The 228,042-nt window shown below is 55.0% G+C and carries 228 protein-coding genes, 3 tRNA genes, 2 pseudogenes and 2 riboswitches (1 of these 235 only partly in view); of the genes and pseudogenes, 90 read left to right on the top strand and 143 right to left on the bottom strand.

The genetic code is table 11. The annotated features are described in order from the left end of the window. The 3 genes in view from ACIGCM_RS18515 to ACIGCM_RS18505 are tightly spaced (at most 4 nt apart) and all read left to right on the top strand, a layout consistent with a single transcriptional unit that may run on beyond the window. Positions 1-1,395, top strand: the 3' portion of a protein-coding gene (locus ACIGCM_RS18515) for a pilus assembly protein (RefSeq protein ID WP_397503522.1). Its footprint begins 2,148 nt before the window's first position; 1,395 of the gene's 3,543 nt are visible here — the last part of the coding sequence; its start codon lies off the left edge, out of view; it ends in the stop codon at positions 1,393-1,395. A 4-nt stretch (positions 1,396-1,399) separates the two neighbouring features. Beyond that, complete coding sequence (locus ACIGCM_RS18510; RefSeq protein ID WP_397503521.1) at positions 1,400-1,726, top strand: PilY2 family type 4a fimbrial biogenesis protein; 327 nt, start codon at positions 1,400-1,402, stop codon at positions 1,724-1,726. Next, positions 1,723-2,127: a type IV pilin protein gene (locus ACIGCM_RS18505; RefSeq protein ID WP_397503520.1), complete on the top strand. Its 405-nt coding sequence runs from the start codon at positions 1,723-1,725 to the stop codon at positions 2,125-2,127. Before ACIGCM_RS18510 ends, ACIGCM_RS18505 begins: the two co-directional genes overlap by 4 nt. A gap of 27 nt (positions 2,128-2,154) precedes the next feature. Here ACIGCM_RS18505 and ispH read toward each other — a convergent pair whose 3' ends face one another. The 6 genes from ispH to murJ all read right to left on the bottom strand — a co-directional run bounded on the left by ispH (position 2,155) and on the right by murJ (position 9,816). Next, positions 2,155-3,099 carry a 4-hydroxy-3-methylbut-2-enyl diphosphate reductase gene (gene ispH, locus ACIGCM_RS18500; RefSeq protein WP_397503519.1) on the bottom strand — a complete coding sequence of 315 codons (945 nt, stop codon included), beginning with the start codon at positions 3,097-3,099 and terminating at the stop codon, positions 2,155-2,157. A gap of 116 nt (positions 3,100-3,215) precedes the next feature. Next, positions 3,216-3,653, bottom strand: a complete 438-nt coding sequence (locus tag ACIGCM_RS18495) for a peptidylprolyl isomerase (protein ID WP_397503518.1) — start codon at positions 3,651-3,653, stop codon at positions 3,216-3,218. Beyond that, positions 3,646-4,158: a signal peptidase II gene (gene lspA, locus ACIGCM_RS18490; protein ID WP_397503517.1), complete on the bottom strand. Its 513-nt coding sequence runs from the start codon at positions 4,156-4,158 to the stop codon at positions 3,646-3,648. Before lspA ends, ACIGCM_RS18495 begins: the two co-directional genes overlap by 8 nt. Further along, positions 4,151-6,982: an isoleucine--tRNA ligase gene (gene ileS / locus ACIGCM_RS18485; RefSeq protein WP_397503516.1), complete on the bottom strand. Its 2,832-nt coding sequence runs from the start codon at positions 6,980-6,982 to the stop codon at positions 4,151-4,153. Before ileS ends, lspA begins: the two co-directional genes overlap by 8 nt. A gap of 35 nt (positions 6,983-7,017) precedes the next feature. Further along, positions 7,018-7,944, bottom strand: a complete 927-nt coding sequence (gene ribF, locus ACIGCM_RS18480) for a bifunctional riboflavin kinase/FAD synthetase (protein WP_397503515.1) — start codon at positions 7,942-7,944, stop codon at positions 7,018-7,020. 333 nt (positions 7,945-8,277) lie between these two features. Next, on the bottom strand, positions 8,278-9,816 hold the full coding sequence (murJ, locus tag ACIGCM_RS18475) for a murein biosynthesis integral membrane protein MurJ (protein WP_397503514.1): 1,539 nt from the start codon (positions 9,814-9,816) through the stop codon (positions 8,278-8,280). A 191-nt stretch (positions 9,817-10,007) separates the two neighbouring features. Here murJ and rpsT point away from each other — a divergent pair, with 191 nt between their 5' ends. Beyond that, the gene (rpsT, locus tag ACIGCM_RS18470) at positions 10,008-10,280 is read left to right on the top strand and encodes a 30S ribosomal protein S20 (protein WP_010489670.1); all 273 of its coding nucleotides are present in this window, start codon (positions 10,008-10,010) and stop codon (positions 10,278-10,280) included. Between the two features lie 204 nt (positions 10,281-10,484). Here the strand turns inward: rpsT and ACIGCM_RS18465 are convergent, their stop codons facing one another. The 5 genes from ACIGCM_RS18465 to rplU all read right to left on the bottom strand — a co-directional run bounded on the left by ACIGCM_RS18465 (position 10,485) and on the right by rplU (position 14,227). Next, complete coding sequence (locus tag ACIGCM_RS18465) at positions 10,485-10,949, bottom strand: CreA family protein (protein ID WP_397503513.1); 465 nt, start codon at positions 10,947-10,949, stop codon at positions 10,485-10,487. 12 nt (positions 10,950-10,961) lie between these two features. Next, positions 10,962-12,080, bottom strand: a complete 1,119-nt coding sequence (gene proB / locus ACIGCM_RS18460) for a glutamate 5-kinase (RefSeq protein ID WP_397503512.1) — start codon at positions 12,078-12,080, stop codon at positions 10,962-10,964. A gap of 94 nt (positions 12,081-12,174) precedes the next feature. Further along, positions 12,175-13,392, bottom strand: coding sequence for an Obg family GTPase CgtA (cgtA, locus tag ACIGCM_RS18455; protein WP_397503511.1), 1,218 nt, complete (start codon positions 13,390-13,392; stop codon positions 12,175-12,177). A gap of 227 nt (positions 13,393-13,619) precedes the next feature. Further along, on the bottom strand, positions 13,620-13,877 hold the full coding sequence (gene rpmA, locus ACIGCM_RS18450; protein ID WP_003281574.1) for a 50S ribosomal protein L27: 258 nt from the start codon (positions 13,875-13,877) through the stop codon (positions 13,620-13,622). 38 nt (positions 13,878-13,915) lie between these two features. Then, complete coding sequence (gene rplU, locus ACIGCM_RS18445; RefSeq protein ID WP_397503510.1) at positions 13,916-14,227, bottom strand: 50S ribosomal protein L21; 312 nt, start codon at positions 14,225-14,227, stop codon at positions 13,916-13,918. A 376-nt stretch (positions 14,228-14,603) separates the two neighbouring features. Here rplU and ACIGCM_RS18440 point away from each other — a divergent pair, with 376 nt between their 5' ends. After that, on the top strand, positions 14,604-15,572 hold the full coding sequence (locus tag ACIGCM_RS18440) for a polyprenyl synthetase family protein (protein ID WP_397503509.1): 969 nt from the start codon (positions 14,604-14,606) through the stop codon (positions 15,570-15,572). Positions 15,573-16,339: 767 nt separating this feature from the next. Here ACIGCM_RS18440 and ACIGCM_RS18435 read toward each other — a convergent pair. Then, on the bottom strand, positions 16,340-16,879 hold the full coding sequence (locus ACIGCM_RS18435; RefSeq protein ID WP_397503508.1) for an REP-associated tyrosine transposase: 540 nt from the start codon (positions 16,877-16,879) through the stop codon (positions 16,340-16,342). A 467-nt stretch (positions 16,880-17,346) separates the two neighbouring features. On the opposite strand from ACIGCM_RS18435, the pseudogene ACIGCM_RS18430 reads away from it, so the two are divergent. Continuing rightward, positions 17,347-17,568, top strand: a pseudogene (locus ACIGCM_RS18430) (hypothetical protein); the annotation flags it as partial. Between the two features lie 136 nt (positions 17,569-17,704). Here ACIGCM_RS18430 and ACIGCM_RS18425 read toward each other — a convergent pair. The 5 genes from ACIGCM_RS18425 to ACIGCM_RS18405 all read right to left on the bottom strand — a co-directional run bounded on the left by ACIGCM_RS18425 (position 17,705) and on the right by ACIGCM_RS18405 (position 22,671). Continuing rightward, on the bottom strand, positions 17,705-18,322 hold the full coding sequence (locus ACIGCM_RS18425) for an FKBP-type peptidyl-prolyl cis-trans isomerase (protein WP_397503507.1): 618 nt from the start codon (positions 18,320-18,322) through the stop codon (positions 17,705-17,707). A 167-nt stretch (positions 18,323-18,489) separates the two neighbouring features. Next, on the bottom strand, positions 18,490-18,984 hold the full coding sequence (locus tag ACIGCM_RS18420) for a TIGR00645 family protein (protein WP_397503506.1): 495 nt from the start codon (positions 18,982-18,984) through the stop codon (positions 18,490-18,492). 182 nt (positions 18,985-19,166) lie between these two features. Next, on the bottom strand, positions 19,167-19,508 hold the full coding sequence (locus ACIGCM_RS18415) for a hypothetical protein (RefSeq protein WP_397503505.1): 342 nt from the start codon (positions 19,506-19,508) through the stop codon (positions 19,167-19,169). A gap of 189 nt (positions 19,509-19,697) precedes the next feature. Further along, the gene (locus ACIGCM_RS18410) at positions 19,698-22,205 is read right to left on the bottom strand and encodes a Lon protease family protein (RefSeq protein ID WP_397503504.1); all 2,508 of its coding nucleotides are present in this window, start codon (positions 22,203-22,205) and stop codon (positions 19,698-19,700) included. 133 nt (positions 22,206-22,338) lie between these two features. After that, complete coding sequence (locus ACIGCM_RS18405; RefSeq protein ID WP_397503503.1) at positions 22,339-22,671, bottom strand: TraR/DksA family transcriptional regulator; 333 nt, start codon at positions 22,669-22,671, stop codon at positions 22,339-22,341. Positions 22,672-22,857: 186 nt separating this feature from the next. Between ACIGCM_RS18405 and ACIGCM_RS18400 the strand changes: the two genes are divergently transcribed. After that, the gene (locus tag ACIGCM_RS18400) at positions 22,858-24,711 is read left to right on the top strand and encodes a DUF4105 domain-containing protein (RefSeq protein ID WP_397503502.1); all 1,854 of its coding nucleotides are present in this window, start codon (positions 22,858-22,860) and stop codon (positions 24,709-24,711) included. A gap of 119 nt (positions 24,712-24,830) precedes the next feature. Here the strand turns inward: ACIGCM_RS18400 and ACIGCM_RS18395 are convergent, their stop codons facing one another. The 5 genes from ACIGCM_RS18395 to ACIGCM_RS18375 are packed head-to-tail and all read right to left on the bottom strand — an operon-like array spanning position 24,831 to position 28,928. Then, entirely contained in the window at positions 24,831-25,283 is a 453-nt protein-coding gene (locus ACIGCM_RS18395; RefSeq protein WP_397503501.1) for a GNAT family N-acetyltransferase, read from the bottom strand. A gap of 2 nt (positions 25,284-25,285) precedes the next feature. Continuing rightward, positions 25,286-25,888, bottom strand: a complete 603-nt coding sequence (locus ACIGCM_RS18390) for an HAD family hydrolase (protein ID WP_397503500.1) — start codon at positions 25,886-25,888, stop codon at positions 25,286-25,288. Then, positions 25,885-26,754, bottom strand: a complete 870-nt coding sequence (gene tesB, locus ACIGCM_RS18385; protein ID WP_397503499.1) for an acyl-CoA thioesterase II — start codon at positions 26,752-26,754, stop codon at positions 25,885-25,887. Before tesB ends, ACIGCM_RS18390 begins: the two co-directional genes overlap by 4 nt. Further along, on the bottom strand, positions 26,747-28,369 hold the full coding sequence (locus ACIGCM_RS18380; protein ID WP_397503498.1) for a nitroreductase family protein: 1,623 nt from the start codon (positions 28,367-28,369) through the stop codon (positions 26,747-26,749). Before ACIGCM_RS18380 ends, tesB begins: the two co-directional genes overlap by 8 nt. Further along, positions 28,362-28,928, bottom strand: coding sequence for a GNAT family N-acetyltransferase (locus ACIGCM_RS18375; RefSeq protein WP_397503497.1), 567 nt, complete (start codon positions 28,926-28,928; stop codon positions 28,362-28,364). The genes ACIGCM_RS18380 and ACIGCM_RS18375 overlap by 8 nt, the downstream gene beginning before the upstream one ends. Before the next feature lie 76 nt (positions 28,929-29,004). Here ACIGCM_RS18375 and ACIGCM_RS18370 point away from each other — a divergent pair, with 76 nt between their 5' ends. From ACIGCM_RS18370 to ACIGCM_RS18345, 6 genes are all read left to right on the top strand, one after another. Then, complete coding sequence (locus ACIGCM_RS18370; protein ID WP_397503496.1) at positions 29,005-29,919, top strand: histone deacetylase; 915 nt, start codon at positions 29,005-29,007, stop codon at positions 29,917-29,919. A gap of 53 nt (positions 29,920-29,972) precedes the next feature. Then, a complete protein-coding gene (locus tag ACIGCM_RS18365) occupies positions 29,973-31,211 on the top strand; it encodes a TIGR03862 family flavoprotein (RefSeq protein WP_397503495.1) in 1,239 nt (412 codons plus the stop codon). Between the two features lie 192 nt (positions 31,212-31,403). Then, positions 31,404-32,849, top strand: coding sequence for a PAAR domain-containing protein (locus ACIGCM_RS18360; protein ID WP_397503494.1), 1,446 nt, complete (start codon positions 31,404-31,406; stop codon positions 32,847-32,849). Next, complete coding sequence (locus ACIGCM_RS18355; RefSeq protein WP_397503493.1) at positions 32,846-33,232, top strand: hypothetical protein; 387 nt, start codon at positions 32,846-32,848, stop codon at positions 33,230-33,232. Before ACIGCM_RS18360 ends, ACIGCM_RS18355 begins: the two co-directional genes overlap by 4 nt. 148 nt (positions 33,233-33,380) lie before the next feature. Then, the gene (locus ACIGCM_RS18350; RefSeq protein ID WP_397503492.1) at positions 33,381-33,761 is read left to right on the top strand and encodes a hypothetical protein; all 381 of its coding nucleotides are present in this window, start codon (positions 33,381-33,383) and stop codon (positions 33,759-33,761) included. Between the two features lie 100 nt (positions 33,762-33,861). After that, positions 33,862-34,248 (top strand): hypothetical protein, encoded by a 387-nt coding sequence (locus ACIGCM_RS18345; protein ID WP_397503491.1) that lies wholly within the window; start codon positions 33,862-33,864, stop codon positions 34,246-34,248. Between the two features lie 115 nt (positions 34,249-34,363). Here the strand turns inward: ACIGCM_RS18345 and ACIGCM_RS18340 are convergent, their stop codons facing one another. The 5 genes from ACIGCM_RS18340 to ACIGCM_RS18320 all read right to left on the bottom strand — a co-directional run bounded on the left by ACIGCM_RS18340 (position 34,364) and on the right by ACIGCM_RS18320 (position 39,882). Beyond that, positions 34,364-35,791 carry a Na+/H+ antiporter NhaC family protein gene (locus ACIGCM_RS18340; protein WP_397503490.1) on the bottom strand — a complete coding sequence of 476 codons (1,428 nt, stop codon included), beginning with the start codon at positions 35,789-35,791 and terminating at the stop codon, positions 34,364-34,366. Next, complete coding sequence (locus tag ACIGCM_RS18335) at positions 35,792-36,973, bottom strand: trans-sulfuration enzyme family protein (protein WP_397503489.1); 1,182 nt, start codon at positions 36,971-36,973, stop codon at positions 35,792-35,794. It lies immediately after the preceding gene. Positions 36,974-37,289: 316 nt separating this feature from the next. Further along, the gene (locus tag ACIGCM_RS18330; RefSeq protein ID WP_397503488.1) at positions 37,290-38,621 is read right to left on the bottom strand and encodes a DEAD/DEAH box helicase; all 1,332 of its coding nucleotides are present in this window, start codon (positions 38,619-38,621) and stop codon (positions 37,290-37,292) included. A gap of 91 nt (positions 38,622-38,712) precedes the next feature. Then, positions 38,713-39,324: a PolC-type DNA polymerase III gene (locus ACIGCM_RS18325; RefSeq protein ID WP_397503487.1), complete on the bottom strand. Its 612-nt coding sequence runs from the start codon at positions 39,322-39,324 to the stop codon at positions 38,713-38,715. Between the two features lie 81 nt (positions 39,325-39,405). Further along, a complete protein-coding gene (locus tag ACIGCM_RS18320; protein ID WP_397503486.1) occupies positions 39,406-39,882 on the bottom strand; it encodes an NYN domain-containing protein in 477 nt (158 codons plus the stop codon). 176 nt (positions 39,883-40,058) lie between these two features. On the opposite strand from ACIGCM_RS18320, the gene ACIGCM_RS18315 reads away from it, so the two are divergent. Continuing rightward, entirely contained in the window at positions 40,059-40,637 is a 579-nt protein-coding gene (locus ACIGCM_RS18315) for a cysteine hydrolase family protein (protein WP_397503485.1), read from the top strand. Between the two features lie 120 nt (positions 40,638-40,757). Next, positions 40,758-41,420 (top strand): YciC family protein, encoded by a 663-nt coding sequence (locus ACIGCM_RS18310; protein WP_397503484.1) that lies wholly within the window; start codon positions 40,758-40,760, stop codon positions 41,418-41,420. A 15-nt stretch (positions 41,421-41,435) separates the two neighbouring features. Here the strand turns inward: ACIGCM_RS18310 and ACIGCM_RS18305 are convergent, their stop codons facing one another. The 3 genes from ACIGCM_RS18305 to ACIGCM_RS18295 all read right to left on the bottom strand — a co-directional run bounded on the left by ACIGCM_RS18305 (position 41,436) and on the right by ACIGCM_RS18295 (position 44,040). Next, on the bottom strand, positions 41,436-42,191 hold the full coding sequence (locus ACIGCM_RS18305) for a substrate-binding periplasmic protein (RefSeq protein WP_397503483.1): 756 nt from the start codon (positions 42,189-42,191) through the stop codon (positions 41,436-41,438). Next, entirely contained in the window at positions 42,188-43,036 is an 849-nt protein-coding gene (locus ACIGCM_RS18300) for an SDR family oxidoreductase (protein WP_397503482.1), read from the bottom strand. Before ACIGCM_RS18300 ends, ACIGCM_RS18305 begins: the two co-directional genes overlap by 4 nt. A 128-nt stretch (positions 43,037-43,164) precedes the next feature. Then, positions 43,165-44,040 (bottom strand): LysR family transcriptional regulator, encoded by an 876-nt coding sequence (locus ACIGCM_RS18295; RefSeq protein WP_397503481.1) that lies wholly within the window; start codon positions 44,038-44,040, stop codon positions 43,165-43,167. Between the two features lie 149 nt (positions 44,041-44,189). On the opposite strand from ACIGCM_RS18295, the gene ACIGCM_RS18290 reads away from it, so the two are divergent. Both ACIGCM_RS18290 and ACIGCM_RS18285 read left to right on the top strand, forming a co-directional pair. Next, on the top strand, positions 44,190-45,425 hold the full coding sequence (locus tag ACIGCM_RS18290) for a YbfB/YjiJ family MFS transporter (RefSeq protein ID WP_397503480.1): 1,236 nt from the start codon (positions 44,190-44,192) through the stop codon (positions 45,423-45,425). Beyond that, entirely contained in the window at positions 45,422-46,420 is a 999-nt protein-coding gene (locus tag ACIGCM_RS18285) for an NAD(P)H-quinone oxidoreductase (RefSeq protein WP_397503479.1), read from the top strand. The genes ACIGCM_RS18290 and ACIGCM_RS18285 overlap by 4 nt, the downstream gene beginning before the upstream one ends. Positions 46,421-46,432: 12 nt before the next feature. On the opposite strand, the gene hrpB is transcribed toward ACIGCM_RS18285, so the two are convergent. After that, a complete protein-coding gene (gene hrpB, locus ACIGCM_RS18280) occupies positions 46,433-48,967 on the bottom strand; it encodes an ATP-dependent helicase HrpB (RefSeq protein ID WP_397503478.1) in 2,535 nt (844 codons plus the stop codon). A gap of 140 nt (positions 48,968-49,107) precedes the next feature. On the opposite strand from hrpB, the gene ACIGCM_RS18275 reads away from it, so the two are divergent. Further along, positions 49,108-49,527, top strand: coding sequence for a polyribonucleotide nucleotidyltransferase (locus ACIGCM_RS18275; RefSeq protein WP_397503477.1), 420 nt, complete (start codon positions 49,108-49,110; stop codon positions 49,525-49,527). Positions 49,528-49,573: 46 nt separating this feature from the next. Then, a complete protein-coding gene (locus ACIGCM_RS18270) occupies positions 49,574-50,467 on the top strand; it encodes a cation diffusion facilitator family transporter (RefSeq protein ID WP_397503476.1) in 894 nt (297 codons plus the stop codon). On the opposite strand, the gene ACIGCM_RS18265 is transcribed toward ACIGCM_RS18270, so the two are convergent. Beyond that, on the bottom strand, positions 50,468-50,878 hold the full coding sequence (locus tag ACIGCM_RS18265) for a DUF6515 family protein (RefSeq protein WP_397503475.1): 411 nt from the start codon (positions 50,876-50,878) through the stop codon (positions 50,468-50,470). It abuts the gene before it with no gap. A gap of 180 nt (positions 50,879-51,058) precedes the next feature. Here ACIGCM_RS18265 and ACIGCM_RS18260 point away from each other — a divergent pair, with 180 nt between their 5' ends. After that, entirely contained in the window at positions 51,059-51,478 is a 420-nt protein-coding gene (locus tag ACIGCM_RS18260) for an MAPEG family protein (RefSeq protein ID WP_397503474.1), read from the top strand. Between the two features lie 121 nt (positions 51,479-51,599). Here the strand turns inward: ACIGCM_RS18260 and ACIGCM_RS18255 are convergent. The 3 genes from ACIGCM_RS18255 to ACIGCM_RS18245 form a co-directional block, all read right to left on the bottom strand. After that, a tRNA-Lys gene (locus ACIGCM_RS18255) sits at positions 51,600-51,675 on the bottom strand. A 5-nt stretch (positions 51,676-51,680) separates the two neighbouring features. Next, positions 51,681-51,757: transfer RNA gene (locus tag ACIGCM_RS18250), tRNA-Pro, on the bottom strand. A gap of 12 nt (positions 51,758-51,769) precedes the next feature. Continuing rightward, positions 51,770-51,845 (bottom strand) — tRNA-Asn (locus ACIGCM_RS18245). 210 nt (positions 51,846-52,055) lie between these two features. Between ACIGCM_RS18245 and ACIGCM_RS18240 the strand changes: the two genes are divergently transcribed. After that, positions 52,056-54,404 carry a DUF1631 domain-containing protein gene (locus ACIGCM_RS18240; RefSeq protein WP_397503473.1) on the top strand — a complete coding sequence of 783 codons (2,349 nt, stop codon included), beginning with the start codon at positions 52,056-52,058 and terminating at the stop codon, positions 54,402-54,404. A 9-nt stretch (positions 54,405-54,413) separates the two neighbouring features. Continuing rightward, positions 54,414-54,746 carry a PilZ domain-containing protein gene (locus ACIGCM_RS18235; protein ID WP_397503472.1) on the top strand — a complete coding sequence of 111 codons (333 nt, stop codon included), beginning with the start codon at positions 54,414-54,416 and terminating at the stop codon, positions 54,744-54,746. 83 nt (positions 54,747-54,829) lie between these two features. Here the strand turns inward: ACIGCM_RS18235 and clpB are convergent, their stop codons facing one another. From clpB to rluD, 3 genes are all read right to left on the bottom strand, one after another. Beyond that, a complete protein-coding gene (gene clpB / locus ACIGCM_RS18230; protein ID WP_397503471.1) occupies positions 54,830-57,394 on the bottom strand; it encodes an ATP-dependent chaperone ClpB in 2,565 nt (854 codons plus the stop codon). Positions 57,395-57,603: 209 nt separating this feature from the next. After that, a complete protein-coding gene (gene pgeF, locus ACIGCM_RS18225) occupies positions 57,604-58,341 on the bottom strand; it encodes a peptidoglycan editing factor PgeF (protein WP_397503470.1) in 738 nt (245 codons plus the stop codon). Next, a complete protein-coding gene (gene rluD, locus ACIGCM_RS18220; protein ID WP_397503469.1) occupies positions 58,338-59,312 on the bottom strand; it encodes a 23S rRNA pseudouridine(1911/1915/1917) synthase RluD in 975 nt (324 codons plus the stop codon). Before rluD ends, pgeF begins: the two co-directional genes overlap by 4 nt. A gap of 148 nt (positions 59,313-59,460) precedes the next feature. On the opposite strand from rluD, the gene ACIGCM_RS18215 reads away from it, so the two are divergent. The 5 genes from ACIGCM_RS18215 (at position 59,461) to ACIGCM_RS18195 (ending at position 65,721) form a co-directional block, all read left to right on the top strand. Further along, positions 59,461-60,456, top strand: coding sequence for an outer membrane protein assembly factor BamD (locus tag ACIGCM_RS18215; RefSeq protein ID WP_397503468.1), 996 nt, complete (start codon positions 59,461-59,463; stop codon positions 60,454-60,456). A 260-nt stretch (positions 60,457-60,716) separates the two neighbouring features. Beyond that, positions 60,717-60,956, top strand: coding sequence for a PP0621 family protein (locus ACIGCM_RS18210; RefSeq protein WP_397503467.1), 240 nt, complete (start codon positions 60,717-60,719; stop codon positions 60,954-60,956). Beyond that, complete coding sequence (locus tag ACIGCM_RS18205; protein WP_397503466.1) at positions 60,946-62,544, top strand: nitrogen regulation protein NR(II); 1,599 nt, start codon at positions 60,946-60,948, stop codon at positions 62,542-62,544. Before ACIGCM_RS18210 ends, ACIGCM_RS18205 begins: the two co-directional genes overlap by 11 nt. Then, positions 62,541-63,878, top strand: coding sequence for a sigma-54-dependent transcriptional regulator (locus ACIGCM_RS18200; RefSeq protein ID WP_397503465.1), 1,338 nt, complete (start codon positions 62,541-62,543; stop codon positions 63,876-63,878). The genes ACIGCM_RS18205 and ACIGCM_RS18200 overlap by 4 nt, the downstream gene beginning before the upstream one ends. A 259-nt stretch (positions 63,879-64,137) precedes the next feature. After that, positions 64,138-65,721 carry a peptide chain release factor 3 gene (locus ACIGCM_RS18195; protein ID WP_397503464.1) on the top strand — a complete coding sequence of 528 codons (1,584 nt, stop codon included), beginning with the start codon at positions 64,138-64,140 and terminating at the stop codon, positions 65,719-65,721. A 122-nt stretch (positions 65,722-65,843) separates the two neighbouring features. On the opposite strand, the gene ACIGCM_RS18190 is transcribed toward ACIGCM_RS18195, so the two are convergent. Then, positions 65,844-67,058, bottom strand: a complete 1,215-nt coding sequence (locus ACIGCM_RS18190) for a hypothetical protein (protein ID WP_397503463.1) — start codon at positions 67,056-67,058, stop codon at positions 65,844-65,846. A 213-nt stretch (positions 67,059-67,271) separates the two neighbouring features. Here ACIGCM_RS18190 and ACIGCM_RS18185 point away from each other — a divergent pair, with 213 nt between their 5' ends. Together ACIGCM_RS18185 and ACIGCM_RS18180 are read left to right on the top strand one after the other, a co-directional pair. Next, entirely contained in the window at positions 67,272-68,711 is a 1,440-nt protein-coding gene (locus tag ACIGCM_RS18185; RefSeq protein WP_397503462.1) for a chloride channel protein, read from the top strand. Positions 68,712-68,856: 145 nt separating this feature from the next. Further along, positions 68,857-69,639, top strand: coding sequence for a TatD family hydrolase (locus ACIGCM_RS18180; protein ID WP_397503461.1), 783 nt, complete (start codon positions 68,857-68,859; stop codon positions 69,637-69,639). 5 nt (positions 69,640-69,644) lie between these two features. Here ACIGCM_RS18180 and ptsP read toward each other — a convergent pair whose 3' ends face one another. From ptsP to ACIGCM_RS18150, 6 genes and pseudogenes are all read right to left on the bottom strand, one after another. Beyond that, positions 69,645-72,518, bottom strand: a complete 2,874-nt coding sequence (gene ptsP, locus ACIGCM_RS18175) for a phosphoenolpyruvate--protein phosphotransferase (RefSeq protein ID WP_397503460.1) — start codon at positions 72,516-72,518, stop codon at positions 69,645-69,647. A gap of 322 nt (positions 72,519-72,840) precedes the next feature. Further along, positions 72,841-73,545: a methyl-accepting chemotaxis protein gene (locus ACIGCM_RS18170; RefSeq protein ID WP_397503581.1), complete on the bottom strand. Its 705-nt coding sequence runs from the start codon at positions 73,543-73,545 to the stop codon at positions 72,841-72,843. A gap of 153 nt (positions 73,546-73,698) precedes the next feature. Continuing rightward, positions 73,699-73,902 (bottom strand): annotated as a pseudogene (locus tag ACIGCM_RS18165) (HAMP domain-containing protein); the annotation flags it as partial. 1,292 nt (positions 73,903-75,194) lie between these two features. After that, positions 75,195-76,031 (bottom strand): regulatory signaling modulator protein AmpE, encoded by an 837-nt coding sequence (gene ampE / locus ACIGCM_RS18160; protein WP_397503459.1) that lies wholly within the window; start codon positions 76,029-76,031, stop codon positions 75,195-75,197. 8 nt (positions 76,032-76,039) lie between these two features. Next, a complete protein-coding gene (gene ampD / locus ACIGCM_RS18155; protein ID WP_397503458.1) occupies positions 76,040-76,591 on the bottom strand; it encodes a 1,6-anhydro-N-acetylmuramyl-L-alanine amidase AmpD in 552 nt (183 codons plus the stop codon). A gap of 227 nt (positions 76,592-76,818) precedes the next feature. Beyond that, complete coding sequence (locus ACIGCM_RS18150; RefSeq protein ID WP_397503457.1) at positions 76,819-79,116, bottom strand: DUF1631 domain-containing protein; 2,298 nt, start codon at positions 79,114-79,116, stop codon at positions 76,819-76,821. A 375-nt stretch (positions 79,117-79,491) separates the two neighbouring features. On the opposite strand from ACIGCM_RS18150, the gene nadC reads away from it, so the two are divergent. Continuing rightward, positions 79,492-80,340 carry a carboxylating nicotinate-nucleotide diphosphorylase gene (gene nadC / locus ACIGCM_RS18145; RefSeq protein ID WP_397503456.1) on the top strand — a complete coding sequence of 283 codons (849 nt, stop codon included), beginning with the start codon at positions 79,492-79,494 and terminating at the stop codon, positions 80,338-80,340. Between the two features lie 150 nt (positions 80,341-80,490). Here the strand turns inward: nadC and ACIGCM_RS18140 are convergent, their stop codons facing one another. After that, positions 80,491-80,898 carry a pilin gene (locus ACIGCM_RS18140; RefSeq protein ID WP_397503455.1) on the bottom strand — a complete coding sequence of 136 codons (408 nt, stop codon included), beginning with the start codon at positions 80,896-80,898 and terminating at the stop codon, positions 80,491-80,493. Positions 80,899-81,118: 220 nt separating this feature from the next. Here ACIGCM_RS18140 and pilB point away from each other — a divergent pair, with 220 nt between their 5' ends. The 5 genes from pilB (at position 81,119) to yacG (ending at position 85,824) form a co-directional block, all read left to right on the top strand. After that, positions 81,119-82,822: a type IV-A pilus assembly ATPase PilB gene (gene pilB / locus ACIGCM_RS18135; protein WP_397503454.1), complete on the top strand. Its 1,704-nt coding sequence runs from the start codon at positions 81,119-81,121 to the stop codon at positions 82,820-82,822. A gap of 2 nt (positions 82,823-82,824) precedes the next feature. Then, positions 82,825-84,042, top strand: a complete 1,218-nt coding sequence (locus ACIGCM_RS18130; protein ID WP_397503453.1) for a type II secretion system F family protein — start codon at positions 82,825-82,827, stop codon at positions 84,040-84,042. A gap of 3 nt (positions 84,043-84,045) precedes the next feature. After that, the gene (locus tag ACIGCM_RS18125; RefSeq protein WP_397503452.1) at positions 84,046-84,918 is read left to right on the top strand and encodes a prepilin peptidase; all 873 of its coding nucleotides are present in this window, start codon (positions 84,046-84,048) and stop codon (positions 84,916-84,918) included. 100 nt (positions 84,919-85,018) lie between these two features. Continuing rightward, positions 85,019-85,627, top strand: a complete 609-nt coding sequence (gene coaE / locus ACIGCM_RS18120; RefSeq protein WP_397503451.1) for a dephospho-CoA kinase — start codon at positions 85,019-85,021, stop codon at positions 85,625-85,627. Then, positions 85,624-85,824 (top strand): DNA gyrase inhibitor YacG, encoded by a 201-nt coding sequence (yacG, locus tag ACIGCM_RS18115; RefSeq protein WP_397503450.1) that lies wholly within the window; start codon positions 85,624-85,626, stop codon positions 85,822-85,824. The genes coaE and yacG overlap by 4 nt, the downstream gene beginning before the upstream one ends. Positions 85,825-85,939: 115 nt before the next feature. Here yacG and ACIGCM_RS18110 read toward each other — a convergent pair whose 3' ends face one another. Further along, positions 85,940-86,635 (bottom strand): energy-coupling factor ABC transporter permease, encoded by a 696-nt coding sequence (locus ACIGCM_RS18110; protein WP_397503449.1) that lies wholly within the window; start codon positions 86,633-86,635, stop codon positions 85,940-85,942. Between the two features lie 123 nt (positions 86,636-86,758). On the opposite strand from ACIGCM_RS18110, the gene ACIGCM_RS18105 reads away from it, so the two are divergent. The 6 genes from ACIGCM_RS18105 to ACIGCM_RS18080 all read left to right on the top strand — a co-directional run bounded on the left by ACIGCM_RS18105 (position 86,759) and on the right by ACIGCM_RS18080 (position 90,943). Continuing rightward, on the top strand, positions 86,759-87,388 hold the full coding sequence (locus tag ACIGCM_RS18105) for a DUF1780 domain-containing protein (RefSeq protein WP_397503448.1): 630 nt from the start codon (positions 86,759-86,761) through the stop codon (positions 87,386-87,388). 170 nt (positions 87,389-87,558) lie between these two features. Continuing rightward, positions 87,559-88,068, top strand: coding sequence for an MOSC domain-containing protein (locus tag ACIGCM_RS18100; protein ID WP_397503447.1), 510 nt, complete (start codon positions 87,559-87,561; stop codon positions 88,066-88,068). A gap of 79 nt (positions 88,069-88,147) precedes the next feature. After that, positions 88,148-88,321: a DUF3094 family protein gene (locus ACIGCM_RS18095; protein WP_397503446.1), complete on the top strand. Its 174-nt coding sequence runs from the start codon at positions 88,148-88,150 to the stop codon at positions 88,319-88,321. A gap of 63 nt (positions 88,322-88,384) precedes the next feature. After that, positions 88,385-89,692, top strand: coding sequence for an NAD(P)/FAD-dependent oxidoreductase (locus ACIGCM_RS18090; protein ID WP_397503445.1), 1,308 nt, complete (start codon positions 88,385-88,387; stop codon positions 89,690-89,692). A gap of 413 nt (positions 89,693-90,105) precedes the next feature. Continuing rightward, positions 90,106-90,585 (top strand): Lrp/AsnC family transcriptional regulator, encoded by a 480-nt coding sequence (locus ACIGCM_RS18085; RefSeq protein WP_397503444.1) that lies wholly within the window; start codon positions 90,106-90,108, stop codon positions 90,583-90,585. A 148-nt stretch (positions 90,586-90,733) separates the two neighbouring features. Then, positions 90,734-90,943 carry a DUF2788 domain-containing protein gene (locus ACIGCM_RS18080; protein WP_397503443.1) on the top strand — a complete coding sequence of 70 codons (210 nt, stop codon included), beginning with the start codon at positions 90,734-90,736 and terminating at the stop codon, positions 90,941-90,943. A 40-nt stretch (positions 90,944-90,983) separates the two neighbouring features. On the opposite strand, the gene ACIGCM_RS18075 is transcribed toward ACIGCM_RS18080, so the two are convergent. Further along, positions 90,984-91,622 (bottom strand): pseudouridine synthase, encoded by a 639-nt coding sequence (locus ACIGCM_RS18075; RefSeq protein ID WP_397503442.1) that lies wholly within the window; start codon positions 91,620-91,622, stop codon positions 90,984-90,986. 131 nt (positions 91,623-91,753) lie between these two features. On the opposite strand from ACIGCM_RS18075, the gene ACIGCM_RS18070 reads away from it, so the two are divergent. Further along, a complete protein-coding gene (locus tag ACIGCM_RS18070) occupies positions 91,754-92,776 on the top strand; it encodes an NAD(P)-dependent alcohol dehydrogenase (RefSeq protein WP_397503441.1) in 1,023 nt (340 codons plus the stop codon). Between the two features lie 58 nt (positions 92,777-92,834). Here ACIGCM_RS18070 and amn read toward each other — a convergent pair whose 3' ends face one another. From amn to ACIGCM_RS18050, 4 genes are all read right to left on the bottom strand, one after another. Further along, a complete protein-coding gene (amn, locus tag ACIGCM_RS18065) occupies positions 92,835-94,310 on the bottom strand; it encodes an AMP nucleosidase (RefSeq protein WP_397503440.1) in 1,476 nt (491 codons plus the stop codon). A 168-nt stretch (positions 94,311-94,478) separates the two neighbouring features. Beyond that, positions 94,479-96,128 carry an acyl-CoA dehydrogenase family protein gene (locus tag ACIGCM_RS18060; protein ID WP_397503439.1) on the bottom strand — a complete coding sequence of 550 codons (1,650 nt, stop codon included), beginning with the start codon at positions 96,126-96,128 and terminating at the stop codon, positions 94,479-94,481. Further along, positions 96,125-96,766 carry a TetR/AcrR family transcriptional regulator gene (locus ACIGCM_RS18055; RefSeq protein ID WP_397503438.1) on the bottom strand — a complete coding sequence of 214 codons (642 nt, stop codon included), beginning with the start codon at positions 96,764-96,766 and terminating at the stop codon, positions 96,125-96,127. Before ACIGCM_RS18055 ends, ACIGCM_RS18060 begins: the two co-directional genes overlap by 4 nt. Positions 96,767-96,971: 205 nt before the next feature. Continuing rightward, on the bottom strand, positions 96,972-98,936 hold the full coding sequence (locus tag ACIGCM_RS18050) for a sensor histidine kinase (protein ID WP_397503437.1): 1,965 nt from the start codon (positions 98,934-98,936) through the stop codon (positions 96,972-96,974). 313 nt (positions 98,937-99,249) lie between these two features. On the opposite strand from ACIGCM_RS18050, the gene ACIGCM_RS18045 reads away from it, so the two are divergent. The 5 genes from ACIGCM_RS18045 (at position 99,250) to ACIGCM_RS18025 (ending at position 103,483) form a co-directional block, all read left to right on the top strand. Then, complete coding sequence (locus ACIGCM_RS18045; protein WP_397503436.1) at positions 99,250-100,044, top strand: bifunctional hydroxymethylpyrimidine kinase/phosphomethylpyrimidine kinase; 795 nt, start codon at positions 99,250-99,252, stop codon at positions 100,042-100,044. A gap of 13 nt (positions 100,045-100,057) precedes the next feature. Then, positions 100,058-100,681: a thiamine phosphate synthase gene (gene thiE, locus ACIGCM_RS18040; protein ID WP_397503435.1), complete on the top strand. Its 624-nt coding sequence runs from the start codon at positions 100,058-100,060 to the stop codon at positions 100,679-100,681. A gap of 70 nt (positions 100,682-100,751) precedes the next feature. Further along, the gene (gene hemL, locus ACIGCM_RS18035; protein ID WP_397503434.1) at positions 100,752-102,041 is read left to right on the top strand and encodes a glutamate-1-semialdehyde 2,1-aminomutase; all 1,290 of its coding nucleotides are present in this window, start codon (positions 100,752-100,754) and stop codon (positions 102,039-102,041) included. Further along, positions 102,041-102,703: a DUF6962 family protein gene (locus ACIGCM_RS18030; RefSeq protein ID WP_397503433.1), complete on the top strand. Its 663-nt coding sequence runs from the start codon at positions 102,041-102,043 to the stop codon at positions 102,701-102,703. Before hemL ends, ACIGCM_RS18030 begins: the two co-directional genes overlap by 1 nt. A 234-nt stretch (positions 102,704-102,937) precedes the next feature. Further along, positions 102,938-103,483: a tetratricopeptide repeat protein gene (locus tag ACIGCM_RS18025; RefSeq protein ID WP_397503432.1), complete on the top strand. Its 546-nt coding sequence runs from the start codon at positions 102,938-102,940 to the stop codon at positions 103,481-103,483. Positions 103,484-103,530: 47 nt separating this feature from the next. On the opposite strand, the gene ACIGCM_RS18020 is transcribed toward ACIGCM_RS18025, so the two are convergent. Continuing rightward, the gene (locus tag ACIGCM_RS18020) at positions 103,531-103,854 is read right to left on the bottom strand and encodes a DUF1820 family protein (protein ID WP_397503431.1); all 324 of its coding nucleotides are present in this window, start codon (positions 103,852-103,854) and stop codon (positions 103,531-103,533) included. Positions 103,855-103,973: 119 nt separating this feature from the next. Here ACIGCM_RS18020 and miaB point away from each other — a divergent pair, with 119 nt between their 5' ends. From miaB to lnt, 5 genes are all read left to right on the top strand, one after another. Further along, the gene (gene miaB, locus ACIGCM_RS18015; protein ID WP_397503430.1) at positions 103,974-105,317 is read left to right on the top strand and encodes a tRNA (N6-isopentenyl adenosine(37)-C2)-methylthiotransferase MiaB; all 1,344 of its coding nucleotides are present in this window, start codon (positions 103,974-103,976) and stop codon (positions 105,315-105,317) included. Between the two features lie 134 nt (positions 105,318-105,451). Then, positions 105,452-106,456 carry a PhoH family protein gene (locus ACIGCM_RS18010; protein ID WP_397503429.1) on the top strand — a complete coding sequence of 335 codons (1,005 nt, stop codon included), beginning with the start codon at positions 105,452-105,454 and terminating at the stop codon, positions 106,454-106,456. Beyond that, positions 106,449-106,934, top strand: a complete 486-nt coding sequence (gene ybeY, locus ACIGCM_RS18005) for an rRNA maturation RNase YbeY (protein ID WP_397503428.1) — start codon at positions 106,449-106,451, stop codon at positions 106,932-106,934. The genes ACIGCM_RS18010 and ybeY overlap by 8 nt, the downstream gene beginning before the upstream one ends. A 6-nt stretch (positions 106,935-106,940) precedes the next feature. Next, complete coding sequence (locus ACIGCM_RS18000; RefSeq protein WP_397503427.1) at positions 106,941-107,780, top strand: HlyC/CorC family transporter; 840 nt, start codon at positions 106,941-106,943, stop codon at positions 107,778-107,780. A gap of 119 nt (positions 107,781-107,899) precedes the next feature. After that, the gene (gene lnt / locus ACIGCM_RS17995) at positions 107,900-109,420 is read left to right on the top strand and encodes an apolipoprotein N-acyltransferase (protein ID WP_397503426.1); all 1,521 of its coding nucleotides are present in this window, start codon (positions 107,900-107,902) and stop codon (positions 109,418-109,420) included. A 44-nt stretch (positions 109,421-109,464) separates the two neighbouring features. Here the strand turns inward: lnt and ACIGCM_RS17990 are convergent, their stop codons facing one another. Beyond that, on the bottom strand, positions 109,465-110,223 hold the full coding sequence (locus ACIGCM_RS17990; RefSeq protein ID WP_397503425.1) for a YdcF family protein: 759 nt from the start codon (positions 110,221-110,223) through the stop codon (positions 109,465-109,467). A gap of 83 nt (positions 110,224-110,306) precedes the next feature. Then, complete coding sequence (locus ACIGCM_RS17985) at positions 110,307-110,738, bottom strand: hypothetical protein (protein WP_397503424.1); 432 nt, start codon at positions 110,736-110,738, stop codon at positions 110,307-110,309. Between the two features lie 207 nt (positions 110,739-110,945). Between ACIGCM_RS17985 and leuS the strand changes: the two genes are divergently transcribed. From leuS to ACIGCM_RS17960, 5 genes are all read left to right on the top strand, one after another. Beyond that, positions 110,946-113,552 carry a leucine--tRNA ligase gene (gene leuS / locus ACIGCM_RS17980; RefSeq protein ID WP_397503423.1) on the top strand — a complete coding sequence of 869 codons (2,607 nt, stop codon included), beginning with the start codon at positions 110,946-110,948 and terminating at the stop codon, positions 113,550-113,552. Between the two features lie 57 nt (positions 113,553-113,609). Further along, complete coding sequence (gene lptE, locus ACIGCM_RS17975; protein WP_397503422.1) at positions 113,610-114,230, top strand: LPS assembly lipoprotein LptE; 621 nt, start codon at positions 113,610-113,612, stop codon at positions 114,228-114,230. Between the two features lie 170 nt (positions 114,231-114,400). Next, a complete protein-coding gene (gene holA, locus ACIGCM_RS17970; protein WP_397503421.1) occupies positions 114,401-115,438 on the top strand; it encodes a DNA polymerase III subunit delta in 1,038 nt (345 codons plus the stop codon). 136 nt (positions 115,439-115,574) lie between these two features. Continuing rightward, the gene (gene arfA, locus ACIGCM_RS17965; RefSeq protein WP_397503420.1) at positions 115,575-115,733 is read left to right on the top strand and encodes an alternative ribosome rescue factor ArfA; all 159 of its coding nucleotides are present in this window, start codon (positions 115,575-115,577) and stop codon (positions 115,731-115,733) included. Positions 115,734-115,808: 75 nt separating this feature from the next. Continuing rightward, positions 115,809-117,116, top strand: a complete 1,308-nt coding sequence (locus ACIGCM_RS17960) for a lytic murein transglycosylase (protein WP_397503419.1) — start codon at positions 115,809-115,811, stop codon at positions 117,114-117,116. 247 nt (positions 117,117-117,363) lie between these two features. On the opposite strand, the gene lipA is transcribed toward ACIGCM_RS17960, so the two are convergent. From lipA to ACIGCM_RS17900, 12 genes are all read right to left on the bottom strand, one after another. Next, the gene (gene lipA / locus ACIGCM_RS17955; RefSeq protein WP_397503418.1) at positions 117,364-118,335 is read right to left on the bottom strand and encodes a lipoyl synthase; all 972 of its coding nucleotides are present in this window, start codon (positions 118,333-118,335) and stop codon (positions 117,364-117,366) included. After that, positions 118,335-118,982 carry a lipoyl(octanoyl) transferase LipB gene (gene lipB / locus ACIGCM_RS17950; protein WP_397503417.1) on the bottom strand — a complete coding sequence of 216 codons (648 nt, stop codon included), beginning with the start codon at positions 118,980-118,982 and terminating at the stop codon, positions 118,335-118,337. Before lipB ends, lipA begins: the two co-directional genes overlap by 1 nt. Continuing rightward, the gene (locus ACIGCM_RS17945; protein WP_397503416.1) at positions 118,982-119,263 is read right to left on the bottom strand and encodes a DUF493 domain-containing protein; all 282 of its coding nucleotides are present in this window, start codon (positions 119,261-119,263) and stop codon (positions 118,982-118,984) included. Before ACIGCM_RS17945 ends, lipB begins: the two co-directional genes overlap by 1 nt. Before the next feature lie 121 nt (positions 119,264-119,384). Further along, complete coding sequence (locus ACIGCM_RS17940) at positions 119,385-120,545, bottom strand: D-alanyl-D-alanine carboxypeptidase family protein (protein WP_397503415.1); 1,161 nt, start codon at positions 120,543-120,545, stop codon at positions 119,385-119,387. 132 nt (positions 120,546-120,677) lie between these two features. After that, the gene (locus ACIGCM_RS17935; protein WP_397503414.1) at positions 120,678-121,682 is read right to left on the bottom strand and encodes a septal ring lytic transglycosylase RlpA family protein; all 1,005 of its coding nucleotides are present in this window, start codon (positions 121,680-121,682) and stop codon (positions 120,678-120,680) included. Continuing rightward, positions 121,682-122,692 (bottom strand): lytic murein transglycosylase B, encoded by a 1,011-nt coding sequence (gene mltB, locus ACIGCM_RS17930; protein ID WP_397503580.1) that lies wholly within the window; start codon positions 122,690-122,692, stop codon positions 121,682-121,684. Before mltB ends, ACIGCM_RS17935 begins: the two co-directional genes overlap by 1 nt. 17 nt (positions 122,693-122,709) lie before the next feature. Beyond that, positions 122,710-123,813 carry a rod shape-determining protein RodA gene (gene rodA / locus ACIGCM_RS17925; protein WP_397503579.1) on the bottom strand — a complete coding sequence of 368 codons (1,104 nt, stop codon included), beginning with the start codon at positions 123,811-123,813 and terminating at the stop codon, positions 122,710-122,712. Between the two features lie 38 nt (positions 123,814-123,851). Continuing rightward, the gene (gene mrdA, locus ACIGCM_RS17920; RefSeq protein WP_397503413.1) at positions 123,852-125,741 is read right to left on the bottom strand and encodes a penicillin-binding protein 2; all 1,890 of its coding nucleotides are present in this window, start codon (positions 125,739-125,741) and stop codon (positions 123,852-123,854) included. Positions 125,742-125,753: 12 nt separating this feature from the next. Then, positions 125,754-126,221 carry a 23S rRNA (pseudouridine(1915)-N(3))-methyltransferase RlmH gene (rlmH, locus tag ACIGCM_RS17915; RefSeq protein WP_010487239.1) on the bottom strand — a complete coding sequence of 156 codons (468 nt, stop codon included), beginning with the start codon at positions 126,219-126,221 and terminating at the stop codon, positions 125,754-125,756. Positions 126,222-126,233: 12 nt separating this feature from the next. Beyond that, positions 126,234-126,605, bottom strand: a complete 372-nt coding sequence (rsfS, locus tag ACIGCM_RS17910) for a ribosome silencing factor (protein WP_397503578.1) — start codon at positions 126,603-126,605, stop codon at positions 126,234-126,236. A 182-nt stretch (positions 126,606-126,787) separates the two neighbouring features. Beyond that, positions 126,788-127,432 carry a nicotinate-nucleotide adenylyltransferase gene (gene nadD, locus ACIGCM_RS17905; protein ID WP_397503412.1) on the bottom strand — a complete coding sequence of 215 codons (645 nt, stop codon included), beginning with the start codon at positions 127,430-127,432 and terminating at the stop codon, positions 126,788-126,790. Further along, positions 127,425-128,693, bottom strand: coding sequence for a glutamate-5-semialdehyde dehydrogenase (locus tag ACIGCM_RS17900; RefSeq protein ID WP_397503411.1), 1,269 nt, complete (start codon positions 128,691-128,693; stop codon positions 127,425-127,427). The genes nadD and ACIGCM_RS17900 overlap by 8 nt, the downstream gene beginning before the upstream one ends. A gap of 368 nt (positions 128,694-129,061) precedes the next feature. On the opposite strand from ACIGCM_RS17900, the gene ACIGCM_RS17895 reads away from it, so the two are divergent. Next, positions 129,062-130,402, top strand: a complete 1,341-nt coding sequence (locus tag ACIGCM_RS17895; RefSeq protein WP_397503410.1) for an alpha/beta fold hydrolase — start codon at positions 129,062-129,064, stop codon at positions 130,400-130,402. Here the strand turns inward: ACIGCM_RS17895 and ACIGCM_RS17890 are convergent. Next, positions 130,284-131,132 carry a class I SAM-dependent methyltransferase gene (locus ACIGCM_RS17890; protein ID WP_397503409.1) on the bottom strand — a complete coding sequence of 283 codons (849 nt, stop codon included), beginning with the start codon at positions 131,130-131,132 and terminating at the stop codon, positions 130,284-130,286. The genes ACIGCM_RS17895 and ACIGCM_RS17890 overlap by 119 nt on opposite strands. A 64-nt stretch (positions 131,133-131,196) precedes the next feature. On the opposite strand from ACIGCM_RS17890, the gene ACIGCM_RS17885 reads away from it, so the two are divergent. Both ACIGCM_RS17885 and ACIGCM_RS17880 read left to right on the top strand, forming a co-directional pair. Then, positions 131,197-131,913: a DNA-3-methyladenine glycosylase gene (locus ACIGCM_RS17885; protein WP_397503408.1), complete on the top strand. Its 717-nt coding sequence runs from the start codon at positions 131,197-131,199 to the stop codon at positions 131,911-131,913. Continuing rightward, positions 131,910-133,226 (top strand): bifunctional DedA family/phosphatase PAP2 family protein, encoded by a 1,317-nt coding sequence (locus ACIGCM_RS17880; protein WP_397503407.1) that lies wholly within the window; start codon positions 131,910-131,912, stop codon positions 133,224-133,226. Before ACIGCM_RS17885 ends, ACIGCM_RS17880 begins: the two co-directional genes overlap by 4 nt. A 51-nt stretch (positions 133,227-133,277) precedes the next feature. On the opposite strand, the gene ACIGCM_RS17875 is transcribed toward ACIGCM_RS17880, so the two are convergent. The 3 genes from ACIGCM_RS17875 to ACIGCM_RS17865 are packed head-to-tail and all read right to left on the bottom strand — an operon-like array spanning position 133,278 to position 134,958. Beyond that, positions 133,278-133,868, bottom strand: a complete 591-nt coding sequence (locus tag ACIGCM_RS17875) for an LON peptidase substrate-binding domain-containing protein (protein WP_397503406.1) — start codon at positions 133,866-133,868, stop codon at positions 133,278-133,280. Positions 133,869-133,882: 14 nt separating this feature from the next. Beyond that, positions 133,883-134,593: an LrgB family protein gene (locus tag ACIGCM_RS17870; RefSeq protein WP_397503577.1), complete on the bottom strand. Its 711-nt coding sequence runs from the start codon at positions 134,591-134,593 to the stop codon at positions 133,883-133,885. A 2-nt stretch (positions 134,594-134,595) separates the two neighbouring features. Next, positions 134,596-134,958 (bottom strand): CidA/LrgA family protein, encoded by a 363-nt coding sequence (locus ACIGCM_RS17865; RefSeq protein ID WP_397503405.1) that lies wholly within the window; start codon positions 134,956-134,958, stop codon positions 134,596-134,598. Positions 134,959-135,186: 228 nt separating this feature from the next. Here ACIGCM_RS17865 and ACIGCM_RS17860 point away from each other — a divergent pair, with 228 nt between their 5' ends. The 6 genes from ACIGCM_RS17860 to ACIGCM_RS17835 all read left to right on the top strand — a co-directional run bounded on the left by ACIGCM_RS17860 (position 135,187) and on the right by ACIGCM_RS17835 (position 139,550). Then, positions 135,187-135,642: a MaoC family dehydratase gene (locus ACIGCM_RS17860; RefSeq protein ID WP_397503404.1), complete on the top strand. Its 456-nt coding sequence runs from the start codon at positions 135,187-135,189 to the stop codon at positions 135,640-135,642. 145 nt (positions 135,643-135,787) lie between these two features. Then, on the top strand, positions 135,788-137,509 hold the full coding sequence (locus tag ACIGCM_RS17855; RefSeq protein ID WP_397503403.1) for a C13 family peptidase: 1,722 nt from the start codon (positions 135,788-135,790) through the stop codon (positions 137,507-137,509). A gap of 101 nt (positions 137,510-137,610) precedes the next feature. Beyond that, the gene (locus ACIGCM_RS17850) at positions 137,611-138,252 is read left to right on the top strand and encodes an oxidoreductase (protein ID WP_397503402.1); all 642 of its coding nucleotides are present in this window, start codon (positions 137,611-137,613) and stop codon (positions 138,250-138,252) included. Continuing rightward, positions 138,203-138,619, top strand: a complete 417-nt coding sequence (locus ACIGCM_RS17845; RefSeq protein WP_397503401.1) for a DUF5629 family protein — start codon at positions 138,203-138,205, stop codon at positions 138,617-138,619. Before ACIGCM_RS17850 ends, ACIGCM_RS17845 begins: the two co-directional genes overlap by 50 nt. A gap of 19 nt (positions 138,620-138,638) precedes the next feature. Further along, positions 138,639-139,250 carry a class I SAM-dependent methyltransferase gene (locus ACIGCM_RS17840; RefSeq protein ID WP_397503400.1) on the top strand — a complete coding sequence of 204 codons (612 nt, stop codon included), beginning with the start codon at positions 138,639-138,641 and terminating at the stop codon, positions 139,248-139,250. A gap of 30 nt (positions 139,251-139,280) precedes the next feature. After that, positions 139,281-139,550, top strand: coding sequence for a peptide methionine sulfoxide reductase (locus tag ACIGCM_RS17835; RefSeq protein ID WP_397503399.1), 270 nt, complete (start codon positions 139,281-139,283; stop codon positions 139,548-139,550). Between the two features lie 24 nt (positions 139,551-139,574). Here ACIGCM_RS17835 and ACIGCM_RS17830 read toward each other — a convergent pair whose 3' ends face one another. From ACIGCM_RS17830 to mpl, 3 genes are read right to left on the bottom strand one after another with little or no spacing between them, the layout of a single operon-like run. After that, positions 139,575-139,874: a YceK/YidQ family lipoprotein gene (locus ACIGCM_RS17830; RefSeq protein ID WP_397503398.1), complete on the bottom strand. Its 300-nt coding sequence runs from the start codon at positions 139,872-139,874 to the stop codon at positions 139,575-139,577. Continuing rightward, positions 139,867-140,499, bottom strand: coding sequence for a flavin prenyltransferase UbiX (gene ubiX / locus ACIGCM_RS17825; RefSeq protein WP_397503576.1), 633 nt, complete (start codon positions 140,497-140,499; stop codon positions 139,867-139,869). Before ubiX ends, ACIGCM_RS17830 begins: the two co-directional genes overlap by 8 nt. After that, a complete protein-coding gene (mpl, locus tag ACIGCM_RS17820; protein WP_397503397.1) occupies positions 140,499-141,854 on the bottom strand; it encodes a UDP-N-acetylmuramate:L-alanyl-gamma-D-glutamyl-meso-diaminopimelate ligase in 1,356 nt (451 codons plus the stop codon). The genes ubiX and mpl overlap by 1 nt, the downstream gene beginning before the upstream one ends. 465 nt (positions 141,855-142,319) lie before the next feature. On the opposite strand from mpl, the gene ACIGCM_RS17815 reads away from it, so the two are divergent. Continuing rightward, positions 142,320-143,840 carry an aldehyde dehydrogenase family protein gene (locus ACIGCM_RS17815; protein WP_397503396.1) on the top strand — a complete coding sequence of 507 codons (1,521 nt, stop codon included), beginning with the start codon at positions 142,320-142,322 and terminating at the stop codon, positions 143,838-143,840. 227 nt (positions 143,841-144,067) lie between these two features. Then, complete coding sequence (locus ACIGCM_RS17810) at positions 144,068-144,523, top strand: GNAT family N-acetyltransferase (RefSeq protein ID WP_397503395.1); 456 nt, start codon at positions 144,068-144,070, stop codon at positions 144,521-144,523. Between the two features lie 59 nt (positions 144,524-144,582). Here the strand turns inward: ACIGCM_RS17810 and ACIGCM_RS17805 are convergent, their stop codons facing one another. Further along, positions 144,583-146,178 carry a protein kinase gene (locus ACIGCM_RS17805; RefSeq protein ID WP_397503394.1) on the bottom strand — a complete coding sequence of 532 codons (1,596 nt, stop codon included), beginning with the start codon at positions 146,176-146,178 and terminating at the stop codon, positions 144,583-144,585. A gap of 315 nt (positions 146,179-146,493) precedes the next feature. Here ACIGCM_RS17805 and ppa point away from each other — a divergent pair, with 315 nt between their 5' ends. Continuing rightward, positions 146,494-147,021, top strand: coding sequence for an inorganic diphosphatase (gene ppa / locus ACIGCM_RS17800; RefSeq protein ID WP_397503393.1), 528 nt, complete (start codon positions 146,494-146,496; stop codon positions 147,019-147,021). 75 nt (positions 147,022-147,096) lie between these two features. On the opposite strand, the gene ACIGCM_RS17795 is transcribed toward ppa, so the two are convergent. The 3 genes from ACIGCM_RS17795 to ACIGCM_RS17785 form a co-directional block, all read right to left on the bottom strand. Beyond that, positions 147,097-149,400: a CHASE2 domain-containing protein gene (locus ACIGCM_RS17795; RefSeq protein WP_397503392.1), complete on the bottom strand. Its 2,304-nt coding sequence runs from the start codon at positions 149,398-149,400 to the stop codon at positions 147,097-147,099. A 71-nt stretch (positions 149,401-149,471) separates the two neighbouring features. After that, on the bottom strand, positions 149,472-150,398 hold the full coding sequence (locus ACIGCM_RS17790; protein WP_397503391.1) for a FecR domain-containing protein: 927 nt from the start codon (positions 150,396-150,398) through the stop codon (positions 149,472-149,474). 873 nt (positions 150,399-151,271) lie between these two features. Next, positions 151,272-151,559: a hypothetical protein gene (locus ACIGCM_RS17785; RefSeq protein WP_397503390.1), complete on the bottom strand. Its 288-nt coding sequence runs from the start codon at positions 151,557-151,559 to the stop codon at positions 151,272-151,274. Between the two features lie 204 nt (positions 151,560-151,763). On the opposite strand from ACIGCM_RS17785, the gene ACIGCM_RS17780 reads away from it, so the two are divergent. Then, positions 151,764-152,477, top strand: a complete 714-nt coding sequence (locus ACIGCM_RS17780) for a response regulator transcription factor (RefSeq protein ID WP_397503389.1) — start codon at positions 151,764-151,766, stop codon at positions 152,475-152,477. Between the two features lie 236 nt (positions 152,478-152,713). On the opposite strand, the gene ACIGCM_RS17775 is transcribed toward ACIGCM_RS17780, so the two are convergent. The 4 genes from ACIGCM_RS17775 to ACIGCM_RS17760 all read right to left on the bottom strand — a co-directional run bounded on the left by ACIGCM_RS17775 (position 152,714) and on the right by ACIGCM_RS17760 (position 158,130). Next, a complete protein-coding gene (locus ACIGCM_RS17775; protein ID WP_397503388.1) occupies positions 152,714-155,059 on the bottom strand; it encodes an arylsulfatase in 2,346 nt (781 codons plus the stop codon). 118 nt (positions 155,060-155,177) lie between these two features. Then, on the bottom strand, positions 155,178-156,200 hold the full coding sequence (locus ACIGCM_RS17770; protein ID WP_397503387.1) for an NAD-dependent epimerase/dehydratase family protein: 1,023 nt from the start codon (positions 156,198-156,200) through the stop codon (positions 155,178-155,180). 443 nt (positions 156,201-156,643) lie between these two features. After that, positions 156,644-157,408 carry an aldolase gene (locus tag ACIGCM_RS17765; RefSeq protein ID WP_397503386.1) on the bottom strand — a complete coding sequence of 255 codons (765 nt, stop codon included), beginning with the start codon at positions 157,406-157,408 and terminating at the stop codon, positions 156,644-156,646. Continuing rightward, entirely contained in the window at positions 157,405-158,130 is a 726-nt protein-coding gene (locus ACIGCM_RS17760; RefSeq protein ID WP_397503385.1) for a haloacid dehalogenase type II, read from the bottom strand. The genes ACIGCM_RS17765 and ACIGCM_RS17760 overlap by 4 nt, the downstream gene beginning before the upstream one ends. Before the next feature lie 122 nt (positions 158,131-158,252). On the opposite strand from ACIGCM_RS17760, the gene ACIGCM_RS17755 reads away from it, so the two are divergent. Then, positions 158,253-159,107 (top strand): LysR substrate-binding domain-containing protein, encoded by an 855-nt coding sequence (locus ACIGCM_RS17755; RefSeq protein WP_397503384.1) that lies wholly within the window; start codon positions 158,253-158,255, stop codon positions 159,105-159,107. Here the strand turns inward: ACIGCM_RS17755 and ACIGCM_RS17750 are convergent. Beyond that, positions 159,104-160,984, bottom strand: a complete 1,881-nt coding sequence (locus tag ACIGCM_RS17750) for a sigma-54 interaction domain-containing protein (protein ID WP_397503383.1) — start codon at positions 160,982-160,984, stop codon at positions 159,104-159,106. The genes ACIGCM_RS17755 and ACIGCM_RS17750 overlap by 4 nt on opposite strands. Before the next feature lie 256 nt (positions 160,985-161,240). On the opposite strand from ACIGCM_RS17750, the gene cynS reads away from it, so the two are divergent. The 7 genes from cynS to ACIGCM_RS17715 all read left to right on the top strand — a co-directional run bounded on the left by cynS (position 161,241) and on the right by ACIGCM_RS17715 (position 171,594). Further along, positions 161,241-161,681 (top strand): cyanase, encoded by a 441-nt coding sequence (gene cynS, locus ACIGCM_RS17745; protein WP_397503382.1) that lies wholly within the window; start codon positions 161,241-161,243, stop codon positions 161,679-161,681. A 103-nt stretch (positions 161,682-161,784) separates the two neighbouring features. Then, positions 161,785-162,597, top strand: coding sequence for a formate/nitrite transporter family protein (locus ACIGCM_RS17740; RefSeq protein ID WP_397503381.1), 813 nt, complete (start codon positions 161,785-161,787; stop codon positions 162,595-162,597). A 125-nt stretch (positions 162,598-162,722) separates the two neighbouring features. Next, positions 162,723-162,965: an exodeoxyribonuclease VII small subunit gene (locus tag ACIGCM_RS17735; protein ID WP_397503380.1), complete on the top strand. Its 243-nt coding sequence runs from the start codon at positions 162,723-162,725 to the stop codon at positions 162,963-162,965. Next, positions 162,962-163,849, top strand: a complete 888-nt coding sequence (gene ispA / locus ACIGCM_RS17730) for a (2E,6E)-farnesyl diphosphate synthase (RefSeq protein WP_397503379.1) — start codon at positions 162,962-162,964, stop codon at positions 163,847-163,849. Before ACIGCM_RS17735 ends, ispA begins: the two co-directional genes overlap by 4 nt. A 154-nt stretch (positions 163,850-164,003) precedes the next feature. Continuing rightward, entirely contained in the window at positions 164,004-167,285 is a 3,282-nt protein-coding gene (locus ACIGCM_RS17725; protein WP_397503378.1) for a carboxyl transferase domain-containing protein, read from the top strand. A gap of 137 nt (positions 167,286-167,422) precedes the next feature. Further along, the gene (gene dxs / locus ACIGCM_RS17720; RefSeq protein ID WP_397503377.1) at positions 167,423-169,324 is read left to right on the top strand and encodes a 1-deoxy-D-xylulose-5-phosphate synthase; all 1,902 of its coding nucleotides are present in this window, start codon (positions 167,423-167,425) and stop codon (positions 169,322-169,324) included. A 34-nt stretch (positions 169,325-169,358) separates the two neighbouring features. Continuing rightward, positions 169,359-169,577: riboswitch (cobalamin riboswitch) on the top strand. A gap of 94 nt (positions 169,578-169,671) precedes the next feature. Next, positions 169,672-171,594 carry a TonB-dependent receptor domain-containing protein gene (locus ACIGCM_RS17715; protein ID WP_397503376.1) on the top strand — a complete coding sequence of 641 codons (1,923 nt, stop codon included), beginning with the start codon at positions 169,672-169,674 and terminating at the stop codon, positions 171,592-171,594. A 145-nt stretch (positions 171,595-171,739) separates the two neighbouring features. Here the strand turns inward: ACIGCM_RS17715 and ACIGCM_RS17710 are convergent, their stop codons facing one another. From ACIGCM_RS17710 to nrdR, 14 genes are all read right to left on the bottom strand, one after another. Continuing rightward, entirely contained in the window at positions 171,740-173,113 is a 1,374-nt protein-coding gene (locus ACIGCM_RS17710) for an APC family permease (protein WP_397503375.1), read from the bottom strand. Positions 173,114-173,295: 182 nt separating this feature from the next. Then, positions 173,296-174,099 carry a cobalamin-binding protein gene (locus tag ACIGCM_RS17705; RefSeq protein ID WP_397503374.1) on the bottom strand — a complete coding sequence of 268 codons (804 nt, stop codon included), beginning with the start codon at positions 174,097-174,099 and terminating at the stop codon, positions 173,296-173,298. Next, positions 174,099-174,515, bottom strand: coding sequence for an MFS transporter (locus ACIGCM_RS17700; RefSeq protein WP_397503373.1), 417 nt, complete (start codon positions 174,513-174,515; stop codon positions 174,099-174,101). The genes ACIGCM_RS17705 and ACIGCM_RS17700 overlap by 1 nt, the downstream gene beginning before the upstream one ends. Then, positions 174,512-175,132 carry a GTP cyclohydrolase II gene (ribA, locus tag ACIGCM_RS17695; protein WP_339490071.1) on the bottom strand — a complete coding sequence of 207 codons (621 nt, stop codon included), beginning with the start codon at positions 175,130-175,132 and terminating at the stop codon, positions 174,512-174,514. The genes ACIGCM_RS17700 and ribA overlap by 4 nt, the downstream gene beginning before the upstream one ends. Before the next feature lie 237 nt (positions 175,133-175,369). Continuing rightward, the gene (locus tag ACIGCM_RS17690) at positions 175,370-176,017 is read right to left on the bottom strand and encodes a TIGR02281 family clan AA aspartic protease (RefSeq protein ID WP_397503372.1); all 648 of its coding nucleotides are present in this window, start codon (positions 176,015-176,017) and stop codon (positions 175,370-175,372) included. Between the two features lie 16 nt (positions 176,018-176,033). After that, a complete protein-coding gene (locus ACIGCM_RS17685; RefSeq protein WP_397503371.1) occupies positions 176,034-176,777 on the bottom strand; it encodes a substrate-binding periplasmic protein in 744 nt (247 codons plus the stop codon). Positions 176,778-176,860: 83 nt separating this feature from the next. Continuing rightward, positions 176,861-177,373: a phosphatidylglycerophosphatase A gene (locus tag ACIGCM_RS17680; RefSeq protein WP_397503370.1), complete on the bottom strand. Its 513-nt coding sequence runs from the start codon at positions 177,371-177,373 to the stop codon at positions 176,861-176,863. Then, positions 177,366-178,334, bottom strand: coding sequence for a thiamine-phosphate kinase (thiL, locus tag ACIGCM_RS17675; protein ID WP_397503369.1), 969 nt, complete (start codon positions 178,332-178,334; stop codon positions 177,366-177,368). Before thiL ends, ACIGCM_RS17680 begins: the two co-directional genes overlap by 8 nt. Positions 178,335-178,409: 75 nt before the next feature. Beyond that, positions 178,410-178,910: a transcription antitermination factor NusB gene (gene nusB, locus ACIGCM_RS17670; RefSeq protein ID WP_397503368.1), complete on the bottom strand. Its 501-nt coding sequence runs from the start codon at positions 178,908-178,910 to the stop codon at positions 178,410-178,412. Next, entirely contained in the window at positions 178,907-179,383 is a 477-nt protein-coding gene (ribE, locus tag ACIGCM_RS17665) for a 6,7-dimethyl-8-ribityllumazine synthase (protein ID WP_087515564.1), read from the bottom strand. Before ribE ends, nusB begins: the two co-directional genes overlap by 4 nt. 52 nt (positions 179,384-179,435) lie before the next feature. Then, entirely contained in the window at positions 179,436-180,530 is a 1,095-nt protein-coding gene (gene ribBA, locus ACIGCM_RS17660) for a bifunctional 3,4-dihydroxy-2-butanone-4-phosphate synthase/GTP cyclohydrolase II (protein ID WP_397503367.1), read from the bottom strand. A gap of 10 nt (positions 180,531-180,540) precedes the next feature. Beyond that, positions 180,541-181,203, bottom strand: a complete 663-nt coding sequence (locus ACIGCM_RS17655; protein ID WP_397503366.1) for a riboflavin synthase — start codon at positions 181,201-181,203, stop codon at positions 180,541-180,543. 324 nt (positions 181,204-181,527) lie between these two features. Next, positions 181,528-181,692: riboswitch (FMN riboswitch) on the bottom strand. A 114-nt stretch (positions 181,693-181,806) separates the two neighbouring features. Continuing rightward, entirely contained in the window at positions 181,807-182,943 is a 1,137-nt protein-coding gene (gene ribD / locus ACIGCM_RS17650; RefSeq protein ID WP_397503365.1) for a bifunctional diaminohydroxyphosphoribosylaminopyrimidine deaminase/5-amino-6-(5-phosphoribosylamino)uracil reductase RibD, read from the bottom strand. Between the two features lie 2 nt (positions 182,944-182,945). Continuing rightward, a complete protein-coding gene (gene nrdR, locus ACIGCM_RS17645) occupies positions 182,946-183,410 on the bottom strand; it encodes a transcriptional regulator NrdR (RefSeq protein WP_397503364.1) in 465 nt (154 codons plus the stop codon). A gap of 126 nt (positions 183,411-183,536) precedes the next feature. Between nrdR and ACIGCM_RS17640 the strand changes: the two genes are divergently transcribed. The 4 genes from ACIGCM_RS17640 (at position 183,537) to ACIGCM_RS17625 (ending at position 186,237) form a co-directional block, all read left to right on the top strand. After that, on the top strand, positions 183,537-183,971 hold the full coding sequence (locus ACIGCM_RS17640) for a hypothetical protein (RefSeq protein WP_397503363.1): 435 nt from the start codon (positions 183,537-183,539) through the stop codon (positions 183,969-183,971). Then, on the top strand, positions 183,968-184,633 hold the full coding sequence (locus ACIGCM_RS17635) for a class I SAM-dependent methyltransferase (RefSeq protein ID WP_397503362.1): 666 nt from the start codon (positions 183,968-183,970) through the stop codon (positions 184,631-184,633). Before ACIGCM_RS17640 ends, ACIGCM_RS17635 begins: the two co-directional genes overlap by 4 nt. 77 nt (positions 184,634-184,710) lie before the next feature. Beyond that, positions 184,711-185,583 (top strand): thioredoxin, encoded by an 873-nt coding sequence (trxA, locus tag ACIGCM_RS17630; protein WP_397503361.1) that lies wholly within the window; start codon positions 184,711-184,713, stop codon positions 185,581-185,583. A gap of 213 nt (positions 185,584-185,796) precedes the next feature. Then, positions 185,797-186,237 carry a DUF417 family protein gene (locus tag ACIGCM_RS17625; RefSeq protein ID WP_397503360.1) on the top strand — a complete coding sequence of 147 codons (441 nt, stop codon included), beginning with the start codon at positions 185,797-185,799 and terminating at the stop codon, positions 186,235-186,237. A gap of 42 nt (positions 186,238-186,279) precedes the next feature. On the opposite strand, the gene ACIGCM_RS17620 is transcribed toward ACIGCM_RS17625, so the two are convergent. After that, positions 186,280-186,624 (bottom strand): hypothetical protein, encoded by a 345-nt coding sequence (locus ACIGCM_RS17620; RefSeq protein ID WP_397503359.1) that lies wholly within the window; start codon positions 186,622-186,624, stop codon positions 186,280-186,282. A gap of 125 nt (positions 186,625-186,749) precedes the next feature. Between ACIGCM_RS17620 and ACIGCM_RS17615 the strand changes: the two genes are divergently transcribed. From ACIGCM_RS17615 to ACIGCM_RS17600, 4 genes are all read left to right on the top strand, one after another. Beyond that, positions 186,750-187,310: a DUF2796 domain-containing protein gene (locus ACIGCM_RS17615; RefSeq protein ID WP_397503358.1), complete on the top strand. Its 561-nt coding sequence runs from the start codon at positions 186,750-186,752 to the stop codon at positions 187,308-187,310. Positions 187,311-187,404: 94 nt separating this feature from the next. After that, entirely contained in the window at positions 187,405-188,115 is a 711-nt protein-coding gene (locus ACIGCM_RS17610; RefSeq protein WP_397503357.1) for an ABC transporter ATP-binding protein, read from the top strand. 1 nt (position 188,116) lies between these two features. Beyond that, positions 188,117-189,382 carry an ABC transporter permease gene (locus ACIGCM_RS17605; protein WP_397503356.1) on the top strand — a complete coding sequence of 422 codons (1,266 nt, stop codon included), beginning with the start codon at positions 188,117-188,119 and terminating at the stop codon, positions 189,380-189,382. Between the two features lie 8 nt (positions 189,383-189,390). Further along, positions 189,391-189,915 carry a DUF3299 domain-containing protein gene (locus ACIGCM_RS17600; protein ID WP_397503355.1) on the top strand — a complete coding sequence of 175 codons (525 nt, stop codon included), beginning with the start codon at positions 189,391-189,393 and terminating at the stop codon, positions 189,913-189,915. Positions 189,916-190,118: 203 nt separating this feature from the next. On the opposite strand, the gene ACIGCM_RS17595 is transcribed toward ACIGCM_RS17600, so the two are convergent. The 6 genes from ACIGCM_RS17595 to ACIGCM_RS17570 are packed head-to-tail and all read right to left on the bottom strand — an operon-like array spanning position 190,119 to position 195,012. Beyond that, complete coding sequence (locus ACIGCM_RS17595) at positions 190,119-191,228, bottom strand: tetratricopeptide repeat protein (RefSeq protein WP_397503354.1); 1,110 nt, start codon at positions 191,226-191,228, stop codon at positions 190,119-190,121. After that, a complete protein-coding gene (locus ACIGCM_RS17590) occupies positions 191,229-191,921 on the bottom strand; it encodes an energy transducer TonB (RefSeq protein WP_397503353.1) in 693 nt (230 codons plus the stop codon). Continuing rightward, positions 191,921-192,331, bottom strand: coding sequence for a biopolymer transporter ExbD (locus ACIGCM_RS17585; RefSeq protein WP_029529509.1), 411 nt, complete (start codon positions 192,329-192,331; stop codon positions 191,921-191,923). Before ACIGCM_RS17585 ends, ACIGCM_RS17590 begins: the two co-directional genes overlap by 1 nt. Before the next feature lie 11 nt (positions 192,332-192,342). Beyond that, a complete protein-coding gene (locus ACIGCM_RS17580; protein WP_397503352.1) occupies positions 192,343-192,891 on the bottom strand; it encodes a MotA/TolQ/ExbB proton channel family protein in 549 nt (182 codons plus the stop codon). Then, on the bottom strand, positions 192,884-194,245 hold the full coding sequence (locus ACIGCM_RS17575; RefSeq protein WP_397503351.1) for a MotA/TolQ/ExbB proton channel family protein: 1,362 nt from the start codon (positions 194,243-194,245) through the stop codon (positions 192,884-192,886). Before ACIGCM_RS17575 ends, ACIGCM_RS17580 begins: the two co-directional genes overlap by 8 nt. Further along, a complete protein-coding gene (locus ACIGCM_RS17570; protein WP_397503350.1) occupies positions 194,245-195,012 on the bottom strand; it encodes a DUF3450 domain-containing protein in 768 nt (255 codons plus the stop codon). Before ACIGCM_RS17570 ends, ACIGCM_RS17575 begins: the two co-directional genes overlap by 1 nt. Before the next feature lie 188 nt (positions 195,013-195,200). Here ACIGCM_RS17570 and ACIGCM_RS17565 point away from each other — a divergent pair, with 188 nt between their 5' ends. Then, the gene (locus ACIGCM_RS17565; RefSeq protein ID WP_397503349.1) at positions 195,201-195,881 is read left to right on the top strand and encodes an OmpW family protein; all 681 of its coding nucleotides are present in this window, start codon (positions 195,201-195,203) and stop codon (positions 195,879-195,881) included. Between the two features lie 73 nt (positions 195,882-195,954). Here the strand turns inward: ACIGCM_RS17565 and ACIGCM_RS17560 are convergent, their stop codons facing one another. The 3 genes from ACIGCM_RS17560 to ACIGCM_RS17550 all read right to left on the bottom strand — a co-directional run bounded on the left by ACIGCM_RS17560 (position 195,955) and on the right by ACIGCM_RS17550 (position 199,125). Continuing rightward, entirely contained in the window at positions 195,955-196,887 is a 933-nt protein-coding gene (locus ACIGCM_RS17560; protein WP_397503348.1) for an SDR family NAD(P)-dependent oxidoreductase, read from the bottom strand. Further along, on the bottom strand, positions 196,880-197,764 hold the full coding sequence (locus ACIGCM_RS17555; protein WP_397503347.1) for a sugar nucleotide-binding protein: 885 nt from the start codon (positions 197,762-197,764) through the stop codon (positions 196,880-196,882). The genes ACIGCM_RS17560 and ACIGCM_RS17555 overlap by 8 nt, the downstream gene beginning before the upstream one ends. Positions 197,765-197,904: 140 nt before the next feature. Further along, positions 197,905-199,125, bottom strand: a complete 1,221-nt coding sequence (locus tag ACIGCM_RS17550; protein WP_397503346.1) for an MFS transporter — start codon at positions 199,123-199,125, stop codon at positions 197,905-197,907. Positions 199,126-199,987: 862 nt separating this feature from the next. Here ACIGCM_RS17550 and ACIGCM_RS17545 point away from each other — a divergent pair. Then, positions 199,988-201,319, top strand: a complete 1,332-nt coding sequence (locus ACIGCM_RS17545; RefSeq protein WP_397503345.1) for an MFS transporter — start codon at positions 199,988-199,990, stop codon at positions 201,317-201,319. A 273-nt stretch (positions 201,320-201,592) separates the two neighbouring features. Further along, the gene (locus tag ACIGCM_RS17540; RefSeq protein WP_397503344.1) at positions 201,593-202,306 is read left to right on the top strand and encodes a GntR family transcriptional regulator; all 714 of its coding nucleotides are present in this window, start codon (positions 201,593-201,595) and stop codon (positions 202,304-202,306) included. 6 nt (positions 202,307-202,312) lie between these two features. Here the strand turns inward: ACIGCM_RS17540 and ACIGCM_RS17535 are convergent, their stop codons facing one another. The 4 genes from ACIGCM_RS17535 to ACIGCM_RS17520 form a co-directional block, all read right to left on the bottom strand. Then, a complete protein-coding gene (locus ACIGCM_RS17535) occupies positions 202,313-203,263 on the bottom strand; it encodes a PDR/VanB family oxidoreductase (protein ID WP_397503343.1) in 951 nt (316 codons plus the stop codon). Between the two features lie 107 nt (positions 203,264-203,370). Beyond that, on the bottom strand, positions 203,371-204,435 hold the full coding sequence (locus ACIGCM_RS17530) for a Rieske 2Fe-2S domain-containing protein (protein WP_397503342.1): 1,065 nt from the start codon (positions 204,433-204,435) through the stop codon (positions 203,371-203,373). Between the two features lie 392 nt (positions 204,436-204,827). Further along, on the bottom strand, positions 204,828-205,325 hold the full coding sequence (locus tag ACIGCM_RS17525; RefSeq protein WP_339490026.1) for a single-stranded DNA-binding protein: 498 nt from the start codon (positions 205,323-205,325) through the stop codon (positions 204,828-204,830). Between the two features lie 29 nt (positions 205,326-205,354). Further along, positions 205,355-206,731, bottom strand: a complete 1,377-nt coding sequence (locus tag ACIGCM_RS17520; RefSeq protein WP_397503341.1) for an MFS transporter — start codon at positions 206,729-206,731, stop codon at positions 205,355-205,357. Between the two features lie 134 nt (positions 206,732-206,865). Between ACIGCM_RS17520 and uvrA the strand changes: the two genes are divergently transcribed. Further along, positions 206,866-209,721, top strand: coding sequence for an excinuclease ABC subunit UvrA (gene uvrA / locus ACIGCM_RS17515; RefSeq protein WP_397503340.1), 2,856 nt, complete (start codon positions 206,866-206,868; stop codon positions 209,719-209,721). A gap of 67 nt (positions 209,722-209,788) precedes the next feature. Here uvrA and bfr read toward each other — a convergent pair whose 3' ends face one another. From bfr to ACIGCM_RS17355, 32 genes are all read right to left on the bottom strand, one after another. Then, a complete protein-coding gene (gene bfr / locus ACIGCM_RS17510) occupies positions 209,789-210,253 on the bottom strand; it encodes a bacterioferritin (protein ID WP_397503339.1) in 465 nt (154 codons plus the stop codon). A gap of 120 nt (positions 210,254-210,373) precedes the next feature. Then, complete coding sequence (locus ACIGCM_RS17505; RefSeq protein WP_397503338.1) at positions 210,374-211,816, bottom strand: catalase; 1,443 nt, start codon at positions 211,814-211,816, stop codon at positions 210,374-210,376. Between the two features lie 142 nt (positions 211,817-211,958). Then, the gene (locus ACIGCM_RS17500; protein WP_397503337.1) at positions 211,959-213,338 is read right to left on the bottom strand and encodes a Na+/H+ antiporter NhaC family protein; all 1,380 of its coding nucleotides are present in this window, start codon (positions 213,336-213,338) and stop codon (positions 211,959-211,961) included. Positions 213,339-213,482: 144 nt separating this feature from the next. Continuing rightward, positions 213,483-213,869, bottom strand: coding sequence for a 50S ribosomal protein L17 (rplQ, locus tag ACIGCM_RS17495; RefSeq protein WP_010487018.1), 387 nt, complete (start codon positions 213,867-213,869; stop codon positions 213,483-213,485). A 42-nt stretch (positions 213,870-213,911) separates the two neighbouring features. Next, entirely contained in the window at positions 213,912-214,913 is a 1,002-nt protein-coding gene (locus ACIGCM_RS17490) for a DNA-directed RNA polymerase subunit alpha (protein ID WP_087515492.1), read from the bottom strand. A 23-nt stretch (positions 214,914-214,936) separates the two neighbouring features. Beyond that, positions 214,937-215,557, bottom strand: a complete 621-nt coding sequence (rpsD, locus tag ACIGCM_RS17485; protein ID WP_339490016.1) for a 30S ribosomal protein S4 — start codon at positions 215,555-215,557, stop codon at positions 214,937-214,939. Between the two features lie 17 nt (positions 215,558-215,574). After that, positions 215,575-215,964 (bottom strand): 30S ribosomal protein S11, encoded by a 390-nt coding sequence (rpsK, locus tag ACIGCM_RS17480; protein WP_013789773.1) that lies wholly within the window; start codon positions 215,962-215,964, stop codon positions 215,575-215,577. A 30-nt stretch (positions 215,965-215,994) separates the two neighbouring features. Further along, positions 215,995-216,351: a 30S ribosomal protein S13 gene (rpsM, locus tag ACIGCM_RS17475; protein ID WP_010487012.1), complete on the bottom strand. Its 357-nt coding sequence runs from the start codon at positions 216,349-216,351 to the stop codon at positions 215,995-215,997. A gap of 133 nt (positions 216,352-216,484) precedes the next feature. Further along, positions 216,485-216,601 carry a 50S ribosomal protein L36 gene (gene rpmJ, locus ACIGCM_RS17470; RefSeq protein WP_002555468.1) on the bottom strand — a complete coding sequence of 39 codons (117 nt, stop codon included), beginning with the start codon at positions 216,599-216,601 and terminating at the stop codon, positions 216,485-216,487. A 28-nt stretch (positions 216,602-216,629) separates the two neighbouring features. After that, the gene (secY, locus tag ACIGCM_RS17465; RefSeq protein ID WP_397503336.1) at positions 216,630-217,958 is read right to left on the bottom strand and encodes a preprotein translocase subunit SecY; all 1,329 of its coding nucleotides are present in this window, start codon (positions 217,956-217,958) and stop codon (positions 216,630-216,632) included. Further along, on the bottom strand, positions 217,959-218,393 hold the full coding sequence (rplO, locus tag ACIGCM_RS17460) for a 50S ribosomal protein L15 (RefSeq protein ID WP_010487008.1): 435 nt from the start codon (positions 218,391-218,393) through the stop codon (positions 217,959-217,961). It lies immediately after the preceding gene. 3 nt (positions 218,394-218,396) lie between these two features. Continuing rightward, positions 218,397-218,576 (bottom strand): 50S ribosomal protein L30, encoded by a 180-nt coding sequence (gene rpmD, locus ACIGCM_RS17455; RefSeq protein WP_010487007.1) that lies wholly within the window; start codon positions 218,574-218,576, stop codon positions 218,397-218,399. Positions 218,577-218,578: 2 nt separating this feature from the next. Then, the gene (rpsE, locus tag ACIGCM_RS17450) at positions 218,579-219,079 is read right to left on the bottom strand and encodes a 30S ribosomal protein S5 (RefSeq protein ID WP_010487004.1); all 501 of its coding nucleotides are present in this window, start codon (positions 219,077-219,079) and stop codon (positions 218,579-218,581) included. 3 nt (positions 219,080-219,082) lie between these two features. Continuing rightward, positions 219,083-219,433: a 50S ribosomal protein L18 gene (gene rplR, locus ACIGCM_RS17445; protein ID WP_087515489.1), complete on the bottom strand. Its 351-nt coding sequence runs from the start codon at positions 219,431-219,433 to the stop codon at positions 219,083-219,085. A 9-nt stretch (positions 219,434-219,442) separates the two neighbouring features. Continuing rightward, the gene (gene rplF, locus ACIGCM_RS17440) at positions 219,443-219,976 is read right to left on the bottom strand and encodes a 50S ribosomal protein L6 (RefSeq protein ID WP_010487001.1); all 534 of its coding nucleotides are present in this window, start codon (positions 219,974-219,976) and stop codon (positions 219,443-219,445) included. A gap of 12 nt (positions 219,977-219,988) precedes the next feature. Beyond that, a complete protein-coding gene (gene rpsH / locus ACIGCM_RS17435) occupies positions 219,989-220,381 on the bottom strand; it encodes a 30S ribosomal protein S8 (RefSeq protein WP_010486999.1) in 393 nt (130 codons plus the stop codon). A gap of 209 nt (positions 220,382-220,590) precedes the next feature. After that, positions 220,591-220,896 (bottom strand): 30S ribosomal protein S14, encoded by a 306-nt coding sequence (gene rpsN, locus ACIGCM_RS17430; protein ID WP_010486998.1) that lies wholly within the window; start codon positions 220,894-220,896, stop codon positions 220,591-220,593. A gap of 13 nt (positions 220,897-220,909) precedes the next feature. Continuing rightward, positions 220,910-221,449 carry a 50S ribosomal protein L5 gene (gene rplE / locus ACIGCM_RS17425; protein WP_087515487.1) on the bottom strand — a complete coding sequence of 180 codons (540 nt, stop codon included), beginning with the start codon at positions 221,447-221,449 and terminating at the stop codon, positions 220,910-220,912. Between the two features lie 19 nt (positions 221,450-221,468). Beyond that, the gene (gene rplX / locus ACIGCM_RS17420; RefSeq protein WP_119952550.1) at positions 221,469-221,783 is read right to left on the bottom strand and encodes a 50S ribosomal protein L24; all 315 of its coding nucleotides are present in this window, start codon (positions 221,781-221,783) and stop codon (positions 221,469-221,471) included. An 11-nt stretch (positions 221,784-221,794) separates the two neighbouring features. Continuing rightward, positions 221,795-222,163, bottom strand: a complete 369-nt coding sequence (gene rplN / locus ACIGCM_RS17415; RefSeq protein ID WP_003281831.1) for a 50S ribosomal protein L14 — start codon at positions 222,161-222,163, stop codon at positions 221,795-221,797. A gap of 23 nt (positions 222,164-222,186) precedes the next feature. Continuing rightward, positions 222,187-222,453, bottom strand: coding sequence for a 30S ribosomal protein S17 (rpsQ, locus tag ACIGCM_RS17410; protein WP_087518958.1), 267 nt, complete (start codon positions 222,451-222,453; stop codon positions 222,187-222,189). Positions 222,454-222,455: 2 nt separating this feature from the next. Beyond that, a complete protein-coding gene (gene rpmC / locus ACIGCM_RS17405) occupies positions 222,456-222,647 on the bottom strand; it encodes a 50S ribosomal protein L29 (RefSeq protein ID WP_002555481.1) in 192 nt (63 codons plus the stop codon). Further along, a complete protein-coding gene (gene rplP / locus ACIGCM_RS17400; protein WP_003243901.1) occupies positions 222,647-223,060 on the bottom strand; it encodes a 50S ribosomal protein L16 in 414 nt (137 codons plus the stop codon). The genes rpmC and rplP overlap by 1 nt, the downstream gene beginning before the upstream one ends. A gap of 12 nt (positions 223,061-223,072) precedes the next feature. Next, on the bottom strand, positions 223,073-223,759 hold the full coding sequence (rpsC, locus tag ACIGCM_RS17395) for a 30S ribosomal protein S3 (protein WP_010486985.1): 687 nt from the start codon (positions 223,757-223,759) through the stop codon (positions 223,073-223,075). A 13-nt stretch (positions 223,760-223,772) separates the two neighbouring features. Beyond that, a complete protein-coding gene (rplV, locus tag ACIGCM_RS17390) occupies positions 223,773-224,105 on the bottom strand; it encodes a 50S ribosomal protein L22 (protein WP_003103908.1) in 333 nt (110 codons plus the stop codon). An 11-nt stretch (positions 224,106-224,116) separates the two neighbouring features. Then, positions 224,117-224,392, bottom strand: coding sequence for a 30S ribosomal protein S19 (rpsS, locus tag ACIGCM_RS17385; protein WP_010486981.1), 276 nt, complete (start codon positions 224,390-224,392; stop codon positions 224,117-224,119). A 16-nt stretch (positions 224,393-224,408) separates the two neighbouring features. Further along, positions 224,409-225,233: a 50S ribosomal protein L2 gene (gene rplB / locus ACIGCM_RS17380; protein WP_339489990.1), complete on the bottom strand. Its 825-nt coding sequence runs from the start codon at positions 225,231-225,233 to the stop codon at positions 224,409-224,411. Between the two features lie 14 nt (positions 225,234-225,247). Continuing rightward, positions 225,248-225,547 carry a 50S ribosomal protein L23 gene (gene rplW, locus ACIGCM_RS17375; protein ID WP_172149919.1) on the bottom strand — a complete coding sequence of 100 codons (300 nt, stop codon included), beginning with the start codon at positions 225,545-225,547 and terminating at the stop codon, positions 225,248-225,250. Beyond that, on the bottom strand, positions 225,544-226,146 hold the full coding sequence (rplD, locus tag ACIGCM_RS17370; protein WP_397503335.1) for a 50S ribosomal protein L4: 603 nt from the start codon (positions 226,144-226,146) through the stop codon (positions 225,544-225,546). The genes rplW and rplD overlap by 4 nt, the downstream gene beginning before the upstream one ends. A gap of 12 nt (positions 226,147-226,158) precedes the next feature. Next, positions 226,159-226,794: a 50S ribosomal protein L3 gene (gene rplC / locus ACIGCM_RS17365; RefSeq protein ID WP_087515484.1), complete on the bottom strand. Its 636-nt coding sequence runs from the start codon at positions 226,792-226,794 to the stop codon at positions 226,159-226,161. Positions 226,795-226,875: 81 nt separating this feature from the next. Beyond that, entirely contained in the window at positions 226,876-227,187 is a 312-nt protein-coding gene (gene rpsJ / locus ACIGCM_RS17360) for a 30S ribosomal protein S10 (protein ID WP_010486970.1), read from the bottom strand. 141 nt (positions 227,188-227,328) lie between these two features. Next, positions 227,329-228,042: EF-Tu/IF-2/RF-3 family GTPase (locus tag ACIGCM_RS17355; protein ID WP_397503334.1), on the bottom strand; the 714-nt coding region annotated here is incomplete at its 5' end.

Here is a 228,042-nt window from a genome sequence, read left to right as displayed (position 1 = left end):
GTTCCTTCTGCCGTAGTGCCGAAACTCAACTTATTAACTGATAAAGCCTATTCAGGCGCCAACCACCAATACTACGTAGATGGAACACCCGTAGTTGGCGATGTAGTGATCAACGGCCAATGGCGCACAATCCTAATCGGTACTCTTGGTGGCGGCGGCCGCTCTATATTCGCACTAGACATAACCGATCCATCCAGCATTTCCCTGCTTTGGGAGTTCAGCTCAACAGATGATGGTGATCTCGGATTTAGCTTCGGTAAACCAATCATCACACGCCTTCACAGCGGTGGCTGGGGTGTGATTATGTCTAATGGCTATAGCAGTACAAATGAGCGCGCCGCACTATTTGTACTAAATGCGGCAAACGGCGCAGTCCTTAAAAAACTGACAGTTGACACAGGCACAGCAGGCAATGCTGTTGCGAATGGGCTGTCTACTCCAAAAGCGGTGGACATCAATGGAGACCTTATTACTGACTATGTGTATGCTGGCGACCTGCAGGGAAACATGTGGCGATTTGATCTTTTCACAGCCAATACGACGCCTGCATTTTCAAACGCAACTAACACCTCCGCCTCTACATTTCGCATCGCATTTGGCGGAAAGCCGCTGTACAAAGCGCAGACAGCCACTAATCAAACACAGCCAATCACAGCAGCCCCAACTATTGTTCGGCATCCAACAGGCACTGGATATATCGTTAACTTCGGTACTGGCAAGTACGTAGAAAGCTCTGACTCTGGCGCAGATACCTCTAAGGCAATGAGCCTCTATGGTATTTGGGATACCCAGTTAGATGGCAAATCAGCGAGCTCACTGCAGGGCGGTTCAGCTCTGGTACGTAGTAAACTGGTACAGCAAGCCTACAGCACAGCCTCCAATGCAACATTCACTGATACGGACACGAACACCGGCAGAAACAGGGATTACCGCGTGTTAAGCCGCAATCCCATTCAGTGGTACACAGACAGCAATCCAAGTAGCGGTATCAATAAATATGGCTGGTATTTGGACTTGACCAACGGTGGAACACTTGAAGGTGAACTTGTTGCTACCGACCTAAGTGAGCGAGCGGGCGTGCTTTTAGGTACCAGCACAATCCCCAACCAAGACCCTTGCACTTCGGGAATAGATCGCTGGTTCTTTGCGATAGATGCCACCACAGGCGGAGCAACTACTTTCAACGTACTGGACACTACAGGCAATAACTACGTTGATGCAAACGACTCTGCAAACGGACAAGTTGTATCAGGCATTAAAATTCCAGGCTTTGGCGCACCAGGCATTGTTGGAAACGACGTCTTCTTCAACACTGACGGCGGTGTGCAGCGTGAGCGGGTTGACTATGGCGACCAAGCTACAGGGCGCCAGAACTGGCGAATCATCGAGGAGTAATGGCATGAAAAAGTTAACGAGTTTATTGTTCGCCGCCCTTACTATTTACTCTGTATCTGCACTCGCAGAAAGCTTTGAGATGAATGGCGTCATTCAATCAGTCGACCTAGCCAGATCGGTGATTACAATTGATGATGCTGACTATCTTCTGCCCAATCGAGTGACAGACTCAAATAGCAACGCCAAATCCCCAGCCATTTATCAACTGGAAGAAGGTGCTATTGTCCGTATAGTCGGCACCGTCAGCTCACCAATGAACCAAGTAGATGCGCTTGCAATCCTTCCTCACGATCCAGTGGAGACTGGTGCGGCGCAAGGGACGCCTCAATGAACAGAAGTAAAGGTTTCACGTTAATAGAGCTGATGGTTGTAGTGGCCGTTATAGGAATTCTTGCCGCAGTGGCATTCCCTTCTTATCAGCAGTACGTGTTGCGCAGCAATCGTGCCGAAGGCCAAGCGCTCTTGAGTAACGTTGCCGCGAGGCAAGAGCGCTATTTCAGCCAGAACAATACGTATGCTTCAACTGCCGCACAGTTAAACCTGGCATCTTCAGACTCTGATAATAATGTGTACCGACTGAGCATCAACCGCACCTCGGCAACTGAATACATAATGACTGCTCAGCCAATCAACGCCCAGACTAAAGATACCGGTTGCGGTAGTTTGACCTTGAACCAAGCGGGTGCCCGTGGCGTCTCTGGTAGCAAAGCAGTTAATGACTGCTGGCGTTAATCATCAAACTGAAGCGGGTAAAAACCTTTATAAGGTTTTTACCCGCAGCTCTTTGGGCATCGAAAACGTAACATTCTCAGGGCGGCCCAAGAGTTCGCTTTCGCCGGTCGCGCCCCAGGCGTGTAGCTGGGAGATAACGCCGCGCACCAGTACTTCGGGTGCCGAGGCCCCAGCCGTGATGCCGATGCCATCCACACCGGTGAACCACTCTGGCTTGAGGTCTTCAGCGCCGTCGATTAGGTAAGCGGGAGTGCCCATGCGCTCGGCCAACTCACGCAGACGGTTGGAGTTGGAGCTGTTGGGGCTGCCGACCACCAGCAGTACGTCGCACTCGGCGGCGAGCTGTTTAACGGCATCCTGACGGTTTTGCGTGGCGTAGCAGATGTCGTCTTTACGCGGCCCGCCGATGGCTGGGAATTTGCTGCGCAGGGCGTCGATAACCTTGCTGGTGTCATCCATCGACAGTGTGGTTTGGGTCACGAACGCCAATGCATCCGGGTTGCGCACTTCCAGCTTGGCGACGTCTTTTTCGTCTTCAACCAGATAAATAGCGCCGCCGTTGCTGTCGTCGTATTGGCCCATGGTGCCTTCGACTTCAGGATGCCCGGCATGGCCGATAAGGATGCACTCACGCCCTTCCCGGCTGTAGCGCACCACTTCCATATGCACTTTGGTGACCAGCGGGCATGTGGCGTCAAACACCTTCAGGCCGCGACGGTCCGCTTCAGCACGTACGGCTTGGGATACACCGTGAGCGCTGAAGATTACGATGACATCATCGGGCACCTGATCCAGTTCTTCGACGAAAACTGCGCCACGGGCACGCAGGTCTTCGACCACAAACTTGTTATGCACCACTTCGTGACGCACATAGATGGGCGGCGAAAACACTTCCAGCGCGCGGTTAACAATCTCAATCGCACGGTCAACACCGGCACAGAAGCCACGTGGGTTTGCGAGTTTTATCTGCATAGGGGCCTCAAAGCTGTGTAGCAATTGAAAAGCGATTGAACACTCAGCTTACGCTAGCGAGCGGCGAGCGCTAAACCATCGGTCGAGCCGCGCCGGTCTCTGAATGAAGCGCTCAATCAGAGCGCTATAACCTCGATAATTTCAACATCAAAGCTCAGGACTTTACCGGCCAGGGGATGGTTAAAGTCGATCGTCACTTGAGTATCGTCAAATTCTTTGACCACACCCGGCAGCTCTGCGTTGGCGGCATCATTGAAAATAATCAGCAGCCCGGGCGACAAATCCATGCCTTCAAACTGGCTACGCGGCATTACCTGAAGGTTTTGCGGGTTTGGCTGACCAAAGCCCTGCTCAGGCAAGATTTCGATGCTGCGCTTATCGCCAGCCTTGAAACCAAACAGCGCGCTTTCAAAGCCTGGCAACAGGTTGCCATCGCCAACCTTAAAGGTGGCAGGTTGCTTGTCGAACGTACTGTCGACCACATCGCCGTTGTCGAGCTTGATCGCAAAATGCAGAGTGACCTGCTTGTCCGGGCCAATACGAATATCAGACATGAGCCGGCTCCTCAGGCTTTTTACTCTTGAACATATCCAGGCCCAACAAGATGGCGCCTAGGGTAATTGCGCTATCGGCCAGATTAAACGCCGGGAAACGCCACTGGTTTTGCCAATGGACCAAAATAAAGTCAACCACATGGCCGAGCACGATACGGTCAACCAGATTGCCGATTGCCCCGCCCAATACCAGTGAAAGCGCTACTGCCAGCAAGGTCTCGTCAGCCTTCAGGCGCTTGAGCCAGACAACCAGCACCACACTCACGGCAATGGCGATGGCAGCGAAGAACCAGCGCTGCCAACCCGATTCAGCGGCGAGAAAACTAAAGGCAGCGCCCTTGTTGTAGGCCAGCGTCCAACTGAAGTAATCCGGGATCACCACAATCTGCTGGTACATGCTCAAGGTGTTATCGAAATAGAACTTGCTGGCCTGATCAAGGACGAACACCAGAAGGGTTAGCCACAGCCAAGCAAGCCGCCCAAAGCGGCTTGGTACATTAGGCATAATGACGAACCTCGCCTGCACCTTCGATGTTGTCTACACAGCGACCACAGATTTCCGGATGCGCTGGGTTCACGCCAACATCTTCGCGGTGATGCCAGCAACGGCCGCACTTGGCATGGGTCGACTTAACCACTTTCAGCTTCAGGCCAGCGACTTCAGTTTCCACCGCGTCAGCAGGAGCAGCACTGAGTGGTGCCAGGCTAGCCGTTGAGGTGATCAACACAAAACGCAGCTCGTTGCCGAGTTTGTTCAGATCAGCGATCAGGCTGTCTTCGCCGTATACAGTCACTTCAGCTTGCAGGTTGCCACCGATGGCTTTTTCTTTGCGCTGGTTTTCCAATTCTTTGTTGACTGCAACCTTGACCGCCATGACCCGCTCCCAGAATTCGCGGTTCATTTCGACGTCTTGTGATTGCTCAACCAGACCTTGGTACCAACCATTGAGCATCACCGACTCGTTACGCTCGCCCGGCAGGTACTGCCAGATTTCATCGGCAGTGAATGCCAGAATCGGCGCGATCCAACGCACCAGCGCTTCAGCGATGTGGAACAACGCGGTCTGGCAAGAACGACGAGCAACACTGTCGGCCGCCGTGGTGTATTGACGGTCCTTGATGATATCGAGGTAGAAACCGCCCAACTCCTGCACGCAGAAGTTGTGCACCTTCTGGTAAACGTTCCAGAAGCGATAGCTGTCGTAAGCCTCTTCGATCTCGCGTTGCAACAGCAAGGCGCGATCCAATGCCCAGCGATCCAGTGCCAACAGCTCTTCAACGGGCAAGGCATGCTCAGCAGGTTCAAAACCGCTGAGGTTGGAAAGCAAGAAACGCGCGGTGTTACGGATGCGGCGGTAAGAGTCAGCGCTGCGCTGGAGGATGACGTTAGATACAGCCATCTCGCCCGAGTAATCGGTCGAAGACACCCACAGACGCATGATATCAGCGCCCAAGCTGTCGTTGACCTGCTGCGGGGCAACTACGTTACCCAAGGACTTGGACATCTTGCGGCCGTTTTCATCGACCACAAACCCGTGGGTCAGCAGCTCTTTGTAAGGCGCGTGACCGTCGATTGCGCAACCCGTCAGCAAGGACGAATGGAACCAGCCGCGGTGCTGGTCGGAACCTTCCAGGTACAAATCGGCACGTGGGCCAGTGGCATGACCCAAGTTATGGGAACCACGCAGCACGTGCCAATGGGTTGTGCCCGAGTCGAACCAAACGTCCAGCGTATCGCTGATCTTGTCGTACTGCGCAGCTTCATCGCCGAGCAATTCGCTGGCGTCGAGCTTGAACCACGCCTCGATGCCTTCAACTTCAATGCGCTTGGCAACCTCTTCCATCAGCTCAACGGTGCGCGGATGCAGATCACCGCTTTCCTTATGCAGGAAGAATGGGATAGGCACGCCCCAATTGCGCTGACGCGAGATGCACCAGTCAGGGCGACCGGCGATCATGCTGTGCAGGCGCGCTTGGCCCCATGCAGGCACGAATTCCGTTTGTTCGATAGCGCCCAACGCACGCTCACGCAGCGTGCTGCCTTCATTCGGCTGCTTGTCCATACCGACGAACCATTGCGCGGTGGCGCGATAGATCAGCGGGGTTTTGTGACGCCAACAATGCATGTAGCTGTGTTGGATCGGCTGATGCTTGAGCAACGCACCAACTTCATTGAGCTTGGCGACGATATTCGGGTTGGCTTTCCAGATGAACTGGCCACCAAAGAACGGCAGCGACTCAACATAAACGCCATTGCTCTGCACCGGGCTGAGGATGTCGTCGTTGCTCATGCCGTAGCCTTTGCACGAACGGAAGTCGTCCTCACCATAGGCCGGGGCCGAGTGAACGATGCCAGTGCCTGAACCCATTTCAACGTATTCAGCCAGGTACACAGGCGACAAACGATCATAGAACGGGTGACGGAAACGGATCAGCTCCAGCGCCTCGCCCTTGGCGGTCGCAATGACGCTGCCTTGCAGGCCGTAACGCTCAAGGCTGCTTTCGACCAGCTCTTCACCAATCAACAACAGCTTGTCGCCAACATCAACCAGCGCATAGTTAAATTCAGGGTGAACGTTAAGCGCCTGGTTCGCCGGGATGGTCCACGGGGTGGTGGTCCAGATAACGATGCTGGCTGGCTTTGGCAGGCTCGCCAGACCAAATGCAGCGGCCAGCTTGTCGTTGTCTTCACAGGCAAAGGCAACGTCGATGGCATCAGATTTTTTATCTTGGTATTCAACCTCAGCCTCAGCCAATGCCGAGCCGCAATCAAAACACCAGTTAACCGGCTTCAGGCCTTTAAAGACAAAGCCTTGCTTGACCATTTCAGCCAAGGCGCGAACTTCGCCCGCTTCATTGGCGAAATCCATGGTGCGATAAGGCTTTTCCCAGTCGCCGAGCACACCCAAACGGATGAAGTCAGCTTTCTGGCCTTCAATCTGCTCACCGGCGTAGGTGCGGCAGCGCTCACGCGTGAGATCAGCTGGCTGATTTTTGCCAAAAGTGGTTTCGACCTTGTGCTCAATCGGCAGGCCGTGACAATCCCAACCCGGCACATAAGGTGCGTCGTAGCCCGACAGGGTTTTCGAGCGGGTGATGATGTCTTTAAGAATCTTGTTAACCGCATGACCGATGTGAATGCTGCCGTTGGCGTATGGAGGACCATCATGCAGCACAAACTTTGGACGGCCTTCGCCCAGCTCGCGCAGTTTCTGATACAAACCAATGTCGTCCCAGCGCTTCAGGGTTTCCGGCTCGCGCGTCGGCAGGCCAGCCTTCATCGGGAACTTGGTATCAGGCAGGTTTAGCGTGGCTTTATAGTCGGTCATTTCGGCTCTTCATTTAAACGGTCGGCACTATTAATTTAAGTGCGCCAATGGGCACGGGCGGCGGCAATATCGGCAGCAATTGCCGTCTTTAACGCCTCAAGGGAGGCAAATCGCTGCTCATCACGCAGCTTGTGGTGGAACGCCACCGTCAAACGCCGGCCATAAACATCACCGGCAAAATCTAAAAGGTGCACCTCAAGGTGGGCACTACCGTCACTCTTAACACTGGGCCGCACACCGATATTGGCGACACCGGGCCAGGTTTTACCGTCGATCTCGGTGCTGACCAGATAAACCCCGGTCAAAGGCACACGTCGACGTTTAAGCTGAATATTGGCTGTAGGCGCATTCAGCTGACGACCCAGTTTCTGGCCGTGTAACACGCGTCCTGCGATTTGAAATGGGCGTCCGAGCAGCAATTCAGCAAGGGCGAAATCAGCGTTTTGCAGCGCCTCGCGAACCCGCGTGCTGCTCACTCGAATACCATCAAGCTCAACAGTCGTGGCGGCCTCGACGGTAAAGCCTTCACGCTCAGCAGCCGCGGACAAAAAGGCAAAGTCGCCGGCGCGATCACAACCAAAGCGGAAGTCATCACCCACCTCAAGATGGCGAACACCCAAGCCCTCAACCAGCACTTTGTGCACAAACTCTGCGGCGCTCAACTCACGCAAACGCCGGTTAAACGCCAAGCACAACACCCGATCAACGCCTTCAGCCGCCAGCAGGTCGAGCTTGTCGCGCAGGCGGGTCAACCGCGCAGGCGCGGTATCAGGGCCAAAGAACTCGCGGGGCTGCGGCTCAAAAATGACCACGCAGCTGGGTACGCCAAGCTCTGCGGCTCGCTCACGCAAACGCGCCAAAATAGCCTGATGGCCACGATGGACGCCGTCAAAATTCCCGATGGTGGCGACACAGTCCCGATGCTGGGGGCGCAGGTTGTGTAGGCCTCGTACCAGCTGCATAACGCGCTTCTTGCTCATAAAGTGGTCGATTATACGCATACCCGACAGCAGACAACAGGCAACAACGTCGCAGTGATCAGAAATCTACACGTCAATTAATCCCGCCCCAGAAAAATGGTGGCCATTGTATTGTGCGACGAGGCGAAGCTTGCCCACCCTCACTCGCGCGAACAAACCGAACATTCGAGACCGAAATGGTGGCTCTTGCAGGGTGTGTCAACGCGAAGCTTGGCCACCATCGCTCACGCAAACGCCAAGAATATTGCACGGCTGTAATGGTGGGTAAAAAAGCGTTACCCAGCCTACGTGAGGGCGATGCACATTCATTGCAAGTTACGCGATGGCCTTGCGTGAGAAATCGCGCAGCCTGAAGCCCATCAACAACAAACTGGCGAAATAACTGACCAAACCTGCGGCTACCAACACACCAAGGCGCAACAACCGTTCGAGCATGCCCCCACTGGCCCACTCAGGCATGTAATGCATAACAGCAAAGAGCACCGCTGCCATAACGGACACAGCCACAACCAACTTGACCAAGTACATCAGCCAACCGGGTTGCGGCTGGAACATATCAGCCTTGCGCAACTGCCAATACAACAAACTGGCGTTCAGGCAAGCTGCCAAACCGATAGACAGCGCCAAGCCGACATGGGCCAACGGACCAATAAAGGCCAGGTTCATCAACTGGGTCGAAAACAGCGTGAAGATCGCAATCTTCACCGGTGTCTTAATGTTCTGCTGGGCATAAAAGCCGGGAGCCAAAATTTTCACCAAAATAATCCCAAGCAGACCAATGGCATACGCGATCAGGGCATGCTGAGTCATCAAGGCATCGTTGGCGCTGAATTTACCGTACTGAAACAACGACACAGTCAAGGGCTCGGCCAGCACCGCCAAGGCAACAGCGCTCGGCAACACCAGCACAAAGCACAGCCGCAACCCCCAATCGAGCAGCCGCGAATAGTCTTCGCGGTTGGCGCTTGAGTAAGTCTTGGACAGCGCCGGCAACAAAATCGTCCCCAAAGCCACGCCCAGCACACCAGACGGCAACTCCATCAGGCGGTCGGCGTAATACATCCACGACACTGAGCCTGCAACCAGGAACGAAGCAAAAATGGTGTTGATGATCAGCGATATCTGGCTGACCGACACACCAAAGATCGCCGGGCCCATTTGCTTGAGCACACGCCATACCCCGAGATCTTTGAGGTTCAGACGCGGCAACACCAACATGCCGACCCGCTTAAGGTGCGGCAGCTGATACAGCAGTTGCAACAAGCCGCCGACCAGCACCGCCCAGCCCAGCGTCATAATCGGCGGATCAAAATAGGGCGTTAAAAACAGCGCAAACACGATCATGCTGACGTTAAGCAGAGTCGGCACAAATGCGGGCACTGAAAACCGATTCCAGGTATTAAGTACGGCACCTGCCAGAGATGAAAGCGAGATCAGCAATATATATGGGAAGGTGACCCGCAGCAGATCCGTGGTCAAGGCAAAGCGATCAGCCTCATCGGCAAAGCCCGGCGCAGAAATCCATACGATCCAGGGTGCAGCAATTACCCCGATTAAAGTCACCAACGCCAAGACTAACGTCAGCAACCCCGAAACATAAGCAATAAAGGTTCGGGTCGCCTCCTCGCCCTGTTGGGTCTTGTATTCAGCCAAAATAGGTACAAAGGCTTGCGAAAATGCCCCTTCGGCAAAAATTCTTCGCAACAGATTTGGCAATTTAAAAGCCACCACAAAGGCGTCAGAAGCCACGCCAGCGCCGAATGTGCGGGCAATAATGGTATCGCGCACAAAACCCAAAACGCGCGAGAGCATGGTCAAAGAGCTAACAGCGGCCAGCGACTTAAGCAAATTCATGAGATAATGTTTTTTCCGCATGCATGTGGGCCAGCGGACAATCCACCGGCTCACGAAGGCGTCGAGTGTAGCGGCCTGCCACTTGTCAGGCTAGCGCCAGGAATCGTCATTAGTCTTGACAGACGAATACCTTCTAGGCATGATTCGCGGCCTTATTTGTTTGCAACCCCAAATTTTCGAGGAGCTTGACGGTGGCCAATACACCTTCTGCCAAAAAACGCGCAAAACAGGCTGAGAAGCGTCGTAGCCATAACGCCAGCCTGCGCTCGATGGTCCGTACCTACATCAAAAACGTTGTTAAAGCTATCGACGCTAAAGATGCTGGCCTGGCCCAAACTGCTTACACTGCAGCTGTTCCGGTCATCGACCGCATGGCTGACAAAGGCATCTTGCACAAGAACAAAGCAGCTCGTCATAAGAGCCGCCTGAATGCCCACATCAAGGCACTCAGCACTGCTGCTTAATTAGCAGTCAGTTCTTGGCGTAACGCCTTAAAAAACCGGTCTCAGGACCGGTTTTTTATTGCCTGTGATTTATGTTTTCGCACGCCACTGCAGGACGGACAACGCTTTTTTGTCCGCCAGAGCGCACGTAAATTTCGGATTACCCGCGGAGTCTTGGAGGACAAGCTGCGCTTGTCACACTCTACGCACACCCACCTATAACCATTACTTTTGCGTCGGCCAGGGCATAATCGGGATCGCCGCCATCGAGTTTTGCGGACTGCCCTCGATTACCCGATCGCTATACACCAGATAAATTAGTGCATTGCGCTTCTGATCAAAGAAACGCACCACCTGCATGGTCTTGAAAACCAACGAGGTGCGCTGCTTGAATACTTCTTCACCGTCTTTGAGCTTGCCAGTGAAGCTAATCGGACCGATCTGACGGCAATCAATCGAGGCATCAGAGCGATCTTCAGCCAAACCAAGACCACCCTTCACACCTCCAGTTTTCGCCCGCGACAAATAGCAGGTCACGCCTTGAACCTTAGGATCATCAAAGGCCTCAACGACAATCTTGTCATTGGGCCCCATCCATTTGAACACCATTGAGACCGAACCAATCTCTTCCGCAGAGGCCAGTACCGGTAACACCATCAACGCAGCTAGCAATCCATTCGCCACACGCATCAAAGCGCCCTCCTAAACCAGAATCAAATTATCCCTGTGCACCAGTTCCGGCTCATCAACATAGCCCAGCAGCTTTTCGATGGCATCGGATGACTGGCCGATAATTTTTTGCGCCTCAAGCGCACTGTAATTGGCCAGGCCACGGGCAATTTCGCGACCATCCACCGCCACACAAACCACCATCTCACCGCGCCGGAAGCTGCCTTTTACAGCGCGCACACCGACCGGCAGCAGACTTTTTCGCCCCGTCGCCAGCGCCTTGACCGCACCATCATCGAGAACCAACGTGCCGCGCGTCTGCAGATGCCCGGCAAGCCACTGCTTACGTGCCGCCAACATACCACGCTCAGGCGCGAGCAAGGTGCCCAGGCGCTCGCCAGCTTTAAGCCGGGCCAACACCTGCTCAATGGCACCCCCAACGATCACCGTATGCGCACCAGAGCGCGCAGCAAGCCGTGCAGCACGCAGCTTGGTCTGCATACCACCACGCCCCAAAGCACCGCCCACACCACCCGCCACAGCATCCAGAGCAGGATCGTCAGCACGCGCCTCGTGAATCAGCTTGGCATTTGGATTATTACGTGGATCGGCATCAAACATGCCATCGCGATCAGTGAGGATAACCAGCAAGTCAGCTTCGACCAGATTGGCAACCAGCGCCGCCAAAGTGTCGTTATCACCGAAACGAATTTCGTCAGTAACAACGGTGTCGTTTTCATTGATCACCGGCACCACATCGAGCTCAACCAAGGTACGCAAGGTACTGCGAGCATTGAGGTAGCGCTTGCGATCAGACAGGTCGTCATGGGTTAGCAGAATTTGCGCCGTGCGCCGACCATGCTCAGCAAAACTGGACTCCCACGCCTGAATCAGCACCATCTGGCCAATGGCAGCAGACGCCTGCAATTCATGCATGGCACTCGGTCGCGACGTCCAACCCAGACGACTCATTCCCGCCGCCACAGCACCAGACGAGACCAACACCAGCTCTACGCCCTGCTCACGTAACGCGACCATTTGCCGGACCCAGACAGCCATCGCCGCCCGATCCAACCCACGCCCATCTGCCGTCAGCAGCGCACTGCCGATTTTAACCACCCAGCGCTGCGCGCCAGTCACCTTGTCACGCATGATTCCTCAACCCTAGCCCCACACCTAAAATGCAGAGCAGTTACTAGTCACGAAACATACAAAAACGCCGCTATTAAGCGGCGTTGATAATGGCTTAATCCCGGACGTAAAAGATTTCCGGGCCGTCGTCGTCATCTTCATCATCGAAGTCGTCTTCATCGACATCTTCGACACTCTTGACGCCCGAACGACGCAACGCACGCTGATCATCCAACGCCTGCAGACGTGCACGCGCCTCATCTTCAATACGTTGATCCAGCTCAGCCAACTCAGAGGCGAACGCCGGATTCTCAGCAATCTTCTCTGTGCGCGCCTCAAGATAGGTCATGATGTCCTGACACAGACGCTGCGTGCCCTCACTGGAAATCGCCGAAACCACATATACCGGGCCTTTCCAATCGAGACGAGCAACCACTTCAGCAACACGCTCATCACGCTCTTCTTCGAGCATCTGGTCCGACTTATTCAGCACCAGCCAGCGATCACGCTCAGCCAGCGACGGACTGAACTTAGTCAACTCATCAACAATAGTCACAGCTGACTCACTTGGATCAGTCAGGTCAAGCGGTGCCATATCGACGAGGTGCAACAATAAACGAGTACGCGCCAAATGCTTCAGGAAGCGAATGCCCAAGCCAGCGCCATCAGAGGCACCTTCGATCAAACCTGGAATATCGGCAACCACAAAGCTCTTGTAGCGATCGACGCTGACAACGCCCAGGTTAGGGATCAGCGTGGTAAACGGATAATCCGCAACCTTTGGCTTGGCCGCCGACACCGCACGGATAAAAGTACTTTTACCGGCATTCGGCAACCCCAGTAACCCCACATCAGCCAACACTTTCAGCTCAAGCTTAAGATCACGGGACTCACCCGGCTTACCCGGCGTAGTCTGGCGCGGCGCCCGGTTGGTACTGGATTTAAAGCGTGTGTTACCCAGACCGTGCCAGCCGCCCTGCGCAACCATCAAACGCTGACCAGCCTTAGTCAGGTCACCAATTACTTCTTGAGTACCGGCATCAATGACCGTGGTACCAACAGGCACACGCAGAACCAGCTCCTCGCCTTTGCGACCCGTGCAATCGGTGCTGCCACCGTTGGAGCCACGCTCAGCATCGAAACGCCGGGTATAGCGGTAGTCGATCAAGGTATTGAGGTTTTCATCGGCCATTAAAAACACCGAACCACCGTCACCGCCGTCACCGCCGTTAGGCCCACCGTTTTCGATGAACTTTTCACGCCGGAAACTCATGCAGCCGTTTCCACCGTCACCGGCTTTTACAAAAATCGATACTTCATCGACGAATTTCATGAGCACGCCTCCCGCCAATACAGCGGGTTAACAATAAACAAGGAACACAGGTGCTTGCAAAATTGACCTAAGAAACCTCTGAAAAACGGCTACTCCGTCTTTTTAGAGATTTTCTGTGCATAAGGGCTTAATCATAAGCCTTTTATCAGGACAGTTTGGCAAGAACCCCAAGAATACAAAAACAAAAAAGCCCCGTCGCAAGGACAGGGCTTTTAACCTTGCCGCGATTAAGCCGCGACAACGCTCACGTAGCGACGACCGAAGGCGCCTTTTACTTCAAACTTGATCACGCCTTCGACTTTAGCGAAGAGAGTGTGATCTTTACCCATGCCAACGCCGTAACCAGCGTGGAATTGGGTGCCGCGCTGACGCACGATGATGTTGCCTGCTTTGATAGCCTGGCCGCCATACATCTTAACGCCTAAGCGTTTAGCTTCTGAGTCGCGACCGTTGCGGGTGGAACCGCCAGCTTTTTTGTGTGCCATGAGTCAATACTCCTATAAAGGGATTTGGCTGAAATAAATCAGGCCGAAATACCGGTGATTTTGATCTCAGTGAACCACTGACGGTGGCCCTGACGCTTCATGTGGTGCTTACGACGACGGAACTTGATGATGCGGATTTTATCGTGACGACCTTGCGACACAACTTCTGCAACAACTTTAGCGCCATCTACAACAGGTGCACCGATTTGAACGTCGTCACCGTTGCCGATCAACAAAACGCGATCGAACGTGACGGATTCGCCAGTGCCGATTTCGAGTTTCTCAACCTTCAGGAATTCGCCTTCGGTGACTTTGTATTGCTTGCCACCAGTAACAATTACAGCGTACATGGTATATCTCCGTTAATCCTGCTCACCCAGCTCTTTAGAGGGATAGTTATCGGCTGGCATGGCTGCTCGGGGCCGGAAAAGACGCCCTTGCAATTGCGTAAGGCAGGGAAATGCCCAGGGGGAAGTTCAGGGTGCGCGATTGTACGCAAGCTAAGATCACCGCGCAAGCCCTTACAGCGTTCACGGCGCAACGGCCTGCAAACGGCGCGAAGTATATTGATGCAGTGCTGCATTCTATAACAGTAATATGGCTTAGCACTTTGTTAAGCTGTCACTTTAATGCATGAAACTGCTAAAGCGACTCAGGCACGTGCCTTGACAGCCCTGAGCCTGCCCCCTAGCATGCCGCGCAACCTTCGAGGAGCACCTGCAACTGATGCAACCCCAGGCTTTCTACCGCGTGGTGGCGGATGACTTTACCGCCGTTGATGGCATTATCCGTCAGCAACTTGTCTCGCGTGTACCGCTGGTAGAGAAAATCGGCGATTACATTATTTCAGCTGGCGGTAAGCGTCTGCGTCCTTTATTAGTCTTGCTGAGTGGCAAGGCCCTTGGACTGCAGGGCGACAACCTGCGCCTGCTCGCTGCAACCATCGAATTCTTGCACACCGCAACCTTGCTGCATGACGACGTTGTCGACATGTCAGACATGCGCCGCGGACGCAGCACGGCCAACGCCCAGTGGGGCAATGCACCCAGCGTCCTGGTCGGTGACTTCCTCTATTCGCGCTCTTTCGAGATGATGGTCGAACTGGGCTCTATGCCGGTGATGAAGATCCTCTCCAAAGCCACTCGCGTGATCGCAGAAGGCGAAGTCCTGCAACTCTCGAAAATCCGCGATGCCAGCACCACCGAAGAGACCTACATGGAAGTCATCCGCGGCAAAACCGCCATGCTTTTCGAGGCCTCGACCCACAGCGCTGCAGCATTGGCAGAAGCGACAAGCGAGCAGACCGAAGCGCTGCGCACCTTTGGCGACCACCTCGGTGTAGCTTTCCAACTGGTGGATGATTTGCTCGACTATCGCGGCGATGCCGCTACCCTGGGCAAGAACGTCGGTGACGACCTGGCTGAAGGCAAACCTACCCTGCCGCTGATCTACACCATGCGTGAAGGTACACCAGAGCAAGCTGCACTGGTACGTCAGGCGATCCAGAAAGGTGGCATCGAGAACCTTGAAAGCATTCGCAACGCCGTTGAAGCGTCCGGTGCCTTGGATTACACCGCGCAGCAAGCCCGCGACTACGCCGAACGTGCAATTGCGTGCCTGGAAGTCCTGCCCACCGGTGAATACCGCGACGCACTGATCGAACTAAGCCGCTTTGCAGTAGCGCGCACCCACTAAATCGATAAGGTGGTCGACGCCTTTTTCGGCCACCATTTCCAACCGATAATCCCCGGCCAATTATCCGCATAACGGTGGCCAAGCTTCGCGTTGACCACCCTACAAAGCCACCATCACCGCCCGAATGCGCAACGTCGTAGGGTAGTCGACGCCCTTTTCGGCCACCATTTCCAACCGCAAATCCCCCGGCGAATTGTCCGCATAGCGGTGGCCAAGCTTCGCGTTGACCACCCTACAAAGCCACCATCACCGCCCGAATGCGCAACGCCGTAGGGTGGTCGACGCCCTTTTCGGCCACCATTTCCAACCGCAACCCCCCGGCCTATTGTCCGCATAACGGTGACCAAGCTTCGCGTTGACAACCCTACAAAGCCACCATCACCACCCAAATGCGCAACGCTCGTAGGGTGGTCGACGCCTTTTTCGGCCACCATTTCCAACCGCAAATCCCCGGCCAATTGTCCACATAGCGGTGGCTAAGCTTCGCGTTGACCACCCTACAAAGCCACCATCACCCGCCCGAATGCGCAACGCCGTAGGGTGGTCGACGCCCTTTTCAGCCACCATTTCCAACCGCAAATCCCCCGGCGAATTGTCCGCATAACGGTGGCCAAGCTTCGCGTTGACCACCCTACAAAGCCACCATCACCGCCCAAAAGCGCAACGCTCGTAGGGTGGTCGACGCCTTTTTCGGCCACCATTTCCAACCGCAAATCCCCGCCGAATTGTCCGCATAGCGGTGGCCCGTACGGAGCATATACTGGCTCCTAGAAACCGTACTCTCCGAAATCCCCGGTATCATCCGAAGGCCGCCCGCACCAATCTTCGGGGTAAATGCCCATTGCCACTGCCCGATGAAAACTCGAATAGGGCCAGTCGGCCAAACGCCCAACATAGTTGTGTTTCAACGGGTTGTAATGGATGTAGTCAAAGTGTTGCTGGTAATCCTGCGCATCACGAATCAGGTGCTCCCAGTAGCGACGCTGCCAGATTCCGCGTTCAGCTCGCCGCCTTTGGTTAACTGTTCGCGGCTCAACTGCCCGTAGGCGTTTACTGAAAGCGAACTTGATTACCTGCCAGCGGAGCGCGAAGTCATTGTCCCCCGGTGGCAGCTTCCACATGCAATGCATATGCTCTGGAAGCACCACCCAGGCCTCAATATAAAAGGGGTGACGAGCCCGAGTAGAACGCACCGATTCGCGCAATAAATCTATCTCACGGACCAGTAGATCGCTTTTTCGATCATACAGATTGACGGTAAAGAAATAGGTCTCGCCCGGAGCGCGGGCGCGTCGGTAGTTAGACATAGCGGCCCATCCTTGAGCGGTAAGCAGCCATAAACTTAGTGGACTATCTTCACGTTAGCTACCCGACGAACTGCTAGTGCGGTTGGTCGGCGTTGTTCTCGCCCAACATTAACAACCACGAATACTCATGCATTTCCGCCACCGCGGTGGCCAAGCTTCGCGTTGACCACCCTACAAAGCCACCATCACCGCCCGAATGCGCAACGCCGTAGGGTGGTCGACGTCTTTTTCGGCCACCATTTCCAACCGCAAATCCCCGGTCAATTGTCCGCATAACGGTGGCTAAGCTTCGCGTTGACCACCCTACAAAGCCACCATCAATGGCCACAACCATCAAAACCATGGTGGACAAGCTGCGCTTGTCGCAACTTACGTCGATTTGCAATGCCCGACGAATAGCACAAATTGATCCTTGCTATTATGCGAATAGGAATTATTATCATCTAACACCTACAGGGAGATGACTCATGACCTATTTGATTGATGCTTGGCTTGATCGACCACAGCCTTATCTGCGCATCCTTAATCGTGACACAGGTGAGGTCTGCGCAATGCTTGAGGAAGAAGCACTCGATGAACTGCGGGACATGGGTGATTTAGACCTACACGAGCTGAGCTCCAGCGAGCCTCTGGTGCTCAAAGAACTGGTGCGTAACCTGTTCCTGTTCTGCTACGCCCGAGCCTTGCGCCCTGACGATGATGCCCTTGCACTCAGAAAGAAGCGCGCCAGCACATTGCGTGACCGATATGCCCGGACCTATCAGTCAAGGCACTCAGCGTTTCTGAGCCCGGCCTAACAGCTGCCAGACTCAGCACGCTTTGGCGTTACAGGACTTCGAGCAGCTCGACGTCAAACACCAGTACGCTGTGCGGCGGGATGCTGCCAACGCCCTGAGCGCCATACGCCAGTTCGCTTGGTACATACAGACGCCACTTGCTGCCAGCAGTCATCAGTTGCAGGGCTTCAGTCCAGCCAGCGATGACGCCGCCAACTGGGAATTCAGCAGGCTCACCACGGTCGTAGGAGCTGTCGAACACAGTGCCGTCGATCAGGGTGCCGTGGTAGTGAGCACGAATGGTGTCTTCGCGGGTTGGCGTCGCGCCTTCACCGGTAGCCAGCACTTCGTACTGCAGGCCAGAGGCCAACTGAGTGATGCCTTCACGGCCAGCGTTCTCAGCCAGGAATGCGATGCCCGCACCGGCTGCTGCTTCGGCCTTAGCCTGAGCTTCAGCTTGCATGACTTCACGGATAACCTTGAAGCTGGCGTTCATGTCAGCCTCGCTAACGCGGCTGTCAATGCCCGCAAAAGCGTCAGTCAGGCCTGCCAGAATCGCGTCCAGGCTCACACCCGGTGGCGGATTGTCACGCAGTTGACCGCCAAGTTGACGGCCAATGCCGTAGCTGACGCGTGTTTCGTCAGTAGTAAGATTTAGTTCGGACATGAACTGCTCCGCTGCGGGTTTAAAAGGCCGGCAAGCCTAGCACAAAGCACTCGCAGGCTTAACCACCGCGTTCAAGCCCATAGAAACCCAGTTGGCTTTAGCTCAAAGCAAAGTGCCCGCCCGCTGTAGCACCAGGCGGGCATGTGCTCAGCGTGGGAATGCGCGGACTATTTGTCGTACTTGCTTAACTTGTCCAGGTAACCCATGGCAAACGCTGAGAGCACGAAGGTCATGTGAATAATCACGTACCACATCAATTTGTTGTCTGGGATGTTCTTTGCATCCATAAAGACTTTGAGCAAATGGATGGAGGAAATGGCTACGATGGAGGCCGCGACCTTCATCTTTAATGAGCCGGAATCCATCTTACCCAGCCAGCTGAGTTTCTCTGTGCCCGGGTTGATGTCCAACTGCGACACAAAGTTCTCGTAGCCCGAGAGCATCACCATCACCAATAAACCGCCGACCAGCGCCATATCAATCAGCGAAAGAATGACCAACACCAAGTCAGCCTCGGCCATCGACAAGACATTCGGCAGGATATGAAAGATTTCCTGAAAGAACTTAATTGCCAGTGCCAGCAAACCAAGTGACAAGCCAAAATAGATAGGTGCGAGTAACCAACGCGAGGCGTACATCGCATTCTCAATAAAACGTTCCATGAAGCCTCACGAGGAATAAATTAGCTCGCGATTATACCCGCGCTGCAGCGCCGTAAAAGCCCCTCGAAACACCTTGAAGGACTATTACTCGAGCTGTGGATAACTCTGTGGAGAAATTAACGATTAACCACGCAAACGCCTGCAACACGAGCATTGCTGAGGCGTTATGGGGAGCGGTTCAATCAGCTCTCTGGGTGGAACTGATAGTCACCTAAGTTACAGCAGCGACCGCTATTCAACTGGCGCAGCTCAGATTGTAGATGCAGTCGCCAAATCAGCAAGTCCGTGCAGTAAACATAACCTTGGTTAGCCAGGCTCTCGGCTATTCCGAGCAACACGCCCTCTGCCACAGAAGGCCCATAGAATGGCCCTTGCGCTTTGATGACAGAAGGTTGAGCGCCAGAAATACCGGCAGCGCAGATCAGCGTCCAAAGTCCATTTTCGCCGGCCAGTGGCAACACCACGCATTCGATACGTGTGACCAAACCCAAGCATTGACGTGTGAGGCAGAGACTACGCGGCATCGCGGCGACCCTCTCATGATCAGAACTACAGCCTACACCCGAAAAGCACTCATAGGGAAGCCACACACCGCCCCTCAAGACCTGTGGGTAAGTGTGTGGATGAACACTGAAGTAGGGATACAAGGGGAAAGCTGCGAACTAGCGCTCAAATACTCAGACCTCACCCGTATTGAGCGCTATTACAGCAGGTTATTTCTCTAACTTTTCGGTCTTAGAAATAGCCGGTTTTTTTGGCGTAGGCTTTTTTACCGGCGGATTTTCAGGCGGTTTTGGCATGGCTTTAGCGACTTTTTCGGCAAGCACTTCTGGCTCTTTATCGTCTTCCTCCATCCCCATCTCGGCAATTTCGCGCAAGCGCTCAACGACTCGAGCGTTGACACTGCCGCTTGGAAACTGGCCTTTGTCGTTGGGTGACCCGGCGTCTTCGCCCACCAACAAACTCAACGCCTCATCGACCTGGCGCACGGCATAAATATGAAACTGCCCTGCGCGCACCGCTTGCAGCACACGCTCATCCAACATCAAAGTGGTGACGTTGGACTGCGGAATAATCGCTCCCTGATCCCCCGTCAGGCCGCGCGCCTCACAGAGGCGGAAGAACCCTTCGATCTTCTCGTTTACGCCGCCAACAGCCTGCACTTCACCGAACTGATTGATCGAACCGGTGATTGCAAAGCACTGCTTTAGCGGGGTGCGCGACAAAGCGGAGATAAGCGTGCAGACCTCACCAAGCGAAGCACTGTCACCATCGACATAACCATAAGACTGCTCAAGGGCGATGCTTGCAGAAATCTCCAGCGGAAACTCCTGAGCGTAGCGACTGCCCAGATAACCGGTCAGAATCATCACCCCTTTGGAGTGAATCGGCTGCCCCAGATTAACCTCACGCTCGATATCGACAATGCCTGAACCGCCCGGATACACCGTGGCCGAGATCCGTGCAGGTACACCGAAATCGGAATCCCCGACCTGCAAAACTGTCAGCCCGTTGCACTTACCCACGGCAGCGCCGTTGGTGTCGATGAGGATAATCCCCGCCAACATGTCATCAATGATGCGTGCTGAAACCCGCCCTGTGCGGGTGGCCTTGGCTTTCAGTGCGCGCTCGATATGGCCCACATCGGTTACCGTCTCATTAGCCAATTGCCGAATAAAGTCCGCTTCGCTGACCAACTGGAACAAGTCACCAATACGCGCCGACAACCGCCCTTGATGCTCAGCCAGACGCGCACTATAGGTAGCCAGCCGCGCAACCGCCGCCGCGGTCAACGGTGCCATGCCTTCTTCTGAGGTACGGGTTTTCATCAACTGCGCGAATTGCTCAAGGCTTTCGTCAGCCAACGGAATGTCTTCGTCGAAATCGACCAGAACCCGAAACATCTCCTGAAAGTCAGGATCATGATCCTGCAACGCGTAATACAACTGACGCGCACCGATGATGATGACTTTGATCTGCAGCGGAATGACCTGCGGGTTAAGGCTGACAGTGGCAATACGGCCCAGATCACCGAGGGGTGACTCCATCTTCAGTTGCCGCGAATGCAGCGCACGCTTGAGCGCATCCCAGACAAAAGGTTCGCTGAGCATTTTCTCGGCTTCAAGAATCAAGAAACCGCCATTGGCCCGGTGCAGCGCGCCCGGCCGCAACTGGCGATAACTGGTATAGAGCGCGCCTTGGTCGTTGTTGTATTCGATACGGCCGAACAGGTTGTCATAGGTTGGGTGCGGTTCAAAAACCACCGGCGCGCCACCATCAACGTGATGCCCCACCACCAGGCTCGGGCAGTATTGTTCTTCAAGCATCTTGCGGGTTTGCGCGTCGACCTTCTCAACATCAACCAGCTGCTCGACCACGGTTTTCAGCAGGTTGACCTGCACGGCCTGAAGGTAGGCGCAGATTTCTGCGTTCTCGGCATATTTCTCGGACAGCGGCGACAACAGCGGCTGCAACGCAACGGTGATGGTTTCTTCGTTCAACTGGCGCAGTTGGTTACTCGACTCTCGCTTCCACTGCGGCAGGCTGGCCAGTTCTTCATTCAGGCGTTCCTCAAGCAGTGCAATATCGACATGGAAGCGCTCGCGATCGGCTTCAGGTAATTGGGCAAACTCAGCTTCATCCAATGCCTTGCCTTCAAGCATTGGGGTAAAGGCGATATTGGTGCTGTCGCGGTAAAGCGCGATGCCTTTTTCCAGCGACAGACGCTCGATCACGTCCAGCGCCTGGTCGTACCGCTTATTGAAGGCGCGATCAATGGCGCTCTTCTTCTGCTGATAAGACGGGTGCTCGAATACCGCTGGGAATGTCGCCAGCAGGTTGTCGATGAGTAAATTGATATCGGCAATAAACTCCCCGGCTGAGCCGGCGGTCAGCTCAAGCACGCGCGGTTCACGTGGCTCATCGAAGTGATTCACATAAACATGATCGGCTGGCGTATCCATACGCTTGCCTTCAGCCTTGAGGTAACGCTGCACAAAGGAGAAACGTCCTGTGCCAGGCTCGCCCATGACAAAGACGTTGTAACCAGGACGCGGCATCGCCACGCCAAACTGCAGGGCTTCTACTGCACGCTCCTGGCCTAAAACACCGCGAAAAGGCTCCAAGTCATCTGTGGTGGTGAAATTAAACTGCTCGGGAGCAAAAGGACGGGTTAGAGCGTCAGGCGCTAGCCGTAATTGGGTAGCAACAGATTCAGGCATTGGAAATCCTTGTACGGAGGGCACACGCGATAGAAATAATCGCCGCTTCGGACGCTGATCACAAGCGAAAGCAGTTGATCAATTTCGACTAATTTTTATCTAGCGCACATTTGTGCTGAACAAGCATGGACTCTCACCGACTCACAGCCCATCGCTCAGCACAGGCCAAACAATAGGCCGTTGCAGGCAAAGCCTGTAGTCGAGCGGACTCAATGGGTTCGGCGCACTTTAAACATTGGCCATAGGTGCCTTCAGTCAGGCGCAACTTGGCAAGCCCTACCGCATGCCTCCCCTCCTCGGCTTCAGCCAGCAGCGCTTCGAGCACTTCATCGTTCTGTCTTTGCGTCGCCTGCTCTTCAGAGTCTGGCGAATGACTGTCCGACAAGGTTGAGCGGATAGTGGTGGCACGGGCGCTGTATTCGCTGAGCAATGCATCAAGCGCCGCAGATGGATCGAACGCTGTCATGACAGGCTCCTCACGGATCATCTGCCTACAGTGTGTGACTTTATTGGGCAACCTGCACGCACCAATGTTATGAATTATACAAATAGCCACATAAACAGATCGCCACGATGTTGATCCATGGTCTTGACACAAACCGTCAGCATCGCCAAAGCTCCAGTCTGGCCTTTCGTATAAGAACCTTAAACATTGAAACGGATTTTGGCAGTCTTGGCGGCAACCTGCTGCGTAGCGGTACAGGCCGCCCCGAATATCCCTGAAGCGCGGTTGCAAGCATTGGCTGCACAACCTTTCTGGATATCGTTGGGCCACTATGAAACCGGCAAACTGGGCGGCTGGCGCAGCTATATCGACGATGAAGATTTCTTCATTGCCGACAATGGCGACAGCGACCCAGCAGCAGAGTTAAGCGCCACAGTCAAAGCCTTGTACGCCCCGGCCACGCTTGCCGATGAACATGCCCAGTGTAAATACCCTGCACGCACGCGCTGGTTGAGGGATCAGCTTGCTTTAACTGATTTGCCAAAGCCGGTATGCCAGAAATACAACGAGTGGATGACTGAAGTCTCACCGCACAGCACTGTCCTGGTATTCCCCGCCGCCTATTTGAACAGCCCCTCTTCAATGTTCGGCCACACACTGCTGCGCATCGACCAGGCTGACGTCGACAGCAACAACACAGCCCTGCTCAGCTACGCGCTAAATTTCGGTGCATTTATCGAGGGCATGGACAACAGCATGCTCTACGCGTGGAAAGGCCTAATGGGCGGCTACCCGGGCTTTTTCGCAGTGGTCCCTTATCGGGAGAAACTGGCGGAGTACCGCAGCTTGGAGAACCGTGACCTGTGGGAATATCGGCTCAATCTCACGCCAGAAGAAACCCAGCGCATGATGGAGCATGTCTGGGAGCTCAAGGATATTGAGTTCGACTACTTCTTTTTCGATGAAAACTGCTCATTTCGGTTACTTGAACTGCTTGAAGTTGCCCGCCCCGGTATCGAGCTGACGGACGACTTCCCGATCACAGCCATTCCAACCGACACCGTGCGTGCGGTTGAAGAAGCCGGACTCATAGAGCGCATTGACTATCGCCCATCCCGGGAGCGCGAACTACTCGGCCGTGCCAAACAACTCACCGATGACGAACAACAGTGGGTGCTGCGCTTGGCAGCCGATCAAACGGCGCTAGATGCCCCGCAATTTCAGCAGTTGCCACAAGCCCGCCGGGCCTTGATTCAAGATGGCGCATTCCGCCTGTTGCGCTACCAATCCACCAGTGGCGAACGTGACTCAACCACCTCCGCTCGCAGTTTTAATCTACTCAAGTCGATCAATCAAAACCCACCTCCATTGCTTGACCTTGAGCGCCCGGACTTACCCGAAAATGGCCATGAGTCGCGTACTTGGCAGCTTGGTGCTGGCAGCCGTGGCGATAAAGCCTTTGCCGAATACGGGCTGCGCATGGCCTATCACGACCTCAACGACAATCTCTACGGCTTCCCAATGGGTGCGCAGATTGAGATCGCCCAGTTAAAACTGCGCCAATACGAAGGGAATCACTGGCAACTGCAGCAACTCGACCTGGCCAAAATCCGCTCGCTGACGCCGCGTAATGAGCTGCTCCAACCTTGGTCATGGCAAGTTTCAGGCGGCGCTGAGCGGGTTGCGGGCAAACATGATGACGAGTCTTTAGCCACATACCTAACGGGCGGTGGCGGCGGCACCTGGCAACTGACTGACAACACCTTAGCGTTTGCCTTAGCCACGGCACGGGTTGAAAACAACCGCGACTTTGCCGCTTTTATCGCGCCTGCAGCCGGTTATAACGGCGGCCTGTTATGGCGAAATCCTCTGGGTAATCTATTGCTGGAAGGTAAGGCGGACTACTTCTATAACGGCGAAATACGCCGCAGCATCAACTTGACCCAGCAGTGGGAAATATCACCTGACCTCGGCCTGCGCTTCAGCGCTGCACGTGACTTCAGCCACCTGAGCACGCCGGAAAACACCTTAATGCTGGAACTCAAGTGGTATAACTATTGAGGTTTGTATTGACCGCCGATAGTTTGGCAAGGGTGTGACAAGCGCAGCTTGTCCACCACGGCTCATTCAATAACCCAATGAGCCTGTAGAAATGGTGACCGAAAAGAGCGTCGACCGCCCTACGTGAGCGACTTGGTCATGACGATTATCTTCTCTTCGCCTTCGTACACTTCACGGACAGTCTGGTAGCCCAAGCGTTTGTAAAAGCCTTCAGCCGTAATTGACGATGGCACACTCAGGTTGCCGATCGAGCGCTGCAGCGCCAAGGCTTCAATTTGCTTCATCAATGCCACACCGACACCACGGCCTTGGTATTGCGGTAAAACAAACACCGAGCGAACAGTTGCACTGTCCAAACTGGCAGTCGCAATAACGCCATCGGCGTCTAAGGTGACATAGGTATCGCGCGTCGCCAAGCGGCTAGCTACTTGAGCTGGAGAAAAGTGCTCGGGCAGCGCGGCGATAAATTCCGGAGAGTAATCCTTGGCATTGGTTTGTTTGATCGCGCTGATGATCACCTCACTGATCGCCGAAGCATCGTCTTGTTGAGCCTTACGAATCAAAAACGTCATGGCTATTCAGCGCTGGCGTTAAGTTGATTGAGTAAGGCCCTGCAATCCAGCGCATAGTGATCAACCAGCTCAGGCCAGGGGTTAGCCGGCAGGTTGACCAGCACACTGTAAGCACCAGCAGCGCGCGCGCATTGCAAGTCGAAATGGTAATCCCCGACCATCACCAACTGGCTTGGCCTCACTTGCCAACGCCTAGCTAAACGCAGCAAACCATCAGGGTCTGGCTTGGGCAGCGCTTCACCACGGCCAATCACATCCGCGCTGGCAAAGTAGTCGCCAACACCAATGGCCTGCAGGGTCAGAAGCGCCAGCTCATGGGCGTTGCGGGTCAGAATACCCAGTTGAACACCGCGCTCGGACAGCTCGCCGAGCAACTCGACTGCACCCGGAGCTGGCTGGGCATTAAGCGCCAACTGGCGTTCATGTTCCAGCAACCATGCATGCTTGGCCTTGGATTCGGCGTCAGGCAACGCCGCGAGGTGATGCAAAATATCCTGCTCAAGGGGTATTTGCAGCTCGCGCTTGATCGCCTCGAAGTCATGTACGGCCAGGGTCAGGGTGCCGTCCATGTCGAACACCCAATGCCGCGCCTTACTCAGGCTCATTTCCAATCTTCACGCAGCCGGATCAAGCCTTCTTGGGCCACCGATGCGACCAGCTTGCCCTGTCGGTTAAAGATGCTGCCACGGGCAAAACCCCGCGCATTTCCCGCCCAAGGGCTGTCCATGGCGTAGAGCAACCAGTCATCCATGCGCAGGTTGCAGTGAAACCACAACGAATGGTCGAGACTGGCCACCTGCATAAACTTCTGCCACACCGAAACACCGTGCGGCAGCATCGAGGTGGTGAGCAGATTGAAGTCAGAGGCATACCCCAGAATGTATTTATGCAGTGCCGGGTTCTCAGGCAGCGTCCCGTCAGCCTTAAACCAAACGTACTTGGCTGGCTCGGTCACTTCGGGGTTGAATGGATTACCCAAAGTAACCGGGCGGATGTCGATTGGCTTGGCGCTCAGCGCGCGCTCACGCATGCGCTCGGGCAGCAGGTGCGCCACTTGGCGTGCCAGTTCGGTCTCCGACTGCAAATCCTCGGGACCTGGGATATCGGGCATTTCAATCTGATGGCTGTAACCTGACTCATCGGCCTGAAACGAAGCACTGCACGTAAAAATGGGCTGGCCCTTCTGAATCGCCATGACCCGACGCGTGCTAAAACTGCCGCCATCACGCACACGATCAACCTGATAAACGATTGGTAAGGTGGGATCGCCCGGACGCAGGAAGTAACCATGCATCGAATGCACATGACGGGCATCATCCATGGTCTGGCTCGCGGCTGAGATGCACTGGCCAAGCACTTGACCGCCAAACAGCTGGCGAAAACCCAGATCCTGACTGACCCCGCGAAACAGGTTTTCCTCAATGGTTTCGAGGCTCAATAGCGCCACCAAATCATCCAGAACTTTACTCATCAAACCGCTCCTTTCCGCCTGCTGCGGTTGGTAATCGTAACCTTGGGTAGGCTGGCAGCGCAGTTAAACGCTCATCCCAAACAGCCTTACCCAAAGTGAAATGGTAGAGACTTTGCCAACGGGTGTCGGCCAAGCCTAGTAATTCATGCACTGCATCATCGAAATAACAGCCAATACCTGTCGCCGATAACCCAGCGGCCTCTGCTTCTAAATACAGTAACTGGCCAATTTGACCGCACTCCCAATACAAGCGCGGATAGCGCCATTGCCCTGCCTCAAGCGCAGCATCAAATCGTGAAAGCATGGCCATGGCCACACAACCATCGCTGGCGATGTCTTGCGAACAGGACAAAAACGCTGCCAGTTCACGGGCATCGCCCTCCAACAAACGGTACAGCGGCAATTGATCATCCACCCGCTGCCAACTGAAGTCACCGCGCAAGCCAGACTCCGGTTGCCCCGTCACCCGTGCCAACCAATAAAGCCCCGGTTGCAATCCTTGCACGCGGTGGACAAAAACCACTAGATCGACCTGCGCCGGTTCACCCGTCACAGCAAATGGCACGGGTGAATTATCTGGCATCAGCCGGCGCAACCAGGCCAACAATAACTCAGCATGGATGCCCGTTTTGCCGTCCATGGATTGGGCGCTGCGTCTGCGCTGCAAAATAGGTCGTAGCGCCAGCCCCGGATTATCCGCGCACATACGCCCTGCCTCAGCTTGCCAGCTTTGTGCCGGACGCGCTGGAGCCCGACACAGCGCCTGCACCCTCTGCAACTCCGGCCAGTCGCGGTAATGACGCGATAAACGATTCGGCGTTACAGCAAGCTCAAGAGCGGACACACCCTGAATCAAGGTCGCAGGCAGCGGAAACTCAGCCGCTTGCGCAGGGCCAACCCATAACAAACAGTCGGCGTGCTCGACTTCGGCAAACCCTTGGCGGTCCAGCCCGAACAGTGCATCGAGTTGCGTTTGAGCAACTGAATGCAGCATGCGTACTTGCCAGCCCTGCACATTGGCCGCAATCGCCAGTGCCGCCAATGCATGGCCAAGGTCATGATTACAGTAACGGTACGCACGCTCGCCGTACTTCCATGCCTCGCGCCAAGCAATACTGCTCAAGCCGATTAACATGCCCCCGGCAGGCAAGGCATCACGTAGCTGCTGACCCAGTGGGGCGGCCAGTTCACCGCGCACCTCCAGGGCGTGAGCATCTGGCGCGTAATGCACGAGCAAAGCCGATGGCTCAAGCGCACCCGCCGGAATCAGAGCATAGGCCTCGGTCGGGTGCAAATTGCCAGACGAAGGATTGACCCGCAGCGCCCAACGGGTTGCGCCGGCTTGTTTCCATGCGGAAACCGCCAGACTGTCGTAAAACAACTGCGAGATGCTCGCTAAATCTAACCCAGCGCACGCCTGCGTTGATTCACTAAAGGCGCTGTCATAGGCCGGTGATTCTTCATGGGGGCGGTGCCACAATTCAATCAAGCGGGCGCTGTTATAGCGGCGAAACGGCGCAGGCTGAGTCGCCCAGTCAAGTTGCCCTGGACCGGGCGCAAAGTTACCGGGCTGATGCTTGCTCAGTTGATGATAAGCCCTGACAAGATCACTCATTATTTCGTTGCCAATCTTCACGGGTAAGTCGGTAAAGCACATGCTGGCGCAGCGCATGGCCATGGGGCAAGCGCGGATGCTCAAAATCCTCCTGTCCGTCATGCTGCATGCCAAGGCGCTGCATTAATCCCCGCGACGGCGTATTAGCCGGCACGGTGAAAGCGACGATCTGCTCCAACCCAAGCTGGGTGAACGCACAGCGCAATGCAGCCTGCGTCGCTTCCAAGGCATACCCCTGACGCCAGTGATCCGAGTCCAGTCGCCAGCCAATTTCCACCGCTGGGGTAAAGGCCGCCTCAAAACTGACATGCTGCAACCCCACTGTTCCGATCAAGCCGGGCTGATCAACGCGCTCGACCACCCACTGACCAAAGCCGTGGTCAGTAAAATGCTGGATAATTCGCAGGGCCAAGGCATCGCTTTCCTGCACCGACATACAACCGGGAAAGTGACGCATTACCTCTGGGGTGGCATTCATTGCGGCGAACGCAGCTAGGTCGTCCTCACGCCAAGGGCGCAGGATCAAGCGCTGGGTTTGCAGCTGGATCAACTCGCTCATCGTTACTCCACTTGAGTCGTCATGCTCCACAGCGCCATACTTGCAGACCGCTGGGAACACTTATAGAAGTCATTGTATGCGTCTGCCGCTGGTCTATCATCCCGACTACAGCCCGGAGTTTCCTGTGGAGCACCGCTTCCCCATGGAAAAATTCCGTCTGCTGCATGATCACCTGATCGACAGCGGCATTGCATGCGCCAGTGAATTGCTAAGCCCAGCGCTATGCCCAAACGAGGTTTTGGCTCTGGCTCATTGCCCGGACTACATCGAGCGCTACATGAGCGGCGAGCTGCCCTATGCCGATCAACGCAGGCTTGGCTTGCCCTGGAGTGCAGCGCTGGCGCAGCGTACCGTCCGCGCCGTTGGCGGTTCGATTCTGACTGCTGAGCTAGCGCTGGAGCACGGCATGGCGTGCCATTTAGCGGGCGGCACCCACCATGCGCACTATGATCACCCGGCCGGATTTTGCATCTTCAATGACCTCGCGGTGATCAGCCACTACCTGCTCGAAGCGGGAAAAGTGCAACGTGTCTTGATCTTTGATTGCGATGTGCATCAAGGCGACGGCACTGCACGTTTGCTAGCTAATACCCCAGATGCCATTACCGTATCGCTGCACTGCGAGAAAAATTTCCCCGCGCGCAAAGCCGAGAGTGATTGGGATATTCCATTGCCCATGGGCATGGGCGATGCCGAGTACCTGCGCGTGGTCGATGATGCACTCAACTACCTGTTGCCGCTTTATCAGCCTGACATCGTGCTCTATGACGCGGGGGTTGATGTGCATAAAGATGACGCCTTGGGTTATCTGAAGCTAACCGACCAAGGCGTCGCGGCGCGCGATGAGGCGGTATTACGCCACTGCGTGGGTCGCAATATTCCCGTGATGGGCGTTATCGGCGGCGGCTACGACAAAAACCGCAAGGCACTGGCGGCACGTCATGGCATCTTGCATCACAGCGCCGCACGGGTGTGGGCTGAGCGTATGTAATGCGCTGGTGTAGAATGATCGCCATTCCTTTCGCGATATGACTGACCCAACTGATGACAGCTGATGCCCCTGCTCACCCAAAACAGGTTGCCATTATTGGCGGAGGCCCAGCCGGCTTGATGGCCGCTGAAGTGCTAGCGCTGGCCGGGGTCAAGGTCGAGCTGTTTGATGCCATGCCCTCGGTGGGCCGCAAGTTCCTGCTGGCGGGTGTCGGCGGCATGAACATCACCCACTCGGAAGCAAAACCTGCGTTTATTCAGCGCTATGCTGAGCGCAGCGCAGAAATCGGCCAGTTGCTCACGGAGTTTGATGCCGATGCCTTGCGCAACTGGATTCACGAACTCGGCATTGAAACCTTTGTTGGCACCTCAGGCCGGGTCTTTCCGACAGACATGAAAGCCGCACCGCTACTGCGCGCCTGGCTCAAACGTCTGCGTGAACACAACGTTAGCATCCACACCCGTTACCGCTGGCTGGGTTGGACCGCTGACGGCCAACTGCGCATGAGCAATAGCGACGGTGAATTCCACCTGACAGCTGATGCGACACTGCTGGCACTCGGCGGCGCGAGCTGGGCACGGTTGGGCTCTGATGGTGCCTGGGTTGAGCTGCTGCAAAATCGTGGCGTGCAAATCAGTCCATTGCAGCCAAGCAACTGCGGCTTTGAAGTTGCGGGTTGGAGCCCATTTTTGCAGGATAAATTCGCCGGTGCACCGCTGAAAAATGTCAGCCTGAATATGTCCGGTCAGCCCCCGCGCCAAGGTGAGTTTGTACTAACGGCCAAAGGTATCGAAGGCAGCTTGGTCTATGCACTGTCGGCGAAAATCCGCGAGCAGATCAACCAGCACGGCAGCGCCACGGTTTACCTCGACTTGCTGCCGCACAACGATATAAACAGCCTAGAAAAAGCGTTGAGCAAGCCACGGGGCTCACACTCCATGGCCAAGCACCTGCATCGCCAAGCCAATATTGACGGGGTAAAAGCCGGATTACTGCGCGAACTGACGGCGCCCGAGCTCTTCCAGCAACCTGAAAAGCTGGCTCAGGCCATTAAGGCCTTGCCGATTACCTTGGTAAAGCCCCGCCCGCTTGATGAAGCCATCAGCACTGCTGGCGGCGTGCCTTTCAGCGAACTGAATCAGCAGCTAATGCTCAACAAACTGCCCGGCACCTTCTGCGCCGGCGAGATGCTTGACTGGGAAGCCCCCACCGGCGGCTATCTGCTCACGGCCTGCTTTGCCAGTGGCCGGCAGGCAGGCTTGGGCATGCTCGATTGGTTGGAAAATTGCTGAGAAAGGTAACAAGCGAGGAGTCATAGCGGCTCTATCCATGGCTCACGGAACGAGGTTTCACACAAAAATCTTTTTTCGTCCTTGCTGCAGCCCTTTCAATTCGGGCCTTTCAGGCGGGCCGCGCAAAAAATTGCGCAGTTTTACTCTGCTAGAGTGCGGGCTGAGTAAATTATCAAGACCAAAGGAATGGCGATGATACCTACAGCACGACTTGGCGACCTGCATGATTGCCCAATCGCAGGCCACGGCAAAACACCTATTGTCTCAGCTTCACCTGACGATCAAATCAATTTTCTCGGGGCCGCTCGAGTGGGTGATAAATGCGGCTGTGGGGCCGTAATCACAACGGGCTTTCCTTCTATTGTCGTCAACAATCGACCGCTGGCCTATGTCGGAAGTCGTTCGAGTCACGGCGGCACCATCGTTTCAGGAAGCCCCGATACTTTTGGTGGCTTCGGTGGTGCAAGCAGTGACATTGTTGATTTCGCCCAACTCGGCACTATCCGAAGCGACGGCTCGGTCGACGATGCGCGAATGACGACGCTGCTAAAGAATCCAAACCTAATGCAGCAAGCCTTAGTTGAAGAGCCATCGCCAGTTGATGCGAGCAGTGCGCTGGTTGAGCCCATGGCTAAGGCGCAACCGCAAGATCCCGGCTTTTATATCGTCCCGCAAAGCACGACAGTTCAAGGGCTTGAATCACAACTCTTCACCTCGCCAAGCGCGGCTGTACTCAATAAGTTCAAGACGCTTAACCCAAACCTTGGCCAGGTCAAAGCGGGTCATATGATCGTGCTCAGCGACCCGAACAACCAGCAGTGCACACGTGAAGAAGCGCTGCTGATGGAAGCCGCTTCGAAAGTCAATGCAAGCTTGGAATCGCTGACGCCAGATGAAGCGGACTTTATGGCCCGCAACCGTGACGAAATTGAGTCATTTCTTACACAAGGTTCAACATCCATAGGCATAGGCGAAGCAATATTTGCCAAGCATCTGGATGCTGTGAGCAACTCACTGCACAGCATTGATAGCTTGCACCAACGATCCTTCCAACAGTATGGGCACTTACGCTCCCCGGAGTTCTTCGCAGAACGCCAGCGGCTGTTCAGCCAGCTTGAAATGCAATTGACCTCACTCACTAAAAAAGGCATCGGCTTCCCAGATCATCCCGACCTCAAGAGCGCTTTAGGCATATCAAGCCGGAGTTTGGTACATCACTGGACAAAGGCTGGCGCCCCCAGCCAAATCCCCGGCTATGCAACCCACATAAACGGAGTCGCCCGAGCCGCCAAATACATAAAAGTGGGCGGCTGGATTGGTACAACTGTTGGCGCTGGGGCCTCGTATATGAAGGTCAAGGATGTTTGTACAGCGGGCAATACAGAGGCATGTGAGCGAATCAGACTTACCGAAACAGGGGCGTTTGCAGGGACTGTTGGTGGTGGTGCAATAGCTGGTTTGATGTTAACTGGCTCCACTGTTGCATCTATGTGTGTCGCGCTTGGTGTTCCGACTGGCGGTTTAGCCACTTTGGCTTGCGGCATTGTGGTAATTGGAGCAGGTTCTTTTGCAGCCGGCGCACTTGGAGCCACTGCAGGGGAAGCAGTGGCTGAAAAGATTTATGAGGTTGCTCAATGAGTTTGAATACAGCAGATAAAGTTTTTTTAGCTGTTGGATTGATTGATTTTGCAGGGATATTCATCTGCCTAGGGGTCGCGCTTCATATGGCTTATACCAAGATGGATTTGATGCTAGTGCACTTAAAGAATTGTTCCGCTGTCATGGCTCATGCCCCGCTTAGACATGGTGGACCTTGGGGGAAGCTCTTGCTGGTCGGGTGGATAGCTGGGGCTGTTACGTTTCCAAAGTATTACCTGAAGCATGGCGGCGTTAGCATTGAAGATCTGAACGGTTTTCCGGCCCAGCTAAAGCGAAAGCTGGTAGCGATGAAATGGGCCTCAATAGGACTTTTTTTGGTAATGGCAGTTCTTGCTGTGGTGGTTAAGCTTGACCTTGTGTAGCCCTCGGCGTCCCAACTGGAGGAATGGGGGCTCTAGCGTGCGGTCTTGTGGTGGTCGGGGCTGCATCCTCCGCGGCAGGAAGCATTGGTGGAAAAATAGGGGAGGCGGCTGGAGAGTTTGCAGCAGATATAGTTTACAGGCCTATGAAATGAATACCGCTAAATTTATAATTGGTGGCCTCAGTTTTTTAACGTTATTTTCAATGTTTATTTGGATTAGCGTATGTCTACATATGGCGTACACCAAAATGGATTTAATGTTGGAGCACCTAAAAAACTGCTCAGCCATTATGGCTCGTGCCCCTCTCAGGCATGGAGGTCCATTGGGAAAACTGCTGCTAATAGGCGGGATTTCGGGAATCGTGACATTCCCTAACTTTTATCTCAAAAATGGCGGTGTGAGTGTTGACGATTTAAATAATTTCCCACTTCCACTCAAACGTAAATTAGCAATATTGCAGTGGTCTGTGATTGTACTTCTATTGCTCATGCTCGCTCTTGGAGCAGTACTCCAGCTAAAGCTTGTGTAGTACTCAGGATTTTAACTGTAGGCATTGCCACTTTGGCTGGAGGTGCTGTTTTAGGTGCTGCAGGCGAGGAGTTTGGCGAAGTCATTTATGAGCACAGCAAATGAGTAGTGCAGAGTTCATGTTTGGTTATCTTGGTGGTGCGGTGCTTCTCGCCTTATTAATTTGGATTGGCGTCGCACTGCATATGGCTTACACCAAGATGGACCTAATGCTGGAACACCTGAAAAACTGCCCAGCCATCATGGTCAGAGCGCCCCTCCAAAATGGGGGTCCTTGGGGAAAGTTGCTTCTTGTTGGGGGTATTTCCGGAATCGTGACGTTTCCCAGCTTTTATCTCAAAAGAGGTGAGCTAAGTTCAGAGGACTTAATCAATTTTCCCGTTCGGCTTAAGCGAAAGCTCGCAATCTTACAATGGAGCGTAATTTGGCTTTTGTGCTTCGCTTTCTTGCTATGGGTTATAGGGAAAATCGTGGGTTGGCACAATTGACAGGCCTTGTTTTTGCAAATGCTCGTTCTTATTTGGTGGTTAAGCTTGACCTTGTGTAGCCCTCGGCGTCCCAACTGGAGGAATGGGACGCTGGTATGCCCCAGCGTTGAGATCCTCAAAGCAGACCCACGACAATAAAGAACAGCAACGCCACCGCACCGGCTGCCAAGCAATATGGCAATTGGGTGTTGATATGGTCGATGTGATCATTGCGCGTGGCCATCGAGGTGACGATGCCGGTGTCGCTGATCGGTGAAATTGAATCACCAAAGATCGAGCCAGAGATCGCTGCACCAATTAGCGGATAAGGGTCAACCCCGGTGGCAGCCGCGATCTGGATACCAATCGGAATCATGATCGCGAAGGTGCCCCAAGAGGTGCCGGTCGACAGGGAAATACCGCACGCCACTACAAACACGAAGGCAGCCGACAAACCGGCCGGCACATAATCATTGATGTGCTGCGCCAGATAACCACCGACATTGAGGTCGCCACTGATATTGCCGATCAAGAACGCCAAGGTCATCACGACCGTCAACGGCACCATTGACTGGTAACCGGCCAACAGCTCACGAAAGTACTCATCGACCGTTAGAATCCGCTTGATCAACAGATACTGCACAGCACCCACCAACTGACCACTGAGCACACCCCAAAGCACTGCTGTCGAGCCTGAACCTTTGCTCAGTTGCCCATCGCCGGTGATATACAAACCGATGGGCACACTGATAATCATCGCAAACAGTGGCAGCAGCAAGTTCCAGACGCTGTGGGTGCTTGGCTCACGCACCGAGCCTTCATCAAACTCAGCCATCAGCGGAATCGCGCCTTCACGTAGTTCAATCCCCTGCGCCGCACGTTGATTTGCTCGGCGCATACCGGCAAACGAGAAGCGACTGAAGATGCTCAGCAGAACAAAGCCAATCGACGCCCACGCATAAGCGTTGTAGAGCATCGAGTGAGCAAGAATATTGAATGGCTCACCACTGACAAAGCCCTTGCCGACTTGTAAGGCGATGACGCCCATCATCGCAGCGCCCCAGCCGTTGAATAAAATCGACGACCACACACTAAGCCCGGTGCCCTGGATCACATAAGCCATTTGCTCACGCGACACTCGGTACTTGCTGGCCAGCCCGCTGGTCACAGTACCTGCCGTCAACAGCGACAAATTACTCTCGATAAAGATCAAGGTTGCGATGGCCATGCCCAGCAATTGCGTACTGATTGGCCCCTTCACCACCCGTTCACGGTCAGTCAGCAACTTAACCAGACTGGCCATACCGCCGGTGATGCGCGCCAAGTGGATAATTGCGCCGACCATCAAGCCAAACAATAAGGTTTTAACTGCGCCATCGGATTTGAAAACATCCACCAAACCCTGCGCAGAGCTGGCCAATGCAGTACCAAGATTGAAGTCCGAGAGCACTAAAAAGCCGGCGATAACACCAGCGACTAATGACAAAATCACCTGCCGGGTCACGACTGCTAAAAAAATCGTCAGCAGTGGTGGCATGATCGACCATATTCCGTAATCGGTCATTTAAGCCCCTTGATTAGCGGATTCAACGGCGGCAAAACCACGTTGCAGGTCAGCGATCAGATCATCGGCATGCTCAATACCAATAGACAAACGCAGCAGATTCTCGGTGATGCCAAATGCAGCTTTTTGCTCATGGCTAAGCGAGCAATGGGACATGCTGTAGGAATGGTTGATCATACTTTCAACGCCGCCCAGGGAGTCGGCCAAAACGAATATCGACAATTGCTCGATAAATTTTGCAGTGCCTTCGCGATCAGCCTTCAGCCGCAATGACACCACTGCACCGCCATTGCGCATTTGCCGCTGACCAAGGGCGTACTGTGGATGGCTGGGTAGCCCCGGATAAAACACCGCATCAACTTGCGGGTGATTACTGAGAAACTCAGCCACACGCTGCGCATTGCTGGTCTGACGCTCCATACGCACATCCAGTGTCTTCAGCCCCCGCAACGCCAAGTAGCAATCGAACGGCCCTTGCACCGCACCAATGGCCATGCTGATGCGGCGTAAGCGGCGTAATAAATCCTCATTTGCCGCCACCACCACACCGCCAATCAGGTCGGAGTGGCCGCCGATATACTTGCTCGCGGAGTGCATCACCAGATCCACACCTGACTCAATCGGGCGCTGATTCCAAGGTGAGCAAAAGGTGTTATCCACGCAGGTAAGAATTCCATGCTCGCGGGCGAATGCCGCCACAGGTGCAATATCAACCAACTGCAAAATCGGATTGGTTGGGGTTTCAATCCAAATCAGTTTTGTGTTGTCGGTACGGCTGGCAGCAAGGGCCTCAAGGTCATTGAGATCGACATAGCTCACGGTCAAGCCAGAGGTCTTACTGCGGTAGTCGTTAATTAACCGGAACGTACCGCCATAGACGCCCGCCATCACAATTACGTGGGCATCTTTTTCCAGCAACTCAAACACCGTAGAAGTGGCTGCCATGCCGGACGCGCAGGCCACAGCGCCACTACCGCCCTCCAACTGGGCGATGCAGCTTTCATAAGCATGACGTGTTGGGTTACTGACCCGGCTGTAGGCGTATTCGCTGTGCTCATCAAGCCCCGGCTGGATAAATGAGCTGGCGGTGACAATAGCAGGGAAAATGGCGTTATCGGCGTAGCTCGACTGATCACCGGCGTGGATCACCTGAGTCGAGAATTTGGCTTTGTTCTGGCTCATTGTGAAACCCCTTATCAGTCGAAAATAGCGAATAAAACGCACCCTCGTAGGGTGTGTCAAAGCGAAGCTTGGCCACCATGGCCTGCGTAAAAATCCCGAAAGCCCAAGACCGTTATGGTGGCCGAAAAGAGCGTCGACCACCCTACAAGAGCATTAACCCCGGCGCCATCTATGGCCACCAATAGCGCCCGCCGTGGCCAAAGTGAAGCTTGGCCACCATGGCCTGTGCAACCCCCGGCGAATAGCCGAGACCGCTATGGTGGCCGAAAAGAGCGTCGACCACTCTACAAATCCCACTATCTGGGGCAATAATGGGTTACTTGCTGCGCTTGGCCGGCTTGCCACCAAAGCTTGGTACTTTGCGGATTGCCTTGATTGGTGGTTCCGCTGGTTCATCACTTTCCATCCAGCGGCCCAGGCTGCCTGCCTTGTTCCCACCCGGCACTTTCGGCTTTTTAGGTTTCTTCGGCTTTTTGATCACCGCGCCACCGGCCACCGTCTGCGGTACACGATGATCAGGAATAAAGTCAGGCTCATCGACGCGTTTCAGCAACTGCTGGGTCAGGCTTTCAATGGCGGCCAGCAGTTGAACTTCATCGGCACAGACCAACGAAACGGCCTCCCCCGTCGCCCCCGCACGCCCGGTACGGCCAATACGGTGAACATAATCTTCGGCAACAATCGGCAGGTCAAAATTGACCACCAAGGGCATGTCGTCGATATCCAAACCACGGGCTGCTACGTCAGTGGCCACCAGTACCTTGACCTCGCCCTGCTTGAAACGTTGCAAAGCGCGTAAACGAGTGGGCTGTGGCTTGTCGCCGTGAATGGCATCGGCGCTGATGCCGTTACGCTGTAGTTCGGCCTCGAGTTCATCAACCCCTTTACGGGTCTTGACGAAGACCAGCACCTGCTGCCAGCCCTTGCTTTTATACAGGTGCAAAAACAGCTCGGCTTTGCGCTTTTTATCCACAGTGACCAACCACTGCTTGACCGTCTTAGCCGCCGCATTGCGCGTGCTGACTTCAATGCTCAGCGGGTCGCGCAGCATCTCGCCAGCCATGCCACGAATGGCATCGGAAAAGGTCGCAGAAAACAACAGGGTCTGGCGCTTTTTCGGTAAGGCACTGAACAGGTCATCCAGCTCACGGGCAAACCCCAGATCCAGCATGCGGTCGGCTTCATCCAGCACCAGCACTTGCAGCTGATTGAACTTCACTGCGTTCTGCCGATACAGATCAAGCAGTCGTCCCGGGGTTGCCACCAGCACATCGAGACCTTTACGCAGCTTCATCATCTGCGGGTTGATGCTGACCCCGCCATACACCGCGTAGCTGCGCAGCGGCAGGTGTTGGCCGTAAGTCTGAAAACTTTGCTGCACCTGTTCGGCCAACTCACGGGTTGGCACCAGTACCAGCGCGCGAATGCAGTTGCTGGCGACACTGGGGCCTTCCATCATCAAACGCTGCAGCACTGGCAAGGCAAAGCCTGCGGTCTTGCCAGTGCCGGTTTGCGCGGCAGCCATCAAGTCACGACCTTGCAGAATCGGCGGTATGGCTTGCGCCTGCACAGGCGTTGGGGTTTTGTAATCAAGGCCGTCGAGGGTGCGCAACAGCGGCTCAATCAAATTGAGCGATGCAAAAGTCATGGTGAGTAACCTGATGAAGTGACGCGAAAAGAATGCCGCCTAGTTTAGCAGGCTGCGCGAGAATGCAGGTGCTACGCGCCCGCTAGCGGTTTCAAGCCTGACGCAGGCGTTCCAGCGCCACAGGCATCTTGGCCGCAGGAATTTTCTGCAAGGCACAAAACAGCTCATGGGAAACAGCGGCGATGCCATGGCGATCACGCAACAAAGCGCTCATAAAACAGGTCAAATTGGCGGCCATTTCAGCATCTGCCAAGGCCCGGTGAGCTTGACCAGTGGATGGTAGCTGCGCCCAGCGGTTGAGATTACCCAGTTTGTGACTCGGCGCTTGTGGCAATAATCGCCGCGACAGCAGTAAGGAACAGGCAAATGGCTGTACACGTTTGCGTTTCACCAAGGCTAACTCAGCGTCCCAGAATTTCTGGTCAAATGCGGCGTTGTGGGCCATCAGCGGGATATCGCCAACAAAATCAGCCACCTCGTTCATCACCTGAGCAGCAGGGGGTGCATCGCGCAGCATGGCATTACTGATACCGGTGAGCTGCTGAATAAATGGCGGCACCCAAGCTCCGCTATTCATCAAGTTTTGATAACGCGCAACAATCTGCCCATCTTGCACGATGGCAACGCCAATTTCGGTGGCACGGGCATTTTGCGCCGGCGACATGCCGGTGGTTTCAAAGTCGATGACAGCAATTTGTTCCACGTAAAAATCCTGAGAGTTAAGGGTTACAGCGGTGCCGCTGACGCAGCACGTCTCAATTGAATTGAGTCACTGCAGAAGGGGTTACTTGAGCAGCAATGCGCCTTCTATTGGCACATACAAGCTGGCGGCGCGCATCAGGGCTTGGGCGGTCAACTCCGGTACGCCGTATGCAATGGCTTCAACACCATGGCTGCTGCGAATTTTATCGAGCAAGATGGCAAAGTCTCCATCCCCCGACGCCAGTACCACTTCATCGACCCGGGGCGCAGCATCCATGATATCGATGGTGATACCCACATCCCAGTCGCCCTTGGCCGAGCCGTCACTACGCTGGATGTAAGGCTTGAGTTTCACTGTGAACCCAAGGTTGCGCAGTATTTGCTGGAACTGCTGTTGCTTGGGGTCGCCACGATCAATCGCATAGGCGTAGGCTTCCACTATTTCGCCACGCTTGCTGACTTCAGCCCAGAGCGCCGAATAGTTGAAGTGACAACCATAGCCTTGGCGCACGGTGTAATAGAGGTTTTGTACGTCGGCGAATAGGGCGATTTTTTTCACCGGATTTCCTCGGTTGGCGGCTGACGAGCAACAGCATGCACGTTAAAGTCGATGGCCAGTATGCCAGCCCCAAAGATATGCCGCAGAAAAAAGGCCAGTGAGCCGATAAAACCACCTGCATACTGACCAATCGTTTGCCTGCCAGCCCAAAGCAGCCTCCTGATCAAAGGTGAATTATGCACGCAGCTGTCCAACTCAGCTCGGCCACAGCCCTACTGACCATCGATATGCAGCAAGGTATTGCCGGTGTCACCACGCCCCGCAATAACCCAGGTGCAGAACAACAGATCGCAGCCTTGCAACAGCACTGGCGCAACGCAGCTTGGCCACTGGTGCATATTCGTCATATTTCACGGCAGTCAGATTCAGTATTTGCACCGGGCCAGAGCGGTGCGCTGTTCCAATCAGCGTTTGAGCCCAGAGCCCATGAATACGTGCTGGAAAAAAATGTCACTGACGCATTCTGCCATTCTGCACTTGAGCGCTGGCTGCATGTGCGCGGTATCGAGCAAGTCGTCATTGTTGGTGTTGCCAGCGAGAACTCAGTTGAAGCTACGGCGCGCAGCGCCAGCAACTTGGGGTTCACAACGCTGGTGATCAATGACGCCTGCTACACATTTAACAAGACCGACTTTGCCGGGCATCCACGCAGCGCGGATGAGGTTCACAATATGGCCATGGCCAATCTCCGTGATGAGTATGCGCAGGTGTTAAGTTGCCACGATCTGCTTGAGCGATTGACCGCCCAGCCCTGACTCAGGTCATACAGGGTTACAGCTTGGGGTATTAACACGCACGCCGTGCTTGGGCTGAGTCAGGCAGATCGGCTAAAGTGACGTCTTTTAGCGACCCTTTAACACGTGATTAAGACAACGATGAATATCCCTGCGATTCTGCGCGATTCCTGGTTTTTCTTTAGCACGAACCTGCTGAGCATCGCCAAACTGTGCCTGCCACTGATTCTGCTTGAGGCGTTTATCCATCAGTGGATCAGCGATATCGCGGGGCCTGAAAACGAGATGGTTTATGGCGTCATGCTCGGCCTGCTGTTTTATCCGCTGTATACCGGCGCCTTGATTTTGTTTCTCGATGCGCGCAGCCGAAATGAATCGCCTCAGGTTCGTAATTTGCTCGCTGCCAGCCTGCGCATGTGGCCAACCTTTGCCCTGCTCACCGCCATCAGTACGCTGGTCATTGCCCTCGGCGCTTCGCTGTTTATCATTCCCGGCTTGTGGTTCATGATCAAGCTGGCCTTTGCTGAATACCTATTGGTATTGCGCGGCCTTAGCCCGATCAAAGCCCTGCATGAAAGCTTCGAGATGACCCGCGGCTACTTCTGGCACATTGCGGCCTGCGTACTGATCGTGATGGTGCCGTTATGGCTGCTTAGTGGCTGGTTACAATCCACTCAAGGCGATAACGTGGGGGTGCTCACCGAGGTACTGCTCAATAGCGCCGATAACTTCTTGCAACTGTTTGCCAGCGTCGTGCTATTTCGGATGTTTATGCTGCATAAACAGCAGCCTGCCGAGGGTTAATCTGCCGTCTTAGGGTTACTCGAAGAGGCCTGACGACTCTAGGCCATAGTATTGAGCGCGGTGCTTTATCCAACCTTCCGCACGCAGTTGCTGCAACACTTGGGTGATGCGTTCTACCGCAGCAGCATGATCGCCAACCCGGCTGAACCCCAGATACAACTTAGTATGACTCGCGGGCTTGTAGGCGGCTTTGGCGATGAGCTTGGCCTTGCTGGGATCACGCAGTTCGTGGTCAACCTGACAATCAGTGCCGACAAAAGCCTGAATGCGCCCACGGGCCAGCATTCCCAAAAGCTGCGACTCATTATTCACTGCGACTTTATTAAGGCTTTTATCGCTGTCGAAGGGTTCAAAATAGGCTGAATCGAGCACATAACCGATGCGTAAACCGGCAAGCTGCTGGTAAGTCGTCAACAATGGCGCTGAATCAGGTGCCACGTAAATACGCGGTGCACACGCCATATAAGCCGGTTCTAAGTAATTGATATAGCGCTCACGCTCTGGGGTTTTCGCCAATCCGGCCATCATGTCCGCCCGACCTGACTGCAACGCTGCCAACCCCCTTGCCCAAGGTGCGCGCTCGACGACTAACCTGTAACCGCTGCGCTGCTCCACTTCATGCAGCAAATCTATATCCAAGCCATACAGCTTGCCGTTGTTAGTCAGCATCCGAAACGGTGGCCAGACATCGGTCATGACCTTGAGCGATAGCGACTCAGCTGCAGCCTGAAAGCTCAGCAACAGCGCAATCACCAGCCAGGCCACCTTCACTGCCCCGCCTCCGAACGCCGGGGCTTTAATCCGGACAAACGCGGCAATAACACCCGTTCAAACAAACGTGGAAAGAAACGCGCCAACAGCCGAGCGCGCCAGTTGACGTTGGACAACACCAATAACCGCTTACGCTTTAACGCACCTTGGTAAATCGCTTCAGCAACATCTTGCGCGGAGGCGACCTTGCCTATCGTCAAGGGTGGCTGCGCTGCTACTGAGCCGTCGCCAACCAAGGCGTTTTTTCGTAGATCTGTCGCGGTAAAACCAGGGCAAACCAACATCACATTGACGCCCGAACCTTTGAGCTCAGAACGCAAGGTCTCGAACAAACCATGCAGAGCATGTTTGCTGGCGTTATAGGCACTGCGGTACAGCAATGGCGCAAAACCAGACAATGAACTGAGTACGATGATTTGCCCACCGCGAGCAATCAAGCTCGGCAACGCCGCTTTGGTGCAGTGCACAGCGCCAAAATAGTTGACGGCCATCACTCGCTGGAAAACGCCAAGCTCGGTGTCGGCAAAGTTGCTGCGGTGGGTCACACCGGCGTTATTGACCAACACATCGATACCGCCAAAGCGCTCCACCGCAAGCGCCACAGCATGCTCGACCGCTTGAGCATCGGCGACATCGCAACACAGGCCCAATGCCTCAACATTGTGGTGATCTTCAAGGTGCTGAATCAGACTGTCGAGCGACTCTTGCTGCAGGTCAAGAATCACCAGTCGCGCGCCACCTTGTGCCGCTCGCATCGCGATGGCGCGGCCTATACCGGCGCAACCACCGGTAATGAGCACGACTTTGCGGTCGAACACTTTGCTGGCGAATACCTTGCGGTGCATTGAACGCCCTTATTAGTTGTAGTGTTAGTGCGATAAACGGGTTAAGCCCGATTCTGCAACTGCCGCCATGCGACCGCCATTACTCAATAGTAGCGCAAAGCCTTAAATCGATTAGAGGCATGCATTAGTCAAACATTACCAGGTGCAAAAACTGCGACTATCTCGTCAATCACAGCCCGAACCCTGGCGGTATGCCGCAGGTCAGCATGCGTCACCAACCACACCTCATGAGGGTGCGGTCGAGTCAGCTCGGGCCAAACCCTGACCAGACCATCCATCTCCCCTTGGATCACCGGCAGTTCGCCTAAACCAATGCCGGCAACAACGGAACGACGCATCAGATAACTTGAGCTGACGTTGCAAACAATCCGCCCACGGGTCAGTGGTTCAGAAACCAAGGTCAGGTTCTTATTTCTTTGCAAATAAGGCCCGTAGACCACCAAGTCATGGCCATCAAACGCACTGCCTTGCACCGGTAAACCATTGCGTGCCACATAGGCCTGGGACGCAAACAGCCCGACCGGCCAACGCGCGATGCGTCTGGCAATAAGGTCGGGGTTTTCTGGGCGCATGTTACGCACGGCAATATCGGCCTGACGCTTAGACAGGCTTATCAATTGAGATGACGCATCCAGCTGGATCTGCACACCGGGATGAAGCTCGTGCACACGCGCAATCGCCGGGATCAAGAAGTCGATGGCCAGGGAATCGGTAGTACTGACCTTAACATTGCCAACCAATCGATCATCAAGCCCAAGGGCCTGACGCTCCAACTCCAGAGCGGCGCGCTCCATGTTCTCTACCGACTGCAACGCAGCCTCGCCGACGGTGGTCAGCACATAACCCTCGGAGGTGCGCAAAAATAGCGTTGCGCCTAACGCATGTTCCAATGTGTTGAGGCGGCGACCCACAGTCGCTTGATCAACCCCCAAGACCCTGGCTGCACCACGCAACGTCGACTCACGGCATACCGCCAGAAACACCCGCGCATCATCCCAATTCATATGCACTCCAGTTTGACGCCCGAGCCGCCTGCTCAACTTAAGTTGAGCGCAAATGCAAATATGCATTATAGCCGAGTGAAATTGCAGCATTATTGCATCATAAATCCTGGTTATCCTTGGCCTCAGGAAAACCTTTCAGGATATTTCATATGACGAGCTCATCGCCCACCACTGCCAGTCAGCGCAGTGCGATATGGCTGCCGATTTTTGCCGGACTCTGTGCCAGCCTTGTTGGCATTGGCTTAGCGCGCTTTGCCTACACCCCACTGATCCCGCCTTTGATTGAGGCACACTGGTTTAGCGCCAGTGATGTGATTTACCTCAGCGCCGCCAATCTGGTTGGCTACCTGATGGGGGCCTTGGCCGGACGACCACTGGCCAAGCTAGTGGGCAACAACCATGCGTTGCGCTTGATGATGCTGACGGTGGCTTTCTCATTCTTTGCCTGTGGCTTGCCCTTATCGATCAGTTGGTTCTTCGGCTGGCGCCTGCTTTCAGGGATTGCTGGCGGTGCGATTATGGTATTGGTCGCCGCGACGATCCTGCCTCAGGTTCCGGCCTCCCGCAAAGGCTTGGCCAGCGGCGCAATTTTTCTCGGGGCCGGTATCGGCATTGCCTGCTCGGGCACACTGGTACCACCATTGTTGAGCCTTGGCTTGCAAAACACCTGGTTCGGTCTGGGCGCACTGGCGCTGTTGCTGACAGCTATCAGTTGGCTCGCCTGGCCCGCAAACAGCCCGTCCATCGCAATCGCGGAGCCCCATGAGTCAGCAGGACAACGTGTTGACCGCCGCGTCTACCTGTTGTTTGCCCAATACGCACTCATGGCTGCCGGGCTTGTCCCAGCAATGGTGTTTTTGGTCGACTACGTGGCCCGTGGCATGGGAGAAGGCGCTCATGTTGGCGCGCTGATCTGGATCATGTACGGCCTAGGCGCAATTATCGGCCCTGTGACCTACGGCTTTCTGGCAGACAAGCTCGGTGCCAGCCTAAGTATTCGTCTGGTGTTAGCGGTACAGGCAATCACCCTGATTCTGTTGTCGGTTTCCAGTTCGTTCGCCGCACTTGCTGCACTGGCAGTAATTCTTGGCTCGTTCCCGCCGGGCATAGTGCCTCTGGCCTTAGCGCGAATTCATGAGCTGGTCGGTGACCACCAGCAACAGCAAATCACCTGGAGTCGCGCCACAGTTTCATTTGCCACCTTTCAGGCACTTGCCGGCTTTGCCTACTCGGCCATCTTCAATGCCAGTGGCGGCCAGCATGCGCTGATGTTCCTGATCGCCTGCGCAGCTATAGTCATCGCACTTATATTGGAACCCATCATGGCTTTCATCAGTCGCAAACAACATACGACCCAACCTTGCTGCACAGGAACTCCCTTATGACGCTTCCTACACAAATGACCCTGATTGAAATCACTGAACCCGGCGGACCTGAGGTTTTACAGCCTAAACAAACCGCAGTACCAACCCCAGGCGCAGGCGAACTACTGATCCGTGTCCACGCTGCCGGAGTGAATCGCCCCGATGTGATCCAGCGAGCAGGCAAATACCCAATGAAGCCTGGGATGAGTCCCTACCCCGGCCTGGAAGTTGCCGGCGAAGTTGTGGCCCTTGGCGACGGCGTCAGCAGCTTCAAGCTTGGCGATAAAGTCTGCGCGCTAACCAATGGCGGCGGCTATGCACAATACTGTGTCGCGCCAGCCGGACAAACCTTGCCGATACCTGACGGACTGGATTGGGTGCATGCGGCGGCGATTCCAGAGACCTTCTTCACGGTGTGGGCCAATGTATTTGAACTTGGCGCGGCTGCAAAAGGCCAGCGCGTGTTGATTCACGGTGGCACCAGCGGCATTGGCACCACGGCATTAATGCTTTGCCGTGAATTCGGCATCGAAGCATTCGCCACCGCCGGCAGTGAGGAAAAATGCGAGGCGATTCGCAAGCTCGGCGCAGAGCCAATCAACTACCGCGAGCAAGACTTTGCTCAGGTGGTTATGCAGAAAACTGACGACCAAGGCGTCAATGTCATTCTCGACATCATGGGCGGTTCTTACTTCAACGATAATATCAGCGCACTGGCGATGGATGGTCGCCTGGTGATGATTGGCTTCCTCGGCGGCGGCAAAGCCAAAGACGCCAACCTGATGGCGATTCTGGGCAAGCGTGCAGTCGTCACCGGATCATTATTGCGCCCGCGCACTGGCGATGAAAAAGCCGAGATCGCAAAGCAGCTACGCGAACAGGTCTGGCCCGCGTTATCTGCCGGGCGCTGCGCGCCGATCATCGATAAAGTCTACCCATTCACCGACGCAGCCAAGGCCCATCAGCGCATGGAAGACGGCGACCACATCGGCAAGATTGTGCTGACGGTGGATTGAGCGTTGCCACATTCATTTGCGCGGCTTAGCCCGCGCCGTGGGCTCTGCGATTAGCGGGTTGTCTGGCCAATAGTGTTTTGGGTAACGCCCCTTGAGGTCTTTTTTCACTTCAAGGTAGGTGTTTGCCCAAAAGCTCGCCAAGTCTTGCGTAACCTGTACCGGCCTGCGTGCAGGTGACAGCAGGTGCAGTTTGATTTCTTGTCGCCCGCCGGCCAACCGAGGGGTTTGCGCCAAACCGAACAACTCTTGCAAGCGCACCGCCAACACCGGCGGATGCTCTGAGTAATCAAGGCCAATGCGCGAGCCCGACGGTACTTCGAGGGTCTTAGGTGCCAGTTCATCAAGGCGTTGCGGCAACGGCCAGGCCAACAGGCTTTGCAGCATGCCATGCAAATCAAGCGTGGCGAAATGGCTGAGCCGGTTAACCTTGCCCAGGTAGGGTGCCAACCATTGTTCAAGGCTGGCCAGCAAGGCCTTATCTGAGACATCCGGCCACTCGCTGCTGCCCTGCCCTTGCAGATCCAAATTGCGCAGCAGATTAACCCGTGCTTGCCATTGCCGGTGCTCAGGTTTCCACGGCAGCAGCTCCAAGCCTTTACGCCGCACCAGCCCCACCAACGCATTGATCCGCGTTTGTTCATCCAGGTCCGGCAACGCTTGGCGTGACAACACCAGTTCGCCAACCTTGCGCTGACGCTCAGCGCGCAACACGCCCTCGCGCTCATCCCAATCAAGCACATCCGCGCTGCTAACCATCTCAGCTAAGGCACCCTCAAACAAGGCAGGGTCCAAATCAGCTGCCAAGTAGATGCGCTCTTCACGCTGGCCCTGACGACTGCCTAAATCAGCCACCACCAGCCATTGATGCTTCATCAACCCATCGGCTTCGCTGAACAAAGCTGCGCGACCATTGGCCAAGCGATATTCTGCCCCACCGGCGCGGCGCTGGCAGGCAATACGGTCCGGGTAGGCGCAGGCCAGCAGCGCACCCAACCACTGCGGATGCTCTGGGTTGTCCACCGCCGTGCTGGCTGCATGGCGTTTGAGGTAACCCATAAACTGGCGGGACAGTTGTTTGGCGCGCTGTACCGCACCTTGGCCACCGCGCGCGGCCCTGCTTTCGCCCGCCATCAGCGCGATACGGCTGTGCATATCCGCGCCAGCGCCGCGCAATATATCGCGCTCACCCAATAGCGCCGCCAGATCACAAGCCAGACTGGCCAGACCCAGCGCTTGGCCGCGCAATAACAAATGCGCGATACGCGGGTGGCTAGGCAACTCGGCCATCGCCTGACCGTGCGCCGTTAGGATACCGCGCTCATCCAGCGCGCCCAGACGCCGAAGTAGATCTTGAGCCTGAGTGAAAGCCGCCACCGGGGGTGGATCAAGCCAAGCCAGTTCATCGGGAGTGACGCCCCAGCGCGCTAATTGAAGGGCCAACCCGGCAAGATCAGCCTGCAAAATTTCTGCGCCACTGTAAGCAGGCAGCTGATCATGCTGAGACTGCGACCACAGCCGATAGCAAACACCGGGCTGCAAACGGCCCGCACGTCCAGCACGCTGGGTGGCTGAAGCGCGCGAAATGCGCTGGGTGTCCAAGCGTGTCATGGCGCTGCCCGGATCAAACCTTGGCACTCGCGCCAGACCGGCATCAACGACCACGCGCACACCGTCGATGGTCAAACTGGTTTCAGCGATATTGGTTGCCAAGACCACTTTGCGCTTGCCTTGCGGTGCAGGCTCAATGGCTGCTCGTTGGGCACTCAATTCAAGCTCACCGTGCAGCGGACACAAGAGCACATCAGCGCGATCAGACAAGGCGTCGGCCAACTGCTCATTCACCCGGCGAATCTCAGCCTGACCGGGCAAAAATATCAGCAAACTACCCGACTCATCCGCCAGCGCCTGAAGCACTGTTTGCACAACTTTAGGCTCAAGCCACTCGCCCGGTTGCTGCGGCTGGCCCCAGCGGATATCAACCGGGAACATACGCCCTTCGCTGGTCAGAACCGGCGCATCATCGAGCAACTGTGCAAGCCGCGGGCCTTCAAGCGTTGCCGACATCAACAAGACTTTCAACGCTGGCTCAGCGGAGTCTGGCCCACGAAACATTGCCCGGCCATTGAGGGTCAATGCCAAGGCTAGGTCAGCGTCTAGACTACGCTCATGGAATTCATCGAAGATCACCAGGCCAACGCCTTCCAACGCCGGATCATCCTGCAAGCGCCGGGCGAGAATCCCTTCAGTGACCACTTCAATCCGGGTTTTAGGGCCGACTTTGCTGTCCAGACGAATGCGATAGCCGACAGTTTCGCCAACCTTCTCGCCCAACTCGCTTGCCAGTCTCTGCGCAGCAGCTTGCGCGGCTAGCCTGCGCGGCTCAAGCATGATGATGCGCTGCCCCGCCAGCCAAGGCTGATCAAGTAATGCCAAAGGCACCCGTGTGGTTTTACCTGCCCCCGGGGGCGCTTCAAGCACAGCTTCATTGCGCGCAATCAGGGCATCGCAAAGTGCGGGTAAGAGGTGGTCTATCGGCAGCGAATTCATGCGTTCTCCAGTGCAGCAGATGATTATACCGGCGAACTGATTGAGCCTTGTACAGTCATTATTGAAGGCACTGTTTAAACACTCAGCAATACGGCTAACGCCTTGCTATAGTTGCGCCCCCACTCATCAGGAGAACTTAAATGCGTTCCTCAACTCGCCTCCTTGGCTGTGTACTTAGCGCCAGTTTACTCACTCAATTGAGCGCTTGCGGCACGCTGTTCTATCCTGATCGTCGCGGCCAGATTGAAGGCCATGTCGACCCGGTAATTGTTGCGCTGGATGCCATCGGCATTCTGTTTTACGTGCTGCCGGGCTTGATCGCCCTGGGTGTCGATTTCGCCACAGGGGCTATTTATCTGCCCGGCGGCCGAACCGCTCAGGTTGACCCTCAGGATTTGAAGAATCTGGTCGACAGCCAAGGTCAGGTCGATCGCGCCAAACTTAAAGCCTTGATCATGCAGCAAACTGGCAATAACCTGCCGCTGGATGACCCGCGAGTGATTGAACACCGAGGTGATCTGCAACAACTGGCCGCCTACGGCCTGCGTCCAGCTGCATAACCTGAAGCCATTACACCGTCCATTACGTCATACCTGATAGGTATTTATGAGTGTATTGCCACAGCATGCTCGACTGATGCGCCGGGCATCTACTGCCGCATTGGTTGTGGCTTTGTCGCTCGCACTGGCCAAAGCGATTGCGTGGTGGCTGAGCGGTTCGGTCAGCCTGCTTGCCGGTCTGACTGACTCCCTCCTCGACGGCGCAGCCTCGCTGCTCAATCTGATTGCCGTGCATTATTCGCTGCGCCCTGCCGATGATGATCACCGCTACGGCCACGGCAAAGCCGAAGCCCTCGCTGGATTGGGCCAAGCGTTGTTTATTGGTGCCAGTGCAGTATTGGTCGGAGTACAAGGGTTTGAACGCTTTCTCAACCCAGAGCCATTGACGGGTGAAGGCTTGGGCATCGCGGTGATGATTCTGTCTTTAGCCGTGACCCTCGCGCTGCTGATGTTTCAGCGCCATGTTGTGAAAGTCACCGGATCAACCGCCATTCATGCCGACTCACTGCACTACCGGTCGGACTTGATGCTTAACAGCAGCATCTTGCTGGCGTTATTACTGGCCAGCTTTGGCTGGCTGCAGGTTGATGCGATTTTCGCCATTGGCATTGCGTTCTACATTCTTTGGAGTGCAATCAGCATTGCCCGCGAAGCCGGTGCGGTATTGATGGACAAAGAGCTCTCGCCCGACGTGAGTGAGCACATGCATGCCCTGGCCTGCGCTGTTCCTGGGGTGCTGGGAGCGCACGATCTGCGCACACGGATTTCCGGCACCCGCTGGTTTGTTCAGTTGCACGCCGAATTGCCCGGCCATCTGAGCCTTGCTGCAGCCCATGCGCTGTGCGAGCAGGTTGAAGATGCAATCCGCAAAGAATACCCACGAGCCGAAGTGCTGGTGCACGCCGACCCGCTTGAAGTAGCGCCCACGGCGCAGCCGTAATTAACCGCGTGGTATGCGCACGACCTGGTAATAACCTTGTTTGCCATGCCACTGGTAATAGCTGCCCGCAGCCTGGTGATATTTCACGCCATGCACCCAAACTTGACGCGCACCACGTGGCAACTGCCTGACCGTCACCCCGTATGGCGGTGCAACCTGCACATAGCGGCCTGCTGCGGGCTTGTACCAACGCCCATTGGCAACATAATAATCACCATGGTTGTAGCGAACGCGCTGATGCGCCGCTGGCGGCCGTGCCATACCCGGCGCTCTCTTCTCAACTTTTACCACCTTGACCACTGGCGGCTTATCGCGGTGATACGGTTCGTGCTTTGGAGACGCCTGCACCAGAGGTGAAAGCCCCAGCAGAACTAGCACGCCAATTTCGACCCACTTAAATCGCTTGATCATCGCCATCACCTTTTGTTTGTCTGGTCTTTAGAATGGCTAAAGCCTGGTCAAAGCGGGGTCAAGGCTGAGTAAAGAGTCGGTAAATAAGAAACAGCCAACCACTAGAGTAAAAACTCTAATTATTTTAAGCTGGCCGTCCACCCTAATAACAACAATGCTATTTCCCTCGAGGACACACTAATGAGTCTATCGCCAAGCGCGGTGGCGCTACTCGGGCTGGTTGCCTGGACGCTGTTTCTGTTGATATTGATGGTTAACCAACGTGGCCTGTTGGTCCTCAGCGGCAGACTGGCGGTTAATGGTTTCTCTCCAGACGGCAGCAATACGCCGGGGGCATTTGGCCAACGCCTCGTGCGCGCGCATGCCAACTGCGTTGAAAACGTCCCATTGATGGCCGCCGTACTGCTGTACGCAATGGTGGTCAGCCAAACCAGCATCACCGATCCGCTGGCCGGTATGTTGCTGGCGGCGCGAATCTTTCAAAGCTGCGTGCACCTGCTCAGCACCTCAGCCTTGTTTGTTTGGCTGCGCTTTGCCGGCTTTCTCGTGCAGATCGGAATCACTGTGTGGTGGCTGCTGCGTCTAGCAGGGCTATTTTGAGCGTTAAGGCGGGTAACAAATTTCAGGTATAAAAAAAGCGCCGTTAGGCGCTTTTTAAATTGAAACAGAGTGATTGACTCTGCTTCTAAGATTCAACTCTTCTCGACAGCAAGAGCGAAAATGGTGGGTCGTGTGGGATTCGAACCTACGACCAATTGGTTAAAAGCCAACTGCTCTACCAACTGAGCTAACGACCCAAAAATGGTCGGGGTAGGGGGATTCGAACTCCCGACATCCTGCTCCCAAAGCAGGCGCGCTACCGGACTGCGCTATACCCCGATATTGAAAGTTTGGCTCCGCGACCAGGACTCGAACCTGGGACCCAATGATTAACAGTCATTTGCTCTACCGACTGAGCTATCGCGGAACTACATACCTTCAAGCCTCAAATAAGCGTCTAGACTTAAGTCCTTTCCCGTATCTGAGGCGCGCCATTTTACGGTTTACGGCCGGACTGTCAACCCCCTTTTTTGCTTTTATGACAATGCTTTGCATGGCAGCCAGCGACTGCTATATCTTCTATTAATAAAGCCGACGCAGGATGCAATGGCTGGAAGCACTTTTGCTAGGAAAGTACATGAGCAATCCAGGCCCACCGAAGGTTCACTCCGCATCAGGACACACGCTTGCCAGCCGCGGAATACAACCGCGCTTCGGCGACTTGGTGCAAAGTTGCAGGCAATTGGTAATGAACCGGCTGGCAGAGCACCTCATCGGTGTATTCGGCCAAGTCGACGACGCCTTATTTGAGTGCGCCGAAAAAGCTGAAAACAATCAGGTTCAAACGCTATTTTTTGACAATATGCGCGAGATACGCAGGCAGCGCCCGCAAATTGAGCGCGCCTACCATCAGAAGATAGCGCAAAATTTTTCCGATTTTCTTGATGGCAAACTCAAGCCCGCTGAAGCAATTAGCGATATGAAGGCCGATACGCTTAGCTTGTTGCAGAACGAAGAATATGAGGAAAGCCTGCAAGTGACCAATATGGTCAACCGGGTCAAGGCGCGCTGTGCTCAGCCGCTATTTGCCCTGGAGCAACGTTTGGCGCTGCTCAATAACGGCGTAAAACTGATGGAGGACAATAACCCCTTCGGCCCACAGATGATTGCCTCGGCGTTTCGTGACGCCTTGCAGCCCTGCCCTTTCCCGATGCGTATTAAAGTCATCCTCTATACATTGTTTGACCAGCATGTAATGAACAGCCTCGACAGCGTGTATGAAGGGCTGAACAAGCTTCTGATTGATGCCGACATCCTGCCAAATTTGAAGTACACAGCACCGCGCAACACCAACCCTGCGGGTAAAGCTGAAGGCACTCGAAGCGCAGATACTGCCTCACCCCATCAACATGCCCCCCAAGATGCCAGTGGCATCGGCTGGAATATGTCGGGCGTGGCACAGGGCTATCGACCACCGCCCGCAGCAGACGCACCGGTGCCGAGCGATCCTGTGGCACTGCTTAGCAGCCTGGCCTCACTGTTCAATGAACATCGCAGGTTCAGCCCAGACACTCCACTGCAAGGCAGCACGCGCAGTATCAGTAGTTTCGCCCCTGCCACAGCCACGCGGACTTACAGCGCCAATGAGCTGCTCGACGCCTTGAATCGAATGCAGCGCCAATCTGCAGATGATTTTGCCCAACGCCTGCATCAGCCACAGCAGGTCGACGGCCTGAAAGCAAACCTGCAAAACCAGCTCGAAGAGCACAGTAAGGCACCCGGGCAACAAAAGGTTGCGGACCAAGAGGCCGACATTATCGACCTGGTCGGCATGCTGTTTGATTTCATCCTTGATGACGACAACCTGCCAGACAATTGCAAAACTGCGTTGTCACACCTGCACACGCCCTACCTTAAAGTGGCGCTGCAAGATAAAGCACTCTTTACCCAACATCATCACCCCGCTCGCAAGCTGCTTAACAGCATGGCTCAGATGGGCGTGCTTTATGGCACCGAAGGTGATGAGCGTGGCCTATTGGCTAAAATGCACTGGGTCGTGGAGCGTGTCATCCATGGTTTCACCGGCGATTTGCAGCTATTCGACAACCTTCTCGAAGAGTTCAATGAGTTTGCTGCAACCTTCAAACACAAAGTTGATCTACGGGAACGCCGCGCGGTAGAAGCCGCCAAAGGTCGCGACAAGCTGCTCGGTGCTCGCCAACAAGCCGTCGAGGTCATCAACGCAGCACTGAACAACCGCCAGCCACCGGCGATAATTCGCAACTTTCTTGAGCTGACGTGGGCTGACGTCCTGGTCTTTGTACTGCTGCGTCATGGCGACTCAAGCGCAGAATGGTTGCGCTCATGTGAAATTGCCGAGCAGTTGGCTTGGAGCGGCACACGGCTTGATGAAGAAGAAGCAAGCCGCTTGCAAAGCATACGTGTGTCCATGCTTGAGGACTTGAGCAAAGGATTACAGTTGCTGGGTGGTTATCACGAGGACGGTATCCGCCGCCTGCTCCAGGACTTGGTAACGTGCCAGCACGCCGTGCAAGCCAATCAACCGCAAGTGGCCGCCAAGCTCAGCCCGCAGCTGCCGGAAAGCCAACTGGGTGCCATGCTCGGCGAAGATGCGGAACTTACCCGGCAAACGACACCGGTTTCCGCACTGTCGTCGCGCGCCCAAGCGTTAGCCAAAGAGCTCAGTCATATCGACTTCGACACCTGGTTTGAGTTTGTCACCGACGGCAAAACTCAACGCCTTAAGCTCTCATGGTTTAGCCCGACAACTCGTAATTACATGTTTGTGGATCACAGTGGACAGCGCGTTGCGATCAAACCCCTGGCCACTCTCGCCAGGGAAATGGAACAAGGACTCGCACGTATTGCCCCTATAGAGCGCAACACGCCACTGGTCGATCGCGCTTTGACTTCAATTTATCGTGTGCTGCAGCGCTTTACCGGGCGCGCAGCCGAACCAACCTAAGGAGCCCACATGGAGGATCGTCGTCAGCACAATCGGCTAAACACCGAACTGCAGCTGGAAGTCTTCGACTTGCATTCAGGACAACGCCTTGGCCGGATCGTAGATCTGTCCAGCGAGGGCTTCATGTTGTTCAGTGACACACCATTGGTGGCCGACGCCGTGAGTGAGTGCCGTATCGTCAGTGAACAATTGATTGATGGCATTGGCGAAGTGCAACTGGGTGCCGATTGTCTGTGGAGTCGCCCGGGCGCTGATGGCCAGCATTGCTGGGCGGGCTTCCATATTATTGATATCGCCGATGACCAGGCAGCCCTTCTGGAAGTCATACTTAAGCGCTTGTAAGGCGTGACAATGGTGGGTGAAAAAAGCGTCACCCACCCTACAAAAAAGCCCTGCAAATGCAGGGCTTAGGTCAACTCATCATATTAGCTAAAACTGATTTGGTCATCGACAACAGTACCGGTGACTTTGGTACCCGGCGTAAATTTGCCTGACAAAATCAACTGCGCCAACGGGTTTTCGATCCAGCGCTGCACTGCACGCTTAAGCGGCCGCGCACCGTACACGGGGTCGTAACCCACAGCGATTAGCTTGTCCATTGCCTCATCACTCAACTCAAGGCTCAGCTCACGCTCAGCCAGTCGCTCATGCAAGCGGCTCAATTGAATCTTAGCGATGCCGGCAATTTGATCACGCGCCAGCGGTTCAAACACCACCACTTCATCGATACGGTTGATGAATTCCGGACGGAAATGTGTCGTCACAGCATCCATTACCGCAGCGTGTTGCGCTTCGCGATCACCGACAAGTTCCTGAATCTGTGCAGACCCCAGGTTTGATGTCATCACCACGACCGTGTTTTTGAAATCCACGGTGCGGCCATGGCTATCTGTCAGCCGACCATCTTCCAGCACTTGCAGCAGCACGTTGAACACATCTGGATGAGCCTTCTCAACCTCGTCGAGCAGGATCACCGAGTAGGGTTTGCGCCGCACAGCTTCCGTCAGGTAGCCGCCTTCCTCGTAACCCACATAGCCCGGCGGTGCACCAATCAAGCGAGCAACAGAGTGTTTCTCCATAAACTCGGACATATCAATGCGCACCAACGCATCCTCGGTATCAAACAAGAACTCAGCCAGCGCCTTGCATAGCTCGGTTTTCCCCACCCCGGTTGGGCCAAGGAACAAGAACGAGCCACTTGGCCGGTTCGGGTCAGACAAGCCCGCACGCGAACGGCGCACTGCGTTAGAAACCGCAACCACTGCCTCATTTTGGCCGATCACCCGCTGATGCAGCAGATCTTCCATTTTGAGTAGTTTTTCGCGCTCACCTTCGAGCATTTTCGAAACGGGAATACCGGTCCATTTCGACACCACCTCGGCGATTTCTTCCTCAGTCACTTTGCTGCGCAACAACTGATTTTCTGTTTTTCCGTGCTGATCCACCATTTGCAGACTGCGTTCCAGATCCGGAATCACGCTGTATTGCAGCTTGGCCATGGCTTCAAGATCACTTTTGCGCCGAGCAGCCTCAAGCTCTTGGCGAGCCTGTTCAATTTTCTGCTGAATTTGCGCAGAGCCCTGAACCTCAGCTTTTTCCGACTTCCAGATGTCTTCCAGGTCAGCGTATTCGCGTTCCAGACGGACAATGTCTTCCTTTAGCTTTTCCAAGCGCTTGAGTGTTGCTTCATCGTCTTCTTTCTTCAGTGCTTCGCGTTCAACCTTAAGTTGAATCAAACGCCGCTCAAGGCGATCAAGCACCTCTGGCTTGGAGTCAATCTCCATACGAATACGGCTGGCCGCTTCGTCGATCAGGTCGATGGCCTTGTCAGGCAACTGCCGATCAGTAATGTAGCGATGGCTAAGCTTGGCCGCCGCGATAATTGCGCTGTCGGTAATCGCAACACGGTGATGGACCTCATAGCGCTCTTTCAACCCACGCAAAATTGCGATGGTGTCCTCTTCGCTAGGCTCATCAACCAGCACTTTTTGGAAGCGACGCTCAAGTGCAGCATCCTTCTCTATGTACTGGCGGTACTCATCGAGTGTGGTCGCACCCACGCAGTGCAACTCACCACGGGCCAGGGACGGCTTGAGCATATTGCCCGCATCCATCGCACCCTCGGCTTTACCCGCGCCGACCATGGTGTGCAGCTCATCAATAAACAGAATGACCCGGCCTTCCTGCTTGGCGAGTTCATTGAGTACGGCCTTCAGGCGTTCCTCAAACTCACCACGGAACTTGGCACCGGCAATCAGCGCGCCCATGTCGAGCGACAGCAGGCGCTTGTCTTTTAGACCATCAGGCACTTCGCCGTTGATGATCCGCTGGGCCAGACCCTCGGCGATGGCGGTTTTACCCACACCCGGCTCGCCAATTAACACTGGATTGTTTTTAGTCCGGCGCTGCAGCACTTGAATCGTGCGGCGAATTTCATCGTCACGACCGATTACAGGGTCAAGTTTGCCCTCTTCGGCACGTTTGGTCAGGTCGACGGTGTACTTGTCCAGCGCCTGACGCGACTCTTCGATATTAGGGTCGTTGACTGCATCACCACCGCGCAGGTTATTCACGGCATTTTCCAGCGCTTTTTTGCTAACGCCTTGGCCGAGCAATAACTTGCCGAGTTTGGTGTTGTCATCCAAAGCCGCCAGCAGCACCAGCTCACTGGAGATGAACTGATCGCCCTTCTGCTGCGACAGGCGGTCGGCCTGATTAAGCAGGCGCGCCAAGTCCTGCGACATGTTTACGTCGCCGGTTGGGTTTTGAATTTTACCGAGATGATCAAGCTCTTTGCTCAGCGCCTGACGCAAACTATTTACGTCAAAGCCAACCTGCATGAGCAGCGGTTTGATCGAGCCACCCTGCTGTTCGAGCAAGGCTTGCATCAAGTGCAGCGGCTCGATTGAGGCATGGTCAAGACCGACGGCCAAAGATTGGGCGTCGGACAATGCGAGTTGTAACTTACTGGTTAAACGGTCTATTCGCATGGCGTCATCCTTCCTTTAAAAAGCAGGTCGCGCTATGAATTGCGCTGATGAGCACTGACCCCCCTTGAACTGGGCTCAGTCACTCTCGGACAACCACACAAGCATTCCGCAACGGCTGGAATGCTCGAGGAGTTTTTTAACTAACCTGCTGAGATGGATAATAGATGAGGCTGTCAAGGCTGTTTTTCAAGTCAGCCTGACAAATACCCTTAGTCGGCCAGCCAGACCATCGAGGCGAAACGCCCGGTTCGAGCAGCTTGGCGATAGGAATAGAAGCGCGGATCACTGAAGGTGCAAAAACCGCCGCCATAAACGGCAGTTACGCCTCGTGCAGCCAAACGAATGCGCGCCAGCTGATAAATATCAGCCATAAAACGCCCGGCATTGCGACTCGGAATAAAGGCTTCAGCCGCTTGTGGCTGCTGACTGACAAAGGCTTCACGGACTTCCGGGCCAACTTCAAAGGCTTCAGGGCCGATTGCCGGGCCCAGCCACACCAGGGTTTCAGACGGCTCCAAGGCCAGTGCATCCAGCGTCGCTTCAAGCACGCCACTGGCCAAGCCACGCCACCCGGCATGCGCCGCCGCAACGCGAGTGCCAGCCTGGTCGCAAAACAGCACAGGCAGACAATCCGCAGTCATCACCGCGCAGGCGACACCGGGGGTTTCAGTCCAGCTGGCATCAGCCTCAACCACACGGCTGTTATCGGCTTCAGTCACCACAACCCCGTGAACCTGGCTCAGCCAGGCAGGCTGACAACCCACTTGGCTCATCAACCGTTGACGGTTTTTCGCCACCGCAACAGGGTCATCATCCACGTGCAGCCCTAGATTAAGGCTGGTGAAGGGCTCTGCGCTAATGCCGCCACTGCGGGTGGTCACACAGGCATTGACCCGCACCGGTGCGGGCCAGTCAGGAATCAACCAATCATGAGCAACACGTTTCACCCGATGAACGCCTCGCGGTCTTGTCGCAGCAAGGTCAGCAGCCAAACCAGGTCATCTGGCAGCGCCGACTCCCACTTCATGCGCTTGCCGGTAACGGGATGATCCAACTCCAGAAAACGCGCGTGCAGGGCTTGGCGCGGAAACTCTTTCAAGCTTTGTACCAAGGTCGGACTGGCCGCTGGAGGAATGCGGAACCGCCCGGCATAGACCGGATCACCGATCAGCGGGAAGCCAACATGGCTCATGTGCACACGAATCTGGTGGGTACGCCCGGTTTCCAGCTTGACCCGAGCATGGGTATGCGAACGGAATCGCTCAAGCACGCGGTAGTGGCTGATAGCTTGTTTACCACCATCGGTCACCGTCATGCGTTGACGCTGAGACGAGCTGCGGCCAATTGGCGCATCAATCTTGCCGCCAGCGGTAATGACCCCGATGACCACGCACTCATAAATTCGACTAACGGTACGTTTTTGCAATTGGTCGACCAATTGCGTCTGCGCCTGAATATTTTTTGCCACGACCATCAAGCCCGTGGTGTCTTTATCCAGACGGTGCACAATACCGGCACGCGGCACATTGACGATATCTGGAACATGGTGCAACAAAGCATTCAACAAGGTGCCATCGGCATGGCCGGCAGCTGGGTGGACCACCAAACCGGCAGGCTTGTTGATGACCAAAATATCGTCGTCTTCATAGACGATATCCAAGGCGATGTCCTGTGCAACCCATTCACCTTGGGCCTCTTGCTCAGCATTAAGCTCAAGCTGGGCGCCGCCATGAACGATATCGCGCGGGCGAATGACCTTGCCATCGACCGTCAGCAAGCCCTCTTTAATCCACGCAGTCAGGCGCGAACGCGAGTGCTCCGCAAAGAGTTGCGCGGCGATTTGGTCGAGGCGCTGACCGCCTAAATCGGTCGGTACTTCGGCACTTAATTGTATGGACTGCTTATTTATAGATGACATGCTCTGCAACGGCGGGGGCATAGCCTTTGGTTTCAGCTACGCGCTTGTGGTTAAATACGGCGTCTTTGCCCCCGGGAGTGCCAGGGGCGCCCATCATAACAGGACGGCTTTGTTCAAGACAGCCGCCGTCACAGGGACGCAAGCCGCCATGCAAGTGAAACACCTGCTGCTGATCGCCATTCTCGCCGTTACCGCCGCCTGCTCATCCAATGAAACTGTGGATGACAACCTCAGCGAGTCTGAGCTGTACCAGCAGGCACAAACGGATCTCGACAATAATAGCTACACCAGTGCGGTGGCTAAACTTAAGAGCCTGGAGTCGCGCTACCCGTTTGGCAATTATGCTGAACAAGCGCAACTTGAGCTGATTTACGCCTACTACAAAAATGCCGAGCCAGAAGCCGCGCGCTCTGCCGCTGAGCGTTTTATTCGCCTGCACCCACAGCACGCAAACGTTGACTATGCCTACTACATGAAAGGTTTAGCATCTTTTGACCAAGACCGCGGCCTGCTAGCACGCTTTCTGCCGCTGGACATGACTAAGCGCGACCCTGGCGCTGCACGCGACTCTTACAATGAGTTTGCACAGCTGACCAGCCGCTATCCAAACAGCCGCTATTCGCCAGATGCTAAGCAGCGCATGATTTACCTGCGCAACCTGCTGGCAGCCTATGAAATTCACGTGGCGCACTACTACATGAGCCGCCAGGCTTACGTGGCTGCTGCCAACCGTGGCCGCTATGTGGTGGAAAACTTCCAGGAAACCCCTGCAGTTGGCGACGCTCTGGCAGTCATGGTTGAGTCCTACCAGCACCTGACGCTCGACGAGCTGGCACAAAGCAGCTTAGAAACCCTGAAACTCAACTACCCAGACAACGCCAGCCTTGAAGATGGCAAGTTCGTGCCGCGGCGTCAGGATGATGACGACCGCACCTGGCTGAGTAAAGTCACTCTGGGCCTGATCGAAAACGACACCCCGCTACCACCGGGTGAGACTCGCGCCAGCCAAGACGTTATCCGTCAGTATGAAGAAGCTGAAGACGACATTCCTGATGAACTCAAAGATGTCGATCAACAGCTTGATGAAGCCGAGGGCAAAGACCGCTCATGGTTCAGCTACATGACTTTCGGCTTGTTCGACTGAATTTAAGCGATGCATGACTCAAAGGGAGGCCAACTAGGCCTCCCTTTTTTATGGCGCACCAGACAGCGCCAATAGAAGCCTCGTAAGGTGTGTCAACGCGAAGCTTGGGCAAATCATCCAATTTGTGTGACCAAAATGATGGCCGAAACAAGGCCTCAACCAGTCAACAGCTGTAGCGACCCAGCAGAAGCGTGACATAACGACTGTGCCGCAGGCTCGTGCTTGGTTAAACTGCTGCCATTAACTAAGAAGAGTCTGTTATGGGCCTATTTCGCCTGCTATTTCTACTGGCAATTATCGCAATGGTTTACTGGCTATGGCGGCGCTTTATCCAAGCCAAGCACGCCGCTAAACCGGTAAAACCGGCTAAGCCAGAACCCATGGTGCGCTGCGCGAACTGTGGTGTACACCTCCCCCGCGAGCATGCGCTGGCGAGTGGACCGCAATGGTTTTGCAGCACTGCACATTTAAAGCAAGGCCCAAACCAAGGTGGCCAATGATATTTTGGCCCTGGGCGGCACTCAGGGCATACGCATTCTCAAGCTGTATCACCTCTACAGGCTGATCATAGGCCTGCTGCTGGTCCTGCTGATTTCCAGCGAAATGGATGTACAGCTGCTGGACATGACCCATGCCAATCTGTTCCGTAACATCAGCTGGTTTTACCTGATATTCAACGTACTGGTGACGCTCGCGGTGCAGCAGCCAAAGCGCTCTGTGCAGATTGTCAGCCTGGCAATGGTCGACGTTATCCTGTTGTCATCCCTGTTCTATGCAGCGGGCGGCACCCCCAGCGGTATTGGCAACCTGCTGATAATCGCAGTCGCCATTTCCAATATCTTGCTGCGCGGTCGCATCGGTATTTTTATTGCCGCAACCGCTGCGGTCGGCATGATCTACCTGACCTTCTACCTGAGCCTCAGTCGCCCCGCCGCCGCCAGCCAATATATTCAGGCCGGAGCCCTTGGCGTACTGTGCTTCGCCGCAGCACTTTTCGTTCAGGGCGTAACTCGTCGCCTGTATGACAGTGAAAAGCTAGCCAGTGAGCGCGCCGCTGACGTTGCCAGCCTTGAAACCCTGAACGCCTTGATTATTGAAAGAATGCGCACTGGCATTCTGGTATTGGACAGCATGCATCGGGTATTGCTGGCCAACCACGGCGCATTGGCCTTACTCGGCAGTGATGGTTTAGCCGGCAAGATTCTTGACCCGCACACCCCCGAACTGGTTAAACGCTTGCAGCAGTGGCGACAAAATCCAGCCATGCGCCCCGCCAGCCTCCAGGCCTCTGCCGACGGCCCAATAGTGCAGCCAAGCTTTATTGCCCTGCAACGGGGCCAGCAACGCCATATTTTGGTGTTCCTGGATGATATTTCGCAGATAGCTCAACAAGCCCAGCAACTCAAACTCGCCTCTCTTGGCCGGCTGACTGCTGGCATTGCCCACGAAATCCGCAACCCCTTGGGTGCAATCAGCCACGCCGCACAGTTGCTTCAGGAGTCTGAAGACCTGCCGCCACCCGACCAGCGCTTGGCCCAAATCATTCACGATCACTCGCGACGCATGAACCTGGTGATTGAAAACGTTTTGCAGCTTTCACGCAGGCGTCAAGCTGAGCCCCAGCTACTGGACCTCAAATACTGGCTGCACCGCTTTGCCAGCGAGTTCCGCAGCACCATGCCTGCGAATCAAAAACTGCACCTCGACACTCAGGTAGGCACCCTGCAAACCCGGATGGACCCCAACCAACTCACGCAAGTGCTGACCAATCTGGTCGAAAATGGCTTGCGCTATAGCGCGCAAAAGAACCCCCATGGGCAGGTTTGGTTGCAACTGTTCCGCGAGACTGAGCGCGACCTTGCGGTACTGGAAATTCTTGACGATGGCCCGGGCGTTGCTCCTGAGCAGCATCAAAATATCTTTGAGCCTTTCTTCACTACAGAAGTCAAAGGCACCGGCTTGGGCCTGTATATTTCCCGTGAGCTGTGCGAAAGCAACCAGGCACACCTTGACTATAAACTCCGCGAAGAGGGCGGCAGCTGCTTCCGCATCACCTTCGCCCACGCCAGCAAACTGAGCTTACAATGACCCGCCAGAGAGCCCTGATCGTCGACGATGAGCCGGATATCCGCGAACTTCTAGAAATTACTCTGGGCCGGATGAAGCTCGATACACGCTGTGCACGCAATGTTAAAGAAGCGCGCGAATGGCTTGCCAAAGAGCCCTTCGACTTATGCCTGACAGACATGCGCCTACCCGACGGCACGGGTATGGACTTGGTGCAATACATCGCCCAACGCCACCCGCAAATGCCCGTCGCCATGATCACCGCCTACGGCAGCCTTGATACCGCGATCAATGCACTCAAATCCGGTGCCTTCGACTTTCTGACCAAGCCAGTCGACCTCGGCCGTCTACGCGAGCTGGTCTCTACGGCCCTGCGCATTCAGGCGGCGGACGGTAAAGAACTGCCCGTAGACAGCCGCCTGCTGGGCGATTCCCCGCCAATGCGCACCCTGCGCAAACAGATCCATAAACTGGCGCGCAGCCAGGCTCCGGTCTACATCAGCGGCGAATCAGGCAGCGGTAAAGAGCTTGTCGCCCGACTCATTCATGAGCAAGGCCCACGCAGCGAGCAACCTTTTGTGCCAGTGAACTGCGGCGCAATTCCTTCTGAGCTAATGGAAAGTGAGTTTTTCGGGCACAAGAAAGGCAGCTTCACAGGCGCGGTAGAAGACAAACAAGGGCTGTTTCAGGCGGCAAATGGCGGCACCCTGTTTCTCGATGAGGTCGCCGACTTGCCGCTGGCCATGCAGGTCAAACTGCTACGGGCCATTCAGGAAAAGGCCGTGCGCACCGTAGGCGGCCAGCATGAAGCGGTGGTTGATGTACGCATACTTTGCGCAACCCACAAGGACCTGAGTGCCGAAGTGGCCGCCGAACGCTTCCGCCAGGACTTGTTCTACCGGCTCAACGTCATTGAGCTCAGGGTCCCGGCCTTGCGCGAGCGCCGTGAAGATATCGCAGAGCTTGCAGATGTCATGCTCAAACGCCTGTCCAATGACGGCGGATCAAGCGCTGCAGTGTTACAGCCCGACGCATTAGAAAAGCTCAAGAGCTACCGCTTCCCCGGCAACGTTCGCGAGCTTGAAAACATGCTTGAGCGCGCCTACACCCTTTGTGAGAACGATCAAATCACCTCGGCAGACCTGCGCCTTGCAGATGCAGGCGCGGCGTCCGAACAAGGCGAAACAAGCTTGGCGCAAATCGATAATCTGGAAGACTATCTGGAAAACATCGAGCGCAAACTCATTGTTCAAGCCCTCGAAGAAACCCGCTGGAACCGCACAGCAGCGGCGCAACGACTCGGCCTTAGCTTTCGCTCAATGCGCTACCGACTGAAAAAACTGGGCATCGATTAATCAACCCTCCATGCCCAGCAACACCGGCTAAAGGGTGAACTGACTGCTGCATCAGCCAGAAGCTGCGGTCTGCGGCGGGACATGAACCCGCCCGGGCAGGGGCGTACTGGCAAAGCCGAAAAGACTGCGGCTGCGCCATAATTTCGCACACGCTTGTCTACTGATCGCAAAAGCAGTGGCTTTTCACGTTATAATTGCCGGTTTTACGGGCCGGCTGTCGTTCGCCCGCCCGCAACCGCATTCAGTCAGGCAATCACCCATGACCACTCAGGCCGCCGAAGTCGCGAAACGTCGCACGTTCGCCATTATTTCTCACCCCGACGCCGGTAAAACCACCATTACCGAAAAACTGCTGCTGATGGGTAAAGCCATTGCAGTGGCGGGCACCGTTAAATCGCGAAAATCCGACCGCCATGCAACCTCCGACTGGATGGAAATGGAGAAGCAGCGTGGGATCTCGATTACCACCTCGGTGATGCAGTTCCCTTACCGCGAGCACATGATCAACCTGCTCGACACCCCGGGCCACGAAGACTTCTCGGAAGATACCTACCGCACGCTTACCGCCGTGGACAGCGCCTTGATGGTGCTTGATGGCGGTAAAGGTGTTGAGCCACGAACCATTGCATTGATGGATGTGTGCCGTCTGCGCGACACGCCTATTGTCAGCTTCGTCAACAAACTCGACCGTGACATTCGTGACCCCATCGAATTGCTCGACGAAATTGAAGCGGTACTCAAGATCAAAGCCGCGCCTATCACCTGGCCGATTGGCTGCTACCGTGATTTCAAAGGGGTTTATCACCTCAGCGAAGACTACATCATCGTTTACACCGCAGGTCACGGCCACGAACGTACTGAAACCAAGATCATCAAAAATCTGGATTCAGACGAAGCGCGCGCGCACCTCGGCGATGAGTACGACCGCTTTGTTGAGCAACTTGAGCTGGTACAAGGCGCCTGCCACGAGTTCAACCAAGAAGAATTCCTCAGCGGCCAGCTGACCCCGGTATTTTTCGGCACGGCCTTAGGTAACTTCGGGGTTGATCACGTCCTCGACGCCGTCGTTGACTGGGCACCCAAGCCGTTGCCCCGTGCAGCTCACGAACGAGTGATCGAACCGACTGAAGAAAAATTCAGCGGCTTCGTCTTCAAAATCCAAGCGAACATGGACCCCAAACACCGCGACCGCATTGCCTTTATGCGTATCTGCTCTGGCAAGTACGAAAAAGGCATGAAGATGCGTCACGCACGCTTGGGCAAAGACGTTCGCGTACCGGATGCCCTGACCTTCTTCTCCTCCGAGCGTGAACAACTGGAAGAAGCCTACGCGGGCGACATCATCGGCCTGCATAACCACGGCACCATCCAGATTGGCGACACCTTCACCGAAGGCGAATCCATCGGCTTTACCGGTATTCCCCACTTCGCCCCGGAACTGTTCCGTCGCGTGCGCCTTAAAGACCCTCTCAAATCCAAGCAACTGCGTCAGGGTTTGCAGGAACTGGCCGAAGAAGGCGCAACCCAAGTGTTCTTCCCTGAGCGCAGCAATGACATCATCCTCGGCGCCGTCGGCGTGCTGCAGTTTGACGTGGTCGCCAGCCGCTTGAAAGGTGAATACAAGGTTGAATGCGCGTATGAGCCAATCACTGTCTGGTCGGCGCGCTGGATCGAGTGCAGTGATAAGAAAAAGCTCGAGGAATTCAAGAACAAGGCCCTGGAAAACCTCGCCATCGATGGCGGCGGCCACCTCACCTACCTGGCACCAACGCGCGTCAACCTGGCGCTGATGGAAGAGCGCTGGCCGGATATCAAATTCCGCGCCACTCGCGAACACCACTAACAGGTTGAAGCAAAGGCCCGACGCCTGACTGTGGTGGGTGATATTTTTCACCCACCATCGCGCTCGTGAATACTCAGGCTATTTGCATGAACCACCAAGCGCGCCACTCTTGGCTGCTTGGCTTATGCCTCAACTGGCTGGGCAAAAATGATCACGCCAATCCCGATCAAGACCGCGAGCGCGAATAGCACGGCTCGCGCCTTGTGACCTTTGCGCCAAGACAGCATCGTGGCTTGCAGGGACTGCAGGGTGTAATAGGCCACAAACATTTTCGATGCGTAGGTGATGATCTCGTAAATATTGGCAAACCAAGTGATGCCAATGGCCACCAACGCCGTGAGCAAATTACCGATACGCACCGGAAACCGACGCCCCGATGCTTCCGCCAGCAAGCCTCCCGCACCATTCATATCAGCCACCGCGGCAGAGAGTTGCGACGACAATGCAGTGAGAATCAATAAAGGGCCAATCAAGATACCGATCGGCTTGAGCAAATCAATAATCGCCGTCTCACCGCCCTGCTTAGGCAAACCGTCACTGAATTGACCGGTGATTAGCAGCATGAAAACCAGGTAAATTGCCGTGGCGATCCACTGCGCCCAACGCATGCTGCGCACACGAACGCCTGCACTGTATTTTGAGCCCAGGTAGCGCGATGTTTCGAAGCCCTGGACCAGCACCACCAGCCCCAGCAGTACCGTTAAAGACTGCAAACCTTGATCGTGATGCTTGACCGCCCAGACCAGCTCCCCCGCCTGCCATTGCTGATAATTAGCCAAGGCCAGCGTCACCAACAGACCGCCTATAAGGGTCATCTTCAGCGATACGACCCATACTTCAAGGCGTTCCAAACCAGCCAGGCCGCGCAACGTGCCAAGCAAGCCAATAGCGGCTATAACCACCGTTGAAAGGACGCGAATCCACAGGGTGTCGAGGATATCGCCCATGCGTAAGCCAAACGCAGCAAACAGGTTGAGGTAGTAGGCCACCGAGACAAAATAGGCCAACGCCAAAGCGAGTTCAGAGAGGCGCTCCAACCAAATATGATAGGCCGCCGGCTCATCATCCAGATGCGGCTCCAGATGCACGATGTTGTAGCGAATCGACGCACCAAACCAATACGCCATTACACACAACCCCAGCATCGCCAGCCAGGCCCAAGCTCCTGCTGCATGGGCAAGGATGGGCCCTGCCACCAAGAATCCTGAACCGATAATCGACGCCAGCGGAGTGACCGTGGCCCGCCACATATTGGCGCGTACCAGCCGTGGGTAAAAAAACACGCCTGCAAAAACCAAACAGGAGGCGACCAACACGACATTCGGCGTCAGATTCATAGGCTTACTCAAGGTAAAACAGAAATGAAGTCCACCCAAAAGCGCAATGAAGGGCCTAGCGGGTAAAACATCGCGTCTAGCATGACAACAGTGGATGCGCCGAACGTTAATCAGGCTAGACCATGGGGCATCATATGGCGATGTATGGCAAAATATTACAACAAGCTCAGTAACGAGCTTGCCTGACCTCTTCCTATTGCGGTCCAGCTACTTATGCCCAGCGACTCTGAACCTCAGAAAAAACTAACTGCGCGTCAACGCTTTCGTGCCAGACGTCGATACCTGCGGGTCTTTCGGCAGCGATTGGCATTCTGGGTCGGTGCGCTTTTGGTGGGGCTGGTTGCACTGGCATTTGCTTGGCTGGCAGATGAGGCCAATGTCTATTTCCAGAAGATGCTCAACCACAGCAGTTACTGGCCTTGGCTGGTCACCCCGCTCGGTTTCGCAGCACTGGCATGGGCGACCCAGGGCTGGTTCAGCAACGCAAAGGGCAGTGGTATTCCGCAAGTTATTGCCACCCTTGAACGCCCCTCAAGCCGTTTCCGTAACCGGGTGTTATCGCTACCGATTGCTGCAGTCAAAATGGTGCTGTCTGTGGCAGGCCTGCTGGTTGGCGCATCGATTGGTCGCGAAGGCCCAACAGTGCATGTTGGTGCGGCACTGATGTACACCTTTGGCCGTCGCCTCGGATTGCAGGCACGCAGTGCAGGCTCTGGACTGATCATTGCCGGGGGCGCAGCAGGTATCGCCGCGGCCTTCAACACGCCGCTTGCCGGGGTGGTTTTCGCAATCGAAGAACTCAGCCACCGTTTCGAACAAAGCCTCAACGGTCTGGTGCTGACGGCCGTATTGATCGGCGGCATGGTGACCCTTGGCTTGATGGGGCACTACAGCTACTTCGGTCAACTCAGTGCGGAATTACCCCTGAGCCGCGACTGGCTTGCCGTGTTGGTTTGCGGCGTGGTCGGCGGCCTTGCCGGGGGGCTTTATTGCCGACTGGTATTACCCGCCAAGCTCGGCCCCTTGGCACTTATGGCTGCTTGGCGAGCGAAGCATCCGGTGATTTTCGCGGGTATTTGCGGGCTGATCATGGCACTGCTCGGGCTAATCTCCGGGCAGCATATTTTCGGCACAGGCTACGCCGAAACCCGGGCGATTCTGGAAGGCCAACCGGTTACAGATGGCAGCTTTATCATCTGGAAATTCCTCGCCAACGTAGTTTCGTATTTAGCCGGTATCCCAGGCGGGCTGTTTTCGCCCTCACTGGCCGTAGGTGCCAGCATTGCGCCCTGGATCACCGACTGGATTCCCGGTATTGGCTTGCAGGCCGCGGGCTTGATCGGGATGGCGGCGTACCTTGCGGGTGTTACCCGCACACCACTGACCGCCACAGTCATCACCATCGAACTCTCACACAGTCAGGATATGGCGTTGCCAATTTTGGCCGCGAGCCTGTTGGCCAGTGCTATATCAGGACGCATCTCGCCAGTACCGCTTTACCGCGCATTAGCCTTGCAAGTGCTGGATGTTGAGCGTGAATCCATTGCCAGCAAGCGCAGTAAAAGACAGCAGGAAAGCGCTGACGCAGCGGCCAGGGTGCAAGCAGAGCAGGTAGAACAAGCTCCCGAGTCAGGCAAACCTGGGCAATCGTAGTGGCAACGCAAAGCTTGGCCACCATTGCGCACGTAAATACCCCGAATGTTCACAACCGCAATGACGGGTGATAAAAGTCATCCAACCCAACGTCCGCCCCCAATGCTAGGCTAACGACTGACTCGAATATTGCCAGCCAAAGCCCATGCGCCTGATTGATACACACACTCATATCGACTTCCCCGACTTCGATGCCGACCGCACTGAAGTGCTGGCTCGTAGCCGCGAGTTGGGCGTCGAACGCCTCGTGGTTTTAGGTGTGCATCAGGCGAACTGGCAGCGTGTCTGGCAACTGGTTCAAAGCGATAAACACCTGTACGCCGCACTGGGTTTACACCCTGTGTATTTAGCGCAGCACCAGAAACATCATCTGCAAGAACTGCGTGAGTGGCTGGAACGCTTGCAGGGTCATCCTCAACTCTGTGCAGTCGGTGAGATTGGTCTCGACTATTTTATCGATGAGCTTGACCCGCAAGCACAACAAACCTGGTTTGAGGCTCAATTGCAGCTCGCGCTTGAGTTTGATCTTCCCGCGTTGATTCATGTGCGCCGCGCCCACGCCGCCACTATCGCCACACTGAAACGCATAAAACCGCTGCGTGGCGGCATTATCCATGCGTTTGCAGGCAGTTATGAAGAGGCCCGCGAATACATCAAGCTCGGTTTCAAACTGGGTCTTGGCGGCGCACCAACCTGGCCACAAGCATTGCGCATGCACCGGGTGCTGCCACGCCTGCCGCTCGAAGCCATTGTGCTGGAAACAGATTCACCTGATATGCCACCGGCCATGTATCCGCAGCAGCGCAACAGCCCTGAACACCTGCCGGAGATCTGCGGGGCACTAGCCAAACACTTCAATATCAGCGCCGAGCAGTTAGCGCTGATGAGTAGCGCCAATGCCGAAGCAGTATTCGGCTGGTCCAACTGAGCCCGTTATTCTGGGGTTTCGACCAAGGCGCGAACTGCGCTGGCGCTATCTTGCTCAAGCGCCTGTAGCGCCAATAGTTGGCACTGGGTCCATTCGAGTTCCCGCACGCGGGCTTTAACCATGGCCACCGAGCGCGCAGACACGCTTAGCTCATCAACCCCAAGCCCAACCAGCAGGGGCACAGCGAGCATGTCATTGGCTAACTCGCCACACACGCCCACCCACTTACCCTGCGCATGGGCAGCTGTCACAGTCTGGTTGATCAAATTAAGCACCGCCGGATGCAAACCGTCAGCCTGGGCCGACAACGTTGGATGGTCACGATCAATGGCCAGGGTGTACTGCGTGAGATCATTAGTGCCTATGCTAAAAAAATCGACTTCCTTGGCCAGAATAGGCGCTAACAAGGCAGCACTTGGGACTTCAATCATAATGCCCAACTGCAGGTCTTTGACCGGAATCTGTGAGCGCACCTGATGCGCAATATCGCGCGCCGCACGCCACTCCTCGATGCTGCCGATCATAGGGAACATCACGCGCAGCGGGCGTTCACCCGCACAGGTAAACAACGCCCGCAGCTGGGTTTCAAGAGTGTCCGGTCGTAGCAAACTCAAGCGGATACCGCGCATACCCAAAAATGGATTGGTTTCTGCTGGCATTGGCCAGTAGGCGAGCGGCTTGTCACCGCCTACATCAAGCGTGCGGACCACCAACGGCAAGCCATCAAGACTGTCGAATACACGGCGGTATTCACGCTCTTGAACGGCCTGATCCGGCATCTGAGCATGGTTCATGAAGATCCATTCAGTGCGCAACAAACCAATACCCTCGCCCCCTAACTCGACAGCCATCGGGGCTTCGCTGCCAGCACCAATATTAGCGGCGACCTCAACAGCATGGCCATCGCGGGTAACGGCTGGCTTTAGCCGCTCAGCATTGGCCCGCGCTTGCCGTTGCTGGCTCACTTCGCGCTCTTGCAGCGCGTGCTCCAGGGTCTGCTCGTCCGGCGAAACGCGGACCAAGCCGTGATCACCGTCCAGTAATAACTGAGTATGCTGAGCCAATGCCAGCACGCTCTCTCCAGCCCCTACAACCGCTGGAATACCCAACGCCCGGGCGATAATTGCGCTGTGTGCCGTGGCACCGCCCCGTGCGGTCAAAATCCCGGCAACCCGCTGACGATTGAGGCTGGCCACATCAGAAGGCGCAACCTCTTGCATCACCAGCACATAAGGTTCATCGGGCTCTTGCAGTGGCTTGACCTCACAGAGGTGCTCCAAGACACGCCGACCGATATCGCGCAAATCTGCAGCACGCTCAGCCAAGAGCGCATCGTGCAAGGCCTCTTGCTGCTTGGCTGCATTATCAATCTCGGCACTCCAGGCCGCCTCTGCACTGGCGTCGGCTGCCAGCCGGACTTGAATATCATCTCGCAGCGCGGGATCACTGAGCATCGCTTGATGCATCAGCAAAATGTCGCGCACATCGGTTTCCTGGCACTCATCAACCACGGCCTGGATATCGGCGGCCACTGCCTGCAAGGCATCGTCCAGACGCTGACGCTCATGCCTCTCCCCTTTGCCTTCCGCCGGGTAATCAAGCGCTTGCGGCACCCGCACCAGCGCAGGACCAATCGCTATCCCGGGCGATGCCGCCACGGCCCGCAGGCGCGAACCCGCCGCGGGGGCTACAAACTTTGGGGTTAATGCATCTTCAATTGCTGCCTGCACTGCAGGTTCGGTGTACACCGGCAGTGGTTCGACCTGCTCACCCAAGCCGTCCTCAACCGCCATTCTTAACGCGCCCAAGGCAGCCTCTGCAATGCTCGGTTCAGCGCTGAACTCAAGCACCTGACCACGCCGTGCGCCCAGCCCGAGCAATTTGCTCAAGCTCTTTGCCGAAACGCCAAGCCCCGGCTCTTCTGCCAGACGAATACGCACATCGCCAGCAAATCTCTGCGCCAGCTCACTTAGCACTTTGGCTGGCCGGGCATGCAAACCATGGGAGTTCGCCAGCGTCACGCAGACCCGACTCCAATCTGCAGGCACTTCACCGCCCAAGGCTTCAAGCACTGTACGACGCGACCTGGCTTGGCTAAATGTATCGCCATGCCCCTCAATCAACAGGTCGCACAGTCGCTCCAGCACGGGGCGGTGCGCCTCGCCGACACTGGCCGAACAGAACAGCCCTGTAACCGGTTGCTGATCAAAATCTACAGGGCGCTTGGGCGTGACAAAGGATAAGCCAGGCAGTTGCACCGACTGCTCACTGCTCAGCCACCACAACCCATCGCCCAAGGCCAACGGCTCAGCCTGCATGAGGCTGGCGATAAATGCCGAGTCTACACAGCCGGCCTTTTTCAGCAGACGCGCGCCCTGCCAGACCAACTCGTCAAAGTCTTCAACTGCAACAGCCAGTCGAATCAGTTGGCTGTCGAGTACCAAGTCCTGCGGGGTGCCTTGTAGCAGCGCAACAATGGTTTCAGCCTCGGTGGCCTGGTGCAAAGCCTGACTCAGCCCGCCATCTGCTACCGCATGGGTCAGCAATTGCAGAAGCCGCAAGTGCTCATCACCGCGTGCTGCAATGGCCACAACCAGATACACCTGTTGCCCATCACCCCAATCGACACCTTGCGGGAAATGAATCAGACGCACGCCGGCTTCGATAACCAGATCACGGCTGCTCGGTTTGCAATGCGGGGTCGCTATGCCCTGCCCCAAGTATGTTGAGCCTTGAGCTTCACGCGCCTGCATGCTGGCCAGATAGCCCGGCATGACTAAACCGTCGTCACTGAGCTTTGTCGCCAGCAGGCTCAATGCTTCCTGCTTATTTGCAGCATTGCGACCCATCTGGATCTGCGCAGCATTTATTTCAAGCATTGAGCGCCTCTTGTGCGAGCGTGGTTGTGCGGTTGCGACCGGCGGCAGGCAGTGATAGTTCAAGGCCCAGGATCAATCAGCAGCGAGCGCCGTGTGCTGTACGCCCATGGACAGCCAGGTCGTAGGTGTAGCTGATGCGCGAAACGTTGACAGCAAGCACTTGGTTTGGCGCACCCGGCAATTGAGCTTCTGCCGCAACACAGAGGGGCCATCTTACAGCAGCTTGGGAGGATTACCGAACCGGCACGACGACGAATCGAGGTCAGTTCTCGCACGTCCGGCTAGCGATAGCCCGCAGAGTTGCGGGCTATTTGGGGTGGGTTTAGACGCGGAAAGCGCCAATCAATTGCTTAAGCTGTGAAACCTGCACAGACAACTCGCGACTGGCCTGCTCGGTATCGCTGGCCCCTTCCGCCGTGCGCTCGCCCGCCTGGTTGATCTGCACAATGTTCTGGTCAATATCATGGGCAACAGCCGTCTGCTGCTCAGCGGCTGCGGCAATTTGTTGATTTTGATCAACAATCATACCGACCGCGCCGAGTATATTTTCCAGTGCGGCTTGCACTTTGCTTGATTCACTTACCGTGTCATCCGCCATCTTGTGGCTGACATTCATGGTTTTAACCGCTGCCCCTACGCCGCCTTGCAACTTGGAGATCATCACTTCGATCTCCTCGGTGGATTGCTGCGTGCGTTTAGCTAAATTACGCACCTCATCGGCAACCACAGCAAAGCCTCGGCCCTGCTCACCTGCCCGTGCGGCTTCAATGGCGGCGTTCAGTGCGAGCAAGTTGGTTTGCTCAGCCACACCCTTGATGACATCCAGTACCTGCGATATCGACGCACTGTCGCTGGCAAGCTGATTGATCACCACCACCGACTGATCGATCTCATTAGCAAGACGCTGAATACTGCCGACTTGCGCTTCGAGCAAGGCGCGACCGCTGATGGTTTCATCATTGACGCTGTTCGCGCTGCCAACGGCAGCTGCGGCACTGCTGGCGACCTCTTGAGCCGTTGCGGACATCTGATTCATCGCCGTCGCAACTTGCTCAATTTGCCCCAATTGGCCGGCAACGGCTTGGTTGCTCTGTGCAGAAACCGACTCAACCCGTCCAGCTTGACGCTCAACCTCAATAACCGTTTGACCGACACGGTTAATCAGCTCGCGAATTTTCACCACAGTGCCATTGAACACCAGCCCCAGATCGCCCACCTCATCGCGACTGCTGGCCTTGAAACTTACAGTCATATCACCGGTGGCGACTTGATCCATGGTCAAACCAAGCTGCTTGAGACTTGTCCGAACCGACACATAGAAACCGCTGTAGAGATAAAAAATCAGCAGCAACACCAGGCCCAGCGCAACAGCCAACAACAGCATTCGGTTTAAACTGGCCTGCACCCGTGCGTCGAGACGCTGATCAAGCAGACTGACCACCGCATCGCTAAAGTCATAGGTTTTGCCAATTAACGCGGTGGTGTCAGAGAAGAAGGTTCGCCATGGTGCATCCAGCGAGTCAGCGATTACCACGCGGTCTTCAAACAGGCGTGTAGCTTCGGCCAGCGTCTTTTGGCTGGCGTCCGCGGGGCCCGTCAGCGCTGCACTCAAATCCGGGCTGGCGCTGAGCGCCTGCTTAATATCAACCGAATAGGCACCGCCAAGGGTTTCCAACGACTCAAGCAAATCCGCAAAGGTATTACTGTCGGCAGAATTCAATAACCCCTGGCCCAAGGTGGCAGCGCCTAACTCGCGGCCTTGGCCCAATGCCTGGGTGACCTGCGGCATACTGCTAAGAAGCAAATTGGTCAGTTGGCGCACCGCACGCTCGCTGTCCTGGCTCAACCCGGCTTGGCTGGCAATCAACTTGGCAAATACGCCGGAACGCCCCACCAACTCGCGACCCAGATTGACCTTACTGCGCAGCGACGGCTCCGCCTCAATCGCCTGCATGCCTTCGCTAACGGTTTTGCGCTGCGCTTCGAACTCCGCCCGGTCTGCCTCAGTACTCACGGCGGGCTGCATGCCAGCCAGGGTATTTTCAATTGTGGTTTTGGCTGCGCTCAGCTCATCTGCCAAACCACTGCCGGTATTATTGGTGCCTAACTCAGCATCGACACTCAATAAATTGGCATACAGTTCAGCGTTTCGCCGCAGTTGCAGAGCATTGGACAGTAGCCCAATGCTGTTGCGGGCAGACTCACTCATCTGATACTGACGGTAGGCGTCATGCATCAGAAAGTAGTTGGTAACCAGCATGGGCAGGAAAAACAGAATACTGATCAACCCAAACTTCATGCCGAAGCTGAGGCGGTTCATCAGGGCGATAGCCGGATACAACGCAGTCTTCACAAGACGTCTCCAGATCGATTTATTTTTATTAGTCGGCAGTTCTCAAACGGACCACCGTTAACTACTCAGGCGCACTTCAACACTACAAAGCAAGACGATTGGCCAGGCAGCACAATCGATCACATCTGCAGGGCACAATGTATACCTGTTATCGGCCTGATTCTCTGTAACTTAAGGTAAGTGACGGGCTGAATATTGCGGCATAAACGCCCTTTGGGTAGCGCGCAACGTCTTTCGTCCGTCATCGTTGACAGCGGCTTTCAGGGATATTTGCTTAGGCCTTGATGGGCAAGCGTCGCGCTGCCCACCCGAGGAGATTATGCCTATAAAAACAGCGTCCACAGGGCGAACACGGCATACCAAAGAATCGCGCAGCGCACCAAGAGCTGCCACAACTCATCCAGGGTATTGACCCCAGCTTCACCCATTACAGGCGCAGGGATTTCGCACGCCGCTCTGGCAACGTTGGCCACCAAGCGAGCAGCGCAGATATCCCAGCTCAGCAACTCATGCAGCAGAGCCCGGCTGACACCCACAAAGTTACCGACCAAGCCGAAACTTACACACAGCACGCGAACCGGTAACCAATCAAAACCGTGGCGTAATTGCCCTGCCCGCGATTGCAGGGCCGGTTGCAATGAATGTTCTTCAATCAAGGCCAATAACCGATAGGCCAGTACTGCGAGCGGGCCGAGCAAGGCATACCAGAAAATCACCGCAAAGAAACTCTGATAAGCCTGCCAGACCATGTACTGCTGTACATCGGTCAACAGCATTTCCGGGTCTTGGGCATCAATGCCGAGATCGCGCCGCGCCACCAGATAGGCCGACTCATCGTCGTTGCGCCGCCAACTATCACGAAACGGCCCAAGTGCAGCCAGCAAATCGCCACGACCCAAGCTGTAGACCACAATCAACAAATGCACCGGCAGCGCCAGCCAACCATAAGCAACGGGTGCCAACAGGCCCAGCACCAGCGCTAAAACCAACAATGGCACCGCAAGTAAACCGACAATGGCTAACCAGGGCATCGCCACGTGCTGCTCGCTGCGCTCTATCTTGGCGAGGAAGCGTAGCCAGGGGCCGTCCTGCTGAATGGCACTGCGCCAGGCCGAAAATTTCTCAACCCAGAGCACCAACAGCAACACCAGAAAATTCATAAAAGCCTCTATTGTTCAGTCAAACTATTGCGCAAACGTTGCCAATCAAACGCTGGCCCCGGGTCAGTCTTACGCCCAGGCGCAATGTCACTATGGCCGCGCATGCGTTCAAGAGTGATCTGCGGATAGCCACGTTGCAAGGCTAAAGTGAGCGCTTTCAATGCATGATATTGCGCCTCGCTAAAGGGCAACTCATCAGTGCCTTCGAGCTCGATGCCCAAGGAGAAATCATTGCAGTTCTCACGCCCCTCAAAACATGACACACCTGCATGCCAAGCCCGGTCCAGACAGGATACAAACTGGGTGATCGCGCCAGTGCGTTCAATCAAAAAATGCGCCGATACCGTCAATGCAGCAATCTCGGCAAAGTAAGGGTGCTGATCGGCGTCGAGTTGATTCTGGAAAAAAGCGTGCACATGACCACCACCAAATTCCCCCGGCGGCAGGCTGATATTATGCATGACCAACAACGAGATCTCGCCTGCAGGCCGCTCATTGCAGTTAGGTGAAGGACAGTGGCGAACGCCTTGAAACCAACCGGTTTGAGAATCCAGCTGCATACACATTCCTCTAGACAGGCGCCTACTCTAGAGCCATCGCCTAGGTTGTGGCAACGCGAAGCTTGCCCACCAAGGCTCGCGTAGGGTGGCCAAGCCCCAGCTTGCCCACCGCGACTCATGAACAAAGCACAAATATCGGCACCCGCAACGGGGGGGTAAAAAGCGTCACCCACAAATCAAAACGCCCAGCATTTGGCTGGGCGTCTGGTTGAATGGAGGCGAAAGAATCAGCTGTTCTTCAAACGACGCAAATTACCGATAACCGATTCAAGCGCCCGGTCAAACAGCAGTGCGTCATCCAACAGGCGAATGGCATTGCGACGGAATTCGATGGCCAAGGCCATGCGGGTTTTCTCAAGCACCTTCATCCCTGTGCGGTTAACGAAGATAAACTTGCCGGTAGGCTTGATAATCGCCGCCAATTTGCAGCGCAGTTTATGCTCGTCGTCCTCGATAAACTCAACCCAACTGCCCACACGCAACGCATCAACCTTAGGCAGCATCTCATCGTCGTCTGGCAAGGCCACTTCAGCTTGTGGGGCTTGTGTTTCACCGGGTGCCAAAAGCACGATTTCTTCAACCACCTCAACCATCGGTGCCACTTCAGGCTCATCAATGGGGGGCACTTCAAGCAGCGGCACTTCGATTCCGGCATCGAGCAAGGCTTGGCTCTGTTCTACCTTCGCAGCCACTGCCGGCTCAGCCATAATCCGCTTGAAACGCTGGAATGCATGAACATGCAACATCTCAAGCTGGCTGAAAAATTCACTGGTCGCGAATGGATCAAACGCCGCACTGGTCATGCCTTCGCGCAATGCCTTGAGCAAGCCAGGCACCATTTGCAACAAGCGAAGTCGCGCCTCAGGATTTGCATGGGGCTCAACGCTCCAGATCAAATCATCCATGGTTGCCAGCGCTCCATCCCACTCTTGCGACTCAACGCCATGCTTGAGGCAGGTTAACGTCAGCACGCTGCTCCACCCTTCCTGAAGCAAACGCACAACCACTTCAGGCAGTTTTTTGCCCAGCAAACGCTCATTCAGCGCCTGTTCAACTTGTTTACGTGCCAACTCTGAACGCGCACTGCCTTCCTCGGCATCACGGGTGCGCTGCTCTAAAAGCTCGCTACGGCGACGCTCGTCAACAGTGAACGCCATGAAATCGCTAAGCAACTCGGCGAAAATCTGTGGGTCATCAACAAAGTCGTTAAGCAGGCGCTGAACGACCTGCTCGATCTTCTGGAACAGGTTGTCGCGCTGAACGTTATCTTGTTCGCCCCACCCTAAAGATGCAGCGGCGATCTCATTAAGCAGACGGCGCGCTGGGTGGCTGCCGCGGCTAAAAAAGGTTTTATCCAGCACCGCGACTTTGAGCATTGGAATCTGCAGACGCGCAATCAATGCCTTTAGGGAGTCAGGCAGCGTGCGGTCATCGAGAATAAACTCAAACAACATCGACACCAGGTTGATGACATCCTCATCAACCTCGCCGACAACCCGCGTTTTGCCACTCTTGGCACTGGCGCGGCTGAGTAACAGTTCAAGTTGATCACGCAACACGAAATCAGAGCTGGCCTGAACTGGCGCACGCTGTTGCATATGCGACAACAGACGCATTAAGTCATTGCTGGTGATCGGCATGGCATCAACAGGCGCTTGACGCTGCGTCATCGCACCACGCGACTGCGACAGCAAGTCCTGCAAGGCACTGAACACCTCTTGCACGTCTTGCTCAACAAACTCGCCTGCAACCGGTGAGTGCGGCTGACCAACATTGCCAGCAGCACTGCGGTTGGATGGCTGGCCATGAGTCGATGGACGACGAAGCGGCGCAGATTTCAACTCAGGCAAAACACCTGCCGCAACTAGCTGCTGATTGGCCTCGGCATACAGCTGATCAAGATCGACCAGCACAAACTTTTCAAACAGCTTGAAGATGATCAGCTTAACCTTGATCTCTACACCCAAGCTGGCGCAAGCACTCAAGAAATAAGCACACAATGAGGCCGGGCCCAGGGGGTTGCTCTTGTCATCTAGCTTGCGGCTCACCAATGCATTCAAGCGCGTAGTGAGATGGCCGAGTGCCTGACTGTCGCGGCTCAGCACCTTGGCGATCATTGCATCAACGGCCACGGTTTCTTCAAGCTCATCGTTCTGCACCAGCGACAAACTGTCGAAGGACACAGTATCAAGGGCTGGGGGTTTGCCGATGGAGTATTGATTGAGGGTAGAGAAGGATTCGAAGATGGCTTGCAGGAACTCGCGCTCAACGTTCTTTCGCTTCAAGCGCAAGTCACGCATGGCCTCGAAAAAAGCATTTTGCTCGCCATTGCTGCTGGCACGGTCGGCCATTTCAAACAGCGTATCGTCAGCGTTATCAAACAAGGCTTGCAAGGCTTGCTTGAGCTGTTGGGCAGCTTTGTCGCGCAACTGAATCAAGGCAGCAGGCAGCCTCGCCGCAGAAGCAGCGTTGGCCTGTTCCGCGGCCAAAGGATTAAGGTGAACCACCTTAGCGTCAGTTGTCATATGTGCCCGTCTCCTGCAGATCGCCCTCCTTGGCAGCCTCTCTGCATGCAATCAATCGATGCCACTGCCTCGGGTCAAAGCCTAACGTCAAGGCAATGGCGTCAATAATCTAATGTATGAACGCATTATAGCCATGTAGCACAACTTACCAAGCCTTCAACAGTATCAGGCATGACTCAGATCACACATGGCCGACTCAACTGACGAGCGGTACAAAACCCTGGACAGTTATGTTCTAAGAGTCCGCTTACTGCAAATAATTCACTCTAAGGCACTGCGCCAGCAGCCCAACGCGCTCAATTTGAACGCCGTAGAAAGCTGCGCGACAGGGATTTCTACCCTTATAATCGCCGCTCACAAAAAATGGAGCGCGCCATGCCTAACCTAATACTCGCCGACCTGACTGCCGAAATTGAGGCCAACGTTCGCCGGGCACTAGCCGAAGACATGGGCAGCGGAGACATCACCGCGCAACTGATTCCTGCCGAGCGACTGGCCCACGCCACCGTCATCAGCCGCGACGCTGCCGTTATTTGCGGCACAGCTTGGGTTGATGCAGTGTTCCGTCAGGTTGATGATCGCGTTGCCGTGCACTGGCAGGTGGCGGACGGTGACCGCGTCGAGCCGAACCAAGCACTGTTCCATTTAGAAGGCCCGGCCCGCGCCCTGCTCACTGGCGAGCGCAGCGCCCTGAATTTCCTGCAAACCCTGTCTGCTGTAGCCACGCGCTGCCAGCACTATGCCGATATGGTGCAAGGCACCCAGATCAAAATCCTCGACACCCGCAAAACCCTACCTGGGCTGCGACTTGCGCAGAAGTACGCGGTCACCTGTGGCGGCTGCCATAACCACCGCATCGGCTTGTTCGATGCCTTCCTTATAAAGGAAAACCACATCGCTGCCTGCGGCAATATCGACGCAGCCGTAAAAGCCGCACACAAGATTGCGCCGGGCAAACCGGTAGAAGTGGAAGTGGAAAGCCTGGAAGAACTGCAACAGGCCCTGGATGCCGGCGCTGACATCATCATGCTGGATGAGCTGTCACTGGATGACATGCGCCAAGCCGTCGCCATCACCCAAGGCAAAGCCAAACTAGAAGCCTCAGGTGGCGTCAATGAATCCACGCTTAGGGCTATTGCTGAGACGGGCGTGGACTATGTGTCGATTGGGGCGTTGACTAAAGATATTAAAGCGGTGGATTTGTCGATGCGGCTGGGGTTGTGAACTACATTCAAGAAACCATTTACCCAGAAGCACAACTACTGGTGACCACAAATATTTATGGACTAATGCTCAAGCATATTTAGCAAGCCATAAAAGATTTAAAAAAATAAAAAGGCCTGCTAAATAGGCAGGCCTTTCTGAGTCGATTACTTACTGCGGGCAAGACTTCGGAGCATACTTCGCATCAGTGGCACCACTTGATGTGCAAGCCCACGTTCCATCAGCAGCAGTACGCGTCCAAGTCAGCTTGGCAGCTGCAACCTGAGTAGGTGCATTCAGCATCGCACATTCAATGGAGTTTGCGCTCAGGGTGATTGTGCAGTTGTTGGTTGTTGTTGCTAAACCGATTTTAGCGTTATCACCAGCAGCAACAGTTTCACCATTGTTAACAGTCTCTTCGAAAGCGGTGCGACCGGCAGAGATTTCAGCGAGGCCGGCAGTCATTTTCGATCGTGCTTGGTAGTCGCTATAAGCAGGCAATGCGATTGCAGCCAAAATACCGATGATCGCAACTACGATCATCAATTCAATCAGGGTAAAACCTTTTTGAGCTTTCATAATTCTCTCCTAGAAATGAGTAGGCCCTACGACCTGAATGGACTAAAGCATTCATCGTGCCAACTTCTCGAATAGCGCAATTCAAGGCAATCCGCCAAAAGACAGCGCCATTAAGATCAAATTCACGACAGCATGTGACGCAATTCGTCAGTCACGGAATGTCAATTTGGTTCTACCCGTCAACTAGGCTATAACGCAGGCATAGTTTTTGGAGGTCGCAATGAACGACGTCGTCTCTCTCACCGGCCTAGCCAAGCAAATGGTCATCGCCGAACTGCTTGATGAGAAAGCAGCCCAGCAAGCGCAGCAGCAAGCCACGCGCAATAAAATGTCGCTAGTCACCTACCTTGTACAAAACAAGCTGGTGAAAAGCCGTGCGCTGGCTGAACTGGCTTCTGATCAATTCGGCGTGTCATTTGTTGACCTTGGCTCCATAGATAAAGAAAGCCAGCCGCGAGACCTGGTCAGCGAAAAGCTGGTGCGTCAGCACCGAATAATTCCGTTATGGAAGCGTGGCAACAAGCTATTTATTGGCGTCTCCGACCCGACCAACCATCAAGCCGTTACCGACATCCAGTTCAGTACTGGGCTTAACACCGAAGCCATTTTGGTTGAAGACGACAAACTCGGCGACGCCATCGAAAAGTTCTTCGACTCCGGGGCAAGCGGCATGGAAGACCTTGCCGACGTTGACTTGGATGGGCTTGATGTAGAGGCCGTAGACGACGAACCTCGTGGTGGCGATGGCGGCCAGGATGCAGATGATGCGCCCGTGGTGCGGTTCGTTAATAAGATGTTGCTCGATGCCATTAAAGGCGGCTCATCTGACTTGCACTTTGAACCTTACGAAAAAACCTACCGTGTGCGTTTGCGTACAGACGGTATTTTGCATGAAGTGGCGCGTCCACCTATTCAGCTTGCACCTAGAATTTCTGCACGCTTGAAGGTTATGGCCTCGCTGGATATTTCCGAGCGGCGCAAGCCTCAGGATGGGCGCATCAAGATGCGCATCTCCAAGACCAAGTCAATCGATTTTCGGGTTAACACCTTGCCTACTTTGTGGGGCGAGAAAATCGTGATGCGGATTCTCGACCCCACCAGCGCGCAAATGGGCATCGATGCCCTTGGCTATGAGGAAGACCAGAAAGAGCTGTATATGACAGCCCTTAAGCAACCCCAGGGGATGATTCTGGTTACCGGGCCGACAGGGTCTGGCAAAACCGTATCGCTCTACACTGGCCTGAATATTCTGAATACCGCCGATGTAAATATTTCCACGGCAGAAGACCCGGTAGAGATCAACCTTGAAGGCATCAACCAGGTCAACGTCAACCCCAAGCAAGGCATGGACTTTACTCAGGCGTTGCGCGCATTCCTGCGGCAAGACCCGGATATCATCATGGTCGGTGAGATCCGTGACCTTGATACCGCCTCTATTGCAGTAAAAGCTGCGCAAACTGGGCATATGGTGATGTCCACCCTGCACACCAACAGCGCGGCAGAGACCCTGACCCGCCTGCGCAATATGGGTGTTCCTTCATTTAATATCGCCACCTCGGTCAACCTGATTATTGCCCAGCGTCTGGCGCGCAAATTGTGCAGCACCTGCAAGAAAGAAGTGGATGTCCCCCGCGAGACGCTTTTAGAAGAGGGCTTTCCTGAGGCAAAAATTGGCACCTTCAAGATTTTTGGCCCTGTGGGATGCGAAAATTGCAAAGGCGGTTACAAAGGCCGTGTCGGAATATATGAAGTGGTTAAAAACACGCCTAACCTGCAACGGATTATCATGGAGGAAGGCAACTCCATCGACATTTCCGCGCAGATGCGCAAAGACGGCTTTAATGATCTACGCACCTCAGCACTGGTGAAGGCGATGCAAGGCGTCACCAGCCTTGAGGAAGTCAACCGCGTAACCAAGGATTAACCATGGCGGCAAAAGCAATAAAAACCAGCGTATTCGCCTGGGAAGGTAAAGATAAGAAAGGTGCCACCATTAAAGGTGAACTCAGCGGGCAAAACCCAGCCTTGGTCAAGGCCCAGTTGCGCAAGCAAGGTATCAACCCGATCAAGGTGCGCAAAAAATCTGTTTCGATTTTCGGCAAGGGCAAAAAAATCAAGCCCATGGATATAGCTCTGTTCACAAGACAGATGGCAACCATGATGAAAGCAGGTGTTCCACTTTTGCAATCGTTTGATATTATTGCCGAAGGTGTAGACAATCCCAACATGCGTAAGCTGGTCGATGAAGTTAAACAGGATGTAGCCGCCGGTAATAGTTTCGCGGACTCTCTACGCAAAAGACCTAAATACTTTGACGACCTGTACTGCAACTTAGTTGACTCGGGGGAGCAGTCGGGAGCACTAGAAACACTTCTAGATCGTGTTGCAACGTACAAAGAGAAGACAGAAGCACTTAAAGCAAAAATTAAAAAAGCAATGAACTATCCAATTGCGGTAGTAGTGGTTGCGCTGATTGTTTCTGCAATTCTTTTGATAAAAGTTGTTCCGCAGTTTCAATCGGTCTTCTCAGGCTTTGGCGCTGAACTACCAGCGTTCACACTCTTTGTAATTGCTATATCTGAAGCACTGCAAAAATGGTGGATACTCGTTCTTATTGGACTATTTTTCGTTACCTTAGCTTTCAAAGAAACTCATAAACGATCAGAAAAATTTAGGAACGCTTTGGATCGTACAATATTAAAGCTGCCAGTGGTAGGCGATATACTGTACAAGTCTGCTGTAGCCCGATTTGCAAGAACGCTTGCAACTACGTTCGCTGCTGGCGTGCCTTTAGTAGATGCGCTTGATTCAGTTGCAGGTGCTACAGGCAACATTGTTTTTAAAAACGCAACCAACAAAATAAAAGCCGATGTTTCAACAGGCATGCAACTTAATTTCTCCATGCGCGCTACCAATACGTTCCCATCTATGGCCATTCAAATGACAGCTATCGGTGAAGAGTCTGGATCACTTGATGACATGCTTGATAAAGTTGCGACATTCTATGAGGATGAAGTAGACAATATGGTCGATGGCCTAACCAGCCTAATGGAGCCGATTATTATGTCGGTCTTGGGCGTGGTAGTGGGCGGTCTGGTTATTGCGATGTACTTACCAATCTTCCAGCTGGGTCAAGTCGTCTAACTCATGCAAACACTCGACTTTCTGGCCAGCTCAGCGCTGGCCTTTTCTTTATGCGTGCTGGTTCTCGGCTTGCTGGTGGGCAGCTTCTTAAATGTGCTGGTGTATCGCCTGCCCATTATGATGCAGCGCGACTGGCAGGTTCAGGCGCGCGAAGCTTTAGAACTGCCGGGAGATGACGACCCACAAAGCTTCAACCTACTCTTCCCCAACTCGGCCTGCCCTTCGTGCAAGCATGAAATTCGCCCCTGGGAGAACATACCGGTGTTGAGCTACCTGGCTCTACGCGGTAAATGCTCCAGCTGTAAAACCGCAATCAGCAAGCGCTACCCATTGGTTGAATTAGCCTGTGGTGCGTTGTCATTCTTTATCGCCTGGCACTTCGGTTTTACCGTGCAAGCGGGCTTAATGCTCGTGCTCACTTGGGGCTTGCTGGCGATGAGCCTGATTGATGCCGACCACCAGTTGCTGCCCGATGTACTGGTGCTGCCACTGCTCTGGCTGGGCTTGATTGCCAACCATTTTGGCCTGTTTACCAGCCTTGATGATGCCGTCTGGGGTGCGGTTGCGGGTTATTTAAGCCTGTGGACGGTATTCTGGTTGTTCAAGCTGGTCACCGGCAAGGAGGGCATGGGTTATGGCGACTTCAAGTTGCTGGCCATGCTCGGCGCTTGGGGCGGCTGGCAGGTTTTGCCGCTGACCATTTTGCTCTCATCGATGGTAGGCGCTGTGCTTGGCGTAATCATGCTGCGCCTGCGCAATGCTGAAACCAGCACGCCGATCCCCTTTGGCCCTTACTTGGCTATCGCCGGTTGGATCGCGCTGATCTGGGGTGATCAAATCACCGGGACTTACCTGCAATTTGCCGGGTTCAAATAAGCCCTGCAAAACCATCTGGCGGCCCCAAGGGGTCGCCAGCTGTTAGCCCCCTGCTCTACAATTAGCGCTCTATTTGCTTGATTAGAGCCAGCGCACGCGCATGAAACCTTGGATTTTGGGCCTTACCGGCGGTATCGGCAGTGGTAAAAGCGCAGTCGCGCAATGCTTTACCGACCTCGGTGTACATTTGGTTGATGCCGACCATGCTGCGCGCTGGGTGGTCGAGCCTGGCCGCCCAGCTCTTAACAAGATTGCCGAGCACTTTGGCCCAACTATTTTGCAAGCGGACGGGCAGCTTGACCGCGCCGCACTGCGCAAGCTGATTTTTGAGGATGCCGAGCAGCGGCGCTGGCTGGAGCTGTTACTGCATCCGCTAATCAATCAAGAGATCAGCCAATACCTGGCGCAAGCGACCTCGCCTTACGCCATTCTGGTTACGCCTTTATTGGTTGAAACCGGCCAACACGCGCTCACTCAGCGCGTATTGGTGATCGATGCGCCAGAAACGCTGCAGATTGAACGCACGCTGATGCGCGATAACACCTCACTTGAACAAGTGCAGGCGATCCTCAACGCACAAGCCACCCGCCAGCAACGGTTAAAGATAGCCGATGATGTATTGGTAAACGACCGCGACCTGGTTTGGCTGCGCAGCGAAGTCGAACGCCTGCATACTTTTTACCTGACCCTAAGTGGAGGCCAACCATGACCACACCAACTCTCGTCGCTTGCCCTACTTGCGCAGCACCTGTTGAATGGGGCCCACAAAGCCCGAACCGGCCTTTTTGCTCAGAGCGCTGCAAGCTAATTGACTTAGGTGCCTGGGCATCTGAAGAGCACGCAATTCCCGGCAACGAGCTGGAAGATGATGTGTTCTCCGAAGACATCCCACCGCGCACGCACTAACACCCGAAACCGAAATGGGCCACGCGTGGCCAAGCCCCAGCTTGCCCACCGTGATTCATGAATAAAGCACAAATATCCGCGACCGCAACGGTGGGTGAAAAAAGCGTCACACACCCTACAAATCTGGTGGGTTCTTATCGTTTTTCCAGGGTGCTGACAGATAACGACTGCGATTGAAGGTCTCCAGCCAGTCCGGGTAAAAAACCACCAATGCCGTCACTACTAAGCCGTTGATAAAGGCCTCGGGGAAAATAACCAGCCACAGGTAGCCGACGTAGTCTTCTATCCACGGCGGCATCTCAAATATGCCATCAAGCCATAACACCCCGAATGCACACAGAATCACCAGTAAGGTGGCCAATGCTGCCGGGAAGAAGCCGCAAAAAAAGATATACACAAACAAATTGTCAGGCTGCTCGCGTTCAACCCGCAATGCACACAACTCAGTGACCAACACCGGCAACACGATCAACAACATGCCGTTGACCCCAAGTGCCGAAAAATCCTGTAACCCCAACAGCATCAGCCCTATCTGTGCCAGCAAGCCGACCAGTATGGCGAACGGCCAGTCAAGCAGGAGGGTGACCGCGGTCATGCCGATAAAGTGATAGGACAGCCCTGACTCAAAGTCTCGCCGCACCAACCACAACACAAACAAGGCCAAAGCCGTGGCAAACACCAAGTGCTGACGACGAAGGTCACTGATTAACGCCAACCAGGGCGCGCGCACTATCGCCCAGAGCACCACCGGCGCATACAGCAGCCAGCCAACCAGCGCGCTAGTGGTGGTAAGTAGCTCAGCACCAATCATTTCGCCGCCCCAACAACTAAACAGATAACCCGCAGTTTACACCCCGAGCCAAGGGAGCTGCACCGCCAGCTAATCGTCGCCCCAATCTATCCAGTTGCCCGGCCCTGGCGCTAAGCTAAGCCCATGGATGACTCAGACTTCTTACGCCTGCTCACCGACCACGCCGAGCAAGCCAATGATTTTTTATCGAATGCGCGCAAATGGGAACGCGAGCGTTGGGTCTGTCAGCGCCTGCTGCAAGCCTTTAACCTGCGTCACAGCATCGAGGAGTTCAGTGCGCCCAACAACGAGCCGCCTGACGTGCTGTTTCGCGATGCCAATTTCGAGGTGTTTTTCGTACTTGATGAAGGCCGGCGTCTCAATGACGAATGGCGCGCCGAGCTGGAACGTCGTCGCCGGGCGTTTTCCCTAAGCCAACTGGTGCGACGCGAGGCGAAACCCAAGCGTATTCCCGCCAAAGATATGCTCACTCACCTGGCCCCGACACTGAGCAAAAAAGCGCGCAACTATGCTGAGCGCAACATTGACTTGGGCGAACTGGACCTGCTGGCCTACATCAACCTGAAGCGTTCGGTGCTGGATCTAAACAGCCATTTCCCTGCGCCCACGGAGTTTCTGCGTCAAGGCTGGCGCTCGCTTTCGGTGATTGCACCAACGTTTGCCCGGGTGATATTTGCCCACGCCGATGCCCCTGAGTTTTTACGCAACAACCTTGGCCGCACCGTCATTTTTGACGCGGGCATGAGCTTGTGACCGTAATATCCGCCCGTCAAATCGCTCCATAAGTGGTCCATGTCAATAACTCAAATATTTACGGTCGCATTGGTGGGTGAAAAAAGCGTCACCCTCCCTTGCCGACCAACCCTAGGATGGCCAACGCGCAGCTTGCCCACCACGACTAAAACACCGAGATAACCCATTTAATGAGCCCGCTCAAAGCATTACTGGCAGCAATACCTCAACAAGGCCAAGTCCGCTGGATTGGCGTGCGTCCGGCATCACGCGCTGCGATGATCGAGCTTGATGCAGTTGAAGCTCGACGCGACGAAGGCCTGACCGGTGACCACAGCCGTCCAAGCACGCGCAATGCGCGGCAAGTGACCTTTATCCAATGGGAACACCTTGCCGTTGTGAGTGCATTATTAAGCCGCGACGCTGACAACCCGATTCGAGCCGAAGATTTACGGCGCAATATCGCGATCAGCGGCATCAATCTATTCAGCCTTAAAGGTCGACGCTTCAGGATTGGCCAGGCGGTTTTCGAAACCACCGGCTGGTGCCAACCCTGCGCACGGTTGGAAGAACGTCTCGGTCTAGGCACATTCCAGGCGATGCGAGGCCACGGCGGCATAACCACAAGAGTGCTTCAGGGTGGCGTTATCCGTTGTGGCGACAAGCTGATTGTTGAGCCCCTTGAGCCTTCGCTGGCTTGATCACGGGCGTGCACGCTTCGCGTTGTTCAACCGAGAGTCTATAATCAAGCAAAAAGAACACCCGACCAACGAGGTTTCTATGCCCAGCCGACTTACGCCTGACGACCAGCAACGTGTTGATCAGTATCTAAGCGCACCACAGCATCAAGTCGAGCGCCGGCCTTTTAAGGTATGGCGTCTGCTATTGGTGGTGCTTGGCATTGTTGTTGTCCTTGGGGTTCTCAGCCGATTTCTTGGGAGTTTGGTGCTATGAGCTGCCTAGCGCTCGCCCGACCGCCCTGTAACTGTTCTATTCAAAGCCTTGCGAGTCAATCTAATGAACCATCAAATCGTGATCGTCGGCGGTGGCGCCGGCGGCTTGGAGCTTGCTACCCGCCTGGGTAAATCTTTAGGCAAACGCGGCAAAGCCAAAGTCACTTTGGTCGACGCCAACCTGACCCACATCTGGAAACCCCTATTGCACGAAGTTGCAGCGGGTTCGCTCAACTCATCCGGTGATGAGCTGAACTATGTTGCCCAAGCAAAATGGAATCACTTTGAGTTTCAGCTCGGGCGCATGTCCGGCTTGGATCGCGATAACAAGCGGATCACCTTGGATGCAACCCTGGATGAGCATGGCCAAGTTCTGGTGCCTCAGCGCGATCTACCTTACGACAGCCTGATTATTGCAGTGGGCAGCACAACTAATGACTTCGGCACCCCCGGAGCTGCGCAGCACTGTTTATTCCTCGACACCCGCGAGCAAGCAGAACGCTTCCACACCCAGTTGCTGAACCACTATCTACGCGCCCATGCCAGCCAAGGCGAAACCATCGAGCAAATCAGCGTAGCAATCGTCGGCGCAGGAGCCACAGGCGTTGAGCTTGCGGCTGAACTTCACCATGCGGCACACGAACTCGCCGCCTACGGCCTAAACCGTATCCTGCCTGAAAATATGCGCATCACCTTGATTGAAGCCGGGCCACGCGTACTGCCGGCGCTACCAGAACGTATCGGCCAGCCTGTGCACAAAACCCTGGAAAAACTGGGTGTCACTGTACTGACCAACTCAGCGGTTAGCGAAGTTACAGCCGATGCCTTACTGACCGCCAACGGCGAGACCATTACTGCCAGCCTGAAAATTTGGGCCGCGGGCATTCGTGCCCCTAAGTTTCTGAAAGACATCAGCGGCCTTGAGACCAACCGCATCAATCAGCTGGTGGTTCGCCCTACCCTGCAAACCACCCATGATGACGATATCTTCGCGTTTGGCGACTGCGCCGCCTGCCCGCAACCCGGCGCAGAAGGCCGCAATGTTCCACCTCGTGCCCAAGCTGCGCACCAGCAGGCATCGTTGCTGGCGAAAACCCTAAAGCTGCGCGTGCAAGGTTCAGACAAAGCAATGCCGGAGTATGTGTACCGTGATTACGGCTCACTGATTTCCTTGTCGACATTTTCGGCAGTGGGCAATTTGATGGGCAATTTGACGGGTAGCGTAATGCTCGAAGGCTGGCTGGCCAGGATGTTTTATGTCTCGCTTTATCGCATGCACCAAATGGCGCTCTACGGTTTTTTCCGCACAGCGCTGTTGATGCTCAGTGATCGCATCGGGCGGAGCACCGAACCACGGCTCAAGCTGCACTAAGCCCAAACCGCAAGGGTGGATGAAAAAGCGCCATCCACCCAATCGACTAATAAAACCTAGGGTGGCCAAGGCGAAGTTTGCCCTTGCGGGTAACCCAACAACAAAAAGGGAGGCCTTGCGGCCTCCCTTTGGGAATGCTGTCCTGTGTTGGCAATTGTGTTGCCGCCTTTATCGCCCGTCTGATTGGACAGTGCGGACCCGGGTGCCGGAACGACCCTGTTGGATCGGCGGCGGCCGCTTACCTGATTGAGTAAGCCAGCGTGGACATGTCGTCCGGGCCTTGAAACTGAGATAAATAATACGGCTGACCGCCGAGTGAATGATTGCGAAGATTGCTCATTAATGTATAGGTTGCGCAATTTTTATCTAATGAAGCATTATTAAGCGCAATATAATTAAATATCGTGACCCTAATGAACAAACTAGACCGCTATGACCTGAGTATTTTGGCAGAACTGCAACGCGACGCTCGCCTCTCCAACCAGGAACTGGCCGAACGCATTGGGCTGTCCCCCTCGCCTTGCTCACGCCGGGTTAAGCAGCTTGAAGACGACGGTTATATCGCCAAACAGGTAGCCCTGCTCGACAGTAAAAAGCTTGGCCTAAGCCTGACGGCCTATGTGCTGATTGGCATGGACCGACATACCCCTGAGCGCTTCGAACACTTCCAGGACGCCATCCGCAACTGCCCGGAAGTACTTGAGTGCAGCTTGGTAACCGGGATGGATGCTGACTACCAACTAAAAGTGGTAGTACCGGATATGGATCACTATCAAAAGCTGCTGCTCGGCACCCTTACGCGCATAGAAGGCGTCTCCAGTGTGCGCTCCAGCTTTGTCCTACAGCAGATTTTGTCGAGCACTCAACTGCCGCTGGAACATCTGCGTGGTTGAAGACCTAAGAACAGAAAGCCAGATACATCAGCATATAGGCCAGTCATCACAGCCAAGGGTGGATGAAAAAAGCGTCACCCTACAAATCGCTGCGTTCACGTATAATCGCGGGCCTGCGCTGCGACCTATTACGTAATTTGAGGCCACGATGGATACCGAGTATTTCGAAGACCTAATGACAACAGTATTGGTCAGTGTGCTGATTCTGTTTATGGCATTTATTGTCTGGGACTTGGCAAAAAAATCCAAAGCTGGCCGCTTTGGCAGCATGATCCTGTTTCTCGCTCTCGGCTTAGGCGTGCTTGGTTTTGTTATCAAGACCTTTGTGATTGCCGGCTTGGAAATCGAAGGGCACTAAAAACTCAAGCCTTGGTGGACAAGCTTCGCCTTGTTGCACCCTAGAGGCTGGGCGGTAAATCTTTCCACTGCCCCGGTTGCAAGTCATCGAGGCCCCAAGGTCCGATGCGCACCCGCACCAGACGCAGTGTCGGCAAGCCAACGGCGGCAGTCATGCGTCTAACTTGTCGATTGCGACCCTCACGGATTACCAGTTCCAGCCATGTTGTCGGAATGCTTTTACGAAAGCGCACCGGCGGATTGCGTGGCCAGAGTTGCGGCTCATCCAACTGCCGAGCCTCGGCGGGCAACGTCATGCCATCATTAAGCTCAACCCCTTGGCGCAAGCGCTGCAACTGTTCGGCAGTCGGCTCACCTTCAACCTGCACCCAGTAGGTTTTCGCCAGCTTATGTTTAGGGTCGGCGATTTGTGCCTGTAGACGGCCGTCGTTGGTCAGCAGCAACAGGCCTTCACTGTCACGGTCCAGCCGTCCTGCTGGATACACACCGGGCACATCGACAAAGTCTTTGAGAGTGGCACGGCCTTGCTCATCGTTGAACTGCGTCAGCACATCGAATGGCTTATTCAACACCAGCAAGCGCGGTTCGGCTGGAGGTGCCTTGGCCTGACGCCGGGGCGCAGGCTTTGCTGATGAGGCAACAGGGCGATTCCTGGCAGCTGGGCGTGGTGGGCGCGGCATTGAGTATTCCAACATAACTGAACTAAGTACGCAGTTTACCCGAGCATCACCGCTGATGATCTTGATTCTTCATTCTGAACAAGGGGCTATGCTGCTTGTCAGTTGAATAATTCCGCCTCAAGGAGTCCGCAATGAGCATCGTCAATACCTTCACTGGCTGGGCTGCGACTGCAGCGGGCGAGCCACTTGAGAAGTTCGAATATGACCCGGGCCCCCTGGGTGCCGAAGAGGTTGAGGTCGCCGTTGAATACTGCGGCGTTTGTCACTCAGACCAATCAATGATCGACAATGAATGGAAGAACGCACGTTATCCATTTATTCCCGGCCATGAAGTGGTTGGCACTGTAGTTCGCCTGGGCGAGCAAGCACGCGGGCTTGAACTTGGCCAACGGGTTGGCATCGGCTGGAACAAGGGCAGTTGCATGCATTGCGACGCGTGCATGAACGGCTCGCATCAGCTGTGCAACTCGATCAAACCCACCATAGTTGGCAGCCACGGCGGCTTTGCTGATCGCATGCGCGCCCATTGGGCTTGGGCCTTGCCGATTCCCGACAGCCTCGATCCGAGCATGGCTGGGCCGCTGTTCTGTGGCGGCTCGACCGTATTTGCGCCCTTGCTGGAACTCAACGTGAAACCGACAGACCGCGTCGGCGTTGTCGGTATCGGCGGCTTGGGGCACTTGGCATTGCGCTTTTTGAATGCCTGGGGTTGCGAGGTCACAGCCTTTACCTCATCACTGAATAAGCAGGAAGAAGCCAAGCGTTTGGGCGCACACAAGGTAGTCGCCTCCACTGACAGTGCAGCGATGAAGAAAATTGCCGGCACCTTGGACTTTCTCTTAATCACCGCCAGCGCAGACCTCGATTGGAATGCACTGATCAGCACCTTAGGCGGCAAAGGACGGCTGCACTTTGTCGGCATTGTGCCCAGCGCAATCCCGGTACATGTGTTCAACCTGATCCCGCGCCAGCGCAGCATTTCTGGCTCACCCGTTGGTTCACCCGCGACCATGCGCAGCATGCTGGAGTTTTGTGCCCGTCATCAGATATTGCCGCAGGTTGAACACTTCCCCATGAGCAAGGTGAACGATGCCATACAACATCTGCGCGACGGCAAAGCGCGCTACCGAGTCGTGCTAGACGCCAGTAAATAGCACAAAAACAAAAACGCCCCAGATTATCGCTGGGGCGTTGTGGGTTTCTTAGTGCTGATTAACGGAACGGAGGCTCATCGAAGCTACGCAACTTACGTGAGTGCAATGAGTTGAGTTGACCGCGGAGCATGTCCAAAGCGGTGATACCGATGTGCAAATGCTGGGTCACCGCCCGCTCGTAGAATGCACCCGCAGCGCCGGGCAGCTTGATCTCGCTGTGCAGCGGTTTGTCTGAAACACACAACAACGTGCCGTAGGGCACCCGCAAACGATACCCTTGCGCGGCGACTGTGCCGCTCTCCATATCCACGGCAACCGCCCGCGCTTGATTAATCAGTGGCCGCTCCTGAGCCCAGCGCAGCTCCCAGTTTCGGTCGTCATAGGTCAGCACCGTGCCGGTACGCAAACGTCGCTTGAGGTCATCGCCCTTCTCACCCGTTACTTGCGCAGCTGCATCCTGCAGCGCTTGCTGCACCTCTGCCAAAGCAGGCAGTGGAATATTCGGCGGCAAGACTCGATCAAGAATCCCGTCGCGGCGCATATAGGCATGGGCCAGCACATAGTCGCCAATGGTTTGTGACTGGCGCAGGCCGCCGCAGTGGCCAATCATCAACCAGCAGTGTGGGCGTAATACAGCCAAGTGATCGGTGATGTTTTTGGCGTTTGATGGGCCAACCCCAATATTGACTAAGGTAATGCCATCACCGCCGTCACCCGCGTGCAGGTGATAAGCAGGCATCTGATAGCGATGCCAGACCACCCCACCGATGATGGCTTGCATTTCACCCTCAGACATACCGCGCTCGATAATCACGTTACCTGGCAGCACCATGCGGGTAAAACGCGACTCGCCAACCAGCATATCCAAGCCATGACGAATGAACTGATCAACATAGCGATGGTAATTGGTCAGCAGAATCCACGGCTGCACATGACGCCAGTCGCTGCCGGTGTAATGCACAAGTCTGCGCAGTGAGAAATCGACCCGAGCGGCATCAAACAACGCCAGCGGCATCGGGTCCATGCTTTCCCAGCTATTTAAACCGTCGGCCGTATTGTCTGTGGCTGCAGACAGATCAGTGCTGGGAAACACCCGCGCCAACTCACCAGCAGTCACCCCGGAACCCGCCAGCTCGTCGCCTTGCTCGACCACATAAGGGTAAGGGATATTCTGCTGACTTAGGCCGACCTCAACGCGCAGGGTGTAGTCATGCATCAAGGGTTGCAGCTGTTCAAGCAGATATTTACGAAAGGCACCGGGATGAGTGACGGTAATGCTGTAGGTGCCTGGCACCTGCACCTTGGCATATGCACGTACCGTAGCCGGGACTTCGCCGTGACATAGGTACGTCAGACGCAGTTCTGGGTAACGAAACTGGCAGTGCGTGGCCGGATCGGGCTTGAGCCGATCCTTGAGATAAACCTTGAGGGCTTGACTCAAGGCTCGCGTGGCTTGCTCATGCAGTGCGGCGAGTCGATCCACAGCCTCTTCAGGGCTAGTGACAACAATAAAGTCTTCTGAACATGTATTCACGGCAAACCTTCCTGGCTGAACATGCACGCCAATAGTGCACCCTAGACGGCCTCATTAGCCAGCTTAAGGCGTCGCCAGAGCCACTCAAAAGTTTCAGATAGTGCAGTGAGCCTGAAAAACCCGAAAACTGAGCGGCTGCCGTCGCCCAGTCTTCAATCCCATATGCCGTTACGCCAGATGAGGCGTGCTACGCGCAACCAAAGCCTCTGCATCTATACCTCGCGGCAGAGTCCCGTAGACCCGGCCACCTTCACCTAAACGGCTGGCAAGAAAAGCATCAGATACAGTCGCATTGCCCCCCTCAAGCAACAGCTTGGCTTGCAATGCGATGGCCAGATCTTCAGTCAGTTGTCGAGCGCGGAACTGGATATCATCCGTGTCCTTGAACGCGCGCTGAACCTTGCCGATATGCGCTTTCAAGCGTGCATCGCCATGGCCATCGCCCAGTTCGGCAAACAAGGCTTCCAGTACGCCCGGCTCTTTCGACAGCGCCCGCAGCACATCAAGGCACTGAACATTGCCCGAACCTTCCCAAATCGAATTGACCGGTGCTTCGCGGTATAGCCGCGGCAGGATAGTTTCCTCAACGTAACCGGCCCCACCTAAACACTCTTGGGCCTCGTTGATCATCGCCGGGGCGCGCTTGCAGATCCAATATTTGCCGATTGCCGTCACCAACCGAGCAAACTTTTCCTCCTGCTCGTCATGGGCATTATCCAAGGCCTTGCCCATGCGCAGGGTCAAGGCCAACGCGGCTTCACTCTCAAGGGCCAAATCAGCCAAGACGTTTTGCATCAGAGGCTGTTCGGCCAACACACGCCCACCGACTTTACGGTATGCACAATGATGCGTGGCTTGAGTCAGGGCTTGGCGCATCAAGGCGCTGGAGCCGATCATGCAATCAAATCGGGTCAGTGACACCATTTCGATAATGGTCGGTACCCCGCGGCCTTCTTCGCCAACCATCCAGGCTAGCGCGCCCCGGTATTCCACCTCGCTAGAGGCGTTTGACCAGTTACCCAATTTGTTCTTCAAACGCTGAATGTAGAACTCGTTGCGCGAGCCGTCCGGGCGGTGGCGCGGCAACAAAAAGCAGCTCAGACCTTTATCCGTGTAAGCCAGCGTCAGGAAGGCATCGCACATCGGCGCCGAACAAAACCACTTGTGCCCAACCAGCTCATACGCCTGCCCCGGCCCCGGAATGCCCACAGGATGGGCGCGGGTGGTGTTGGCCCGCACATCAGTGCCGCCCTGCTTTTCGGTCATGGCCATGCCGATGGTCGCGCCGGTCTTTTGCTCAATCGGCAAATTACGCGGGTCATACTCGGTTGAAAGAATTTTCGGCAACCAGATTTCAGCGATATCCGGCTGCAGCTTGATCGCCGGAACGCTGGCGTAAGTCATGGTCAATGGGCAGCCTGAACCGGCTTCAGCCTGACTGTGCAAATAGCTCATGGACGCTCGGGCTACATGGGCCCCGCTGCGCGGGTCAGTCCATGGCGAGGACGGCAATCCATGCTTGATCGCAGCGCCCATCAACTCGTGATAAGCCGGGTGAAACTCAACCAGATCAATGCGATGACCATAGCGGTCGTGACTTTTGAATTCCGGTTTATGTTCGTTAGCCAGAAAGCCTGCGGCCATTAGAGGTCCGCCCGCCAGCGCGCCGTAGGTGTGCAGACGGTCTTCGGCCCAAGCGCCACCAAAACGACGGTTCCACTCCTGCAACGCAAGATCGACCCGATACAGATTGGCACCCTCCATCGACGGCACCTGATTAAACACTTCATGGGTTTCAGCGTTAACGCTCGGGTTCATTGGGGTATCTCCTTGGCGCCGACGGCGCTTAAACAGAATGCGATCAGGCCCGCAGTAATCTCGCCCAGCGTCATGGCCGGCTGGCCTTTGGCGCGTGCCGCACAGGCACTGGGCGATAGAGGTCCAACCAGTGATTCAGCAATAGCGCCAACCAAGCAGGCAGCGCTTAATTGACTGTGCTGCATACGAAAATGGCCACTGGCGACGCCCTCTTCCAGCACCTCGACCAGTAACTCGGCGTAGGCTTGGCGAAACAGCAGGCGTTGTTCATCGACTTCAGGATCAACCGGTTCAGCAATCAATGCATAGGCCAAGCGGCGACTGTGCCAAGCTCGGGCGGCAAACTGGGTTAAGCCTGCAGCCAAGCGCTTGGGTGCCGGTAATGAGCTTCGCAATGCCTGAGCCATTGCATCGACCTCACGCTGGCTGGCCAGTGCAAACACTTCAGACGCCAACTCGCCTTTACTGCGAAAGTGGCGATACAGACTGCCCGTCGCGATGCCGACATCCTCAGCCAAGGCCTGCATGGTCAGCGCGGCAAAACCGGCCTCACTCACTCGCGCTTGAGCACAACGTAATATTCGCCCCCGCAAGGCATTGTCGCGATCAATTCGTAACGGACTGGTGCGATAGACCATGGTCTGAATCCTGATTCAACATTTAACCAGTGAATCAGGATTCAGCTTTTCAATACAGAGGGATTTTAGGCAGATCAGGCGTCATTTACGCCAGCGCTTGGCAACTTCGACATAAAGATATTCACGCACCTTGCCATCCATCTTGGCCGACCGCGAACATTCAGTTTTTTGCAGAACCATAGCAGTCGAGCTTAGTGTTGGCCGCCTAGGGTTTAGCCGCGAGCGTACCGGCAAGCGCCAAGTGAACATTGAGCTTGAAGTGACTGCCCTGACCCGGCTGCGACTTATGGCTTAGCTCGCCACCCAAGAGCGCGACCATTTGCCGACAGATGGCCAAGCCAATGCCTAAACCGCCAAAGCGCCGAGTCATGGAGCCATCCAGTTGCTGGAAGCATTGGTATAAAGCGTGATTATTGGCCTGATTAAAGCCAGCACCTGTGTCGATCACATCAATGCATAGCGGCACACCTTGCTGCGTATTAGCCTGTGGGTTAATACGTAAGGTCACACAGCCCTTATCCGTAAACTTAATCGCATTATCCAGGAGGATATCGATACTTAAGCGAAGTTTAACCAAATCACCTTCAAGCTCATCAGCTAAGCCTTCATCGTACTCAACTACAAACTCCAAGCCTTTGGCCTGCGCCAGAGGCATGTACTGGGCACTGAGCGAATCGATCAACCCTCTCAAGCTAAAAGGCTCGCACAACGGATACAACCTGCCTGCCTGCAACTCTGTCAGGGTCAGGATGTTGTTGATCATGTGCATCATCTCTTGCGCCGATCCCGATGCCATGGCGCGGTACTGCTCCATCTCATGATCGAGACGAACACTCTGGAGCAAATCCAAAGAGCCAATCACCCCATTCATTGGCGTGCGTAATTCGTGACTAATGGTGGCCAGAAACTCATCTTTTAGACGGTTGTTGTTGGCCAAGGCCTGATTAAGCGACTCCAGCTCACGCCGGGCTGATTGCAAAATCGCGGTGCGCTCTTCCTTAAGGATGTTGATTCGGTCAGCCAATGCCAAAGACAACAATGCCACCTCAAGCGCAGAACCAATCTGGCTGGCATACATGGTGATAAACATGTTCGGCAAAAAGCCCAGAACCATCAGCGTATTAAGGATGCCGCCGAGCAGAAACGCCGACCATGCGAAGATAAAGTACCGCGCAACCCGCATGCCGCTAAACCAAGCGCTTAGCCCTGCGCAAAAGACCGCCAAGGTAAAGATCAGAGCAAGATAAGTGGCTAAGCGCAAAGACAGTGCATAGCTTGCAGTCAAGGCCAAAACCATCACCAGCGCGGCCCCAGCCATCACCGTCAGCAGTGAGCGATCGAGCCATTTGCCTTGCAGCGCTGTCTGCAAAAAGCTACGCGCAAACTGGGTGCCGAATAAGGTCGCAGAACCAATCAAAAACGGTGTGGCGGCATTCGCCCACCATGGACTACTCGGCCAGAAGTAGGCAATCCCGGCACCGTTGACTGACACCTGATAAAGGCCGAACGAGGCGATATACAAGATGTAATACAGGTAACTGGTGTCACGCACGCTGAGGTAGATAAACAGGTTGTAAATTATCATCCCCAGCAGCACGCCGTAGATGATGCCCAGCACATAGATACGCATCGGCTGGCTTTCAATGTAGGCATTCGCTGCCCACAGCTTCAACGGCGCCTGAATAGAACCCTGGCTCTGCAAACGCAAATACACTCGGCGGGGCTGATTGGGCTGCAACTCCAGCTCAAACAGATAGTTATTGTTTTTGATTTCGCGCGAGTCGTAGGGCAACGCATCGCCAGTGGTGCGCTGTAAATCAAAGCCACCTTGGCCGTTATCGATGTATAGCGCGAGGTGATCAAGAGGCGGATAGGCAAGCTCTAACAACCAACGTCGTTCGCCTGACAGTTGCCGGGGGCTGTAATCCAGATCGACACGCAGCCAAAATGCCGAACGCGAATAGCCAGCATTGAGTATGTCTTCAGGTTGGTGTTTAAAACGCGGCGCATAATCGGCCGACGAGACTTGATCGATAGTGGCTGTACCACTTGCGTCCTCAAGCACATAGCTGACGCGACCCAAGTCTACTGATCGCGTATGTTCATCAAATGTCACGGCTCCAGCCAATAGCGGCCAGACAGCAAGCAACAGGATCAAAATGGTGCGCATTCAGCCCCGCGAAAACGTGATGACCGACAATTTTCAACTGCGTCCGCGAGCCCCAACTCACTTATGTGACGCCGTCAGGCATGCCTGTTTATTCGAATTAACGACACGATATCACAGGCTAAAACCTGCAATAAGCAACCCTCGCACAAAATATCCATAAATTTACTTGCGCCCTTCTCGCCCGAGCCTTCAACCGGGTACCCGGACGCCCCTCCAGCGTTAAAAGCAGCTGTTTGAAAATAGCCAATCGCTCTAGCGCGGGACAATCATGTTGCAGGCCAAAATCAGTGATTTAATGATAAGCTCGCGCACCATGAAAACGCCTACTTCTCGCCCAGTTGTACTTTGCCTGTCTGGACACGACCCAAGCGGTGGTGCCGGTTTACAGGCTGATATCGAAGCGCTGCTCGCTCAGGGCTGTCACGCTGCACCTACTGTGACCGCATTGACCGTTCAGGACACTGTCAACGTTTCCGACTTCCGCGTGCTTGATCGCGAATGGGTACTGGCCCAAGCCAATGCCGTTATCGCTGACCTGCCTGTTGAGGCGATCAAGCTGGGCATGCTCGGCTCGGTCGAGATGGTCGAAACCGTACTGCAGATCCGTAACAAGCTGCCAGGTATCCCGCTGGTCTGCGACCCAGTGTTGCGAGCAGGTGGCGGCGGTGCTCTGGGCAAGGATGAGGTTGGCTTCGCCATGCGCGAGAAGCTCTTCCCAGCGTCAACCATTGCTACGCCAAACTTGCCCGAAGCGCGCATCTTGGCCGAATTACCAGAGGGCAGCGCCGATGAATGTGCAGCTAAATTACTGCCATTTATTGAGCATTTACTGATCACCGGCGGTCATGGTGACGAGCACGAAGTGCACAATCGCCTTTACTCACGTGACGGCAGCCACCATACATTTACGTGTCAGCGCCTGCCTGGCAGTTACCACGGTTCCGGCTGCACCTTGGCCAGCACCCTGGCGGGTCGTCTAGCAATTGGCGAAGAATTGGTCAGCGCCGTACGCACCTCGCTCGATTACACCTGGCGCACCCTGCGTGATGCAGAACAACCGGGCCAGGGCCAATTTATTCCACGGCGCTTACCGCTGGACGGATTCTGATGGAGATCAACTGATGAAGCTGCGCGGTCTCTACGCCATCACCGACAGCCAGCTGTTGGCAGGTGGCAAGCTGCTGCCCTATGTCGAAGCCGCGCTTAAAGGCGGTGCCAAACTCCTGCAGTACCGCGACAAATCCAATGATGAAGCGCGACGCCTGCGTGAAGCCGAAGCCCTACGCGAGTTGTGCAACCGCTACGGCGCAGCCCTGATCATCAATGATGACGCAGAGCTCGCGGCACGTTTGGGTGTTGGCCTGCATCTGGGTCAGAGTGACGGCTCGCTGGCAGTCGCACGTGCCCTGCTGGGCCGCAATGCAATCATTGGCGGCACCTGCCATGCCGAACTTGATCTGGCGCAGCGCGCTAACGACGAAGGTGCCAGCTATATCGCTTTTGGCCGCTTTTTCAATTCCAACACCAAACCTGGCGCACCCGCAGCGACTGTCGAGCTGCTTAATCAAGCGAAAAGCCGTTTCAACCTGCCGATCGTAGCGATTGGCGGCATAACCCTCGAAAACGCCCCTCAGCTGATCGCCGCTGGCGCCAGCATGGTTGCGGTCATTCACGGGTTGTTTGCTGCTGACTCCGCAGATGAGGTCGAGCGCCGCGCCCGCGCCTTTAGTGCGCTTTTTAGCTAACTGAACAGGTTAACCACAGATTAAATTTTGCAGAGCCTAACCACTCTGCACAGACTTTGAGAGGCTCCCGATGTCACGTTCAGAAACCCTATTTGCCAACGCCCAAAAACACATTCCGGGCGGCGTCAACTCACCGGTTCGCGCATTTAAAAGTGTGGGCGGCACGCCATTGTTCTTCAAGCACGCGGCGGGTGCTTATGTCACTGACGAAGATGACAAGCGCTATGTTGACTACGTTGGCTCATGGGGGCCGATGATCCTTGGCCACAGCCACCCAGAAGTACTTGATGCTGTGCGCAAGCAGTTGGAACACGGTTTGTCCTATGGTGCACCGACTGCCATGGAAACCGAAATGGCCGATCAGGTGTGCAGCATCGTGCCTTCCATGGAAATGGTGCGCATGGTCAGCTCCGGCACTGAGGCCACCATGAGCGCCATTCGTCTGGCCCGGGGTTTCACGGGACGCGACTCGATCATCAAATTCGAAGGTTGCTACCACGGCCACTCAGACAGCCTTCTGGTCAAAGCGGGATCAGGTGCGCTGACCCTCGGCGTCCCCAGCTCGCCTGGCGTACCCGAAGCCTTTGCCAAGCACACCCTGACCCTGCCGTTCAATGACATCGACGCCGTGGCCAAGTGCCTGAGCGAAGTCGGCAGCGAGGTTGCCTGCATCATCGTTGAGCCGGTTGCGGGCAACATGAACTGCGTACCGCCAGTCCCCGGCTTTCTCGAAGGCCTGCGCGAGCAGTGCGACAAACATGGCGTGGTACTGATTTTCGACGAAGTGATGACTGGCTTCCGCGTCGCCCTCGGCGGTGCTCAGGCGCATTACGGCGTCACCCCTGACCTGTCGACCTTCGGCAAAATTATCGGTGGCGGCATGCCAGTTGGCTGCTTCGGCGGTAAACGCACAATCATGAGCCACATCGCGCCACTGGGCCCGGTTTACCAAGCGGGCACCTTGTCAGGCAACCCACTGGCCATGGCCGCTGGCCTGACCACCCTGCGCCTGATCAGCCGCCCCGGCTTCCACGCCGAGCTAAGCGATTACACCTCCCGCCTGCTGCAAGGTCTGCAAGAACGTGCAGACGCTGCTGGCATCGCCTTCACCACCACTCAAGCGGGCGGCATGTTTGGCCTGTACTTCACCGAACGCAAGAGCATCAGCAGTTTTGAAGATGTGATGAGCAGCGATAGCAATCGCTTCAAGCAATTCTTCCATCTGATGCTCAAAGGCGGTGTATACCTCGCGCCAAGTGCATTCGAAGCCGGGTTCACCTCCATTGCACTGGGTGATGCGGAGCTGAAGATTACCCTTGATGCGGCTGAGCATGCCTTCGCCGAGATGACTAAAGCTTGATGCAATACACCACTGCCGCCAGTGATGCATTGCTGGCGCTGGCCTGCATTGCCAGCACATTGTTGATTAGCAAGGCCCGGGCGCGTTACCACGAAGGTGATCAGCCCGCCTTGTTTTGCGCTCTACTCGGCTTCGGCCTGACCGCCGCTGCAGCTGTTTGTGGCAGCGTACGCTATGGCTTGGACCCAAGCTGGCAAGGCACCCACCTCTGGCTGACTCAGGCCAGCACTTACCTCGGCCTGCCACTAATGGGTTGCGCAGCACTGGCGTTGAGCCGCAGCCAAGTATGGAGCCGGGCAAACTGGGGCCGAATAGTCCTTGGCCTGTGCACCTTTTTCGAACTGGCTCGTCAACTCAATCAACTTGATGAGTACCGCTTACTGCTCAACCTCATGACCTTGGCGCTATTGCTCTACGCGGGTTTCGTTCAGCACCCCAACAAAGCACCCATGCTTGCAGCAGCCACCGCAGTTGGATTGTTTGTAATTGCAGGCCTCGCTGTAGGCACCCACGGATACATAGGCGTCGTGCGCCGCGTGGACCTGTTTCACCTACTGCTGACGCCTGCCTATCCGCTGCTCGCTTGGCTAATATTGAAACTGCCGGGGCACAAAGGGGTCTCAACAGCAGTGGGCGAAGAAACCAGCAAGATGGCCAATTAGCTGTTCTGAAACTTTGTGCATCGCTTAAACAATTGATTTATATAGATTAAATAGCAACTTCTAACCTGCTATTAATGCCATCCACTATTACCCCGGACTGACTTGAAGCCGCTTAGTTACAGCTATTTACGATAAACTTTGTAAGAACAGTGCTGCTTATTTCATAATGTGACACCCGCCACGTTTTGCGGGTCATCTATTAGTCGTACAGCAATGCGAGGAACAAGGATTTTCATGAACCGCACCGGCCGCGCCCTTTCACTGGGCTGCCTGCTGCTTCTGCCTTTACTCGCTAATGCGGGCGGTAACTCGCTGCTCATACCGGCGACAGGAAGATGCTCACTGAACACCGCCCCTGAAGAACTCCCGGACGCACTCAACGCGTGCCTGACCTCTGCCAAAACTGGCGATCCGCAAGCTGCGTATGAGCTGGGCGAGTTCTATTACGACGGCAAACGTGCGCCTCAAGACCTGGAACAAGCGCTCAACTGGTTTGAACAAGCCTCACTAAAAGGCCACGCCCAAGCGCAATACCGCCTGGGCATGATGTTTTTCCGTGGCGAAGGGGTGCAGGCGAATAATATTCAGGCCTTTATCGTCCTGAAAATGGCTGCGGTCAATGGCTCGGATGAAGCCATGGACAGCGCCGACCTGATTGCCGAGAAAATGCAGCGCAATGAATTGGAAATTTCCAATCAGGTGCTGGGGCAGATTTTCCGCAATTACTTACAAGAATTGCAAACAGCCGAGCATATAACGCCTTTCAATCCGCTGCCGTAAACGCCAAACAGGCGACTAAGAACAGTAGCCTGTTTAGCCGCAAGTACTTACTTCTCCGGCATTGGCATTGGGAACGGCATTACATTACCGCCACCCTTGGCTTCGCTGATCTTCGGCGTACCTAAACGCTCGACTTCATCAATTCGAATAATCGAGTGCATCGGTACAAAACTGCGCACGACACCATCGAACTGCGCTTTGAGCTTTTCTTCGCTGGGGTCGACCACGACTTGAGTTCGCTCACCAAAGACAAACTCCTCCACCTCCAGAAAGCCCCACAGATCACTTTGAAAGATCTGCTTGGCATACATTTCGTACACCTGACCCTGATTGAGAAAAATCACTTTATAAATAGGTTCGCGCTTGCTCATAGAGGCAGTTTAGTCGGGCCATAGAATAACGGGCGCGAATCATAGCATGCAGCAAAGCTAGGAACAGAAGCACTTGGGGCTTATAATGTGCGGTTCTTCGAATCACCCTTTGAGCCCGCATGAGTAAGAAGCTTTATATCGAAACCCACGGCTGCCAGATGAACGAGTACGACAGCTCGCGCATGGTCGATCTTTTGGGCGAACATCAAGCCGTGGAAATCACCGAACGCGCCGAAGATGCGGACCTGATTCTGCTCAACACCTGCTCCATCCGCGAGCGGGCGCAAGACAAGGTATATTCCCAGCTGGGCCGCTGGCGTGAACTGAAAATCAGCAATCCAGACCTGGTCATCGGCGTTGGCGGCTGTGTCGCCAGCCAGGAAGGTGCAGCCATTCGCGACCGTGCGCCTTATGTCGACGTGGTTTTTGGCCCGCAAACCCTGCACCGACTCCCCGAAATGATTGATGCTGCGCGCATCACCAAACTGCCGCAAGTTGATGTGTCCTTCCCTGAGATCGAAAAGTTCGACCGTCTGCCAGAACCACGCATTGATGGTCCCACCGCCTATGTCTCGGTGATGGAAGGCTGCAGCAAGTACTGCACATTCTGCGTTGTGCCCTATACCCGGGGCGAAGAAGTCAGCCGCCCGATGGCCGATGTACTGAGCGAGATCCTTCACCTTGCTGAAAACGGCGTGCGTGAAGTGACGCTGCTTGGGCAAAACGTCAACGGTTATCGTGGTGATACGGGCAATGGCCAAATCGCTGACTTTGCCGAACTGCTCTATGCGGTCGCGGCGATCGACGGCATTGACCGCATTCGCTATATGACCTCGCACCCGCTGGAGTTCTCCGACGCGCTGATTCAGGCGCATGCAGACATTCCAGAGCTGGTCAAATACCTGCACCTGCCCGTGCAGTCCGGCTCTGACCGAATACTTGCTGCGATGAAGCGCAACCACACCGCGCTTGAGTTCAAGTCGCGAATTCGCAAGCTCAAAGCCGTAGTGCCTGAGATCCTGATCAGCTCCGACTTTATTATCGGTTTCCCCGGCGAGACTGAAAAAGACTTCGAGCAAACGATGAAATTGATTGAGGACGTCGGTTTCGACTTCTCATTTTCATTCGTCTACAGCTCACGCCCCGGCACGCCTGCAGCGGACCTGCCCGATGACACACCAGAAGAGCTGAAAAAGCAGCGCCTGAAGATCCTGCAAGACCGCATTAATCAAATCGGCGCTGCCAATACGCGACGCATGGTCGGTAGCGTTCAGCGCATTCTGGTCAGCGATTACTCAAGGAAAGACCCTGGCATGTTACAGGGTCGCACCGAGAGCAACCGCGTGGTCAATTTCCGCTGCGATAACCCAAGCCTGATTGGCCAATTTGTCGACGTAATGATCGACAGCGCCCAATCTTATGCGCTGCGGGGCAGCTTAATCACCGATTCAGGTGCTGAATAAACCCGTGCAGCCCAGCAAATCAGGGTGTTTCGCGCATACTGAACTAAAGCCTATGCTGTTCCTGCTTTCATGCGCGAACAGCTAAGGCTATTCTTGCTCAACTACCCCTGCCGACTGGCGGCCATCTTATTATTTTGAATACACAGACAGAGCCACATCATTTCATCCTCGAGCCTTTCGAAGCTAATCGCTTCGCCAATCTGTGCGGGCAATTTGACGAAAACCTGCGCCTGATTGAACAACGCCTCGAGATCGAAATTCGCAACCGCGGCAATCAGTTCGAATTGATTGGCGATAGCGAACAAACCCGCGCAGCAGAACAGTTGCTGCGTCGCCTCTACCGTGAAGCGAAAAGCACTGAACTCTCACCTGACATGGTGCACCTGTTCCTGCAGGAGTCTGGTATCGAGGAACTCAAGAACTCGACGGTCGAATCCAACATTGCCCTGCGCACACGCAAAGGCATGATCCGACCACGCGGCGCCAATCAACAGGCCTACGTTAAATCGATACTTGAGCACGACATCAATTTCGGCATTGGACCTGCGGGTACCGGTAAGACCTATTTGGCCGTGGCCTGCGCTGTTGACGCGCTGGAGCGCGAGCAGATCCGCCGAATTCTGCTGGTGCGCCCGGCGGTTGAAGCGGGCGAGAAGCTTGGCTTCCTACCTGGCGATCTGTCACAGAAAATCGACCCCTATCTGCGCCCGCTCTATGACGCGCTATATGAGATGCTTGGTTTTGAACACGTCGCCCGACTGATCGAAAAACAAGTGATCGAAGTGGCCCCCCTCGCCTACATGCGCGGTCGTACGCTGAACAATAGCTTCATCATCCTCGATGAAAGCCAGAACACCACGCTTGAGCAAATGAAGATGTTCCTGACCCGAATCGGCTTTGGCTCTACAGCGGTGATCACCGGTGACATTACTCAGGTTGACTTACCGCGAGGCACCAAGTCAGGCCTGACTCACGTAATCGATGTATTGCGTGACGTGCCCGGCATCAGCTTCACCCATTTCAAGCCCAAAGACGTGGTCCGCCACCCCTTGGTCCAACGTATTGTTGAAGCCTATGAGCGCTTTGAAGAACGCGCACAAAGCAAGCCTGCAAACGGGCAGGACAACCGCGATGCTTGAGTTGGACTTACAAGTCGCCAGCGATGCCAGTGACTTACCCAGCGAAGCACAATTTCGCGACTGGTGCGCAATAGCCTTGCGCCAGCGAACGGCCGACTCTGAACTGACCATACGCCTGGTCGATGAAGCAGAAGGGCTTGAGCTCAACCACACTTACCGTCAACGCGAATACGCCACCAACGTGCTCTCGTTCCCGGCTGATGTGCCCGATGAAATGCTCGACATCCCGCTGCTGGGCGACTTGGTCATCTGCGCGCCCGTCGTTGCGCGCGAAGCAATAGAGCAAGATAAAAGCCTGACGGCCCATTGGGCTCATCTGGTGATTCACGGCTGCTTGCACCTTCTTGGTTACGACCATATAGAGGATGCAGAAGCTGAAGAAATGGAAGCATTAGAACGTACACTGCTCGCCGAGCTGGGTCATCCCGACCCCTATGCCGACGACGAACAATTAATCACAAGCAAGGATCCTGAGTAAAACCCCATGAGCGAAGACCGATCGAGCAACGAGCAAAAGTCATGGCTGAATAAGCTGACACAGGCTTTTGCTCACGAGCCGAAAAACCGTCAAGAACTGCTGGAAGTCCTGCGCGAAGCGCACCAGAATAAGCTACTGGATAGCGAGGCGCTGGCCATCGTTGAAGGTGCTATTCAGGTAGCTGACCTGCAAGTTCGCGACATTATGGTTCCACGTTCACAGATGATCAGCATCAAAGCGACGCAAACTCCGAAAGAGTTTCTGCCGTCGATTATCGAGGCGGCACACTCGCGCTACCCGGTGGTGGGCGAAAGCCTTGATGACGTGATCGGCATTTTGCTTGCCAAGGATCTGCTGCCATTGATTCTGCAAGATGAGCAACAGAGCTTCAACATCAAAGACTTGCTGCGCCCAGCGACTTTTGTTCCGGAGTCCAAGCGCCTCAATGTGCTGCTGCGCGAGTTCCGCGCCAATCACAACCACATGGCGGTGGTGATTGACGAATACGGCGGCGTCGCAGGTCTGGTGACCATTGAAGATGTGCTTGAGCAGATCGTCGGCGACATTGAAGACGAGCATGACGTTGAAGAAGACAGCTACGTCAAACCATTGCCAAGCGGTGATTTTCTGGTCAAGGCGCTGACCCCAATCGAAAACTTCAATGAATCCTTTGGCACCGACTTCTCCGATGATGAGTTCGACACCGTTGGCGGCTTAGTCATGAGCGCCTTTGGTCACCTGCCAAAACGCAACGAAGTCACCGAGATCGGCGGCTTTCGCTTCCGCATCCTCAACGCCGACAGTCGCCGCGTGCACTTGCTGCGCCTGACCCCTCTGGTGGGCTGATGCACAACCCGGCTGAGCCCGCTCACTGGCTCAGCCGGGCAACAATTAGCACTGCAAACTTGCCGAACATGGGCGCTTACCTATAGCCTCCTGCGGTCTTTTATCGTCTAGGATTTAACATGCGCTGGATCACCCGCCCGGGTTGGCTAGGTAACCTGATTAGCATGGCTGCAGGTGCCATTACCACTTTTGCACTTGCACCCTTTGATATCTGGCCACTAGCGCTGCTGTCCATCGCACTGCTTTACCTTGGCTTGCGCGACCTGTCACCGCGCAAAGCCGCTGGGCGCGGCTGGTGCTACGGCTTTGGCCTGTTCGCCGCTGGCACAAGCTGGGTCTATGTCAGTATTCATACCTTCGGTGACGCATCGCCCCTGCTTGCAGGCCTGCTGACACTCGGCTTTGTCATGGGCCTTGGCTTGTTTTTCGCACTGCCCGCCTTCCTCTGGGCACGCTGGATACGCCGCCCTGAAGCGCCGCTGGCTGACGCCCTGGCGTTTGCCGCGCTGTGGGTTGCGCAAGAGGCTTTCCGTGGCTGGTTCCTGACCGGTTTCCCTTGGCTTTACGCAGGCTACAGCCAACTCGACGGCCCCCTCACCGGGCTCGCTCCGGTCGGTGGCGTGTGGCTGATCTCTTTTGTCTTGGCACTCACCGCAGCCTTGGTCGTCAACCTCTACGCGCTGCGCAAGCGCCCTGCTTTTTTAGCCGCCGCAGCAGTGCTACTGGCTGCCCCCTGGCTGAGCTGCCTAGTTCTAAATGGCTACGCCTGGACCAAGCCTGCCGGCCAGCCGCAAACTGTTTTATCGATCCAGGGCAATATTGAACAAAGCATGAAATGGGATCCAGCCAAGCTGGAGGCCCAGCTTAAGCTGTATCGCGACCTGACCTTGAATGCCAAGCCAACTGACTTAGTGATCTGGCCGGAAACCGCAGTCCCCGTACTCAAAGACCAAGCGCTGGGCTACCTGAGCAGCATGGATAACTTTGCCAGTGAGCGTAAAAGTGCGCTGATTACCGGCGTACCGATCCGCCAGCCGAATAAAGCGGGCGAGATGCGCTATTACAATGGGGTGACGGTGCTGGGCCAAGGCAGCGGCGACTACCTCAAGCAAAAGTTGGTGCCATTTGGCGAATATGTGCCGTTGCAAGAAGTCCTGCGCGGGCTGATCGCCTTTTTCAACCTGCCAATGTCAGACTTTGCCCGTGGCGACGCTGACCAGCCCCTGCTTGAAGCAAAAGGCTACAGAATCGCCACGTTAATCTGCTACGAAGTCGTTTACCCCGAGTTTGCCGCAGGCCTTGCGGCCAAGAGCGACCTATTGCTTACGGTGAGCAATGACGCCTGGTTCGGTGACTCAATCGGCCCGCTGCAACATTTGCAGATGGCGCAAATGCGCGCCCTTGAGGCCGGTCGCTGGATGATTCGCACCACCAACAATGGCATGACCGTGCTGATCGACCCCATGGGCAAGATCACCGCCCAGTTGCCACAGTTCAAACGCGGCCTGCTCTATGGCAGCGTGCAGCCAATGCAGCAGCTAACACCTTACCTGCAGTTCCGTTCATGGCCATTGATTATCGTCTGCGCCCTGCTGTTTGGCTGGGCATTGCTGGCCGGCCGCATGGCCAAGACCGTTTAACCGGCGACTACTCGCACACCGCCCTGCGCCAGGCACAGGGCGGCTTAATAGAAGAGTCGATAGGCAACCCGCCCTATCACCTCGTTGATCAGCCAAACACTTCGCATAAAGGCCTTGCCGTCTGGCAACCAGCCTCCATCGGGCCGCGCATCCTGGCTAGCCAGCGACCCCACAGGCGCGGACACCACCTGAAAACCAACCTGCTCAAAACTCCAGCGTGAACGCGCCATATGGAAGGCCTGGGTCACCAACACCACGCGATTGATCCGCTCCGGTTCAAGGATTTGACGACTGAACAGGGCATTTTCCCAAGTGGTGCGGCTCTGCGACTCCTGCCAGCGAGTGGCGACCGAAAAATCCTCTGCCAGGACTTTAGCCATCATTGCCGCTTCGCTCGGCGGCTGACCAAAATGCAGGCCCCCGGTTATCAACACGGGCAACCCTGAAGCCTTGGCCAATCTTGAGGCATATCGCAGGCGTTCTATGGCCAATGCGCTGGGTTGATCCTCTCCCCAAGCAGCATCCCCCTGATCACGCCCGGCGCCCAGCACGACGATGGCGTCGGCAGTCTGCGCCAGTTGGCCAACTTGAGCGGCACTGAGTGCTGGCTCCGTTTCGACTTGCTGCGCGACCCACTCAACTGCCACGGGCAAGCTCATCACATAGAGCCCACCTGCTCCGCACAGAAAACACCCGGTCGCGATACGCGGCGCACGCTTGCGCAACCACCATGCGAGGATCAACAGAATAAACAGCACACCGGGCGGCATGCACAGTTGCTTGATCAAAAAGCGAAGCGGCATTGAGTCGTTCCAACAACAGAGGTGCCGCTAAAATAACCTATAACCGCCTTGCCTGCCGTCAACGGGTAGGCAGGCACCAATGGTCAACCCCGATCCGCAACCCGAAACAGCGTTGAACCGCAGTAACGACAATCACGCACACCGGCGAGCGCTTGCCAGTCAGCCGAGCCACCACATAAAGCACAACACAGTTGGCCGCGTTGGGCCGCCAAAGGCTTTGGCCGCAGCATTTTACGCGCAGAAACCTTTACCTGCACTGAGCGTTGTGAATGGCGCTCAATGGCCGAAAACTCGGCGGCAGCGGCATGCCAACCCCGCAACCAACTTGAATCACGCTGCAAATAAGCACTGATCAATCCAAGCTCAGCCTGCGTCAAGCCATGCACCTCCAGTTCTTGCTGCTCCGTGGCAACAAGACCCTGCACACTGTGCGCATCATCCAGCGCAGTCGTTAGCCGCTGCAGTAAACGACCATATAACCCGGCACTGGCTTGTGTCCGTTGAAATTCACCCATCAAGCACCTCACCCGGGTACATACACACTCTTACTGCAAGCTTAGCGGCCTGCATTCAAGCAGCAGGCCGCTGCGACAAACGGCGACAGATTGACTGATAGATGGCCCTTCAAGCCTGCGATTATGAAATCAGGGTTTCCCACTGTTGCCGGGGGTCATGTATGCTACGGCGTTTCCCCAAAGCCTCTATTCCTAGCGCAAGTAGCCATGCACGAACAGTATCAGCCACGCGAAATCGAAGCCGCCGCGCAATCCCAGTGGGATGCGCAGAAATCCTTTGTAGTGAGCGAGCAGCCAGGCAAGGAAACATTCTATTGCCTGTCGATGTTCCCCTACCCGAGCGGCAAGCTGCACATGGGTCACGTGCGCAACTACACCATCGGTGATGTAATTGCCCGCTACCAGCGTATGCAGGGCAAGAATGTACTGCAGCCGATGGGCTGGGACGCCTTTGGCATGCCGGCTGAAAACGCCGCCATGAAAAACAAAGTTGCCCCGGCCAAATGGACCTACGAAAACATCGATTACATGAAGACTCAGCTGAAAAGCTTGGGTCTGGCAATCGACTGGACCCGTGAAGTCACCACCTGCAAGCCTGACTATTACCGTTGGGAGCAGTGGTTATTCACTCGCCTGTTTGAAAAAGGCGTGATCTACCGTAAAAACGGCAGCGTTAACTGGGACCCAGTTGACCAGACCGTTTTGGCCAACGAGCAAGTGATCGACGGTCGCGGCTGGCGCAGTGGCGCGCTGATCGAAAAGCGCGAAATCCCGATGTACTACTTCAAGATCACCGCCTACGCGGATGAACTCTTGAGCAGTCTTGATGAGCTCGATGGTTGGCCTGAACAGGTCAAAACCATGCAGCGCAACTGGATTGGCAAATCACGCGGCATGGAAGTCTGCTTCCCCTATGACGTTGCCAGCATCGGCAGCAGCGGCGAACTGAAAGTATTCACCACTCGCCCTGACACCTTGATGGGTGCGACTTATGTTGCAGTGGCCGCCGAGCATCCACTGGCCACACAAGCCGCCCAAGGCAACCCTGAACTGCAAGCCTTTATTGATGAGTGCAAGCGGGGCGGCGTTGCCGAGGCCGATATCGCGACTCAGGAAAAGAAAGGCCTGCCAACTGCATTGTTCGTCGAACACCCACTGACGGGCGAAAAACTGCCGGTCTGGGTCGCCAACTACGTGTTGATGCACTACGGCGACGGCGCAGTAATGGCTGTGCCTGCACACGATGAGCGCGATTTTGAGTTCGCCACTAAGTACGACCTGCCAATCAAAACCGTAGTGCGCACCAGCGTAGGCGATGAAACTGCTGCGCCTTGGCAAGAAGCCTACGGTGAGCATGGTGAGCTGATTAATTCAGGCGTGTTTGATGGACTCGACTTTGCCGGGGCTTTCGATGCAATCGAAGTTGCCTTGCAGAAGAAAAAGCTGGGGCAGTCGCGCACCCAGTTCCGCCTGCGCGACTGGGGCATCAGCCGTCAACGCTACTGGGGCTGCCCAATTCCGATCGTGCATTGCGACAGCTGTGGCGATGTACCAGTACCAGAAGACCAGCTACCAGTAGTACTGCCAGAAGACGTCGTGCCTGACGGCGCGGGCTCACCGCTGGCGCGCATGCCGGAGTTCTATGAGTGCAGCTGCCCTAAATGTGGCGCACCGGCCAAGCGCGAAACCGACACCATGGACACCTTCGTTGAGTCGTCGTGGTACTTCGCCCGCTATGCCTCGCCGAACTACACCGGCGGCATGGTTGATCCTGCTGCAGCCAATCACTGGCTACCGGTTGATCAGTATATCGGCGGCATCGAACACGCGATTCTGCACTTGCTCTATGCACGCTTCTTCCACAAATTGATGCGTGACGAGGGTTTGCTCAGCTCTAACGAGCCATTCAAGAAGCTGCTGACCCAAGGCATGGTCGTCGCCGACACCTACTTCCGCATCGCTGAAAATGGCGGTAAGGACTGGTTCAACCCGGCTGATGTCGAAATTGAGCATGACAGCAAAGGCAAAGTAATCGCCGCGCACCTCAAAGCGGATGGCCTGCCTGTTGAAATCGGTGGCACCGAGAAGATGTCGAAGTCGAAAAACAACGGCGTCGACCCGCAAGCCATGATCGATCAGTACGGTGCCGATACCTGCCGCCTGTTTATGATGTTCGCCTCACCACCCGACATGAGCCTGGAGTGGTCGGACTCAGGTGTTGAAGGCGCAAGCCGCTTTATGCGTCGCGTTTGGCGCTTAGCTCAAACCCACGTCAACGCGGGCTTGCCAAGCGCTACAGCACAAACTGAACTCAGCGATGCGCAGAAAGAAGTGCGCCGCGCGATTCATTTGGCAATCAAACAGGCCAGCCAAGATATTGGCCAGCATCATAAATTCAACACCGCCATTGCCGCCGTGATGACCCTGATGAACGTGCTTGAGAAGGCCGCACAAACCACTGACCAAGACCGTGCCCTGCTGCAGGAAGGCTTGGAAACTGTGGTTCTGTTGCTGGCCCCTATCACGCCACACATCAGCCACGAAATCTGGCAGCAACTTGGCCACAAAGACGCAGCCATTGACGCCAACTGGCCACAACTGGATGAGTCGGCGCTGGTACAAGACAACCTAACACTGGTGATTCAGGTCAACGGTAAGCTACGCGGGCAAATTGAAATGCCTGCCAGCGCCAGCCGTGAAGAAGTCGAAGCGGTCGCTCGGGCTAATGAAAACGTGCTGCGCTTCACCGAAGGCATGACCATCCGCAAAGTGATAGTCGTACCGGGTAAACTGGTCAACATCGTCGCTAACTGATTAGAACCCGGCACTGTGCACAGCGCCGCGCCGGGACGTTCGCCAAGGGGATACAAGATGATTAAACGGAATCTGCTACTAATCGGTCTGACCGCTCTACTCAGTGCTTGCGGCTTTCAGCTACGTGGCACCGGCGACGTGCAATTTACCTTGAATGAACTCAATGTGACCGCACGTAACGCCTATGGCGATACAGTCAAGCAATTGACCGAGACCCTTGAAACCAACAATGTCAAGGTTCATGCAGGTGCACCCTACACGCTAGCACTGACCAACGAGCAAGAAACCCGACGCTCGGCCAGCTACACCAGCTCTGCGCAAACCGCAGAAAACGAGCTGACCACTCGCCTCGACTACGAAATTCGTGGTGGTAGCGACCAACTGGTCCTGATGAGCAACCAGCTTGAAGTGCAAAGCTTTCAAACTCAGGATGGCAACAACCTGATCGGTTCCGACCAGGAAAGCAACCAACTGCGCCAGGAAATGCGGCGCGACCTGATCAATCAACTGGTTCTGCGCCTACAACTGATCACGCCTGCCCAACTGGATGCCTTATTGCAGACCGCTGAAGCCAAGGCACAGGCAGAGGCTCAAGCCGCAGCCGAGGCAGCTGAAGCAGAGCGCCAGCGTCAAGACGCTCAGCCACAGCAGTCTCCACTGGAAATACCCGCGCAGTAATCAAGGTTAATAGGCGGTGGAGGCAGCTCATCCGCCATTACTTTGCAGGGTGGATGACGCTTTTGCCATCCGCCATTTGGCGCTGCCAATATCAGGGTTGTTTACCCAGCAGGGTGGACAAGCTTCGCGTCGTTAGACCCTATGCCAATATTTAGAGGCTTCCTTTCTAAATGAAACTGAATCCCGCACAACTTGGCAAACACCTGCAAGGCGCACTCGCCCCAGTTTATGTGGTCAGTGGTGACGAGCCTTTGCTGTGCCAGGAAGCCTGCGATGCGATCCGCGCAGCAACGCGCACGCAGGGTTTCAGTGAACGCCAGGTATTTAACGCCGAAGCCAATTTTGACTGGGGTAATTTGCTTCAGGCAAGCGCCAGCCTTTCACTCTTTGCTGACAAACGCCTGCTTGAACTGCGAATTCCCGGCGGCAAGCCGAGCGACAAAGGCGTCGCCCTGCTCGAATACCTGTCGCGCCCAGCAGAAGACACTGTCCTGCTGGTGAGCTTGCCAAAACTTGATGGCAGCACACAAAAAACCAAATGGGCCAAAGCCCTGATTGAAGGCCCCAGCACTCAGTTTTTGCAAATCTGGCCGGTTGATGCCAATCAGCTGGGCCAATGGATTCGCCAGCGCATGGCCCAGGCCGGGTTAACCGCAAGCCAGGAAGCCATCGAGATGATTACAGCGCGGGTTGAAGGTAATCTGCTCGCCGCCGCGCAAGAGATCGAAAAACTCAAACTCCTTGCCGAAGGCAACCAGGTCGATGTCGACACAGTGCAAGCCGCAGTTGCCGACAGCGCCCGCTTTGATGTCTTCGGCCTGATCGATGCTGCGCTCAATGGCGAAGCAGCCCACGCCCTTCGAATGCTTGAAGGTTTACGCGGCGAAGGGGTCGAGCCTCCCGTCATACTCTGGGCGCTGGCCCGTGAGATTCGTATGCTAGCAACCATCGCCCAGCAGTTCAGCCAAGGAATGCCGCTCGATAAAGCCTTCAGCTCTGCTCGACCACCGGTCTGGGATAAACGCCGGCCTTTGGTAAGCAAAGCCTTGCAACGTCACTCAGCACAACGCTGGGCAACGCTGCTCGAAGAGGCTCAAGCCATCGATGCTCAGATCAAAGGCCAGGCCGCTGGCGACGCGTGGAGCAGCCTGAATATGTTGACGCTCAGCATCTGTGGCAAACGCCTGAGCATTAGCAACGCCTTGTAACGCCACCAGCGCGTTATACCGCCCTTCACGGCCTGCCTGACAATGCAGGGCCGTGCCTCTGGACTTTAACCTGCAAGCGCCGCATTATTTAGTGCGCAGCACCCGCTGCACGCCCATGACCCGAACGGAGTACAACATGAGCAAGTCAGGCCAAAAACGGCCAAATAAAGCCAAGTCGATTGTTGCCCAACCGCTATTTCGCAGCCAGCAGCAAAAACCACAGAAAGGTAAAGGTAGTTACCGCCGCCAAGCCTCCCAGCAAAACTGGGAGGCTTGTTGCGTTAAGGCAGCCTGAAAGCCTTGTGCCATACGTCTGCACAGGGGTTCATTCATGTTATGGTAGAGCCCTGAGAAATGTGCTGAGACCACCATGCCGAACCTGTTTTTCCGTGGCCTGAGCCACACATCAATTAGCCTCTCGCTTGTACTCCTTAGTGCCTGTTCCGAAGCACCTGCCCAACCCATGAGCGGAGACCTCACAGCCACTACGGCTACGCAGCCATCTGCTGCGATTACTCCAGCATCAGACTCAGCACAAACGCCACAACCTGCCCTGTCTTTCGCCGAATGGCGGACACTACTACGCAGCGATGCAATTGCAGCGGGCATTAGTGACTCGTTATTTGACCGTGCCTTCGCTGGCGTTACCCCCAACCCGGATGTAATTCGTCTGGACAGCAGCCAACCCGAATTCACCCGGCCGGTCTGGGAATATATCGAGGGTGCCGTTTCACCTGCCCGAGTAAAGCAAGGCCAACGCCTACTGGCGCAAGAGCGTGAACCGCTCAACCGTATTGAACAGCGCTACAAGGTAAATCGCGAAACCTTGGTGGCCATTTGGGGCATGGAAAGCAACTTCGGCGGCAACATTGGCAGCTATAACGTTGTGCGCTCACTGGCGACACTGGCTTATGAGGGTCGCCGCCAAGCCTTTTGGCGCAGCCAGCTATTGGCCGTGTTGCAAATCCTTCAGCACGGCGATACCGACCCCGAACATCTGGTCGGCTCTTGGGCTGGCGCGATGGGGCAAACCCAGTTTATGCCGACGACTTACAACGACCACGCCGTTGATTTTGATGGCGACGGCCGCCGCGATGTCTGGCGCTCGTCAACTGACGCCCTGGCCTCTGCGGCCCAATACCTGAACGTCTCAGGCTGGGAAATGAATCAACCTTGGGGCTTTGAAGTACAACTGCCAGGCAATTTCGACTACGCCCTGGCTGACCCGGACACCCGCCGCACACTGAGCCAATGGCAAGCACTGGGAATTAAAGCAGTTAACAGCACCGCTGCGTCTTTATCACCTGAGTCACAGGCCACACTCCTGCTTCCAGCGGGCCATAAAGGTCCGGCGTTTTTGCTGATGAATAACTTTCGCAGCATTTTACGCTACAACAACTCCACCTCTTACGCGCTGGCCATTGGCCTGCTCAGCGATAGCTTGCAGGGCACGGCCGGCATCCAGGGTAAATGGCCAGTAGGTGAACGCCAGCTAGGTCGCCATGAGCGCATAGAGTTACAGCAACTGCTTACGCAAAAGGGCTTTGAGCCAGGCAAAGCCGACGGCATCATTGGTGCCAATACGCGCAAAGCGGTCCGCGCTTTTCAACAGCAACAGCAGCAACCGGCTGATGGCTATCCAAGTTTTGAATTGCTGCAGGAACTGCGCAGCCTTTGACGCTAACGATGATTGTTCATCTGCCAGCGCCACCCGGCCAACTCAAAGCCTGCCCGCTAAGGCCCTGCCAACGCTGCAACCAAAATGATTGTGACCATAAGGGTGGCTGAAAAAACGTCAGCCACCCTTCCTTGAGTTAACCAACAAACTGCAGCAATAAAAAAGGCGACCCTCGGGTCGCCTTTTCTATTACTGCTAATTTTAGACACCTTGAGCAGCCTATGGCTGCTCTAACGTCCTAACGGGCTTACGCCTTGGCAGCGTGTGCTTGCTGGTCGGCGTGGTAAGAGGAGCGTACCAGCGGGCCTGAGGCCACGTTCTTAAAGCCCATCTTCAGACCTTCCTCGGCGAACCAAGCGAAGATATCAGGATGAACGAAACGCTGAACCGGTAGGTGGTTGCGCGATGGCTGCAAGTATTGGCCCAACGTCAGCATATCAACGTCGTGCTCACGCATGCGCTTCATCACTTCAATCACTTCTTCGTCAGTTTCACCCAGGCCCAGCATCAAGCCAGACTTGGTAGGCACGCCAGGCACCAACTCTTTGAACTTTTGCAGCAAGTCCAACGACCACTCGAAGTCAGAACCCGGACGAGCAGCCTTGTACAGGCGCGGCACGGTTTCGAGGTTGTGGTTGAACACATCAGGTGGCTCATTGGCAGTAATCGCCAAGGCAACATCCATGCGGCCACGGTAGTCAGGCACCAGCGTTTCCAGCTGGACGTTAGGCGACAGCTTGCGGATTTCACGCAGGCAATCCACGAAATGCTGAGCACCACCGTCACGCAGGTCATCACGGTCAACCGAGGTGATCACCACGTACTTCAACTTCAAGTCTGCAATAGCAACGGCCAGATTGGTTGGCTCATCAGTATCCAGAGGTTTTGGACGGCCATGGCCCACGTCGCAGAATGGGCAGCGACGGGTACAGATGTCGCCCATGATCATGAAGGTTGCGGTGCCACCGGAGAAACATTCGCCCAAGTTCGGGCAAGAGGCTTCTTCACATACGCTGTGCAGTTTGTGCTTGCGCAGCAGTTGCTTGATGCGATCAACCTCAGGTGAAATCGGAATCCGTACACGAATCCAGTCAGGCTTTTTCGGCAGTTCGTCTGTTGGGATAATTTTTACCGGGATGCGCGCCATCTTCTCTGCGCCGCGCAGCTTAACGCCCACTTCAACCTTGGCCGGTTTGCCGGCTGTTTCCACAGTGCTCATCAGTCAATTCCGCCCGCGAGGGTCTTCTGTTCTGCGTAATCGAGGTGTTTGACGAGCTGGTCACGCAGCTGGGCACGAACCTCAGTAAATTCTATTGGCGCATCAACCAGATCAGCCAGTTGTGTCATTGCCATCCCCGCATAACCGCATGGGTTGATGCGCTGGAAGGGTGACAAATCCATGTCGACATTAAGGGCCAGTCCATGGAACGAACGGCCATTGCGGATACGCAGGCCGAGCGAAGCAATTTTTGCATCACCCACATAAACACCCGGCGCATCAGCCTTGGTGTATGCCGTAACGCCGTAGCTGGCCAGCAAGGCCAACAAACTTTGCTCAATACGCGTGACTAAATCACGCACACCAAGCTTGGAGCGGCGCACATCGAGCATTAGGTAAGCGACTAACTGGCCTGGGCCGTGGTAGGTCACCTGACCGCCTCGATCCACCTGAACCACCGGGATATCGCCCGGAAAGAGTACATGCTCGGCTTTACCGGCCTGACCTTGAGTAAACACTGGAGGGTGTTCAAGCAACCAGATTTCATCTGGGGTTTGCGGGTCACGGCTGTCGGTAAACTGTTGCATCGCAAGCCAGGTTGGCTGGTAAGCCACCAAACCTAATTCGCGAAAGCCAATCAGGCTCATCACAACACCATGTGGACGCGGCCAGTTGCTCGCAAATCAACATGAATGGCTTGCAATTGCTCGACACCGGTTGCGGTAATCAGCACTTGCACAGAAAGATAACGCCCATTGCTACTGTCACGAGTGACCAGTGTCCCGGCATCAAGCTCAGGCGCATGGCGCTGAATAACTTCAATCACCAGATCAGTAAAACCTTCACCCGCATCGCCAATCACTTTGATTGGGTAGCGTTCGCAAGGAAACTCAATCTTTGGTGCTTTTACATCATCAGTATCGGTCATGGCATCAGCAGGCTTTTGGCCCGTCCATAAGTATTACGCTCCAGATAGGGGGCGTATTAGACGCCTCTAAACACCCAGATTGCAAACTAAGCAACGGCATTTAGAGGCGCTAAGCAAGTTATCAGTTAAACAAGCCGTAGAAGAATAGGCGAATGCTATCCCACACACGGCGGAAGAAGCCACCTTCTTCAACCGGCTCAAGCGCAATCAAGTCGGCAGTTTGAACCACTTTGTCACCTAATTTGACTTCAACCTTACCGACGACGTCACCTTTGTTGATCGGTGCCATCAGTTGCGGCGTCATGGTCATGCTGGCTTGCAGCTTGTCGACCTGGCCACGTGGCAGGGTCATGGTCAGGTCTTTTGCCAAACCGGCTTTAACCTGGTGCTCGGCTCCTTTCCATACCGTGGTTTGCGCCAGCTCTGCACCTTGCTTGTAGAAAGTTCGGGTTTCAAAGAAGCGGAAACCGTAAGTCAGCAACTTTTGCGTTTCAGCAGCACGGGCCTGCTCGCTGTTAGTACCAAAGACCACGGCGATCAAACGCATACCGTCACGAACAGCCGATGCCACCAGGCAATAACCTGCTTCATCGGTATGACCTGTTTTCAAGCCATCAACGGTCTTGTCGCGCCATAACAGCAGGTTGCGGTTTGGCTGTTTGATGTTGTTCCAGAGAAACTCTTTCTGTGAATAAATGGCGTAGTGGGCCGGATCGACATAAATGATCGCCCGAGCCAGTTTGGCCATGTCATGCGCTGACGAGTAATGGTCAGGATGAGGCAGACCCGTCGCATTCATAAAGTGGCTGTTGCTCAGCCCCAGATCTTTTGCCGTGTTGTTCATCATGTCGGCAAAAGCATCTTCGCTGCCCGCGATGTGTTCAGCGACAGCAACACTGGCGTCATTACCCGACTGAATGATAATGCCGTGCAGCAGGTCACTCAGAGAAACCTGTGTATTAACCTTGACGAACATACGCGAACCGCCAGTGCGCCACGCGTGCTCGCTGATAGTGACCATATCCTTTTCACTGATCTGGCCTTTATCGATTTCCAAGGTGGCAATGTAGGCAGTCATCAGCTTGGTCAGGCTCGCAGGCGGCAGGCGTTGATCGCCTTCATTATCAACGAGCACCTGACCACTGGCTGCATCCATCAGCACATAGGATTTAGCCGCCAGCTGAGGTGGCGCAGGTGTAGCTATTTGCTGTGCCCATGCGGCAGGCGCAGCGAGTAGCAATAGTGACAATGAAACGCGGTGCGCAAAGCTGGTGATATTCATCCGTCTCTCGAAGTAGCTGATGGTGGAACTAGCCCGAATGGGCAAATTATGAATAGCTGTCGCAGCATACGGCGGCTGTGACAGCGGCTTGCTTAGCTAATTGGCTGATTACAAAGACTGCGTTTGGCCAATTCAGTTCGCCCTGACCACTGTGGGCTTGCCCAAATTGGCCAGACGAACACTCTCTTGCAACTGCTCAGCCTCGCCCTGATTGTTGATCGGGCCGACTCGAACGCGGTGCAGTGTTCGTTGATTCTGCACCACTGAGCTGATGAAGACCGGGGCAGTGACTGTCCCGCTCAACTTGTCCTTGAGAAGCTCCGCAGCGTCCGGATTGGCGAAGGCTCCCACTTGGAGATACAGGCCAGAGGCTTCGGGTAAAGCGTTTTTTTTTGAGTCGACCTGCACAGGTAATACCGGTGCTGCATGTTGAGTCACAGGTGGCACGTACTGCTCGATCGGCTCTGCCATGGCTTGCAATTGTGGCTTAGCAGGAGCAGCCAACTGGGGTTGCGCCAAGACCATAGGCGGTTTCTTACCTTGCTGCGCCCACCACTGTTGAGGATCAATCCCCTCAACCTTGACACGGGCCGTGCCCTTCTCGGCATAACCCAGCTTTTTAGCAGCAGCAAAAGACAGGTCAATAATACGGTCGGAATAGAACGGACCACGGTCATTAACCCGCAGAATTGCGGTTTTGCCGTTTTCCAAGTTAGTCACTTTGACATAGCTTGGCAGCGGCAAGGTCTTGTGCGCAGCGGTCATGCCATAGAGGTCATAGGTTTCGCCGTTGGCAGTTGCCTGGCCATGGAACTTGGTGCCATACCAAGACGCCAGGCCTGTTGCACGGTAGGTACTGCCATCTGGAATAGGGAAATACTTGGTGCCCAACACCGTGTAAGGGCTGGCTTTGTAAGCCCCCGTGTGCGGCGTTGGCACTGCATCACGAATGAGTGATACATCAACATCCCACCATGGCGCGCCGTCACGGTGCGGACGGGCAAAGTTGCCAGGCCCGCTGATACCGGCAGATTGCGCGGGCGTTGGCTTCACCACTTGCTGTTTATTGGAGGAGCAGCTTGCCAGCGCCAAGGCGATGGCGCCAAGTGTAACGAGTCTGAGTGGCAGGCTCGACATCAATGGGTTCCCCGTGCTTCAACTATCAATTGGGCCAGTTGCGTGACCGCCATCGCGTACATACTGCTACGGTTGTATCGTGTAATCACGTAAAAGTTGGGTAAGCCTAACCAATACTCGTCGCCATCAACACCCTCAAGACGAAAAGCCGTCACAGGCATCTCGCCATCGAGCTTATCTTCAGTGCTCCAGCCTAGCTCATTTAACTGATTAACATTTTTCACCGGATCAAGGCCTTCGGTCAAACCTTGATCAACCTTATCGCCTGAAACACTCGCGCGACTGACCACCGGTTCGCGCGGCAACCAACCATGGCGTTTGAAATAGCTGGCTACGCTGCCGATTGCATCATCTGGGTTGCTCCAGATATTGATGTGGCCGTCGCCATCAAAGTCCACCGCATAGGCGCGGAAGCTGCTCGGCATAAACTGCGGCAGCCCCATGGCACCGGCATACGAGCCTTTAAGGGTGATAGGGTCAACCTGCTCCTCACGCGACAGCATCAGGAACTCACGCAGTTCCTTGCGGAAAAATGGCGCGCGCGGTGGGTAATCAAATGCCAGTGTCGACAGTGCATCAAGCACTCGGTAGTTACCGGTATTGCCGCCGTAAAAGGTCTCTACGCCGATAATCGCGACGATGTATTGAGCTGGAACACCGTATTCTTTTTCAGCACGTGCCAATGCCGCTTCATGCTGACGCCAAAAATCGACACCACGCGCGATACGTGAATCGGTAATAAAGATGGGCCGATAGTCTTTCCATGGCTTGACGCGCTCAGCGGGGCGCGAGATGGCGTCAAGAATCGATTGCTTGCGCTCAACTTCACCAAACAGGCTGACCAGTTGCTCATCGGCAAATCCGTAATCACGGGTCATTTCAGTGATGAATGAGGTTACTTCAGGTGATTGCGAGTAATCACCTGCGGTCGCTTGCTGACCCCACCCGAGCGCAGTGGCAAGTCCTAACCAATGTGCTTGTCGTACGGCCCAGCCACGCAGTATTTGCATTGATTTCATAACCCCAATTAAACCTGAGCGATCCACTTACGGTGTGTGTGGATCGACATCAAAACTCCAAACCCTGACAACAACGTGATCAGCGAAGTTCCGCCATAACTAATGAATGGCAATGGAACCCCAACGACAGGCAGCAAACCGCTAACCATACCGATATTGACGAACACGTATACGAAAAATGTCATCGTCAGCGACCCCGCCATGAGCTTACCGAACAGCGTCTGTGCTTGCACGGTTATGACCAACCCACGACTGATCAACAGCAGATAAACAAACAACAACAAACAAACGCCAACCAAACCAAACTCTTCCGCCAGCACCGCAATGATAAAGTCGGTGTGGCTCTCAGGCAAAAAATCCAAGTGTGACTGGGTGCCCAGCAACCAGCCCTTACCCAAGACTCCGCCTGAGCCAATCGCAGCTTTTGACTGGATAATATTCCAGCCACTGCCCAACGGATCAGTCTCTGGACTGAGAAAGGTCAAAACTCGCTGCTTTTGATACTGATGCAGGACAAAAAACCACATCCCTACTGCAACGGGGACCAATGCCGCCACAGCGCCAATAATCCAACGCCACTGCAGACCCGCCATAAACAGCACAAAGGCGCCAGAGGTGATGACCAACAGCGCCGTACCCAAATCAGGCTGCACTAGGATAAGGCTCACAGGCACGCCAATCAGCGCCAGACTCACCACAATATGTTTCAGTCGTGGCGGCAAGGTGCGTTTTGACAGATACCAGGCAATGGTTGCTGGCATGATGATTTTCATAAACTCGGACGGCTGAAAGCGAATGACGCCGGGGATGTTGATCCACCGGGTCGCGCCCATCGCGTTGTGCCCCATGATATCGACCACCAGCAACAGGCCAACACCCCCGATATAAGCAAGCGGAACCCAGCGCGCCATAAAGCGCGGCTCAAATTGGGCGATGATAATCATGCCAACCAGACCAATACCAAATGAACTGGCCTGCTTCATCAGCAGATCAACATCTTTACCGCTGGCCGAATAAAGGACAAACAGGCTGCCGGCCGCCAGTGTCAGCAGAAGCAATAATAAAATACCGTCGATATGCATACGCTGCAGCAGACTTGCTCTGCGGCGCATCACGTCCTCGCTGGACAGGGTACGGTCAAAACTACTGCTCATTGCTCCTCCGCCGGTTCTTTAACGGCTGGCGCATACTCAGCCTTGAGCACGCCATTATCATCAAGCAACCAAGCATCCATGACCGCTTTAAGCACGGGCGCTGCAACACCAGAGCCCGACTCACCGTTCTCCACCATCACCGAGACAGCAATTTCGGGGTCTTCTGCCGGAGCAAACCCAACAAACAAGGCGTGGTCACGATGGCGCTCACGAATTTTGCTGCGGTCATAGCGCTCGCCCTGCTTGATGGCAACTACCTGCGCAGTACCACTCTTACCGGCAATTCGGTAAACCGCTGAGTTGCCGACTTTACGCGCCGTACCCCGCGCGCCATGCATAACCATTTCCATACCATGCCGAGCGTAATCCCAGTATTTAGGGTCTTTGAGCACGATATCAGGGATTGGATTTTCATCCACAGGCTTGTCGCCACCCACCGTTTTAGCCAGATGCGGACGAATCCATTTGCCGTGGTTGGCCACCAGCGTAATCCCCTGCGCCAACTGCAGGGGGGTGGTTTGCATATAGCCTTGGCCGATGCCGAGAATCAGTGTTTCACCCGGATACCAGGCTTGACGGTAGCGTCCGCGTTTCCACTCACGGGACGGCATCAGTCCGGCTGTTTCCTCAAACATATCGAGGGACACGCGCTGACCCAGGCCAAACTTGGTCATGTAATCGTGCATACGATCAATGCCCAACTTATGCGCAAGGTCATAGAAGTAGGTGTCGTTAGAGCGCATCAAAGCGGTATCAAGGTTTACCGAGCCGTCACCATAGCGGTTCCAGTTACGGTATTTGTGGGTGTTGTTCGGCAACTGATAGAAGCCAGGGTCAAATACCCGGGAGTTCGGTGTAACGACACCCGCATCCAGGCCGGCAATGGCCATCATCGGTTTGACTGTCGAACCCGGCGGATACAGGCCGCGCAGCACTCGGTTGAATAATGGCTGGTCAATCGAGTCACGCAGTTCGGCGTAGGCCTTGAAGCTAATACCGGTCACAAAAGGGTTAGGGTCGAAGCTCGGCTGGCTAACCATCGCCAACACTTCACCGGTCTTGACCTCAATCGCCACGATGGCACCGCGTCGCCCTGCAAGCGCCTTCTCAGCCGCCTCCTGCAGCTTGGTGTCGAGGGTCAGAACCAGATCTTTGCCCGGCTCTGGATCAGTGCGATTAAGCACCCGCAGAACCCGGCCACGGGCGTTGGTTTCAACTTCCTCGTAACCCACCTTGCCGTGCAATTCAGACTCATAGAAGCGCTCAACACCGGTTTTACCAATGTGATGGGAGCCACTGTACTCAACCGGATCGAGTTTTTTCAGCTCAGCTTCGTTGATCCGCCCAACATAGCCAACGGAGTGGGCAAAGTGCTCGCCAAGCGGGTAATGGCGAACCAATTGAGCGGTCACCTCAACGCCCGGCAAGCGGAATTGGTTAATGGCGATCTTGGCAATTTGCTCTTCGCTCAATTCAAAGAGCACAGGCACCGGTTCAAACGGCCTGCGACCTTGCTTCACGCGCTTTTCAAACAGCTGCCGATCTTCGGGCGGGAGCCCTAAAACCTCGACGATAACGTCCAGCACCTGCTCCCAGTCACCCGCTCGTTCACGGGTCAGGGTGAGGCTGAAACTGGGCCGATTATCGGCGATGATAACCCCATTCCTGTCGTAGATAAGCCCACGATTCGGCGGAATAGGCTGAACATGTACACGGTTATTTTCAGACAGCGTTGAGTGATACTCGTACTGCACAACCTGAAGGTAATAAAGACGACTCACCAGCACGCCAATCAACAAAAAAACCACAATGGCACCGACGATCGCACGTCCACGAATCAGGCGCGCGTCTTTCTCGTGGTCTTTTAGGCGAATCGGCTGCGGCATCGGCTACTGTAACTACTTATGATAGGGATGGCCGGACAGTACAGTCCAGGCGCGGTAAACCTGCTCGCCAATCAGGATGCGTACCAGCGGGTGCGGCAACGTCAGCGGTGACAACGACCAGCGCTGCTCGCTGCGCGCCTGAACTTCAGGCGCGAGCCCTTCCGGGCCACCGACCATCAAATTGACCGTTCGCGAATCAAGTCGCCATTTGTCCAACTCGACGGCTAACTGCTCTGTGCTCCATGGCCGTCCTTCGACTTCCAGGGTCACAATCCGTTCACCGGGCTGAACTTTAGCCAACATGGCTTCACCTTCTTGGCGAATCATGCGAGCTACATCGGCATTTTTACTTCGCGTTGTCAGCGGAATCTCTATCAGCTCAAGCGCCAGTTCAGAGGGCATGCGTTTGGCATACTCTTGCCATCCGTCCTCGACCCAGCGCGGCATTTTAGACCCGACCGCAATCAATTTGATACGCACCGCTAGAGGCCCTTATTCAGCTTCTGGGCCTGACTCTGGCGCATGCTGTGCACGGCTTTGCTCAGCGCCTTGCCACAAACGCTCAAGGTCGTAGAACTGACGGGTGGTAGGCAGCATTACATGGACCACAATGTCGCCCAGGTCGAGCAACGCCCACTCACCGGTATCCAGACCTTCGCTACCGATTGGGCGTACGCCCTGCTCTTTTACTTTCTCCAGCACGTTGTCGACCAGCGACTTAACGTGGCGGCTGGACGTACCGCTGGCAATCACCATGAAATCAGTGATGCTGGTTTTTTCGCGCACATCGATGGTGACGATGTCTTGCGCCTTGATGTCTTCCAGAGCTGCAATGGCCAGTTTGACCAGGTCTTCGCTCGGCATGATTTGATTCTTCATAGGTAACTCGTTTGCCTCATGTGTCAGAGTTTGCAAACTACTGCTGCTAAAACTCGCCATTAACCGCGATATTCATCAAACGCTCCGCCATGCAAGATAAGCTGATGATGACTCATCCGGTTGCTTTAGTGATGCATAGCGTAGCGCAGTAATTTATCTACATACTCTCAGTTCGCTGCACGGTACAGCCCGTGCGCTTGGATATAAGTCAGTACCGCGTCCGGCACCAAATAACGTACCGATTTTCCGCTGTGCAATAGCCCGCGGATTTGTGTGGCAGACACCGCCATCGGTGTTTGCCACACAAAGGAAATCTGTCCACACGCACCGGTCATCGCGTGTGGATCACTGACACTGCGCGCAGCTAACAGATCGCGCAGCGCCTCTGGGGCTTCGCTGTCAGCATCGGGACGCTGTAATACCAAAATATGGCAATGCAGCAATAACTCATCCCAACGATGCCAGCTCGGCAACCCGCAAAAGGCATCCCAGCCCAGTAACAAATACAACTGATCATCTGCCGCCAACTCGCCGCGCAGCGACTCCAAGGTATCGATGCTATAGGACGGCTTATCACGCTTAAGCTCGCGGTCATCGACTACAAGCGGCGTAACCCCAGCCACTGCACTCTCAACCATCGCCAGACGGTCTTGGGCAGATACCTGGGGTGAATCTCTATGGGGCGGCCGCGCGCTGGGTACCAGTCGCAACTCATCAAGCGCCATGAACTCGACGACTTCTACAGCGCCGCGTAAATGACCAATGTGCACCGGATCAAAGGTGCCGCCAAACAGGCCAATGCGTTTAGGCATTCTGCCCGCGCAACTGACCATCGCCGACCACTACATACTTCTCGCACGTCAGGCCTTCAAGCCCAACCGGGCCACGGGCATGCAGCTTATCGGTGGAGATACCAATCTCAGCACCAAGGCCATATTCAAAACCATCGGCGAAACAGGTTGGGGTATTGAGCATGACCGAACTGGAGTCAACTTCGGCCATAAAGCGCCGGGCGTTGCCTTGGTGTTCAGTCACGATCGAGTCGGTGTGGTGCGAGCCATAATGGTTGATGTGCTCAATCGCCTGATCCAGATCATCAACGATGCGGATCGACAAAATCGCCGCCAAATACTCAGTCGCCCAATCTTCATCAGTCGCAGGATTTGCCGCAATGAGTTCGCGCGTACGCTCGCAACCGCGCAACTCAACACCTTTCTCGGTGAACTGCTCAGCCATTGCAGGCAAGAAATCCGCTGCAATCGATTGGTGAACCAACAAGGTCTCCATCGCACCGCAGATGCCATAACGGTATGTTTTGGCATTGAAGACAATTTTCTGCGCTTTAGGCAATTCAGCCAGCGCATCAACATACACATGGCAAATGCCATCAAGGTGCTTAATCACTGGCACCCGTGCATCGCGACTGACTCGCTCAATAAGCCCTTTGCCACCACGGGGCACGATCACATCAACAAATTCAGGCATGGTGATCAATGCGCCTACTGCAGCCCGGTCTGTGGTTTCGACCACCTGCACTACAGCGGCAGGTAAATCCGCCTCGGCCAGACCACGTTGAATGCAGGCGGCAACTGCACGATTCGAATGAATCGCTTCAGAGCCCCCACGCAAAATGGTCGCATTGCCCGATTTCAAGCACAGGCTTGCTGCATCAATAGTCACATTTGGCCGCGACTCGTAAATGATACCGACCACCCCAAGCGGGACTCGCATCTTACCCACCTGAATACCCGACGGACGGTAGCTCATATCGCGAATAGCACCGACCGGATCGGCCAATGTCGCGACCTGACGCAAACCTTCAATCATAGAATCGATCCGTGCGGGGGTCAGCGCTAAACGGTCGAGCATCGCGGGCTCAAGACCATTTTCACGGCCTGCGGCGAGGTCTTTCTGGTTCGCCTCGGTCAATTCAGTGCGTGCCGCATCCAGCGCAGACGCGGCAGCCAGCAAGGCGCGGTTCTTCTGCGCGGTACTGGCACGGGCAATCACGCGCGAGGCCTCACGGGCAGCACGGCCCAGGCGGGTCATATAGTCGAGCACGGACTCAGTCATGGTCTCGGTAGCCAGGCAACAAGGAAAGCGGCTGATTATAACGAGCGCAAGGCGTCACGCACAGCGGTGCCGGGCGGAAGGCGAGCAGGTTGTTAGTTTTTTTTCACAGCAAAAGCTACAAGAGCCGCTATTTACCCTTCAAACGGGCAGTGCCGGCGCCTAACCCCAGAACAGTTCTAAGGATAGGTAACCAAAAGAAAACCATCTGTTTATGTTCAAAGCAGCCCGTTTAAAAAGCACTCAAATGCTCACGGCCACAGAGCCGTTCAATCTCGGCATTTATCAAAGCCTCTCAGCCAGCAACTCAAAAGTTGGATACCGAATACCAAGAGCAACGACAGACGGAATACCGTCGGAGCAATTGACCTATGCGCTATCAGACTGACTACAACCCAACGCAACTAAATACTGGTCATCAAACGCTAATGATTGGCCCTTGGTGCTTACATTATTTAGCCTTCTCAAACCACAGCCACGACCCTCGCCCGCCGGTATTATTTATTGGAGGCGCCTTTCAGACGTTTCGCTCATTTTCCCATGAAATCAGTGAGCTACTATGTGACCACCCGGTTATTCTGCTCGACCTGCCCAGTCAGGGCAGTAATTTGCAACTCGCCAGCGAGCTGAGCCTGGAAGGCCTGGCCGATTTGATTGCAGCCTTTATCTGCGAGCTGAACTTACCTGCTGTCATGCCTGTAGGGCTGTCTTATGGCTCTGCACTGGCGGCATTATTCGCCTGTCGCCACCCTAGCCAATGCCAACGCCTGCTATTGTCAGGCGTCGCCGCTTTCGGCAGACCCGGCGCACGGTTGCTCCTAGAAGAAAGCTTGCAGGTCCTTGAGCAGGGCCAAATTCGCACCTTTGCTCAAGGGGTCATCAGCGGCTTAATCAACCCCCTCCGCACTCAACAAACCGGTATATCCCCAACCTTTCAAAAGGTCATGCTGCGCCAGTTACAACGTCTTTCAAGCTCAGAGATTCAGCGCTATCAGCAAAACAGCCAGCGCTTGCTCGACTTTCAAGGCTTTGACTCACATCCGCAATGCCCAACATTGATCCTTGCAGGTGAATACGACCACTTCACCCAACCCTGGGAGCATGCGCACTTTGCGGCAGACTGCGCAAACGCCGAGTTCGCGATCATTCAGGGGGCAGATCATCTTGCGCAGATTGAGCGCCGCCAGAGCTGCAACCAACTCTACCTACCCTTCCTTCACAGCCTGCCGCTACCCGTAAACAGCACTGGTGCACTGCGGGTCGAACCCGCTGCACTTTTACAGCTGGAGCGCCGCCAAGAACCTCGCACAGTGCCGCTGCACCCTCAGGCCCGCCTACAACAGGTCGACGGACGAAAATGCCAGATAGAGATTGTCGAGCTAGGATTTTTTGGCGGCGTGTTTCGCACCGATAATATTCAGTACTTACCAGTTCGCGGCTGGCAATTGTGTTTTCAGCAGCTCAAGCCGCTGGGTATTTTATTGATTCATCAATCAGCAGAGTGTGCAGCCTTTATCTTCACGCACTGCGATGCCCCTGCCAGCCAAGCACTCGCTGGCTACCTCAAGAGTGCAGAGCAGCATCGGAGTGCGCTCACATATGAGCATGAACAACACGCACCAGGCCCGGTACAGTCGAGACTGGCAAGCCCAAATCTGCAGCCCTCAGACTCGGGTCAACAACTTCCACTTCAGCAAAGCCACAGCCTTTAAAACCTGCTTCAATGGCATCAGCATCGGCGTAATGCAGGTAATACTCACCCCGGGTCAAGCGACCCACCAAATCGACACCCCAACGAATTTGCCGATAACGCGGGTGCATCTGCAGCTCAGGGTATAAATCCGTAACATAACTTGCAGCCCTGAAAGGCCGCAGCTGGGTGGCTAAGCGTGTCCAAAATAACTCTATTTGTTCACGCGAAAAGTAATTGACCAACCCCTCAGTGATCACAAACACCGGTTCGTTATGATTGAGCTGGGCAAATGCGCTGGAAAGACTGTAAGGCCCCTCCTCAGCAAACACATCCACGGAGACGACATGATGCCGAGGACTGAGCCAATGGTTCTCAGCCAGCAGTTGCCCCTTACGACCTGCCATGGCTGGTAAATCAGCTTCTATGTAATGCAACTGGGGGTAGCGCTGAGTGAAACGATACCCCCTTGGTGATAACCCACAGGCAATTTCCACCACCTGACGAACTCCGGCAGACTCAATAGCGCGATGCAGGCTTGCATCAATTTGCAGATGCCGCAGAAGCAACATGGACTCAAGATCAAGGTCAAAAAACTGCCTGCTGGCCCACATGACCGGCCTTAACAGCGTGTGAGAGAAGCGCCCAAAAGGGCTGACAAATGCGGCATCCGACAAACCGCGCCGAAACCAAACATAAGCGGTAAAATGCGCGCTGGGGCTTATGTGGCTGTGGAGTACTCGTTCAGACATGCTTAAGGCTCATCTTGTTATTATCCAAGCCAGCCTATGCCCTACTGCCAGACAGCGACAGCCCATGCACGACGAACCCGACTTAAGCACTGCAAGCCGTTCACCTCAGGTGCTGAGCGATGATTTTTTTAATCGCGATGCACGCGTGCTTGCCCGTGACCTGCTTGGCAAGGTCATTCGCCATCGCCAAGGAGAGCTTTGGCTGTCCGCACGCATTATCGAAACCGAGGCCTATTACTGTGCGGAAAAAGGCAGCCATGCATCGCTGGGCTATACCGAGAAACGGCGCGCTCTGTTTCTCGATGGTGGACATATCTACATGTACTACGCACGCGGCGGCGATTCCTTGAACTTCAGCGCACAGGGGCCCGGGAATGCAGTCCTGATCAAATCAGGTTACCCATGGCTGGATGACCTGTCTGGCGTACCTAGCCTGCAACGTATGCAACTGAACAATCCCAACAGCCAAGCGCTGCCACGCCTGCCAGAGAAACTCTGTGCGGGGCAAACCTTGCTGTGTAAGGCGCTGGGCCTGAAAGTCCTCGAGTGGGACGCCGAGCGCTTCGACCCTCAACGGCTATTTGTTGAGGATGTGGGCCAAACGCCACAACAGATCATCCAGACCACCCGCTTAGGCATTCCTCACGGCCGGGATGAACATCTACCCTACCGCTTCGTAGACGCCGCATATGCCCAGCACTGTACGCGCAATCCACTGCGACGCGGACAGATTGAAGACCTAGATTTTTATCGACTTGACCGCCAGGACGCCCACCGATGAGCCAATGGATTGAGACCTTAACCAGCTGGTTATCGAGCAACCCGCAGTGGTTAGCCGCTGCCGTTTTGTTGATAGCCCTGACTGAATGCCTGGCGATTGTTGGCTTGATCGTACCCGGCACGTTTATGTTGTTCGCAATTGCAGCCATGGCAGGCAGCGGTGCGCTCAGTTTGGGCGAGACCCTATTACTGGCTTACTGTGGTGGCGTCCTTGGGGACGCACTGTCCTATGCTCTCGGCCGTTTTTTCCACGAAGATATCCGTCGCCTACCAGGCTTGCGCCAACGCGCACATTGGCTGACCCATGCAGAGAATTACTTCCAGCGCTACGGCGTAGCGAGTTTACTCGTGGGCCGCTTTATTGGCCCGCTTAGGCCCATGCTGCCTATGGTCGCCGGTATGCTGAACATGCCGTTGCCACGTTTTATTGTGGTCAGCCTGCTCGCTGCAGCGGGCTGGGCAGTCGCTTACATTTTGCCCGGCTGGGCCACAGGCGCGGCACTGCGCCTGCCTCTGCCTCCAGGTTTCTGGACAGAAGCCGCAGTTGTCGCGGCGGCTCTTGGTCTGTTTCTGTTGGTGGCGGCGCAAAGTAACTTACGCGACCAGCATCACGCCGGACTTATTACTGCCGGAGTAGGACTGATCACACTAATCGCCATGCTCATTGGCTGGCCGCATTTGGCCGACTTGGATAAAGGCTTGATGACGCTGATACAAGAGCAGCGCAGCAGCCATGCCGATATGTTTGCACAGAGCATCACCCATTTAGGCGACTTCACCACACAACTGGCGGTCGGTGTATTGCTGTGCTTGTTGTTGATCGCTGCCAAGCAGTGGCGCTCAGCTTTATTTAGCGCGATGACATTGCTGGGCACCGCATTCAGCAATCATGCACTGAAACTGATGTTTGCCCGACAACGGCCTGATGTACTGATCGAACCCCTGAGCAGCTTTAGTTTCCCCAGCGGCCACAGCTCTGCAGCCTTTGCCTTTTTCCTAGTACTGGGTGTACTAGCCGGACGCGGACAGCCCGCGCGACTGCGTTTAACCTGGTTGATAGTGGCCTGCCTACCCGCACTGATGATTGCCTGCTCACGGGTGTATCTCGGTGTGCATTGGCCAAGCGACATTATTGGCGGAGCACTATTGGCCAGCACATTGTGTGCGGCCAGCCTGGCGATCATCCAAATCAAGCGCCCGCTTGGCGCTTTATCGATGAAGGCCTGGTGGCTGATTCTGCCCGCCTGTGTTGCGCTATTGGGAAGCGTCTCGGTATGGCAACTGTCGAGCCATGCGCTGCAGTACCGCTACTGAGACACTTCAGAATCCGCCGCCCTGCGCTGCGGATTTTCAACACAGCGCGACTTACCCGTTGAGTTCATCCTGAAGCAGATCAAGCACGTCCTGCAGCAACTCAAGACGCTCTAAAGGCTGATCAATACCCAGCAACTGAATTTTCTGCTCAGGCTCAAGCGGCAGTAGGTAAGCCAGTTGATTGGCCAAATCAGCCTGGCCGTTGGCTTGGCCCTCCATCCCCAACGCCTCGACCATTGGATGCACCGCCAGCGCATGAAGCAATGCATTAAGGTCAGCGTGCTCTTCAAGCAATGGCTTCTCGGGTGGCTCATCCAGCCAGGTGACATCCGCCATGGTCAGTTGATCAGGCAATACCTGGGCACGCTCAACGCGAAAACGCCGTCCACCTTGAACACGGATGCCAAGCAATCCGTTGGGCTGCTGCTGAAAGTCGCGCACCAGCGCTTCACAGCCTATCGCAGAAAACTGCCCGGCAGCTTCACCGGCCTCACTGCCTTCGATGATGCACACCACACCAAAGCCTGCGTTTTGTTTCATACAGCGGCTGATCATATCGAGATAGCGCGCTTCAAAAATTTGTAAATCCAGCAAACAGCCAGGAAATAACACCGTATTTAACGGAAACAATGGCAGGTGCACAGCAGCCTCCTTCCTCACCTGAGCAACACTATGGCCAAGGGTAACAGCACAGCCGTGAGCATACCCATCAAACTCATCGCCAACGCGGCAAAAGCGCCGCACTCTTCACTTTCCTGCATCGCACGCGAGGTGCCCACCGCATGGGCGGTGATACCCAGCGCCAACCCCATCGCAGCCTGATGACGCACACCAAACATGCGCAACAATGATGGCCCAAGAATGGCACCGACAACCCCGGTCAACATGACAAATACTGCAGCTAACGCCGCAATACCGCCGATTTGATCGGCCACCAACATCGCAATAGGCGATGTAACTGATTTGGGCGCAATACTCATCAGCATTAAATGTTCAGCGCCAAACAGCCATGCAATACCAATACCTAGAGACGTCGCAACCAGCCCGCCCAACAACAAGGTCGTCACGGTTGGCCAGAACAGCTGGCGGATCCTGCGCAGATTCAAAAATAATGGCACCGCCAAAGCCACTGTGGCCGGCCCTAACAGCAGCGTCATCGACGCCACGCTGACCTTGTACTCGGCATAACTCAGGCCGCAGATAAGCAGTATGGCGATAACAATAACCATTGAAACCAATACAGGTTGCAGAAACACCCAACGGGTTCGCTCATAACCAGCCATTGCCAGTTGATAGGCGCCCAGAGTGATGCCAACCCCAAACAACGGGTGATGGGTGACTGCTTGCCACGCCGCTAACCAGTCCAGATTCATACGCCACCCTGCTTGCGCAGTTGACGATCGATCAACTTTTGCATCAACCAGCCCGCGAAAACCAGGGAAAGCACCAGCGAAAGCACCAAGGCACCGACCACAGCCCAGAAGTCTGCGGCAATATCGGTGGCATAAGCCATGACCCCCACAGCAGGCGGCACCAGAATCAGCGGAAGGTATTTGAGCAAGCTACTTGCGGCTTCGCGTAAGGGTGCATCCACCTCGCCACGAAACAGCAGAAAGATAAACAGCAGCATCATGCCGATAATCGGGCCCGGCAAAATCGGAAAAAATAGAACATTCAGTGCTGTGCCCAATAGTTGGCACAGCACCAGCCATGAAAGGCCGCGCAACAGCATTGTGAGTCTCCGCAAGATAGTAAGCGTGGTCGCGATAGCGCACGCATCAGATAACCGAGGCACGGATTGCACCCCAATAAACCTACCTATTATAGGCTGCCTATGGGCTCGGCTATACCCCACTATTCAAAAAGCAACATCGTACTTGACCCTGTAACCGGGCCATGGTGATCTAAGCCAATGAGGCAATACACATAAAAGAAAAAACCGTCTCCCCAAGGAGGGAATATGCCGCAGGTAAAAATTGAAGAGCTCAAGGGTTTAATCGGTAAAGAACTGGGTCACTCCGAATGGCTTAAGATTGATCAACAGCGAATCAATGAGTTTGCCGATTGCACCGGCGACCATCAATTCATCCATATCGACCCTGAGAAGGCCAAGCACACCCCATTTGGCTCAACCATTGCTCACGGCTTCCTGTCTTTGTCGCTGATCCCGATGCTGATGGACGGCATCATGGTTGTGCCTGACGGCCTGAAAATGGCTATCAACTATGGCTTCGATAGTGTGCGTTTTATCCAGCCGGTTAAAGTTGATTCCAATGTTCGTCTGGTCGCTACCTTGCTAGATGCCCATGAAAAGAATCCGGGCCAGTGGTTGCTTAAGGTCCGTGCAGTGCTTGAAATTGAAGGCTCTGAAAAGCCAGCTTATATCTCTGAAATTCTGACATTGTGCTTCGTCTGACTTAAGCACCGATGGCGGTAAAGCACGCTTACCGCCACTGTTGCTGCACCGCCCTTTTACGCCTGAGCGGTCGACTCAAGCCCATGCCTTTTCATCCCCTTGCTTTGCTGCATACTTCACCTCTGTGTTTATGGGGATGATAACTATGCGCTGCTTCGCCAAGCCTGCCTTACTGGCTTTAGCGTTAGCCCTGACGGCTTGCGATGAGGGCGAGTCGCTGCTCCCCGCCAATGCGACCTTGCCTGATGGCTCTCGTTATCGCGGCCAGGTTGTTGACGGCTTGCTACAGGGTCCCGGACGCCTCGACTTTGTCGGCGGCGGTTGGTATCAGGGCGAGTTTAAAGACGGCCAAATGAGCGGCAAAGGCGAACTGCTTAGCAACAACGGCGACCGCTACAGCGGCGAGTTCAAGCAAGGCCGTTATCACGGTCAAGGCAAACTTACCCAGCCTAACGGTAGCCAGTATGACGGTGAATTTTCCGAAGGCCTTTACGCTGGCGAAGGCACCCTGAAATACAAGTCGATGGTCTATCGAGGCCAATTCAAACAAGGTCAATTCAGCGGCCTGGGCTCACTCGACAAAGCCAACAAAAGCAATTATCGCGGCCAGTTCAGCGCAGGCCAAGCCAATGGCCAAGGGGTGCGTACCGATGAGTATGGCAACCAATTCAGCGGCAGCTTTATTAAGGGCTCACTCAACGGCCCGGGCAGCTTTAAAAGCAGCGACGGCGATCTCTATACCGGAGACTTTGTTGACGATCAATTTGTCGGCAGCGGGCGCTATCAAACCGCTGAAGGTGATACCTGGAGCGGGGAGTTCAGCAACGGCGCGCTAAATGGCGATGGCCAGTTCAAAGGCGCTGACGGCAGCCATTATTTGGGGCAGTTCAGTGACTGGTCATACAACGGCCAAGGCCGCCTAGATCTCGCCGACGGCAGTACCTACTCGGGGGGCTTCGTCTACGGCGAATACACGGGCAAAGGCACGCTGACATTGGCTGATGGCAGCAAAAAATCGGGTATTTGGCTGCACGGTCAACTGATCCGCGATGACCAAGGCAAGGGACTCCCCGATCCGCTTGAGGTCGGCCTGCTCGAACAGGGCAAACTGCTTGAAAGCGCAATCGCGCAGCTGCCAGAGTCAACACCTGAACAAGAGCTTTATGCCCTAACGGTCGCCGGAGATGGCAAACAAAGCGTATTTATGCGTGAAGCAGACTACGTCAACAACCTCCTGCTGCAACGCTTTTCCGCATACGGTACGGTAACGCTGGTTAATCACCGCGATCATATAAATGACCGGCCAATGGCGACTCGTGAAAGCATGAGTCGTGCAGTCGAAGGTATTGCCCAGCGCGTAGGCCCTGAGGACTTGGTGTTCATCTATTTAACCAGTCACGGCTCGCGCAACCATGAACTGAATCTGGATGTGCCTCGCATCCAGTTCGCTGACTTACCGGCCAGTGAGCTTGCCACACTCCTGAAGCCCTTGGCCGATCGAGACAAAGTCATTGTTATCTCGGCCTGCTACTCCGGCGGCTTTATCCCCTCACTGAAAGACCCGCGAACCGTGGTAATCACCGCAGCCCGAGCTGACCGCGTGTCTTTTGGCTGCTCCGACGACAACGATTTCACCTATTTTGGCCGCGCCCTGTTTGCCAATGCACTGAACCAAACGGATGACCTTGAACGCGCATTCAAGCAAGCCAAAGACGAAGTGAGTCAGCGTGAGAAGGAACAAGACTTCGCCCCATCAGAACCCCAAATCTGGGCGCCCAAACAGGTAATAAAGCACTGGCAAGCCCTACGCGCTGAACAGGCCAAACGCGCACTGATGATAAACGCGGTTGAATCACCGACGAACTAACCACTCAAAAAAACTATAACCAGGTGCAGTTTTTTTCCGTATCGCGCAATAGTTCGCTGCGGCCTGATAAGCTGATATGTATCAGCGGAGAAACAACTACTATGTATTTAACCCCTCAACACATCTTGCTTGCTGGTGCGACAGGCCTTACCGGCGAGCACTTGCTCGACAGATTGCTCAACGAGCCCACCGTGGCCAGGGTGCTAGCACCGACCCGCCGAGCCTTGGCAGAACATGCTCACTTAGACAATCCTGTTGGCGAGTTACTGGATGTATTGCCGCAACTCAGCGGCCAGGTCGATACAGCCTTCTGCTGCTTAGGCACAACGATAAAGCGTGCAGGCTCAAAAGAAGCATTTCGCGCTGTCGATCACGACTTAGTTTTGGCATTCGCCCAACGCGCCCGGGAAATGGGTGCACGGCACTTGCTGGTGATCAGTGCAATAGGCGCAGATGCCAGTTCATCAGTGTTTTACAACCAAATCAAAGGCCAGACCGAAGAAGCGCTGAAACAACAAGGTTGGCCGCAATTAACCATCGCGCGCCCCTCCCTGCTGATTGGTCCTCGCACTGAGTTCCGCCTGGGCGAGCGTTTGATGACGCCCCTGTCGCGGTTACTACCAGGCAAATATCACGGAATTGAAACCACCGTTCTGGCACGCGCCTTATGGCGACTGGCGCTTGAGGAAGATGATGGCACACGCATCATCGAATCAGATCAACTACGCCGACTCGGCCGCTAACTCTGGGGTAACGCTGAATATGAGCACTATTCACAACAGTCTGATCGAAGCCCTGGTTGAGGCCGACATGCTTGAAATTGACGGCCTTTACGCCTGGCAATTCAAGCTCGACAAAGAGCTTCTTGCGCAAGTAAGTGCAGGTTCGGCCAGTAACGACAGCCAAGCCAAACCACTGCTTAGCATGGAGTGCATCGACGGCCGCGACCGCCGCCACTGGCAATTCACACTGGGCCAAATAAGCGCTGCCAGCTACGACAAAGCCAACGAATGCTGGACTGTCGCAGGCCCTGAGCAATCACACAGTTTGAAATGCTTCGCCGCCATCAGTGGCAATAATGACGATGACGAGCCAGAAGACCAAGACTGATCGATAACGGGGAAGATTAATGAGCCTGTATGAGCGCTTTGTACTCCCCCGCCTGATCGACTTCGCCTGTGGCATGGGTGAGGTGATGAAAGCGCGCTCAAAAATTGTTCCGCAGGCCCATGGCAGAGTGCTTGAGATTGGTATTGGCAGCGGCCTAAACCTTGAGTTTTATGATCCGCAAAAAGTCATCGCCGTAGTGGGTGTTGACCCCTCAGCAGATATGCAGAAACTTGCCCGCGAACGCGCCGCGAAAATCAGCATTCCAGTGGAAATGATCGCGCTTGAGCTTGGCCAGATCAAAGCCGCCGATGCCAGTTTCGACAGCATTGTCTGCACCTTCACCTTATGCACAATTGCCGATGCCGTTAGCGCCTTAAAAGAGATGCGCCGCGTACTCAAACCACAAGGGCGCTTGTTGTTTTGCGAGCATGGGCTAGCCCCAGATGCAGCCGTGGTGCGTTGGCAGAATCGGCTGACGCCCATTTGGAAGCCCTTAGCTGGCGGTTGCCACCTCAACCGTGACATTCCAGCCCTGATCAATGCTGGAGGTTTCAAGATTGGCGAGCTCAATACAGGGTATTTGCAGGGCCCCAAAGCCATGACCTACGTCTATTCTGGCTGGGCTGATTAAGCTATTCAATCGAAGCGCTGGAAGCAACTCATGGAAGATGAATACAACAACCTAATCAACAAAATCCCGCCGGGCACCAGTAAGGCCAGAGCATTCGGGCGCACCTACAGTGTTAGTCGCAGCGACTTCAATGCAGGAAATAGCATCAAAGTGTATGCCGAAGAACTTGGCGGTACCGACTTTATCAGCTTCAACTACTACATCACGCAAAGTGCGACGCTGCTTAAACCCTGCGAAATGCCGCAGGATAAAGTGATGGGGTTCTTGCGTGAGCTTGAGTTGATTGCGGACAAAGACTAATCGTTAAGGGCATTGCTGAAGTGGCTAAAGCCCTCCAGTGACATTAAGCGTCCCGCCCAGCGCGGTAATCAGTGACAGCGGCAACAACAAGGTATCGAGCAGCGCACTGAATGGCAGATCAAGGCCGGGCATTGTGGGGGCGTGCGCACCGTAATGATCCATCGGGCAACACCCGCCGTTCAGAACGTACCAATCGAGCCGGGTGCCGGCATACACCACAGGCGCATCGGCTTTGGCAGCATCCAGGGTGCGCACACTGGCGCAGCCACTGGTCATTGACAGCAATACAACCGCTATCAGTAAGGTGCCAATGCGTTTAGTCATCGCGACTAACGTGATGATGCTCGCCCCAGCGCGGCAACATATCCTGAGGTATATTCAGGCAATTGAGGATTCGCGCGACGACAAAGTCGATCAAGTCATCAATGGTTTGCGGCTGGTGATAAAACCCCGGCGCCGCTGGCAAAATGATCGCGCCCATATTCGACAGCTTCAGCATGTTCTCCAGATGAATGCTTGAGAACGGCGCTTCGCGCGGGACCAAAATCAATTGACGACGCTCTTTGAGCGTAACATCGGCCGCACGCTCAATCAGGTTATTGCAAGCACCTGTGGCAATCGCTGAAAGCGTGCCGGTCGAACATGGCACCACCACCATTGCACTCGGCGAACCAGAGCCGGACGCCACTGGCGACATCCAATCTTCCTTTCCATACACCCGAATCTGATCCGGCGCAGCACCGGTGTATTCACTCAAGAACGCCTGCATCGCTTGTGGCTTAGCCGGCAAGGTGACATCAGTTTCAGTCGCCATCACCAGTTGCGCGGCCTTGGAGATCAGAAAATGCACCTCGCGCTCTTCCTGCACCAAACAATCAAGCAGACGCAAGCCATACTGAGCGCCAGATGCGCCAGTCATTGCCAAGGTAATACGTTCCGGGCCTTGAATCATGATGCCTCCAATGCCTTGGCCAACTTACCGTGCAGACCACCGAAGCCACCGTTGCTCATCACTACAATTTGCGTACCGGGCTCAGCCTGAGCTTTCACCCCGGCAATAATATCGTCGAGTGAATCACACACCGTGGTCGGCACCGTCGATGATGCCACCACCGCGGCCAGGTCCCATCCCAGATTGGCTGGCGCATACCAAAAGACTTGGTCGGCCTGACCCACAGAGCCGGGCAAACCCTCGCGGTGAGCACCCAGCTTCATCGAATTGGAGCGTGGCTCAATCACGGCAATCAGCTTGGCTTCGCCAATTTGTTTGCGCAAGCCGTCGAGCGTAGTAGCAATCGCAGTTGGGTGGTGGGCGAAGTCATCATAGATGGTCACACCCTTAACCTCTGCGACCTTCTCCATGCGCCGTTTGGCATTTTTAAACAGACACAACGCTTCGATACCCAACGCAGGCACAACACCCACATGCCGCGCAGCTGCGAGTACAGCCAAGGCGTTGGCGACGTTATGCTGCCCGGTCAGCGCCCAATCAACAACGCCCTCAGGCCGACCGTCAAACAGCACCTCAAAACGCGCACCATCAGCACTCAGTAACCGCGCCTGCCACTGGCCATCACCCCCCGTGGTTTGCACCGGCGTCCAGCAGCCCATATCGATCACCCGCTTGAGCGCAGTTTCAGCAGTTGGATAAATGACCAAGCCTTGGTTTGGAATCGTTCGCACCAAGTGGTGGAACTGACGCTCAATCGAAGCAAGATCAGGGAAGATATCCGCGTGATCAAACTCAAGGTTATTCAGAATCGCGGTGCGCGGGCGGTAATGGACAAACTTCGAGCGCTTGTCAAAAAATGCGCTGTCATATTCATCCGCCTCGATAACGAAGAATGGCGTGTCGCCCAGACGCGCAGAAATACCAAAGTTCTGCGGCACGCCACCAATCAAAAAGCCCGGGCTCATACCGGCATGTTCAAGCACCCAGGCCAGCATGCTACTGCTGGTGGTTTTGCCATGAGTACCGGCGACTGCCATAACCCAACGACCTTGCAGCACATGATCGGCCAGCCACTGCGGGCCGCTGACGTAAGGCAGCCCCTTATTCAACACATATTCGACTGCTGGGTTGCCGCGTGACATGGCATTTCCTACCACCACCAAGTCCGGCGCAGGATCAAGCTGCGCGGGGTCATAACCCTGGATTAGCTGGATGCCTTGCGCTTCAAGCTGCGTGCTCATTGGCGGATAGACATTGGCATCAGAACCCGTGACATGGTGTCCAAGCTCTTTGGCCAGCACCGCCATTGAGCCCATAAACGTGCCGCAAATACCGAGGATGTGGATATGCATGAAAAAACTAAACCTCAAAAAACGGGCCGCACCAGCCCGACAAAATCTTGCCGCAGATTAGCACAGCAATGCGCTACACGGCTTAACCAGCACGGCTGCACTGGATGCAACTGCAGCGCGACGAAACCGAGGGTTTGAACTCAGCCGCCACAGAAGGTGCATTAATATTTGGACACAGTGGTTGGGTTTATTTTGCCGAAACCCACGCCCACTCTTGCACGCTGACTAGATGCTGCCAGCCGTCGCAAACGAGCGTTTACACAATCACCCCAAACTTAAGGCCAAAGCGTCTAGTCTGTATCACGCAGGAAGCAGGGAGCCGGTTATGTGTGGCGCAATAAACAGCGCCCCTACCAAAGCCCAATGTTATTGGGCGGCCCTCATGCCTAGATTGTCATGTGATGCACGTGAGCTGCCACTGCTTACCCTGTGTGCATCACCTCAACATAAAGAGAGGCCCGCATCATGATTTACGCCAAACCCGGAACTCCAGGCTCAGTCGTTTCATTCAAGGCGCGTTACGGCAACTTTATCGGTGGCGAGTTCGTTGCCCCAGTTGATGGTGAGTATTTCTCAAACACCAGTCCAATCGACGCTTCGCTCATTGCTGAATTCCCGCGTTCACGCGCAGCCGATATTGAGCTAGCGGTAGATGCTGCCCATGCCGCCGCCGATGCCTGGGGCAAAACCTCAGCACAAGCCCGCGCACTGGTGCTGCTAAAAATTGCAGACCGTATCGAAGAAAACCTAGAACGTCTGGCGATCAGTGAAACCTGGGACAACGGCAAAGCCGTTCGTGAGACCTTGAACGCCGACGTGCCGCTGGCAGCTGACCATTTTCGCTACTTTGCGGGTTGCATCCGCGCTCAAGAAGGCAGCGCGGCAGAAATCGACGAACACACCGCGGCCTATCATTTTCACGAACCGCTGGGTGTTGTCGGGCAGATCATCCCATGGAACTTCCCACTGCTGATGGCGGCATGGAAGCTGGCTCCCGCGCTGGCGGCAGGCAACTGCGTAGTGCTCAAGCCCGCAGAGCAGACACCGCTATCTATCACCGTATTTGCCGAACTGGTTGGCGATTTACTGCCCGCGGGCGTACTTAACATCGTACAGGGCTATGGCCGTGAAGCCGGTGAAGCCCTCGCCACCAGCAAGCGGATCGCCAAAATTGCATTTACCGGCTCAACACCAATCGGCTCACATATTCTCAAGTGCGCGGCCGAAAATATTATCCCATCGACCGTAGAGCTGGGCGGCAAATCACCCAACGTATTCTTCGAAGACATCATGCAGGCAGAACCTGAGTTCATTGAGAAGGCGGCCGAAGGTTTGGTCCTGGCCTTCTTCAACCAGGGCGAAGTCTGTACCTGCCCGTCACGGGCATTGGTGCAAGAATCAATCTACGAGCCGTTTATGCTCGAAGTGATGAAGAAAATTAAACAGATCAAGCGCGGCAACCCACTCGATACTGAGACCATGGTTGGGGCACAAGCCTCTGAACAGCAGTACGACAAGATCCTCAGCTACCTAGAGATCGCTCAGCAAGAGGGTGCCGAACTGCTCACGGGTGGTGCTGTGGAAGCACTTGAGGGTGACTTGGCGAGTGGTTATTACATTCAGCCGACGCTGCTCAAGGGCACCAACAAAATGCGCGTTTTCCAGGAGGAAATCTTCGGCCCTGTGGTGGGTGTCACCACATTCAAAGATGAAGCCGAGGCACTGGCCATCGCCAACGACACTGAGTTTGGTTTGGGTGCCGGCGTTTGGACCCGTGATATCAACCGAGCTTATCGCATGGGCCGGGCGATTAAAGCCGGTCGGGTCTGGACCAACTGCTACCACCTCTATCCCGCGCATGCTGCATTCGGCGGCTATAAAAAATCGGGAGTTGGCCGCGAAACGCACAAAATGATGCTCGATCACTATCAGCAAACCAAAAACCTGCTGATCAGCTATGACATCAACCCGCTCGGTTTCTTCTAACCCGCTCGCAGGCCATAGGCACACTATGGCCTGCTTCCACTTTCATCCCTTTTAATCGTGGCCCCGGGTCTGAAACAGATCAAACGCTTGCTTGGATTGCGCTTTCAAATTTTTTTAGGCAGCATCAAGCCGACGAGTGGCATAACTCATGCTTCTTTTTCTGGCCAAAACACTGAGTGCTGTTTGAGCACGTTCAAGCCGCTCAACTACTAATATCGAGGCCCACAATGCGCATTGTTCAAGCCACGCTAGAACACTTAGATTTGTTGACGCCCTTATTCGTCAAATACCGTGAATTCTATGGTGAGTTGTCTTTTCCGGACTCATCGCGAGCTTTCCTTGAAAAGCGCTTACGCCGCAAAGAATCAATCATTTATCTGTCACTGGCAGATGATGAGGACAAGCTGCTCGGCTTTTGTCAGCTATACCCAAGCTACTCTTCGTTAGCACTCAAACGTGTGTGGATTCTCAATGATATTTACGTTGCAGAAGACGCCCGACGCCAACTGGTTGCCGACCGTCTGATTCAAACCGCCAAGAAGATGGCCAAGGAGACCAATGCCGTGCGCATGCGCGTCTCAACCAGCAGTGATAATGAAGTTGCACAAAAGGTTTACGAGTCCATTGGCTTCGTTGTTGATGAGCAATTCAAAAACTACGTGCTGCCAATAAATTCGGACTAATCCATCAGCCAGGCCCTACGCGCTGTATTGCACCTCCAGGGACTGGCTGCTTCGACGCCTCAGTGAACCAAGCTCACCAATAAGCCGATGCCCAGTTGCAGCAATAGAATACCCACCACCCAAACGCGCCATCTGACGACTTTATTGACTGAGTTACTGCCTGGGCTTTGCTGAAGCGGTTGTTGCAGCGCCTGCTGAAACTCTGAAAGCGCATCAAAGCGTGACGCAGCTTGCGGAGCCAACGCTCTTGCGAGCACACCATCCCAGCCATTGGGTAGACGCCGATTAAAATTTGCCAAAGGCACATATTGGCTAAAGGCGCTCGCCTCCGGGCGGGCGACCTCTGGCCATTGGCCGCACAGCAACCAGTAGGCTATTGCGGCCAAAGCAAACTGATCGGCGCGACCCTCTACGCTACCCTCAGCCATTCGCAGCTCGGGAGCCAGTGGAATAGCCTCTGCGGGCAATACCTGCCGTGGCGCACCTGGAACCAGCATTGCATGTTCCACAAATAACAACACCCGACCAGACTCACCTATCAAAATATTCCGTGGACTTAACCACAACCCTTGCATACCGCGGCGCTGCAAGGCGCGCACCGCATCGATAGCCTGCTTAATGATGGACATCACTGTGGGTGCCGCGACGGGACCACGTGCAGCAGCCCAATCCGCCAGACTGCGCATATCACTTGCCGGGGATTCAAATAGCATGAACGCGTGTTCACGAGGGCTAAACGCTGACAGCACCTGTGGCAAGCCCGGCACGGGGCTGCGCCGCATGGCCCACTCACGCTGCCAGAAGACATCATCAGCAGGCTGCTCTGAAAACCACACGAGCGCACAGCGCCCGGCGGCATCAAGCGCTTTGAATACACGCCCCGGCGGCCCAAATGAACAGACACCAGTTAACGTCCAACCATCAATCTGCATACCTGCAACAGCATTTTTGACCACCGGCCAAGATGCTGAACCTGGGCTGCTGTTGAGCTCACTTACATCCCCCAGCAATAACAGGGCGCCTGCACTTGGCGCATTCAAAAGAGGCTCCAGTAGCGCCTGTAACTCATTTGCTGAGTTGGCTGGGCTAGCGTGGCTGTATGCATTTAGATCGGCCACCCCCAATAACGGCTGGGGAGCCAACAAAAGCAGCTCACCTGCGTTAAGCGGCAGGCTGTGCTGAACCAGCGCCAGTTCAGCTTGCTCACCAACTTGCATACCATCACGCCCAACCAGGGTTTGAACACGCCCGTTTTGGTAGCGCATCAAGCCTATTGAGCCCGCTTGCAGAAACTGCACATCGTTCTCTTGAAGCAAGAGCAGACCGACATTGATTTCTGCAACTTCGCGCCCTGCTTGCTTGCGACGAAATAATTGTTGATTCAAAGCGGCTAGAACTTGGCGTGCGGCCTGTGCCTCACTCCAGTTTTGCGGTGTGCAACGGTAGTCCGCAAACAGCGCATCAAGATAATGCTCGATACTTTGCACCACATCGGCGCATTCGCGTGCCCAAAGTAATGCCACCATTAACACTGGTGGACGCCCATTACGCCCAGCCATCCACATCGTTCTAACCCGCGCGGCTTGGCGCGGCAGGTCTATTCCATGACCAAAAACCACTGTGGCTGCTGGGTGCTCCATGCGCTTTATCGGCATAATACCCCCTCCCTTGCGAACGAGTTCAGCAAGCCTGTGCAGCCTTTGTGCCGTTTTTGCTGCGGGCTTGCGGGGCAAGCAGCCTCAGCCAAACTGCCAGCAAACTGTTTGAAAGAAGGGTATTTGCGCAGATGGCAGCCCAGACGAATGCTTGCGCGCAGCCCATATATCGTCGTACCGATTAATACCAACACGGCTTAGCCGCTCAACCCGCGGATCTAAGCGACCAATGGTTAAGTACGCAAACGTAGCAACCATGCGGGAATACGCCTATAATCTCGCCACTTTTTTGGCCCATTTCTAGGGAGTTAACCCATGAGCTACAGCAAGATTCCGGCAGGTAAAGACCTACCGAACGACATCTACGTCGCCATCGAGATTCCGGCCAATCACGCGCCGATCAAATACGAAATCGATCACGACAGCGATTGCCTGTTTGTTGACCGCTTCATGGCGACCCCAATGTTCTACCCGGCCAACTACGGCTATATCCCGAACACCTTGGCAGACGACGGTGACCCGCTTGATGTACTGGTTGTAACACCTTACCCGGTGGCACCAGGCGCGGTGATTCGTGCTCGTCCAGTCGGCGTACTGCACATGACCGACGAAGCTGGCGGTGACGCCAAGTTGATCGCCGTACCCCACGACAAGCTGAGCCAGTTGTACGTCGATATCAAAGAATACACCGACCTGCCAGCGCTGCTGCTTGAGCAGATCAAGCACTTCTTCGAGAACTATAAAGACCTCGAAAAAGGCAAGTGGGTTAAGGTTGAAGGCTGGGGCGATGCTGAAGCTGCCCGTGCTGAGATCACCAAAGCGGTGGCCGCTTACAAGCACTAAGTCAAATTAAGTGTTTAGTACAAAAAACCAGCCTAACGCTGGTTTTTTTGTGCCTCACAATTGCCACAGCCAGAGCTAATCAGGCTCGTAAACAGTGTCTTCATGCAGGGGCAACATCACGCTGAAAACGCTGCCTTCGCCGACCACACTCTGGCATTCAATTCTGCCATCAAGGTGTTCAAGCACTGCTTTGACCATCGCCAAGCCAAGGCCAACTCCGCCGATCGATGGATCGTTGGAAAACCGTTGGTAGCTCTGGAACATCTTCGCAATATTCTCAGCACTAATGCCTTCACCTTGGTCCGCCACCGAGCACACGGCCATTCCTTGTTCTGTTGAAAGGGTCACGCTGACCCGCGTGTTTTGCGGACTGTATTTAATCGCGTTCTCCAGCAGATTAAACATCGCCCGACACAACAAGCCCGGATCAGCAAAAACCACCCCTTCCTCCTCAAGCAGATGGGTTTCAATACTTATCATTTTACTGCGCGCCAACAACCAAACTTCGTCCACCGCATCCTGGACAATGCTGTCGAGCAATACTGCCTCACAGCTGTATTCAGATGATTCGGCCTTGGTTAACAGCAGGAAGTCATCGGTGAGTCGCAGCGCTCGGCTGACTTGCGCCTCAATACTGGCAAACACCTGAGCATGATCACCTTGCTCGCCCTCTGGTGCTTGATGCATTGAAAGCAATGAGAGTATCGCCGAATGCGGAGCACGTAAGTCATGGGAGAGAAAGCGCAACATACTGGCGCGCTGCTCATCCGCCTCACGCTCAGCGGTCAAGTCAACCAGGCTGATGAGCCAACCCGCGGCGGTATTACGCTCGGCTCTCATCATGGGCGCGACTTCGATGCGCAGGCTCAACCCTTGCGGAGTACGAAACTCCACATCATAGAGATTTTTGAACTGATCAGAGTCGCTTGAATCCTCGGCGGTTAACTCCGGGTAGCCCAAGCGCTGTAGGTAATCACTTAAGTGACGACATTGTCTGTAGGCTTTAACCAGTGCCCGTGCCCGCCGATTAGCGAACAATATCTCGCCGTCTTTACGACAGATCAAACTCGCAACCGGTAGATGCTCCAAGCCATCGGTCATAAATCGACGGGTATTACTCACATGATCAACGGCACGCTCAAGCGCAATAATTCGCTGCTGGATGATGTCCCCAGTAAAACGGCCCTTATTGAACGTACGTTCAGGCAGAACTTGCGGCTCCTGATCCAGTCGTGCCAGTTCCCAGCCAAGATAGCCTAATGCCGCATTCAATCGACGCCAGTTCCAAAGCAAATAAGCCAGCAAAACACCTAACAAGCTTGCCGACGGTGGCCACCACCATCCCGCCTGAAGGAGTAATAAACAGGCAAGCAGGGTTAGCGCGCCCACACCAAAACTCGACAGCAGCGCAAAGCGCAGGCCGGATAACAACATGATCGCCAGCAATAGCATAACGGGGACGACAGCCAACAGCGCGCCCAGCCAATTGGGAAGCTCAGCAACACTGCGTCCTTGCAGCATACCGTTGAGAATACTGGCCTGAACCTCAATACCTGGAGTGCCTCCGGCGCTACCCGATATGGGCGTTACGTAGCGATCACCCAAGCCGGGGGCTGTTGCCCCAATCAGAATAATGCGATCGCGTAACACCGCGTCTGGCACCTCGCCCCGCAACACACTTGAGTACGACACGCTGGCAAATGCATGTGCGCTCTTCAGGTAAGGGATACGAATACGATGATCATTAACCCACCCCTGGACGTCCCCTTGACTCCCCTGCCCAGGTAGAGGGCTGGCGCTTACAGATGGATTAACTAATGAATAGCCCACCCACGCCATCTGCAACCGCGGTTTAGCTGCGAGCCCTTCACGCAAATACACATTGCGCACTACACCATCACTGTCAGCCTGGACATTAATATGCCCAATACCCCATGCACATTTGCTCAGCGCAGGAGTGGGTAGAAACTCACTCGGAACATCGTCCTCCAGCTCTATGTTTCTGCGAATAGAGGGCAACACCACGACGCCTGACTGACATAATGCGCTGGCGAAGCGCCGGTCCTCTTGCCCAGTCTCACTGAAGATCACATCAAACAAAATAACCGCAGGCTTGGCCTTTGTGAGTCGCTCAAGCAGTGCTGCGTGGATATCACGTGGCCATGGCCAGCGACCAATCTGAGCCAGACTACGATTATCGATAGTAATGACAAGAATCCGCGGGTCAGCATTCAGCCGCGCCATCATGAGCAAGCGATCGTATATCAGCGAGTCAAGCCCAAGCGCATGCGTTAGCGAAAGTGCGGCCGTCAGCGGGATCAAAATCAAGGTCACAACGACCCACTCGCGAACAATGCGCTTAAATAGTTGGCGAGACATCGAAAATGAACTTCGCCGCTCAACTTTTACTTCAGGCCGAACTTTGTGGTTGGTCACTCGCACCAAAGCCCTCAGTAGTGACTTGCGACAGGTAAAAAGTGCATCACATGATAGATTGAAGTCAGCCCCTCAAGACCCGACTCATCAAACGCGGATATCCGCACGTAATACAAAGGCAGGTCCAATCCGGAGAAGCTCACTTCCGTAGAGTCTGAAAGCTGCTCACGTTTGATCCGCATAAAATTTGGATCACTGGCCACTTGCACCCGGTAGCGCTTAGCGCCCGCTAACGGTTTGATCAAGATAGTCCAGTCGCCCCGTGCAGTTGCACTGCCCCGCTGGCCACGCAACTTTGGACCTGGCAACAAGTCGATAACCTTCAAGTCGCCTTTAGGCACTACTCGCATGCCCTGCTTGGCGTTTATAAGACTCGGTGGCTCAAGCCCAACTTTACGCTCGGCAGCAAGACTGCCGCTAAGTACCTCAGCGAATACGGCATGCTCACCTGCGACTTGGCGTGCACGAAAATGCGTACCGCGAACACCCAAAACCCCGACCGGGGTGAGTATTTGAAAGTGCTCAACCTGAGGCTCGCGCTTATGTACATAAGACTCGACCTGGCCCTGCAGCAGTTTGACCTGCATGACCTTTTTCTCAGACAACAACACAACACTGCTTTGCGAAGGCAAAACGATACGTGAGCTGTCACCCAGCATTAGCGCAACAAATGCATTGCCACCGGTGCGAATACCTTGCCCCCTCTGGACCTCCATACCTTCGACGAGCGGTGTTTCTGTACCACGCTTATCGATCAACCAAGCCTCGCCTTCAAGCGATTCGACCTGGGCAGGCAAGGGTTCGGGAACGTCTTCGAGCGCAACGCTGCTACTCATTGCAGGAGGCGATTGCTCAGCGTACGCAGCGCTAAAGGCCATCATGCAGATTGTCGCTAGGCTCACCATCAGAGCCGCAAGCGTTTTGCGTGTTGGATAGCTCATGAGATGACGTTCGCCCGCACTAGTGAATGACCCAACTATAAACCTCCCTGTGATGAATGCTCATATTTACCCTGAACCCCTAGATTGAATCCAACGGCATTAGCCGAATAAAACAGATAAGACGACCACTCTATGCTGAGCATAAACGCTAGCGTATTGGCTGGCTAACCGCACGAAAACAATCATCAAGGCCCGTAAACGAAACAAGACGAGTCATCAATGGCCCGCCTTGTTGAGTTGGACAGCCGCCCTAAATCGAAACGACTCCAGGTGATGCAAGCTCATTCAATACTGTTCTATAAATGGAGCAGCTCAGAACAACCAAAGTTAAGTCACTGCCTTTTCAGCATGCAAAACAGTGAGTGGGTTGGGCGACGTTTTAGGGATTACGGACTGAGCAAGCCAGCATGTAGGCCTGCTCAATCCTGAAATAGGCACATCCTTGTGGGCGCAATCAGCGGTGCCCGGCGCTATTACCAGACAGCCACTTCATCCAGCCACTATTCAGTGGCTGCGCGCTCGAATCATCCTTGGGGCATCCTTGCCCAGTAGCATCCTTGCTACCTTCGCTAATGAGCGAGCACGCTCAGTCACCAGCGAAAATTGCACTCCAATGTTGAGTCCATTCAACTCCGATATGCTGCGTATCGAATCCGTGTACGCAGCCATATGAAACCCAGTACTTATTCCAAAGAGCGACCCCATCTACCATCACTGACTGACCCCTGTGACCGTTGAACACGCGAAACAGGGTCTTACGAGGACCGTCCTGGCCCACCCTATGGCTCTCATCCGCCGCTTATTCAAGCTATTGCACGAACCATGGGGGATTAATCGAACACCTTTACCGGCTGATCTCTCAGAACAGTTAATTCAGAACACCCAGCGCGGCCCCACCTGCTCACACGAACTCTGCTGAACAAGTACAGCTGCTCTTGTGGCTGTTGGAGGGTCAATGTCTTCAACCACGCCCATAACTGGGTAACGTGGCAAGCTGTAGGCGTGCCTGGCCAGGGTTGAATCGGTTACCAGGCGCACATCGGTGCTGTGCCCATGAGTGATGACCCCAGGTAAAATCAACTGCACGCTTATAACAAAGCAGGCAATCAAAAGTGCCACTCCCAATACCCGACACCGCCAACAACCTTGACCTTCCTGCATCCCTTGCATCCTTGCTTTAACCCTGCGGAAGTTGTTACCTAAAAATGCTTGTATGCGGCTTCAAGTGGGGTAAATTTAACAAAACGCGACGCTGCATTTAGGCAAGTCTCATATTTGTTCAGATTTGCGCCTGAGCGATGCTTAAGAGAAATCGCCCGACTAAATTCAGCTCGCTCGTAAACTGGATATGGATATTTCCAAGCTATGCGTGTAGCAATACTGGATGACGAACAAGCTGAGCTCGACCGCATCACGCTAACCTTGCAAACCATTGCAACGCGCAGTGAAGTCCCCTGGAGCCTGCATGGTTTCAATCGGGGAGAGGAATTGCTTAAGCAGCTGAGGCGCGAGACCTTCGACTTGCTTATTCTCGACTGGCAGTTGCCAGACGTCAGCGGGTTGGCAGTTCTACGCTGGAGCCGAAAGCACCTTGAAAAGCACCCACCAGTCATAATGCTGACCAGCCGCAATGGCGAACATGATGTTGTGCTAGCGCTGAATGAGGGTGCCGATGACTACATTAACAAACCCTTCCGCAGCCAAGAGTTACAAGCCCGAGTGCTTGCCGTTTTGCGCCGCCAAGGCAGCATCACGCAAAACAAAAGCACTTCACTTGAGGTCTACGATCTGCTGTTTGATGACGCGGAGCAGCAAGTTAAGCGCAACAACCTGCCAGTCAACCTAACTGAACGTGAATACAGCCTGGCCAAGTGTTTAATCAGTAATATCGACCGACCCCTTTCCCGCGAATACCTCTACGAGCGTTTCTGGCCCCGCGAAGAGCTTCACTCGTCTCGCCCGCTCGACACACACATTTACCGCCTGCGTACCAAGCTCGCACTCACGCCCGAAAACGGCTGGCGACTCGCAACCATTTATGGTTATGGCTATCGTTTAGAGCGAATAGCCAGTGAATGACTAACCCTCAATGCATGCGTGGTGACAGTTACCCCTAGCCGCTGGCCGCGCATCTTGTTAAAGTCGCGACCCGCTCGCCCCTACTGACAGGGACGATGCACACGTTTAGGCAGTTACGACTCATCAAAAATAAGTCGCGACCGCCCCCTAAAGCCGGCCACAAGCCGGCTTTTTATTGTTTAAAAAAAGCACTGTTTATCTCGACCACAGTGCCTTTTTGTATGCAGCAATTTGAGTCACAGCAAGTCGATATTGACCCTTCCCAGCTTGCCGGTGAAACGGAACGGCGTGCTGTATTCGTGGGAAACCGTTGAGCCGCGTTCTTCACCAATATCCAGCGTTTCGGTGGCCGAAAAGCGCGCCGGGACCATATTGGCAATCGGGCCTTGTGCGACTTGCTGCCCGTTTACCATCAGTTTCGCCACGCCACCGCCAGCCCACTTTTTACTTTGCTGGGTGTATTCAAATACCACCTCAACGTTGCCGATTGGCAGCTCCTCAGCGGAGCGCAAGACATCGCTGTGCTTACCGAAGAAGTTGTTTTCATAAATCAGGTGATTGTCTTTGACATACAAAGTCCAGCCGCCGGAGCTGCCACCTTCTGCCGCGATTACCCCTTCAACGCCAGTGGCTGGCACCTCAAATGAGGTGCTAATACGGTGAGAGCGCATTTTCGTATTAGGTGCACTGCCTTCAGGAATACGTACCGTACCGGCGTAGTAGCTAAAAGACTGACGCCCACGCACTAACGAGGGCCGCGAGGGGTCCATGGCTCGCTCTACCCAACGATCATCCAGCGGGTAAACATGGTTAGCCTTGGCCTCTTTATCAAACAGTGTCTGCATTTCTTTGAGCTTGTCGGGGTACTGCGCGGCAACATCATTGGCTTGGGAGTAGTCCTCGGACAGGTGGTACAACTCCCAGCTGTCATTCTCAAAATCACCTTTGCGGTTGAGTAATTCCCAAGGCAGTCCGTGGCGCGCAGATGCCATCCAGCCATCTGCATAAATTGCGCGGCTGCCGAACATTTCGTAGTACTGGACCCGATGTCTATCAGGCGCGTTGATATCGTTCAAGCTATACAACAAGCTGACGCCAGAGAGCGGGGTTTGTACAGCACCCGATACCTGTTCAGGTGCTGGAATGCCGACCGCTTCATATATGGTCGGGGCAATATCGACAACATGGCTGTACTGACCACGCACCTGCCCGACTTGTTTAATATGCCCCGGCCAGGACATGACCATGCCGTTACGGGTGCCGCCCAAATGTGAGCCGACTTGTTTCATCCATTGAAATGGGGTATCGATCGCCCACGCCCACGGCACCGCAAAATGGTTTTCATGTTTATCGGTTCCCAACTCATCGAGTACCGCTAGTTGCGCTTCAATCGTGTCCGGGATGCCATTTTGCGTGGCCATATTGTTCAGTGTGCCAGTCATGCTGCCTTCTGCAGAACCACCGTTATCACCTGTAATGTAGATAACCAAGGTGTTGTCACCCCCGGGCAGTTCACGCACACTTTTCAGCATTCTCCCAGCTTCGTAGTCCGTGTAGGCAAGAAACCCTGCGTATACCTCCATCTGCCGGGCAAAGACTTTCTTGGCATCGGCGCTCATTGACTCCCAAGCAGGTAACTGCGGCGGGCGGGGCGTGAGTTTGGCATCGGCCGGAATCACACCCATTTTTTTCTGCCGGGCAAACACTTCTTCCCGGTAGGCATCCCACCCCTTATCGAAGCGGCCTTTGTACTTGGCGATCCATTCTTTAGGCGCATGGTGAGGCGCATGGGCAGCACCAGGGGCCCAGTACATAAACCACGGTTTATTCGGCGCGACTGAACTTTGCGCATGGATCCAATTGATGGAGCGATCAGCCAAGTCAGCACTTAAATGATAACCCTGCTCTGGTGTGCTTTTTGGCTCCACAGCCACCGTATTTTCATACAACTGCGGTTCAAACTGACTGGTTTCCCCGCCCATAAACCCGTAGAAATAATCAAAGCCTTTACCCGTTGGCCAGCGATTGAAGGGACCCGCAGAACTGGTCTCCCAGTCCGGTGTGTTATGCCACTTGCCGAACATTGCCGTGCTGTAGCCGTGATTCTTGAGAACCTCAGCAACGGTCGCGATTTCCGGGCCCCACATGCTGTTGTAACCGGGATAACCCACCGCCATTTCGGTAATCATGCCGCTCCCCACATCATGGTGGTTGCGACCCGTGAGCAAAGCCGCTCGCGTGGGTGAACAGAGCGCGGTGGTGTTAAAACGGTTGTAGCGCAAACCGTCGGCGGCGAGGCGATCCAGTTCCGGTGCTTGCACCAGCCCGCCAAAGGTCGACATCGCACCAAACCCAACGTCATCGAGCAAGATCAACAACACATTGGGTGCACCTGCGGGCGCCTTCAGGGGAGCAGGGAAGTCAGATCGCGAAGTTTTGTAGGTTTCGCCGATCTTGCCGGCAAAAGCGGGAACGGGCAAAGGCAGTACTTGGCCAGCAGCTTCTTCGGCATAGGCCAACCCAGAAAACACCTGCAACGCTTGAACAGTCAGGGCCAAGGACGCGGCCCGAATGATCATCATATGGATCTTCCTTTATTGTTATTTATCTCAACGCAGGCGTTGTAATTCGCCCACATTGAGTTGTTGCAGGCCCTAGCCCACCCGCGAGAAACGGGCGCAGCAAAGGCCGGCCTGATAGTTAGCTCAATTGATTGGTTGCGTGCAGCCATTCTTCAGAGCGGCGCAAACCTTCAACCAGGTCGACTTTAGGTTGATAGCCCAGCAAGCGTTGGGCTTTGGCGCTAGAGATGTCGCCCTTACGAGCGAACATATACATGGTGTCTGGTGTGACTTCGTCTTGGCGCTTGAGCAGTTTGTTGACGCTCCAGATGGCATGGGTCAAAGCTACCGCGGCCCACAGTGGCAGAGTGCGTGGTGAACCGCTGCGCCCTGCCCAGCGCCAGTGGTTGCCAAAGAATTCCTTACAGGTGGTCGCCGAATGCCCGCACAAGTGGAATACATGCCCCCGGGCCTCAGGTAACCCGGCGGCCAGCATTACGCCATCGAGCAGGTCATCGATGTACACCGGCGTGAACACGCCTTGACCACCATTGGGAAGAATCAACGCCCCAGCCTTGGCCATCTTCAGCGGCTCACTGAGCCAGGCGCGAGAGCCTGGACCATACACATCGCCGGGACGCACCACCGTGCAGTCAATTTCACCCGCAGCGTGCGCCGCCAGCACCATGTGCTCACTGGCACCTTTGGCAACGCCGTAGCGGTATTTTTCACCGATAACAACACCGCAATGCTCATCGGCTTGATCCGGGTATTCCCAACCCAGCGCGGCAATCGAGGAAAACTGCACAAAGCGCTGAGCACCGCCCGCAATGGCAACATCTAAACAGTTGCGCACACCGCGCACTGAGACCTCTCTGTAGGCTTGCCAAGTGGCGGCCAGAGAGACCACCGCAGCAGTGTTAATAAACAATTCACAGCCCTCGGCATGCTTTGCCCAGGCTTCAGGACGAGTCAGGTTACCCGCAATTACGTTGTTTGCCGGGTCGGCATGCAAATCCATGCCACGAACTTCGGCACCCAGCACCTTGTAGCGGTTGACCAGTGAGCGGCCGATAAAACCGCTGGCACCGGTTATAAATACAGAACGCGGCACTGCTGGCGTTTGCCCCGCCGATCCGATGGGCATTCTAAGGTCAGTCATTAGGGGCTCCCGAGAGCACTTGCCCACGTAGGTTTACGCATGCATAGCCGGCCCTGAAAGCCACATGGGAGCACGGGCAACGGTGCAGCCTTGAAAGCAACCTAGCGGTACGCTTGCATGGCGTTTTAGCAGATAGGCAGTGATTTAACGTCAGGTGCAAACAGTGCTTGGCGCTCGATGAGCGACTGGGCATGGTCATTATTGTTGTACTCATGCAGATGCTGGTGGAATAGGCTGAATCCACCTAGATACTGCGACTCTGCACCTGCAAATACTTGACCGTTACCGACAGTGTTTTACCAATTTATGCCAAACCAAAATGCTCTGCCAAACCACGCCAAGTGTCAGCTTGCCTATATTAGGCCTGCAAGTGAGCCCACCAAAAAAAGGACAAGGTGCTCGAGCCAAAACTGCGTGGTTGAACGGAGTGGACTGAGCCTGGTTTAGCTGCTGAAGCCAGGCTGCTGCACACTCAGTTGGCGGATCACGCTATCAAGATGTGCCCGCGCACTCTGCGCTTCCCCGATGCGCATTTGCGCTGCTGTTTTTTCGGCAATGTCTGGCCTGACTGACTGCAGAGGCACGCCGGTGCTCATCGCACGAAGCTGTACTTCGGCAGCGCGCTCTAAATAGTAAAGGTAGTCCCACGCCAACGCGGGGTCAGCGCCAATCACCATCACGCCGTGATTCTTCATAAACAGCACCTGTGCGTTACCCATTGCAGAGGCAATCCGCTGCCCTTCGCGGTCATCCAATGCCAAACCATTGAACTGTTCATCGACCGCCACCTGACCGTAAAACTTCAGCGCTGTTTGCCCAGCCCAGCGCAAGGGTTCACCTTCAAGCATGGCCAGCGCAGTAGCGTTTGGCATATGCGTGTGGAAGACCGCTACCGCGTTTGGCTTCAAGCGATGCACTTGCGCATGGATATAAAAAGCAGTGGTTTCAGGAACACCGCTACCGCACAAGACGTGTCCGTTAAAGTCGCAGATCAACAAGCTAGACGCCGTGACTTCGGCGAACGCCAGCCCAAAGGGATTGACCAGAAATAAATCTGAATGCCCCGGCACCAGCATTGAAAAGTGATTGCAGATACCCTCTGCCAATCCCAAGTGCGCCGCCATGCGCAAACAGGCGCTGAGATCGATCCGCGCAGCCTGGATCTCTGGCGTATCAAAATCGCCATGTTTGAATTCAAACTGAGTCATCCTGCGACTCCTTCATCATCGGCCCAGCCGAGGCTGCCAAATAGCGAGCGTAATTCATCAAGCGTTGTCAGCACGGCATCAGGCTGATAGTCCACCGGTGCGACGCGCCCTGTGCCTCGGTCGATCCAAATACAGTGAAACCCCATGTCCCTCGCTGCAACCAAATCTAGATGGGGGCTGGCGCAGATATGCAAAACCTGCGACCGCGTCACTCCGAGACTGGCATGGGCAAAATCGAACAGCCGGGGGTTGGGCTTGTAGGCTTGAGCCTGCTGCGCCGTGATAACCCGATCAATATACCCGCCCAACTGCGCCACGTTACCGGCGATGATCGCGTCGTCGGTGTTAGACACAATACTCAGGCTGAACCCATGCTGCTTCAACCAGTTCAAGGTTTCAACCACCTCAGAAAATGGCGGCATACGGCTGATACGAGCGACGAAAGCCTCACCATCAGCAGGCTCATAGCTGACGCCTAGATCCGTCAGGGTGCAACGCAACGCCTGTTCGGAGACCTGCCGGAAGTTCATGTAACTGGGTTGCTGCTCTAGGCTGTGTTCATATTCATCATAGATGCGGATGAAGTCCGCCTCGTGCTCACTGATGCCCTTGAGCGATAACAGCTCTCGGACGCATTTGAGCAAGCCCTCATCCCATTGAATCAGCGTCCCATAACAATCGAAAGTGAGCCATTGCGGTTTTGCGAAGCCTTGAAGCGACATGACGAATAACCTCGTGGGAGTTGGGTAAGCGTCAATCGTCGGCGCAGCAGACATAATTTAAAAATTAAATTATTATGAAAAAATAATTAATTTATCGAATTAACTGCAACGAGCTAGCCACCATGCTTGACCTTGACCTTCTGCAAACCTTCGTTAGCGTAGTCGACTCTGGCGGCTTCACCCGTGCAGGTGGCCGGGTGAATCGAACGCAATCGACCATCAGCCAGCAAATCAAAAAGCTCGAAGAACAAGTCGGGCGACCGCTGTTAATCAGGCACAGGGCCAGTAAGTCGGTTCAGTTGACCGAGGACGGCGAACGCCTGCTCAGCTATGCTCGACGGCTAGTCGGCCTGGCGATGGAAGCCAGCGACATGCTCAGCTCACAGGATCTGCGTGGCGTGGCCAGCCTTGGCGTACCTGAAGACTTTCCACTGGATCAACTTATCCAACTGCTAACCGGCTTTAATCAGCGCTTCCCGGATATCCGCCTCGACACGCGTAACGGCCTTAGTTGCGAACTCAATGAGCACCTGCAAAGCCGTGAGTTGGATCTGGCGCTGATCAAGCGCGATATCGAACAGGGTCCGGCAATCGCAACCTGGCCTGAACAACTTGACTGGGTTGCAAGCCCCCAATGGCAGCCGCAACAAGACAGCACTGCCTTGGTCGTTTACGAGCAAGGTTGTTTGTATCGTCAACGCGCCATTCGCGCACTCGAAGCAGCAGGTCGGCGCTGGCATATCGCATTCAGCTCCCAGAGTCTGGCGAGTATTCAGGCAGCTGTGTCCGCCAGCATTGGTCTAAGCCTGCTACCTCAAAGTGCGATACGAGCCGATCACCACATTATTACCGATCAGCTCGGTTTAGCCCCACCCGCGCCGACTGAGCTGGCTCTGGTTGCCTCAAGCAAAATCCTCAGCAACATCCAGCAGCGCCTGGCAGATTACCTCGTCGAACACCTGCACAAGAGCACTTAGCGTTTGACTTTAAACTCACGCGGATCAATACCCCACTTGTGCAAACGCGACGCCAGCGTTGTGGGTTTCAAGCCTAACAGCTGCGCCGCGCCACCCGGCCCTGATACCTTGCCATTGGCACGTTTAAGCATGGCCAGGGTATTGCTGCGCTGCTGAAGCAAAAACTGATCATCGGCCACGGGCGCTTCACCCTCGCAATGAGCTGAGCTCACAATCGGGTCAGCGCTCGATGCCAGCAGCTCATCAAAGCGCAAGCGTCCCTCCATCGAAACGATGACTTGGCGCTCAATTACATTCTGCAACTCGCGAATGTTACCCGGCCACAGATAGCGTTTCAGCACTTCAACTTGGGCCATGGGCATGCGCACATCGGGCTTGTTAAAAGACTCGCAGGCACGGCGCAGAAAGTGGCTGGCGAGCAAAGGAATGTCTTCAACACGCTCGCGCAGTGGCACCGAGCGCACTGGAAAGACATTGAGACGAAAATACAAATCCTCACGGAAAGAACCCGCACTGATCATTTCACGCAAGTCACGATTGGTTGCGGCAATCACTCGCACATCCACAGCGCGAGTAACGTTGTCGCCCACTCGTTCAAACTGTTGATCTTGCAACACCCGCAGTAACTTACTTTGCAGCTCCAGAGGAATCTCACCCACTTCATCCAGAAATAAGGTGCCGCCATCAGCCAGTTCAAAACGACCGACACGGTCATGTATAGCCCCGGTAAAGGCCCCTTTGACGTGACCGAAAAACTCACTCTCAAATAAATCACGGGGAATGGCAGCGCAGTTAACCCGAATCAACGGCCGATCGCTGCGGCGGCTGCTGGCATGAATAGCCCTGGCCACTAGCTCTTTGCCGGTACCCGACTCACCGCTGACCAAGACGTTGGCATCGGTAGCTGCGACCAGCTCAATCTGCCGGATCAAATGCATGACAGCAGGGCTTTCACCCACGATATCGTGGTGATTACGCTCAGCCTTGATCTCCTCTTGCAGGTACTGATTTTCAAGCTCAAGGCGCTGCTTTAACTGCTCGACTTCATTGAGTGCCTCACGCAATCTTAGCTCGGCTTGCTGGCGCTCGCGGATGTCACGGAATAACACCACAGCACCCACCAACCGGCCCATTTCGAAAATCGGCGTGCTGGTGTATTCAACAGCAATAGCCTCTCCGTTCTTGTGCCAAAACACCTCGTTATCCACCTGATGAATCTGACCGTCGCTGAAGGAAGCGTGTATCGGGCATTGCTGCACCGCAAAACGACTGCCATCAGAGTGGCTGTGATGGAACATTTGGTGCGCGTCATGACCGATCATGTCACTGGCACTCCAACCGAGAATACGCTCGGCCGCCAGGTTGACAAAAGTAGTCAGGCCTTTGGCATCAAGCCCGTAAATGCCTTCACCGACAGCGCCGAGAATCAACCGGTTCTGTCGCTCAATACGTTCGAAGACTTGCGAGATTCGCTCCCACCCCACATGACCGAGACGGTGCTGACGCCTCGCCTCAGAATGGTTACGGCGTTTCTCCAGCAGGTCACGCGGCTGAATCATGAACAGGATATTTTTGCCGTCCGCCATCAACCTGGCATTGACTTCGACAGCATGAGGTCTGCGCTGCAAATCGAGCACATTGAGGTCATCCGACCAGGCCTCGCCACGGGCTAACGTTTCATCGGTGAAGCTGACCCACAGCGCGATCCCATCGCCGAAAAAATGGCTAAAGCGCAAGTCCGCGCAATCGCCCGCAGAACACTTCAACAAGCTCAAGCCAGCAGCATTTACCTGCACCAATGCATCGGCCACCGGATCAACAATCAGCATCGCTTGAGGCGCACTGATAAAGGCTTCATCGATAGCTGAACGATTCATGGTTTGAGCCCTGCAAGAAACAGCAATGGGTAATGGTAGATTTATGAATACACGAAATATCGTTAATCGGTTAACTGAATTTCGTAAAAAACGAAATTTCGTGTTTCAGCTACACATTCAAGAGCAGAGTAAATTCATATTTTTCAAATAGTTATGTAAATTTTTCAAGTTGGCACAACTCTCGCTATCGACTTATCAACCCGCAGCGCCTCTGTAACCGCGCCGGCCCCACAACCTGTCAGATAAGAGACTCGCCATGAACAAAGAAGAAATGCACCACCTGCTAATGGCCGCCAAAGCCCGCAAAGAAATGAGCTGGGACAGTTTGAGCGAGGCCATCGGTAAATCCCCGGTATGGCTGGCATCAGTCTGCTACGGCATGAACAGCGCCACACCAGAAGTTGCCAAACACCTGTGCGAAGTGCTCGAACTGAATGATGAAGTGGCTGCAGCCCTGACTGCATTCCCAACCAAGACCTGGGACTTTGCAGTGCCGCAGGACCCGCTGATTTACCGCCTCTACGAAGTGGTCGGCGTCTACGGTGACACGCTCAAAGATGTGATCCAGGAGAAGTTCGGCAACGGCATCATGAGCGCCATCGATTTCGCCATGCATGTGGACAAGGTCGAGGACCCCAAAGGCGATCGCGTAGTTATCACGCTCAACGGCAAATTCCTGCCTTACAGCGTGTGGTAACGGACTGCTCATACCCGCAAGGCAGCGCCGCTCACGAGGTGACCTTCACAGGTCTGTGCCGACTTACAGAATCGCTGCCCACTTAATCCGCAAGGAGATCGCTATGTCCTATCTGATGCCCTCAGAGTTCGTCACCAAGATGGTCGACGCAGGTGAGTCCAAGGTTTATATGTCAACCCGCGACACACTGATTCGTGCGTATATGGCAGGTGCAATCCTGGCTCTGGCTGCGGTATTCGCCATCACCATCGCCGTGCAAACCGGCTCACCACTGCTGGGAGCCGTGCTGTTTCCCGTGGGTTTCTCAATGCTCTATCTGATGGGCTTCGACTTACTCACGGGCGTCTTCGTACTCACGCCACTGGCACTTCTGGACAAACGTCCCGGCGTCACGATCAGTGGTGTGCTGCGGAACTGGGGCTGGGTGTTTCTCGGCAACCTGGCTGGCGCACTGACCGTCGCCTTTATGATGGCTTTTGTTTTCACCTATGGCTTTAACACCGACCCAGGCGCGGTGGGTGCCAAGATCGCGGGCATTGGCGAAGCGAGAACCCTGGGCTACGCAGAGTATGGCGCTGGCGGCTGGATGACGATCTTCCTGCGCGGCATGCTGTGTAATTGGATGGTTTCTATGGGTGTTGTCGGTGCCATGATTTCTACATCGGTCAGTGGCAAGGTCATCGCCATGTGGATGCCGATCATGCTGTTCTTTTTCATGGGCTTCGAGCATTCCATCGTCAATATGTTCCTGTTTCCTTCAGCCATGATCATGGGCGGCAACTTTTCGGTCATGGATTACATGATCTGGAACGAGATCCCGACTGTGCTGGGTAACCTTGCAGGTGGTCTGGCGTTCACGGGTTTGACGCTTTACAGCACCCACATCAAGACAGGGGCCAAACGGGTAATGGCTTAACAACTAACCGCCTAGGCGCGACATAACGTTGTCCGTCCAGGCGGGCTTAATTTGCCCGAAAGCCTCGTCTCTGCTAGTGTCGCGAGCGATGTTTGCCCGTTGACTTCCCGCCGAGAACACCCGCCATGGCCCGCAAAAAAGCCGCTGTTGATTTTGAGCAGTCCCTGACAGAGCTGCAAAGCTTGGTCGAACGCCTGGAAAACGGCGAATTGTCGCTCGAAGACTCACTCACAGCCTTCGAACAAGGCATCCGCCTGACTCGCGATTGCCAAACTGCACTGGCGCAAGCTGAACAAAAGGTCAGCCTGTTGCTGGAGCGCAATGGCGAACTGGAGGAAGCGCCTTTCGACGCGGATAAGCAAGCATGATCGAAGCGTATCAGGCGCAGTGCCAGCAACGCGTGGATGCAGCTCTTGAGCGCTTGTTTGTTGCGCCCCAACAAGACCTGCAGCGGCTCTACCAGGCCATGCGCTACAGCGTCACCAATGGCGGTAAACGTGTACGCCCTCTACTGGCATATGCAGCCTGCGAAGCACTGGGCGGCGATGCCGAGCATGCCAATGGCGCAGCCTGCGCGGTAGAGCTGATTCACGCCTACTCATTGGTCCATGACGACTTACCGGCCATGGATGACGATGACCTGCGCCGCGGCAAGCCAACCACCCATAAAGCCTTTGATGAGGCCGCCGCAATTCTTGCCGGGGATGGTTTACAAGCCCTGGCCTTCGAAGTGCTCAGCAACCCGGAGTTGAACCCGTTGAGTGCTGAGTTGCGCCTGGCAATGATTGCCGCGCTTGCCCGCGCATCCGGTCCTGCCGGGATGGTCGGTGGACAGGCCATTGATCTTGGCTCAGTTGGCCAGGCACTTGATCAAGCTGCACTGGAAAACATGCACCGGCACAAAACCGGGGCCTTGATCGAGGCCAGCGTAGCCCTTGGTGCATTGGCCAGTGGCAAATCTGACCCGGCCAAATTGCACGCCTTGCAATGCTATGCCCAAGCCATCGGCCTGGCCTTCCAAGTGCAGGACGATATTCTCGATATTGAGAGCGACACCAGTACATTGGGTAAGACTCAGGGTAAGGATCAAGCCAACGACAAGCCCACTTACCCTGCATTGCTCGGCCTGCAAACAGCCAAAGGCTATGCCTTTGAGTTGCGTGACCAGGCCGTTTCAGCATTGCAAGAACTTGGCCCTGCCGCTGAGCCACTGCGCATGCTGGCGCACTATATTGTTGATCGCCGCAACTAGAACAGCAGCGACCGCCTGAGCAAATCGGGCGTCGTCAGCCTTTACCTCTAATCACTCAAATAAATACCTTATCGATCAGCCGGTAAGGCTTTGTTTACCTGCGCCGCAGAGTGCATAAGATGGGCACCAGAATAAAAATTCCGGAGCCGCCTGTATGCCCTTCTCAGCTTTGCTGATCGCCAACCGTGGTGAAATCGCCATTCGCATCGCCCGAGCCGCTGCAGAGATGAACCTGCGCAGCGTTGCTGTCTATGCAGAGGACGATGCGGCCTCCCTGCACATTCGCACCGCTGACAGCGCCGTTGCCCTCAAGGGTCGGGGCGTTGCAGCCTATCTGGACATCCAGCAACTGATTGCGATCGCCCTTGAACAGGGCTGCGATGCCATCCATCCTGGCTATGGCTTTCTTGCCGAAAACCCTGAGTTTGCTCGCCAGTGTGCTCAGGCAGGTATCGGTTTTATCGGCCCAAGCGCTGAAGTACTGCAATGCTTTGGCGACAAAGCCCAAGCCCGGGCATTAGCCGAACGCTGCAATGTGCCTCTGGTGCCTGGTATCAATCAGGCAATTGACCTGCAACAAGCGCAGGACTTTATGCACAGCCTCGGAGATTCGGCGGCGGTCATGCTCAAAGCTCTGGCCGGCGGCGGCGGTCGTGGTATGCGCGCGGTGTTTAAATCCGCAGACTTACCCGAGGCGTTCAAGCGCTGCCAATCCGAAGCCCGCAGCGCATTTGGCATTGACTCGCTGTACATCGAACAACTGGTCAGCAACGCCCGGCACATCGAAATTCAAGTATTAGGCGATGGCAGCGGCGCGGTCAGTCATCTGTGGGAGCGTGATTGCAGCCTGCAACGTCGCCAGCAAAAAATCATCGAAATCGCACCGAGTCCGGACCTGCCGCCAACCACCCGCAAGCACATGATCGATGCCGCACTAAAACTGGCCAGCGCCGTCAACTATCAAGGTATAGGCACCTTCGAGTTCCTGCTCGATAACGACCAACCTGAACAGTTCTACTTCATGGAGGCCAACCCGCGCATTCAGGTTGAGCACACCATTACCGAGCAAATCACTGGCGTTGACCTGCTGCAATGCCAAATCAAACTGGCCATGGGCTACTCACTGGGCGACCTTAACCTGCTGCAACCGCCGCAGATTAATGGCTGCGCGGTGCAACTACGAATCAACCTGGAAACCCTTGATACCGAGGGCAACACGCATCCGGCAGCCGGCATTCTAAGCGCCTATCAACCACCCAGCGGTCCGGGACTTCGTGTTGATGGCTACGGCTATCCCGGCTACAACGTCAGCCCGAACTACGACTCCTTGCTGGCCAAACTAATCGTGCATGCAGCGGATTATCCAAGTTCTTTACGCAAAGCCTACCGTGCATTGTGTGAGTTCAATATCGAAGGCGTGAGCCACTCGATCAGCCTGCTGCAAGCTTTGATACAGCGACCCGAAGTGGCGCTCAACCAGGTCAACACACGCTTTGTCGAAAGCCAGTTAACGACGTTGCTCAACGCCCAGAGCGGTGCCCACCCGCACCTGTATTTCAGTCACTGTCCCAGCTCATCAGACAGCCCTGTTGCCGCCAACCAAGTGCCACATGGCTGCGAGGCGCTAAAAGCACCAAGCAGCGGCGTGGTCATCAGCCTGGAAGTCGACACTGGCGATAGCGTTGCCAAGGGGCGAACCATTGCTGTGCTGGAGGCTATGAAGATGGAGTTCGAGGTCAAGGCCGAGCAAAGCGGCATTGTCCATAGCCTCGCGGTAGAGCCCGGCACTATCGTCACTCAAGGGGCGGCGCTTTTGTTTATCGAACCTGCGCATATCGCCGATGAGCAGTTGCTCAATGAAGAAGGTGTCGATCTTGAGCATATCCGTGCAGACCTTGGCGAGGTGCTTGAGCGCCACGCCATCACCCGCGATGAACGACGCCCCCACGCAGTCGCCAAGCGGCGCAAAACCCAACAACGCACCACTCGGGAAAACCTTGCAGATTTGCTTGATCATGGCAGTTTTAGTGAATACGGCGCGCTGGCCATTGCGGCACAACGGCGTCGACGCTCGCTGGATGAGCTCATTGAACAAAGCCCTGCCGACGGCTTGGTTGCAGGCACCGGCACCGTAAACGCAGAGTTGTTCGGCAATAAAGCCGCGCGCTGCATGGCAATCGCCTACGACTACACAGTATTTGCAGGCACCCAAGGGGTCATGAATCACAAGAAAACCGATCGCATGCTGCAACTGGCCGAGCAATGGCGCTTACCCTTGGTGCTGTTTGCCGAAGGCGGTGGCGGCCGCCCTGGCGACACCGACTTCGTTGGCGTTGCCGGGCTCGACTGCCACACCTTTGTCGGCATGGCCAAGCTCTCTGGCTTGGTCCCGTTGGTCGGTGTGGTGTCTGGCCGCTGCTTTGCGGGGAATGCCGCATTGCTGGGCTGCTGCGATGTGATCATTGCCACTCGCAACGCCAGCATTGGCATGGCCGGACCAGCGATGATTGAAGGCGGCGGGCTGGGCAGCTTTAGCGCAGAGCAAGTCGGCCCTACCAGCGTACAGAGCCCCAATGGGGTGATTGACCTGCTGGTCGAGGATGAAGCCCAGGCAGTGCGTGTCGCCAAACAATACCTCGGTTATTTTCAAGGTGCGCTAAGCACTTGGCACTGCGCTGATCAACGCCAATTGCGCCATTTGATTCCTGAGAATCGCTTGCGCGTGTATGACATTCGCCACGTCATTGAAACCCTTGCCGACCACGACTCGGTACTGGAACTGCGCCGCGAGTTTGCACCGGGCATGATCACCGCATTCATCCGCATCGAAGGTCAGCCATTTGGCTTGCTTGCCAACAATCCTGCCCATTTGGGCGGTGCCATTGATGCCGTGAGCGGGGACAAAGCCGCGCGCTTTATGCAGCTGTGCAATGCCTTTGACATTCCCCTGGTGTCGTTGTGCGACACCCCTGGCTTTATGGTCGGACCCCAAGCAGAGCAACAAGCCACAGTGCGCCACGTCTCACGCATGTTTGTCGCCGCTGCCAGTCTCAGCGTACCGTTCTTTACCATCGTTCTGCGCAAAGGTTATGGGTTGGGCGCACAAGCGATGGCAGCTGGCAGCTTCCATTCACCGCTGTTTACGGTTGCCTGGCCCAGTGGCGAATTCGGTGCGATGGGCCTTGAAGGTGCTGTTCGCTTAGGCTTTGCCAAAGAGTTGGCAGCGGCTGAGTCAGATCAAGCGCGCCAGCAACTCTTCGACAAGCTGGTCGCCAAGGCGTATGCCAATGGCAAGGCGATCAATATGGCAAGCTTCCTTGAGATTGATGCGGTAATTGACCCTGAACAAACCCGTAGCTGGTTGACTCGCGGCCTCAACTCAACGCCTGCGCCTGCAAATAACCCTCAAAAACGTGGCTTTATCGACACCTGGTGATGCCTAAACTACGCCCCCAAGCCAGCAGCGTGCTGGCTTGGGGGTAGAGACAGGTGCTGATTGGCCACTTCTTATTTGGGTACTGCACGGGGCTTCGGGTAAACTGGCGCATCTTTGTATTAATAACGATTCGCCTGATGCCGACGACTTTCCAAGAGATTCCCCGCGAACGCCCGCTGACGCCTTTGCTTGACCGTGCGAATACGCCGACCGAGCTGCGCCGATTGGGTGAGGCCGAGCTGGAAACCCTGGCCGACGAACTGCGCCAATACTTGCTCTACACCGTCGGCCAGACCGGTGGTCACTTCGGTGCGGGCTTAGGCGTGGTCGAGCTGACAATTGCTCTGCATTACGTGTTTGATACTCCAGATGACCGTTTGGTATGGGATGTTGGCCATCAAGCCTATCCGCATAAAATCCTGACCGGTCGCCGCGAGCGCATGAGCACCTTGCGGCAAAAAGACGGCGTTGCTGCCTTTCCACGCCGCAGCGAAAGCGAATACGACACCTTTGGCGTCGGCCACTCAAGCACCTCAATCAGTGCAGCGCTGGGCATGGCGGTTGCCGCCAAGATACAGGGTAGCAACCGTAAAAGTGTTGCCGTCATAGGTGATGGCGCACTGACTGCAGGCATGGCGTTCGAAGCGTTGAACCATGCCTCTGACCTTAAAGCCAATATGCTGGTGGTGCTCAACGACAACGACATGTCGATCTCGCGCAACGTCGGCGGGCTGTCGAATTATCTGGCGAAAATCCTTTCCAGCCGCACCTACGCAAGCATGCGTGAAGGCAGCAAGAAAGTACTCTCGCGCCTTCCCGGCGCGTGGGAAATCGCCCGTAAAACCGAAGAGCACGCCAAAGGCATGCTGGTTCCGGGCACCCTGTTTGAAGAACTCGGCTGGAATTACATTGGCCCAATTGATGGCCATGACCTGCCAACTATGCTGGCCACGCTGCGCAATATGCGCGACCTGGAAGGCCCGCAGTTCCTGCATGTCATCACCAAAAAAGGTAAAGGCTTCGCCCCGGCAGAGGCGGATCCCATTGGTTACCACGCCATCACCAAGCTTGAGCCGGTCAATCGTCCTGCTGCGCAAACCGCCGCAAAAAAACCTTCTGGCCCTAAGTACTCCAGTGTATTTGGTCAGTGGCTGTGTGACATGGCAGCGCAAGACTCGCGCCTGCTCGGCATCACCCCGGCGATGAAAGAAGGTTCCGATCTGGTTGCCTTTAGCGAGCAATACCCAGACCGCTACTTTGATACGGCTATCGCTGAACAGCACGCGGTTACGCTCGCTGCGGGCATGGCCTGTGAGGGCAGCAAGCCAGTTGTCGCGATCTACTCGACCTTCTTGCAACGCGCCTATGATCAACTGATTCACGACGTTGCGGTGCAGCACCTCGACGTATTGTTCGCCATTGACCGCGCAGGTTTAGTGGGTGAAGACGGGCCGACCCATGCGGGCAGCTTCGATATCACCTACTTGCGCTGCATCCCCGGCATGCTGGTGATGACCCCAAGCGATGAGAACGAATTGCGCCGCATGCTTACCACCGGCCACCTGTTTGACGGCCCCGCGGCTGTGCGCTATCCACGCGGCACGGGCCCTGGCGCGACCATTGAAGCCGGGCTTGAGCCGTTGGAAATCGGCAAAGGCGTTGTCCGTCGGCAAGGCAGCGGCACGGCAATGCTGGTATTCGGCGTGCAACTGAGTGAAGCCTTGAAAGCCGCTGAAACACTGGATGCGACTGTTGTCGACATGCGCTTCGTCAAGCCTATCGATGAGGCGTTGATCCGCCAGCTAGCTGCCAGCCATGAACTGCTGGTAACCATTGAAGAAAACAGCATCATGGGCGGCGCTGGCAGTGCAGTCAGCGAGTTTCTGGCACAGGAAAATGTGCTCAAGCCAGTGCTCCACCTTGGCCTGCCCGACCTCTACGTCGAGCATGCCAAACCGTCACAAATGCTTGCCGAATGCGGCCTTGATGCAAAGGGTATCGAGCAGGCAATTCGTCAGCGTTTGGCTGTTATCAAGTAATAACTAACCCATTGCCGCAAACTCGGTAATGGGTTTTATCGTGATTGACCGAGGTCGCTGTCAGCCGCAAGGCGCAGCGTGAAAAGGGAAGCAGGTGCGTCTATGACAATGCCTGCGCTGCCCCCGCAACGGTAACCGACAGTGCTGAGCCCTTGAGCCCAGCACAGCGTTTTTCGACAACCACTGGGTTAGCCCGGGAAGGTGAAAAACGCTGTCGGCAGCCCGGAGACCTGCCTCGTTGCAATTTTGACTGGTGTTGCGGAGGGCATCACCGTCAAGTGCGGGTCTCTGTTGGCCAGCGCTTGTCCCTGCCCTCCTCAAAAGCATTGTACTTTTGAGGTTGTTTAATGAAGTTTTCCCGCATTTACTTGGCGCTCACTATGGCCCCATGCCTGGCCACGGCCGCTCAATCAGCCGAGCCTTATCAGGCCACGCCTCTGGTTATTACCTCGGGCCGTCAGGCAGAGCCGATCAGCAAAGCCACCGCCGCTATCACTGTCTATGAACGCAAAGACATCGAACGCCTACAAGCCGGTGACGTGCTTGACTTACTCGCTCGCACGCCGGGTGTCAGCGTCCAACGCAGTGGCGGTAGCGGCTCACTCAGCGGGATATTTATTCGCGGCACTTCGACAGCGCAAAGCTTGGTGTTGGTCAACGGCCAGCGCATTGCCGGCAGTTCCAGCGGAACAGCCAGCCTCGAACAACTCAACCTTGATCAAATCGAGCGCATCGAAGTGGTTCGTGGCAGCCGCTCAGCGCTCTATGGTTCAGACGCCATTGGTGGCGTCATTCAGATTTTTACCCGCAGCGGTGAACAAGGCCTGCACCCGCGCCTTAAAGTAGGTTACGGCACCTATGGCACTTGGCAGCGCAGCCTGGGATTGTCGGGCGGCGACGAACAGACCCGCTTCGACTTAGGAGCCTCGCTGGATGAAACCGATGGCTTTGAGCGCACCAATCTAATCGGCAGCGAAGACAGTGCCTATCGCAACAAAGGCTTCAACCTCAGCCTGTCGCATAACTTTAATGACAGGCTTGAAGCCGGTATTAACCTGCTGCGTCAGTCCGGGCAGAGTGAATACGACTACAGCTTGTCACCGACCCAGGCCGCCGACACTGACTTTGAAGAATCCACTGGCAGCGCTTATGTGCAAGCGCAATTGAACGAAAACTGGACGTCACGCCTAGAGCTGGGTCATACCGAGAACCGCCAAACGTCGCACGACCCTTATGGCGGCTCAGTATTCAATACCTACCGCGACCAAGCCAGCTGGCTTAACACCATTGAGTTTGCTGAGCAGCAACAACTGATGCTCGGCTTGGACTGGTACGAAGACCGCCTCAACAGCTCGACAGACTTCAACGAAAACTCGCGCTGGAATAAAGCAGCATTTATTCAGCACCGGTATGACAACGACCTGTTCGGCACTGAGCTCGGCCTGCGTCATGATGACAATGAAGCCTTTGGGAGCGAGAACAGCTGGAATGCGGCCTTCACTTGGCACGTGAATAACGATAACGACTTGATTGCGTCATACAGCGAGTCCTTCCGCGCGCCAACCTTTAATGATCTGTATTACCCAGACGATTGTTTCCCCGGCTTTGGTTGTACGGTGTATAGCAACCCAGATTTACAACCGGAGACGGCGCGCAGCTATGAGCTGCAGTGGCGCTCGCGCTTGTCGCCGACCAGCTCATTGGAAATCTCCGCTTACCACACCCGCATTGAAGACGCGATCGTCACCAACAATGCACTGGACGGCAATCAGTCAAACAGCATCGATGCCTTCCGCCCGGAAAATATTGATGAAGCGACCATCCACGGCCTGGAAATTGGGCTTAAACAACAAATTTTCGGCTGGCACACCAGCCTCGGCTACAGCTTGGTCGATGCGCGCAATAGCAGCGGCAGCGGTAACAACGGCAAACGCCTGAGCCGTCGTCCAGAAAACACCTTCACGGCGGATATAGACCGCAGTTTCGGTCAGTTCAATGTCGGCGCGAGTTGGCTAGTGGCCAGCCATAGTTACAACGACCTGGCCAATAGCCAAGAGATACCGGGCTACGGCGTGCTGGGCCTGCGTGCGGGCTGGAATGCCCCCAACGACCTGCGCTTTGATCTGAAGCTGGACAACCTGCTTGACCATGACTACTACCAGGCCAACGGCACAGCCTTCGATAGCACCACCTTCGCTCAAGTCCCCTTCCACTACGAGGAAGCTGGGCGCACCGCGTTGGTTTCAATGACCTGGACACCGCAGCTCTAACAACGCCGCCAAAGAAGCGTAGCCAGGTGGTCAAGGTGAAGCTTGACCACCGCGGTATCGAAATCAAGCGGAAATCATTGGCAGCAAAGGGTGGCCGAAAAAACTAGCCCCCCCGTGACAATCGACAGCCGTCGATGCAAACCTATCAATGCTTGATGTCGACGACACCGTAGACCTTGCGCGAATAGACATAAAACGCGAGCCCTACAGCCGACCAGCCACCCACCAGAACCCATTCGATTGGCAACAATGCCGAAGGTGCAATGGGGGTGTAAAGCAGCACCAAGCCGAGGGATAAAATCAGCGCAACATACCCCACCCATGGGCCTTTTCCGGCGCGAAACGGGCGCTCCATCTCAGGTTCTTTTTTACGCAGCACAATAAAAGACAGCGCCACCATCGAATAGGCAACCACGATACCCAGACCGCCAGCATCGACCAGCCACACCATCGCCTGGCGGCCGAATAAAGGGGCAACTATCGAAAGCGCACCAATCAATAAAATCGCATTGACCGGGGTTTTGTAAGTGGGGTGCAATTTGGCCAAGAACGCGGGCAGCATTTTGGCTTCGGCCATGGCATACACCGCACGCGACCCGCCGATTAGAAATGCATTCCAGCTGGTCAGAATCCCGCCCAGACCAGCAAGCACCAGCAGCTTCCCGGCCCATGCTCCGCCCAGTACAGCGGTGGCTGCATCTGCCGTCGCCAGCTTGGTCCCCGCTAAGGCTTCGGCATCCAAGGCACGCCCTGTGGCATACATAATCAGAATGTACCAGGCCACGGCCATCAAAACAGAAACGATCAAAATGATGCCGATTTTGCGATACGGCAAATCAATTTCTTCAGCCGCTTGTGGGATAACGTCAAAGCCAACGAACAAAAACGGCGTCATGATAATGACCGAAAACACCCCGCCCATTCCGCCAACAAATAACGGCTCAGTGTTGGCACTCGAGCCGTTGAACAGTGAGCCACTGATCAGCATGATGCCAACCACAATGATCAACACGGTAATCACCGCTTGAAACATTGCACTGGCCTTTACCCCGCGGATATTGAGCCACGTCATGCCGATTGCACCGACAATACCCACCATTGCCCAGGTGAAATAAACATCCCAGCCAGCGATTGAATACATCAGCCCGGCTTTGTATCCGGGGACTATTTGCTCAAGCACAGTGGGCAAGGCGACGGCTTCAAAGGCCACCACCGAAACGTAACCAAGAATGATTGCCCAAGTGCAGAAAAACGAGGCCCCAGGACCGAGCGCACGGTGGGCATAAACGTGTTCACCGCCATTTTGCGGCATGGCTGACGCCAGCTCTGCATAAGCCAGGCCGATCATAATCACCGCGGCACCACCGATAGCAAAGGCCAACATTGTGCCGCCTGTACCGGCGTTGCTGATCATGGTTCCGGCAAGTACTACCCAACCCCAGCCAACCATTGCGCCAAAGGCTAGCGCGATGACATCTTTGGAGCCCAGCACGCGGGCAAATTTTGTGTTGTTGACCATGGTTCCTCCTTGAGCCAAAAATACTTAACCATCCATGTCTAAAGCATCTGGTATCACCCAAATAGCTGACAGACTTAGATGCCACAAGGTTTTCAGGTTAACGGCTAACAAAGGGCGCAAGCAAGGAAGGGGCTCGAATCAGTCGGTTTTAGCTAGAATAGCGTCGGCTTGGGCGCGCACTTCTACTGCGCTCTGGCGAGCACTTGGCAGAGTTGAGCGGTCGCGTTGAGCATTTGAAAGCTCGGCCGTTCAAGGCCTTTATCCGGCACTAGCCACAGTTGCTTGCGCGCCACAGCCTTGATGTTAGGCCAGCGCTGCCAGGCCTCCAACTGAGCACTGCTGCCAGCCAAAATCACATCAGGATTAAGTTGCAAAACAGCTTCAACACTGACTTGCGGTGCCGGCAATTTCAGATTGGCAAAGATGTTTTCAGCGCCACACACGCGCAGAGCATCGCTGATAATTTGCTGGCCGCCGAGGGTATACAGCGGCTTATCCCACACCTGATAAAACACTGACAGCGGCCGCTCACGGTGATAACGGCTGCGCAAATCAGTCAGGCCTTTGTGGAACAGCTGCTGCAGTTGCCGACCTTGCTTGGCCCGACCAATGCGCTGACCGATCTCAGCAAACTGATCAGCGAGGGTAGCTAGGGTATGGGGCTCAGCAATAAGCATTGGGATGCCAAAGGCTTGCAACTGCTGACGCTGAGCCTGACTGATGCTGCCGGGCCACATGAGAATCAAATCAGGCTGCAACGCTAACAAGGTTTCCACCTCAAGCTGAGCATAACGCCCAACCGAGGGTAAGTCCGCCACTGCGTCAGGCCGTGGACCGCCGTCGAGTACGCCGACCAACTGCGCCTTGGCACCGAGCTCAATAACGATTTCAGTTAACGAAGGGGCCAGACTGACAATTCGTTCTGCCGCTAACACCGGCGCAGATAAACCAAATGTCAGCAGCAGAGTCAGCAGTAGACAGCGCATTAACTGAGCTGGCGGGGAATACGGTAGAGGTAAAGAATAACCAGGCTCGACAGCGTCAACAGAATCAGCGGAACCGCTTCAAGGCTGGTAAAAACCGCGACCGCAGCTATCCAGGCAGGCAAGCTTGCACCGAGAAAAGCTTTGCGCCGTGTTTTCGCAAGCGCCTGCCAAGCGGCCGGTTCAGCGTCGCTATCGCGTGCTTTCCCAGTGGCGATAAGCGCATGCTTGTAGGCGTTGAACAGCGGCAGACTGATAAACATCGACAACATACCGGCGATAAAAAACGGCATCGCCAATACGCCGGGTTGGCGGCTGGACTCGAACAGGACATTGATAGTGATAACCGGCACTAAAACCAGCACCAACTGCCACCACCACAAAATCGAAAAATGGCGACGCACCTGCGCACGATTCACGCTTTTTCCTCGACCTCGGCTTGGTGCAAGCTGCCAAGCATATGGCCAAGCTTGCCTGCCTTGGTCGCCAGATACTTTTTGTTGTGCGGGTTGTGGTCAATCTGCAGCGGGACGCGCGCAGCCACATTGATGCCCATATCGCCCAGCGCTTTGACTTTACGCGGGTTGTTGGTCATCAACTTGAGTTCTGCAATGCCAAGGTGGTCGAGCATTGGTTTACAGATCGCGTAGTCACGTTGATCGGCACCAAAACCCAAACGCTCGTTGGCTTCAACAGTATCAGCGCCACCATCTTGCAGCTCATAGGCACGGATTTTATTGAGCAAGCCAATACCACGGCCTTCCTGGCGCAAGTAAAGCAGCACGCCACGGCCTTCTGCGGCAATCGCGCTCAGCGCGGCTTCTAGCTGAAAACCACAATCGCAACGCAAGCTGAACAGAGCATCACCGGTCAGGCACTCGGAATGCAAACGGCCCAGCACGGGCTCACCATTGGCAACATCGCCAAATGTCAGGGCAACATGCTCTTTGCCTGTGGCTTCTTCGAGAAAGCCATGCATCGTAAAGACGCCAAAAGGCGTAGGTAATTGGGAGGCGGCGACGAACACGACTGACACCCTGTGCTCCTAGAGTAAGTAAGGAATATGGGGGTGCATTGTAACAGCAGCCAATCGTAACCGGTCAGCTTGAATTACTGATGATAAGTATCAAGGCAAATAACTCGACTTCGCGAATGACACCCGAAGCTGGCCGACAGGTTTTCAACCACCATGGCCATGAATTCCCGTAGTCAGCTTGCAGGTTTCGCTGTTTAGGCCACGGCGGGCAGGTTTGGCACGACACACCCGTTTTGATTAATGCTTGGATTCAAGCACCAGCACATCCTGATCAACCTTCCAGCCCACGCGACCGAGGAAACTCATACCAAGCAGTGCTTCGCCATTGGTGCCGACATCCATCACCGTACCTTCGACACCCAGCACCTCAATGGTGCCAACCTTGACGCTATTGAGATTGACCTTCCACCCACGGGCCACGCCATTTGCAGTGCTGACCCGAATCTCCCGGCCCGTTACCCGGTAGTCGATACCCAGCTGATCAGCTTGTGCGCCGGTCAAAGCAACCGATGTGGCACCGGTATCCACGAGAAACTGGATCGGATGGCCGTTGACTGAACCCGCCACCCAATAGTGGCCGCTCTGGCCCTTGGCGATACTGAACGTGCGCTTCTCGGGCGCAGACATGCCCTGAGTGTAATCTCGCGTTAGGCTGTAACTGCGCTCAACGCCATCAACCCGTAATACCGCACCGCGGACGTCTGCACTCACTACTTGAACGCCACCCGGTCCGGTTTGACCGACTTTCACCAGCTTGCGCTGACCATCGACATTCAGCACTGCCGCTCCGGGAAATAATCCAACCACCTGTACTTGTCCAGCGGCCCAAACCCAACTTGAGCAGGCCAAGAGCACAGTTGCACAGAGTGTTTTCACATACGGCATCTAACGGTCCCTGTTATCAGTCAAAAGGATATGGCTGGTTCCAGCGTTTAAAAATTGGTTTCAACGAACCATCCTTGACCAATTTCTGCATACGCTGATCAAACACTTCAGCCAGTTTATGACCCCGCGGGTTGTCAGAAAACCCTAGATAGATCGGCAAGCGGGTTAACGCCGTCGTCCGGTAATGCGCTGGGTCGGCAGAGGTCATCAGCAATTGTTCAACCTCGGTGCGCGCATCAATAAAGTAATCTGCGCGGCCAAAATCAAGCATTTCTAGGATACCGTTACGCCGCTGAACTTCGCGGAAGCGCGTCAAGTTTGGCAAATATTGTTGATAAGAATAACCACGCACCCAAACCAGCCGATACTGGCTGATGGTTTGCACGTTGGGCACGGGCGTATCAATGGTACTTAGCGCGGTTATCTGATCAGCGTCGTAAAACCAGTGCGGATAAAAAACACCTTGCTGGACCTCATTGAGGTAGGAACCAACCCAAGCATCAGCTTCGCCCCGCTGAACCAAACCGATCGAGCGGGTGTAAGTCATGGTTTGGATGTTCAGCTCAATACCTGCAGGCTGGTAAACCGCGCGAAGAATATCCCAGGCCAAGCCACTGCCGTCCGCCTCGGTATATTCCTCCCAGACATCACTGACCAGATTGATATTTTTCGGTGCGAGCGGCTGCGCAGCAACCCCAGAGAGCGCAAACCCGGAGCTAAACAACGCTACCAACACTATCGCTAGATACCGCGCGATCATAAGCCTTTCAAACCCTTATCTGAGCAATGCGATTGCGCTCAACGAACGCGTCAATCTTCATGCTTAGCGCAAAACAGACCCGCTCAAAAATCTAAGCTGGACGCAAGTCCATTGGCCCACCCCCAAACCATCAACTGCATCGCTAACCAAGCGAATACGCCTGCCAGCACATCGTCGAGCATGATTCCGACGCCACCATGCACCTGTCGATCAATCCACCGAATCGGCCAGGGTTTGAGAATGTCGAATAGACGGAACATGACAAAGCCTAGCAGTAACCAGCCCCAACCTTCAGGAACCAGCCAAAGCGTAATCCACATACCGACCATTTCATCCCAGACAATGCCTTCATGATCGTGGACGCGCAGATCGGTTGCGACCTTGCCACATAGCCAAAAACCAAACAGCATGGTGATGCCAAGCATCAGCCAATAGCCCCAATCGGGAAGCATTTGCCACAGCGGTATAAACGGCACAGCCACCAAGGAACCCCAGGTGCCGGGCGCTTTGGGTAGCGTCCCAGAACCGAAGCCGAATGCTAGAAAGTGCCAAGGATTACGCCAAACTGAATGCGGGATCTGTTCTGACTCAACCACCGTCGCGTCCGAAATGCTGATAGCCGCCAACGGCCTGAATAATTTTATTGCCGTACCCATCCAGCACTTCAACTCCTTGACCCGCCACCACACGACCGATGACATGCACCGGCCAGCCCTGTGTTTGTAGTGGCGAGAGCTCTACAGCAGGCAGGGTGAATGCCAGTACATAATCATCCCCACCACTGAGCGCACACTGACGTGCTGCCTGATCATCAGCACATGCTTGCAGTGATGCCGACAGCGGAACCTTGTCCACCTCAATCTGCATACATACCTGCGATGCAGCGGCGATATGCCCACAGTCCGCTAGCAAACCGTCTGAAATATCCAATGCTGCCGTGGCCTTACCGCGCAATGCCTGCCCCAGCGCAAGTTGCGGCTGCGGTGACCAGTAATGCTGCAACAAGGCTTTAGCGGCAGTTGAATCATCACTGCGTTGACCGAGCACCAGCGGCAAAGCCCCCGCCGCATCGCCTAAATAACCGCCGACACAAAGCAAATCACCCACTTGGGCGCCGCTGCGCGTCAACGCCAATCCTTTTGGCGTACGTCCAAACACGGTCAGCGTCAGACTCAGCGGACCGCGAGTGGTGTCTCCGCCAATCAAGCTCACCGAGCACGCACGCGCCATCTGATCAAGGCCATTAGCAAAGGCCTGCAACCAATCTGTATTAGCAGTTTCAAGGGTTAACGCCAGGGTAAAACCAATGGGCGCGGCCCCCATTGCGGCCAAATCACTGACCGAAACCGCCAATGCACGCTGCGCCAGCAGATAGGGGTCAGGGTTATGCGGAAAATGTACGCCAGCAACCAAGGTGTCGGTAGAGACGGCTAACTGTTCGCCGGCGGGCACCTCAAGCAAGGCGCAATCGTCGCCAATGCCTAATGCCACGCCGTCACCCGCCTGAGCGCATGCCGCCGCAGCAAAGTAATGACTAATCAGCTCAAACTCACCCATGACCTTTACCGCCCGAATAGAAAAGCAAAAGCCGCATTCAAAGAAGCGGCTTTTGACTGTTGCAGCACCGGCTGATTAACGCTTGTGGGCGCGAACCTCATCAGCCCGCAGGCGTGGCGCCAGCTTATCGAGCACTCCGTTGACGAACTTGTGCCCGTCAGTAGCGCCGAAAACCTTCGCCAACTCGATACCTTCGTTGATCACTACACGGTACGGGATGTCGACACGGTTGCGCAGTTCATACGTGGACAGACGCAGAATAGCCAGCTCAACAGGGTCGATTTCATCCAACGGACGATCAAGCAGCGGTTCGAAAGAGCTGTCGATTTCAGATTTCTGGCGCGGGACACCGTGCAAAATCTCATGGAAATAGGCGCCATCGACTGCTGTGAAATCGTTATCCACGCGAAACTGCGCTTCGATTTCATTGAGCGGCTGACCGGCTACGTGCCATGAATACAACGCCTGCATAGCCAAGGTACGCGCTTCACGGCGGGCCAAGGTTTTTGGGCTTGGGCCTTTCTTTGGCGCGGAACCCGACTTTGGCGGCTGGCGATTGCTATCGTTCTGGCTCACTTGGCCTCCAACTGCGCCAGCAGACTTACCATTTCCAGGGCGGACAATGCAGCTTCAGCGCCTTTGTTACCGGCTTTGGTGCCAGAACGCTCGATCGCTTGTTCGATAGAATCTACAGTCAGCACACCAAATGCAACTGGTACACCGAACTCCATGGAAACCTGAGCCAAGCCCTTGGTGCACTCGCCCGCCACGTATTCGAAGTGCGGAGTACCGCCACGAATCACCGCGCCAAGGGCGATGATTGCGTCAAAATCGCCACGTTGAGCAACTTTCTGGGCAACCAGTGGAATCTCAAAAGCACCCGGAGCGCGGATGATTGTAATGTCGCTTTCGCTCACACCGTGGCGAACCAGGGCGTCAACAGCGCCACTTACCAGGCTTTCAACAACAAAGCTGTTGAAGCGGCCAACCACCAGAGCAAAGCGGCCCTTGGGGGCGATAAAAGTACCTTCGATGGTCTTCAGGGTCATAGCGAATCTCGTCAATTAAAGAGCCAGGCCGCCGTTTGCGGCCATGAATGAATTATTCAGAGGGCAGGTATTCTACAACCTCTAGATCAAATCCGGATATCGCATTGAACTTCATTGGCGAACTCATTAGGCGCATTTTGCGCACACCGAGGTCACGAAGGATCTGCGAACCGGCACCCACTGTGCTGTAAGTCGCCGGGCTAGAGGCTTTACCCTCGCCCCCCAGTTGGCGCTCAAGGTGCGCCAAAAGGTCAGGACCGGTCAGCGGATTACCCAACAACAGCACCACGCCACTGCCCGCTTTCGCCACTTCAGCCATGGCTGCACGCAGACTCCAACGGCCTTCTTGCTTAACCATAAACAGGTCGCGCAGTGGGTCCATGTTGTGCACGCGAACCAAGGTGGGTTCTTCCGGGCAGATTTTGCCCAGCGTCAGCGCCATGTGCACATCACCTTCAACCGAATCACGGTAGGTCACCAGGTTGAAGCTGCCCAGTTCGCTGTCGAGCAGTTGTTCACTCACACGCTCAACCGTGCGTTCGTGAATCAGCCGATAGTGAATCAGATCAGCAATGGTGCCGATCTTGATCCCGTGCTGCGCAGCGAACTCTTCAAGCTCAGGGCGACGCGACATGGTGCCGTCATCGTTCATGATTTCGCAGATCACACCGCTAGGCTCGAAACCGCCCATACGCGCCAAGTCACACGCGGCTTCAGTATGGCCTGCACGGGCCAATACGCCACCCGGCTGAGCCATCAGCGGGAAAATATGCCCTGGGCTGACAATATCGTCGGCCTGAGCGCTTTTCGATGCAGCCGCTTGCACAGTACGTGCGCGGTCAGCTGCCGAAATACCGGTGGTGACACCTTCCGCCGCCTCAATCGAGACGGTGAATTTGGTGCCAAAGCCAGAACCATTGCGCGGCGCCATTAATGGTAGCTTGAGCAACTCACAGCGCTCACGGGTCATCGGCATGCAAATCAGGCCACGGGCGAAACGTGCCATAAAGTTGATGTGCTCGGCGGTGACGCATTCCGAGGCAATAATCAAATCACCTTCGTTCTCCCGGTCCTCGTCATCCATTAGAATGACCATTTTGCCTTGACGAATATCTTCAACCAGTTCTTCGATGCTATTAAGTGCCATGGTGAATTCCTTAACCCTTCAAATAGCCGTGTTCGGCTAAAAAACCTTCGGTCAGACCCGAGGCCTTTGGTTCGGCAGCTTTATCACCCAGCAGCAAACGCTCCAGATAACGCGCCAGCAAATCAACTTCAAGATTGACCTTACGTCCTGGGCGATAGTCGACCATGATGGTCTCGGCCAGGGTGTGCGGAACAATGGTCAGCTCAAACTCAGCGCCATTGACTGCATTTACGGTGAGGCTAGTGCCATCAACCGTGATCGAGCCTTTATGGGCGATGTATTTAGCCAGCTCATTTGGCGCACGCACAGTAAACTGCACCGCGCGGGCATTTTCTTCACGCGCCACAATCTCGCCCACACCATCGACGTGGCCGCTAACCAGATGCCCGCCCAGGCGACTGGTCGGCGTCAGCGCTTTCTCAAGATTGACCCGGCTGCCCGGCTTGAGGTCGACAAAACCGGTGCGCGCCAGGGTTTCGCGGCTGACATCAGCCCAAAAGCCATCACCCGGCAATTCAACAGCCGTCAGACACACGCCATTAACGGCGATGCTGTCACCCAACTTAACGTCAGACAAATCCAGCTTGGCGGTCTCAACATAGACCCGCACATCGCCGCCTTTTGGGGTCAATGCGCGAACAGTTCCGATCGACTCGATTATGCCAGTGAACATGGCGCCTCCCCGTCTGCGAGCACGGCGCAGCACTGAGCGATTAAGCGATCAGTATGGGCCGAGTAAAAAGTATCTAGCATTTGCGAACTCCTGTTTATAAAAAACAGGGCGTTTCGATCGATAGGGTGCTTGCCAGTACTTAGCCAGCCAGACCCTCCAGCGCACCCGACTTAATCACTCAACCGCAAAAGCGTTGCCTTCGGCAACACGCCTTGCGTGTTCAATCAATAAAGTCTGCGCAACTGGCTAAAGCCCGCTGTCTACGCACCACTCAAACAAACCCGCTCTCTCTTTATCCGGACTGTAAGCCCTTCTGCAAACCGCCTATGCGGTGCTTGCAAAAAGCCTGTAACCGTCGGCTCCGGAATCACACCGGATCTGCTGTCCTTGCTACCCATTGATCAAACAAGGGCACCAAGCGCTCGCGGGCTAGACGCATTGCGCATCATCACCGCCGGTGGGGAATTACACCCCGCCCTGAGAACGTTGCGAGTACCGAGGTTCTCGCGAGTGGCTTTTTACCATATTTGCGCCGCAGACGCACCGCTAACCTGCGCCAAAACTTGCACAAGCTAGCAGCACAACGCCTGCAAAAATCGCTGATTAATGCGCCCTAGAAGGCTCCGAGGCAGGGATGAGCGGCACGGCAACGATCCGCCAATCATCCCCCACAGCCCGTATATCAACGATTTTAAGCTGCGAAGCTTCAGCCATTCGACCGAGCGGCAAATCAAGCAATGGCCGTGCGCTGGAGCCAAGGAATTTGGCTGCGACGAATATCTGATACTCATCAACCAAGCCCTGTCGGGTAAATGCCCCCGCCAAGCGTGGCCCGGCTTCAACCAGGACTTCATTAGCGCCGCGTGCCGCCAACTCCACCAGCAATTTGCGTAAATCGACATGACCATCGCTACCCGGCACTGCCAGCAGTTCATGGCCATCACTCAAGTAGCGGTCACGGGCCGTGGCCGCAGCGCAGGTGGCGACCATTGCCGCACCGGCTTGAAAGAACGCCGCATCGAGAGGCACCCGTAAACGCCCATCGATCAGCACACGCAAGGGCGGACGAGCCTCCGCTAGCGCAGAGAGCTCCGCATTCAAGCCAAGCTCCTCGTTACGCACGGTCAGCCGGGCGTTGTCCGCCAGCACCGTATCGGCACCACTGAGCACTACGCTTGAGCGAGCCCGCAGACGCTGCACCGCCGAACGCGCCGCAGGCCCGGTAATCCACTGGCTTTCACCGCTGGCCATTGCCGTGCGCCCGTCCAGACTCATCGCCAGTTTGACCCGCACGAACGGCAGGCCTTGCTCCATACGCTTGATGAAACCAGCATTCAAACTGCGCGCTTCAGCTTCAAGCACGCCGCTCTGCACTGCAACACCGGCCTGCATCAGACGTAAAAGACCACTGCCGGAGACTTCTGGATTGGGGTCTTGCATGGCCGCAACAACCCGCGCCACACCGGCCTCGATCAGAGCCTCGGCGCAAGGCGGGGTACGGCCGTGATGACTGCAAGGCTCCAGCGTCACATAAGCGGTCGCCCCTTTGGCGAGGGCACCTGCTTGGCGTAAGGCATGAACCTCGGCATGAGGCTCACCTGCGCGGGCATGCCAGCCCTCACCGACAATCTTGCCGTCCTGCACAATCACACAGCCCACACGCGGATTAGGGTGCGTTGAGTACAAACCTTTGCGAGCCAACTCCACAGCACGGGCCATAAAGGCGTTATCAACTGTCATGCTTAATCCTTTGAAGGTTCGCGAGACAAGCGATCAATCTCTTCACGAAACTCGTTGAGATCCTGAAAACGTCGATACACCGAAGCAAAACGGATGTAAGCGACCTCATCAAGCTTCTGCAATTCGCTCATGACTAACTCACCGAGCACCAATGATTTCACTTCACGCTCACCGGTGGCACGCAGACGATGCTTGATATGAGCAATCGCCGCCTCTACCCGCTCAATACTGACGGGGCGTTTCTCCAGCGATCGGAGCATACCGGCGCGTAGCTTTTCTTCATCGAAGGGTTGGCGGCTACCGTCTTGTTTGATCAATCGGGGCATCACCAGTTCCGCAGTTTCAAACGTGGTAAAACGTTCACCACATGCCAAGCACTCACGACGACGACGAACTTGCTCACCTTCAGCCACCAAACGCGAATCAATCACTTTGGTGTCATTAGCGGCGCAGAATGGACAGTGCATATAATGGCCTGCCTAGAACGGAAAGGCGCCATGGTAGCGCATCTCAGCGGCAAGACAAGCTGCCTACTTTGCGCTATACAGGCGCGCAATTATCCAGTGAACGGATACACGACAAACGGAGCACGCATGTCCTTACGCCATCTAACCATGCTCGGCCTGTTCAGCCTGCTCGGCGCTTGCGCGAGCGAGCCCGCTGAACCCGTAGCGACACAAGCCAGCGCTAAAAGCGTAGTCACAGCAGCCACGCCCGCACATTTGCGCGAAATAAACGGCAATTTAGTCGGTGTACCTGAAGATGCGAATGCTGAAGTTGCCTTACTGGTAATCGGCAGCAATGGTTTACCCACCCAGTTGCTGGGCAACATTCAGCTGAGCGGTAATGGCTCAATATTGCCGTTCCGTTTGATATTCAACCCCGAGTCCTTCGATCGCGGTATTCGAGTTGAACTCCGTGGCCGCGCCACCTTAAATGGCTTTCTGATTCAAGACATGCCCACGCAACTGATTCGTAGCGCACAAAATCAAACGCTCGGTGATATTCGCATGCAGTCGGCACCATGACCCCACCCCGTGCGCCTGGACACTTACTCGACGCCCTGAACCAACTACTCGGCGATGCCCAGCTCAGTGCACAAACCCTGCCTGATACTGACATCAAGCTATGGCTGATTGATGCCGACAATATGGATCGCCAGTTCAGCCCGGATGAAACCCAACGCATTCTTGATGAGCCGCCGTATTGGTGCTTCTGTTGGGCCAGTGGTTTAGTTTTAGCCCGTTGGCTGGCGCAAAAACCTGAGTGGGTACGGAATAAGCGGGTGCTCGACTTCGGTACTGGCTCAGGGGTTGCGGCCATAGCGGCAGCCAAGGCGGGCGCGACAGAAGTCGTGGCCTGCGATCTCGACCCCTTGGCACTCGCTGCGACAAAAGCCAATGCCGACTTAAACGATGTCAACCTGAGCTATTCAGCCGATTTTTTTGCCGAGGCGGATCGCTTTGATCTGATCATTGTGGCGGACGTGCTTTATGACCGCGCCAACTTGCCTCTGCTGGATCAGTTTCTAAGTCGTGGCCAGCACGCACTTGTGGCAGATTCACGGGTGCGTGATTTTCAACACCCGCTGTACCAGCGACTGGGTATTATGCAGGCCTGTACCTGGCCCGACTTGGCCGAACCGGCTGAGTTTCGTCACGTGAGCCTGTACCACGCGCAACGCAGCTAAAGCACTGCTTACTTGTTAAAGTAGCTGGCCGCCCTTATTAATCTTTTCATCAGCCTTTAGATCCTGCGAGACAAACCATGAGCGACACCCCTTATATTTTTGAGATCTCCGGCGCCGCACAGTTTGATCAACTGGTCGTAGAAAACTCGTTCAACCAGCCAGTGCTGGTCGACTTCTGGGCAGATTGGTGCGCGCCATGTAAGGCGCTGATGCCACTGCTGGAACAGATTACCGAGGGTTATCAAGGCGAACTGTTGCTGGCCAAAGTCAACTGCGACATTGAGCAAGATATAGTCGCCCGCTTTGGCATACGTAGTCTGCCAACGGTGGTGTTGTTTAAAGATGGTCAGCCCGTTGACGGCTTTGCGGGAGCCAAGCCTGAATCCGAAATTCGCGCCATGCTCCAGCCGCACGTCGCAGAACCAGCACCGGCGCAAGAGAACCTGTTCGACAGCGCCAGCAAGCTGTTTGCCGACGGCCAAGTCGACGCAGCAGAAGCGCAACTCAAGCAATTGCTCAGTGAAGACAACAGCAATGCCCCAGCATTGATTTTGTACGCACGCTGCCTGGCAGAACGCGGCGAATTAACCGAAGCAGAAGCCGTGCTTAATGCAGTGCCTGGCGACGAACATAAGCAAGCATTAAGCGGAGCTAAAGCCCAGCTGACATTTTTGCGCCAAGCAGCAGAGCTGCCGGATATAGCGGAACTTAAAACCCGCCTAGGGCAGAACGCCGAAGATGACGAAGCCGCTTATCAACTGGCGATCCACCAACTTGCCAACCAGCAATACGAAGCCGCGCTGGATGCCCTTCTCAAGCTGTTCGTGCGTAATCGCAACTATGCCGAAGGGCTGCCCCATAAGTCCTTGCTGCAAGTGTTTGAGCTGCTGGGGAACGACCACCCGCTGGTCACCCAGTACCGTAGAAAGCTCTATCAAGCGATTTACTAAGTAACCTCTGCACAAAACAATCTACGGCGACTAAGGTGGTCAGCGCCGCTGGAGGCTCGAGCTATTAGCTCTTTCGAGCGTGCAAACCACGCCTTAGGCACGTTAACAATTAGCCTGTGTAATTTTTCATAACGAAGCGCCTCTAGTTTGGATGCGCTGCAAAAAACAGGTTTTGCAGCGCTTCCCATTCCCTGACGCGAAGCCTTTAACGTTATGACGCCCAAACTTTCAAAAATCGGTTTTTATATTGCACTTTATGCCACCGTTTTCATCATCGCGTGGATTGGCGCATTTAAATTCCACCCCGATGAAGCCCAAGCCATCAGCGGCCTAATCAGGCACTCGCCTTTTCTATCCTGGTTGTACAGCGTTGGCAGTGTGGACGGCATCTCAGCAGTTATTGGCATTGGCGAACTGTTTATTGCCTTGCTGCTTGCGCTCTATCCCATCAGCAAAAAGGCCTCACTACTCGGCGGGTTGCTGGCGACAGGATTATTCCTGACGACCCTGACCTTCATGCTGACCACACCCGGCACCCTGCACCCGGCAACAGTGTTCCCTTCACTGCTCGGCGCATTTTTGATCAAGGATTTGGTCTCGCTCGGCGTCGTAATAATGGTGGCTGGCGACTCTTGGGCAGCACTTAAACACTAACCCCGAGCCTGCCAGCCTTGCGCCAGCAGGCGACTGATTCTGCTAGCCTACCCAGTGATAAATCGGCGCATCTGCCCCGCTCTCAACTCGTACCTGCGCGCTATGGCGCAGGCGCACCAGCAGTTGCTTCGCCGCCATCTCCCCGCCCGCCAAACCGGTAAGTTGCGCCATCAACTGCGGCCCATCAAGGCTCCCAGCCTTACTCAATAGCATCAGGGTGTTTTGCCAAAGCGCATCTGTCTTGGGTGCTTGCGCGGGTGTCGCCACAGCAGTCTCGACTGCCGCACTCACTGGCAGACTTGCTGCCAAATGGGCCCAATCCTGAGCATCAAGCTCCACTGTTAAATCCACCGGCCAGTCACCGATCTTGCCGCGAATACGTACCATTTTTCACCTCCAATACTCTGCGCGATGCTCCCATGCAGCAGCATAGGGCGACAACTAAATCTAGCAATTGAACTTTTAATTCGTTATAACATTACAACTTATTTCATCAACTCACTGGAGTTCACATGCGTCGTCTACTGCTAGCACTGCCTTTCGCCCTACTTCCACTGGCCGTAATGGCTGAAGAAGCACACGACCATGATCACGCTGAACACGCCAGCCTTGGCGCACATGAGCATGGCGTCGCTCAGCTCAATGTCGCACTTGATGGCAATACCTTGGAAATTGAATTGGAAAGCCCCGCCATGAACTTGGTGGGTTTTGAGCACGCGCCGAGCTCAGATGCTGACAAAACAGCCATCAGCCAAGCTCGCAATGAGTTGAATAAGCCACTCAACCTGTTCAGCCTCAATACCGGCGATTGCAGTGTTACCAGCACTGAGCTCGAAAGCCCGCTATTTGACGATGACCATGCCCATGCAGCAGGCGAGCACGAGCACGAGCACAGCGAAATTCACGCCCATTACAGTTTCAACTGCAAGCAACCACAAGCCCTGCAACAACTTGACCTGACCCGACTGTTTAAGCAATTCCCTGCTACGCATAAAATCCAACTCCAATTGATCGGCCCTAATGGTCAGCAAGGTGCGGAGCTCAGCCCTGAGCAGAGTATTGCCAAGTTTTAAAGCACTGACGCCACCAACTTGGTCACCTTTCACAGGTATTCTTAGCCTGTTCATTTATCCATAGACCGACCCGGGCAACCGGGTCGTTGCATTCATGACTTCAGCACTGATTAACCTCTCAGACCTGGGTTTTGCGTGGCCCGGCCAGCCTGAGCTCCTTGATATTCCCAGTTTTGCCCTAGAGCGCGGCGAGACGCTGTTCCTCAAAGGGCCGAGCGGCAGTGGCAAAACCACTTTGCTCGGCTTGCTTGGCGGCGTACAAAAACCCAACCGCGGCCAGATCAAGCTACTCAATCAGGACCTGAGCACTTTGTCGCCTGGTGCCCGGGATCGATTCAGGGTCAATCACACCGGCTACATTTTTCAGCAGTTCAACTTGCTGCCGTTTTTATCGGTTCGCGAAAACGTCGAGCTGCCCTGTCACTTTTCGGATATCAGGCACAACCGCGCCCGCCATCGCCATGGCAGTGTTGCCCAGGCAGTCTCTAGCTTGCTTGCACACTTGGGTTTAACCGACCCGAAACTACTCGAACGTCGTGCGGACTCACTCTCAATCGGTCAACAGCAGCGCGTCGCGGCCGCTCGCGCCCTGATCGGCCAACCTGAACTGGTGATCGCCGATGAACCCACTTCAGCCTTGGATGCCGACACGCGCGAGGCCTTCATACAACTGCTATTTAACGAGTGCCGTGAGGCCGGTGCCAGCTTGCTGTTTGTCAGCCACGACCAGAGCCTTGCGCCGCTGTTTGACCGCAACCTGTCCCTTGGCGACCTCAACCGTGCCACCCAGCCACAGGAGATATGAGGTGTATTTATTTCGTCTGGCGCTGGCAAGCCTTAGCAACCGCCGCTTCACTGCCCTTCTCACCGTTTTCGCAATCGCCCTGTCGGTCTGCCTGCTGCTCGCTGTTGAACGTGTTCGCACCGAAGCCCGCGCCAGCTTCGCCAACACCATCAGCGGAACTGACTTGATTGTCGGTGCCCGCTCCGGCTCGATTAACCTGCTGCTTTATTCGGTTTTTCGCATTGGCAATGCGACCAACAACATTCGCTGGGACAGCTTCGAGCAACTGGCGCAGAACCCGCGCGTAAAGTGGGCAATCCCTATTTCCTTAGGCGACTCGCACCGTGGTTACCGGGTGATGGGCACCAACACCGATTATTTCGAACACTACCGCTACGCTCGCCAGCAGCCATTGGAAATCAGCCAGGGCCGCGCATTTGCTGATGATCCATTTGAGGTTGTACTGGGTGCCGAGGTTGCCGAGGCACTGCATTACAAGTTGGGCGATGAGCTGGTATTAGCCCATGGCGTTGCCACCATCAGCCTGGTTAAGCACGACGACAAACCCTTCCACGTTGTCGGCATTCTCAAGCGCACCGGCACGCCGGTCGACCGTACCCTGCATATCTCGCTGGCCGGGATGGAAGCTCTGCACGTTGACTGGAAAAACGGCATGCCAGCCCGTGGTGCCGACAAAATCAGTGCTGAACAAGTGCGCAGCATGCATTTGCAGCCGACGGCGATCACGGCAGTCTTACTCGGCCTGAAAAGCAAAATCGCCACCTTCAGCCTGCAACGCGATATCAATGAGTTTCGCGGTGAACCGCTGCTGGCGATTCTACCGGGAGTCGCCCTACAAGAACTTTGGGGCCTGATGGGCACTGCAGAAAAAGCACTGTTTGTGGTCTCTCTGTTTGTAGTGATCACCGGCTTGATCGGTATGCTGACGGCCATTCTCACCAGCCTAAACGAACGCCGCCGCGAAATGGCTATTTTGCGCTCGGTAGGCGCCCGCCCTTGGCACATCGCCAGCCTGTTGATATTCGAGGCCTTCACTCTGGCGTTGGCAGGTGTGCTGCTCGGTTTGGTGCTGCTGTATGCGGGTATCGCCACGGTGCAGAGCTACGTGCAGGGTAACTATGGGCTCTATTTGCCACTCAATGTTCCAAGTGGCTATGAGTGGATGCTGCTCGGCAGTATCCTTGGCGCGGCATTGCTGATGGGTTGCGTACCGGCATGGCGTGCATACCGGCAGTCTCTGGCTGACGGTCTTTCAATTCGCTTATGAGGTTATCTATGCAGCGCAGCGCTCTTGGCGTCCTATTTATGGCTGCGTGCAGCTCGCTGTGGGCGGCCGAACCGCGCGAGCTGACGTGGTCAGAGCTGATCCCACCAAACGCGCCGCCGGTGGTGCAGCAAATGGCTCCCATGCATGACCTGTCGCAGCTGGGCAGTACTTTGTCTGAGTCAGGCCCCAGCATGAAGCAGCTATCACCCGCTGCACCTGTGGTGAAGGCGTTGGACGGTGTCGAAGTAAAACTACCGGGCTATATCGTGCCGTTGGATGCGACAGATGATGGCAGGGTGACCGAGTTTTTGTTGGTGCCGTACTTCGGTGCGTGCATCCATGTACCGCCACCGCCGTCCAACCAGATCGTACATATCACTACCGAACTTGGGGTCAAGCTCGACACCCTGTATCAACCCTTTTGGGTCGAAGGGCCACTCAAGGCTGAACAAAGCACCAGCGAACTGGCTGATGCCGGTTACCAGATGAGTGCACAGAAGATTTATCCGTACGAATTGCCTGAAGGCGAGTAAACCCGGCGCTCAACCGTAGGGCGAACAAGCAAAGCTTGTCCGCCATAGCCCAACCTAGAACCACTTAACTGGGCTGATAGCACGGTTCTGTATGGCTGAAAATGGCGGGTAAGAAAACGTTACCTGCCCTACGGCTTATGCACTCATTCAACAACCGTAACTGGGAAGGGATGAACCTGCGTCAACCACCCCGGTGTTAGTGCTTAGCGGGCGCTGGCAAGACGGTCATTGTTGTCGGCATTAAGCTCGCTTTCTGCCCAGTTACGCCACTCGCGCACCTGACGGCGATCAGCCCCAGCGTTTTCAGCCTTCTTCAAGGCTGCCAGCCCTGCCTTCCAGCGCGACTGTTCCAACTCCAACTGCGCGACATTCATCCAGTGCTTGCCGTTGCCTGAAGCACTGGCCAACTGACGGTAGATATCGACGGCATGGGCTCGGTCACGGGCTTGCCAATAGAACAAACCAAGGCGTTCTTGGCGCTCACTGTTATTCGGCAGCAACCCTTGATCCAGCATACCTTTGAGCAACTTGGCTCCCTGCCACGGCTGATCAGCCGCACTGGCCAACAAGGTCAGATTATCCAGCTCCTTGGCGTTGAAATTCAGGCCCTTGGTGCGCGCAGCGCGCAAGGTTGCCAAGGCATGTTCATAACTTCCGGAAAGCTGTTGCAGGGCCGCCAGCTGGCGCCAATGCTGAACATCATTTGGGCTGCGTGCGAGCAACTGCTGTTGCCACTTCTCAGCCTCGGAATAACGCTTAAGATCAGCGTTGACCCCAACCAAAAACTGCAACCAGCGGTCCTCAGCCCGCGGGTTAGCTTTAACGTAACGCTCAGCCAAGGGCAGCGCCTTCGCCGGCTGACCAGATGCCTGATATGACTGCACCAGCATCTGCAAGACTTCTTCAGATGCCTTGGCCGGAACTGGGGTCAGTAAGCGGATAACTTCCTTGTAGCGCTGCTCTGTCAGATTCAGCTTGGCTAAATTGAGCTGTTCATTGGCCTGCTGGGTTTCATCAAGCTTGCCGCTTTTAACCGCTTTGCTGAGGTAGTCAATTGCCTTGGCATTGCTCCCCTGCGCCCACGCCAGGTAGCCATGACTGCGCCACAACAGGGTTTCTTCAAGGCTACCTGCCTCACCCTTAACGCCATCCAAAGCACGCGCAGCACCTGCATAGTCGCCCTTTTGCTGAGCGATAGATGCAGTGTTCAAGGCGCGCATAACGCTGGGTTCGACCGTTTGCCCAGCCGCAAACACTTCACTGGCGAGGCTGACATTGACTAAAAAACTGAAAATCAGAGCTAAACGGATCATTTAACTATCTCCCTGCAAACGGAAGTACAAAGTTTTTACCGCCTCACGCGCTACCGCCAAGCCACCTTCAGTACGCGGAGCGAATCGCCAACGCACAGCGGCGCGGCGAGCTTCACGCTCAAATACATTCTTCGGGCTGGCCTCCAGTACCCGTACGTTTTCAACCGCACCCGCACGGGTAATGGTGAACGCTAATTTCACATGCCCTTCAATGCCGCGTTGCAAGGCATAACGCGGATACTGCGGACTCACGTCATTGAGCGGCATGACCTCACTTTCAGGGCCACCAGACTGCTTGCCCGCATCAGCCGCAGGCGCTGGAGCCGGTGCACTGGGAGCGGCAGCACCCGCCACTAAACCAGTCAGATTCGGGGTTGGTGCACTGTTCACCGCCACGCCACTGTTCATGGTTGGCAGGTCGATATCCAGCTTAGGCATGCTCGCATTAGGTGTCACTGCAACAGGCGTTGGCGGCGTCGGTGGCTGCGGCGTTTGCGGTTGCGGCGGCTGTGGTGCTTGCTGGCGGGTACGGGTCGCGGTGTCGCTGGAGCTGGTGTCCATGCGTACAAAGTTAGCCACTGTCACGGGCTCATCAGACGGCTGACTGGTTGGCGGCGCGACCATATACAACATCAACGCAAACAGCAGGACTGCGATCAAACAGGCACTTATAAACGACCATGCCACACGCATCAAAGCGCTCCCGAAGTGGCTGCCAGTGCGACATCCTGAACACCCGCCAGACGTGCCTGATCCATGACCTGCACCACCAGACCAGTACGCGCATCTTGGTCAGCCTGAACCACAACGGCTCCTTCGGGCTGGTCGACACGCATGCGCTCAACATTGGCGCGAACACTGCGCACATCGACCACTTTTTTATCCATCCATACCTGACCATCAGCGGTAATCGCGATCAGGATGTTGCCTTTGTCCTGAGGGCTGGCTGTTTGCGCTTGTGGGCGCTGAACCTCGACACCAGACTCTTTGATAAACGAGCTGGTGACGATAAAGAAAATCAGCATGATAAAGACCACATCAAGCATCGGCGTCAGGTCGATGCCAGTGTCTTCGTCTTGCTGATGGTGACGGCGCATTCTCATGATTAGCTATCTCAGTCGTGTCGCAGCTGGTCAGCCAGCCGCTCAATGGCCTGACGGGCGTCGCGTTCGAGACGCGCCAGGCTGAACAATCCAGTAATCGCCAGCACCATGCCGGCCATGGTTGGCAAGGTTGCCTGCCAGACACCCGCGGCCATTCCGCGCGGGTTGCCAGTGCCACTCAGTGCCAATACATCAAACACTGCAACCATGCCGCTAACCGTGCCAAGCAAGCCCAGTAGCGGGTACATCGCCACCAAGGTTTTGCTCAGCCGCAACGGCCCGACCAAATGTTGCCGTGCTTGGGCCAACCAAGCGCTGCGCACAGCGCGTTGCCAAGTGCCAGAGTCGTCTTGCAACAACTGCTGCCAGGCGTTGCGATGCTCTTCAACCCAGACCGGGAAGACCCTGCGCATAAACCAGAAACGCTCAAGCACCAGCGTCCAGAAGATCACGCAAAGCCCTGCCAACGCCCACATCACCACACCGCCCGCGCTCATGAAATCAAGCAACGCATAGGCGCTGTCGGTTACACGCAGCCATAAGGCGAACAGATCAGTCACGGCGCGGTGCCCCAGACAAATGCAGGGCAATCAGGCCAGCACTTTGCTGCTCAAGCAGTTGGATCAAGGCTTTACTGCGACTTGCCAGCAAGCTGTGCAGGAACAACAGCGGAATCGCCACTACCAAGCCAAGCACGGTCGTTACCAATGCTTGCGAGATACCATCAGCCATCAGCCGCGAATCGCCGCCACCACCTTGAGTGATGGCCTGAAAGGTGACGATCATGCCGGTAACAGTACCCAGCAGACCCAGCAGCGGGGCCACCGCACTCAGCAATTTGAGCAGACCTTGGCCTTTCTCCAGCGGCGGCGTTTCCTGAAGGATCGCTTCATCGAGCTTGAGTTCAAGGGTTTCCAAGTCAGACAACTGCGGATTAGGACCCAATACGCCAATAACCCGGCCCAGCGGATTCTCATCGTTAGGCACGCTGATGTTTTGCACTTGAGCCTTAACGCCGCGGTTGACCTTGGCCAGATAGACCATGCGCCACAGCGCCAACAGCAGCCCCAGTGCCCCCAGAGCAACAATCACCCAACCGACCAGACCACCTTGCTGCAAGCGATCCCAAAGGCTCGGCTTACGTTGCAACTGCGCCAGGATCGTACCGCGAGTTGGATCAATCGGCAGTGTCGCCAGGGATTCTTTGCTCGCCAGATAGTCGCTTACCAGGCCTGAACCCGACGGCTGACGCTCAGGCACCAGCAATTCGTGTGAATCGGCGTCGTAGCGCAAGAACTGGCCATCACTGAAGGCAGAGAATGCGCCAACGCGTAGGACTGGCTGCTGCTTGCGGGTGCCGTCTGCGGCAACCACTGGCAGCTCGACCTGCTCAACGCGACCGCTGGCGGTCAGGTCTTCGAGCAGTACCATCCAATAATCTTCAAGGTCTTGAGCAGACGGCAATGCTCGGCTCTCGGACAGTGCCTGCATACGCTTGATGCGCTCAGGGTATTGCGCATTTAGCAGACTGTCTTGCCATTGCCCAGCAACATCACCGGCACTTTGACGAACCACGGCGAACAACTCACCGAGACTACCCGAGCGTTGCTTGAGCAGTTTTTCTTGCTCAGCCAGTTCGACTTCTTGACGATCAAAATCAGCTTTTAAGCGTTCCGCTTCGGACTTCTGCTCGGCCAAGGCTGCTTGCGCCTTTGCCAAAAGCTCAGCACGCTCGCCACGCTCGGCAACAAATGCTTTTTCACGGTCTTGCATCGCACTGACTTCAGCTGCGCGCTCGCTGCGAATACGTTGCAGCAACTGGTCTGGGCTCAGCGGTTCGGCCGCGCTCACCGTTACGGGCAACACACTCAAAACTAACGCCGCGACCAGCCCACGGTTTATCACTACATTCATTACTGGGCCCCTAGGTTCAAAGTCTTCACCGGCAGATCAAGCAGTGTTGGCGCTTGCTCTTGGCGAGCAATGGCAATGGCTTGATGCAGTGGGCGACGCGCGCTGTTATCAAGCATTTCCCACGCGTGGGTCTGGGCATTCCACCAACCACTCTCATGACCGTCGAGGGTCTGGTAATACATCATTGCACGGCCCAACCGCAGGAATTCGACACTGCGCGTACCCTGCTCGCCTTCCAACTCACCCCGCCATGCTTCAAGCGTGCGGCCGTAATCGCTTTCAACTTGATAGGCCTCAAGAATGCGACGGTATTTTTCAGCTAGGCTGACATCAGCACGGGGCAACAAGTCTTGCAGTTGTGCAAGGCGATCAGCACGCTCTTCGGGGAGAAATGGCACATCGGCATTAATGAACTCGCCCAGCACCTCAACCATTTTGCGCATCTGCGGAGTGGCCGCTTGCTGAGTACGCTCAATACCGTCGAGCTGGGTTTGATAACCCGCTAACTCTTTTTGCTGGGCCGCAACCAATTCGCGCAGTTGCACGTTATAGCCTTTCAAGGCCTCAGCTTGCTCCAGCGCACTGCGGTATTGACTGAGCATTTCACGGCTGGCGTCATCAAGCTTTTCAATGCGCGCCTGAGAGGCCTTGGCGTCGGCCGCCAGACCTTGGCTTTCATCCAGTGCCGCGCCTAAAGGTGCAGCGCTTACGGCAGCGCTCGAAAACATCAGCGCAGCCGCCAATAAGCGGATGGGGAACGGGCTCATGCGGTGAAAATCCTCTGCATCGGATACGTTAAAGAGAACCATTATCATCTTTATTCGTATGCAAAGGCAATGCGTGAATGCTCTAAAGTGGCAATCCAGTGACTTATTGAGCTGGATCAATACCCTTTTTAGTTAGGGAGCTATTATTTAAACATCACTTAAGTCCAGCAACTCAATAGGAGTTATCCATGAATAAATACACTCTCATAGCTCCACTGCTTGCCCTTGCGATTGCCCCTAGTTTTGCTCACGCCTATGAAGCAGGCGATATCATCGTCCGCGCCGGCGCAATCACTGTAGATCCAAATGAAGACAGCTCTGGCGTGAAGAGTCCACTGGGCGACTTGGGCGGTGGCGCAACAGTAGAAAGCGACACGCAACTGGGCCTGAACTTTGCCTACATGATGACCGACCACTTGGGCATTGAACTGCTGGCCGCCACCCCGTTCAGCCATGATGTGGGCGTGCATGGCCTGCAAGGTGGTTTAGCCGGTCTAAACGGCGACCTGGGTGATGTTAAACAACTACCACCGACCTTGAGCCTGATCTACTACCCGCTCGACAAGAACTATGCATTCCAGCCGTATGTCGGCGTGGGCATCAACTACACCGCATTTTATGACGCCGACACCTCAAGCAGTGCCGAAGCCAAAGGCTTTAGTAATCTTGACCTGAGCGACTCATGGGGCGCGGCAGCGCAGATCGGTGCCGACTACATGATCGACGACCACTGGATGGTCAACGGCCAGGTACGTTATATCGACATCGACACCAACGCCCATGCCGACCTGGCAGGCGTGGGCAACTTGAAGCTCGATGTGGATATCGACCCGTGGGTCTACATGGTCGGTTTGGGCTACAAGTTCTAAGCCCAACCTAGCCTTCACGAAAAAGCCGACACTGAGTGTCGGCTTTTTCGTATTGATGTAACGCCTTAAATGGTTACTCGCTCAGCCCCAACAACTGACGCAGCCCTTCCTTAAGCGGTGTTTCCTGCGGCATGCGATATGCCTGCTTAAGGCGATCATTATTTGCGCGTGAATGGCGAATATCGCCAGCCCGGGGCTCCAGGTAAGTAATCGCAGGCAAGCCACCAAACAGTTCACCAATAGCGTCGAGCAACTGCTTGAGGCTAGTCGCCTGATTCCAGCCCACATTGACCGCATCGCTGAACACTTGCTCTGCGAACAAGCCTTGCTGCAACAACTCAATCAGATCAGCAACGAAGAAAAAGTCCCGAGTCTGCTCACCATCACCGAACACACTAATCGGCAGGTTTTGCTGCGCCCGCTGGGTGAAAATGCTGATCACCCCAGAGTACGGAGACGACGGATCTTGACGCGGGCCAAAAATATTGAAGAAACGAAAAACTGCAGGCTCCAAGCCATGCTGGCGACGATAGAAGTCGAGGTAATACTCGCTCGACAACTTATCCGACGCATAGGGGGTAAGTGGCGACTTGGCTGTGCCTTCATCAATTGGCTGACCTGCACCATTATTGCCGTATACCGCAGCGCTTGAGGCAAACACCACGCGTTTGACGCCGTGCTCACGCATGGCCTCACAGAGATTCAAGGTGCCGACAAAATTGCTTTGGTGGGTGCTGACCGGATCATCGACCGAGGCCTGCACCGAGGCAACAGCAGCCAAGTGAACTACCGCATCACAACCTTCGACAGCCGCCGAAACACAAGCGGCATCAGCCACATCGCCTTCAATGAACTGCAACTGAGGATTATCTAACGGCAAGTTGTCGCGATTACCCATCGACAAGTTATCCAGCACCCGCACGGCATGACCTTTAGTCAGCAATGCATCAACCATGTGCGATCCAATAAACCCGGCTCCGCCGGTGACCAGAATTAACTTAGACATGACGATAGTATTGATCCAATAGGCTCGGCAGCCCCGCACGCCAAGCGCGCGGCTTGATGCCGTAGGTGTGAAGAATCTTTTTGCAGGCCAGCACGGCGTGCTGGGGCTCTTCTGCAGCATCCGGCCGAGACGCATGGGCATCTGCCACTACGTCATCAACCAAGTTGCTACGGAAGCTGCGCGCTTCACTGAGCAAGGCCTGCCCCAGTGCCAGCGATGTCGTCGCCTCATGCCCGCCATAATGATAGGTGCCCCACAACGGCGCCTGGCAATCCAGCTGCTTGAGTACCGCAAGAATGACTCTCGCTGCATCATCTACTGGTGTAGGGTTGCCCCGGCGGTCATCCGCCAGATGGAGTTCTACATCGCGTTCAGCACGGGCTAAAAAACGCCCCAGCAACCCTTCAGCTGAGCTGTCGATAAGCCAGCCAAAGCGCAATAAGACATGCCGCGAACAAACGGCGCGCACGCTTTGTTCTAGACGCCACAATGCCTGCCCATGTAAACCCAGCGGCACAGGCTCTTCTTTTTCGGTATAGGCAGTCGCCCGCGCGCCATCGAACACGCGGTAGCTCGACGGCTGGATCAAACGAATTTCATGGTGTTTGCACAGTTCGGCAAGCCGTTCGACTGCACGTTCCTGACTGGCAAAACGCACTTCGCTCACCGTTTCTGCCTGAAACCAGTCAAAGTAATACGCGAGGTTGATCAGCGCATCAGGGCGTGTGTCATCGAGCAACTGAGTCAGGTTGGCGGCATCCCAGCCTGATTCAGGGGGGCGCGGCGCGAGGAAGTTAATATCTTCCTCAGCCCCGAGACGAATCAGCGCTTGCCCTAAAGCGCTACCCCCACCCAACAGCATCAAACGCATTCGCATAATCGATAGCTATCTCAGCAAGCAGAACGGTTATAAATAAGAGAAAGCTACAAAGCTTTTTAAAGTGACTTGGCTTGCATACTAAAGCTCAGCCGATAAAAAACAAAATAACCCGGATCAAAACACCCAATCAGCACTGCCTACCCCCTTTTGGTTGAAGGCAGTAGCACCGTAATAATGCCTATAAGCGGCAAGAAAGAGCACAGCTTGTAGACATACTCAATGCCATGCAGGTCCGCCAGATGCCCAAGCAACGCGGCCCCAATCCCCCCAAAGCCAAACATCAGCCCAAAGAAGACACCGGCGATCATACCCACGTTCCCCGGTACAAGCTCTTGAGCGAAGACAACAATTGCGGAGAATGCCGAGGCCAAGATAAAGCCGATCACCATACTCAGCACGCTGGTCCAGAACAAATCCGCGTAAGGCAGCGCCAGGGTAAAAGGTGTAACGCCAAGAATGGACACCCAAATCACCATCTTGCGGCCAATTTTGTCGCCAATCGGGCCCCCAAAAAAGGTGCCGGCAGCAACGGCCCCAAGAAACATAAACAGGTGCAACTGCGAACTGGCGATCGACAGGTCAAACCTCTCAATCAAATAGAAGGTGAAGTAACTGGTAAAGCTGGCCATATAGAAGTATTTGGAAAAAACCAGCAGCGCCAACACCAACAAAGCCAGACGCACTCGCCGCGATGACAGGCCGTGCGTTGCTTGACCACCTTGCTTGAGCTTGAACAAATTCAAATGATTGCGATACCAACGGCTCAGCCCCCAGAGCACCATGATGGCAAACACCGCAAACAACCCGAACCACGCGACATGACCTTGGCCATAGGGAATCACAATCGCAGCAGCCAACAGCGGACCAAAGGCGCTGCCAGCATTACCGCCTACCTGAAAAGTTGACTGGGCAAGCCCGTAACGCCCACCGGAAGCCAGGCGCGCAATGCGCGATGCCTCGGGGTGAAAGGTCGATGAACCAATGCCAACCAAAGCAGACGCCAGCAATATCGCAGCAAAGCTGCCGACAAACGCCAGCATCAAGATGCCAACCAAGGTACAAATCGCCCCGCACGGTAGCAACCAAGGTTTAGGGTGGCGGTCAGTGTGATAGCCCACCCAAGGTTGCAATAAAGATGCAGTGAGCTGAAAGGTCAGTGTGATCAAACCCACCTGAGTAAAGGTCAGGCCGTAGTTCGCCTTTAGCATCGGATAAATCGACGGCAGCACCGCCTGAATCAAGTCATTGATCAGGTGTGCCAAGGCGCAGGCACCGATCACCCGCATCACCAAAGGACTGGCTTGACTCACGGTGGAACTGGACGGGCTTGCAGCTATAGAAGAGGTGGTGCTGGACATGGGCAGGTTTCCAGACAGCTAATAATCAGGGTAGCGCGATAATGGGGCCGGTAGTCTAACCTCGCAGCCCAGGGAATGGATATGCGGCACATAGCTTGAGTGACTTCTTAACAGCCAAAAACCTATGCTCACGCGCCTGGGTTATTGGCGGTGCAAGACCATACGCGCCTCCTAAGTGACTTTAAAAATTTCCTTGCACTCGACCTGAGCCATCGCGGGTGCGCGGCAGGTTGCGCTCCAGCGGCAATACCGTGGACGGCACTATCTATACCAAGAGACGGCGAGCTATACCAAGAGACAGCGAGCGTTAAGCCATGCAGTACCTAAGGCCACTCTAGATATATCCAGCGGGAGCGATGCCCGCCCATCAGACAATGGAGTCAGTGCCTGGCTCCAGGCACAGCCTCAGGGTATCCGGCAGTAATAGCGGATTACCGTACACCCAAATCATGGATCCATTGTATTTACGGGCCTAACACTTTTGGCTGGATAACGTCCGTAAAAGCCTCTTAATACAGGAGTAATCGATAATCGAACAGAAGCGGCAAGCTTGAGACAAAATAATAAGTTATTGAAATAAATCATCTTTATTAAAAATAACGTTCTAAATTGAGATTTTTTTTAATACGCCTTCAAAACCTGCATCCATTAGACCATTGCTAATGGATCCATTAATGGGCTAATTAGTACTCAACCGCAGTGAGAGCCCTCCTGACTGGCGGTAAAACAACTACAAGAAAGGGTTAGCCATGAATGAACTATCAAGCTGGCGTCACTGCCTGGATTACGTCAGCCTCCCCTGCGCAGGCATGCATCTGTCACTTCTTTCACTTCTGATCATTGCCGTATCAGAGGTAGGACTATGAGCGTGGACTTGAAAAACCGAGTGGACAGCGGCTCAATGAACCGCTTCCAATGCTTGGCCATCGGCATTTGCATTATCTTGAATATGATCGACGGATTCGATGTGCTGGTGATGGCCTTCACTGCGGCCTCAGTGTCAGCGGAGTGGCAACTCAATGGCACGCAAATCGGCTTTTTGCTGAGTGCAGGACTGTTCGGCATGGCAGCCGGCTCGTTGTTTATAGCGCCTTGGGCTGACCGCTTCGGCCGGCGCCCACTGATTCTGTTCTGCCTGACGTTGTCGGGGGCGGGCATGCTGCTCTCAGCCTTAAGCCAAACCCCTTTCCAACTGGCACTACTACGCGGCATAACTGGGCTAGGCATTGGTGGCATCCTCGCCAGCAGCAACGTGATTGCCAGTGAATATGCAAGTAAACGGTGGCGTGGTCTGGCGGTGAGCTTGCAATCCACGGGTTACGCACTGGGTGCGACCCTAGGTGGTCTACTGGCAGTATGGTTGTTGGGCCAATGGGGTTGGCGCTCGGTATTTCTGTTCGGCGGTGCCGTGACGCTGTCGGTGATCCCGCTGGTGCTAGTCTGGCTACCCGAGTCGTTGGATTTTCTATTAGCCCGACGTCCAGCCAATGCCTTGGCCCAAGTCAATCGCCTCGCCCTACGACTGGGGGAACCGGCAATATCCCTACTACCTGCGCAGCAAGTAACGGAGTTGGGGACTGCCACAGGTGTCAGACAGCTGCTGACTCCGGTGATGCGCCGTACCACGTTAGTGATCTGGTTGCTGTTTTTCCTGGTGATGTTCGGTTTTTACTTCGTGATGAGCTGGACGCCAAAGTTGCTGGTAGCCGCAGGCCTATCGGCACAGCAAGGGATTACTGGCGGGGTACTTCTAAGTGTTGGCGGGATCTTCGGCGCTGCGCTGATAGGCGGCCTGGCCTCGCGCTGGCCACTAACTCGGGTGCTGTCGCTATTCATGCTGGTCACTGCCACGCTGCTAGTTATGTTTGTCGGCACCGGCTCAAGCATCGCTGCAGCACTGGGGCTCGGTTTACTGATCGGATTATTTTCCAACGGGTGCGTGGCTGGCCTCTATGCGCTGTCGCCGGCAGTCTACGATGTCTCAATGCGCGCTACCGGGGTAGGCTGGGGAATTGGTATAGGCCGGATAGGTGCGATCCTGTCACCGGTGGCTGCCGGTTTCCTACTCGATAACGACTGGCAGCCACTGCATCTTTACGGGGTGTTCGCCAGCGTCTTTGTACTAGCCGCAGGCTGCCTGTTGCTGCTCAAGCCCACGGCCAAGACGGCACCACCCGTTCTGGCCAATGCCTAGCTCTGGCGACCGTGATGCAACCCGCACAAGGTGCCGGTGCGGCAGTTGATGGGTGCGTGCCTGATCAGCGCAATTGAAGTCGGTGACCAGCAGCCAGTTTTCAGGCAGCTGTATGGCGGCGACTTCGACCAGACGCGACTGATCGCCGCCGCCCCCTTGTCCTTCTGATTGCTGGCCAACTACCTTGGCTTCGATCCAGCCCGGTGTGCTGCACTGCACCAGCCGTCAGGCTTACGGTACTATGGCGGCACATGTTTTCTGGACACCGCCTAGATGAGTAAGCCCGGTCAATTGGTGCTAGTGACGCTGCGCAAGATGATTGCCACCGGCGAACTTGCCGCTGGTGAGCGCCTGATGGAAGTTCCCACGGCCGAACTGTTTGGCGTCTCGCGGATGCCTGTACGCATGGCGTTTCGCACGCTGGAGCAGGAAGGTTTGCTGGTGCGCTTTGGCGGCCGGGGCTTTCAGGTCCGCTCGGTAAGTGCCGATGATATCGCTGGGGCGGTCGAGGTGCGAGGCGTACTTGAGGGCTTGGCGGCACGCCAGACTGCGGAGCGCGGCTTGTCTGATGAAGCACGTGAAGCTTTGCAGCTATGTCTATTGCAGGGTGATCAACTGTTCGAACAGGGCTTTGTCACACAAGATGATCTCGAGATCTATCATGACCTCAACATGCGTTTTCACCAGGTAATCATCGAGAGCAGCTGCAACCCGGCGATTGCCGATGCACTGGCACGCAACGACCATCTGCCGTTTGCTTCGGTGACCGCACTGGCGGTAGATCGCCACGACATGGTTCGCGAATACCGCCGCTTCAACTTTGCACATATGCAGCACCATGCGGTGTTCGATGCGCTGATCAATCGCCAGGGTGCGCGCGCCGAGGCAATCATGCGCGAGCACGCCAATGCCACTTTGCGCTACGCTGAAACCTTCGGCTCGACGACAACTGATAAACGCATGAAAGTCATTCTACGCGCACAGTAATGCCATTCAGATGTCCAGCACCAGCAAGGGCGTCTTCGAGCGCGAACAGCAGGGCGTGAACTGATCGTTGAGGGCCTGCTCCTCTTCTGTGAGGAACAAGTCGCGATGCTCCGGTACGCCGTCCAACACCCGAGTCAGGCAGGTGCCGCAAATCCCTTGCTCGCATGACATGGCGATTTCGATGCCATGGCTTTCCAGAGCTTGGGCCACCGACTGATCGGCAGCGACTTCAACCACTTGACCGGTGCTGGCAACCTGAACCGAGAAGCATCCATCATTGAGGTTATCGACGGGAACGGCACTAAAGTACTCGCAGTGCAGGTGGTCTTCCTGCCAGCCTTGGGCTCTGGCGCTGTCCAGCACGTACTGCATGAAGCCGCCGGGGCCGCAGACATACAGATGAATATTGTCCTGGGGACTAGCCAATACTTTGGCTGCATCCAGCACTGTTTGCGGCTGCTCATCGAAATGCAGAAACACGCGCTCGGCAAACGCCGAGCGGCTCATGCGCTCAACAAAGGCCGCGCGCTCACTGGAGCGTGCGCAATAGTGCAATTCGAACTCTGCACCGCTGTGAGCCAGACGCTCAGCAAAGCACAGTATTGGCGTAATACCGATACCGCCAGCAAATAGCAGACTACGTCGGGCACCCTGCACCAGAGGAAAAAGGTTGCGCGGCTCGCTGATGCGCAGGCGGCTACCGACCTTTATCTGTTCGTGCAGACTGCGCGAACCACCCCGTGAGGCGGGGTCCTTGAGCACACCAATCAGGTAACGATGGCGCTCCTCAGGATGATTGCACAAGGAATACTGGCGGATCAGCCCGTCGGCCACCTGCACGTCGATATGCGCACCAGCGCTAAAAGCAGGCAACGGGCTGCCGTCGACACTGGCCAGCTCAAAGCTGCAGATGTCCTGCGCCTCGTTGTTTCGAGATAGTACCAATACATCAATCATTTTCGGTCCTCAGACTACGCCCGCTCGTGGCTATCGGTTCTGTTTGTTCTCAGCAGAGGCATGATCACCGTCAAACACGCTGCACGGGCGAGCGTGCTGCGAGTGTTCTAGGCTTGGTTGGCGGTAGCGATCAACTGTGGATCGAGGGTGCGCTCTTTAGTGATCAAGCGCTCCAGAATCTTGCGCGACTGCACTCCACCGGCGTCGATATTGAGCTTGAGCAGGTTGCGCTGGGGGTGATCGAGCAAGTTTTTTTGTTGGCGCTCAAGCATCTCCAGGTCTTCGCTGAAGATCTTGCCCTGCCCCTCGCGGATGGACGCGGTTAGGGCTTCATCCTGCGGATTGAAATTGCGGGCCATGCCCCAAAAGTACCAGATCGAGGTTTCGGTCTCAGGGGTAATAAAGTCGACCACTATACTGGCGGCCTTATGTTGCGGCTCGGCGTGATAACCACCTCTGCCGGCGATAGCCACGCCGACCTCAATCAGCACATGGCTAGGTGGTGTGAAGCGGCAGATTTGCCAGCGATCCACCGGCACGTCATCGGCCAGATTATTCCCACGCAGGGCCATGCGCCAGAACGGTGGGGCCATGATGTTTTCCATATGGCGGGCGGTGACGACCTCATCGCCCTCGACCGTAGTCACCGGCGCGGCTTCGTCAATTTCCTTCTGACCAATACTGGAGGCGTGCACGTATGTTTCGTGGGTCAAATCCATCAGGTTGTCGATCATCAGACGATAGTCGCAATCAATATGGAACAAGCCACCACCATAGGCCCACTGATCGCTGTCCGCCCACTCCAGATGATGGATCAGAGCCGGATCGGCCAGCGCTTGATCACCTGGCCAGACCCAGATAAAACCGTAGCGTTCGACCACGGCAAAAGTCTTGTTGCAAGGGAACCCCCTAACTCGCTGCCCAGGCATTTCAACGGTCTTGCCGTCGCACCCCATCACCAGGCCATGATAACCGCAAACCAGCTTGCCGTTTTCGACATACCCCAGCGACAGCGGCGCACCGCGATGAGGGCAAAAGTCCTCTACTGCGGCAACTCTGCCTTCAAGGCCGCGATAGAACACGATTTTTTCCCCACAAATCTGCCGACCCAACGGTTTTTCGGCAAGCTCATCAGGGGTGCAGGCAACATACCAAGTGTTTTTCGGGTACATCGGAGCTCTCCAGCTACTATTTGTTTTTATTTAATGGATCCATTAAATATTTATGAATACTAGAGAGTCAATTGATACAGGGTTTTCCGAGGTGTTTTTGGGCGATAATCGGACTCATGATCTTATATGGATCCAATTTCCGCATGACTGAACATCGCCTTTCCGGCTAATCAGCGAACGACAGCTTAAAGAATCGTATTAGTCTGGTTCGCCCCACCCGCAACGTGGCAATGCGCCTAATGAGCCGATAGCGGCTTGTTTAAAGGGGCCGGTGCTTACATCGAGCAAATGCCACATGAGCCCTCAAGCTGAACTCAGCACCCAAAAACGCAAAAGCCCCCGAAATTCGGGGGCTCCAGCCTGAAACTTTACAACTTCCGCTAAGGTAACTCCTAGAACGGAATATCGTCATCGAAGCTGTCGTAGTCTGGCGCTGGCTGAGCTTGTGGCTGCGGCGCTGGACGTGGAGCGGCTTGCGGTTGTGGAGCACGTTGTTGAGGCGCAGGACGCTGCTGACGTGGCGCTGAGTCACCGCCTTCGTTGTTTGGACGGCCGCCCAACAGTTGCATAGTGCCTTGCATGTCGACCACGATTTCAGTGGTGTAACGCTTGATACCGTCTTTTTCCCATTCACGGGTCTGCAACTTGCCTTCGATGTAAACTTGCGAACCTTTACGCAGGTATTCACCGGCAATTTCAGCAACCTTGCCGAACATCGAAACACGGTGCCATTCGGTCTTTTCGACTTTCTGGCCGGTTTGCTTGTCGGTCCACTGCTCGCTAGTTGCCAAGCTCAGGTTAGTAACGGCGTTGCCATTTGGCAGATAGCGCGTTTCTGGGTCCTGTCCGCAGGTACCGACCAGAATAACTTTGTTAACCCCACGGGCCATAACGATCTCCTAAGCTGTCAGCACGGCTCTCAGGCTTGTTCTATCAAGCTCTCAAGCGCCGTACGATCCAATTTTTGGGTGTCCACTTTGATATAGATGGCAGCCTCTTCGGCAACCACAACCGCATCTGTTACACCGGGTAATGCCAGCAAGCGCTCCGCCAGCCCAGTATCTTGCACTGCTGAAGCTGAAAGCGGCATGCGCAGACCGGTTACATAGGGTGGTTCACGCATCTTAACAGCAAAGGCCAACCAAAGAAGCGCCATTGCAGCACATCCGAGGAACACCCCCGACAAACTGTAGTGCTGGTACAACCAACCACCCACAATACCCCCCAACGCAGCCCCTAGAAACTGGCTCGTTGAGTAAACCCCCATCGCCGTACCTTTACCGCCAGCCGGCGCGACCTTGCTAATTAGCGAAGGCAAAGATGCCTCTAGCAGATTGAATGCAGTAAAGAACACGATAATGCCCAGCACCAACGCCTGCAAACTATGGCCAAACGCCCAGAAATAAACTTCAGAAGCGAATAACACTGCAACAGCGCCGACCAGCACGCGCTTCATCTGACGCTTTTTCTCAGCGTAGATGATGAACGGTACCATGCCGAAAAAACCAATCAACAGCGCGGTGAGGTACACCCACCAATGCTGTTCTTTAGGCAGGCCACCCTCTTGAACGAGCGCCAATGGCAGGGCCATAAAACTGGCCATAAGGATTGAGTGCAAAGCCAAGATACCGATATCCAGGCGCAGCAAGTCGCCATTACGCAGCGTCGGAATCAGCGCCTGCTTTGCCACCCCGGATTCGCGGTGTTGCAATTGCCCCGGCGTGCTCGGCACCACAAAGGCGATGATCAGCATGCCCACCAAGGCCATTACGGTGGTCACCCAAAACAAGCCAGACAAACCGAACGCCCGGGTCAACAGCGGCCCAACAACCATAGCCACAGCAAAGGATAAGCCGATGCTCATGCCAATCATGGCCATCGCCTTAGTCCGGTGCTGTTCGCGGGTCAGATCAGAGAGCAGCGCCATGACCGCAGCAGAGATCGCCCCAGCGCCTTGTAATACGCGGCCACCAATCACGCCCCAGATCGAATCAGCATTGGCTGCCAGCACGCTACCGGCGGCAAATATCAGCAAGCCCACATAGATGACGGGACGACGGCCGATACGGTCAGAAATCATCCCGAACGGGATTTGCAAGAACGCCTGAGTCAGACCATAAACACCAATTGCCAAACCAATCAGCGCTGGCGTGCTGTCTTTAAGGTCCATGCCGTAGGTCGCCAAGACCGGCAGAACCATGAACATGCCGAGCATCCGAAAAGCGAACACCATGGACAATCCAGCAGCCGCTCGGGTTTCGCTGCCACTCATGCGGTCATTGTGCAGATCGTGCATTACCAAGACTCTAAGTCAGACAAGTCGACAATTCTAACAGCCATACGTACTGCGGCACAGGAGCACACTTTGCCGCAGGGTAGCTGTCAGTCGTATACTCGTGGGTTTCCGCCCGCCAAGCGAGGCCGCTGTTTGTGGACAAGATTCTGATCCGTGGGGCACGTACCCACAACCTGAAGAACATCGACCTAACTCTTCCGCGCGACAAGCTGATCGTGATTACCGGCCTGTCTGGCTCGGGCAAATCATCGCTGGCATTCGACACCCTGTATGCCGAAGGTCAACGCCGCTATGTAGAGTCATTGTCAGCCTATGCGCGGCAATTCTTGTCGATGATGGAAAAACCTGATGTCGACACCATTGAGGGCTTGTCGCCAGCGATTTCAATCGAGCAAAAATCGACTTCACACAACCCGCGCTCCACGGTCGGCACCATCACCGAGATCTACGACTATCTGCGCCTGCTTTATGCACGCGTAGGTATTCCGCGCTGCCCGGACCATGATGTCCCGCTCGAAGCGCAAACCGTCAGCCAAATGGTGGATCAGGTTTTAGCCCTGCCTGAAGGCAGCAAGCTGATGCTGTTGGCCCCCGTCATCCGTGAGCGTAAAGGCGAGCACTTATCGGTATTCGAGGAGTTGCGCGCCCAAGGCTTCGTCCGCGCCCGCGTCGACGGCAAGCTGCATGAGCTGGACGAACTGCCCAAGCTCGACAAGCAAAAGAAGCACTCAATTGATGTTGTGGTTGACCGCTTCAAAGTCCGTGATGACCTGCAGCAACGGCTGGCCGAGTCTTTTGAAACGGCGCTGAACCTGGCGGACGGCTTGGCGCTTATCGCCCCACTCGACAGCGAAGACGATATCAGCGGCATCAAAGGCGAGATGATTTTCTCGGCGCGCTTTGCCTGCCCACACTGCGGCCACTCAATCAGTGAACTTGAACCCAAACTGTTCTCGTTCAACAACCCGGCTGGTGCCTGCCCGACCTGTGATGGCCTAGGGGTTAAGCAGTTTTTCGACACCAAACGCCTGATCCATGGCGAGATGACTTTGGCCGAAGGCGCGATTCGCGGCTGGGACCGGCGCAATGTCTATTACTTCCAGATGCTCGGTTCGCTGTCGGCGCATTATGGCTTTAGCCTGGAAATCCCCTTCGACGACCTTAGCGCCGAACACCAAAAGGTCATCCTGTTTGGCAGCGGCACGCAAAGCGTAGACTTCCGCTATTTGAATGACCGTGGCGACATTGTTAAGCGTGCACACCCGTTCGAAGGCATCGTACCGAACCTTGACCGCCGCTACCGCGAAACTGAATCAACCAGTGTGCGTGAAGAGTTGAGCAAACTGCTCAGCACCCAGCCTTGCCCGGATTGCCGAGGCACGCGCCTGCGCCGTGAAGCGCGCCATGTGTGGGTCGGTGAGCGGACCTTGCCCGCAGTCACCGGCTTACCGATTGGCGATGCGGCTGAGTATTTCTCCGGCCTGTCACTGACCGGTCGACGTGGCGAGATTGCCGATAAGATTCTCAAGGAAATCCGCGAGCGCCTGCAATTCTTGGTCAACGTTGGTCTCGATTACCTGTCACTGGACCGCAGCGCTGACACCTTGTCTGGCGGCGAGGCGCAGCGTATTCGCTTAGCCAGCCAAATTGGTGCGGGCCTGGTTGGGGTGCTGTATATCCTTGATGAGCCGTCAATCGGCCTGCATCAACGTGACAACGAACGCCTGCTCGGCACACTGCGTCACCTGCGCGACATTGGCAACACGGTGATTGTGGTTGAGCACGATGAAGACGCCATTCGCATGGCCGATTACGTGGTCGATATCGGCCCTGGCGCTGGGGTACATGGCGGACGCGTGGTCGCCGAAGGCACGGCGGCTGAAGTCATGGCGCACCCTGACTCACTGACAGGCAAGTATTTGTCTGGCCGTGTCAAAATTGAAGTGCCTGCCAAGCGCCACCCCGTCAACAAAAAGCAGTTGCTGAAAATCAAGGGGGCGCGCGGCAACAACTTGCGCAACGTCGACCTGGAAATCCCGATCGGTCTGCTGACGTGTGTCACAGGCGTATCCGGTTCAGGCAAATCGACCCTGATCAACAACACCCTGTATCCGCTCAGTGCCACAGCGCTCAATGGCGCTACCACACTGGAACCGGCTGCACATGACAGCTGTGACGGCTTGCAGCACCTGGACAAGGTGGTGGATATCGACCAAAGTCCGATTGGCCGTACGCCGCGCTCCAATCCGGCCACCTACACCGGCTTGTTCACGCCGATCCGTGAGCTTTTTGCTGGCGTGCCCGAGTCACGTTCCCGTGGTTATGGCCCGGGACGTTTCTCGTTCAACGTCAAAGGCGGTCGCTGCGAAGCCTGCCAAGGCGATGGCTTGATCAAGGTTGAAATGCACTTCTTGCCGGACATCTACGTGCCATGCGATGTGTGCAAAAGCAAACGCTACAACCGCGAAACCCTTGAAGTTAAATACAAGGGCAAGAACATCACCGAAGTCCTCGACATGACCATCGAAGAAGCACGCGTGTTCTTCGATGCCGTCCCGGCACTGGCGCGCAAGCTGCAAACGCTGATGGATGTGGGCCTGTCCTATATCAAGCTGGGCCAGAGCGCGACAACCCTTTCAGGCGGAGAAGCGCAGCGGGTAAAACTCTCTCGCGAACTATCCAAGCGTGACACCGGCAAGACGCTGTATATCCTCGATGAGCCGACCACTGGCCTGCACTTTGCGGATATTCAACAGTTGCTTGATGTGCTCCATCGCCTGCGCGACCACGGCAATACAGTGGTGGTGATTGAGCACAACCTGGACGTGATCAAAACCGCTGACTGGCTGGTGGACTTGGGCCCTGAAGGCGGCTCAAAAGGCGGGCAAATCATTGCGGTGGGCACGCCGGAAGCGGTGTCCGAGATGCCGCAGTCGCACACCGGCTACTTCCTCAAGCCCCTGCTTGAGCGAGACCGAGCGAAGCGTTAAACCCTGCCCCATAAAAAAGTCCCGCCAAGGGCAGGACTTTTATGGGGCAATCAATCGAAGCAAGAAACTACATCTGCGCTTGCAGGTAATTTTCCAAGCCCATTTTGTCGATCAACTGCAGCTGAATTTCCAGCCAGTAAGCGTGGTCTTCTTCGGTGTCTTTCAGCTGAGTCAGCAGAATATCGCGACTTGGGTAGTCTTGCAGGCGCTCACACAATTCAATGCCTTTGCACAGCGCGGCGCGCACGTGATACTCCAACGCCAAGTCGAGCTTTAGCATTTCTGGCACGTTCTGACCGAATACAAAAGTATCCGGCGTCATGTCTGGTGTGCCCTCAAGGAACAAGATCCGCTTTAGCAACGCATCAGCGTGCTGGGTCTCTTCTTCCATCTCATGATTGATACGTTCAAAGAGCTTGGTGAAACCCCAGTCTTCGTAATAGCGTGAGTGCACAAAGTACTGATCACGGGCTGCTAATTCGCCCTTGAGCAGTACTTTGAAATAATCGATTACTTCCTGGTGGCCTTTCATCTTGCAACTCCTGACACAAACGCTTTAAACATCTGTGTATGCTCAACCCCAAGCGTGCTCAGGTCAAGCAAAAAACGAGGCGACCATCGCTGGAAGCCCCGTATTTACTGGCTGCGAATCTTAACGATTGGCTTTTAGCGCATGCCGGACACCATTACCGTAATCGGCATGAACCTGGTCGAAGTGCGCCAACTGGCGCTCGACAATAAAGTCCGGAACGCCTCCCATCGCCGCAGCGATATTGCTGAACAGACGTTGTTTTTGCCCGTCATCAAACAAGTTAAACAGTGCACGCGGCTGACTATAATCATCATTACCTTCACGATGATTGAAACGATCAGCGTCACCCTCCAGCGGTAGCGGCGGCTCAGCGAACTCAGGCGCTTGTGCAGGGCCATTGAACGAGTTTGGTTCGTAGTAGGCATCCGGATTCGAATTACCAGTGAAGAAACGCATCGCCCCGTCCTTGTGATAGTGATGCACAGGACTGCGCGGCGCATTTACTGGCAATGCTTCGTAGTGCGTCCCTAAGCGATAGCGATGCGCATCGGCATAAGAAAACACCCGCGCCTGGAGCATTTTGTCAGGAGAGAAACCAATGCCGGGCACCACGTTCGAGGGTGAGAATGCGGCCTGCTCGATCTCGGCAAAATAGTTTTCCGGGTTGGCATTAAGCTCCAACTCGCCCACCTCGATCAACGGGAAGTCGCCATGGGGCCAAACCTTGGTCAAGTCAAAAGGATTGAAACTGGTGTGCTTAGCCTGCTCCTCAGTCATCACTTGAATGAAGAAACCCCACTTAGGGAAATCGCCCTTTTCAATGCTACCGAACAAGTCTTCCTGGGTGGTTTCACGGCTTTTGCCAACAACAAGTTCCGCCTCAGCATTGGTCCAGTGTTTGTGGCCTTGCTTGGTCTTGAAGTGAAATTTAACCCAAACACGTTCATTTGCAGCATTTAGCAAGCTGAAGGTATGCGAACCAAAACCGTCTATGTGACGCACATCAGTTGGCAAGCCACGGTCAGACATCAGAATGGTGACCTGATGCAGAGACTCAGGCGACAGCGACCAGAAATCCCACATGGCAGTTGGTGAGCGCAGATTGGTTTTCGGATGGCGCTTTTGCGTGTGGATGAAGTCGGGGAATTTGTAGGCATCACGCACAAAGAAAACCGGCGTGTTATTACCGACTAAATCCCAATTGCCTTGTTCAGTGTAAAATTTCAATGAGAAGCCGCGAACATCCCGTTCAGCATCAGCAGCGCCCATCTCACCTGCCACCGTGGAGAAACGCGCAAGCATTGGTGTCTTGCTGCCTAGCTCGAATACTTTGGCTTTGGAGTACTGGCTGATGTCATGAGTGATGGTCAGCGTGCCATAAGCCCCCCAGCCTTTAGCGTGAACTGCACGCTCAGGGATACGCTCACGATTTTGGTGCGCGAGCTTTTCAATCAGTTGGTAGTCTTGCATCAACAACGGGCCACGAGGGCCTGCGCTAAGAGAATTCTGGTTGTCGGCAATCGGGCTGCCAGCACTGGTAGTCAACGTAGGCTTATTACTCATTAGCTCTCTCCTTGTTAGATCCAATTGCTGGCCTGTGAAGCCAGCGATGGAATCAAGGTTAAGCCTCAGGCGAAGAGAGAGCCAATGTATTACCTGAACCGTCGTGATAGATAAAAACTTTTAGGATATAAAACCGCCAGCACTATGCGATCAAGATGAAACCTACAAAAGTAAGGCCAGCAGCGATTAATGCATAGGGCAGTTGTGTGATCGCATGGCTGATCAAGTTGCAACCCGAGCCCTGCGCGGCCAACACCGTAGAGTCACTGTAGAAACAGGCCTGACTGCCAAAGGCAGAGGCCGACATAAGTGCACCGATCACCAATGGGATGTTGGCATTGAGAGCGTAGGCAAGCGGCATGACTATCGGGATAGTGACCGCAAAAATGCCCCAGGATGACCCCGTAGCAAATGCCAATACCGCCATGCTCAGGAACACCATGGCAGGTAATAGTTGCGCAGTCATAAAGGGCTTCAAGGACTCAACAACAAAAAGAGATAAGTGCAACTGGTCGCACACCTCCTTGAAAATGAAGGCTGCTATCACAGTGCCGATAGCAGGGATCATGGTTTTAAAACCATCCATCATCTGCTCAAGCATTTCGGACAAAGGCATGAGACCTTGGACCAAATAGAAGGGAACGATGAGCACCATGGTCGCGAGCATGCCCATCCAAACATCAATGTCGAAATACAGCGTGAAACCGACCAGCAATAGCAGCGGCACTAGAAAGTTATAGAGCTTGCCTCCTTCTTTATCGGCCCCCTCAAACTCCGCCTCGACGGCCTTCATTGCAAAATTATGCTCAGGGTTGAACTCCCCGACATGCATAGCTCCTGCAGAACCGCGCTGAGCGAGCATTTCTGCTTTGCGCATTGGGCCGATTGCAGGAACAACACCTGCAGCCACGAGCAATACCAGCGCCACCGATAACCATGCATAAAACATGTATGGAATGGCACTCATATAAACGTTGATGCCCTGCCCGCTTTCGGCGATACCATTGTTCTCAAGCAATCCACCAAAGAACACAGCCCAGGTCGACAGTGGTACCAGAACGCAAACAGGCGCAGCTGTCGAGTCGACGATGTAAGCGAGCATTTCGCGAGAGACTTTAAATCGATCTGTCACACGCTTCATGGTTTCACCCACCGTTAGCGCGTTCAAGTAATCATCGATAAAGATCACCAGCCCCAGTACACAGGTCATAAGCAACGATGAGCGTCTCCCCTTTGCCAGTTTGATTGAGGCGCGACCAAAGGCCTGGGCACCACCTGTGCGAACAAGCAGCGCAATAAGAGCCCCAAAGCTGCCGCATACCAGAATCAACCAACCGATGGTCTCATCTTGCATGACCTTGAGCGATATCTCAGAAAAGCTGTGCAGCGCTTGAGTTGGCGAGATCATTAACAGACCCGCAACCGCGCCAATGACCAGGGCAAGAATGGGTCGACGTAGCCAAACAGCGAGAACAAGGACGACAACAGGCGGGATTAAGCTCAAAGCGGTAGGTTCAGGCATGTGCTTATTCTTATGATGAATTTATGCATTAGACCTTACAATAAGTATGTCTTGCACACAATATCAAACACTACGTTCGGAATATCATTCATCGTAAAAACAAAAAAACCGGGCCAAAGCCCGGTTTTTTCTACAACCTACAACTTACTCTGCAGCTTCTACTGTGCCGCCGACCGGACGGTCAACCAGCTCAACATAAGCCATAGGAGCGTTGTCACCAGCGCGGAAACCGCACTTGAGGATACGCAGATAACCGCCCTGACGGGTGGCGTAGCGCTTGCCCAGGTCGTTGAACAACTTACCAACGATAGCTTTCGAACGCGTACGGTCGAATGCCAAACGGCGGTTAGCAACGCTATCTTCTTTAGCCAAAGTGATCAGCGGCTCGGCAACGCGACGCAGCTCTTTTGCTTTCGGAAGAGTAGTTTTGATCAGCTCGTGCTCGAACAGCGATACCGCCATGTTTTGAAACATGGCCTTGCGGTGAGCGCTTGTGCGGCTGAGGTGACGGCCACTTTTACGATGACGCATGGTTCAATTCCTTACCAAACTCTCGTTCGGTGATGATGACGATTAGGCAGTAGCCTTATCGTCTTTCTTCAGACTTGCCGGCGGCCAGTTGTCGAGGCGCATACCGAGGGACAGACCGCGAGAAGCCAGAACATCCTTGATTTCAGTCAGGGATTTCTTGCCCAAGTTCGGCGTTTTCAACAGTTCTACTTCAGTGCGCTGAATCAGATCACCGATGTAGTAAATGTTTTCTGCCTTGAGGCAGTTTGCCGAGCGAACGGTCAGTTCCAGATCATCAACCGGGCGAAGCAGGATCGGATCGATCTCGTCTTCTTGTTCGATCACAACAGGTTCGCTGTCACCTTTGAGGTCGACGAACGCTGCCAGCTGCTGTTGCAGGATGGTAGCGGCACGACGAATTGCCTCTTCAGGATCCAGAGTACCGTTGGTCTCCAGGTCGATAACCAGTTTGTCCAAGTTGGTGCGCTGCTCAACACGAGCATTTTCCACCACGTAAGAGACACGACGTACCGGGCTGAACGATGAATCCAGCTGCAAGCGACCAATGCTGCGGCTTTCATCTTCATCGCTCTGACGGGAGTCAGCAGGCTCATAGCCGCGACCACGAGCTACAGTGAGCTTCATGTTCAGCGCGCCAGTAGAAGCCATGTTGGCAATTACGTGGTCGCCATTGACGATTTCAACATCATGATCCAGCTGAATATCGGCAGCGGTAACTACGCCCGAGCCCTTCTTCGCCAGAGTCAGTGTCACTTCGTCACGACCGTGCAGCTTAACAGCCAGACCTTTAAGGTTGAGCAGGATTTCAATAACGTCTTCCTGAACACCTTCGATTGCGCTGTACTCATGAAGTACACCGTCAATCTCGGCCTCGACTACTGCACAGCCAGGCATGGAGGACAACAAGATGCGACGCAGCGCGTTGCCCAGGGTATGGCCAAAACCACGCTCGAGAGGCTCGAGTGTAATTTTGGCGCGGGTCGGACTAACCACCTGCACATCAATATGGCGGGGGGTCAGGAACTCATTTACCGAAATCTGCATGGATGCACCCTTTTTTCTAGCCCTTACTTGGAGTAGAGCTCGACAATCAGGCTTTCGTTGATGTCGGCGGAGAGGTCACTGCGAACTGGGACGGTTTTGAAAACGCCCGATTTCTTTTCAGTGTCAACTTCAACCCATTCAACGCGGCCGCGCTGGGCACACAGCTCAAGAGCCTGAGCAATGCGCAGCTGATTCTTCGATTTCTCACGTACTGCAACTACGTCACCAGCTTTAACCTGGTAAGACGGAACGTTTACAGTTTTGCCGTTGATGGAAATCGCTTTGTGCGAAACCAACTGACGGGATTCAGCGCGAGTGGCGCCGTAACCCATACGGTAAACTACGTTGTCCAGACGGCACTCGAGCAGTTGCAGAAGGTTCTCACCAGTAGCGCCTTTCTTGCCGGCTGCTTCTTTGTAATAACCGCTGAACTGACGCTCAAGAACGCCATAGATGCGACGAACTTTTTGTTTCTCACGCAGCTGTGTGCCGTAGTCAGACTGACGGCTACGGCGCTGGCCGTGGATACCTGGGGCTGCTTCGATGTTGCACTTCGATTCCAGGGCGCGTACGCCACTTTTCAGGAAAAGATCTGTGCCTTCACGACGAGACAGTTTGCACTTGGGACCAATGTAACGAGCCATTTCTCACTGTCTCCTGATTACACGCGACGCTTCTTCGAAGGACGGCACCCGTTATGCGGGATAGGCGTCACATCGGTGATGCTGGCGATCTTGTAACCGCAGCCGTTCAATGCACGGACAGCGGACTCACGGCCGGGGCCTGGGCCTTTGACGTTAACGTCAAGGTTCTTCAGGCCGTATTCCAGCGCAGCTTGACCAGCACGTTCTGCAGCCACCTGGGCAGCAAACGGGGTGCTCTTACGTGAGCCGCGGAAACCTGAACCACCGGAGGTGGCCCAAGACAGAGCATTGCCCTGACGGTCAGTAATGGTCACGATTGTGTTGTTGAAAGAAGCGTGGATATGGGCGATGCCATCCACAACTGTCTTTTTGACTTTCTTACGAGTACGAGCAGCAGGCTTAGCCATGACTTATTTCCTGTCGATTCGCGGGCGCAATTACTTGCGGATCGGCTTACGCGGGCCCTTACGGGTACGCGCGTTGGTCTTGGTACGCTGACCGCGGACCGGAAGGCCGCGACGATGGCGCAGACCGCGGTAGCAGCCCAGGTCCATCAAGCGTTTGATTTTCATGTTAACTTCGCGGCGCAGATCACCCTCGGTGTTAACCTTGGCGACTTCACCACGCAGCTGCTCGATCTGCTCGTCAGAGAGATCTTTGATTTTAGCTGCTGGGTTTACACCAGTAGCAGCACAGATTTTCTGTGCAGTTGTGCGACCGACACCAAAGATGTAGGTCAGCGAGATAACAGTGTGTTTGTTATCCGGAATGTTAACGCCTGCAATACGGGCCATTCAGTGTAACTCCAATTGACAGCAACCCACGCCCCGGAAGCCAAGAAATGGGGCGCAAGATCTTAACGCTGTAAAAACAAATAATCAACCCGACAGCGCACTAGCTGTCGGGCTTATATCGCTACAATCACACTCAGCCTTGGCGCTGCTTGTGACGCGGTTCCGCGCTGCAGATCACTCGCACGACACCTTCGCGACGAATAATTTTGCAGTTACGGCACAGCTTTTTCACTGATGCACGAACTTTCATCACCAACTCCTCGAACCTTATGGACACTTCAGCGCATCATGCCGCTGCCGTAGCCCTTCAGGTTGGCTTTCTTCATCAGGGATTCGTACTGGTTCGAAACGAGGTGCGATTGTACTTGGGACATGAAGTCCATTACAACCACAACCACAATCAGCAACGAGGTCCCGCCGAGATAGAACGGAACGTTGGCTGCAACCACCAGAAACTGGGGCAGCAAACATACGGCCGTCATGTACATGGCTCCGAACAAGGTCAAACGAGTCAAGACGCTATCAATGTAACGTGCTGACTGCTCGCCTGGACGGATGCCTGGAATAAAGGCACCAGACTTCTTCAGGTTTTCCGCTACGTCTTTCGGATTGAACATCAATGCTGTATAGAAGAAGCAGAAGAAAACAATCCCCGCACTAAACAGCAAAATATTCAACGGCTGACCAGGAGCGATAGCCTGCGAGATATCTTGAAGCCAGCCCAAACCTTCAGACTGACCGAACCAAGACCCCAGCGATGCCGGGAACAACAGAAGGCTGCTAGCGAAAATAGCCGGGATAACCCCCGCCATGTTCACCTTCAGAGGCAAGTGGCTTGTCTGCGCAGCAAACACCTTACGGCCCTGCTGACGCTTGGCGTAATGCACCGCAATGCGACGCTGCCCACGCTCAATGAACACCACAAAACCAATGATCGCTACTGCCAGCAAACCGATGGCGACAAGGGCAAAGATATTGATATCGCCCTGACGAGCAGACTCGAAAGACTGCCCAATCGCCCGCGGCAGACCGGCTACGATGCCTGCAAAAATCAGCATCGAAATACCGTTGCCAACACCACGCTCAGTGATCTGCTCGCCGAGCCACATCATGAACATTGCGCCTGCAACGAACGTGGTGACCGCGACAAAGTAAAAGCTGAAATCAACTGAGAACGCGACGCCCTGGCTCGCCAAACCAACGGACATGCCGATGGCTTGAACGAATGCCAGAACGAGAGTGCCGTAGCGGGTGTACTGGCTAATCTTACGACGGCCAGATTCACCTTCCTTCTTCAACTGCTCCAGTTGTGGGCTGACAGCTGACATGAGCTGCATGATGATCGACGCCGAAATGTACGGCATGATCCCCAATGCAAAAATACTCATGCGCTCCAGCGCACCACCAGAAAACATGTTGAACAAGCTAAGAATGGTCCCCTCATTCTGCCGAAACAGATCCGCCAGTCTATCAGGGTTGATTCCAGGCACTGGGATGTGCGCGCCAATCCGGTAGACGATAATCGCCATGAACAGAAAGCGCAGACGAGCCCAAAGCTCGGATAACCCGCCATTGCCTAGCGCTGAGAGAGCACCTTGCTTAGCCATTTATTCCTCGAACTTACCGCCAGCTGCTTCGATAGCCGCGCGCGCACCTTTGGTGGCGGCGATACCTTTAAGGGTAACTGCACGAGTAATCTCGCCGGACAGCATGACTTTCACACGCTGTACGTTTTGATTAATCAGGTCAGCATCCTTCAGCGCCTGCAGAGTAACTACATCACCTTCGATCTTGTTCAGCTCGGAAGTACGCACTTCTGCGCGATCCATAGCCTTCAGAGAAACGAAGCCGAATTTAGGGAGACGACGGTGCAGAGGCTGCTGGCCGCCTTCAAAACCTGGAGCAATGGAACCACCGGAGCGGGAGGTTTGACCTTTGTGACCACGGCCACCAGTCTTACCCAAACCACTACCGATACCACGACCCGGACGGTGCTTCTCGCGACGGGAACCCGGCGCAGGACTCAAATCATTCAGGAACATGTGTTAACCCTCCACACGGAGAAGGTAATAAGCTTTGTTCATCATGCCGCGATTTTCTGGAGTATCCAGAACTTCAACGGTGTGATTGATGCGACGCAGGCCAAGACCCTTGACGCAAGCTTTGTGATTAGCCAGACGGCCGTTCACGCTTTTGATCAGCGTGACTTTTACGGTATTAGCCATGATTAGAGAATCTCCTCGACGCTCTTGCCACGCTTAGCCGCAACGGAGTCCGGAGACTGCATAGCTTTCAAACCTTTGAAAGTGGCATGAACCACGTTCACTGGGTTGGTAGAGCCGTAGCACTTAGCCAGTACGTTGTGTACGCCAGCTACTTCAAGAACAGCACGCATCGCGCCACCAGCAATAATACCGGTACCTTCGGAAGCAGGCTGCATGTACACCTTAGAGGCGCCATGAGCAGACTTCATTGCGTATTGCAAAGTAGTGCCGTTCAGATCAACAGTGATCATGTTACGACGTGCAGCTTCCATCGCTTTCTGGATAGCAGCTGGCACTTCGCGGGATTTGCCGCGGCCGAAACCAACGCGACCTTTACCATCACCCACCACGGTCAACGCGGTGAAAGTGAAGATACGGCCACCTTTTACGGTTTTAGCAACACGGTTAACCTGCACCAATTTCTCGATGTAGCCTTCGTCGCGCTTTTGGTCGTTATTTGACATAACTTAGAACTCCAGCCCGCCTTCACGAGCAGCATCAGCCAGCGCTTTAACGCGGCCGTGGTACTTGAAGCCAGAACGGTCGAATGCAACCTGAGTCACACCAGCGGCTTTCGCACGCTCGGCAACCAGCTCGCCAACTTTCTTGGCTGCGTCGATGTTGCCAGTGGCGCCATCACGCAGTGCTTTGTCCAAGGTCGACGCGGTGGCCAATACCTTGCTGCCGTCGGCCGAGATGACCTGGGCATAGATGTGCTGCGCGGAACGATACACGCAAAGACGCACGACTTCGAGTTCGTGCATTTTCAGACGTGCTTTGCGAGCGCGACGCAGTCGAGTAACTTTTTTGTCGGTCATTTGCTAGCCCTACTTCTTCTTGGCTTCTTTACGGCGGACGACTTCGTCAGCGTAACGAACACCTTTGCCCTTGTAAGGTTCAGGACGACGGAAGTCACGAATCTCCGCAGCTACCTGACCAACCAGTTGTTTGTCGACGCCCTTGATCAGGATGTCGGTCTGGCTAGGGGTTTCGGCGGTAACGCCTTGCGGCAATTCGTAGTCGATTGGGTGGGAGAAGCCCAATGCCAAGGACAGAACCTGACCTTTAGCTTGTGCTTTATAACCAACACCTACCAACTGGAGCTTGCGCTCGAAGCCTTCGCTGACGCCGATTACCATGTTGTTAACCAACGCACGAGTGGTACCGGCCATTGCGCGAGTCTGCTGATCACCATTGCGAGCAGCGAAACGCAGCTCACCGGAATCCTGGACCACTTCAACGGACGAGTGAACGTTCAGTTCTAAAGTGCCCTTGGCACCTTTCACCGAAAGCTGCTGACCGGCGAGTTTGATCTCTACACCAGATGGCAGCTTGACGGGGTTTTTAGCAACGCGAGACATGCTTATCTCCCCCTAGAACACAGTACAAAGCACTTCACCACCGACACCGGCAGCGCGCGCAGCACGATCCGTCATCACACCTTTGTTGGTGGAGACGATAGACACGCCAAGACCGCCACGAACTTTCGGCAGATCTTCGACAGCTTTGTATTGGCGGAGGCCTGGACGGCTAACGCGTTTTACTTCTTCGATGACCGGACGGCCTTCGAAATATTTCAGCTCGATGGACAGCTGCGGTTTTGCTTCACCGCTGATCTGATAATCCGCAACATAACCTTCGTCCTTAAGAACTTTGGCTACGGCTACCTTCAAAGTAGAAGATGGCATGCTTACGACGGACTTTTCAGCCATCTGGGCATTACGGATACGAGTTAGCATGTCCGCTAACGGGTCCTGCATACTCATGGGCTAGACGCTCCTGATACAAAAAGAATTAGCCTTACGGCTAGAGTCACCAGACACCTTTGGGCGAACCCAGGCTCAGGCGAGCCGAACATTCTAGTGACTGATCAAAAATGAATCAAGCCCCAAAAGGGGCTTGATTCAAATTGCTTGCGATATTCACCTGTTTTACCCGGCAAACCGGACGAAACAGGTGACTCGCTAACAGTGGCTTACCAGCTGGCTTTAACCAGACCTGGTACGTCACCGCGCATAGCAGCTTCACGCAGCTTGATACGCGACAGACCGAACTTGCGATAAACGCCGTGCGGACGACCGGTAATGCGGCAACGGTTACGCATGCGCGAAGCGCTTGCATCACGTGGCTGCTTCTGCAGTGCTACTGTAGCTTCCCAACGCGCTTCAGGAGTTGCTTCCTGATCGACGATGATGGCTTTCAGCTCAGCACGCTTCTTAGCGTACTTAGCAACCGTTTGCTGACGCTTCAGCTCGCGGTTTCTCATGCTCATTTTGGCCATGATCCAGCTCCTATCAGTTGCGGAACGGGAATTTGAAAGCACGCAGCAATGCGCGACCTTCATCATCCGTACGAGCAGTGGTGGTCAGGGTAATATCCAGACCGCGGAGGGCATCGATTTTGTCGTAGTCGATTTCCGGGAAAATGATCTGCTCTTTAACACCCATGCTGTAGTTGCCACGGCCGTCAAACGACTTGGCATTCAGGCCGCGGAAGTCACGCACGCGCGGCAGGGAGATAGACAGCAGACGATCCAGGAACTCATACATACGCTCACGGCGCAGAGTAACTTTAACGCCAATCGGCCAGCCCTCACGAACCTTGAAGCCTGCAATCGACTTACGGGCATGAGTCACAACGACTTTCTGACCGGTGATCTTTTCCAGGTCGGCAACTGCGTGCTCGATGATTTTCTTATCACCGATCGCTTCGCCCAGGCCCATGTTAAGGGTAATTTTGGTAATGCGCGGAACTTCCATCACGTTAGCAAGCTTCAGTTCTTCCTGGAGCTTGGGCGCAATTTCCTTCCGATAAATCTCTTTTAGTCGTGCCATGGTCTCTACCTAGCAGTGTTCAAGCATCAACCGCTTTTTGGGTCGACTTGAAGACACGAATTTTTTTACCGTCTTCAACTTTGAAACCAACGCGATCTGCTTTGCTGGTTTCGCCATTGAAAATGGCCACGTTAGAAGCGTGCAATGGCGCTTCTTTCTCAACGATACCGCCTTGAACGCCCGACATCGGGTTAGGCTTGGTATGACGCTTCACCAGGTTGATCCCACCAACGACCAAACGGTCGTCAGCGAGAACCTTGAGCACCTTACCGCGCTTACCTTTGTCTTTGCCGGCGATCACGATGATCTCGTCGTCACGACGAATCTTTTGCATGTCGGATCTCCTTACAGCACTTCAGGGGCGAGCGAGACGATCTTCATGAACTTCTCAGTACGAAGTTCGCGAGTCACGGGCCCAAAGATACGGGTACCGATAGGCTCTTGCTTGTTGTTCAGCAGAACAGCAGCGTTGCCATCGAAGCGAATGATCGAGCCATCAGGACGACGAACGCCGTGACGGGTACGGACTACAACAGCAGTCATTACCTGGCCCTTCTTCACTTTACCGCGCGGAATTGCTTCCTTAACGGTTACCTTAATGATGTCACCGATGCCAGCATAACGGCGGTGTGAACCACCCAGCACCTTGATACACATAACGCGACGTGCGCCACTGTTGTCAGCAACGTCGAGCATGGATTGAGTCTGAATCATATAATTTCTCCGACCCCTAGTCCTTAGACTTCCACTGCGCGTTCGATGACTTCAACCAGTGCCCAAGTTTTAGTCTTGGCAACGGGACGAGTTTCGCGAATCGAAACTTTGTCACCGATGTGGCACTGATTGGTTTCGTCATGCGCGTGCAGCTTGGTCGAACGCTTAACGTATTTACCGTAGATCGGGTGCTTAACGCGACGCTCGATCAATACGGTGATGGTCTTGTCCATCTTGTCGCTGACAACACGGCCGGTCAGCGTACGGACTGTTTTTTCGGCTTCAGCCATGATCACTTACCTGCCTGCTGGTTGAGCACAGTCTTCACACGAGCGATATCGCGCTTAACTTGCGAGAGCAGATGAGACTGCCCCAACTGGCCAGTTGCTTTCTGCATACGCAGATTGAACTGGTCGCGCAGCAGGCCGAGCAGTTGCTCGTTCAGCTGCTGTGCTGATTTTTCACGAAGTTCATTCGCCTTCATCACATCACCGTCCGCTTAACAAAAGTGGTGGCGAGCGGCAACTTTGCAGCTGCCAAGGCGAAAGCCTCACGCGCCAACTCTTCGGAAACGCCTTCGATTTCATACAGGACTTTGCCTGGCTGAATCTGGGCTACCCAATACTCAACGCCACCCTTACCTTTACCCATCCGCACTTCTAGAGGCTTCTTGGTAACCGGCTTATCCGGGAAAACGCGAATCCAGATTTTCCCGCCACGCTTAACGTGACGAGTCAGAGCACGACGAGCGGACTCAATCTGACGGGCGGTGAGACGACCGCGGGCAACAGACTTCAAGGCGAATTCGCCGAAGCTGACTTTGCTACCGCGTTGTGCCAAGCCACGGTTGTGGCCAGTCATCTGCTTGCGGAACTTCGTACGCTTTGGTTGCAACATTTGGCGTACCCCTTACTTAGCAGCTTTTTTACGAGGCGCGGGTGCTTGTGGTTTTAGTTCTTCGTGGCGACCACCAATTACTTCGCCTTTGAAGATCCAAACCTTGACACCGATCACACCATAAGTGGTGTGCGCTTCGTACGTGGCATAGTCAATGTCGGCACGCAGGGTGTGCAATGGCACACGACCTTCGCGATACCATTCGGTACGTGCAATTTCAGCACCGCCGAGACGACCGCTCACTTGGATTTTGATGCCCTTGGCACCAATACGCATGGCGTTTTGTACAGCGCGCTTCATAGCGCGACGGAACATCACACGACGCTCCAGCTGCTGAGCTACGCTCTGCGCAACCAGCATACCGTCGAGTTCCGGCTTGCGGATCTCTTCGATATTGATGTGCACAGGCACACCCATTTGCTTGGTCAGGTCCTGACGCAGTTTCTCAACGTCCTCACCTTTCTTCCCGATAACAATACCTGGACGAGCAGTGTGGATGGTGATGCGTGCTGTTTGAGCCGGACGAGCAATGTCGATACGGCTAACGGACGCGCTTTTTAATTTGTCTTGGAGATACTCACGCACTTTCAGATCAGCGAACAAATAGTCCGCATAAGTCCGACCGTCTGCGTACCAGACGGAGGTGTGCTCCTTGACGATTCCCAGGCGAATGCCAATGGGATGTACTTTCTGACCCATCTGATCGACTCCGTTACTTGTCCGCAACCTTGACAGTGATATGGCAAGACCGCTTGACGATGCGATCAGCGCGGCCTTTGGCACGCGGCATGATACGCTTCAGCGAACGCCCTTCGTTGACGAAAACGGTGCTGACCTTCAAGTCATCAACGTCTGCGCCTTCGTTGTGCTCGGCGTTGGCTACAGCCGACTCCAGCACTTTTTTCATGATCTCGGCGGCTTTCTTACTGCTAAAAGCCAACAAGTTGAGCGCTTCGCCCACCTTTTTCCCGCGGATCTGGTCGGCGACCAAGCGGGCTTTTTGGGCGGAGATTCGAGCGCCCGACAACTTAGCGGCTACTTCCATTTCCTAACCCCTTAACGCTTGGCTTTCTTGTCTGCTACGTGCCCACGATAAGTGCGGGTACCAGCAAACTCGCCGAGTTTGTGACCGACCATGTCTTCGTTCACAAGAACTGGGACATGTTGACGGCCGTTATGCACAGCAATGGTCAGACCGACCATTTGCGGCAGAATCATAGAACGGCGCGACCAGGTCTTAACTGGCTTGCGATCATTCTTTTCAACTGCCACTTCAATCTTCTTCAGTAGGTGAAGATCGATGAAAGGACCTTTTTTCAGAGAACGTGGCACTGTCGTATCCCTCTAATTACTTGCGACGACGGACGATCATTTTATCGGTGCGCTTGTTACCACGAGTCTTAGCACCCTTGGTAGGGAAGCCCCATGGAGACACCGGATGACGACCACCAGAGGTACGACCTTCACCACCACCGTGTGGGTGGTCGACCGGGTTCATGGCAACACCACGAACGGTCGGGCGAACGCCACGCCAGCGCTTAGCACCAGCTTTACCTAGCGAACGCAGGCTGTGCTCGGAGTTCGAAACTTCGCCCAAAGTTGCACGGCACTCGGCCAGAACTTTACGCATTTCACCGGAACGCAGACGCAATGTCACATAGACGCCTTCACGTGCGATCAGCTGAGCCGAAGCACCAGCGGAACGAGCGATCTGTGCACCTTTACCTGGCTTCAGCTCAATACCGTGAACAGTGCTACCAACTGGAATGTTACGCAGTTGCAGGCTGTTACCTGGTTTGATTGGAGCCATGATACCAGCGATCAACTGGTCACCAGCACTCACACCCTTAGGCGCGATGATGTAGCGACGCTCACCGTCTGCATACATCAACAAAGCGATGTGTGCGGTACGGTTCGGATCGTATTCAATACGCTCGACAGTGGCTGGAATGCCATCTTTGTCGTTGCGACGGAAATCGACCAGACGATAATGCTGCTTGTGACCACCACCGATATGACGGGTAGTGATGCGACCGTTGTTGTTACGACCGCCAGTCTTCGACTTCTTTTCAAGCAGCGGAGCGTAAGGAGCGCCTTTATGCAGCTCCTGATTGACCACCTTGACCACAAAACGGCGGCCAGCGGAAGTCGGTTTGCATTTAACAATAGCCATGATGCTCCCCTTCCTTACTCAGCACTGCTGGCGAAATCGAGATCTTGGCCTGGCTGAAGCGAGATGATCGCTTTCTTCCAGTCGTTACGCTTGCCCAGACCGCGAGCGGTGCGCTTGCTCTTACCCAGAACGTTCTGAGTAGTAACACGCTCAACTTTCACGCTGAACAGGCTTTCGACGGCCTTCTTGATTTCCAGCTTGGTTGCGTCAGTCGCAACTTTAAATACGAACTGGCTTTTCTTATCGGCCAGAAGTGTGGCTTTCTCAGAGACGTGCGGACCCAGCAGCACTTTAAATACGCGTTCCTGGTTCATCCCAGCATCTCCTCGAATTTCTTCACGGCAGAAACGGTAACCAGTACCTTTTCATACGCGATCAGACTGACCGGATCGGAACCCTGTACATCACGAACATCGACGTGCGGCAGGTTACGAGCAGCCAGGTACAGATTTTGATCAATTGCATCAGACACGATCAGGACGTTAGTCAGACCCATGTCATTCAGCTTGTTCAGCAGATCTTTGGTTTTCGGAGCTTCAACAGCGAAGTCTTCAACTACAACCATACGATCAGTGCGAACCAGCTCAGCAAGAATCGAACGGATCGCAGCGCGATACATCTTCTTGTTCAGCTTTTGGTCGTGATTCTGCGGACGAGCCGCGAACGTCACACCACCGCCACGCCAGATCGGACCACGAGTGGTACCAGCACGTGCGCGACCAGTACCCTTCTGACGCCACGGACGCTTGCCGCCGCCAGATACATCGGAACGGGTCTTCTGCTGCTTGCTGCCTTGACGGCCGCCGGCCATGTAGGCCACAACTGCTTGGTGAACCAGGGTCTCGTTGTAATCGCCGCCGAAAGTAGCTTCGGAAACTTCGATCGCTTGAGCGCCATTTACATTTAATTGCATGTCAGCTTCCCCTTAACCGCGAGTCTTAGCTGCTGGACGCACAACCAGGTTACCGCCAGTCGCGCCAGGAACAGCGCCTTTGACCAACAGCAGGTTGCGTTCAGCATCTACGCGAACAACTTCAAGGGACTGTACCGTCACACGCTCAGCACCCATGTGACCGGACATCTTCTTGCCCTTGAATACGCGACCTGGGGTTTGGCACTGGCCAATAGAACCCGGTACACGGTGGGACACGGAGTTACCGTGAGTGTTGTCTTGGCCGCGGAAGTTCCAACGCTTGATGGTACCGGCAAAGCCTTTACCTTTGGACTGACCGGTCACATCGACCATTTGTCCAGCTTGGAAAATTTCAGCGTTGATCAAGTCGCCATTTGAGTACTCGCCTTCTTCAAGACGGAATTCCCAAACACCACGACCTGCCGCGACGTTCGCCTTAGCGAAGTGACCGGCTTGAGCCTTGCTGACACGCGAAGCGCGACGCTCACCGACAGTGACTTGCACTGCGCGATAGCCATCGGACTCCTCAGTTTTGAACTGGGTGACGCGATTCGGTTCGATCTCAATGACCGTAACCGGAATGGAGACACCTTCTTCGGTGAAAATACGGGTCATACCGCATTTACGACCGACTACACCAATAGTCATGTTGTAAACCTCATGAGTGTACGGGGCTTTCACCCGCTATGGCCGCCCATTTCAGAGCGTTACACGACTAAGACCCAAGTCTTAGCCGAGGCTGATCTGCACTTCCACGCCAGCCGCAAGGTCGAGCTTCATCAGCGCATCAACGGTTTTATCCGTTGGCTGGACAATGTCCAGTACGCGTTTGTGGGTTCGAATTTCGAACTGATCACGCGCGTCTTTGTTGACGTGCGGAGAAGTAAGAACAGTGAACCGCTCTTTGCGAGTAGGCAATGGAATCGGACCACGCACCTGAGCACCAGTACGTTTCGCGGTTTCCACGATTTCCTGGGTTGATTGATCGATCAGGCGATGGTCAAAAGCCTTCAACCGAATACGGATTTGTTGGTTTTGCATTTTGACCTCAGATTCCAAGCTGCGATTCCCAACGGGCGCAGTACGCCCGTTAAAAGGAGGCGCAATTCTATAGACGCTCCTAGCAAGTGTCAACCCAATAAAAAAGCCCCCGCAAGCGGAGGCTTTTTCTAGATCACTCGATTACTCGATGATCTTGGCAACTACACCAGCACCAACGGTACGGCCACCTTCGCGAATCGCGAAACGCAGACCATCTTCCATGGCGATTGGAGCAATCAGGGTAACAACCATTTTGATGTTGTCGCCCGGCATTACCATTTCAACGCCTTCCGGCAGTTCGCAGTTACCAGTTACGTCCGTAGTACGGAAGTAGAACTGCGGACGGTAGCCCTTGAAGAAAGGAGTGTGACGACCACCCTCTTCTTTCGACAGAACGTACACTTCGCCTTCGAACTTAGTGTGTGGCTTGATGGTGCCTGGCTTAGCCAGTACCTGACCACGCTCTACGTCATCACGCTTGGTGCCACGCAGCAGTACGCCAACGTTCTCACCAGCACGACCTTCGTCGAGCAACTTACGGAACATTTCAACGCCAGTACAGATGGTCTTGGTGGTATCACGAATACCAACAATCTCAATTTCTTCCTGTACTTTAACGATGCCACGCTCAACACGGCCAGTCACAACAGTACCGCGACCAGAGATCGAGAATACGTCTTCGATTGGCATCAGGAACGGCTTGTCGATAGCACGCTCAGGCTCAGGGATGTAAGAATCCAGAGTCTCAACCAGCTTACGTACAGCAGTGGTGCCCATTTCGTTGTCGTCTTGACCGTTCAGAGCCATCAGCGCCGAACCGATAACGATTGGAGTGTCGTCGCCTGGGAAGTCGTA

It is taken from the genome of Pseudomonas sp. NPDC078700, assembly GCF_044542375.1.
GTDB lineage: Bacteria > Pseudomonadota > Gammaproteobacteria > Pseudomonadales > Pseudomonadaceae > Aquipseudomonas.
This window is presented reverse-complemented; position numbering and strand designations above follow the sequence as displayed.

Bases quoted from the DNA above. Each gene is read 5' to 3' on its own strand.
- ACIGCM_RS18510 (WP_397503521.1), top strand. From the start codon at position 1,400: ATGAAAAAGTTAACGAGTTTATTGTTCGCCGCCCTTACTATTTACTCT.
- ACIGCM_RS18505 (WP_397503520.1), top strand. From the start codon at position 1,723: ATGAACAGAAGTAAAGGTTTCACGTTAATAGAGCTGATGGTTGTAGTG.
- ispH (WP_397503519.1), bottom strand. From the start codon at position 3,099: ATGCAGATAAAACTCGCAAACCCACGTGGCTTCTGTGCCGGTGTTGAC.
- ACIGCM_RS18495 (WP_397503518.1), bottom strand. From the start codon at position 3,653: ATGTCTGATATTCGTATTGGCCCGGACAAGCAGGTCACTCTGCATTTT.
- lspA (WP_397503517.1), bottom strand. From the start codon at position 4,158: ATGCCTAATGTACCAAGCCGCTTTGGGCGGCTTGCTTGGCTGTGGCTA.
- ileS (WP_397503516.1), bottom strand. From the start codon at position 6,982: ATGACCGACTATAAAGCCACGCTAAACCTGCCTGATACCAAGTTCCCG.
- ribF (WP_397503515.1), bottom strand. From the start codon at position 7,944: ATGCAGCTGGTACGAGGCCTACACAACCTGCGCCCCCAGCATCGGGAC.
- murJ (WP_397503514.1), bottom strand. From the start codon at position 9,816: ATGAATTTGCTTAAGTCGCTGGCCGCTGTTAGCTCTTTGACCATGCTC.
- ACIGCM_RS18465 (WP_397503513.1), bottom strand. From the start codon at position 10,949: ATGCGTGTGGCGAATGGATTGCTAGCTGCGTTGATGGTGTTACCGGTA.
- proB (WP_397503512.1), bottom strand. From the start codon at position 12,080: ATGCGTGACAAGGTGACTGGCGCGCAGCGCTGGGTGGTTAAAATCGGC.
- cgtA (WP_397503511.1), bottom strand. From the start codon at position 13,392: ATGAAATTCGTCGATGAAGTATCGATTTTTGTAAAAGCCGGTGACGGT.
- rpmA (WP_003281574.1), bottom strand. From the start codon at position 13,877: ATGGCACACAAAAAAGCTGGCGGTTCCACCCGCAACGGTCGCGACTCA.
- rplU (WP_397503510.1), bottom strand. From the start codon at position 14,227: ATGTACGCTGTAATTGTTACTGGTGGCAAGCAATACAAAGTCACCGAA.
- ACIGCM_RS18440 (WP_397503509.1), top strand. From the start codon at position 14,604: ATGCAACCCCAGGCTTTCTACCGCGTGGTGGCGGATGACTTTACCGCC.
- ACIGCM_RS18435 (WP_397503508.1), bottom strand. From the start codon at position 16,879: ATGTCTAACTACCGACGCGCCCGCGCTCCGGGCGAGACCTATTTCTTT.
- ACIGCM_RS18425 (WP_397503507.1), bottom strand. From the start codon at position 18,322: ATGTCCGAACTAAATCTTACTACTGACGAAACACGCGTCAGCTACGGC.
- ACIGCM_RS18420 (WP_397503506.1), bottom strand. From the start codon at position 18,984: ATGGAACGTTTTATTGAGAATGCGATGTACGCCTCGCGTTGGTTACTC.
- ACIGCM_RS18415 (WP_397503505.1), bottom strand. From the start codon at position 19,508: ATGCCGCGTAGTCTCTGCCTCACACGTCAATGCTTGGGTTTGGTCACA.
- ACIGCM_RS18410 (WP_397503504.1), bottom strand. From the start codon at position 22,205: ATGCCTGAATCTGTTGCTACCCAATTACGGCTAGCGCCTGACGCTCTA.
- ACIGCM_RS18405 (WP_397503503.1), bottom strand. From the start codon at position 22,671: ATGACAGCGTTCGATCCATCTGCGGCGCTTGATGCATTGCTCAGCGAA.
- ACIGCM_RS18395 (WP_397503501.1), bottom strand. From the start codon at position 25,283: ATGACGTTTTTGATTCGTAAGGCTCAACAAGACGATGCTTCGGCGATC.
- ACIGCM_RS18390 (WP_397503500.1), bottom strand. From the start codon at position 25,888: ATGAGCCTGAGTAAGGCGCGGCATTGGGTGTTCGACATGGACGGCACC.
- tesB (WP_397503499.1), bottom strand. From the start codon at position 26,754: ATGAGTAAAGTTCTGGATGATTTGGTGGCGCTATTGAGCCTCGAAACC.
- ACIGCM_RS18380 (WP_397503498.1), bottom strand. From the start codon at position 28,369: ATGAGTGATCTTGTCAGGGCTTATCATCAACTGAGCAAGCATCAGCCC.
- ACIGCM_RS18375 (WP_397503497.1), bottom strand. From the start codon at position 28,928: ATGAGCGAGTTGATCCAGCTGCAAACCCAGCGCTTGATCCTGCGCCCT.
- ACIGCM_RS18370 (WP_397503496.1), top strand. From the start codon at position 29,005: ATGCGTCTGCCGCTGGTCTATCATCCCGACTACAGCCCGGAGTTTCCT.
- ACIGCM_RS18365 (WP_397503495.1), top strand. From the start codon at position 29,973: ATGACAGCTGATGCCCCTGCTCACCCAAAACAGGTTGCCATTATTGGC.
- ACIGCM_RS18360 (WP_397503494.1), top strand. From the start codon at position 31,404: ATGATACCTACAGCACGACTTGGCGACCTGCATGATTGCCCAATCGCA.
- ACIGCM_RS18355 (WP_397503493.1), top strand. From the start codon at position 32,846: ATGAGTTTGAATACAGCAGATAAAGTTTTTTTAGCTGTTGGATTGATT.
- ACIGCM_RS18350 (WP_397503492.1), top strand. From the start codon at position 33,381: ATGAATACCGCTAAATTTATAATTGGTGGCCTCAGTTTTTTAACGTTA.
- ACIGCM_RS18345 (WP_397503491.1), top strand. From the start codon at position 33,862: ATGAGTAGTGCAGAGTTCATGTTTGGTTATCTTGGTGGTGCGGTGCTT.
- ACIGCM_RS18340 (WP_397503490.1), bottom strand. From the start codon at position 35,791: ATGACCGATTACGGAATATGGTCGATCATGCCACCACTGCTGACGATT.
- ACIGCM_RS18335 (WP_397503489.1), bottom strand. From the start codon at position 36,973: ATGAGCCAGAACAAAGCCAAATTCTCGACTCAGGTGATCCACGCCGGT.
- ACIGCM_RS18330 (WP_397503488.1), bottom strand. From the start codon at position 38,621: ATGACTTTTGCATCGCTCAATTTGATTGAGCCGCTGTTGCGCACCCTC.
- ACIGCM_RS18315 (WP_397503485.1), top strand. From the start codon at position 40,059: ATGCACGCAGCTGTCCAACTCAGCTCGGCCACAGCCCTACTGACCATC.
- ACIGCM_RS18310 (WP_397503484.1), top strand. From the start codon at position 40,758: ATGAATATCCCTGCGATTCTGCGCGATTCCTGGTTTTTCTTTAGCACG.
- ACIGCM_RS18300 (WP_397503482.1), bottom strand. From the start codon at position 43,036: ATGCACCGCAAGGTATTCGCCAGCAAAGTGTTCGACCGCAAAGTCGTG.
- ACIGCM_RS18295 (WP_397503481.1), bottom strand. From the start codon at position 44,040: ATGAATTGGGATGATGCGCGGGTGTTTCTGGCGGTATGCCGTGAGTCG.
- ACIGCM_RS18290 (WP_397503480.1), top strand. From the start codon at position 44,190: ATGACGAGCTCATCGCCCACCACTGCCAGTCAGCGCAGTGCGATATGG.
- ACIGCM_RS18285 (WP_397503479.1), top strand. From the start codon at position 45,422: ATGACGCTTCCTACACAAATGACCCTGATTGAAATCACTGAACCCGGC.
- hrpB (WP_397503478.1), bottom strand. From the start codon at position 48,967: ATGAATTCGCTGCCGATAGACCACCTCTTACCCGCACTTTGCGATGCC.
- ACIGCM_RS18275 (WP_397503477.1), top strand. From the start codon at position 49,108: ATGCGTTCCTCAACTCGCCTCCTTGGCTGTGTACTTAGCGCCAGTTTA.
- ACIGCM_RS18270 (WP_397503476.1), top strand. From the start codon at position 49,574: ATGAGTGTATTGCCACAGCATGCTCGACTGATGCGCCGGGCATCTACT.
- ACIGCM_RS18265 (WP_397503475.1), bottom strand. From the start codon at position 50,878: ATGATCAAGCGATTTAAGTGGGTCGAAATTGGCGTGCTAGTTCTGCTG.
- ACIGCM_RS18260 (WP_397503474.1), top strand. From the start codon at position 51,059: ATGAGTCTATCGCCAAGCGCGGTGGCGCTACTCGGGCTGGTTGCCTGG.
- ACIGCM_RS18240 (WP_397503473.1), top strand. From the start codon at position 52,056: ATGAGCAATCCAGGCCCACCGAAGGTTCACTCCGCATCAGGACACACG.
- ACIGCM_RS18235 (WP_397503472.1), top strand. From the start codon at position 54,414: ATGGAGGATCGTCGTCAGCACAATCGGCTAAACACCGAACTGCAGCTG.
- clpB (WP_397503471.1), bottom strand. From the start codon at position 57,394: ATGCGAATAGACCGTTTAACCAGTAAGTTACAACTCGCATTGTCCGAC.
- rluD (WP_397503469.1), bottom strand. From the start codon at position 59,312: ATGTCATCTATAAATAAGCAGTCCATACAATTAAGTGCCGAAGTACCG.
- ACIGCM_RS18215 (WP_397503468.1), top strand. From the start codon at position 59,461: ATGCAAGTGAAACACCTGCTGCTGATCGCCATTCTCGCCGTTACCGCC.
- ACIGCM_RS18210 (WP_397503467.1), top strand. From the start codon at position 60,717: ATGGGCCTATTTCGCCTGCTATTTCTACTGGCAATTATCGCAATGGTT.
- ACIGCM_RS18200 (WP_397503465.1), top strand. From the start codon at position 62,541: ATGACCCGCCAGAGAGCCCTGATCGTCGACGATGAGCCGGATATCCGC.
- ACIGCM_RS18195 (WP_397503464.1), top strand. From the start codon at position 64,138: ATGACCACTCAGGCCGCCGAAGTCGCGAAACGTCGCACGTTCGCCATT.
- ACIGCM_RS18190 (WP_397503463.1), bottom strand. From the start codon at position 67,058: ATGAATCTGACGCCGAATGTCGTGTTGGTCGCCTCCTGTTTGGTTTTT.
- ACIGCM_RS18185 (WP_397503462.1), top strand. From the start codon at position 67,272: ATGCCCAGCGACTCTGAACCTCAGAAAAAACTAACTGCGCGTCAACGC.
- ACIGCM_RS18180 (WP_397503461.1), top strand. From the start codon at position 68,857: ATGCGCCTGATTGATACACACACTCATATCGACTTCCCCGACTTCGAT.
- ptsP (WP_397503460.1), bottom strand. From the start codon at position 72,518: ATGCTTGAAATAAATGCTGCGCAGATCCAGATGGGTCGCAATGCTGCA.
- ACIGCM_RS18170 (WP_397503581.1), bottom strand. From the start codon at position 73,545: ATGTCCGCAACGGCTCAAGAGGTCGCCAGCAGTGCCGCAGCTGCCGTT.
- ampE (WP_397503459.1), bottom strand. From the start codon at position 76,031: ATGAATTTTCTGGTGTTGCTGTTGGTGCTCTGGGTTGAGAAATTTTCG.
- ampD (WP_397503458.1), bottom strand. From the start codon at position 76,591: ATGCAGCTGGATTCTCAAACCGGTTGGTTTCAAGGCGTTCGCCACTGT.
- ACIGCM_RS18150 (WP_397503457.1), bottom strand. From the start codon at position 79,116: ATGACAACTGACGCTAAGGTGGTTCACCTTAATCCTTTGGCCGCGGAA.
- nadC (WP_397503456.1), top strand. From the start codon at position 79,492: ATGCCTAACCTAATACTCGCCGACCTGACTGCCGAAATTGAGGCCAAC.
- ACIGCM_RS18140 (WP_397503455.1), bottom strand. From the start codon at position 80,898: ATGAAAGCTCAAAAAGGTTTTACCCTGATTGAATTGATGATCGTAGTT.
- pilB (WP_397503454.1), top strand. From the start codon at position 81,119: ATGAACGACGTCGTCTCTCTCACCGGCCTAGCCAAGCAAATGGTCATC.
- ACIGCM_RS18130 (WP_397503453.1), top strand. From the start codon at position 82,825: ATGGCGGCAAAAGCAATAAAAACCAGCGTATTCGCCTGGGAAGGTAAA.
- ACIGCM_RS18125 (WP_397503452.1), top strand. From the start codon at position 84,046: ATGCAAACACTCGACTTTCTGGCCAGCTCAGCGCTGGCCTTTTCTTTA.
- coaE (WP_397503451.1), top strand. From the start codon at position 85,019: ATGAAACCTTGGATTTTGGGCCTTACCGGCGGTATCGGCAGTGGTAAA.
- yacG (WP_397503450.1), top strand. From the start codon at position 85,624: ATGACCACACCAACTCTCGTCGCTTGCCCTACTTGCGCAGCACCTGTT.
- ACIGCM_RS18110 (WP_397503449.1), bottom strand. From the start codon at position 86,635: ATGATTGGTGCTGAGCTACTTACCACCACTAGCGCGCTGGTTGGCTGG.
- ACIGCM_RS18105 (WP_397503448.1), top strand. From the start codon at position 86,759: ATGGATGACTCAGACTTCTTACGCCTGCTCACCGACCACGCCGAGCAA.
- ACIGCM_RS18100 (WP_397503447.1), top strand. From the start codon at position 87,559: ATGAGCCCGCTCAAAGCATTACTGGCAGCAATACCTCAACAAGGCCAA.
- ACIGCM_RS18095 (WP_397503446.1), top strand. From the start codon at position 88,148: ATGCCCAGCCGACTTACGCCTGACGACCAGCAACGTGTTGATCAGTAT.
- ACIGCM_RS18090 (WP_397503445.1), top strand. From the start codon at position 88,385: ATGAACCATCAAATCGTGATCGTCGGCGGTGGCGCCGGCGGCTTGGAG.
- ACIGCM_RS18085 (WP_397503444.1), top strand. From the start codon at position 90,106: ATGAACAAACTAGACCGCTATGACCTGAGTATTTTGGCAGAACTGCAA.
- ACIGCM_RS18080 (WP_397503443.1), top strand. From the start codon at position 90,734: ATGGATACCGAGTATTTCGAAGACCTAATGACAACAGTATTGGTCAGT.
- ACIGCM_RS18075 (WP_397503442.1), bottom strand. From the start codon at position 91,622: ATGCCGCGCCCACCACGCCCAGCTGCCAGGAATCGCCCTGTTGCCTCA.
- ACIGCM_RS18070 (WP_397503441.1), top strand. From the start codon at position 91,754: ATGAGCATCGTCAATACCTTCACTGGCTGGGCTGCGACTGCAGCGGGC.
- ACIGCM_RS18060 (WP_397503439.1), bottom strand. From the start codon at position 96,128: ATGAACCCGAGCGTTAACGCTGAAACCCATGAAGTGTTTAATCAGGTG.
- ACIGCM_RS18055 (WP_397503438.1), bottom strand. From the start codon at position 96,766: ATGGTCTATCGCACCAGTCCGTTACGAATTGATCGCGACAATGCCTTG.
- ACIGCM_RS18050 (WP_397503437.1), bottom strand. From the start codon at position 98,936: ATGCGCACCATTTTGATCCTGTTGCTTGCTGTCTGGCCGCTATTGGCT.
- ACIGCM_RS18045 (WP_397503436.1), top strand. From the start codon at position 99,250: ATGAAAACGCCTACTTCTCGCCCAGTTGTACTTTGCCTGTCTGGACAC.
- thiE (WP_397503435.1), top strand. From the start codon at position 100,058: ATGAAGCTGCGCGGTCTCTACGCCATCACCGACAGCCAGCTGTTGGCA.
- hemL (WP_397503434.1), top strand. From the start codon at position 100,752: ATGTCACGTTCAGAAACCCTATTTGCCAACGCCCAAAAACACATTCCG.
- ACIGCM_RS18030 (WP_397503433.1), top strand. From the start codon at position 102,041: ATGCAATACACCACTGCCGCCAGTGATGCATTGCTGGCGCTGGCCTGC.
- ACIGCM_RS18025 (WP_397503432.1), top strand. From the start codon at position 102,938: ATGAACCGCACCGGCCGCGCCCTTTCACTGGGCTGCCTGCTGCTTCTG.
- ACIGCM_RS18020 (WP_397503431.1), bottom strand. From the start codon at position 103,854: ATGAGCAAGCGCGAACCTATTTATAAAGTGATTTTTCTCAATCAGGGT.
- miaB (WP_397503430.1), top strand. From the start codon at position 103,974: ATGAGTAAGAAGCTTTATATCGAAACCCACGGCTGCCAGATGAACGAG.
- ybeY (WP_397503428.1), top strand. From the start codon at position 106,449: ATGCTTGAGTTGGACTTACAAGTCGCCAGCGATGCCAGTGACTTACCC.
- ACIGCM_RS18000 (WP_397503427.1), top strand. From the start codon at position 106,941: ATGAGCGAAGACCGATCGAGCAACGAGCAAAAGTCATGGCTGAATAAG.
- lnt (WP_397503426.1), top strand. From the start codon at position 107,900: ATGCGCTGGATCACCCGCCCGGGTTGGCTAGGTAACCTGATTAGCATG.
- ACIGCM_RS17990 (WP_397503425.1), bottom strand. From the start codon at position 110,223: ATGCCGCTTCGCTTTTTGATCAAGCAACTGTGCATGCCGCCCGGTGTG.
- ACIGCM_RS17985 (WP_397503424.1), bottom strand. From the start codon at position 110,738: ATGGGTGAATTTCAACGGACACAAGCCAGTGCCGGGTTATATGGTCGT.
- leuS (WP_397503423.1), top strand. From the start codon at position 110,946: ATGCACGAACAGTATCAGCCACGCGAAATCGAAGCCGCCGCGCAATCC.
- lptE (WP_397503422.1), top strand. From the start codon at position 113,610: ATGATTAAACGGAATCTGCTACTAATCGGTCTGACCGCTCTACTCAGT.
- holA (WP_397503421.1), top strand. From the start codon at position 114,401: ATGAAACTGAATCCCGCACAACTTGGCAAACACCTGCAAGGCGCACTC.
- arfA (WP_397503420.1), top strand. From the start codon at position 115,575: ATGAGCAAGTCAGGCCAAAAACGGCCAAATAAAGCCAAGTCGATTGTT.
- ACIGCM_RS17960 (WP_397503419.1), top strand. From the start codon at position 115,809: ATGCCGAACCTGTTTTTCCGTGGCCTGAGCCACACATCAATTAGCCTC.
- lipA (WP_397503418.1), bottom strand. From the start codon at position 118,335: ATGAGCACTGTGGAAACAGCCGGCAAACCGGCCAAGGTTGAAGTGGGC.
- lipB (WP_397503417.1), bottom strand. From the start codon at position 118,982: ATGAGCCTGATTGGCTTTCGCGAATTAGGTTTGGTGGCTTACCAGCCA.
- ACIGCM_RS17945 (WP_397503416.1), bottom strand. From the start codon at position 119,263: ATGACCGATACTGATGATGTAAAAGCACCAAAGATTGAGTTTCCTTGC.
- ACIGCM_RS17940 (WP_397503415.1), bottom strand. From the start codon at position 120,545: ATGAATATCACCAGCTTTGCGCACCGCGTTTCATTGTCACTATTGCTA.
- ACIGCM_RS17935 (WP_397503414.1), bottom strand. From the start codon at position 121,682: ATGTCGAGCCTGCCACTCAGACTCGTTACACTTGGCGCCATCGCCTTG.
- mltB (WP_397503580.1), bottom strand. From the start codon at position 122,692: ATGCAAATACTGCGTGGCTGGGCCGTACGACAAGCACATTGGTTAGGA.
- rodA (WP_397503579.1), bottom strand. From the start codon at position 123,813: ATGCGCCGCAGAGCAAGTCTGCTGCAGCGTATGCATATCGACGGTATT.
- mrdA (WP_397503413.1), bottom strand. From the start codon at position 125,741: ATGCCGCAGCCGATTCGCCTAAAAGACCACGAGAAAGACGCGCGCCTG.
- rsfS (WP_397503578.1), bottom strand. From the start codon at position 126,605: ATGCCGAGCGAAGACCTGGTCAAACTGGCCATTGCAGCTCTGGAAGAC.
- nadD (WP_397503412.1), bottom strand. From the start codon at position 127,432: ATGCCTAAACGCATTGGCCTGTTTGGCGGCACCTTTGATCCGGTGCAC.
- ACIGCM_RS17900 (WP_397503411.1), bottom strand. From the start codon at position 128,693: ATGACTGAGTCCGTGCTCGACTATATGACCCGCCTGGGCCGTGCTGCC.
- ACIGCM_RS17895 (WP_397503410.1), top strand. From the start codon at position 129,062: ATGCGCTATCAGACTGACTACAACCCAACGCAACTAAATACTGGTCAT.
- ACIGCM_RS17890 (WP_397503409.1), bottom strand. From the start codon at position 131,132: ATGTCTGAACGAGTACTCCACAGCCACATAAGCCCCAGCGCGCATTTT.
- ACIGCM_RS17885 (WP_397503408.1), top strand. From the start codon at position 131,197: ATGCACGACGAACCCGACTTAAGCACTGCAAGCCGTTCACCTCAGGTG.
- ACIGCM_RS17880 (WP_397503407.1), top strand. From the start codon at position 131,910: ATGAGCCAATGGATTGAGACCTTAACCAGCTGGTTATCGAGCAACCCG.
- ACIGCM_RS17865 (WP_397503405.1), bottom strand. From the start codon at position 134,958: ATGCTGTTGCGCGGCCTTTCATGGCTGGTGCTGTGCCAACTATTGGGC.
- ACIGCM_RS17860 (WP_397503404.1), top strand. From the start codon at position 135,187: ATGCCGCAGGTAAAAATTGAAGAGCTCAAGGGTTTAATCGGTAAAGAA.
- ACIGCM_RS17855 (WP_397503403.1), top strand. From the start codon at position 135,788: ATGCGCTGCTTCGCCAAGCCTGCCTTACTGGCTTTAGCGTTAGCCCTG.
- ACIGCM_RS17850 (WP_397503402.1), top strand. From the start codon at position 137,611: ATGTATTTAACCCCTCAACACATCTTGCTTGCTGGTGCGACAGGCCTT.
- ACIGCM_RS17845 (WP_397503401.1), top strand. From the start codon at position 138,203: ATGGCACACGCATCATCGAATCAGATCAACTACGCCGACTCGGCCGCT.
- ACIGCM_RS17840 (WP_397503400.1), top strand. From the start codon at position 138,639: ATGAGCCTGTATGAGCGCTTTGTACTCCCCCGCCTGATCGACTTCGCC.
- ACIGCM_RS17835 (WP_397503399.1), top strand. From the start codon at position 139,281: ATGGAAGATGAATACAACAACCTAATCAACAAAATCCCGCCGGGCACC.
- ACIGCM_RS17830 (WP_397503398.1), bottom strand. From the start codon at position 139,874: ATGACTAAACGCATTGGCACCTTACTGATAGCGGTTGTATTGCTGTCA.
- mpl (WP_397503397.1), bottom strand. From the start codon at position 141,854: ATGCATATCCACATCCTCGGTATTTGCGGCACGTTTATGGGCTCAATG.
- ACIGCM_RS17815 (WP_397503396.1), top strand. From the start codon at position 142,320: ATGATTTACGCCAAACCCGGAACTCCAGGCTCAGTCGTTTCATTCAAG.
- ACIGCM_RS17810 (WP_397503395.1), top strand. From the start codon at position 144,068: ATGCGCATTGTTCAAGCCACGCTAGAACACTTAGATTTGTTGACGCCC.
- ACIGCM_RS17805 (WP_397503394.1), bottom strand. From the start codon at position 146,178: ATGCCGATAAAGCGCATGGAGCACCCAGCAGCCACAGTGGTTTTTGGT.
- ppa (WP_397503393.1), top strand. From the start codon at position 146,494: ATGAGCTACAGCAAGATTCCGGCAGGTAAAGACCTACCGAACGACATC.
- ACIGCM_RS17795 (WP_397503392.1), bottom strand. From the start codon at position 149,400: ATGTCTCGCCAACTATTTAAGCGCATTGTTCGCGAGTGGGTCGTTGTG.
- ACIGCM_RS17790 (WP_397503391.1), bottom strand. From the start codon at position 150,398: ATGAGCTATCCAACACGCAAAACGCTTGCGGCTCTGATGGTGAGCCTA.
- ACIGCM_RS17785 (WP_397503390.1), bottom strand. From the start codon at position 151,559: ATGCAGGAAGGTCAAGGTTGTTGGCGGTGTCGGGTATTGGGAGTGGCA.
- ACIGCM_RS17780 (WP_397503389.1), top strand. From the start codon at position 151,764: ATGCGTGTAGCAATACTGGATGACGAACAAGCTGAGCTCGACCGCATC.
- ACIGCM_RS17775 (WP_397503388.1), bottom strand. From the start codon at position 155,059: ATGATGATCATTCGGGCCGCGTCCTTGGCCCTGACTGTTCAAGCGTTG.
- ACIGCM_RS17770 (WP_397503387.1), bottom strand. From the start codon at position 156,200: ATGACTGACCTTAGAATGCCCATCGGATCGGCGGGGCAAACGCCAGCA.
- ACIGCM_RS17765 (WP_397503386.1), bottom strand. From the start codon at position 157,408: ATGACTCAGTTTGAATTCAAACATGGCGATTTTGATACGCCAGAGATC.
- ACIGCM_RS17760 (WP_397503385.1), bottom strand. From the start codon at position 158,130: ATGTCGCTTCAAGGCTTCGCAAAACCGCAATGGCTCACTTTCGATTGT.
- ACIGCM_RS17755 (WP_397503384.1), top strand. From the start codon at position 158,253: ATGCTTGACCTTGACCTTCTGCAAACCTTCGTTAGCGTAGTCGACTCT.
- ACIGCM_RS17750 (WP_397503383.1), bottom strand. From the start codon at position 160,984: ATGAATCGTTCAGCTATCGATGAAGCCTTTATCAGTGCGCCTCAAGCG.
- cynS (WP_397503382.1), top strand. From the start codon at position 161,241: ATGAACAAAGAAGAAATGCACCACCTGCTAATGGCCGCCAAAGCCCGC.
- ACIGCM_RS17740 (WP_397503381.1), top strand. From the start codon at position 161,785: ATGTCCTATCTGATGCCCTCAGAGTTCGTCACCAAGATGGTCGACGCA.
- ACIGCM_RS17735 (WP_397503380.1), top strand. From the start codon at position 162,723: ATGGCCCGCAAAAAAGCCGCTGTTGATTTTGAGCAGTCCCTGACAGAG.
- ispA (WP_397503379.1), top strand. From the start codon at position 162,962: ATGATCGAAGCGTATCAGGCGCAGTGCCAGCAACGCGTGGATGCAGCT.
- ACIGCM_RS17725 (WP_397503378.1), top strand. From the start codon at position 164,004: ATGCCCTTCTCAGCTTTGCTGATCGCCAACCGTGGTGAAATCGCCATT.
- dxs (WP_397503377.1), top strand. From the start codon at position 167,423: ATGCCGACGACTTTCCAAGAGATTCCCCGCGAACGCCCGCTGACGCCT.
- ACIGCM_RS17715 (WP_397503376.1), top strand. From the start codon at position 169,672: ATGAAGTTTTCCCGCATTTACTTGGCGCTCACTATGGCCCCATGCCTG.
- ACIGCM_RS17710 (WP_397503375.1), bottom strand. From the start codon at position 173,113: ATGGTCAACAACACAAAATTTGCCCGCGTGCTGGGCTCCAAAGATGTC.
- ACIGCM_RS17705 (WP_397503374.1), bottom strand. From the start codon at position 174,099: ATGCGCTGTCTACTGCTGACTCTGCTGCTGACATTTGGTTTATCTGCG.
- ACIGCM_RS17690 (WP_397503372.1), bottom strand. From the start codon at position 176,017: ATGCCGTATGTGAAAACACTCTGTGCAACTGTGCTCTTGGCCTGCTCA.
- ACIGCM_RS17685 (WP_397503371.1), bottom strand. From the start codon at position 176,777: ATGATCGCGCGGTATCTAGCGATAGTGTTGGTAGCGTTGTTTAGCTCC.
- thiL (WP_397503369.1), bottom strand. From the start codon at position 178,334: ATGGGTGAGTTTGAGCTGATTAGTCATTACTTTGCTGCGGCGGCATGC.
- ribE (WP_087515564.1), bottom strand. From the start codon at position 179,383: ATGACCCTGAAGACCATCGAAGGTACTTTTATCGCCCCCAAGGGCCGC.
- ribBA (WP_397503367.1), bottom strand. From the start codon at position 180,530: ATGGCACTTAATAGCATCGAAGAACTGGTTGAAGATATTCGTCAAGGC.
- ACIGCM_RS17655 (WP_397503366.1), bottom strand. From the start codon at position 181,203: ATGTTCACTGGCATAATCGAGTCGATCGGAACTGTTCGCGCATTGACC.
- ribD (WP_397503365.1), bottom strand. From the start codon at position 182,943: ATGACAGTTGATAACGCCTTTATGGCCCGTGCTGTGGAGTTGGCTCGC.
- nrdR (WP_397503364.1), bottom strand. From the start codon at position 183,410: ATGCACTGTCCATTCTGCGCCGCTAATGACACCAAAGTGATTGATTCG.
- ACIGCM_RS17640 (WP_397503363.1), top strand. From the start codon at position 183,537: ATGTCCTTACGCCATCTAACCATGCTCGGCCTGTTCAGCCTGCTCGGC.
- ACIGCM_RS17635 (WP_397503362.1), top strand. From the start codon at position 183,968: ATGACCCCACCCCGTGCGCCTGGACACTTACTCGACGCCCTGAACCAA.
- trxA (WP_397503361.1), top strand. From the start codon at position 184,711: ATGAGCGACACCCCTTATATTTTTGAGATCTCCGGCGCCGCACAGTTT.
- ACIGCM_RS17625 (WP_397503360.1), top strand. From the start codon at position 185,797: ATGACGCCCAAACTTTCAAAAATCGGTTTTTATATTGCACTTTATGCC.
- ACIGCM_RS17620 (WP_397503359.1), bottom strand. From the start codon at position 186,624: ATGGTACGTATTCGCGGCAAGATCGGTGACTGGCCGGTGGATTTAACA.
- ACIGCM_RS17615 (WP_397503358.1), top strand. From the start codon at position 186,750: ATGCGTCGTCTACTGCTAGCACTGCCTTTCGCCCTACTTCCACTGGCC.
- ACIGCM_RS17610 (WP_397503357.1), top strand. From the start codon at position 187,405: ATGACTTCAGCACTGATTAACCTCTCAGACCTGGGTTTTGCGTGGCCC.
- ACIGCM_RS17600 (WP_397503355.1), top strand. From the start codon at position 189,391: ATGCAGCGCAGCGCTCTTGGCGTCCTATTTATGGCTGCGTGCAGCTCG.
- ACIGCM_RS17595 (WP_397503354.1), bottom strand. From the start codon at position 191,228: ATGATCCGTTTAGCTCTGATTTTCAGTTTTTTAGTCAATGTCAGCCTC.
- ACIGCM_RS17590 (WP_397503353.1), bottom strand. From the start codon at position 191,921: ATGCGTGTGGCATGGTCGTTTATAAGTGCCTGTTTGATCGCAGTCCTG.
- ACIGCM_RS17585 (WP_029529509.1), bottom strand. From the start codon at position 192,331: ATGAGAATGCGCCGTCACCATCAGCAAGACGAAGACACTGGCATCGAC.
- ACIGCM_RS17575 (WP_397503351.1), bottom strand. From the start codon at position 194,245: ATGAATGTAGTGATAAACCGTGGGCTGGTCGCGGCGTTAGTTTTGAGT.
- ACIGCM_RS17570 (WP_397503350.1), bottom strand. From the start codon at position 195,012: ATGAGCCCGTTCCCCATCCGCTTATTGGCGGCTGCGCTGATGTTTTCG.
- ACIGCM_RS17565 (WP_397503349.1), top strand. From the start codon at position 195,201: ATGAATAAATACACTCTCATAGCTCCACTGCTTGCCCTTGCGATTGCC.
- ACIGCM_RS17560 (WP_397503348.1), bottom strand. From the start codon at position 196,887: ATGTCTAAGTTAATTCTGGTCACCGGCGGAGCCGGGTTTATTGGATCG.
- ACIGCM_RS17555 (WP_397503347.1), bottom strand. From the start codon at position 197,764: ATGCGAATGCGTTTGATGCTGTTGGGTGGGGGTAGCGCTTTAGGGCAA.
- ACIGCM_RS17550 (WP_397503346.1), bottom strand. From the start codon at position 199,125: ATGTCCAGCACCACCTCTTCTATAGCTGCAAGCCCGTCCAGTTCCACC.
- ACIGCM_RS17545 (WP_397503345.1), top strand. From the start codon at position 199,988: ATGAGCGTGGACTTGAAAAACCGAGTGGACAGCGGCTCAATGAACCGC.
- ACIGCM_RS17540 (WP_397503344.1), top strand. From the start codon at position 201,593: ATGAGTAAGCCCGGTCAATTGGTGCTAGTGACGCTGCGCAAGATGATT.
- ACIGCM_RS17535 (WP_397503343.1), bottom strand. From the start codon at position 203,263: ATGATTGATGTATTGGTACTATCTCGAAACAACGAGGCGCAGGACATC.
- ACIGCM_RS17530 (WP_397503342.1), bottom strand. From the start codon at position 204,435: ATGTACCCGAAAAACACTTGGTATGTTGCCTGCACCCCTGATGAGCTT.
- ACIGCM_RS17525 (WP_339490026.1), bottom strand. From the start codon at position 205,325: ATGGCCCGTGGGGTTAACAAAGTTATTCTGGTCGGTACCTGCGGACAG.
- ACIGCM_RS17520 (WP_397503341.1), bottom strand. From the start codon at position 206,731: ATGCACGATCTGCACAATGACCGCATGAGTGGCAGCGAAACCCGAGCG.
- bfr (WP_397503339.1), bottom strand. From the start codon at position 210,253: ATGAAAGGCCACCAGGAAGTAATCGATTATTTCAAAGTACTGCTCAAG.
- ACIGCM_RS17505 (WP_397503338.1), bottom strand. From the start codon at position 211,816: ATGAGTAATAAGCCTACGTTGACTACCAGTGCTGGCAGCCCGATTGCC.
- ACIGCM_RS17500 (WP_397503337.1), bottom strand. From the start codon at position 213,338: ATGCCTGAACCTACCGCTTTGAGCTTAATCCCGCCTGTTGTCGTCCTT.
- rplQ (WP_010487018.1), bottom strand. From the start codon at position 213,869: ATGCGTCATCGTAAAAGTGGCCGTCACCTCAGCCGCACAAGCGCTCAC.
- ACIGCM_RS17490 (WP_087515492.1), bottom strand. From the start codon at position 214,913: ATGCAGATTTCGGTAAATGAGTTCCTGACCCCCCGCCATATTGATGTG.
- rpsD (WP_339490016.1), bottom strand. From the start codon at position 215,557: ATGGCTCGTTACATTGGTCCCAAGTGCAAACTGTCTCGTCGTGAAGGC.
- rpsK (WP_013789773.1), bottom strand. From the start codon at position 215,964: ATGGCTAAGCCTGCTGCTCGTACTCGTAAGAAAGTCAAAAAGACAGTT.
- rpsM (WP_010487012.1), bottom strand. From the start codon at position 216,351: ATGGCCCGTATTGCAGGCGTTAACATTCCGGATAACAAACACACTGTT.
- rpmJ (WP_002555468.1), bottom strand. From the start codon at position 216,601: ATGAAAGTTCGTGCATCAGTGAAAAAGCTGTGCCGTAACTGCAAAATT.
- secY (WP_397503336.1), bottom strand. From the start codon at position 217,958: ATGGCTAAGCAAGGTGCTCTCTCAGCGCTAGGCAATGGCGGGTTATCC.
- rplO (WP_010487008.1), bottom strand. From the start codon at position 218,393: ATGTTCCTGAATGATTTGAGTCCTGCGCCGGGTTCCCGTCGCGAGAAG.
- rpmD (WP_010487007.1), bottom strand. From the start codon at position 218,576: ATGGCTAATACCGTAAAAGTCACGCTGATCAAAAGCGTGAACGGCCGT.
- rpsE (WP_010487004.1), bottom strand. From the start codon at position 219,079: ATGTCAAATAACGACCAAAAGCGCGACGAAGGCTACATCGAGAAATTG.
- rplR (WP_087515489.1), bottom strand. From the start codon at position 219,433: ATGACCGACAAAAAAGTTACTCGACTGCGTCGCGCTCGCAAAGCACGT.
- rplF (WP_010487001.1), bottom strand. From the start codon at position 219,976: ATGTCTCGCGTTGCTAAAAACCCCGTCAAGCTGCCATCTGGTGTAGAG.
- rpsH (WP_010486999.1), bottom strand. From the start codon at position 220,381: ATGAGTATGCAGGACCCGTTAGCGGACATGCTAACTCGTATCCGTAAT.
- rpsN (WP_010486998.1), bottom strand. From the start codon at position 220,896: ATGGCCAAAATGAGCATGAGAAACCGCGAGCTGAAGCGTCAGCAAACG.
- rplE (WP_087515487.1), bottom strand. From the start codon at position 221,449: ATGGCACGACTAAAAGAGATTTATCGGAAGGAAATTGCGCCCAAGCTC.
- rplX (WP_119952550.1), bottom strand. From the start codon at position 221,783: ATGCAAAAGATTCGTCGTGACGACGAGATCATCGTGATCGCCGGCAAA.
- rplN (WP_003281831.1), bottom strand. From the start codon at position 222,163: ATGATTCAGACTCAATCCATGCTCGACGTTGCTGACAACAGTGGCGCA.
- rpsQ (WP_087518958.1), bottom strand. From the start codon at position 222,453: ATGGCTGAAGCCGAAAAAACAGTCCGTACGCTGACCGGCCGTGTTGTC.
- rpmC (WP_002555481.1), bottom strand. From the start codon at position 222,647: ATGAAGGCGAATGAACTTCGTGAAAAATCAGCACAGCAGCTGAACGAG.
- rplP (WP_003243901.1), bottom strand. From the start codon at position 223,060: ATGTTGCAACCAAAGCGTACGAAGTTCCGCAAGCAGATGACTGGCCAC.
- rpsC (WP_010486985.1), bottom strand. From the start codon at position 223,759: ATGGGTCAGAAAGTACATCCCATTGGCATTCGCCTGGGAATCGTCAAG.
- rplV (WP_003103908.1), bottom strand. From the start codon at position 224,105: ATGGAAGTAGCCGCTAAGTTGTCGGGCGCTCGAATCTCCGCCCAAAAA.
- rplB (WP_339489990.1), bottom strand. From the start codon at position 225,233: ATGGCTATTGTTAAATGCAAACCGACTTCCGCTGGCCGCCGTTTTGTG.
- rplW (WP_172149919.1), bottom strand. From the start codon at position 225,547: ATGAACCAGGAACGCGTATTTAAAGTGCTGCTGGGTCCGCACGTCTCT.
- rplD (WP_397503335.1), bottom strand. From the start codon at position 226,146: ATGCAATTAAATGTAAATGGCGCTCAAGCGATCGAAGTTTCCGAAGCT.
- rplC (WP_087515484.1), bottom strand. From the start codon at position 226,794: ATGACTATTGGTGTAGTCGGTCGTAAATGCGGTATGACCCGTATTTTC.
- rpsJ (WP_010486970.1), bottom strand. From the start codon at position 227,187: ATGCAAAACCAACAAATCCGTATTCGGTTGAAGGCTTTTGACCATCGC.